The organism is Paraburkholderia acidicola (assembly GCF_002362315.1).
Lineage (GTDB): Bacteria > Pseudomonadota > Gammaproteobacteria > Burkholderiales > Burkholderiaceae > Paraburkholderia > Paraburkholderia acidicola.
Genome location: NZ_MTZV01000002.1, coordinates 746,692 through 977,377, shown reverse-complemented (window position 1 = coordinate 977,377; position 230,686 = coordinate 746,692). Strand labels below are relative to the sequence as shown.

Annotated in this window: 199 protein-coding genes, 3 tRNA genes and 2 pseudogenes (2 of these 204 running past the window's edge); 106 read left to right on the top strand and 98 right to left on the bottom strand. The window is 62.0% G+C overall.

The features are described 5' to 3' along the window. Positions 1-796, top strand: partial view of a tRNA cyclic N6-threonylcarbamoyladenosine(37) synthase TcdA gene (gene tcdA / locus BWP39_RS06440; protein WP_096717922.1) — the 3' portion only. 80 nt of this gene lie to the left of the window's left edge; only the last 796 of its 876 coding nucleotides appear in the window; its start codon lies beyond the left edge, outside the window; its stop codon occupies positions 794-796. Positions 797-894: 98 nt separating this feature from the next. On the opposite strand, the gene trxA is transcribed toward tcdA, so the two are convergent. The 4 genes from trxA to tsaE form a co-directional block, all read right to left on the bottom strand. Continuing rightward, complete coding sequence (trxA, locus tag BWP39_RS06435; RefSeq protein ID WP_096717920.1) at positions 895-1,743, bottom strand: thioredoxin; 849 nt, start codon at positions 1,741-1,743, stop codon at positions 895-897. A 119-nt stretch (positions 1,744-1,862) separates the two neighbouring features. After that, positions 1,863-2,744: a pirin family protein gene (locus BWP39_RS06430; protein ID WP_096717918.1), complete on the bottom strand. Its 882-nt coding sequence runs from the start codon at positions 2,742-2,744 to the stop codon at positions 1,863-1,865. A 92-nt stretch (positions 2,745-2,836) separates the two neighbouring features. After that, complete coding sequence (locus BWP39_RS06425) at positions 2,837-4,393, bottom strand: N-acetylmuramoyl-L-alanine amidase (protein ID WP_096717915.1); 1,557 nt, start codon at positions 4,391-4,393, stop codon at positions 2,837-2,839. Beyond that, on the bottom strand, positions 4,375-4,932 hold the full coding sequence (gene tsaE / locus BWP39_RS06420; protein WP_096717913.1) for a tRNA (adenosine(37)-N6)-threonylcarbamoyltransferase complex ATPase subunit type 1 TsaE: 558 nt from the start codon (positions 4,930-4,932) through the stop codon (positions 4,375-4,377). The genes BWP39_RS06425 and tsaE overlap by 19 nt, the downstream gene beginning before the upstream one ends. Positions 4,933-4,949: 17 nt before the next feature. Between tsaE and queG the strand changes: the two genes are divergently transcribed. The 3 genes from queG to xerD all read left to right on the top strand — a co-directional run bounded on the left by queG (position 4,950) and on the right by xerD (position 7,730). Continuing rightward, a complete protein-coding gene (queG, locus tag BWP39_RS06415; RefSeq protein ID WP_096717911.1) occupies positions 4,950-6,200 on the top strand; it encodes a tRNA epoxyqueuosine(34) reductase QueG in 1,251 nt (416 codons plus the stop codon). Positions 6,201-6,267: 67 nt separating this feature from the next. Continuing rightward, positions 6,268-6,774 (top strand): methylated-DNA--[protein]-cysteine S-methyltransferase, encoded by a 507-nt coding sequence (locus BWP39_RS06410; protein WP_096717909.1) that lies wholly within the window; start codon positions 6,268-6,270, stop codon positions 6,772-6,774. Continuing rightward, positions 6,771-7,730: a site-specific tyrosine recombinase XerD gene (gene xerD, locus BWP39_RS06405; RefSeq protein WP_096717907.1), complete on the top strand. Its 960-nt coding sequence runs from the start codon at positions 6,771-6,773 to the stop codon at positions 7,728-7,730. Before BWP39_RS06410 ends, xerD begins: the two co-directional genes overlap by 4 nt. 25 nt (positions 7,731-7,755) lie before the next feature. Here the strand turns inward: xerD and BWP39_RS06400 are convergent, their stop codons facing one another. Then, positions 7,756-9,336 (bottom strand): class I adenylate-forming enzyme family protein, encoded by a 1,581-nt coding sequence (locus tag BWP39_RS06400; protein WP_235851378.1) that lies wholly within the window; start codon positions 9,334-9,336, stop codon positions 7,756-7,758. A 185-nt stretch (positions 9,337-9,521) separates the two neighbouring features. Here BWP39_RS06400 and ybaK point away from each other — a divergent pair, with 185 nt between their 5' ends. Together ybaK and plsY are read left to right on the top strand one after the other, a co-directional pair. After that, on the top strand, positions 9,522-10,013 hold the full coding sequence (gene ybaK / locus BWP39_RS06395) for a Cys-tRNA(Pro) deacylase (RefSeq protein ID WP_096717902.1): 492 nt from the start codon (positions 9,522-9,524) through the stop codon (positions 10,011-10,013). A gap of 120 nt (positions 10,014-10,133) precedes the next feature. Then, entirely contained in the window at positions 10,134-10,787 is a 654-nt protein-coding gene (gene plsY / locus BWP39_RS06390) for a glycerol-3-phosphate 1-O-acyltransferase PlsY (protein WP_096717900.1), read from the top strand. 89 nt (positions 10,788-10,876) lie between these two features. On the opposite strand, the gene BWP39_RS06385 is transcribed toward plsY, so the two are convergent. Continuing rightward, on the bottom strand, positions 10,877-11,362 hold the full coding sequence (locus BWP39_RS06385) for a YajQ family cyclic di-GMP-binding protein (protein ID WP_096717898.1): 486 nt from the start codon (positions 11,360-11,362) through the stop codon (positions 10,877-10,879). A 194-nt stretch (positions 11,363-11,556) separates the two neighbouring features. Between BWP39_RS06385 and murB the strand changes: the two genes are divergently transcribed. Beyond that, on the top strand, positions 11,557-12,594 hold the full coding sequence (gene murB, locus BWP39_RS06380; protein ID WP_096717896.1) for a UDP-N-acetylmuramate dehydrogenase: 1,038 nt from the start codon (positions 11,557-11,559) through the stop codon (positions 12,592-12,594). Positions 12,595-12,686: 92 nt separating this feature from the next. Here the strand turns inward: murB and argF are convergent, their stop codons facing one another. After that, positions 12,687-13,616: an ornithine carbamoyltransferase gene (argF, locus tag BWP39_RS06375; protein WP_091011198.1), complete on the bottom strand. Its 930-nt coding sequence runs from the start codon at positions 13,614-13,616 to the stop codon at positions 12,687-12,689. A gap of 438 nt (positions 13,617-14,054) precedes the next feature. On the opposite strand from argF, the gene BWP39_RS06370 reads away from it, so the two are divergent. Then, entirely contained in the window at positions 14,055-14,390 is a 336-nt protein-coding gene (locus BWP39_RS06370) for a DUF3579 domain-containing protein (RefSeq protein ID WP_096717894.1), read from the top strand. A gap of 203 nt (positions 14,391-14,593) precedes the next feature. On the opposite strand, the gene rpsT is transcribed toward BWP39_RS06370, so the two are convergent. Further along, positions 14,594-14,872, bottom strand: a complete 279-nt coding sequence (gene rpsT, locus BWP39_RS06365) for a 30S ribosomal protein S20 (RefSeq protein ID WP_096717892.1) — start codon at positions 14,870-14,872, stop codon at positions 14,594-14,596. A 403-nt stretch (positions 14,873-15,275) separates the two neighbouring features. Here rpsT and murJ point away from each other — a divergent pair, with 403 nt between their 5' ends. Both murJ and BWP39_RS06355 read left to right on the top strand, forming a co-directional pair. Then, positions 15,276-16,826: a murein biosynthesis integral membrane protein MurJ gene (murJ, locus tag BWP39_RS06360; RefSeq protein ID WP_096717890.1), complete on the top strand. Its 1,551-nt coding sequence runs from the start codon at positions 15,276-15,278 to the stop codon at positions 16,824-16,826. Continuing rightward, complete coding sequence (locus tag BWP39_RS06355) at positions 16,823-17,680, top strand: SirB1 family protein (RefSeq protein WP_096717888.1); 858 nt, start codon at positions 16,823-16,825, stop codon at positions 17,678-17,680. Before murJ ends, BWP39_RS06355 begins: the two co-directional genes overlap by 4 nt. 147 nt (positions 17,681-17,827) lie before the next feature. Here the strand turns inward: BWP39_RS06355 and BWP39_RS06350 are convergent, their stop codons facing one another. The 5 genes from BWP39_RS06350 to lpxK all read right to left on the bottom strand — a co-directional run bounded on the left by BWP39_RS06350 (position 17,828) and on the right by lpxK (position 21,865). Next, entirely contained in the window at positions 17,828-18,586 is a 759-nt protein-coding gene (locus tag BWP39_RS06350) for a 3-hydroxyacyl-CoA dehydrogenase (protein WP_096717886.1), read from the bottom strand. A 177-nt stretch (positions 18,587-18,763) separates the two neighbouring features. After that, positions 18,764-19,426 (bottom strand): adenylate kinase, encoded by a 663-nt coding sequence (gene adk / locus BWP39_RS06345; protein ID WP_096717884.1) that lies wholly within the window; start codon positions 19,424-19,426, stop codon positions 18,764-18,766. A 260-nt stretch (positions 19,427-19,686) separates the two neighbouring features. Continuing rightward, entirely contained in the window at positions 19,687-20,505 is an 819-nt protein-coding gene (kdsB, locus tag BWP39_RS06340; RefSeq protein ID WP_096717882.1) for a 3-deoxy-manno-octulosonate cytidylyltransferase, read from the bottom strand. A 156-nt stretch (positions 20,506-20,661) separates the two neighbouring features. Further along, positions 20,662-20,868, bottom strand: coding sequence for a Trm112 family protein (locus BWP39_RS06335; RefSeq protein WP_096717880.1), 207 nt, complete (start codon positions 20,866-20,868; stop codon positions 20,662-20,664). Further along, the gene (gene lpxK, locus BWP39_RS06330; RefSeq protein WP_096717878.1) at positions 20,849-21,865 is read right to left on the bottom strand and encodes a tetraacyldisaccharide 4'-kinase; all 1,017 of its coding nucleotides are present in this window, start codon (positions 21,863-21,865) and stop codon (positions 20,849-20,851) included. The genes BWP39_RS06335 and lpxK overlap by 20 nt, the downstream gene beginning before the upstream one ends. 574 nt (positions 21,866-22,439) lie before the next feature. Here lpxK and xseA point away from each other — a divergent pair. From xseA to BWP39_RS06300, 6 genes are all read left to right on the top strand, one after another. Then, on the top strand, positions 22,440-23,819 hold the full coding sequence (gene xseA / locus BWP39_RS06325) for an exodeoxyribonuclease VII large subunit (protein WP_096717876.1): 1,380 nt from the start codon (positions 22,440-22,442) through the stop codon (positions 23,817-23,819). A gap of 207 nt (positions 23,820-24,026) precedes the next feature. Then, positions 24,027-24,605, top strand: coding sequence for a superoxide dismutase [Fe] (sodB, locus tag BWP39_RS06320; RefSeq protein ID WP_096717874.1), 579 nt, complete (start codon positions 24,027-24,029; stop codon positions 24,603-24,605). 244 nt (positions 24,606-24,849) lie between these two features. Further along, positions 24,850-25,989: a 2-trimethylaminoethylphosphonate dioxygenase gene (gene tmpA / locus BWP39_RS06315; protein WP_207556614.1), complete on the top strand. Its 1,140-nt coding sequence runs from the start codon at positions 24,850-24,852 to the stop codon at positions 25,987-25,989. Beyond that, positions 25,989-26,579 carry a (R)-1-hydroxy-2-trimethylaminoethylphosphonate oxygenase gene (gene tmpB / locus BWP39_RS06310; protein ID WP_096717870.1) on the top strand — a complete coding sequence of 197 codons (591 nt, stop codon included), beginning with the start codon at positions 25,989-25,991 and terminating at the stop codon, positions 26,577-26,579. The genes tmpA and tmpB overlap by 1 nt, the downstream gene beginning before the upstream one ends. Positions 26,580-27,001: 422 nt before the next feature. Beyond that, complete coding sequence (locus BWP39_RS06305) at positions 27,002-28,126, top strand: ABC transporter substrate-binding protein (RefSeq protein WP_207556613.1); 1,125 nt, start codon at positions 27,002-27,004, stop codon at positions 28,124-28,126. Positions 28,127-28,242: 116 nt separating this feature from the next. Next, positions 28,243-29,109, top strand: a complete 867-nt coding sequence (locus tag BWP39_RS06300; protein WP_096717868.1) for a LysR substrate-binding domain-containing protein — start codon at positions 28,243-28,245, stop codon at positions 29,107-29,109. Positions 29,110-29,195: 86 nt separating this feature from the next. On the opposite strand, the gene BWP39_RS06295 is transcribed toward BWP39_RS06300, so the two are convergent. Further along, positions 29,196-30,506 (bottom strand): lipase family protein, encoded by a 1,311-nt coding sequence (locus BWP39_RS06295; protein ID WP_096718601.1) that lies wholly within the window; start codon positions 30,504-30,506, stop codon positions 29,196-29,198. A 530-nt stretch (positions 30,507-31,036) separates the two neighbouring features. On the opposite strand from BWP39_RS06295, the gene BWP39_RS06290 reads away from it, so the two are divergent. The 4 genes from BWP39_RS06290 to BWP39_RS06275 all read left to right on the top strand — a co-directional run bounded on the left by BWP39_RS06290 (position 31,037) and on the right by BWP39_RS06275 (position 37,885). After that, the gene (locus BWP39_RS06290; protein ID WP_096717866.1) at positions 31,037-31,642 is read left to right on the top strand and encodes a rhomboid family intramembrane serine protease; all 606 of its coding nucleotides are present in this window, start codon (positions 31,037-31,039) and stop codon (positions 31,640-31,642) included. A gap of 311 nt (positions 31,643-31,953) precedes the next feature. Next, on the top strand, positions 31,954-34,377 hold the full coding sequence (locus tag BWP39_RS06285; RefSeq protein WP_096717864.1) for a glycoside hydrolase family 95 protein: 2,424 nt from the start codon (positions 31,954-31,956) through the stop codon (positions 34,375-34,377). A 91-nt stretch (positions 34,378-34,468) separates the two neighbouring features. Then, positions 34,469-36,595 (top strand): alpha-galactosidase D, encoded by a 2,127-nt coding sequence (locus tag BWP39_RS06280; protein WP_096717862.1) that lies wholly within the window; start codon positions 34,469-34,471, stop codon positions 36,593-36,595. Between the two features lie 84 nt (positions 36,596-36,679). Continuing rightward, positions 36,680-37,885 carry a hypothetical protein gene (locus tag BWP39_RS06275; RefSeq protein ID WP_133116834.1) on the top strand — a complete coding sequence of 402 codons (1,206 nt, stop codon included), beginning with the start codon at positions 36,680-36,682 and terminating at the stop codon, positions 37,883-37,885. A 104-nt stretch (positions 37,886-37,989) separates the two neighbouring features. On the opposite strand, the gene BWP39_RS06270 is transcribed toward BWP39_RS06275, so the two are convergent. The 3 genes from BWP39_RS06270 to BWP39_RS06260 form a co-directional block, all read right to left on the bottom strand. Next, positions 37,990-38,331: a DUF4148 domain-containing protein gene (locus BWP39_RS06270; RefSeq protein WP_096717858.1), complete on the bottom strand. Its 342-nt coding sequence runs from the start codon at positions 38,329-38,331 to the stop codon at positions 37,990-37,992. 248 nt (positions 38,332-38,579) lie between these two features. Then, on the bottom strand, positions 38,580-39,917 hold the full coding sequence (locus BWP39_RS06265) for a chloride channel protein (protein ID WP_096717856.1): 1,338 nt from the start codon (positions 39,915-39,917) through the stop codon (positions 38,580-38,582). A 184-nt stretch (positions 39,918-40,101) separates the two neighbouring features. Further along, positions 40,102-40,692, bottom strand: coding sequence for an isochorismatase family protein (locus tag BWP39_RS06260; protein ID WP_096717854.1), 591 nt, complete (start codon positions 40,690-40,692; stop codon positions 40,102-40,104). 54 nt (positions 40,693-40,746) lie between these two features. Here BWP39_RS06260 and BWP39_RS06255 point away from each other — a divergent pair, with 54 nt between their 5' ends. Continuing rightward, positions 40,747-41,364 (top strand): TetR/AcrR family transcriptional regulator, encoded by a 618-nt coding sequence (locus BWP39_RS06255; RefSeq protein WP_207556612.1) that lies wholly within the window; start codon positions 40,747-40,749, stop codon positions 41,362-41,364. 76 nt (positions 41,365-41,440) lie between these two features. Here BWP39_RS06255 and clpP read toward each other — a convergent pair whose 3' ends face one another. Then, positions 41,441-42,109 (bottom strand): ATP-dependent Clp endopeptidase proteolytic subunit ClpP, encoded by a 669-nt coding sequence (clpP, locus tag BWP39_RS06250; RefSeq protein ID WP_096717850.1) that lies wholly within the window; start codon positions 42,107-42,109, stop codon positions 41,441-41,443. A 206-nt stretch (positions 42,110-42,315) separates the two neighbouring features. Between clpP and BWP39_RS06245 the strand changes: the two genes are divergently transcribed. Further along, positions 42,316-43,293 carry a sigma-70 family RNA polymerase sigma factor gene (locus BWP39_RS06245; RefSeq protein WP_096717848.1) on the top strand — a complete coding sequence of 326 codons (978 nt, stop codon included), beginning with the start codon at positions 42,316-42,318 and terminating at the stop codon, positions 43,291-43,293. On the opposite strand, the gene BWP39_RS06240 is transcribed toward BWP39_RS06245, so the two are convergent. Next, complete coding sequence (locus tag BWP39_RS06240; protein ID WP_096718599.1) at positions 43,249-44,523, bottom strand: EAL domain-containing protein; 1,275 nt, start codon at positions 44,521-44,523, stop codon at positions 43,249-43,251. The two genes, BWP39_RS06245 and BWP39_RS06240, sit on opposite strands and share 45 nt — an antisense overlap. Before the next feature lie 290 nt (positions 44,524-44,813). Beyond that, positions 44,814-46,250, bottom strand: a complete 1,437-nt coding sequence (gene mdtD, locus BWP39_RS06235; protein WP_207556610.1) for a multidrug transporter subunit MdtD — start codon at positions 46,248-46,250, stop codon at positions 44,814-44,816. 177 nt (positions 46,251-46,427) lie between these two features. Between mdtD (BWP39_RS06235) and BWP39_RS06230 the strand changes: the two genes are divergently transcribed. The 3 genes from BWP39_RS06230 to BWP39_RS06220 all read left to right on the top strand — a co-directional run bounded on the left by BWP39_RS06230 (position 46,428) and on the right by BWP39_RS06220 (position 49,576). Further along, complete coding sequence (locus BWP39_RS06230; RefSeq protein ID WP_096717846.1) at positions 46,428-47,453, top strand: LysR family transcriptional regulator; 1,026 nt, start codon at positions 46,428-46,430, stop codon at positions 47,451-47,453. A 104-nt stretch (positions 47,454-47,557) separates the two neighbouring features. After that, entirely contained in the window at positions 47,558-48,214 is a 657-nt protein-coding gene (locus BWP39_RS06225; RefSeq protein ID WP_096717844.1) for a DUF4286 family protein, read from the top strand. Between the two features lie 54 nt (positions 48,215-48,268). Next, complete coding sequence (locus tag BWP39_RS06220; RefSeq protein WP_096717842.1) at positions 48,269-49,576, top strand: MFS transporter; 1,308 nt, start codon at positions 48,269-48,271, stop codon at positions 49,574-49,576. Between the two features lie 21 nt (positions 49,577-49,597). On the opposite strand, the gene BWP39_RS06215 is transcribed toward BWP39_RS06220, so the two are convergent. Further along, the gene (locus BWP39_RS06215; protein WP_096717840.1) at positions 49,598-51,010 is read right to left on the bottom strand and encodes an aminotransferase-like domain-containing protein; all 1,413 of its coding nucleotides are present in this window, start codon (positions 51,008-51,010) and stop codon (positions 49,598-49,600) included. 181 nt (positions 51,011-51,191) lie between these two features. On the opposite strand from BWP39_RS06215, the gene BWP39_RS06210 reads away from it, so the two are divergent. After that, entirely contained in the window at positions 51,192-51,509 is a 318-nt protein-coding gene (locus tag BWP39_RS06210) for a DUF2917 domain-containing protein (RefSeq protein WP_096717838.1), read from the top strand. 89 nt (positions 51,510-51,598) lie between these two features. Here the strand turns inward: BWP39_RS06210 and BWP39_RS06205 are convergent, their stop codons facing one another. Then, positions 51,599-52,837 carry a citrate/2-methylcitrate synthase gene (locus tag BWP39_RS06205; protein WP_096717836.1) on the bottom strand — a complete coding sequence of 413 codons (1,239 nt, stop codon included), beginning with the start codon at positions 52,835-52,837 and terminating at the stop codon, positions 51,599-51,601. A 134-nt stretch (positions 52,838-52,971) separates the two neighbouring features. Here BWP39_RS06205 and BWP39_RS06200 point away from each other — a divergent pair, with 134 nt between their 5' ends. Continuing rightward, entirely contained in the window at positions 52,972-54,366 is a 1,395-nt protein-coding gene (locus BWP39_RS06200; protein ID WP_096718595.1) for a CoA transferase, read from the top strand. Between the two features lie 141 nt (positions 54,367-54,507). Here BWP39_RS06200 and BWP39_RS06195 read toward each other — a convergent pair whose 3' ends face one another. Continuing rightward, on the bottom strand, positions 54,508-55,254 hold the full coding sequence (locus BWP39_RS06195; protein ID WP_096717834.1) for a GntR family transcriptional regulator: 747 nt from the start codon (positions 55,252-55,254) through the stop codon (positions 54,508-54,510). A 170-nt stretch (positions 55,255-55,424) separates the two neighbouring features. On the opposite strand from BWP39_RS06195, the gene BWP39_RS06190 reads away from it, so the two are divergent. Beyond that, entirely contained in the window at positions 55,425-56,270 is an 846-nt protein-coding gene (locus BWP39_RS06190) for an aldo/keto reductase (protein WP_096717832.1), read from the top strand. 19 nt (positions 56,271-56,289) lie between these two features. Here BWP39_RS06190 and BWP39_RS06185 read toward each other — a convergent pair whose 3' ends face one another. From BWP39_RS06185 to BWP39_RS06145, 9 genes and pseudogenes are all read right to left on the bottom strand, one after another. Next, positions 56,290-56,772, bottom strand: coding sequence for a hypothetical protein (locus BWP39_RS06185; protein ID WP_096717830.1), 483 nt, complete (start codon positions 56,770-56,772; stop codon positions 56,290-56,292). 309 nt (positions 56,773-57,081) lie between these two features. Further along, on the bottom strand, positions 57,082-57,906 hold the full coding sequence (locus BWP39_RS32055) for a hypothetical protein (RefSeq protein ID WP_157915126.1): 825 nt from the start codon (positions 57,904-57,906) through the stop codon (positions 57,082-57,084). Between the two features lie 387 nt (positions 57,907-58,293). Next, a pseudogene (locus BWP39_RS32260) lies at positions 58,294-58,550 on the bottom strand (ABC transporter ATP-binding protein); the annotation flags it as partial. 14 nt (positions 58,551-58,564) lie between these two features. Then, the gene (locus tag BWP39_RS06170) at positions 58,565-59,587 is read right to left on the bottom strand and encodes a HoxN/HupN/NixA family nickel/cobalt transporter (protein ID WP_096717828.1); all 1,023 of its coding nucleotides are present in this window, start codon (positions 59,585-59,587) and stop codon (positions 58,565-58,567) included. A gap of 48 nt (positions 59,588-59,635) precedes the next feature. Beyond that, complete coding sequence (locus BWP39_RS06165) at positions 59,636-60,160, bottom strand: cupin domain-containing protein (RefSeq protein WP_096718593.1); 525 nt, start codon at positions 60,158-60,160, stop codon at positions 59,636-59,638. Positions 60,161-60,364: 204 nt separating this feature from the next. Further along, positions 60,365-62,470 (bottom strand): elongation factor G, encoded by a 2,106-nt coding sequence (gene fusA / locus BWP39_RS06160; RefSeq protein WP_091011235.1) that lies wholly within the window; start codon positions 62,468-62,470, stop codon positions 60,365-60,367. Between the two features lie 268 nt (positions 62,471-62,738). Further along, complete coding sequence (locus BWP39_RS06155; protein WP_096717826.1) at positions 62,739-63,254, bottom strand: DUF192 domain-containing protein; 516 nt, start codon at positions 63,252-63,254, stop codon at positions 62,739-62,741. A 145-nt stretch (positions 63,255-63,399) separates the two neighbouring features. Beyond that, the gene (locus BWP39_RS06150; protein ID WP_091011237.1) at positions 63,400-63,606 is read right to left on the bottom strand and encodes a hypothetical protein; all 207 of its coding nucleotides are present in this window, start codon (positions 63,604-63,606) and stop codon (positions 63,400-63,402) included. Positions 63,607-64,038: 432 nt separating this feature from the next. Further along, complete coding sequence (locus BWP39_RS06145) at positions 64,039-64,611, bottom strand: pseudouridine synthase (protein WP_170043837.1); 573 nt, start codon at positions 64,609-64,611, stop codon at positions 64,039-64,041. Between the two features lie 325 nt (positions 64,612-64,936). Between BWP39_RS06145 and icd the strand changes: the two genes are divergently transcribed. Beyond that, on the top strand, positions 64,937-66,193 hold the full coding sequence (icd, locus tag BWP39_RS06140; protein ID WP_091011238.1) for an NADP-dependent isocitrate dehydrogenase: 1,257 nt from the start codon (positions 64,937-64,939) through the stop codon (positions 66,191-66,193). Positions 66,194-66,319: 126 nt separating this feature from the next. Here the strand turns inward: icd and BWP39_RS06135 are convergent, their stop codons facing one another. Continuing rightward, a complete protein-coding gene (locus BWP39_RS06135; RefSeq protein ID WP_170043836.1) occupies positions 66,320-67,966 on the bottom strand; it encodes an alkaline phosphatase family protein in 1,647 nt (548 codons plus the stop codon). Positions 67,967-68,263: 297 nt separating this feature from the next. Between BWP39_RS06135 and BWP39_RS06130 the strand changes: the two genes are divergently transcribed. Both BWP39_RS06130 and BWP39_RS06125 read left to right on the top strand, forming a co-directional pair. Continuing rightward, a complete protein-coding gene (locus tag BWP39_RS06130; RefSeq protein WP_096717822.1) occupies positions 68,264-68,614 on the top strand; it encodes a hypothetical protein in 351 nt (116 codons plus the stop codon). Positions 68,615-68,774: 160 nt separating this feature from the next. Continuing rightward, positions 68,775-70,427 (top strand): multicopper oxidase family protein, encoded by a 1,653-nt coding sequence (locus tag BWP39_RS06125; RefSeq protein WP_096717820.1) that lies wholly within the window; start codon positions 68,775-68,777, stop codon positions 70,425-70,427. Positions 70,428-70,514: 87 nt separating this feature from the next. Here the strand turns inward: BWP39_RS06125 and cspD are convergent, their stop codons facing one another. After that, complete coding sequence (gene cspD, locus BWP39_RS06120) at positions 70,515-70,721, bottom strand: cold shock domain-containing protein CspD (RefSeq protein ID WP_091011243.1); 207 nt, start codon at positions 70,719-70,721, stop codon at positions 70,515-70,517. A gap of 540 nt (positions 70,722-71,261) precedes the next feature. Between cspD and clpS the strand changes: the two genes are divergently transcribed. Continuing rightward, on the top strand, positions 71,262-71,576 hold the full coding sequence (clpS, locus tag BWP39_RS06115) for an ATP-dependent Clp protease adapter ClpS (RefSeq protein ID WP_091011244.1): 315 nt from the start codon (positions 71,262-71,264) through the stop codon (positions 71,574-71,576). Further along, the gene (clpA, locus tag BWP39_RS06110; protein ID WP_096717818.1) at positions 71,573-73,870 is read left to right on the top strand and encodes an ATP-dependent Clp protease ATP-binding subunit ClpA; all 2,298 of its coding nucleotides are present in this window, start codon (positions 71,573-71,575) and stop codon (positions 73,868-73,870) included. Before clpS ends, clpA begins: the two co-directional genes overlap by 4 nt. 96 nt (positions 73,871-73,966) lie before the next feature. Here the strand turns inward: clpA and dut are convergent, their stop codons facing one another. The 6 genes from dut to BWP39_RS06080 form a co-directional block, all read right to left on the bottom strand. Next, positions 73,967-74,413, bottom strand: a complete 447-nt coding sequence (gene dut, locus BWP39_RS06105; protein WP_096717816.1) for a dUTP diphosphatase — start codon at positions 74,411-74,413, stop codon at positions 73,967-73,969. Positions 74,414-74,449: 36 nt separating this feature from the next. Next, positions 74,450-75,451 (bottom strand): LLM class flavin-dependent oxidoreductase, encoded by a 1,002-nt coding sequence (locus tag BWP39_RS06100; RefSeq protein WP_096717814.1) that lies wholly within the window; start codon positions 75,449-75,451, stop codon positions 74,450-74,452. Between the two features lie 26 nt (positions 75,452-75,477). Continuing rightward, the gene (coaBC, locus tag BWP39_RS06095) at positions 75,478-76,701 is read right to left on the bottom strand and encodes a bifunctional phosphopantothenoylcysteine decarboxylase/phosphopantothenate--cysteine ligase CoaBC (RefSeq protein ID WP_235851377.1); all 1,224 of its coding nucleotides are present in this window, start codon (positions 76,699-76,701) and stop codon (positions 75,478-75,480) included. Positions 76,702-76,766: 65 nt separating this feature from the next. Continuing rightward, positions 76,767-77,267, bottom strand: coding sequence for a signal peptidase II (gene lspA / locus BWP39_RS06090; protein ID WP_096717810.1), 501 nt, complete (start codon positions 77,265-77,267; stop codon positions 76,767-76,769). After that, positions 77,267-80,104, bottom strand: a complete 2,838-nt coding sequence (gene ileS, locus BWP39_RS06085; RefSeq protein WP_096717808.1) for an isoleucine--tRNA ligase — start codon at positions 80,102-80,104, stop codon at positions 77,267-77,269. The genes lspA and ileS overlap by 1 nt, the downstream gene beginning before the upstream one ends. A gap of 165 nt (positions 80,105-80,269) precedes the next feature. Continuing rightward, complete coding sequence (locus tag BWP39_RS06080; protein WP_096717806.1) at positions 80,270-81,265, bottom strand: bifunctional riboflavin kinase/FAD synthetase; 996 nt, start codon at positions 81,263-81,265, stop codon at positions 80,270-80,272. A gap of 119 nt (positions 81,266-81,384) precedes the next feature. On the opposite strand from BWP39_RS06080, the gene purN reads away from it, so the two are divergent. The 5 genes from purN (at position 81,385) to nadA (ending at position 87,366) form a co-directional block, all read left to right on the top strand. Then, positions 81,385-82,044: a phosphoribosylglycinamide formyltransferase gene (purN, locus tag BWP39_RS06075; RefSeq protein ID WP_096717804.1), complete on the top strand. Its 660-nt coding sequence runs from the start codon at positions 81,385-81,387 to the stop codon at positions 82,042-82,044. Continuing rightward, entirely contained in the window at positions 82,041-83,300 is a 1,260-nt protein-coding gene (locus BWP39_RS06070) for an RsmB/NOP family class I SAM-dependent RNA methyltransferase (RefSeq protein ID WP_096717802.1), read from the top strand. The genes purN and BWP39_RS06070 overlap by 4 nt, the downstream gene beginning before the upstream one ends. A 75-nt stretch (positions 83,301-83,375) precedes the next feature. Continuing rightward, the gene (locus tag BWP39_RS06065; protein ID WP_096717800.1) at positions 83,376-84,734 is read left to right on the top strand and encodes a mechanosensitive ion channel family protein; all 1,359 of its coding nucleotides are present in this window, start codon (positions 83,376-83,378) and stop codon (positions 84,732-84,734) included. Between the two features lie 179 nt (positions 84,735-84,913). Continuing rightward, positions 84,914-86,110: a DesA family fatty acid desaturase gene (locus BWP39_RS06060; protein ID WP_091011255.1), complete on the top strand. Its 1,197-nt coding sequence runs from the start codon at positions 84,914-84,916 to the stop codon at positions 86,108-86,110. 119 nt (positions 86,111-86,229) lie between these two features. Next, positions 86,230-87,366, top strand: a complete 1,137-nt coding sequence (gene nadA / locus BWP39_RS06055; protein WP_096717798.1) for a quinolinate synthase NadA — start codon at positions 86,230-86,232, stop codon at positions 87,364-87,366. Between the two features lie 19 nt (positions 87,367-87,385). Here nadA and nadB read toward each other — a convergent pair whose 3' ends face one another. From nadB to radC, 4 genes are all read right to left on the bottom strand, one after another. Continuing rightward, positions 87,386-88,984, bottom strand: coding sequence for an L-aspartate oxidase (nadB, locus tag BWP39_RS06050; RefSeq protein WP_091011257.1), 1,599 nt, complete (start codon positions 88,982-88,984; stop codon positions 87,386-87,388). A 220-nt stretch (positions 88,985-89,204) separates the two neighbouring features. After that, entirely contained in the window at positions 89,205-89,372 is a 168-nt protein-coding gene (rpmG, locus tag BWP39_RS06045) for a 50S ribosomal protein L33 (RefSeq protein ID WP_091011258.1), read from the bottom strand. Between the two features lie 10 nt (positions 89,373-89,382). Next, on the bottom strand, positions 89,383-89,616 hold the full coding sequence (rpmB, locus tag BWP39_RS06040; RefSeq protein ID WP_091011259.1) for a 50S ribosomal protein L28: 234 nt from the start codon (positions 89,614-89,616) through the stop codon (positions 89,383-89,385). Positions 89,617-89,831: 215 nt separating this feature from the next. Further along, positions 89,832-90,566 carry a RadC family protein gene (gene radC, locus BWP39_RS06035; RefSeq protein ID WP_096717796.1) on the bottom strand — a complete coding sequence of 245 codons (735 nt, stop codon included), beginning with the start codon at positions 90,564-90,566 and terminating at the stop codon, positions 89,832-89,834. Between the two features lie 156 nt (positions 90,567-90,722). Here radC and BWP39_RS06030 point away from each other — a divergent pair, with 156 nt between their 5' ends. From BWP39_RS06030 to BWP39_RS06000, 7 genes are all read left to right on the top strand, one after another. Further along, positions 90,723-91,178: an FKBP-type peptidyl-prolyl cis-trans isomerase gene (locus BWP39_RS06030; RefSeq protein WP_091011261.1), complete on the top strand. Its 456-nt coding sequence runs from the start codon at positions 90,723-90,725 to the stop codon at positions 91,176-91,178. Positions 91,179-91,180: 2 nt separating this feature from the next. Continuing rightward, complete coding sequence (ispH, locus tag BWP39_RS06025; protein WP_091011262.1) at positions 91,181-92,140, top strand: 4-hydroxy-3-methylbut-2-enyl diphosphate reductase; 960 nt, start codon at positions 91,181-91,183, stop codon at positions 92,138-92,140. A 556-nt stretch (positions 92,141-92,696) separates the two neighbouring features. Next, positions 92,697-93,266, top strand: a complete 570-nt coding sequence (locus tag BWP39_RS06020) for a hypothetical protein (protein ID WP_096717794.1) — start codon at positions 92,697-92,699, stop codon at positions 93,264-93,266. Between the two features lie 227 nt (positions 93,267-93,493). Continuing rightward, positions 93,494-94,444 (top strand): branched-chain amino acid ABC transporter permease, encoded by a 951-nt coding sequence (locus tag BWP39_RS06015; protein WP_091011264.1) that lies wholly within the window; start codon positions 93,494-93,496, stop codon positions 94,442-94,444. A 26-nt stretch (positions 94,445-94,470) separates the two neighbouring features. Beyond that, a complete protein-coding gene (locus tag BWP39_RS06010) occupies positions 94,471-95,640 on the top strand; it encodes an ABC transporter permease subunit (RefSeq protein ID WP_096717792.1) in 1,170 nt (389 codons plus the stop codon). Positions 95,641-95,656: 16 nt separating this feature from the next. Continuing rightward, positions 95,657-96,430, top strand: a complete 774-nt coding sequence (locus tag BWP39_RS06005; protein ID WP_091011266.1) for an ABC transporter ATP-binding protein — start codon at positions 95,657-95,659, stop codon at positions 96,428-96,430. After that, positions 96,430-97,146: an ABC transporter ATP-binding protein gene (locus tag BWP39_RS06000; RefSeq protein WP_096717790.1), complete on the top strand. Its 717-nt coding sequence runs from the start codon at positions 96,430-96,432 to the stop codon at positions 97,144-97,146. The genes BWP39_RS06005 and BWP39_RS06000 overlap by 1 nt, the downstream gene beginning before the upstream one ends. 94 nt (positions 97,147-97,240) lie before the next feature. Here BWP39_RS06000 and BWP39_RS05995 read toward each other — a convergent pair whose 3' ends face one another. From BWP39_RS05995 to BWP39_RS05985, 3 genes are all read right to left on the bottom strand, one after another. Continuing rightward, the gene (locus BWP39_RS05995; protein ID WP_096717788.1) at positions 97,241-97,702 is read right to left on the bottom strand and encodes a GNAT family acetyltransferase; all 462 of its coding nucleotides are present in this window, start codon (positions 97,700-97,702) and stop codon (positions 97,241-97,243) included. A gap of 19 nt (positions 97,703-97,721) precedes the next feature. Beyond that, a complete protein-coding gene (locus BWP39_RS05990; RefSeq protein ID WP_096717786.1) occupies positions 97,722-98,906 on the bottom strand; it encodes an acetylornithine transaminase in 1,185 nt (394 codons plus the stop codon). Positions 98,907-99,170: 264 nt separating this feature from the next. Next, a complete protein-coding gene (locus BWP39_RS05985) occupies positions 99,171-100,202 on the bottom strand; it encodes a CDP-6-deoxy-delta-3,4-glucoseen reductase (RefSeq protein ID WP_096717784.1) in 1,032 nt (343 codons plus the stop codon). 78 nt (positions 100,203-100,280) lie between these two features. On the opposite strand from BWP39_RS05985, the gene BWP39_RS05980 reads away from it, so the two are divergent. Further along, the gene (locus BWP39_RS05980; RefSeq protein ID WP_096718589.1) at positions 100,281-101,303 is read left to right on the top strand and encodes an NAD-dependent epimerase/dehydratase family protein; all 1,023 of its coding nucleotides are present in this window, start codon (positions 100,281-100,283) and stop codon (positions 101,301-101,303) included. 80 nt (positions 101,304-101,383) lie between these two features. Here the strand turns inward: BWP39_RS05980 and BWP39_RS05975 are convergent, their stop codons facing one another. From BWP39_RS05975 to BWP39_RS05950, 6 genes are all read right to left on the bottom strand, one after another. After that, a complete protein-coding gene (locus BWP39_RS05975; RefSeq protein ID WP_091011272.1) occupies positions 101,384-101,572 on the bottom strand; it encodes a hypothetical protein in 189 nt (62 codons plus the stop codon). A 264-nt stretch (positions 101,573-101,836) separates the two neighbouring features. Then, complete coding sequence (locus BWP39_RS05970; RefSeq protein WP_096717782.1) at positions 101,837-102,541, bottom strand: pseudouridine synthase; 705 nt, start codon at positions 102,539-102,541, stop codon at positions 101,837-101,839. A gap of 170 nt (positions 102,542-102,711) precedes the next feature. Next, the gene (locus tag BWP39_RS05965) at positions 102,712-103,533 is read right to left on the bottom strand and encodes a quaternary amine ABC transporter ATP-binding protein (RefSeq protein ID WP_096717780.1); all 822 of its coding nucleotides are present in this window, start codon (positions 103,531-103,533) and stop codon (positions 102,712-102,714) included. 13 nt (positions 103,534-103,546) lie between these two features. Beyond that, complete coding sequence (locus tag BWP39_RS05960) at positions 103,547-104,545, bottom strand: ABC transporter permease (RefSeq protein ID WP_096717778.1); 999 nt, start codon at positions 104,543-104,545, stop codon at positions 103,547-103,549. A gap of 81 nt (positions 104,546-104,626) precedes the next feature. Next, positions 104,627-105,667, bottom strand: coding sequence for an ABC transporter substrate-binding protein (locus BWP39_RS05955; protein ID WP_096717776.1), 1,041 nt, complete (start codon positions 105,665-105,667; stop codon positions 104,627-104,629). Between the two features lie 57 nt (positions 105,668-105,724). Further along, positions 105,725-106,873: a mandelate racemase/muconate lactonizing enzyme family protein gene (locus BWP39_RS05950; RefSeq protein WP_096717774.1), complete on the bottom strand. Its 1,149-nt coding sequence runs from the start codon at positions 106,871-106,873 to the stop codon at positions 105,725-105,727. 208 nt (positions 106,874-107,081) lie between these two features. On the opposite strand from BWP39_RS05950, the gene BWP39_RS05945 reads away from it, so the two are divergent. The 4 genes from BWP39_RS05945 to poxB all read left to right on the top strand — a co-directional run bounded on the left by BWP39_RS05945 (position 107,082) and on the right by poxB (position 112,501). Beyond that, on the top strand, positions 107,082-108,512 hold the full coding sequence (locus tag BWP39_RS05945) for an aminotransferase-like domain-containing protein (protein ID WP_096717772.1): 1,431 nt from the start codon (positions 107,082-107,084) through the stop codon (positions 108,510-108,512). Positions 108,513-108,616: 104 nt separating this feature from the next. Further along, positions 108,617-109,855 carry an MFS transporter gene (locus BWP39_RS05940; RefSeq protein ID WP_096717770.1) on the top strand — a complete coding sequence of 413 codons (1,239 nt, stop codon included), beginning with the start codon at positions 108,617-108,619 and terminating at the stop codon, positions 109,853-109,855. A 227-nt stretch (positions 109,856-110,082) separates the two neighbouring features. Next, the gene (locus BWP39_RS05935) at positions 110,083-110,613 is read left to right on the top strand and encodes a hypothetical protein (RefSeq protein WP_133116833.1); all 531 of its coding nucleotides are present in this window, start codon (positions 110,083-110,085) and stop codon (positions 110,611-110,613) included. Between the two features lie 163 nt (positions 110,614-110,776). Next, positions 110,777-112,501, top strand: a complete 1,725-nt coding sequence (gene poxB / locus BWP39_RS05930; protein ID WP_096717766.1) for a ubiquinone-dependent pyruvate dehydrogenase — start codon at positions 110,777-110,779, stop codon at positions 112,499-112,501. A gap of 78 nt (positions 112,502-112,579) precedes the next feature. Here poxB and BWP39_RS05925 read toward each other — a convergent pair whose 3' ends face one another. Continuing rightward, positions 112,580-113,443: an alpha/beta hydrolase gene (locus BWP39_RS05925; protein ID WP_096717764.1), complete on the bottom strand. Its 864-nt coding sequence runs from the start codon at positions 113,441-113,443 to the stop codon at positions 112,580-112,582. Positions 113,444-113,599: 156 nt separating this feature from the next. Further along, positions 113,600-115,063: a mechanosensitive ion channel gene (locus tag BWP39_RS05920; protein ID WP_096717762.1), complete on the bottom strand. Its 1,464-nt coding sequence runs from the start codon at positions 115,061-115,063 to the stop codon at positions 113,600-113,602. Positions 115,064-115,440: 377 nt separating this feature from the next. Here BWP39_RS05920 and BWP39_RS05915 point away from each other — a divergent pair, with 377 nt between their 5' ends. After that, complete coding sequence (locus BWP39_RS05915) at positions 115,441-116,808, top strand: amino acid permease (protein ID WP_096717760.1); 1,368 nt, start codon at positions 115,441-115,443, stop codon at positions 116,806-116,808. A 65-nt stretch (positions 116,809-116,873) separates the two neighbouring features. Here the strand turns inward: BWP39_RS05915 and BWP39_RS05910 are convergent, their stop codons facing one another. Both BWP39_RS05910 and BWP39_RS05905 read right to left on the bottom strand, forming a co-directional pair. Continuing rightward, positions 116,874-117,410, bottom strand: a complete 537-nt coding sequence (locus BWP39_RS05910; RefSeq protein ID WP_096717758.1) for a GNAT family N-acetyltransferase — start codon at positions 117,408-117,410, stop codon at positions 116,874-116,876. A gap of 6 nt (positions 117,411-117,416) precedes the next feature. Continuing rightward, positions 117,417-118,001, bottom strand: coding sequence for a helix-turn-helix domain-containing protein (locus BWP39_RS05905; protein ID WP_096717756.1), 585 nt, complete (start codon positions 117,999-118,001; stop codon positions 117,417-117,419). Positions 118,002-118,224: 223 nt separating this feature from the next. Here BWP39_RS05905 and BWP39_RS05900 point away from each other — a divergent pair, with 223 nt between their 5' ends. The 3 genes from BWP39_RS05900 (at position 118,225) to BWP39_RS05890 (ending at position 120,242) form a co-directional block, all read left to right on the top strand. Next, on the top strand, positions 118,225-118,704 hold the full coding sequence (locus BWP39_RS05900; protein WP_096717754.1) for a carboxymuconolactone decarboxylase family protein: 480 nt from the start codon (positions 118,225-118,227) through the stop codon (positions 118,702-118,704). A 41-nt stretch (positions 118,705-118,745) separates the two neighbouring features. Continuing rightward, a complete protein-coding gene (locus BWP39_RS05895; protein ID WP_096717752.1) occupies positions 118,746-119,153 on the top strand; it encodes a cupin domain-containing protein in 408 nt (135 codons plus the stop codon). A gap of 96 nt (positions 119,154-119,249) precedes the next feature. Next, positions 119,250-120,242 carry a LysR family transcriptional regulator gene (locus BWP39_RS05890; protein ID WP_096717750.1) on the top strand — a complete coding sequence of 331 codons (993 nt, stop codon included), beginning with the start codon at positions 119,250-119,252 and terminating at the stop codon, positions 120,240-120,242. Between the two features lie 132 nt (positions 120,243-120,374). Here BWP39_RS05890 and BWP39_RS05885 read toward each other — a convergent pair whose 3' ends face one another. After that, positions 120,375-121,307 (bottom strand): MBL fold metallo-hydrolase, encoded by a 933-nt coding sequence (locus BWP39_RS05885; protein ID WP_096717748.1) that lies wholly within the window; start codon positions 121,305-121,307, stop codon positions 120,375-120,377. Positions 121,308-121,438: 131 nt separating this feature from the next. On the opposite strand from BWP39_RS05885, the gene BWP39_RS05880 reads away from it, so the two are divergent. Then, the gene (locus BWP39_RS05880; RefSeq protein ID WP_096717746.1) at positions 121,439-122,305 is read left to right on the top strand and encodes an RNA polymerase sigma-70 factor; all 867 of its coding nucleotides are present in this window, start codon (positions 121,439-121,441) and stop codon (positions 122,303-122,305) included. 18 nt (positions 122,306-122,323) lie between these two features. Here the strand turns inward: BWP39_RS05880 and BWP39_RS32050 are convergent, their stop codons facing one another. Together BWP39_RS32050 and BWP39_RS05870 are read right to left on the bottom strand one after the other, a co-directional pair. Next, entirely contained in the window at positions 122,324-122,602 is a 279-nt protein-coding gene (locus BWP39_RS32050) for a hypothetical protein (protein ID WP_207556607.1), read from the bottom strand. 49 nt (positions 122,603-122,651) lie between these two features. After that, positions 122,652-123,623, bottom strand: coding sequence for a D-2-hydroxyacid dehydrogenase family protein (locus BWP39_RS05870; protein ID WP_096717744.1), 972 nt, complete (start codon positions 123,621-123,623; stop codon positions 122,652-122,654). Positions 123,624-123,724: 101 nt separating this feature from the next. On the opposite strand from BWP39_RS05870, the gene BWP39_RS05865 reads away from it, so the two are divergent. Continuing rightward, positions 123,725-124,621 (top strand): LysR family transcriptional regulator, encoded by an 897-nt coding sequence (locus BWP39_RS05865; protein WP_096717742.1) that lies wholly within the window; start codon positions 123,725-123,727, stop codon positions 124,619-124,621. Between the two features lie 31 nt (positions 124,622-124,652). Here the strand turns inward: BWP39_RS05865 and BWP39_RS05860 are convergent, their stop codons facing one another. After that, the gene (locus BWP39_RS05860) at positions 124,653-125,105 is read right to left on the bottom strand and encodes a MarR family winged helix-turn-helix transcriptional regulator (protein WP_235851376.1); all 453 of its coding nucleotides are present in this window, start codon (positions 125,103-125,105) and stop codon (positions 124,653-124,655) included. Positions 125,106-125,210: 105 nt separating this feature from the next. On the opposite strand from BWP39_RS05860, the gene BWP39_RS05855 reads away from it, so the two are divergent. After that, entirely contained in the window at positions 125,211-126,182 is a 972-nt protein-coding gene (locus BWP39_RS05855) for a quinone oxidoreductase family protein (protein WP_096717738.1), read from the top strand. Between the two features lie 22 nt (positions 126,183-126,204). Here the strand turns inward: BWP39_RS05855 and BWP39_RS05850 are convergent, their stop codons facing one another. After that, positions 126,205-126,651: a TIGR02594 family protein gene (locus BWP39_RS05850; RefSeq protein WP_096717736.1), complete on the bottom strand. Its 447-nt coding sequence runs from the start codon at positions 126,649-126,651 to the stop codon at positions 126,205-126,207. 23 nt (positions 126,652-126,674) lie between these two features. Further along, a complete protein-coding gene (locus BWP39_RS05845) occupies positions 126,675-127,067 on the bottom strand; it encodes a cupin domain-containing protein (protein WP_096717734.1) in 393 nt (130 codons plus the stop codon). A 41-nt stretch (positions 127,068-127,108) separates the two neighbouring features. Here BWP39_RS05845 and BWP39_RS05840 point away from each other — a divergent pair, with 41 nt between their 5' ends. Continuing rightward, positions 127,109-128,494, top strand: a complete 1,386-nt coding sequence (locus BWP39_RS05840; protein WP_207556606.1) for a serine hydrolase domain-containing protein — start codon at positions 127,109-127,111, stop codon at positions 128,492-128,494. A 75-nt stretch (positions 128,495-128,569) separates the two neighbouring features. Beyond that, complete coding sequence (locus BWP39_RS05835) at positions 128,570-129,079, top strand: hypothetical protein (RefSeq protein WP_407944779.1); 510 nt, start codon at positions 128,570-128,572, stop codon at positions 129,077-129,079. Positions 129,080-129,082: 3 nt separating this feature from the next. On the opposite strand, the gene BWP39_RS05830 is transcribed toward BWP39_RS05835, so the two are convergent. Beyond that, a complete protein-coding gene (locus BWP39_RS05830) occupies positions 129,083-129,943 on the bottom strand; it encodes a LysR family transcriptional regulator (RefSeq protein ID WP_096717728.1) in 861 nt (286 codons plus the stop codon). A gap of 95 nt (positions 129,944-130,038) precedes the next feature. Here BWP39_RS05830 and mdtD (BWP39_RS05825) point away from each other — a divergent pair, with 95 nt between their 5' ends. Together mdtD (BWP39_RS05825) and BWP39_RS05820 are read left to right on the top strand one after the other, a co-directional pair. Beyond that, positions 130,039-131,484: a multidrug transporter subunit MdtD gene (gene mdtD / locus BWP39_RS05825; protein ID WP_133116831.1), complete on the top strand. Its 1,446-nt coding sequence runs from the start codon at positions 130,039-130,041 to the stop codon at positions 131,482-131,484. 209 nt (positions 131,485-131,693) lie between these two features. Next, a complete protein-coding gene (locus BWP39_RS05820) occupies positions 131,694-132,329 on the top strand; it encodes a head GIN domain-containing protein (RefSeq protein ID WP_157915125.1) in 636 nt (211 codons plus the stop codon). Between the two features lie 92 nt (positions 132,330-132,421). Here the strand turns inward: BWP39_RS05820 and BWP39_RS05815 are convergent, their stop codons facing one another. Continuing rightward, a complete protein-coding gene (locus tag BWP39_RS05815; RefSeq protein ID WP_096717722.1) occupies positions 132,422-135,958 on the bottom strand; it encodes an ABC transporter ATP-binding protein in 3,537 nt (1,178 codons plus the stop codon). Between the two features lie 118 nt (positions 135,959-136,076). On the opposite strand from BWP39_RS05815, the gene BWP39_RS05810 reads away from it, so the two are divergent. The 4 genes from BWP39_RS05810 to BWP39_RS05795 all read left to right on the top strand — a co-directional run bounded on the left by BWP39_RS05810 (position 136,077) and on the right by BWP39_RS05795 (position 139,408). Further along, on the top strand, positions 136,077-136,967 hold the full coding sequence (locus BWP39_RS05810; protein WP_096717720.1) for a LysR family transcriptional regulator: 891 nt from the start codon (positions 136,077-136,079) through the stop codon (positions 136,965-136,967). 23 nt (positions 136,968-136,990) lie between these two features. Next, complete coding sequence (locus tag BWP39_RS05805) at positions 136,991-137,575, top strand: GNAT family N-acetyltransferase (RefSeq protein ID WP_157915124.1); 585 nt, start codon at positions 136,991-136,993, stop codon at positions 137,573-137,575. A gap of 41 nt (positions 137,576-137,616) precedes the next feature. After that, on the top strand, positions 137,617-138,126 hold the full coding sequence (locus BWP39_RS05800; protein WP_096717716.1) for a GNAT family N-acetyltransferase: 510 nt from the start codon (positions 137,617-137,619) through the stop codon (positions 138,124-138,126). 130 nt (positions 138,127-138,256) lie between these two features. Beyond that, positions 138,257-139,408 (top strand): serine hydrolase domain-containing protein, encoded by a 1,152-nt coding sequence (locus BWP39_RS05795; protein WP_096718587.1) that lies wholly within the window; start codon positions 138,257-138,259, stop codon positions 139,406-139,408. Positions 139,409-139,456: 48 nt separating this feature from the next. Here the strand turns inward: BWP39_RS05795 and BWP39_RS05790 are convergent, their stop codons facing one another. Next, positions 139,457-140,365: a LysR family transcriptional regulator gene (locus BWP39_RS05790; RefSeq protein ID WP_096717714.1), complete on the bottom strand. Its 909-nt coding sequence runs from the start codon at positions 140,363-140,365 to the stop codon at positions 139,457-139,459. A gap of 106 nt (positions 140,366-140,471) precedes the next feature. Between BWP39_RS05790 and metE (BWP39_RS05785) the strand changes: the two genes are divergently transcribed. Continuing rightward, positions 140,472-142,751, top strand: coding sequence for a 5-methyltetrahydropteroyltriglutamate--homocysteine S-methyltransferase (metE, locus tag BWP39_RS05785; RefSeq protein ID WP_096717712.1), 2,280 nt, complete (start codon positions 140,472-140,474; stop codon positions 142,749-142,751). Positions 142,752-142,858: 107 nt separating this feature from the next. Here metE (BWP39_RS05785) and cobF read toward each other — a convergent pair whose 3' ends face one another. Then, positions 142,859-143,635 (bottom strand): precorrin-6A synthase (deacetylating), encoded by a 777-nt coding sequence (gene cobF, locus BWP39_RS05780; protein WP_096717710.1) that lies wholly within the window; start codon positions 143,633-143,635, stop codon positions 142,859-142,861. A 153-nt stretch (positions 143,636-143,788) separates the two neighbouring features. Here cobF and metE (BWP39_RS05775) point away from each other — a divergent pair, with 153 nt between their 5' ends. Then, a complete protein-coding gene (gene metE / locus BWP39_RS05775; RefSeq protein WP_096717708.1) occupies positions 143,789-146,086 on the top strand; it encodes a 5-methyltetrahydropteroyltriglutamate--homocysteine S-methyltransferase in 2,298 nt (765 codons plus the stop codon). Positions 146,087-146,167: 81 nt separating this feature from the next. On the opposite strand, the gene BWP39_RS05770 is transcribed toward metE (BWP39_RS05775), so the two are convergent. The 4 genes from BWP39_RS05770 to BWP39_RS05755 form a co-directional block, all read right to left on the bottom strand. Next, positions 146,168-146,464, bottom strand: coding sequence for a winged helix-turn-helix domain-containing protein (locus tag BWP39_RS05770; protein WP_096717706.1), 297 nt, complete (start codon positions 146,462-146,464; stop codon positions 146,168-146,170). Then, positions 146,465-147,016, bottom strand: a complete 552-nt coding sequence (locus BWP39_RS05765; protein ID WP_133116830.1) for a hypothetical protein — start codon at positions 147,014-147,016, stop codon at positions 146,465-146,467. It lies immediately after the preceding gene. Positions 147,017-147,227: 211 nt separating this feature from the next. Then, positions 147,228-147,908, bottom strand: a complete 681-nt coding sequence (locus BWP39_RS05760; protein WP_096717702.1) for a TetR/AcrR family transcriptional regulator — start codon at positions 147,906-147,908, stop codon at positions 147,228-147,230. A 124-nt stretch (positions 147,909-148,032) separates the two neighbouring features. After that, a complete protein-coding gene (locus tag BWP39_RS05755) occupies positions 148,033-149,205 on the bottom strand; it encodes an acyl-CoA dehydrogenase family protein (RefSeq protein WP_096717700.1) in 1,173 nt (390 codons plus the stop codon). A gap of 146 nt (positions 149,206-149,351) precedes the next feature. Between BWP39_RS05755 and BWP39_RS05750 the strand changes: the two genes are divergently transcribed. The 10 genes from BWP39_RS05750 to BWP39_RS05705 all read left to right on the top strand — a co-directional run bounded on the left by BWP39_RS05750 (position 149,352) and on the right by BWP39_RS05705 (position 160,998). Beyond that, positions 149,352-150,188 carry an SDR family oxidoreductase gene (locus BWP39_RS05750; RefSeq protein WP_096717698.1) on the top strand — a complete coding sequence of 279 codons (837 nt, stop codon included), beginning with the start codon at positions 149,352-149,354 and terminating at the stop codon, positions 150,186-150,188. Between the two features lie 4 nt (positions 150,189-150,192). Continuing rightward, entirely contained in the window at positions 150,193-151,053 is an 861-nt protein-coding gene (locus BWP39_RS05745) for an SDR family oxidoreductase (protein WP_096717696.1), read from the top strand. 1 nt (position 151,054) lies between these two features. Further along, positions 151,055-152,671 carry an acyl-CoA carboxylase subunit beta gene (locus BWP39_RS05740; RefSeq protein WP_096717694.1) on the top strand — a complete coding sequence of 539 codons (1,617 nt, stop codon included), beginning with the start codon at positions 151,055-151,057 and terminating at the stop codon, positions 152,669-152,671. A 12-nt stretch (positions 152,672-152,683) separates the two neighbouring features. Beyond that, positions 152,684-153,835: an acyl-CoA dehydrogenase family protein gene (locus BWP39_RS05735; protein WP_096717692.1), complete on the top strand. Its 1,152-nt coding sequence runs from the start codon at positions 152,684-152,686 to the stop codon at positions 153,833-153,835. Between the two features lie 8 nt (positions 153,836-153,843). Continuing rightward, entirely contained in the window at positions 153,844-154,692 is an 849-nt protein-coding gene (locus BWP39_RS05730) for an enoyl-CoA hydratase/isomerase family protein (protein WP_096718585.1), read from the top strand. Beyond that, positions 154,689-156,686, top strand: coding sequence for an acetyl/propionyl/methylcrotonyl-CoA carboxylase subunit alpha (locus BWP39_RS05725; RefSeq protein ID WP_096717690.1), 1,998 nt, complete (start codon positions 154,689-154,691; stop codon positions 156,684-156,686). The genes BWP39_RS05730 and BWP39_RS05725 overlap by 4 nt, the downstream gene beginning before the upstream one ends. 35 nt (positions 156,687-156,721) lie before the next feature. Next, positions 156,722-157,606, top strand: coding sequence for a BKACE family enzyme (locus BWP39_RS05720; protein WP_096717688.1), 885 nt, complete (start codon positions 156,722-156,724; stop codon positions 157,604-157,606). 16 nt (positions 157,607-157,622) lie between these two features. After that, positions 157,623-158,429 carry an enoyl-CoA hydratase-related protein gene (locus tag BWP39_RS05715; protein WP_096717686.1) on the top strand — a complete coding sequence of 269 codons (807 nt, stop codon included), beginning with the start codon at positions 157,623-157,625 and terminating at the stop codon, positions 158,427-158,429. Between the two features lie 23 nt (positions 158,430-158,452). After that, on the top strand, positions 158,453-160,147 hold the full coding sequence (locus BWP39_RS05710) for an AMP-binding protein (RefSeq protein ID WP_407944778.1): 1,695 nt from the start codon (positions 158,453-158,455) through the stop codon (positions 160,145-160,147). A 101-nt stretch (positions 160,148-160,248) separates the two neighbouring features. Next, on the top strand, positions 160,249-160,998 hold the full coding sequence (locus BWP39_RS05705; protein WP_207556604.1) for an OmpW/AlkL family protein: 750 nt from the start codon (positions 160,249-160,251) through the stop codon (positions 160,996-160,998). 157 nt (positions 160,999-161,155) lie between these two features. Here BWP39_RS05705 and BWP39_RS05700 read toward each other — a convergent pair whose 3' ends face one another. The 4 genes from BWP39_RS05700 to BWP39_RS05685 all read right to left on the bottom strand — a co-directional run bounded on the left by BWP39_RS05700 (position 161,156) and on the right by BWP39_RS05685 (position 164,527). Next, positions 161,156-162,112, bottom strand: a complete 957-nt coding sequence (locus BWP39_RS05700; protein ID WP_157915123.1) for a lipase secretion chaperone — start codon at positions 162,110-162,112, stop codon at positions 161,156-161,158. A gap of 47 nt (positions 162,113-162,159) precedes the next feature. Then, entirely contained in the window at positions 162,160-163,242 is a 1,083-nt protein-coding gene (locus BWP39_RS05695) for an esterase/lipase family protein (protein ID WP_096717680.1), read from the bottom strand. Between the two features lie 413 nt (positions 163,243-163,655). Next, positions 163,656-163,740 (bottom strand) — tRNA-Leu (locus tag BWP39_RS05690). A 130-nt stretch (positions 163,741-163,870) separates the two neighbouring features. Continuing rightward, positions 163,871-164,527 (bottom strand): TolB family protein, encoded by a 657-nt coding sequence (locus BWP39_RS05685; RefSeq protein ID WP_096717678.1) that lies wholly within the window; start codon positions 164,525-164,527, stop codon positions 163,871-163,873. A gap of 201 nt (positions 164,528-164,728) precedes the next feature. Here BWP39_RS05685 and BWP39_RS05680 point away from each other — a divergent pair. The 3 genes and pseudogenes from BWP39_RS05680 to BWP39_RS05670 form a co-directional block, all read left to right on the top strand. Beyond that, positions 164,729-164,980: pseudogene (locus BWP39_RS05680) on the top strand (YkgJ family cysteine cluster protein); the annotation flags it as partial. Between the two features lie 80 nt (positions 164,981-165,060). Continuing rightward, the gene (locus tag BWP39_RS05675) at positions 165,061-165,645 is read left to right on the top strand and encodes a DUF1439 domain-containing protein (protein ID WP_096717676.1); all 585 of its coding nucleotides are present in this window, start codon (positions 165,061-165,063) and stop codon (positions 165,643-165,645) included. A 106-nt stretch (positions 165,646-165,751) separates the two neighbouring features. After that, positions 165,752-166,585 (top strand): undecaprenyl-diphosphate phosphatase, encoded by an 834-nt coding sequence (locus BWP39_RS05670; RefSeq protein WP_096717674.1) that lies wholly within the window; start codon positions 165,752-165,754, stop codon positions 166,583-166,585. Positions 166,586-166,695: 110 nt separating this feature from the next. Here the strand turns inward: BWP39_RS05670 and trmB are convergent, their stop codons facing one another. The 5 genes from trmB to BWP39_RS05645 all read right to left on the bottom strand — a co-directional run bounded on the left by trmB (position 166,696) and on the right by BWP39_RS05645 (position 169,869). After that, positions 166,696-167,454 carry a tRNA (guanosine(46)-N7)-methyltransferase TrmB gene (gene trmB, locus BWP39_RS05665; protein ID WP_096718581.1) on the bottom strand — a complete coding sequence of 253 codons (759 nt, stop codon included), beginning with the start codon at positions 167,452-167,454 and terminating at the stop codon, positions 166,696-166,698. Positions 167,455-167,661: 207 nt separating this feature from the next. Further along, a tRNA-Gly gene (locus tag BWP39_RS05660) sits at positions 167,662-167,736 on the bottom strand. A gap of 122 nt (positions 167,737-167,858) precedes the next feature. Next, the gene (locus tag BWP39_RS05655; protein WP_096717672.1) at positions 167,859-168,422 is read right to left on the bottom strand and encodes a YggT family protein; all 564 of its coding nucleotides are present in this window, start codon (positions 168,420-168,422) and stop codon (positions 167,859-167,861) included. A gap of 130 nt (positions 168,423-168,552) precedes the next feature. After that, complete coding sequence (locus tag BWP39_RS05650) at positions 168,553-168,873, bottom strand: EthD family reductase (RefSeq protein ID WP_096717670.1); 321 nt, start codon at positions 168,871-168,873, stop codon at positions 168,553-168,555. A 63-nt stretch (positions 168,874-168,936) separates the two neighbouring features. After that, the gene (locus BWP39_RS05645; RefSeq protein ID WP_096717668.1) at positions 168,937-169,869 is read right to left on the bottom strand and encodes a Rossmann-like and DUF2520 domain-containing protein; all 933 of its coding nucleotides are present in this window, start codon (positions 169,867-169,869) and stop codon (positions 168,937-168,939) included. 561 nt (positions 169,870-170,430) lie between these two features. On the opposite strand from BWP39_RS05645, the gene BWP39_RS05640 reads away from it, so the two are divergent. Together BWP39_RS05640 and BWP39_RS05635 are read left to right on the top strand one after the other, a co-directional pair. Beyond that, a complete protein-coding gene (locus tag BWP39_RS05640; protein ID WP_207556603.1) occupies positions 170,431-171,783 on the top strand; it encodes a Fic family protein in 1,353 nt (450 codons plus the stop codon). 420 nt (positions 171,784-172,203) lie between these two features. Next, positions 172,204-172,527, top strand: coding sequence for a hypothetical protein (locus BWP39_RS05635; RefSeq protein WP_096717666.1), 324 nt, complete (start codon positions 172,204-172,206; stop codon positions 172,525-172,527). 140 nt (positions 172,528-172,667) lie between these two features. On the opposite strand, the gene BWP39_RS05630 is transcribed toward BWP39_RS05635, so the two are convergent. Next, entirely contained in the window at positions 172,668-173,342 is a 675-nt protein-coding gene (locus BWP39_RS05630) for a LysE family translocator (RefSeq protein ID WP_096717664.1), read from the bottom strand. A 65-nt stretch (positions 173,343-173,407) separates the two neighbouring features. Continuing rightward, entirely contained in the window at positions 173,408-174,976 is a 1,569-nt protein-coding gene (gene ubiD, locus BWP39_RS05625; RefSeq protein ID WP_096718577.1) for a 4-hydroxy-3-polyprenylbenzoate decarboxylase, read from the bottom strand. A 580-nt stretch (positions 174,977-175,556) separates the two neighbouring features. On the opposite strand from ubiD, the gene BWP39_RS05620 reads away from it, so the two are divergent. Further along, positions 175,557-176,753: a transglycosylase SLT domain-containing protein gene (locus BWP39_RS05620; RefSeq protein ID WP_096717662.1), complete on the top strand. Its 1,197-nt coding sequence runs from the start codon at positions 175,557-175,559 to the stop codon at positions 176,751-176,753. Positions 176,754-176,912: 159 nt separating this feature from the next. Here BWP39_RS05620 and BWP39_RS05615 read toward each other — a convergent pair whose 3' ends face one another. The 4 genes from BWP39_RS05615 to ribBA form a co-directional block, all read right to left on the bottom strand. Next, positions 176,913-178,106, bottom strand: a complete 1,194-nt coding sequence (locus BWP39_RS05615; protein ID WP_096717660.1) for a pyridoxal phosphate-dependent aminotransferase — start codon at positions 178,104-178,106, stop codon at positions 176,913-176,915. A 112-nt stretch (positions 178,107-178,218) separates the two neighbouring features. Then, on the bottom strand, positions 178,219-178,653 hold the full coding sequence (nusB, locus tag BWP39_RS05610) for a transcription antitermination factor NusB (RefSeq protein ID WP_096717658.1): 435 nt from the start codon (positions 178,651-178,653) through the stop codon (positions 178,219-178,221). Continuing rightward, positions 178,650-179,165, bottom strand: a complete 516-nt coding sequence (gene ribH / locus BWP39_RS05605) for a 6,7-dimethyl-8-ribityllumazine synthase (RefSeq protein WP_096717656.1) — start codon at positions 179,163-179,165, stop codon at positions 178,650-178,652. The genes nusB and ribH overlap by 4 nt, the downstream gene beginning before the upstream one ends. Positions 179,166-179,226: 61 nt before the next feature. Continuing rightward, positions 179,227-180,366 (bottom strand): bifunctional 3,4-dihydroxy-2-butanone-4-phosphate synthase/GTP cyclohydrolase II, encoded by a 1,140-nt coding sequence (gene ribBA, locus BWP39_RS05600; protein WP_096717654.1) that lies wholly within the window; start codon positions 180,364-180,366, stop codon positions 179,227-179,229. 212 nt (positions 180,367-180,578) lie between these two features. Between ribBA and BWP39_RS05595 the strand changes: the two genes are divergently transcribed. After that, positions 180,579-181,850: an SGNH/GDSL hydrolase family protein gene (locus BWP39_RS05595; RefSeq protein WP_096717652.1), complete on the top strand. Its 1,272-nt coding sequence runs from the start codon at positions 180,579-180,581 to the stop codon at positions 181,848-181,850. A 60-nt stretch (positions 181,851-181,910) separates the two neighbouring features. Here the strand turns inward: BWP39_RS05595 and BWP39_RS05590 are convergent, their stop codons facing one another. Next, complete coding sequence (locus tag BWP39_RS05590; protein WP_133116828.1) at positions 181,911-182,204, bottom strand: hypothetical protein; 294 nt, start codon at positions 182,202-182,204, stop codon at positions 181,911-181,913. Between the two features lie 334 nt (positions 182,205-182,538). Between BWP39_RS05590 and BWP39_RS05585 the strand changes: the two genes are divergently transcribed. Next, complete coding sequence (locus BWP39_RS05585) at positions 182,539-182,814, top strand: antitoxin of toxin-antitoxin stability system (protein ID WP_432711258.1); 276 nt, start codon at positions 182,539-182,541, stop codon at positions 182,812-182,814. Continuing rightward, the gene (locus BWP39_RS05580; RefSeq protein WP_096717648.1) at positions 182,811-183,095 is read left to right on the top strand and encodes a type II toxin-antitoxin system RelE/ParE family toxin; all 285 of its coding nucleotides are present in this window, start codon (positions 182,811-182,813) and stop codon (positions 183,093-183,095) included. The genes BWP39_RS05585 and BWP39_RS05580 overlap by 4 nt, the downstream gene beginning before the upstream one ends. Before the next feature lie 58 nt (positions 183,096-183,153). On the opposite strand, the gene BWP39_RS05575 is transcribed toward BWP39_RS05580, so the two are convergent. From BWP39_RS05575 to BWP39_RS05560, 4 genes are all read right to left on the bottom strand, one after another. Further along, entirely contained in the window at positions 183,154-183,777 is a 624-nt protein-coding gene (locus BWP39_RS05575) for a riboflavin synthase (RefSeq protein WP_096717646.1), read from the bottom strand. 16 nt (positions 183,778-183,793) lie between these two features. Further along, positions 183,794-184,924 (bottom strand): bifunctional diaminohydroxyphosphoribosylaminopyrimidine deaminase/5-amino-6-(5-phosphoribosylamino)uracil reductase RibD, encoded by a 1,131-nt coding sequence (ribD, locus tag BWP39_RS05570; protein ID WP_096718575.1) that lies wholly within the window; start codon positions 184,922-184,924, stop codon positions 183,794-183,796. A gap of 10 nt (positions 184,925-184,934) precedes the next feature. Further along, complete coding sequence (hemL, locus tag BWP39_RS05565) at positions 184,935-186,227, bottom strand: glutamate-1-semialdehyde 2,1-aminomutase (protein ID WP_096717644.1); 1,293 nt, start codon at positions 186,225-186,227, stop codon at positions 184,935-184,937. Between the two features lie 204 nt (positions 186,228-186,431). Next, entirely contained in the window at positions 186,432-186,971 is a 540-nt protein-coding gene (locus BWP39_RS05560; RefSeq protein WP_096717642.1) for a hypothetical protein, read from the bottom strand. Between the two features lie 1,269 nt (positions 186,972-188,240). Between BWP39_RS05560 and BWP39_RS05555 the strand changes: the two genes are divergently transcribed. Together BWP39_RS05555 and BWP39_RS05550 are read left to right on the top strand one after the other, a co-directional pair. Next, the gene (locus tag BWP39_RS05555; RefSeq protein WP_096717640.1) at positions 188,241-190,976 is read left to right on the top strand and encodes a TonB-dependent receptor; all 2,736 of its coding nucleotides are present in this window, start codon (positions 188,241-188,243) and stop codon (positions 190,974-190,976) included. 206 nt (positions 190,977-191,182) lie between these two features. Next, positions 191,183-192,391, top strand: a complete 1,209-nt coding sequence (locus tag BWP39_RS05550; protein ID WP_096717638.1) for a Bcr/CflA family multidrug efflux MFS transporter — start codon at positions 191,183-191,185, stop codon at positions 192,389-192,391. 120 nt (positions 192,392-192,511) lie between these two features. Here the strand turns inward: BWP39_RS05550 and BWP39_RS05545 are convergent, their stop codons facing one another. The 3 genes from BWP39_RS05545 to zwf form a co-directional block, all read right to left on the bottom strand. Next, entirely contained in the window at positions 192,512-194,428 is a 1,917-nt protein-coding gene (locus BWP39_RS05545) for a bifunctional transcriptional regulator/glucokinase (RefSeq protein ID WP_096717636.1), read from the bottom strand. Then, positions 194,406-195,110 carry a 6-phosphogluconolactonase gene (gene pgl, locus BWP39_RS05540; protein ID WP_096717634.1) on the bottom strand — a complete coding sequence of 235 codons (705 nt, stop codon included), beginning with the start codon at positions 195,108-195,110 and terminating at the stop codon, positions 194,406-194,408. Before pgl ends, BWP39_RS05545 begins: the two co-directional genes overlap by 23 nt. Before the next feature lie 123 nt (positions 195,111-195,233). Next, positions 195,234-196,694, bottom strand: coding sequence for a glucose-6-phosphate dehydrogenase (zwf, locus tag BWP39_RS05535; RefSeq protein WP_096717632.1), 1,461 nt, complete (start codon positions 196,692-196,694; stop codon positions 195,234-195,236). Between the two features lie 568 nt (positions 196,695-197,262). Here zwf and BWP39_RS05530 point away from each other — a divergent pair. From BWP39_RS05530 to BWP39_RS05515, 4 genes are all read left to right on the top strand, one after another. After that, positions 197,263-198,510, top strand: a complete 1,248-nt coding sequence (locus tag BWP39_RS05530) for an ABC transporter substrate-binding protein (protein WP_096717630.1) — start codon at positions 197,263-197,265, stop codon at positions 198,508-198,510. A 148-nt stretch (positions 198,511-198,658) separates the two neighbouring features. After that, entirely contained in the window at positions 198,659-199,600 is a 942-nt protein-coding gene (locus BWP39_RS05525) for a carbohydrate ABC transporter permease (RefSeq protein WP_096717628.1), read from the top strand. Then, complete coding sequence (locus BWP39_RS05520; RefSeq protein ID WP_091011386.1) at positions 199,590-200,447, top strand: carbohydrate ABC transporter permease; 858 nt, start codon at positions 199,590-199,592, stop codon at positions 200,445-200,447. Before BWP39_RS05525 ends, BWP39_RS05520 begins: the two co-directional genes overlap by 11 nt. 110 nt (positions 200,448-200,557) lie before the next feature. After that, positions 200,558-201,673 (top strand): ABC transporter ATP-binding protein, encoded by a 1,116-nt coding sequence (locus BWP39_RS05515; protein WP_096717626.1) that lies wholly within the window; start codon positions 200,558-200,560, stop codon positions 201,671-201,673. A gap of 850 nt (positions 201,674-202,523) precedes the next feature. On the opposite strand, the gene BWP39_RS05510 is transcribed toward BWP39_RS05515, so the two are convergent. Both BWP39_RS05510 and trxB read right to left on the bottom strand, forming a co-directional pair. Beyond that, positions 202,524-203,270, bottom strand: coding sequence for a Smr/MutS family protein (locus tag BWP39_RS05510; RefSeq protein ID WP_096717624.1), 747 nt, complete (start codon positions 203,268-203,270; stop codon positions 202,524-202,526). A gap of 156 nt (positions 203,271-203,426) precedes the next feature. Next, positions 203,427-204,425, bottom strand: coding sequence for a thioredoxin-disulfide reductase (gene trxB, locus BWP39_RS05505; protein ID WP_096717622.1), 999 nt, complete (start codon positions 204,423-204,425; stop codon positions 203,427-203,429). A 375-nt stretch (positions 204,426-204,800) separates the two neighbouring features. Here trxB and BWP39_RS05500 point away from each other — a divergent pair, with 375 nt between their 5' ends. Then, a complete protein-coding gene (locus BWP39_RS05500; protein ID WP_170043834.1) occupies positions 204,801-207,116 on the top strand; it encodes a DNA translocase FtsK in 2,316 nt (771 codons plus the stop codon). A 143-nt stretch (positions 207,117-207,259) separates the two neighbouring features. After that, on the top strand, positions 207,260-208,000 hold the full coding sequence (lolA, locus tag BWP39_RS05495; protein WP_096717618.1) for an outer membrane lipoprotein chaperone LolA: 741 nt from the start codon (positions 207,260-207,262) through the stop codon (positions 207,998-208,000). A gap of 53 nt (positions 208,001-208,053) precedes the next feature. On the opposite strand, the gene cytX is transcribed toward lolA, so the two are convergent. Further along, on the bottom strand, positions 208,054-209,373 hold the full coding sequence (gene cytX, locus BWP39_RS05490; protein ID WP_096717616.1) for a putative hydroxymethylpyrimidine transporter CytX: 1,320 nt from the start codon (positions 209,371-209,373) through the stop codon (positions 208,054-208,056). Positions 209,374-209,783: 410 nt separating this feature from the next. On the opposite strand from cytX, the gene BWP39_RS05485 reads away from it, so the two are divergent. From BWP39_RS05485 to BWP39_RS05445, 11 genes are all read left to right on the top strand, one after another. After that, entirely contained in the window at positions 209,784-211,097 is a 1,314-nt protein-coding gene (locus BWP39_RS05485; protein ID WP_096717614.1) for a replication-associated recombination protein A, read from the top strand. A gap of 106 nt (positions 211,098-211,203) precedes the next feature. Beyond that, positions 211,204-212,496: a serine--tRNA ligase gene (gene serS, locus BWP39_RS05480; protein ID WP_096717612.1), complete on the top strand. Its 1,293-nt coding sequence runs from the start codon at positions 211,204-211,206 to the stop codon at positions 212,494-212,496. 164 nt (positions 212,497-212,660) lie between these two features. Then, a tRNA-Ser gene (locus tag BWP39_RS05475) sits at positions 212,661-212,751 on the top strand. Between the two features lie 524 nt (positions 212,752-213,275). Then, the gene (locus BWP39_RS05470) at positions 213,276-222,758 is read left to right on the top strand and encodes a hemagglutinin repeat-containing protein (protein ID WP_235851374.1); all 9,483 of its coding nucleotides are present in this window, start codon (positions 213,276-213,278) and stop codon (positions 222,756-222,758) included. After that, on the top strand, positions 222,755-223,111 hold the full coding sequence (locus BWP39_RS05465; RefSeq protein ID WP_096717608.1) for a hypothetical protein: 357 nt from the start codon (positions 222,755-222,757) through the stop codon (positions 223,109-223,111). The genes BWP39_RS05470 and BWP39_RS05465 overlap by 4 nt, the downstream gene beginning before the upstream one ends. A 246-nt stretch (positions 223,112-223,357) precedes the next feature. Then, positions 223,358-223,639, top strand: a complete 282-nt coding sequence (locus BWP39_RS31425; protein WP_133116827.1) for a hypothetical protein — start codon at positions 223,358-223,360, stop codon at positions 223,637-223,639. A gap of 461 nt (positions 223,640-224,100) precedes the next feature. Further along, on the top strand, positions 224,101-224,448 hold the full coding sequence (locus tag BWP39_RS31420) for a hypothetical protein (protein ID WP_133116826.1): 348 nt from the start codon (positions 224,101-224,103) through the stop codon (positions 224,446-224,448). A gap of 134 nt (positions 224,449-224,582) precedes the next feature. After that, positions 224,583-226,334 carry a ShlB/FhaC/HecB family hemolysin secretion/activation protein gene (locus BWP39_RS05460; protein ID WP_096717606.1) on the top strand — a complete coding sequence of 584 codons (1,752 nt, stop codon included), beginning with the start codon at positions 224,583-224,585 and terminating at the stop codon, positions 226,332-226,334. Positions 226,335-226,352: 18 nt separating this feature from the next. After that, on the top strand, positions 226,353-226,880 hold the full coding sequence (locus BWP39_RS05455) for a hypothetical protein (protein ID WP_096717604.1): 528 nt from the start codon (positions 226,353-226,355) through the stop codon (positions 226,878-226,880). A gap of 626 nt (positions 226,881-227,506) precedes the next feature. After that, on the top strand, positions 227,507-228,697 hold the full coding sequence (locus tag BWP39_RS05450) for a hypothetical protein (RefSeq protein WP_096717602.1): 1,191 nt from the start codon (positions 227,507-227,509) through the stop codon (positions 228,695-228,697). 127 nt (positions 228,698-228,824) lie between these two features. Then, the gene (locus tag BWP39_RS05445) at positions 228,825-229,325 is read left to right on the top strand and encodes a cysteine hydrolase family protein (RefSeq protein ID WP_096717600.1); all 501 of its coding nucleotides are present in this window, start codon (positions 228,825-228,827) and stop codon (positions 229,323-229,325) included. A gap of 62 nt (positions 229,326-229,387) precedes the next feature. Here the strand turns inward: BWP39_RS05445 and BWP39_RS05440 are convergent, their stop codons facing one another. Beyond that, positions 229,388-229,822 carry a GNAT family N-acetyltransferase gene (locus BWP39_RS05440; protein ID WP_096717598.1) on the bottom strand — a complete coding sequence of 145 codons (435 nt, stop codon included), beginning with the start codon at positions 229,820-229,822 and terminating at the stop codon, positions 229,388-229,390. A 393-nt stretch (positions 229,823-230,215) separates the two neighbouring features. Between BWP39_RS05440 and BWP39_RS05435 the strand changes: the two genes are divergently transcribed. Next, a protein-coding gene (locus BWP39_RS05435) for an FAD-dependent oxidoreductase (RefSeq protein ID WP_096717596.1) crosses the window boundary here: on the top strand, positions 230,216-230,686 show its 5' end (the start). 642 nt of this gene lie beyond the right edge of the window; only the first 471 of its 1,113 coding nucleotides appear in the window; its start codon is at positions 230,216-230,218; its stop codon lies off the right edge, out of view.

Below are 230,686 nucleotides of genomic sequence, written 5' to 3'. Positions count from 1 at the left end.
TGCACGGCGCTTCGGTGGCGTCGCGCGGCTGTACGGCGCAGCGGCGCTCGCCGCGTTCGAGCGTGCGCATGTGGCGGTGATCGGGATCGGCGGGGTGGGGTCGTGGGCGGCCGAGGCGCTCGCGCGCAGTGCGATCGGCACGCTGACGCTGATCGATCTCGACAACGTCGCGGAAAGCAATACGAACCGGCAGATCCACGCGCTCGATGGTAACTACGGCAAGCCGAAGGTCGATGCGATGGCCGAACGCATTGCGTTGATCGACCCCGCGTGCAAGGTGCGGGTCGTCGAGGACTTCGTGGAGGCGGGCAACTTTCCGGCGCTACTTGGCGGCGGCTTCGACTATGTGATCGATGCGATCGACAGTGTGCGTACGAAGACTGCGCTGATCGCGTGGTGCGTCGAACAGGGGCAGCCGCTCATCACGGTGGGCGGCGCGGGTGGTCAGCTCGATCCGACGCGCATCCGCATCGACGATCTCGCACTGACCATCCAGGACCCGCTGCTGTCGAAGGTGCGCGGGCAATTGCGCAAGCAACACCGCTTTCCGCGCGGACCGAAGGCGAAGTTCAAGGTGAGCGCGGTGTATTCAGACGAACCGCTGATCTATCCGGAAGCGGCCGGGCCCAGCGTCGATCAACTGGATGAACAGAACGATCCGGACGAACCGATGACCACGAGCGGGCCGGTGGGACTCAACTGCGCGGGCTTTGGATCGAGCGTGTGCGTGACCGCGAGCTTCGGTTTTGCCGCGGCTGCGCACGTGCTGCGGGCGCTTGCGCAACGCGCGGGCTAGAGCCTGTTCCCCGCACTGCAATCCTCGCGCTCGGCCTTTCTGGCGGCCAGCGCAAGCCAGTTATCGGCGTGCACAGATCCCTCGCCCGCGCGCCGCGATTAGAACAGCGCCGCGCTAAGCTTGCGCCGCCATTGCGCGACCAGCTCTGGCTGGTGAGCGGCAAGATCAAACACCGATAGCATCGTCTTGCGGCCAATGTCGTCACGGAACGCACGGTCGCGCCGGACGATTTCGAGCAGATGTTCGAGCGCGCCCGCGTAGTTGCGTCGTGCGATCAGTGCGCTTGCCAGGTCGAAGCGCGCTTCGAGGTCGGCGGGGTTGCCGGCGACGCGGGCTTCGAGGGCGTCGGTGGGCGGGAGATCGGCGGCGGCGTCGAGCGCGTCGAGCCGGGTCTTGATCGCGTTGTAGCGCGCGTCGATGCCCTGGGTCGTTTTCGGCGACAGCAGGTCCACTTCGTTGCGCGCTTCGTCGAAACGATTGTCGTCGAGTAGCAATTCGATCAGATCGAGCCGCGCGTCTTCATAACCGGGATCGAGGGCGAGGGCGGCCTTCAGCGCGTCGTACGCATCTTCGCGCCGGCCTTCGGCGAGCGCGGCCTGCGCATTTTGCCGCGCGGCATCCGCGCCGTCCGGCACGAGTCGGTCGAGGAATTCGCGCAACTGGCTTTCCGGCAGCACGCCGACGAACTGGTCGACCGCCTGGCCGTCCGCGAATGCAACGACATGCGGGATGCTGCGCACGCCAAAGTGCGCGGCGAGTTCCTGGTTCTCGTCGACGTTGACCTTGACGAGCCGCCATTTGCCTTCGTACTCCGTTTCGAGCTTTTCCAGCATCGGTCCGAGTGTCTTGCACGGGCCGCACCACGGCGCCCAGAAGTCGACCAGCACGGGGGCCAGCGTCGACGCTGCGATCACGTCTTTTTCGAAAGTGGCCAGAGTGGTGTTCATTGCATCCTCATCGGTGTGACTATCGCGTGCAGATAGGGGCGAAAGCGCTGAATTCAATGCTTGATGCCCAGATGGCACGCTCGTGCGGCGTGCCTATGTAGTTTGATTATGCAACCGGCTCAGGCCGGCTTGCGCTCCGGCAACGGAATCCATTCGGTCTCGCCAGGTACCTTGCCCATCTGCTGATCCGTCCAGGCTGTTTTCGCGCGTTCGATTTTCTCGCGCGAACTCGCGACGAAATTCCATTCGATAAAACGCTCGCCTTCGAGCTTCTCGCCGCCCGCCAGCATCACCGTCGCCCCGCCGGTGCTCGCGAGCGTGACGGTTTCGCCCGGCACGAGCACCGCCATCTGGCCGGGTTCGAGCGGCGTACCGTCGATCGCGAGATCGCCTTCCACGAGGTACACGCCGCGCTCGTCATGCTCCGGTTCGAGTGCAAATGCGCTGCCCGGTGTGAAATGCGCGGCGACGTAGAGCGTGCCCGAAAACGTTCTGGCCGGCGCCGTGTGTCCGAACGCCGTGCCCGCGATGACACGCAGCGTGACGCCGTTACGCTCGATCTGCGGCAGCGTTGCGGCTGGGTGATGTTCGAACGACGGCTCGACGTCTTCGTCGGCGAGCGGTAGCGCGACCCAGGTCTGGATGCCGTGGATGGTCGTGCCGGCTGCGCGTTCCACCGGCGGCGTGCGCTCCGAATGAACGATGCCGCGGCCGGCCGTCATCCAGTTGACGTCGCCGGGAACAATCTTTTGCTCCGTGCCGAGACTGTCGCGATGCATGATCGCGCCGTCGAACAGATAGGTGACCGTCGCGAGACCGATGTGCGGATGGGGGCGCACGTCGAGACCGACGCCGGCCGCGAGCGTGGCCGGCCCCATGTGATCGAAGAAGATGAACGGGCCGACCAGGCGCGCTGCCATCGCCGGCAGCACACGCCGCACGGCGAGATTGCCGATGTCGCGCAAATGAGGTTTGAGGACCGCTTTGATCGAGGAGGACATGGCGCGCTCGGGGAAGAAGGGGACGATCGCCCATTCTACTGCCCGCGACGTGTCGTCATCATCGAGGCACGTCCAGGCACGCCCATGCACGGCTATGCCATGCGGTTTTTCGCCAGCGGCGGATTCGCTGCGAAATAGCGCTTGATGCCCTTCAGGATTGCGTTCGCCATCTTGTCGCGATAGGCGTCGTCGTTGAGGCGCCGTTCCTCGTCGGGGTTGCTGATGAACGCGGTCTCGACGAGGATCGACGGGATGTCGGGCGCTTTCAGCACGGCGAAGCCGGCCTGTTCGACCGAGCCCTTGTGCAGCTTGTTGATGTCGCCGATCTCGTTCAGCACGAAGTTGCCGTAGCGCATCGAATCGCGGATCTGCGCCGTGGTCGACATGTCGAAGAGCGCGCGGTTGACGCTCGCGTCGGCGGTCTTCACGTTGATCCCGCCGATCTGATCCGACGAGTTCTCCTTGTTCGCCATCCAGCGCGCCGCGGCGCTCGACGCGCCGTGATCCGACAGCGCGAACACCGACGATCCGCTGGCCTGCGGCGTCGTGAACGCATCGGCGTGGATCGACACGAACAGGTCCGCACCGACGCGCCGCGCTTTCTGCACGCGCACGTTGAGCGGCACGAAGAAATCGGCGTCGCGCGTCATCATCGAGCGCATGTTCGGTTGCGCATCGATCTTTGCGCGCAGTTTCTTCGCGATGTCGAGCGCGATGTGTTTTTCGTACGTGCCACCACCGCCGATCGCGCCCGGGTCCTCGCCGCCGTGACCAGGATCGATCGCGACGGTCAGCAGGCGCAACGTGCTGCCGTTGCCGGACTTCGGCGCCGTGAACTTGTAGCTGTCGTCACCGCTGCCGTTGTCATCGCGGCTGTCGTCGCTATTGTCGTTGCGCGCGATGGCCGTGGGCGGTGCCACCGGCGGCTTGCCGGGCGGACGCGTCGGTGTAGTGGGCGTCGGCGTGACGCGCGTCGGCGGACGCACGGTGTCGCCCGCGGGCGGGTTGTTCTGCGCGTAGCGCTGGAAGAACGCATCGCTGTTGTCGGTCCCGGTGGGCGGCGTGGCTGGGCCGCTCAGTGTCGCGGGCGGCGCGCTGTTGTTGTCGTTGAGCTGCTGTTGCTTGTGCTCGGACTGCGCGAGCAGATCCATCAACGGGTCGGGCGCAACGGCGGGATACAGATCGAACACCAGCCGGTACTTGTAGGCGCCGATCGGTTGCAGCGTGAACACCTGCGGTTTCACCGATCCCTTCAGGTCGAACACCATCCGCACGACATGCGGCTGATACTGCCCGACGCGCACGGCCTCGATCTGCGGATCGTTCGGTGTGATCTTCGAGACCAGGTCGCGTAGCGCCTGATCGAGATCGAGGCCGGTCAGGTCCACCACCAGCCGGTCGGGCGACTGCAGCGTCTGCTGTGTGGTTTGCAGCGGCTGATCGGATTCGATCGTCACGCGGGTGTAGTCGCGCGCGGGCCATACGCGCACGCCAAGTACCGAACTGGCATGCGCGAGGCGCGGCGCGACGAGGCCGAGTATCAGCGTCGATGCGCCGGCGCGCAGGATCTGCCTGCGCCGCCAGTTATGCGTCGCGGTGGCGGCGGCTTCGATCGAATGAAACGGTTTGATCAACATCTTTCGAGACATGCTTTTCCTGGTTCGCTGTATGCGTGGGCGACGAGCAGGCGCCCGTCGCCCACGACTTCAAGCGAGAAGACAAGATCCGGTGTGCCTAGCAGACCGCCCGCCTGTTGCGGCCATTCGACGAGGCAGATCGCCCCGGAATCGAAGTACTCGCGAAAGCCGGCATCGGCCCATTCGGCCGGATCGGTGAATCGATACAGATCGAAGTGATACAGCTCAAGTTCCCCATCGGGACGTTCGACCGCATACGGTTCGACGAGCGTGTAGGTCGGGCTGCGCACGCGGCCGGTGTGGCCGAGGCCGCGCAAGGTCGCGCGCACGAGGGTGGTTTTGCCCGCGCCGAGATCGCCGATGAGCTGCACCTGCAGCCCCTGGAACGTGGGCTGACCGCCTGATGAAGGCAGCGCAGTACGCACGGTTTCGATCGCGTCCGCGAAGCGCACACCGAACGCAATGGTGGCGGCTTCGTCCACGAGCGCGAAGTGGCGCTCGAGCAGGGCGTTAGCGGGCAATTGAAGAAGGCGATCGGGCTGGTCGGGCATTCTCGTAAAATGGCGTGATGAACCGAAGTCCGCAGTACCCCGTTGCAGACACGCCTGCGTCCGATGACGATGCGCGTGCCATGCGTCGTTTCGATGAAGCGGCGCTGACAGCGCTCGCCCTGCGCATCAAGACATGGGGCCGCGAACTGGGTTTCGGTGCGCTCGGTATCAGCGATGCCGAACTGCCCGATGCCGAGTCGGGACTCGCTGCGTGGCTCGAGGCGGGCTACCACGGCGAGATGGATTATATGGCCAAACATGGGATGAAACGCGCGCGGCCGGCCGAGCTTGTGGCCGGCACGCGACGCGTGATCACGGCCAGAATCGCCTATTTGCCCGCGCTGACACTGACGGGAGCGCATGCTGGAAAGGAAGCCGAAAGCGATCCGCTAGTCGCTTCAGACGCGCCCGACTGGCGTGCGGACGAAATGGCGCGGCTCGCCGATCCGTCCGCGGCGGTCGTGTCGATTTATGCACGCGGCCGCGATTATCACAAGGTGATGCGCCAGCGATTGCAGCAGCTCGCGGAGCGCATCGAAGCGGAAATCGGCGCCTACGGCTATCGCGTTTTCACCGATTCGGCGCCGGTGCTCGAAGTAGCGTTCGCGCAGAACGCGGGGATCGGCTGGCGCGGCAAGCACACGCTGCTACTGCAGCGCGACGCCGGTTCGCTGTTCTTTCTCGGCGAGATCTATGTCGATCTGCCGTTACCTACCGACGCATCGATCGATCCCGATAGTGCGCCCGAAACCGCCGGCGCTCATTGCGGAAGCTGCACGCGGTGTATTGACGCATGTCCGACCGGCGCGATCGTCGAGCCCTACAAGGTGGATGCGCGGCGCTGCATCTCGTATCTGACGATCGAACTGAAAGGCAGTATTCCAGAAGATCTGCGGCCGCTGATCGGCAATCGTGTGTACGGGTGCGACGACTGTCAGCTCGTGTGTCCATGGAACAAGTTCGCCCAGGCTGCGCCGGTCGCCGATTTCGACGTGCGGCATGGGCTCGATCGGGCGTCGCTGGTGGATCTGTTCGACTGGAGCGCCAGCGATTTCGATACGCGGATGCAGGGCAGCGCGATTCGCCGCATCGGCTACGAGTGCTGGCTGCGCAATCTTGCGGTCGGTATGGGCAACGCGCTACGTGCCGATGCGGCAACGCTCGCCGGCGCTGCCCGTTCCGCGATCGTCGACGCATTGCGCCGGCGCGCGGACGATCCGTCGCCGCTGGTTCGCGAGCATGTTCAATGGGCTCTCGAAGCAGCGTAAAGTAAGGGCATTTTCCGGCGTTATTACGTGGCCGGGTCGCATATCGCCGGGCTAGCAGGAGGCAACGATGTTCCACGCAGTAATCGACGCACCGTTTGGCAAGGTTGGTGTCCGTCTCGAAGACGGCACGGTGCGCGAGATCGTCTATCTACCGGTTTCGGTCGACAACATCGCCCCCACCTCACCCCTTGCGTTGCGTGCGGTCGAGCAGATCGAGCGCTACTTCGAACGCGCGTCGGCCACTTTCGATCTACCGCTCGCGCACGTCGGCACCGCGTTTCAGCGCCGCGTGTGGGACGCGATCTGCGATATTCCGCCGGGTAACGTGCTTACCTACGGACAAATCGCGAGGAAAATCGGCAGCGCGCCGCGCGCGGTCGGCCAGGCGTGCGGCTCGAACTATTTCCCGATCGTGATTCCGTGTCATCGCGTGGTGGGGTCGAACTGGATCGGCGGTTTTGCGCATCAGGATGGAGAGGGCTATCTGCGCGAGGTGAAGCGCTGGCTGCTCACCCATGAAGGTGTGCCGTATGCAGGCGGTGGCCACATGAAGCAGATGGGTCTCGCGCTATGAGCGAAGCCGCTTCGAATACCGCCGACGCCTCCTCTTCCTCCGACACCGTTGCAACGTCGCCGCTCTTCACGGCCAGCACCGCATCGATCGATGCGTTTTGCGACGCGCTGTGGCTCGAACACGGCCTGTCGCGCAACACACTCGATGCCTACCGCCGCGATCTCAAGCTCTTTGCCGAGTGGCTTGCCCGTACACGCGACCTGTCGCTCGACGCCGTCACCGAACCCGAGGTGACTGCCTACAGCGTGGTGCGCCAGAAAGACAAGTCGACCTCGGCGAATCGCCGGCTGTCGGTGTTCCGGCGTTACTACGCGTGGGCCGTGCGCGAGCATCGCGCGGCTGTCGATCCGACGCTGCGCATCCGTTCGGCGAAGCAGCCGCCACGCTTTCCCGGGACGCTCACGGAAGCGCAGGTTGAAGCGCTGCTCGGTGCCCCCGATGTCGATACGCCGCTCGGCCTGCGCGATCGCACGATGCTCGAGTTGATGTACGCAAGCGGGCTGCGCGTGACCGAACTCGTTACGCTAAAAACCGTCGAGGTCGGCCTCAACGATGGCGTGGTGCGCGTGATGGGCAAGGGCTCGAAAGAGCGGTTGATTCCGTTCGGCGAGGAAGCGCATGGCTGGATCGAGCGCTATCTGCGCGAGGCGCGGCCGGAACTGCTCGGCGCGCGCGCAGCCGATGCGCTGTTCGTCACGGCGCGCGCGGAAGGTATGACGCGGCAGCAGTTCTGGTACATCATCAAGCGCCACGCCGCGACCGCAGACGTTCACGCGCCGCTGTCGCCGCATACGTTACGGCACGCGTTCGCGACGCATCTGCTGAATCACGGCGCCGATCTGCGCGTCGTGCAACTGCTGCTTGGGCACACCGATATTTCAACGACGCAGATCTATACGCACGTTGCGCGCGAGCGGCTGAAGTCGTTGCATGCCGCGCATCATCCGCGTGGGTGATGACCGGTTGAGGCGTCACGCAACGTCACACGACGTCGCGCAACTTATGCTTGAGAATCTTGCCCGTTGAAGCAGCTGGCAGCGCCGCAAGCACACGGATTTCGGCCGGTTGCTTGTAGGGCGCAAGCCGCTCCCTGCACCATTGCGCCAGCACATCGGGCAGCACAGTCGAACCCGCCGCCAGCTCGACGAAGGCAACGACTTCTTCGTTGCCCTCCACCGCCCGACCCACCACCGCCGATTGCACGACTTCCGGGTGCGCATTCAGCACGTGTTCGACTTCGGCGGGATAGACGTTGAAGCCCGAGCGGATGATCAGCTCCTTGCTGCGCCCGACGATATGCAGCGCACCGTCTGCGTCCTGGCGGGCGAGATCGCCGGTCTTCAGCCAGCCGTCGCTGGTGACGGTGGCGTGCGTTTGTTCCGGGTTGCGGTAGTAGCCGAGCATCACGTTCGGGCCGCGCGCCCACAACTCGCCGATCTCGCCGGGCGCGGCCTCGACGCCGTCCAGCGTGACGAAGCGCAGCTCGACGCCGGGAATCGTTTGTCCAACCGAGCAATCGGTGCGCGGCGCATCGAGCATCGTCTGCGCGATGGTCGGGCTGCTCTCCGTCATGCCGTAACCGTTGTGCAGCGTGACGCCATACACGCCTTCGACGCGCGCTTTCAGCGCCGCGTCGAGCGGCGAACCGCCCGAGTAGGCAAACCGCAGATGCGGTGCCGACCACGCGTGGCCCTGCGTCTGCAGATGCTCGAGTAGCTTCGCGTGCATCGCGGGCACGCCCTGGAAGATCGAAATCCGTTCTTCGGCAAGCGCGCGCCGCACCGCTTCGGGCGAAAAGCGCGAGGCGAGCCGCAGCGTCGTGCCCGCGAACAGGCTGCCGAGACACACCGAGGCGAGACCGTACACATGCGAGATCGGCAGTACGGCGTAGACGACGTCGTTCGGACCGATGCGGCGCAACGCGCTCGAAATCCCGGCGATGAACAGCAGGTTGCGATGCGACAGCATCACGCCTTTCGGCGCGCCGGTGGTGCCGGTCGTGTAGATGAGGGCGGCGCATTGACGGTCGTTGGCGGCTTCGACCGGTTCGGTGGTAACGCTTGTGTCGAGTGCGTATGACCACGCGCCGATGTCGATAGCAAACGTGGGCGCTGCCTGTGCGTCGTGGCGCTGCGCGTGCTGCCGTGCATCGGGCGACGCTTCGATCGCATACGCGACGATGCGCGGTTGCGCATGGGCGCGGATTGCATCGAGTTCGGCGGCCGAAAGGCGTGCGTTCGATACGAGCGCCCACGCGTCGAGCTTCGCCGCCGCGAACAGCAGCACCACCTGCACGACGCTGTTTTCCGCCACGATCATCACGCGATCGCCGCCGCGCACGCCTAGCGCCTGCAGGATCGCAGCGACGCCGTCGATCGCTTCGGCGAATTGCGCATAGGTCAGGCTGCGTGCGTCTTCGATCAGCGCCGGATGCTCAGGCTGCCGGGCCGCCGCGCGCGCCGGAAGCTCGGCGATGCGTGCGGGCAGGGCGGCGAGCAGGGCGGGGACGTCGATGGGCGGACGAGGGGCGTGCGTAGCGGCGCCCTGTGAGTCGATATTCAATGCTGTCTCCGGTGCCATGCGGGATGATTGCTGCATCGTCTGGATGACCTGTGAACGACTTAGGTGACGGGTCGACCGGTCCATCCATGCGATGATTTTCGAACGATCGTGCCACAAGCCACGGCCGCGCACAATCGAGGATAGGGCAAATAGCCGTTGCGCAGCACGGCCATTACAATGCGCCGATGAGCAAATCCAGACACGTTTCCGAAACGCCCGCGACCCAGTTTCTGCGCCGGCACGGTGTCGCGTTCGACGAGCATCCGTATGACTATGTCGAGCATGGCGGCACCGCCGAATCGGCGCGCCAGCTCGGTGTCGACGAGCATCACGTGGTGAAGACGCTGGTGATGGAAGACGAGCATGCCAAACCGCTGATCGTCCTGATGCACGGCGACCGTACCGTCTCGACGAAGAACCTCGCGCGGCAGATCGGCGCGAAGCGCGTCGAGCCGTGCAAGCCCGAAGTCGCGAACCGGCACTCCGGTTATCTGATCGGCGGTACGTCGCCGTTCGGCACGCGTAAGGCGATGCCGGTGTATGTCGAATCGACGGTACTCGAACTCGAACGCGTTCTGCTGAACGGCGGGCGGCGCGGTTTTCTCGTCAGTATCGAGCCCGCTGTGCTCATCGCGTTACTCGATGCGAAGCCCGTGCAGTGCGCGAGCGTAGAGTGAGCTGGGTGACGCTGGACGCGTAGCGAAGTGGCGGTTCGGTAGAATGGCGGCCGTTGCGTTCGTGTTCGTGTGCAGCGGCGGCGCCTTCCCCCTAAGACCAAGAGACAAAAGAGCCCCAACATGGAAAACCTGATCGTCGCTGTCGCAGCCTATCTGATCGGTTCGGTGTCGTTTGCCGTGATCGTCAGCGCTGTGATGGGGTTGGCCGACCCGCGCTCGTACGGTTCGAAGAACCCCGGCGCGACCAACGTGCTGCGCAGCGGCAACAAGACAGCGGCAATCCTGACGCTGGTCGGCGATGCGTTCAAAGGCTGGCTCGCGGTCTGGCTCGTCGATCACTTCGGTGCGCATTACGGCCTCGACGACGACGCGGTTGCGCTTGCGGCGATCGCCGTGTTCCTCGGTCACCTGTACCCGCTGTACTTCCGCTTCAAGGGCGGCAAGGGCGTGGCGACCGCGGCGGGCGTGCTGCTCGCGATCAACCCGGTGCTGGGTCTCGCCACGCTGCTGACGTGGGTGATCGTCGCGTTCTTCTTTCGCTACTCGTCGCTGGCGGCGCTGGTGGCCGCGATCTTCGCACCGCTTTACGACGGGTTCCTGTTTGGGCCGAGTATCGTCACGCTTGCGATCGTCGTGATGAGCGCGCTACTGATCTGGCGTCACCGCGGCAATATCGCGAAGCTGATGGCGGGGCAGGAAAGCCGGCTCGGTGGGAAGAAAGACGACGCGGGCCAGGCTGCGGGCGGTGACAAGCGTCAGCAGCGTCGCCACTGAATGGGCCGGGGCGTACGGCGCGGTTTGCCATGCCGGCGCGCTAGCTGCATCAGTTGCGCCGGCTAAACGGTCGCGTTGACCGCACCGCCTCAGTCGCGAAAGTTGTTGAAGTCGAGCGGCGTATCGGTGACATCCTTGCGCAGCATCGCGATCACGCCTTGCAGATCGTCGCGCTTCGTCCCGGTCACGCGCACCGCGTCACCCTGAATGCTCGCCTGCACCTTGATCTTGCTGTCCTTCACGAGTTTGACGATTTTCTTCGCGAGATCGCCCGACACACCTTTCTTCACGGTGACGATCTGCTTGACCTTGTCACCGCCGATCTTCTCGATCTTGCCGTAGTCGAGGAAACGCACGTCGACGTTGCGCTTCGCCATCTTCGACAGCAGGACGTCCTTGACCTGGCTCAGCTTGAATTCGTCGTCGGCGAACGCGGTCAGTTCGCGTTCCTTCTGCTCGACACGGGCATCGGACCCCTTGAAGTCGAAACGGGTGGAGATTTCCTTGTTGGACTGCTCGATCGAGTTCTTGACTTCGATCATGTTGGCTTCGCTGACGACGTCGAACGATGGCATTGCTTTCTCCCAATAGTGCTGCGTGCGCGGCGCGGCAGGGGCTGCGCACCACGCTCTCGCTATAATCACGGACCGGTTGTCATTTTACCGGCGCCATCTCGTTTGCCCAAGGCCGCTGCGCAATAAGCAGTGATGTCGCAGGAGCATTCCGCGATCCTGATCGATCGATCACCTCGTTATTCCCGTGTATTCCCATGCTGCAGCCTGATTCCCCCTCGTTCGTTACCGGCTACCCGCTACGGGCGCACAACACTTTCGGCTTCGATGTGCGCGCGCGTGTCGCGTGCCGGATCGAGCATGAAGCGCAGTTCGCGGCGGCCGTGCGCGACCCGCGGGCGGCGGGGCTGCGCCGGCTCGTGCTGGGCGGTGGCAGCAACCTGGTATTGACCAGCGATTTCGACGGGCTGGTGCTGCTCGTCGCATTGCAGGGGCGCCGGGTAGTTCGCGAAGACAGCGATGCATGGTACGTCGAAGCCGCAGCCGGCGAGAACTGGCACGCGTTCGTCGCGTGGACGCTCGACCACGGGCTGCCCGGCCTCGAAAACCTGGCGCTGATTCCGGGTACCGTCGGTGCGGCACCGATCCAGAACATCGGTGCGTATGGGCTCGAGATGGCCGAGCGTTTCGCCTCGCTGCGCGCCGTGGATCTCGCCACCGGCGATATCGTCGAAATGGACGCTGCTGCGTGCCGGTTCGGGTACCGCGACAGTTTCTTCAAGCAGGAAGGGCGGGACCGTTTTGCCATCGCATCGGTGACATTCAGGTTGCCGAAAGCCTGGACGCCGCGTGCCGCCTACGCCGATCTCGCGCGACAACTCGCTGTGCAGCAACAGGCCGACGCACCGGATGCACGAGCGATCTTCGATGCGGTGGTGGCGGTGCGCCGCGCGAAACTGCCCGACCCGTCCGCACTGGGCAATGCCGGCAGCTTCTTCAAGAACCCGGTCATCGATGCCGCGCATTTTGCCGCATTGAAGGCGCGCGAGCCGGAGCTGGTGTCCTATCCGCAACCCGACGGCAGCGTGAAGCTGGCGGCAGGATGGCTGATCGATCAGTGCGGCTGGAAAGGCCGGGCCATTGGCGCGGCCGCCGTGCACGAGCGTCAGGCGCTCGTGCTGGTGAATCGCGGCGGCGCGACCGGCGCCGAGGTGCTCGCGCTGGCGCGTGCGATTCGTGAGGATGTGCTGCGCCGGTTCGACGTGGAGCTTGAAATGGAGCCGGTGTGTCTCTGATGCGCTGCGTGCGAAGCGACCTCGCGGTCTTTTCAGGTACGTTTTGCACCTGAAAGCTGTCTGGCTGCGAGGCCGGAAATAGCGCGTATCGCTCAGTGGTTCAGCTTGCCGAGCAGCAGAAATTCCATCAGCGCCTTCTGCACGTGCAGGCGGTTTTCCGCCTCGTCCCACACGACGCTTTGCGGCCCGTCGATCACTTCCGCGCTGACTTCTTCGCCGCGGTGCGCCGGCAGGCAATGCATGAAGAGCGCGTCCGGGCGCGCGCGCGCCATCATGTCCGCGTCCACGCACCAGTCCGCAAAGGCTTTCTTGCGGACTTCGTTTTCCGCTTCGAAACCCATGCTGGTCCAGACATCGGTGGTAACGAGGTCGGCGCCCGCGCAGGCTTCGTCCGGATCGTCGAATTCCTTGTAGAACGGCGCGCTATCCGCGGAAACCAGCCCGTGGTCGAGCTTGTAGCCCGGCGGCGTGGACAGTTGCAGCTTGAAGCCGAGAATCTGCGCGGCTTCGATCCACGTGTAGAGCATGTTGTTCGCGTCGCCGACCCACGCGACCGTCTTGCCGCGAATCGGCCCGCGATGCTCGTAGTACGTGAAGATGTCCGCCAGCACCTGGCACGGGTGATATTCGTTGGTCAGACCGTTGATGACCGGCACGCGCGAGTTGTCGGCAAAGCGCTGGAGAATGTCCTGGCCGAATGTGCGGATCATGATGATGTCGACCATTCGCGAGATGACCTGGGCCGCGTCTTCGATCGGTTCGCCGCGCCCGAGCTGGGTGTCGCGCGTGCTCATGAACACCGCGTGACCGCCGAGCTGGAAGATGCCCGCTTCGAACGACAGGCGCGTGCGAGTCGAGTTCTTCTCGAAGATCATCGCGAGCGTGCGGTCGTGCAGCGGATGATACGTCTCGTAATTCTTGAACTTGCGTTTCAGGATGCGTGCGCGTTCGAGCACGTACTCGTAGTCGTCCAGCGAGAAATCCTTGAACTGCAGATAGTGACGAATTTTCTTGGCGGTCATAAAAACAAATACGGCGGACTGACCCGGCGAAAGTGCCGGACGGCGCCGCCGTCGTTTGTGGTAACTCGATGCAGCATAAAGGATTTTGCTCCGTTTGACGAGCCGGCCGCGAGAGCCGTCTGGGCGCGGCAGAACGTCATTCAGGAGGGGCGGAACGGTCTGTGTGCAGTGCGGAAAGAGGTCCGCTGCGCTATAATTGCGCGGTTTTCTGAAGTCCGGCCAGCGGGTTCCCTGCTTGTCGGAACGCGGGTCGCACACCCGGCACGCTTTCCTTGCGATGCACCTCCACGGTCGCTGTCGTGGTCGCTGCCCCGGCCGTCCTCCGGCTGCCTGCGGCACCTGGTGGCACGTACTGCGGGCTGTGTGCAGCGTGTTCGCGCAATCACACACGCAGCGGCGTTAGCCGGCGCTTTGCCGGGCAGTCAACAGGTAATCTACATGGCCGAAGCACCCCCAACCGAGTATTTCATTCAGGGCATTACGCACAGCGGAAAGACGTTTCGGCCGAGCGACTGGTCGGAGCGACTCGCTGGCGTGATGTCATGTTTCGGGCCGGGTGCGAAAGGGCCGAATGCCAGACTGCAGTACTCGCTGTACGTGCGTCCTACGATGCTCGGCAATCTGAAGTGCGTGATCCTCGACTCGCGTTTGCGCGACATCGAACCGATGGCCTTCGATTTCGTGCTGAACTTTGCGAAGGACAATGACCTTGTCGTGACGGAGGCCTGTGAGTTACCGCCCGAGCACGGTACGCGCAAGGGTGCTCCCGGCTAGACGTGTAGCAAAAGTGTCATTGAAAAAACCCGCCTCAGCGGGTTTTTTACGTTTGACGTAATACTCCAGCCTCACAGGTAGCAGCACGCTGACACGCTTCGCTTGCGCGCCTCAACCGCCGGACAAACAAAAAAGCCCGCCAAAGCGGGCTTTAATGACGCAGCGGAAACAGGAGGCGGTCCGCTGTCGCGGACCTGCCAGGATTACTGTGCTGCGGGCGCTTGCAGGCCCTTGAGGGCTGCAGCGAGGCGGCTCTTATGGCGAGCAGCCTTGTTCTTGTGAACGATTTTCTTGTCGGCAATGATGTCGATGGTCTTCGACGATGCCTGGAAAATTTCAGCGGCCTTGGCCTTGTCGCCGGCATCGATTGCCTTGCGAACAGCCTTGATGGCGGTGCGGAACTTCGAGCGCAGCGCCGAGTTGTGCGAGTTGGCCTTGGCGGCCTGGCGGGCGCGCTTACGTGCTTGTGCGGAGTTAGCCATGACGGTTCCTTATCCTGTTCCTGTTTCCAGAGCCTGACCTGAAAGGGTGGTCGGGCGCTGCTTTTAATCCGACCTCTGGAAGCGATTGCCCAGAGGCGCAAAAAATAAAATTCGACGACGGTCTACGCGAAATCGGCCAATTTTTATGGCCTGCGCAGCAGCCCGACAGTCGAGCAAGCTTCGAAACCGGCGATTATAGCAACAAAATCAGGCATGTGGCAAACGAAACGGTTGGCCCGCCCAGGCGGGGCGCCGCCGGCCTGAAGGGGGGCGACCGGTGCGTTTCTGGCCCGGCACCGGCGGAAATCCAGTGCCGTCGAACGACTGCAGCGCAAACCGGTCCGAAGCGTTCTATCTGCCGAACGCCCGTTCGGTCCCCCGGCACCCGTATAATAAGCGCCCCATGAATCTATTCCGAGCCCTGCTGACGGTCAGCGGCTTCACGCTGCTGTCGCGCGTGACCGGACTGGCCCGCGAAACGCTGATCGCCCGTGCGTTCGGCGCCAGCCAGTACACCGACGCGTTCTACGTCGCCTTCCGTATTCCCAACCTGCTGCGCCGCATTTCCGCCGAGGGCGCGTTCTCGCAGGCGTTTGTGCCGATTCTGGCCGAGTTCAAGAACCAGCAGGGCCACGACGCGACCAAGGCGCTGGTCGACGCGACGTCGACGGTGCTGGCCTGGGTGCTGGCTGTCCTGTCGGTGCTGGGTATTTTCGGCGCGTCGTTCGTCGTGTTCGTGGTTGCGTCGGGTCTGCGCGCCGACGGCCAGGCCTACCCGCTCGCCGTATCGATGACGCGGATCATGTTTCCGTACATCGTGTTCATTTCGCTGACGTCGCTGGCGTCGGGCGTGCTCAACACCTACAAGAACTTTTCGCTGCCGGCGTTCGCGCCGGTGCTGCTGAACGTCGCGTTCATCGTCGCGGCCGTGTTCGTCGCGCCGCATCTGCAAAAACCGGTCTACGCGCTTGCCTGGGCGGTGATCGCGGGCGGCGTGCTGCAATTCCTCGTGCAGTTGCCGGGATTGAAGAAGATCGACATGCTACCGCGCATCGGCCTGAACCCGCTGAAAGCGCTCGCGCATCGCGGCGTGAAGCGCGTGCTCTCGAAGATGGTGCCGGCGATGTTCGCCGTATCTGTCGCGCAGATCAGCCTGATCATCAACACCAACATCGCCTCGCGCATCGGGCCCGGCGCCGTATCGTGGATCAACTATGCCGACCGGCTGATGGAATTCCCCACGGCGTTGCTTGGCGTCGCACTCGGGACGATCCTGCTACCGAGCCTGTCGAAGGCACACGTCGACGCCGATCCGCACGAATATTCGTCGCTGCTCGACTGGGGCCTGCGTGTGACGTTCCTGCTTGCCGCGCCCAGCGCGGTCGCACTGTTCTTCTTCGCCGAACCGCTCACCGCGACGCTGTTTCACTACGGCAAGTTCGACGCCAACGCCGTCGTGATGGTCGGCCGCGCGCTGTCGGCCTACGGTGTCGGGCTGATCGGGCTGATCCTCATCAAGATTCTCGCGCCTGGCTTCTATGCGAAGCAGGACATCAAGACGCCGGTGAAAATCGCCGTCGCCGTGCTGATCGCGACGCAGATCAGCAACTACATCTTCGTGCCGATCTTCGCGCACGCGGGCCTCACGCTCAGCATCGGCCTCGGTTCGTGCATGAACGCGGGCTTGCTGTTCTTCATGCTGCGCCGCCGCGGTATCTATATGCCGTCGCGCGGCTGGACGGTGTTCTTCGCGCAACTGATCGGCGCCTGTCTCGTGCTGGCCGGGACGATGCACTGGTTCGCGATCAATTTCGACTGGATTGGCCTGCACTCAGAGCCGCTCGCGCGGATCGCGCTGCTCGGTGCGTGCCTCGTGCTGTTCGCGGCGCTATATTTCGGTATGCTCTGGCTCATGGGCTTCAAGTACGCGTATTTCAGAAGGCGAGCGAAGTGATCACGACGACGCGGGTTCTCGATTATTTCAGCACACTCGTCGCGGAGGACGACAGTCTGCCGCTGACCGAAGCGGCGCTGTCGCTGGCCCAGGACGCTTATCCCGACGTCGATCTGCAGGGCATCCTCGCCGAAATCGACGAACTCGCGGTCCGTCTTAAACGCCGCATGCCGGACGATGCCGATATCAAGCAGCGCGTCGGCATCCTGAACCGGTTCTTCTTTCGCGAGCTGGGTTTCGCGAGCAATCTGAACGACTACTACGATCCCGACAACAGCCACCTGAACATGGTGCTCAAGCGTCGGCGCGGTGTGCCGATCTCGCTTGCGGTGCTGTATCTGGAGATGGCGGAGCAGGTCGGTATCCCGGCCCGCGGCGTATCGTTCCCCGGGCATTTCCTGCTGCGCATCACGATGCCGGATGGAGAAATGATGCTCGATCCGACCTCGGGCCATTCGCTGAGCGAGTCGGAGATGGTCGACATGCTCGAGCCTTATGTGGCGAAGGCGGGCGAATCGGTGGGCCGGGCGCTGCGCTTGCTGTTGCAACCGGCAACGCGTCGCGAGATCGTCGCGCGCATGCTGCGCAACCTGAAGTCGACGTATCTGCAGACCGAACGGTGGCAGCGGTTGCTCGCCGTCCAGCAGCGGCTCGTCATCTTGCTGCCAGGCAGCATCGAGGAAGTGCGCGACCGCGGCTTCGCGTATGCGCGGCTCGATTATCTGCGGCCGGCACTCGAAGACCTCGAACATTACCTGGAAGATCGGCCGGACGCGGAGGATGCGACGGTGGTCGAAGCGCAACTGCACGAACTGCGGCAACGTACCCAGCAACAGCACAACGACCGCGACTGACGCGTAGCGAACGGCACGTTATTCGGGTGCGGTAAAAGAAACGCCAGCGATATGCATCGCTGGCGTTTTTTATTGCCTGGGGGCCCCGATGGGCAACGCGCCGCGCCGCGCTGCGCCCAAAAAGCAACGCTACGAGTACGCGCCCGATTACTTCGGCTGCATCCGGATCGCGCCGTCGAGGCGGATCACTTCGCCGTTCAGCATCGGATTATCGAAGATCTGCTTGACCAGCATCGCGTATTCGTCGGGTTTGCCGAGACGCGAAGGGAACGGCACCATCGCGCCGAGCGCATCCTGCACTTCCTGCGGCATGCCGAGCAGCATCGGCGTTTCGAAGATGCCCGGGGCGATCGTCATCACGCGGATCGCGTTGCGCGCGAGATCGCGTGCGAGCGGCAGCGTCATACCCGCCACACCCGCCTTCGATGCCGCATACGCCGCCTGACCGATCTGCCCGTCGAATGCCGCCACCGATGCCGTGTTCACCACCACACCGCGCTCACCGTTCGCGTTCGGTTCGTTCTTCGACATCGCCGCAGCCGCGAGCCGCGTCGTGTTGAACGTGCCGATCAGGTTGATCGCGATGGTGCGCGAGAACGAGTCGAGCGGATGCGGACCGTCCTTGCCGACCGTCTTCACTGCCGGTGCAACACCCGCGCAATTGACGAGGCCGCGCAACGTGCCGAGCTTCGTCGCGGCATCGACAGCCTGGATCGCGTCGTCTTCGCGGCTCACGTCGCATTTGACGAACACACCGCCGAGTTCCTGGGCGAGCGCGGTGCCCGCCGCTTCGTTCAGATCGGCGAGTACGACCTTGCCGCCCTGTCCGGCGAACAGGCGCGCCGTTGCCGCGCCGAGACCCGATGCACCGCCGGTGATCAGGAATACGTTGTCACGAATCTCCATCTTGCTCTCTCCTTTGTATATGCCTCATGGGCAGTCGTATGAGGGGGCTCGTGGCCTGCTGCCGGCATGCGGCAGCGACGTTTGCCGTGACCTCACACCAGCACCTCAAAGAAAAAACGCCGCGGGCACGAAGCCGGCGGCGCACGCGCGACAGCCGCCCGATGCGCGGCCGTCGCGTTATTTCAGCGCGTCGAAGACGCGCGTACGGATGTCGTCGACACTGCCGAGCCCGGAGATCCGGCGATACGCCGGCGCCTTCAGGCCGTTCTCTGTGCCGCGCTGCGCCCAGCCGTTGTAGTAGTCGACCAGCGGGCGGGTTTGCGCGACGTACACGTCGAGCCGCTTGCGCACGGTCTCTTCCTTGTCGTCCTCGCGCTGGATCAGCGGTTCGCCGGTAATGTCGTCGACGTTCTCGACTTTCGGCGGATTGAACTTGATGTGATACGTGCGGCCTGACGCCGCATGCGAGCGACGTCCGCTCATACGCACGATGATCTCGTCGAACGGCACGTCGATTTCGAGCACGTAGTCGATCGCGACACCCGCCTCTTTCATCGCTTCGGCTTGCCGCAACGTGCGCGGAAAACCGTCAAACAGATAGCCGTTCACGCAGTCCGGCGCAAGCAGACGTTCCTTGACGAGATTGATGATGAGTTCGTCCGACACGAGTTCGCCGGCGTCCATGAAGCGTTTCGCTTCGACGCCGAGCGGCGAACCGGCTTTCACTGCGGCGCGCAACATGTCGCCGGTGGAAATTTGCGGAATGCCGAATTTTTCCTTGATGAAGGTGGCCTGGGTTCCCTTGCCCGCACCGGGAGCGCCCAACAGGATCAAACGCATTTGATATCTCCAGATCTATGTGAATTCTGTGCGGCTTATCGCTTGACCAGCCTGAGCGTATCTGCTCGTTTTGTTCGTGAATTGCGGGGCCAGCGGCATCGAGCCTTTATCGAACTTTGATCGAATCGTTAACGGCACGTCTCGCGCAGCACGCATCGTTTCGTGTGAAACGGGCGGCGCTGCAAGACGGGGCACGGTACAGCAGGCAGTACGAAAGCCGAACGAACGACGATTACCGGATGGGTCGCGCAACCGCCCGATTATGCCATGGGTTTTTCGGCGCTCGAGGCGAATAGCTCGCGTACGCGGGCCAGGTCGGCCGGGGTGTCGACGCCCGGCAGCGGTACGTCCTGCGTGATCAGCACCGCGATCCGTTCGCCGTGCCACATCGCGCGCAACTGTTCGAGCGCTTCGACCTGTTCGATCGGCGACAGTGTGAGCGACGGGTAGGTACGCAGGAATTTCGCGCGATACGCATACAACCCGATATGCCGGTAGACGACAGCAGGTGCGGGTGGTGCGGGCATGGCCGAGAGATCGGGCCAGTGCGATTGCCACGCGTCGCGTGCCCACGGGATCGGTGCGCGCGAGAAGTACAGCGCCACGCCACGCGCATCGGGTACGACCTTGACGACGTGGGGGCTGAAGATGTCAGCGGGGTCGTGAATCGGATGAGCGGCCGTGGCGATTGCACAGCCATCGCTGGCGGCGAGATGCGACGCCACACCGCGCACCAGTGCGGGATCGATCAGCGGTTCGTCGCCCTGCACGTTGACGATGATCGTGTCGTCGCTCCAGCCGAACCGCGTCGCGACTTCCGCGAGACGATCGGTGCCGGACGGATGATCGGCGCGCGTGAGTACCGCTTCGATGCCGTGCGCATACGCGGCGTCGAGTACTTCTTGCGCGTCGGATGCGATCAGCACCTGCTGCGCGCCCGCTTCGCGCGCGCGTTCGGCCACGCGTACGACCATCGGTTTACCGCCGATGTCCGCGAGCGGCTTGTTGGGCAGACGTGTCGACGCGAGTCGCGCGGGGACGACGGCAATGAAGGGTGGCACAGAGGTAGCGTGGGTCATCGCGAGGAGGGCGGCAAAAAGAACCGGAAACGGAAGCCGCGGAAACCGTGGGGAATGCAGCGGCTGGATGGCGGAATGCTATGCCGGCAGGCGGGTGTGAGATTGTCGATGTGAGGCCAGTGCAGCCTCACATCGGCGGCCGGCGATCGTTGCTGCTCAGGTGCCCGTGCCCGGATGAAGCGGCTCGACCGGCGTACCTTCGACGGTCTGACGCGCTTCGTCGACGAGCATCACCGGGATGCCATCGCGGATCGGATAGGCGAGCTTGTCGGCGTGGCAAACAAGCTCCTGCGCGGCACGATCGTAGCTGAGCGGGCCCTTGCAGATCGGGCAGACAAGAATTTCAAGCAGGCGAGCGTCCACGGAGTTTCTCCACAACCAGAGCGATGAGGCGATGATCGAGCGCGGCTTCGACTGGGACAACCCAGATCCGCGCATCGCGCCAGGCTGCCAATTTTACCGCATCCTTTTCGGTGATCAGGATTGAGTCGGCATCGGCGTCGACGAACGGGTTACTGCTGAACGCATAGTGATCGGGCAGCGCGCGCGTGGCGGGTGTGAGACCGGCGGCCCGCAGCGTCGCGAAGAAGCGCTCGGGTGAGCCGATTCCCGCGGCGGCCAGCACGCGGTTGCCGGTGAACTGCGCGAGCGGCCGGCGCAGTTCGGGACTGTCGAGATGCCATGCATCGCCGGGTGTGAGCACGAGCGGCCACGTATTCGGCCACGGCGGCAACGCGCGTTCGTACGGATTGTTGATCAGCGTCGCATCGCGTTTGCGCGACAACGGCTCGCGCAGCGGACCGGCGGGCAACAGGAAGCCATTGCCGCCCAGCCGGTGATCGAAGACGACCAGCTCGACATCGCGGGCGAGACGATAGTGCTGCAGGCCGTCGTCGCTGACGATCACATCGACGTCGGGGTGTGCCGTGCACAGCGCCTGCGCGGCCGCGACGCGGTCGGGACAGACCCACACAGGCGCACCGGTGCGGCGGGCGATCAATAGGGGTTCATCGCCGGCATCGGTGGCGAGCGACGCCGGAGTGACCTGCGTCGGTTCCTTGATTCTCGCGCCGTAGCCGCGCGACACGACACCGGGCACAAAGCCGGCGGCACGCAGTGCATCGACGAGCGCGATCACGGTCGGCGTCTTGCCGGTTCCGCCCACGGTGACGTTGCCAACCACGACGACCGGCACGCCGACGCGCACCGCTTTGCGCCAGCCAAGCGAGAACGTCGCACGTCGTGCGCCGGCAATCGCGCCGAACAGACAGGCGAACGGTGTGAGCGCCCAGGCGAGCGGGCCGCGCTGTTGCCATTCGCGCGCGAGGCGCGCTTCGATGCGGGCTTTCAATCCGCTCATCGAGAGGCAGACGGGAGCAGGGCGATGTGCGGCACACACATCGCGGGCATGGATGACGCGATCCACAGATAAGACATCGACGCGATTCTCCAGGCAGTCAGGATGAAAAAAGACGCAAGCGGTTTGCTACGAAAAGCGCGGACGCCACACGTGTTGCATGCCACCCGCCCGGCATCCGCGTGGAACGCCCGGGACCCGGCACTCTAGCGCGCGGGCGTCGTATGCGGCAAGTCGCATGGGCCGGGTCGCCGCCACGGTTTTGCGTTGAGCACACGCAGCCTGCCTGTGGATAACTTTGTGGAGAAGTTGCCCTGTGACGCCCGGGGAAGGCCGCGCAGAAAGCCCCGGATCGACTTCAATGCATCATGGATAGATAAAAAACCCATGCAAATCAAATAGATGCCACGAACTCATGAGCCTTTGCGCGGTGTCGGGTCCGCGCTTTGCGCAGCTGGTTGGCCGTGTGGACACTTGCGGCATTTTATGCGGCAGGGCTGGACGGCGCGGGCCGCCCGGACTATCGTCTGTCGGCTGTCCGAGTGCTCCTTTGGCTTTTCCTCTGATTATTCCTCGCATGAATTCCGATAGTTCCTTTTCATCGTCGCTGCCCACCGGCGGCGATGCGGTCGTGCCGGTGTCGATGCTCAACCGAGCGATCGGCACGATGCTCGAACGCTCGTTTCCGCTCGTCTGGGTGTCAGGCGAAGTGTCGAATTTCACGCGCGCCGCGAGTGGCCACTGGTACTTCTCGATCAAGGATGCCCAGGCGCAGATGCGCTGCGTGATGTTCCGCGGCCGCGCACAGCACGCCGAATTCACGCCGCGCGAAGGGGACCGCATCGAAGTCCGCGCGCTCGTCACGATGTACGAACCGCGCGGCGAACTGCAACTGAACGTGGAGGCCGTGCGCCGCACAGGGCAGGGGCGGCTTTACGAAGCGTTCCTGCGTCTGAAGGCGCAGCTCGAGGCGGAAGGGCTCTTCGATGCCAGCCGCAAGCGCGCGCTGCCTGCGCATCCGCGCGCGATCGGTATCGTCACGTCGCTGCAGGCCGCCGCCTTGCGCGACGTGCTGACGACGCTCACACGTCGCGCGCCGCATGTGCCGGTGATCGTTTATCCCGCGCCGGTGCAGGGCGTGGGAGCGAGTGCGAAGCTGGCATCGATGGTCGAGGCAGCGAACGCGCGGCGCGAGGTGGACGTGTTGATCGTCTGTCGCGGCGGTGGTTCGATTGAAGACCTGTGGGCATTCAACGAAGAAGTGCTGGCGCGTGCGATTGCCGCGAGCGAACTGCCGGTGGTGAGCGGCGTCGGGCACGAAACCGATTTCACGATCGCCGATTTCGCCGCCGATCTGCGCGCCCCGACGCCGACCGGTGCCGCCGAACTCGTCAGCCCACAGCGTGCGCTCATGTTGCGCGATCTCGGTCAGCGGCATGAGGCGCTGGCACGCAGCTTCGATCGCATGATGGAGCGCCGGGCGCAACAACTCGACTGGTTGTCGCGCCGACTCGTGTCGCCGGCGGAACGGCTCGCGCGGCAGCGCGCACATCTGCAGCAACTCGGGGTACGTCTCGCTTCGGCAGGCGCGCGGCCGGTGCGCGATGCACAAGCGCGTTTTGCGCTGCTGCAGATGCGCTGGCAACGCTGGCGTCCCGATACGGCCACGCATCGCGCGACGCTGCAACGGCTTGCACAGCGGCTCGACGATGCATTGTTACGGCAGCATGAACGGCACACGGCACGCGTGACCACACTCGCTGCGCGGCTTGATGTGCTGAGCCCGCAACGCACGCTCGAGCGCGGTTACGCGGCGCTGCTCGACGGGCAAAGCGGACAGGCTGTGCGTAAGCCGTCGGCGCTAAAGCCCGGCCGGCGGTTCACGGTGCATCTTGCCGACGGTACAGCTGACATAGCGCTCGCCGATGTGCAGCCACGTCTTACCGATGGTTTCTAACGACGCTTTCATCCACCGTACTTTTGACCTTGGCGTGTCGCTGCGCGGGCGCTTATTACGTCGCTCGCGCGGCACGTTCCGTGCTGCATCCGTGCGATGCCGATCATAAAGGCCGCTGGTTTGCGGGGTTATTCCAACTCGCCTACAATCGAGTGCTCTACAGCGTCACCCGCGAACTCCCCCACAAACAGATAGAAGGAAAGCACCATGTCATTTACCCTCCCGGAACTTCCTTACGCGAAGGACGCCCTGGCGCCGTTCATCTCTGTGGAAACGATTGATTTCCACTACGGTAAGCATCATCAGACCTATGTGACCAACCTGAACAATCTGATTCCGGGCACGGAGTTCGAGAACCTGTCGCTTGAAGAGATCGTGAAGAAGTCGTCGGGCGGCATCTTCAACAACTCGGCACAGATCTGGAATCACACGTTCTTCTGGAACAGCCTGTCGCCGCAAGGTGGTGGCGCACCGTCGGGCGCGCTGGGCGATGCGATCAATGCCAAGTGGGGTTCCTACGACGCGTTCAAGGAAGCGTTCACGAAGACCGCCATCGGCACGTTCGGTTCGGGTTGGGCATGGCTCGTGAAGAAGGCAGACGGTTCGCTCGACCTGGTGTCGACGAGCAATGCCGCTACGCCGCTCACCACCGACGCAAAAGCACTGCTGACGATCGACGTATGGGAGCACGCGTACTACATCGACTATCGCAATGCGCGTCCGAAGTTCGTCGAGGCGTTCTGGAACATCGTGAACTGGGACTTTGCAGCGAAGAATTTTGCGTAAGCAGGGTGCGGTTGTAGCGTGACGGTGTAGCGCTCGAACGTGCAATAAAAGCTGGACAGGCAGTAAGAACGGAAGCCCTCATTCGTGAGGGCTTTCTGCTTTCTGGCGCTCGCGTTATTTGTTGTTGTTTGTTGTCCACGAGCCATAACCATTTCGGGGTCTCGTCCCCAAGATCGATTGTTTGTCGCTGGATCGGAACGGGTATGAAATACGGCCTGTGATGACTCAAACGACGGGCAAAAACGTGGAAACGACGAGCATTCTGGACGACGGGAAAGCGCTAGCCGTGAGGTTTAGCGACGGCATCGAGCGGCGCTTTCACGCCATGTGGCTGCGCGACAACGCAAGCGATGCATCGACCCGGGCGCAGGGCAACGGTCAGCGGCTGATTACGCTCGGCGATATTTCGCCGGACACACGGGTTGCCTCCGCTTCGATTGACGGGAAGACCGTCTGGGTGACCTTCCGGCCCGGCAACCAGGAGATCGCTTACGACATCCCGTGGCTCGCTGCACATGCGTACGACGGGCTGCGTCCCCAGGCACCGGGTTGGACCGCAACGGAAATCGAAACGTGGGACGCAGGCCTCGCCCAGAACGTTCCGTGCGCCGATTTCACGGCGGTTAGCCGCAGCGAGGACGCACTCGGCGACTGGCTCTACGATATGCGCCGTTACGGTTTTGCCAAGCTGTCGGGCGGCCCCGTGAAACCCGCTGCGCTTCTCGAAGTCGTCGATCTGTTCGGCTACGTCCGCGAAACCAACTACGGCAAGATCTTTGAGGTGCGGACCGAAGTTAACCCGAACAATCTCGCGTTCACGGGGCTCGGTTTGCAGGCGCATACCGACAACCCTTATCGAGATCCGGTGCCGACGCTACAGGTGCTCTACTGCCTCGAAAACTCGGCGACCGGCGGCGAGAACATGGTGGTGGACGGATTTCGCGTGGCTGAGCGTTTGCAGCAGGAAAGCCCGCGAGGTTTCGATCTGCTGACGCGCTACTGCGCACGCTTCGAATACATCGGCAGTGCCGGTGTTCATTTGCGCTCGCGTCGTCCGATGATCGAGTTGATGCCCGATGGCGAACTCGTCGGGGTGCGGTTCAACAACCGGTCGGCCAGCGCCATCGTCGATGTGCCTTATGACGACATGGACGACTACTACCGCGCGTATCGCCGGATGGGCGAACTGATCGACTCACCTGATATGCAGGTGGCTTTCAAGCTCCAGCCCGGCGAGTCATTCATCGTCGATAACACACGTGTTCTGCATGCGCGTCGCGGCTATTCGGGCGAGGGCTCCCGCTGGCTGCAGGGATGCTATGCGGACAAGGACGGGTTGCTGTCGAAGCTGGCCGTCATCGAGAAACAACGGGAGCACGCGTGATGACGACTCCGATCAAACCGACACTGGATGCCGACAACATCGTTGCGTTTATCGGCGATATTTTTGCGCGACGCGGTGGCGAGGAATACCTCGGTGAAGGTGTGACGATGGCCGAGCATATGCTCCAGGCCGCGCATCTCGTCGAACAGAACGGCGAAAGCGATACGGTGATCGTGGCGGCGCTGCTGCACGACATCGGTCATTTCACCAGCGAATTCGGTGCGTTCTCGATGAGCGACACGCAGGACAACTATCACGATGCGGCTGGCGCAGTCGTGGTCGAGCAATTCTTTCCTCGCGTCGTGACCGATTGCGTTCGTCTGCATGTCGCCGCGAAGCGCTATCTCTGTGCCGTCGATCCCGGTTACTTCGCGAAACTGTCGCCAGCATCCGTGCATTCGCTGCGGCTTCAGGGCGGTCCGATGACGGATGAGCAGGTAGCACGCTTTAGCCAGAACCCGAATCTCGAGGATGTGATCAAGGTTCGCCTGGCGGACGATGCGGGGAAAGTCACTGGTGCGAGCACACCCGACTTCGCGTACTACGCGCCGTTGGTGCAACGGATCGTGGACGCGCATTGTATGAGGTGAACGCGGCCGGTGGTGGAAGATAAAACCCAATTGATTTCGTTTAATTCGGAGTCAATTGGGTAATTTCGTTTATATCAATTGATTGTAAAAATAATAATGATAATTAGCGCAATGTCATTGATTTGACACGGGGAATAAATAATATTCTTGTTGCTCGATGTAAATGCCGGGATGTTTATTGAAATTCTTTGAAGCATGAATTTTTCTGTGTTCTATTGGTGCTGATCCCGCGTGCTGTAGAGGCTTCGCAGCGAATACATGTCGAACATTCTGGCGCTTCGATCGCGGTCGTTCTGCTGGAGACACAGGGCACTGGGGCGCCGCTTTCATCGGATATTTTTTATCGAATAGTCAGATGGCCGACAGGCTCTTGCTCATCCGTTGCATTTGTACCTATCTAATGTCAATCCCGGAGAAAAATCATGAAAATCTATTGGATGAATTACCTGAAACTGGCTGCTGCGAGTCTTCCGGCATTGGGCGTAGCGAATCTGCTAGGTATGAGTGCGGCGTGGGCCGAACCTTCCGCACAGTTGATCGCTGCCGCAAAGGCAGAAGGCCAGCTGACCTTGATGGGACTGCCGCGTGACTGGTGCAACTACGGCCAGCTGGTCGACGATTTCAAGGCGAAGTACGGTCTCAACGTCAGCGTGCTGAATCCGGACGCAGGGTCGGGCGACGAAGTCGAAGCGATCCGCGCGAACAAAGGCAACAAAGGTCCGCAAGCGCCGGACGCCATCGATGTCGGCCTGTCCTTCGCACCCAAAGCGAAAGCGGAGGGTCTGCTCGCACCGTACAAGGTGGCGACGTGGAACACCATCCCCACCGAGGCAAAGGATGCCGATGGCTACTGGTACGGCGACTACTACGGCGTGCTCTCGTTTGAGGTGAACGCCGATCTCGTCAGCAAGATTCCCACTGACTGGGCCGATCTGCAGAAGTCCGACTACGCCAGTTCAATATCGCTGGCAGGCGATGCGCGCGTGTCCAATCAAGCGATTCTGGGCGTATTCGCTGCGGGCCTGTCGCGCGCGCACGGCGACGTCGCAAAGGCCGGCGATGCAGGCCTGCAATACTTCGCGGAGTTGAACAAATCCGGCAACTTCGTCCCCGTGATCGGCAAGGAATCAACACTCGCGCAAGGCACGACGCCAATCCTGATTCGCTGGGACTACAACGCGCTCGCCGATCGGGACTCGCTGAAGGGCAATCCGAAAGTGCAGGTCGTCGTGCCGAAGACCGGCGTGGTTGCCGGCATGTATGCGCAAGCGATCAGCGCGTATGCACCGCATCAGAATGCCGCGAAGCTCTGGATGGAATACCTCTATTCCGACAAGGGCCAGTTGACGTGGTTGAGTGGCTATTGCCATCCGATTCGTTTCAAGGATCTGACGACAACCCACAAGATTCCCGCCGATATGATGGCGAAACTGCCGCCCGCGGCTGCTTATGAGAAGGCGGTATTTCCGACCCTCGACCAGCAGGACGCATTCAATGCGGTCATCACGAAGCGCTGGGATCAGGTCGTCGGCGCGAACATCAAGTAACGTTGCGAACCCGTGGCGGCGATGCGTCGGATCTATCCTCGATAGCACCGTTCGGCGCAAACGATCTTTTCATGTAACGTACCGGGCTAACACGACTTCACGGTTGCGAGCCACTCATGAACAAGCCGACTACGGGTCTTCCGCCTCTGGAATGGGTTCGCGTGTTCGAGGCGGCCGGACGCCTTGGAAGCTTTACGGCGGCGGCGAACGAACTCGGTTTGACACAGGCGGCCGTCAGTCAGCGCATCAAGAATCTCGAGGCGCGGCTCGACGCGCCGTTGTTCGACCGGCGGGCTCGCGGGGTTGTGCTGTCGATGCAAGGCGAGGCGTGGCTGCCGCACATCCAGGCGGCGTTCGGTCAGTTGCTGGGCAGCACCGTCAATCTGTTCGAGTCGCCGCGGCAGAAAATTACCATCGCGGCTTCTGCGTCGGTGATCGCGCTTTGGGTCGCGCCGCGGTTGCCAGCGATCGCCGCTGCACTGCCCAATGTCCAGCTGACGTTTGAAACCGTGCAGCGGCTGCCCGACTATGGCCCGGCGGAGGCGGACTTCGAGATTCGTTTCGGCGACGGCGTGTGGCCCGAACGTCGGGCGAAGCGTCTCTTCAGGGAGGAACTTGCGCCGCTTGCTGCTCCGGCGCTGAGCGGAAAGAAAAAACGCGGCTGGGAACATCTACCGCTTATCGCGACTTCGGGACCGAGAGTGGGCTGGCGCGACTGGTGTGCAGTCAACGGAACACAGTTGCCTGCCGTGCCGTCGTTGCGATTCGATACGTTCGTGCTGGCATTGCATGCAGCTGAGGCCGGTGCGGGCGTACTGCTCGGCTCACTGCCGCTGTGTCAGCAGGCGCTCGCGGCCGGTCGCCTCAAGCGCCTGACGACGAACGCACTCGCGATGGACAGCACCTACTGGATCACCTGGCCCGCAACCATGCCCGACTATGCGGAGCATCGGACGTTGATCGATTGTCTGACTGAAGCGTAGTGGCATGCGTCTCGAGGCCATCGGCATCGCGCCGATGGCCTCGAGCAACGCAAGTCGACCTCTTGCGTGAATGCGTCAGCTAACGCCTAGTGAACCGTCTCCGGCGCCAGTGAGCTGCTTGGCAGCAGGCTCGTGAGCCAGCAGTTACTCGGCGCCGTTTTCCCCGCGAAACGATCGTACAGCCACGGCAACATGCCCACTGCCCACGCGGCCGCGGTAGCCGCGTGTTCGAGCGGGTATTCGGTGTACACGACAGACGTGCCGCTCGCGCAGAACTTTTGCGCCAGCGCGCGCACATCGGTGGCAAGCATCACGCCGTCGCCGAACTGCAAGGGATTGGAACCGTTGAGGATGCCCAGATAACCCTGGCTGATGTACATCGGAACCGTCGGCGATCCAGCTAGCCCGGCATTCACCACGTTGGCGTACTTCACGTAGGCCGGAATGCTGTTGATGTCATTCGCGTACTGCGGCTTGAGCAACGTAGCCCACTGCAGTCCCAGGTACTTCGGCAGGATGTAGGCCAGCGACTGATTCTGGATGTCGTTGAACACCGCGACCCCCTGATCGTTCAGGTACGGCGTGAAGTCGATGTTGTACGCGCGCCCCAGACCGACGAGCGCTGCCGGCGCAACGCCGCCCCAGACTATGCTGCCATTCACATAGTGCAGGTTGTGAGCGGGATCGACGAGCACTCCGCCTTCGGCAGCACCGACGAGCAGCTTGTTGATATCAGGCGCGTAGGTCGGCGCAAGTTGCGCGGCCCAGTTGGTGGCGATCGCGCCACCCGAATAGCCGATGATTGCCACTTTCGTGGTGGGGCTCAGGCCAGTGGAAGGTGTGTTGATCGCAGCGCGAATCGAATCGAGCGTCGTCATGCCATATTCGGGGCCGGCTGCGAAGTCCGCGGTCTGACCTTCGCTATCGGGCACGATGAGGTTGTACCCGAGCTGCAGCAGCAGGGCGAGCGGAATGGATTCCGCACTGTAGATGAAGCTCCCCAGGTTGATGATCTTGCTGATGTCCTGATCTCCGGCGATAACCTTCGACGGTTCATCGTAGGGATTCAACGAGTCGTAGGCCGACTGATAGGAGATCGCCTGGCCATTGCTGGCAGGACTCTGGATGATCGAAGTCACATTGACCACGGGCTGGTTCAGCGCATTGTTCGTGCGGTAAAGCAGTTGCTGCGCGGTCACCGCAGTCGCGATTCCTGCGACGTGGTAAGGCACGGTCCGCGTCTTGAGCACGGTGCCCAGGGGGATCGAAGATAGCGGTGTGCTGCCGGTGTAGGTATAGAACGGATCGGTTGCAGCGACGGTAACCGGCGCAGCGGCCGCCAGCGTGGTTGTGACCGCTGCTGCAACGGCTGCGAGTAAGCGAAGTTTCAGGCCCATACGAAGACTCTCCTGGACGGAGCCGGCGATCTTTTTACGGTCCGCTTCCATGCATCCAATATCGCGATAGCTTGGGCACGGGCGTCGCCGACATAAGCAGGCCGATCCGGGAAGCCGGAGATAACCTGCTGGATTGGGTGTACTCGGGGATGTACTCAGTGGTGCTGCGGGGCACCGTACTTATCGCGTCAGAATCTGGGTAGAACCATCGCTTGTCTCCTCGTAGTTTTGGAATCCTATTTATCACGCATATTTAATATTTCATGACCAGTACTGGCTCACTCATTTAAGCACATAGAGCCGGTTTTTACCGCTGTTTGGAGCTAAAAGCCTAATTGAACAAGAAGTGAGTTTTGAGATGCCGGGTGTTATCACATCGCGGTGTTAGCGACGTCATAGTGGGAAGAATTTTCAGGTGCTCTGGCTTGCCGTCGCGTACTGCTGGAAAAGGGTTTTGTGAGTATTATCTGGCGCAGAGATTTCAACAGAACACCGGTAATGAAACACAGAATATTCAGGACCATCGAGCCATGACGAGAGTCACAGCAACCAGTTCGAACGCACCCGGTTCCATTGCCTCGCTCAAACCGCGTGTGGTACTCCTTGTCTGCTTTGTCGGCTCCATGTGGATAGTCTGGGCGGTCTCGGCGGCTTTGCCGTTCCTGAACCTGGCACAGTATGGTGTCGTGCCTCGCACATTCCGCGGCCTTGTCGGCATTCTGTTTGCACCGTGGTTGCATGCCAACCTCGCGCACCTGATGGCAAACACGGGCGCGCTCGTCGTGCTCGGCTGGCTTTGTATGTGGCCGCGCATCGCCGGGTTCTGGTTCGCAACGCTGGCCGGCATGCTCGGTGCCGGCGCGACTGCGTGGCTGCTTGGTGCACCGGACACCGTGCATATCGGCGCGAGCGGTGTGGTGTTCGGTTACGCCGGGTATCTCGTCGCGCGAGGGTGGTACACGCACAGCGTTCTCTCCATCGTGGTGGCGCTGTTTGTCGCGGGCAGTTATGGCCTTAGCGTGCTGTCCGGCGTGTTACCGCTCGTGCCGGGCATTTCCTGGCAGAGCCATCTCGGCGGAGCGCTAGGCGGCATTCTCGCGGCTCGCGTCGCTGCGCGAGCGCAGCGAACCGGCTGACAGCAAGCCAGCGTAAAACCATAAATAATAAATCAGTAATCCACATTTATTGAACAACAGGGAAACATAAATCGATCCTGAGCGCACGCATTGAGCGAACGAAAATATCGAGACACAGCCTCGCGATAAAAGATTCGTTTAACTAATTTAAATCGAAAAAACGACCTGAATATCGCGCAAGTCGACCGCGAATAATCCCACTATTTGCAATGCCGTTCCAGGGGAAAAACCTAATGTCTGACCAAACATTACCCGTGCATATTTGAACGAAATATTCATAGGTGGATTACGCATAAATCTTACCAGGAGACATGATGAAAATTTTGGTCAATCAAAAGCGGCGCAAGCTGCTGAAGTTAGGGGGCGTCGCCGCCATCATCCCGGTTGCCGGACATGCTGGCGCTGCCACCAGCTCTCCATCTGGTACCGCCGGTGAATCCTCCGCCTTTCCCTCCGCCACCTCCGATCCCGCTTCCCTTTCAGTTCAGTCAGATTCATTGCTCGTTTCCCCCGATCAGGCGCTGCTGTTCAACTACGACTCGCCCGCGGTCGAGTCCAGCATCCAGTTTCAAGGTCTGCCGGTTGGCAACGGACGTCTGGGCGCGATGGCCGGCGGCGCCAGCGACCGTGAAGCGCTCTACCTGAACGAAATCACGTTGTGGTCGGGCAGCAAGAACGTCGTCGATCTCGCCTACACGACGACAGGGATGGGCAGCTACCTGTCGCTGGGCAAGCTCTACGTCGATCTGCCTGGTCACGCTGGAGCGACGAACTACCAGCGTTCGCTCGACATCAGCAATTCGATCGTGCGGACGCAGTACAGCGTCGGCGGCAGAAGCTATACCCGCGAGATCTTCAGCAGCTTTCCCGACAACGTGATCGTGATCCGTCTCGCGTCTCACGGCGGTACGTACAACGGCACGATTTCGCTCGTCGACGGGCAGGGCACGCAGACGGTCGGCGAATCGAATCAGGCGCTGTCGTTCTCCGGTACGGTGGGCGGCAGCGGCGAGCTGTATTCGACCTACATGGCCGTTGTGCCGGACGCGGGTAGCGCGACGCTCAATGCGGCCACCGCACAGATCACGCTGCAGGGATGTCCGGCGCTCACGATCATCGTGGCGGCGCGCACCGACTACAACGGTCGTTACGTCGACAACTACCTGACCGGTATCAGTCCGCGCGAGACCGTGATCGCCGATGTGAAAAACGCAGCGGGCAGGCGCTATCGCGACTTGCTCGAGCGTCACGTGCGGGACTACCGCGCGCTGTTCGGACGCATGGACCTCAATCTCGGCAAATCGACCGATGCGCAACGAGCGCTGACGATTCCGGAGCGGCTGGTCGCGCGTCAGGCGAGCCCCACCGTGGCCGATCCCGAACTCGAAGCGATGTACGTGCAGTTCGGACGCTACCTCACGATCTCATCGTCGCGCGGCTCGCTGCCCGCGAATCTGCAAGGCCTGTGGAGCACCACGAACAACCCGCCGTGGATGGCCGACTACCACACCGACATCAACATCGAGATGAACTACTGGCTGGCCGATCGCGCCGGCTTGCCGGAGTGCCAGCAACCGTTTGTCGATTACGTCACCGGGCAGCTGCCGTCGTGGCAGCAATCCACGCTGAATCACTTCAACGATGCCGCCAACGTGAATTACAGCAATTCGGACGGCAAGGTGGCGGGCTGGACGGTGGCGGTTTCGACGGGCATTTACGGTTCGATTGGCTGGGACTGGAGTCCGCCTGCCAGCGCGTGGTATTGCCGCACGTTGTGGAATCACTACCAGTACACGCTGGACAAGGCGTATCTCGCGAGGATCTATCCCGTCATGAAGTCGGCCTGCGAATTCTGGCAGGCACGTCTGATCAGGGACCCCGTATCGGGCCTGCTCGTCGACGACAAGGACTGGTCGCCGGAGCAGGGGCCGCACCAGCAACTCGGCATCACGTTTGCGCAGGAACTCGTCTGGGATCTGTTCACCAACTACGGCATTGCTAGCGGACTGCTCGGCAAGGATGCCAGCTTCGCGCAGACCATCGCGAGTCTGAAATCGCAGCTCTATCTGCCGAAAGTGAGCCCGACGACCGGGCAGCTACAGGAATGGATGGACGACAGCATCGTCGGCGAGGTGGGGCATCGCCATCTCTCGCCGCTGATCGGCTGGTTCGAAGGCGAGCGGATCACGCTCGACAGCGATCCGAAGCTCGTGGCCGGCGTAAAGGCACTGCTCACGGCACGCGGCTTCAATTCGTTCGGCTGGGCGCTTGCATGGCGCATCGCCTGCTGGGCGCACTTCCACGATGGCGCGACCAGCTATTCGATGATCCCGAAGTTGCTGCGTTACTCCGAGGGCAACGACGGTATCGACGGCACGTTCGCCAACATGTTCGATGCGTATGCGCTGTCGAACAACTCGTCGGCGTTCCAGATCGATGCGAACTTCGGTGGTCCGGCAGCGATTCTGGAAATGCTGCTGCAAAGCAGGATGGATCGCATCACGGTACTGCCCGCGTTGCCGTCGCAATGGGGCACGGGGCACGTCACCGGGTTGCGCGCGAAAGGCGGCTTCTCGGTCGATCTCAAGTGGAGCCGCGGCGCGCTGTCGTCGGTCAAGTTCACTAGCGTGGGCGGCACACGAACGACGTTGCAATACGGCAGTGTGGTGCGAGCCGTAGCGGTGCCTGAAAACGGTACGGCGAGATTCGACGGCAACCTGCGGCCGCTTTCGTGAACAGCTGAACTGAAGCACTGAAAGGCCTGCAGCAAAACACCGTACAGCAGCTTACCGGGAAGCCCCCGGTTTCATTCAACCAAGGAAAATCATGAAAACCCTGAGTCGCACGCAGGCGTATCTGTTTTTCGTGAGCGTCTTGATGGTCTTCGGCCTGGTCGCCTGCGGCGGCGACCAGAATTCCACCGAAGCGGCGAGTGCCCTGAAGGCCGTGGCGAACACCGCCACGTCGGCAGCATCGGCTGCGGATGCACTCTCGCAACGAGGAAGCCCGACGCAAAGCACGATCGCGTTACCGCCGATGGGTTGGGCCTCGTGGAATGCATACGGCTGCACCGTCACCGAAGATCTGGTGAAGACAGCCGCGGACGTGATCTCCGGTGGCGTAAAGAAAGATGGCGCGCTGAAGAAAGCGGGCTACAGCTATATCAACGTCGACGATTGCTGGTTCGCGCCGTCGCGCGATGCGCAAGGCAACCTGGTCGCCGATCCCGTCAAGTTTCCGAGCGGCATCAAGGCGCTGGCCGCCTACGTGCATGCTCGCGGCCTGAAGTTCGGCATCTACGAAGTACCTGCAGCCGAAACCTGTGCGCAGCGCAATAACCTGTACCCAGGACACACTACCCCGATGGGCAGCCTTGGGCACGAAGTCCAGGATGCCAACACGTTCGCTTCATGGGACGTCGACTACGTGAAGTACGACTGGTGTTCGCCGGACGGCACGGTCGACGATCAGGTCGCGGGTTTCCAGATGATGCGCGATGCACTGAACAGCGCAGGGGCCGCGAAGAATCGACCGATTGTCTACAGCATCAATCCGAACAGCTTCCATGTCGACAAGACGGGTCGTTCGTATGACTGGGGACAGGTGTCGGATCTGTGGAGAAGCACGGAGGACATCACATACGACACGGGCACACCGGGCCACCAAAGCACGCCCGATTTCTCCCGAATCGTGAACCAGAATTTCTACGGCAATCTGTTTCCGGAAGCGCAGCATACGGGCGTCTATAACGATGCGGACATGATGCTTGCCGGGTTCGGTCTGACGGCTGCGCAGGATCAAACGCACATGAGCTTGTGGGCGATTTCGGGTGCGCCGCTTATCCTGGGTCTCGACCTGACGACGCCGGTTAGCACCGCAACGATGGCGACGCTGACCAACCCCGAAGTGCTGGCCGTCGATCAGGACGTACGCGGTATGCAGGCAATTCGCGTTGCGGAGCCGCGCAACGGTCTGGGCGTGTGGGCCAAGCTGTTGTCCGGTCAAGGTCGCCGCGCGGTAGTCCTGCTCAACACGACGGGGACCGCGGCAACGATCACGGTGAACTGGGCAGACCTCGGGCTGAGCCCCAGTGCTTCAGCCAGTGTCCGCGACATCTGGGCACACCAGGATCTCGGTTCGCATGCGTCTAGCTACACGGTCGCCAACGTACCGGCAGGTGGCTCGGTCATGCTAACGATCACCGGTACCGACGATGCATCGAAAGTCGAGCCGGCCACTCCTCTCGCGCACGAAGCCGGCGTAGCACGCTATACGCTGAACGCGACCAACGGCGGGTACATCGACGTCGACTACCAGAACGCAGGGAAGTCCGCGCTGAAGATACCGCTGATCCTTAACGAAAGCGTCCTCACGACGATTACGCTTCCCGTTACCACCGGAAATGCCCAAGGCAGAATCACGCTGTACATGCCGTTCCAGCCGGGCAGCAACAAGTTGACGTTCGTTCTCCCCAACCCGGGCCGTCACGCACCGACAGTCGGCAAGGTGACGCTGATCGCCGCTCCGCAACCTGCATTGCCGCCGGTCATCTATGCGGCAGCAGACCCGGCCAATACCCTCCAGGACGCGGCGGTGGTGGAATGCAACATCTGTAGCGGCAACGAGAAGGTAGGCAATCTCACCAACTCGGATTCGAGCCTGCAGTTCAACAACGTGGTCGCTGCCGCCGATGGACAGTACGCGGTTCCCGTCGTGTACATCAGCGCGGATGACGGTGGCGGTGCGCCGCGCGCGTTGAATGTGAGCGTGAACAACGGGCCGGCGGTTGCCGTGCAGTTTCCGGGTGAAGGCACCTGGGACTTCCCGATCCTGTCGAGCGTTCAGGTCGTGGTGCCGCTGAAAGCCGGCACGACCAACACGATCAAGTTCTCCACGATACCCGGCAACTACGGTCCCGATCTGGATGGCCTGGGCCAGGCGGTCAAACAGTAAGACGGTCTGTGACGCATCGATGCCGCCGGGTTGGCTCGGCGGCATCGCATAGATAGCGATCTATAACGATCCATGGAGACAGGCATGAAGAATCTCTTGATGCGGATTGCACTGCCGCTGGTACTGGCTGCGACTTCGATACAGGTATCCGTCGCCGCCGACACCATCGCCCAGTCCGATACTGCCGCGACGACAGCGTGGCAGAAGGGCGCGCGTTTCCGGCACGACGAAGTCGCGGTGCTGTTCGTGATGGGGCAGAGCAATAGCGCGGGTCTGAACGGTCTGCCCGCGAGTTTCGTGTTGACCGGTGCGTCGGCTCCGGGCGCAGGCAGCGGTGCAATGTCGGCGCCCAACGTCTGGGGTATTCGCAATGACGGCTGGGGGAATATCACCGGCAACGCCGACGGGTCGGGACCCGCGTTCACGCAACCGATCTCCTCCATCGATCACGTGTCCTGGGTGAACTGGACGGACAGCACGTCGTCCGATATGAACCTCGGGTACTACGGCGGCAGCGGAAACGCCGCGAATTTCGCGGCCTATGCGTGGCAGTCGGCGATCAACGCGGGTGAGCCGCTGCCCGATCTGTACATCATTCATATCGGCTGGGGCAGCCAGGGTGTGGACGTCGCAGACGATGCATTCAGCGGCTGCTGCGACTGGACCGTGCATGGTGTCAATCTCTGGCAACCGATGCTCGATGCGACCAAAACGCCGACTTATGCGCTTGCTCCGTTTGCGCGTCGCATGATGTACCTCGGGCTAAAGCAGATTCTCGCAACCGGCAAGAAGCCGCGTGTACTCGGTCTCGAGTGGAACCAGTGGGAAGCGGAAGCTGCACCGCTGAATTCCGCGGGGAATGCGACGACGATCGGTCGCGCGCCGCAAAACTACGCGCATCTGTTCAGCAGCTTTTTTGCATCGGTAGGGTCGGCGTTTCCGGTGATGATCGTGAAGCCGCTATCGACCGCCTATGACAACGTCAGCAGCGGGGTCGCTCCATATAACCCGGCGGCGCTTGCGTCGATGCAAAACGTGTTCGGCGGTTTTGTCGATGCGGATGCCCGTCTCTTCAGTTTCGTCGATGCGTCGAAGTCGCCGGACTGGAACGGCCAGGGGCCGGGTTTCGGGATTTTCCAGGGTGGCTCGCTCGGCGGTGGGGATGGCAGCGTGCACTACAACCTCGACACGCAGAAATGGTTCGGCGAACAGGCGATCGCGGCATGTCTTGGCAACACCCGATCCTGCGGACCGCGCATTGCATCGCTTCCGCGACGGCTACCGAACTGAGCGCAGATCACCGCTCAATGAGTCTATGAGGTGGCGACAGCGAAAGCTCCCCGAGGTGGGAGCTTTCGTTTTTTGTTGAACATGGTGAGTGCTTGAAAGGCACATCAGCTGCCGAAATACAGCGAGCAGAAGCTCACCGGTCCAACACACGATTCGCTGTGATTCGCGCCGCTCATCGGAGCACGCGTACCGCTACTGCTGGCACCTGACATCGCTGTGCCGGCACCGCTCGTGTCCTGCGCTTTCATCTGCGCGACCTGTTGCGCGTAGATCGGACTCACGTCGGGATACGACGCATCGGTGACGAAGCGCAGCCCGTTGTTTTCGGCCTGAATCAATTCCTGCCGAACTTCGGCGCGGGTTTTTTCCTGTGCGAAAGCGTTCGTGAAGACGCCGCTTGAAGCGATGGCGACGAAGGACACGGCGATAAGAGAGAGCTTGTTCATTTGGAACTCCTGAGTGGTGAGGGACGACTGCTGTGTTCATAGCCGTAAACCTCATCACTCACGCCGATATTCCCGTGATCTGAAAAAACTTTAGCGATGCCGTGCGCTCATGGCGCATGCATCGCGCGGCTGCACGACTACATAAAAAAGATCGACGACAACAGGGAATAAACGGACGCTTCAGGTGTTACATCGCAATCAACGCGATGAATCCCCAGGACCGCCGTATGGAAAGAAGAAGCCAGTCGTCACGCCGTGCGCTCGATGCTGACCGCTCCAACCGGCCTTCTCGCCGGGACGAACGGCAACGGAAACCAGCGTGCCGCCAGCTTGAGCGTGCTCACCGATCCACCCACTGCAAGCAGGATCGGAATCAGCAGATCGTGGTTGACGCGCGTGAACTCGAGAATCAGCACGACCGCGGTGATCGGCATCTGCATCGATGCGGCGAGGAACGCTGCCGCGCCAACGATAGCGAACGCGCCCGGTTGCATGCCAGGCCAGATCTGGCTCAGCAAACCGGCAATCACCAACGCAAGCAGTGCGCCGATGGCAATTCCAGGCGTAAGCAGGCCACCTTCGGCGCCGCTACGCAGGCTGCTGCTGGTGATGACGACCTTCAGCACGAGCAGTATCGCCGCTAGCCCGACCGTCAGGTGGCTGTCGAAGCTGAGACCGGCTGGTCCTTTGCCGTTACCGAGCAGTTGCGGCCACGACATCGCGAGTACACCGATCACGATGAAGTTGAGTATCGTCAGAAGCGGTAGCCGCCAGTCCTTCGGTGCGAGGGCGCGTGCCCGGCTCGTCAGACGTGTAAAGCCATACGCGGCGAGTCCGAACAGCGGCCCGCATACCACTGACCACACCATCAGTTGCGCGGTTAGCGTGAATTGCGGCACCTGGTACTGATGCTCGTTGCCGAGACCGATCCACGCGACGACAGCTGCAATCGCGGAGGTCGCGAGAGCGGGCACGACGACGGCCCAGTCGAACGTGCAGAGCAGAACTTCGAGCACGAATACCGCGCCGCCGAGCGGCACGTTATAGACCGCCGCGAGACCGGCTCCGGCGCCGCAGGCCACCATGATCTGCCGGTCTCGCACCGAGAGCCCGGCGCGTTGCGCCACCCAGCCGGCCCACACCGAGCCGATTTCGCGCGGCGCAACTTCGCGGCCGAGCGGCGACCCCATTGCCACGGTGATGATCTGCAGCAGCGCGTGGATAGTCGTGCTGACACCCGGCATGCGCGGGTTATCGCTTTTCACGGCCTGGCGGATACTGACGAGCGGCCGGCCGAACCGGTACAGCGCCCACCAGCCGAAGCCCGCAATCAGACCGCAGACCGTCAGCACGAGCAGACGTCGCAGCGGGAGCGTGTCGGTCACGCCTTCGAGGAAGCTTTCGGTGCTGATCACGTGTGCCACGCTGTAGCCGTAGGCGACGTGCTGGATTGCATGCAGCAGCAGCGCGAGCGCCATGCCGCCGATGCCAGCGCCCACGCCCGTCAGAACGGTGACCACGGCAAACCTCACGAGCGAACGAGGTGCCTCCGCGGGTCCCGTGCGACGATCGATCTCGGCTGACATGTTGTGACTCCCGGTGTAGGTGGACATTGAGTCGCGGCTGACGGAATCGTAACTCCCATCTGGCCGGATTCTTTGCCCTGAATACTATTCCGCAGCGCAACATGATTCAAATTGTTTATTTGAATTAATTGATGCGTATTGAGAATATACGTGGAGCCACGGGTCTTCGAGGGGTGTCTGCGGATTACCGCGTGGCGCTCGCACTGACAGCACCGACGAATTCCGCCGTGGAACGCACCCGGCCGACATACGGAAAGATCTGCTCGACCGAAAAGCGATGCGCGTCTGCGGAAATGCTGCTCATCGCATCTTCGACGAACACGACTTCGTAGCCTCGGTCGAATGCAGCCCGTGCCGTCGATTCGACTCCAAAGTTTGTTGCGATACCGGTCAGTGCGATCGTGCGGGTGCCGCACCGGCGCAACTGCTGATCGAGTGCGGTCCCGTAGAACGCGCCCCATTGATGTTTGGTGATGACCAGGTCGCCCGGTTGCACACCCGCCTCGGCGACGAGTTCCGACGCAGCGGCGGGCGGTGGCGGCGAGCCCGGCGTGCGCAGTGGCTTATCGGCAGGAAGCGTCAGCAATTGCGCGACGTCCACGCGTACGAACACGATCGTGCCGCCGGCCGCGCGCAGCGCGTTAGCTGCCTGTACGGAGTGCTGCACGACCTGTGCGGCCGGATGCGGCGCGAGTTGCCTCGCGACATTGCTGTGCTGAAGATCGATCTGCACGAGTGCAGTGGTTTTCGGATCGAGAGAAAGTGCTTGCGTCATATGTCGCCTATATGTGAGGATATCCTCAGATAATCATACGCGATCAATATGAGCATGTCCTCAGATAAACCAGGTGGGTCCCGACCGGCCCGGCGCGTTCCGCAGCAGGAGCGCGCCGAGCGGCGCGTCGACGAATTGCTCGAGGCCGCCGGCGAAGTGATTGCCGAGCGTGGCTTCGACGCCGCGACGATGACCCGCATCGCCGAGCGGGCCGGTGCATCGATCGGCGCGGTGTATCAGTATTTTCCGAACAAGGACGCGCTCGTCTTTGCGCTGCGTGCGCGTTATGGCGAGGAGATGGACGAGAGCTGGACCGAGCTCAGCACGTCGGCGCAGGAGCGCACGGTGCCGGAGCTGGTCGACGGTTTGTTCGACTTGATGGTCGAATTCATGGCGACGCATCCGGCGTATATCCCGTTGCTGTCGGTGCCGCTCAATTTCAGGCGCGATGCGGCCGCACGTAACCGGTTGCGCGTGCGCTTCGCGGAGCTTTTCCAGCACTACAGCCCCGCGTTATCTGCTGAAGATGCGTACCGGATCGCCGAGGTAACCCTGCAGATCGTGAAGAGTCTGAATCCGCTCTACGCTGCGGCGAAACCGAAAGAGCGCAAGCGGCTCGTCGACGAATACAAGGCCGCGGTTTGCGCCTACCTCGTAACGCGGCTGGTTTGAGCGCAGGCTCGAAGCCGGTTCACAAGCAGGCCGCCCGAAGAATCTGCAAGAGCGGCCTGCATGTGCATTTCGCGCCTTAAGTGGCCGGACCCGTCAACATTGCCGTAGCCGCCGCATCCGGTAACGCATGCCGCGAACTCAACACATCGTCGATCAGCCCATATTCCTTCGCCGCCGCCGCCGACATGAAGTTGTCCCGATCCGTGTCTTTCGCGATCGTCTCGATGTTTTGCCCGGTGCGTTCGGCGAGTATGGAATTCAACCGTTGGCGCTGGTAGAGCACCTCGCGCGCCTGGATGTCGATATCGGCGGCCGTTCCCTGGCTACCGCCCGACGGCTGATGGATCAGGATCCGCGCGTTCGGCAGCGCGTAGCGCTTGCCGCGCTGGCCGGCGGCGAGGAGAAATGAGCCCATGCTCGCGGCGAAGCCGGTGCACAGCGTCGCCACCTCCGGCTTGATAAACTGCATCGTGTCGTAGATGGCCATACCGTCGTAGACTGAGCCGCCAGGCGAGTTGATGTAGAAAGAAATGTCCTTGTCCGGGTTTTCGGATTCGAGGAACAGCAACTGCGCAACGATCAGGCTCGCCGATTGATCGTTCACCGGGCCGACCAGAAACACGATGCGTTCACGTAGCAGGCGCGAATAGATGTCATAGGCGCGCTCGCCGCGGCCGGATTGTTCGATGACGGTCGGCACAAGGCCGAGCCCCGAGAAACCGGGGGGCGGGGGATGGAAGGGCATGCGTTCCTCGCAGTGAAAGAGTGGCCCCATGCCAGAAAGTAAGCAGGCGTGGGGTTCTAATCACATGACGCAAGGGCGAGACATGGCGTGACAGATAAATTTTTTCGCTGGAGTGTCACGCCGACTGCAGTTCAAACGTCAACCGGAAAAGCGCGCAAGCGTGCGCTGTTTTCACGTTCGTTTTTGGAGCGTTGCGAATGTTACATATGACGGAACAGACAAACAATCCCGCAGCGGCTTTCGATGCCGTGCGCTCGCGCCTGCTCGCGCTTGCGTACCGGATGCTCGGCAGTCGTGCGGAAGCCGAGGACATCGTGCAGGACGCGTGGCTGAAGTGGCAGTCCGCCAGTGCCGACGAAGTGCGCACGCCCGCTGCGTGGCTCACCACCATCACCACGCGTCTCGCGATCGACCGGTTGCGGCATCTGCAGTACGAGCGCGCGCTGCAGAACGGTGGCGTGACGCCGCAACCATGGCTCGACGAGTTTGCGCCGTCGGCGGAAGAACTTGCGTTGCACGCAGCGGAATTGTCCGGCGGCGTATTGCTGCTGCTCGAGCGGCTCAAACCCGAAGAGCGCGCGGCGTTCGTGCTGCACGAAGCGTTCGATTGCGAATACGCGGATATCGCGAAGATTCTCGACCGGCCGCCATCGACTTGCCGGCAGATCGTGCATCGCGCGAAGAGTCGTCTGCAGCGCGCGGGTGCGCCGTTGCCGGCGGCCGATCCCGCCGCGCATAGGCGGCTGGTCGAACAATTGCGGATAGCGATCAATGAACAGGACAGCGCGGGCCTGCTGCGGCTGTTCGGTACGCTGCCGGAAGTGGTGGTCGACGAGACGCTCGACGTGGTGGCCACGACGACGTTCGTGGCGAGCGTGAAGGGCTGCGCGGCCGAAGCTCTGTCGATGGACAACACGCCAGGGCTCGCGCTGCTGCGCGACGGCGAGATCGTGGCATGGCTGGATGTCGCAGCGGACGACAGCGGCACTCGCACCGGCACCATCGCCGCGCTGCGTATGGTCACGGATGCGATGAGCTTGCAGGCCGCCAACCAGCAATTCGGTCTGCTCGCCGTGCAACGTCTGCTCAAACGGATTCGCGCGCACTCGCACTCGCACGCGCGGGTGCGCCCATCCGTGTCAGTTACGGTGTGCGGCGACTTCCCAGTTGATATCGACGCATAGCACCTGAACGCCATGCGCGGTCTGCGCGGCGATCGATGCGGTGACGCACAGGTGTGCCTCGTTGATCGACAGATACGGCGGCGTCACATGCACGAGACCGGGCGTGCGCACGGCTTCGATGAAATACGGCCGACGTTCCCAGCTCGCGCCTTCCGAATGCAGCAACGGACGAAACCGCTTGGCCCGTTGCGACGCGCGGCCGGGCGGCAGCACGTTGTCGCCAATCTGCCGACCCGACGCATCGAGCAGGAAGCAGCGCGCAGTTTCGTCGAGCGCAAGCAGCGCGGCAGTCGCGTTCGCCACGGTTTCGCCCGCGATCAGTTGCGTGCTCGCCTGTTTCAGCGCGATGACGTAAGGGGCGAGGCGCTTCGCCTGGGCACGCTCGCGTGCGGTGACCCGTTCACGCAGCGCCGCCGAGAGCGCATCCATCAGGCCCGCGGCCGTCTGCGGTTTCACCGGGTCGACGCTCGGGCCCGCAAAGTACGTCCCCTGCACGAAATCCACATTGCACTCGAGCGCGATCAGCGCATCGCGTTCGCTCGACAGTCCACCCATCAGCACGAGCTGCCCCGATTCGTGCAGCAGCGACACGAGACCCGGCAGCACGCGCTCGATATGCGAATGCTCGCTGGCTTGCGCGAGGATGCAGCGATCAAGCGTGACGATGTCGGGACGCAATTGCCACACACGGTCGATGTTCGAATGCTTCGCGCCAAAGCCATCGAGCGCGATCAGAAAGCCGGATTTACGCAACGCATCGACGATTTCGGCGAAGCGCGTCGTTTCGCCGCCCGCCTGTTCCGAGACTTCGAGCACGACACGTTGCGGCGGCAGACCGAGCGCCTTCAGGCTCGCGAGCAGCGCATCGCCGTAACTCGTGTCCATCAGCGCGGCCGGATGGAGGTTCAGGAAGAGCCATTCGTCGTGGCTGTCAAATGCATTGAAGTTGCCGAGATGCAGCGATTCGGCGAGTCGTCCGAGTTCCAGCAGATCGCCGCGCCGCGCCGCCTGCGTGAACACTTCGTGCGACGGCACCTGGAGCGCCTGCTCGTCGTGCGCGCGCAGCGATGCGTGGTAGCCGATGGCGCGCCGGTGCGACACCGAGAACACCGGCTGGAACACGCTGAAGACGGTGTAGCCACCATACAGGACGGTGCGCCGGGAGCCTTCGTCGCCGGCCATGGGGCGCGGAGGCTGGAAACCGGGAGGATCGAGGTCGATGATGCTCATCATGTCGGTCTTGTGAAGGGCGGGCCGTGCGCAAGCTCGCTGGATTCGCTGGGGCTGTCCGCAAGTTTACAGGATAGGCGAGCAAGAAACATGCGCATGGAGAAAGTGGTTTCTGCGCAGATCCGGCTCACGTTCGTGAGTTTTTTGCCGCGCCTTGTGCGTCGTGCCGCACAGCGCTGGTGCGCGACGTGCCCCGAAGTGTTCGGTTGGCGGACTGCGTACGAGGACCGGTTGCGGGTAAACCAGCGTGTCTCACCCGTACCGCTGATCGAGCCGGTGCGAGCGCCGCGTCAGGTCCGCTCGGACGGATCGGTTTTCTTCGCCGCGCGGCGGATGTCCGGCGCGAGCTGCGCGAAGATCCACGACGTGCCGGCCGTGATGATGCCGACGCACAGGAACGTCGCGTGGAACGCAGGCAGTGTGTTGACCGCGGTCGCGCGCGGGATCAGGCCGGTGAAGGTAGCGAGCAGGGCGCCCGCCACCGTGACGCCGAGGCTCATCGAAAGCATCTGTACCAGCGAAAACAGGCTGTTGCCGCTGCTGGCGCCGCCGGTGCCGAGATCCTTCAGCGTGAGCGTGTTCATCGCGGTGAACTGGATCGAGTTGACGCCGCCGAAGAACGCAAGCTGCACGAGCCGTAACCATAACGGTTGGTCCGCGCTCGTCAGCGAGAAGCTCGCCATGGCGAGCCCGACCAGCACCGTGTTGATGACGAGGATGTGCCGATAGCCGTACTTCGTGATCAGTTGCGTGACGATGCGCTTCGACGTCATGCCCGCGGCGGCGACTGGCAGCATCATCAGGCCGGCTTCGAATGCCGAGTAGCCGAGGCTCACCTGCAGCAGCAGCGGGATCAGATACGGCATCGCGCCACTGCCGATCCGCGCAAACAGGTTGCCGAGCAGGCCGACGCTGAACGTGTGAATCCTGAACAGATCGAGTGAGAAAATCGGCTGCGGTGCGCGCACCGCATGCAGCCCGTAGGCGACGAAGGCCGCGAGGCTGAGAATCAGCAGCACCAGTACGGCGGCGTGTTGAATGCCGAGTTCGGTGCGCCCGTCGAGCGCAAACGAAATCGCCACCATGCCGATGACCAGCAGCAGATAGCCCTTCATGTCGAAGGGTGCGGTATCCGGATTGCGGCTGTCCGGCATGAAGATGAACGTCGCGATGCAACCGATCAGCCCGACCGGCACGTTGATCAGGAAGATCCAGTGCCACGACGCGATCTTGACGAGCCAGCCGCCGAGCGTCGGTCCGATCAGCGGCCCGACCAGGCCCGGAATCGCGACGAACGACAGCGCGGGCAGATAGCGCTCGGCGGGAAAGGTGCGCAGCACCGCGAGCCGGCCGACCGGCAGCAGCATCGCGCCACCCACGCCTTGCACGATGCGCCAGAGCACCAGCTGTGTCAGCGTATGCGCGTTCGCGCACAGCAGCGAGCCGATCGTGAACACGAGGATCGCGCTGAAGAACACGCGCCGCGTGCCGAAGCGGTCCGCGAGCCAGCCCGATACCGGGATCATCACCGCCATCGTCAGCGAATACGCGATCACCACCGATTGCATCCGCAGCGGCAGCTCGCCGAGACTCGTCGCCATCGCGGGCAGCGCGGTGTTGACGATCGTCGAGTCGAGCGTCTGCATGAAGAAGCCGGTGGCGACGAGCCACAGCATCACGGTGAGCATGCGAGGGGACGGCGAGGCGGCGGTCGATGGCGTGGACATGAGGGCCTGGGAGCGTGTGGGACGCGCGGCTGCGACACAGCGCTGCGGTTGAACCTGGTGGACCGGGTAGGCCACATTCTAGGGAAAAGGGTGGGATAGCCCAAGTCCTGCTTCGTTACGGTTCAATGCGGCGCGCTACCATGCAAGCTTTCCTGCCTCTGTCCGTTGGCCCACACCATGAATATCCGTTTCCTCGAGACCTTCATCTGGCTGGCGCGACTGCGAAACTTCCGCCTCACCGCGGAGAAACTGCATACGACCCAGGCGGCCGTATCGAGCCGCATTGCGTCGCTTGAAGACAGCTTCGATGTGCGTCTGTTCGACCGCAACTCGCGCTCGGCGACGCTCACGCCCGCTGGCCGCAAGCTGCTCGCTTACGCTGAGCGCATCGTGCGACTCGGCGACGAGATGCGCCGCGAAGTCGACGATGCGAGCGGCGATGCCGGGTTGATCCGCATCGGCGTGATCGAATCGATCGTGCATAGCTGGTTTCCCGCGCTGATGAGGGTGGTCCGCGATCGCTATCCGCGTCTCGAGATCGAGGTGACGAGCGATACGACGATCCATCTCGAGCAACTGCTGCGCACCGATTCCGTCGATCTGATCCTGCAGACCGATCTGCTGTCCGGGCCGGAGTTCGTCAATCATCCGCTGTGCGAATTTCCGCTGCGCTGGGTGGCGAGTCCGACGCTTGGGCTGTCCGGCAACACGATCAATCTCGATCGCGTGGCCGAGTTTCCGGTGCTCAGCTTTTCGCGCCATTCCGGGCCGCATGCCGCGCTGGAGCGTGTGTTCGCGGATGTCGAGCGGCCCGCGCGGATCAACTGCATCAGCTCGGTGGCCGCGATGATCCGGCTCGTCGCGGACGGCTTCGGCGTGGCCGTGCTGCCGCCCGCGATCATCCAGCGCGAACTGACGGAAGGCGTGCTGGAGCTGCTGGATGTAGACGGCGGCTTCGCGCCGCTGCCGCTTATCGCAACGCATCGCGCGCAGGGCGGCGAGCTGTCGGCCCGTATCGTCGAGCTGGCCGCCGAGCAGGCGAGGGTGTTCGTACACGCGCTTGGGCCCGCGCTCGTAGGCACCGCGACCGCGGCACGCCCGCCGCGTGCTGCAAGCAAACGCGCCGCAGCAGCAAAACCGCGTCAAGGAAAGGCTAACGCCAAGGCGCCGGCGGCGACCGCGCCGCGCAAACGTAAGCCATAAGAAAACCTGTTCGCTGCGGATTTTTTTTCTTGTTGGATTGAAGTGGCGCGTACTGGCGACACTGTGCACTGACCGATTTCTTTCAGTGCGCAGGAGCGTTGCCCATGAATCTCAAACCGTCCTCTCCGTTCGGCCAGCTCTGCATCTGGACCGATACCGAAGCGGATCCGCTGGTGGACGCCGACTTCAACGCCTGGTACGACCGCGAACACATGCAGGAGCGCGTTGGGTTGCCGGGCTTTCGGCATGCACGCCGTTTTCTGGCCAACGACGGTCAGGCGCGCCGCTATCTCGCGCTGTATGTGACCGACTCGCTCGGTGTGTTCGATAGCGCGTCGTACAAGCAGGCTTTTACCGTGCAGACGGACTGGTCGCTGCGCAACTTTGCGCGCATGACGAATACGCAACGGCGCGTCGGCGAGCTGGTGCTCGAAGCCGGCGCGGGCGAGGGCGGCCAGCTCGCCTTGTTCGTGCTGCCGCCGCAAGCCGCCGATTCAACGCGCTGGCATGCGCACGCCGAAGCCGGCGCGCAGCAAGCCAGTATTCACGCGATCCGGATGTTCTGCACCGATGCGCGACTCTCCACTCCGCTCGCGACGTCCGGCGGCACACCGCAGCTTGCAGCGGCCGATGCGATCGTGTTCGTCGAAGGCAGCGATGCCGCGGCGACTCGCGCGGTGGCCGAAACGCTGGCACGCGAGGCCGGTGCATCGCCGGACGACGTGCGTACCTTCAGCCTCCTGTGGCGCCTTGGCGCGTAGCGAACTGCCATTCAACGCCCGACGACCGGCATCCATCCCAACCTGGAGAATCTGATGAACACCGTTGCACAACCCGCGGTGCTCGGCCGTCCGCGTGCGGGCCGGGGGCGGCTCGCGACTGCCAGCATGGTTGGCACGTCGCTCGAATGGTATGACTTCACGGTCTACAACACGCTTGCCGCGCTCGTCTTCAATCACCTGTTCTTTCCGTCCGTCGATCCGCTCGCCGGTACGCTGCTCGCGTTTTCCACCTATGCGGTCGGCTATGTGTCGCGGCCGCTCGGCGGTCTGGTGTTCGGCAATCTCGGCGATCGCGTGGGGCGCCGTGCGGTGCTGATGATCACGCTCGTGCTGATGGGCATTACCACCGCGTTGATGGGCGTGCTGCCCACCTACGAGACCGCCGGCATCCTGAGCCCGATCCTGCTGATTGCGCTGCGCTTCGTGCAAGGCGTGGCGCTCGGTGGCGAATGGGCCGGTGCGGTGCTGTTATCGGTCGAGCATGGCGACCAGAAGAAGCGCGGGCTCAATGCGTCGTGGACGCAGGTCGGGCCGTCATTCGGAACGTTGCTCGGGACCGGCTTTATCGCGGCCATCACGATGACGATTTCCTCCGGCGATTTTCTGTCGTGGGGTTGGCGCGTGCCGTTTCTCGCGAGCCTGCTGCTGGTCGCGTTCGGCATCTGGGTGCGCAACGGCGTCGAGGAAACCCCGCAATTCCAGCAACTGAGCGACGCACATGCCACCGCGAAAGTACCGGTCGCCGAGGTGTTCGCGCAGCATTGGCGGCGGCTTCTCATCGCAGGTGGCTCGCGGATCGGCTCGGATGTGCTGTATGCGCTGCTCGTCGTGTTCACGCTGACCTATGTGACCACCGTGCTCAACCTGCCGAGATCGCTGGCGCTTGGTGCCGTGCTGGCCGGCACCGCGTTCAATGCGTTGAGCGTGCCGCTCTTCGGAGCGTTGTCCGATCGCTTCGGCCGGCGGCCGGTGTATCTGGCTGGCGTCGTGGCGGCGATCGTGTGGGCGTTCGTGTTTTTCGTGCTGATGGATAGCGCGCGGCCGCTCACCATCGTGCTTGCGGTTGTCGTGGGTCTCGTCATCCACGCGATGATGTACGGTCCGCAGGCGGCGTTCGTCACCGAGCAGTTTCCGACGCGCGTGCGTTATGCCGGTTCGTCGCTGGCCTATACGCTGGCGGGTATCGTCGGTGGTGGCTTTGCGCCGCTCATCATCGTTGCGTTGTATCGCCACTGGCATGGCACGACCGCGGTGTCGATATACGTGAGCGGGGCGCTCGTCGTCACGGCCGTCGCGTTGCTGGCCGCGCGTGAAACGGCGAAGCGGCCGCTCGAAGGCTGAGTCGGGACGCCCCCACGCTGGTCAGCGTGGGAGTTGCGCCGCCGCCGCAAAGAACGCATGCGCACGCGGATCGTTGCCGAACGCCGCATTGATACGAATCCACGGGCTCGTCTCCGCGTTGGGCCGGAAGTAGCTGCCCGGCGGGACCGTCACGCCAAGCGGCTCGCCGCATTCGACGAGCCGCGCCGCGTCGTCGATACCGGGCACACGCGCCCACACGAACTGACCGCCGAGCGGCTTTTCGAACACTTCCCAGCCGTGGTCTTCGAGCGTCTGCACGGTGAGGCCCATCGCATCGCTCATCCGGCGCCGCAGCCGCTCGAGATACTTCCGGTACATGCCGCGCTCGAGCAGCGCAACCGCGACCGCTTCGACAAAACGCGACCCGCCGATGCTCGTCAGCATCTTGATGTCGATCAGATCCTTGACGATCGCATGGCTCGCCACGAGGTAGCCGATGCGCAGCGACGACGACAGCGTCTTCGACAGCCCACCGATATAGACCACATGTTCGAGCTGATCGAGCGTCGCGAGTCGCGCCGTCGGTTCGCTCTGGAAGTCCGCGAAGATGTCGTCTTCGACGAACGTGAAATCGTGCTCGCGGGCGAACTGCAGCAACCGGAACGCAACCGGTGGCGACACCGACGTGCCGGTGGGATTGTGAAACACGGTGTTGATGAAGAACAGCTTCGGCCGATGCTGCTGCAACTGTGCCTGCAGCACATCGAGATCCGGGCCGCCGTGATTGCGCGGAATGCCGATCAGCTTGACGCCGTGCAGCTTCAGCAGGCCGTTCAGGTTGAAGTAGCCGGGGTCTTCGACAAACACGGTGTCGCCGGGCTTGAGCCGGTAACGCATCAGCAGGTCGAGCGCGTGGCTTGCGCCGTTCGTGATGAGGATCTGCGATGCATCCACGACGATGCCGAGCTGTGCGATGCGTGCCTGCAGATGTTCGCGCAGCGTCGCATTGCCGAGCGGTGTCGAGTAGTCGATCAGGCTTTCGGTGTCGACGCGCGATACGTGACGGATGGCATGCACGAGGCTATCCATGTCGCGCCACGCTTCCGGGGTGAAGCCGCTGCCGAGCTTCAGTGTGCCGCCCGGGTGGTTGAATTCCTGCAGGAGGTGAACGGATTCCTCTTCGGCACGGCGTGGGTCCGAGGTGCCGCGACCGGACATGCCGGTGCGCAGCCGTTCGGCCACATAAAAACCGGAGCCGTGACGCGAGTCGACGTAACCAAGCGAGACGAGCCGGTCATACGCTTCGATCACCGGAAAGCGGCTGATTGCGTAGTCGGCGGCGAACTGACGGATCGACGGCAGCTTCGCACCGGGGCGCGCCGCGCGCGACCGGATCCACGTCTGCACGCCGTGCACGATCTGCTCGATGAGCGGTACGCCGTTGTCGCGATCGAGTTCGATATCGAGTTTCATGTGCGTCCTCCTGGTCTGGCTGTCGAGGCGCCGGTTCGCGCGGTTGTTTGCGCAGTTGTCCGGTAACTGTCCGGTTTTTCGACTGAACAGTTCTGTTAAAACTGTTCGGAAGTGTTCATGGGTTTCTGATCATCGCACAGCAATAATGTTTCATCCAGAGTGCCCTGCAAGGAGAACAGCAATGCGCGAAATCCGTACTTTCGAACTCGAACACGGCGAGCCCGCGGCCGCCTGGCGTGTCGCGCAGCCGCTCGTACTCAAAGTGATGGCGGGCGAGGTCTGGTTGACCGTCAGCGGCGACCTGACCGATCACTGGCTTGCCTCTGGCGAGTCCTTCGAATTGCCGCGCGGTGCGCAGGCGTGGATCAGTGCCGGACGCACGGGTGCGCGCGTCGCGCTGGCGGTCGAGGAAGGGCGTGTCGGCACGCCGCGGCCGGCTGCTGCTGGGCTGCGTGCACCGGTACGTAGCTGGTTGCCGCGGTGGTTGCTTGCGGCGTGATCGGGCAGAGCGGTCGGGTGGCGTAATCGGGTGGCGTAAGCGAGCGAGGTAATTGGCTGGCGTAACCGGGTGATGCAGCAAACCCGGCGTCAGTCTTCGTAGTGTTCGCCGATGTAACGGGCGCGCGGCCGGATCAGTCTTCCGTCCGCGGCCTGTTCCATCGCGTGGGCGATCCAGCCGACCGTCCGCCCGACGGCGAACAGCGTGAACGCCGCTTCCTTCGGTAGATCGAGCACGCGCTCGAGGGCGGCGAGAGCGAAGTCGACTGTCGGTTCGGCACCTGTGGTTTCGCGCACGGTCTGCGCGAGCGCGAGGATCGCCGGCAGCGGCGAGCGCGCCGGCGCGCATTGCGTCAGCGCGTCCAGTAGCAGCGCCGCGCGCGGATCACCTTGCGGGTACAGCGGATGACCGAAGCCCGACAGCACCGCACCAGGCGCACCGTCGTGTTCGTTGTGCGCGATGCGGGTGGCGAGGAAGCGGTCGAGATCGCCGGCACGCTCAGCTTCATCGAACAGCGCGGCGACGCGCGTGGTTTCGCCGCCATGGCGCGGCCCGGCCAGCGCGGCGAGACCGCCCGCCACCGCACCGAACAGATGGGTGCCGGTCGACGTAATGCAGCGCACGGTAAACGTCGACGCGTTCAACTCATGATCCGCACATAGCACCAGCGCCATGCGCAGCAGGTCGGCCTGTTGCCGGTTGCGCACGCCCCATGTAGCGGCGAGTTGTCGATGCAGCGGATTGCTAGACGGCGCGCTTGAGATCATCGCGGCAGCGAGTAGCCGCACCAGTGAACACGCAGCATCGAGTTGTGCATCGCGGCCGAGCGCCCAGACGCGCGGCATCTGGGCGGCGGCCGCGGGTAGAAGCACCAGCGCGCGATCGAGCGGTGCGCTGTCGCTCCATAGCTTTAGCCACGCGGCCCATTGCGCGGGGGAGGGCGGTCCCGGCTGCGTCGGTGGCGTATCGGCAATGCGTCGCGGCGTGCATTCCCACAGCAGCGCGGCAACTTCTTCAAGGCTCGCCTTGCGCGCGAGATCGATGGCATCGCGGCCGCGATAGAAAAGCTGGCCGTCTGCAATCAGCGTGATCGACGATTCCAGCACCGGTACGCCCCAGTCCAGCACCTTCTGCGCAACCTTGCCTGCCCGTTTGCCATCCGCCTTGCGACGCGCAAGACGACGCACGTCGGCTGCGTCGTACAGATGGCGCTGTCCCTCGACATCGGGCGTCGAGCGCAACATGCCGCGGCTCACGTAGGCATAGAGCGTGGCGACGCTGATGCCGAGGGTCTCGGCGGCTTCGGTGGCGGTCAGTTGATCGGGCATGGGCGGGTATGCGTATAAGAGCGGCGGAAAACCATAGAAATCGATCTATGTTGATTATATTAATCAAGATTGATTGCGATAAGAGGCAATTCTAGACTCGAAGCCATTCTTCCTGTCAGGCGATGCCGATCAACATGACTCCTTCTCTTGCGCTCGATCATCTCTGGAGCTTGGCCGGCTGCGATCCGGCTGCGCTCGATGCCGTTTCCCTCACAGGCACCGATCCCGGGTTGCCGTCTGTCTATCGCGTCGGCACGCTGGCGGCATCGACGATTGCCGCAACCGGGCTCGCTGCCGCCGAATGTTTTCGTTTGCGCACCGGTTGTCGGCAGCGCGTCGATGTCGATGTGCGTCGTGCGCTGGCCGCTTTTCGCAGCGAGCGCTATCTCCGCCTGAACGACGGACCGCCGCCTGCGCTGCGCGATCCCATCATGGGCTTCTATGCGACGCGCGACGGTCGCTGGGTGCAACTGCATACGAATTTTCCGCATCATCTGCGCGGCGTGCTGGACGTGCTCGGTTGCGCGAATGAGCCTGCGGCGGTGGCCGAGGCAATCCGCGGCTGGGACGGCGCGGCGCTTGATCAGACGCTGGCCAATGCGGGCCTGTGCGCGGCGCTGATCCGTTCGCCACGCGAATGGGCCACGCTCGAACAGGCGAAGGCGATTGCCGATCTACCGCTCTTCGAGATCGAGCGGATCGGCGAAGCGCCGCCCGAACCGCCTGGCCGGGGTGGCTTCGACCGGCCGCTCGCTGGCGTGCGGGTGCTCGATCTGTCGCGCATCATCGCGGGGCCGACGGCGGGTCGCGCGCTCGCGCAGCATGGCGCGCAGGTGTTGTTGATCAATGGTCCGCATCTACCGAACATCGCGCCGCTCGTGATCGATACGGGGCGTGGCAAACGCTCTGCTGCGCTCGATCTGCGCGATGACGCGGCACGTGCCCAGTTACGCGAGCTGGCAACTGGCGCCGACGTGTTCCTGCAGGCCTATCGTCCTGGTGCGCTGGCGGCGCGCGGCTTCGGCCACGATGCGCTGGCGCAGATGCGGCCGGGCATCGTGTACGTCTCGGTGTCCGCATATAGCCATGCGGGGCCGTGGGCGACACGTCGCGGTTTCGACAGTCTCGTGCAGTCCGCGAGCGGTATCGCGTGGACGGAGAGTCGCGCTGCGCAGAGCGAAGTGCCGAAGCATCTGCCGTGTCAGGCGCTCGATCATGCAACCGGCTATCTGGCTGCGTTCGGCGCGATGACGGCGCTTGCGCGACGCGCGACCGAGGGCGGTAGCTGGCATGTACGGGTGTCGCTGGCGCAGACCGGCCGCTGGTTGCAGTCGCTGGGGCAGATCGAAGATGGCTGGCGCACGCCCGATGTCACGCTGGAAGATGTCGCCGATTGTCTGGAGACCGTCGATTCACCGTTCGGCCGCGTACGCGGTACGTTGCCCGCAGAACACCTGTCGGAGACACCACCGTTTTTTGCGCGACCGCCCGTGCCGATCGGTCACGACGCCGCGTGCTGGGAAGACTGAGCGGACGCGGTGCGTTTGTGTTTTGCAACGACGGGACGACTGCGCTTTGCGCAAACGCCGGAGCCAATCGGCCACGATACGTGAGCGAGCGCAGTACGTTGTGCAACAACGTGGCGACGCGCTGACGTAGGCGTGTAACGCCTACTTACGCAACTCCGCGACAAAGTCGTAGTAGTCGTTGCGGCAATACGTATCGGTCAATTCGATCGCCCGTTGATCGGCCGTATAACCGACACGGGTGATCAGCAGCAGCGCCTCGTTCGTGGCGATGCTCATTTGCCGCGCAATCTCTTCGCTCGCGTTGACCGCGCGAAAGTGCTGCAACGCACGCACGATCGACAGCCCACGATGTTCGAGGTAGCTATACAGCGAGTCGCCGATTGCCTGCGGATCGGGAATCACCGAGGCAGGGAAGGTCGAGTTCTCGACCGCCATCACGATGCCGTCCGCGAGCCGCAGACGGCGCAACCGCGTCACCGCCGCCGCCGGCGACAGGCCCAGCTGGATCACTTCATCGCGATTGGCCGGCACGATGTCGCGCGACAGCCATTGCGAACTCGGCGTGAAACCGCGTCGACGCAGCATTTCGCTAAAGCTCGACAGACGCGACAGCGGGTCTTCGTAGCGCGGCGTGATGAAACTGCCCGCGCCCTGGGTGCGGCGGATCAAACCTTGCTCGACGAGCAGCGCGATCGCCTTGCGGGACGTAATGCGCGATACGCCGAGCGCATCGGAGAGCACACGCTCCGACGGCAGCGCCTCGCCGGCATTCCAGCGGTTTTCGTGAATTGCGTTGCCGAGCTTGCGGGCGAGCTGCAGGTAAAGCGGTGTGTCGTTTTCCGGGTCCGGGCGCAGGTCGCGCCAGCGGTCTTCCGAGGCTGAGGTCATGGGACGGACGCAAGAAGGGCAAGCGACAATTCTATGACATCGGCGCGTCGCGTTATAGCGGCCTTTTGTCTGGCCGACGCCCGCGCCTGCGACGAGCGGCTACACTGAGCCGGTACGCATCGGCGGCGGCCTGTCGTAGCAAGGGCCGCGCGCATTTCACCGGAGACTTCATGACGACCGATTTCCCCAGCGTTGCGTTGCCCGACGGCGAACGTATCCCGAAGCTCGGGCAGGGTACGTGGGAGATGGGCGAGCGGCAGACGCAGCGCGCGGCCGACATCGCTGCGCTGCGTACCGGCATCGAACTTGGTATGACGCTGATCGATACCGCCGAAATGTACGGCGACGGCGCAACCGAATCGCTGCTCGGCGAGGCGCTTGCCGGTTTGCGCGATGACGTGTTTCTCGTCAGCAAGGTCTATCCGCACAACGGCAGCCGTCGCGGTGTGCAGGCCGCGTGCGAGCAGAGCCTGAAACGCTTGCGTACCGACCGGCTCGATCTGTATCTGTTGCACTGGCGCGGCTCGGTGCCGCTCGAGGAGACCGTTGCCGGATTCGAAGCGCTGCGCCGGGCGGGCAAGATTCGTCACTGGGGTGTGAGCAACTTCGATACCGACGATATGGAAGAACTGGTTGGCATAGCGGGCGGCGAGCACTGCGCGACGAACCAGATTCTCTATAACGTCGCGCGCCGCGGACCGGAGTTCGATCTGCTGCCGTGGCTCGCGGGCCGGAGCATGCCAGCGATGGCCTACAGCCCGATCGATCACGCCCGCCTGCCGAAACGCTCGCCGCTCGACGATATTGCCGAAGCGCGCGGCGTGTCGGTGTTTCAGGTGGCGCTCGCGTGGACGTTGCGACAGCCCGGTGTCTTTGCAATTCCGAAGTCGGGAAGAGTCGAGCACGTGCGCGATAATCGCCGCGCGCTCGATCTACGCCTGACCGAAAGCGAATGCGCGCAAATCGATGCGCACTTCAGACCACCGCGCAGCAAACGGCCGCTCGAAATGCTGTGAGCGCGTGCGGCCCGCTGCATCAGTTGCAGGCGTGGTGCAGATGGACCGAGCCGAGCACGGCGACCTCGGCGGGCGTGCGTTTCAGCGAATCGTCGCTGACCTGGGCCGCATCGGTGACGAATTCATCGACGATCGACGACACCGGCACACCACGCAGGCACAGCGACACGCGTTGCGTTTCGTTGGCCGGCAGCGACGCGCGCTCGCCGAGGAACAGCACACCGTATTGATAACCGTGAATAACGCCGCGGACCGCGCCAATGCATTGGGCATGGGCATTGTTGTCCTTGTTGCGGCACTGCTGCGCGAGCGACCACGCGGAGAAGCTGGGATCGACGGGGGGGGCGGCCTGTTCCTGTTCGTTGCCGGTAGTTGCTGCTGTGGCTGGTGCGGCCGGTGCGGCTGTTTGCGCGCGGACCAGTGACGGAACAAGGCTAATGGCCGCAGCGATCAGCAGTGCAGCGGCTGCGCGCGATGAAGCGTGGGGGACGTTTCGATTCATGTGTGTGTTGTCCTCATATCGATCGTTGAATCTGCTATGAGGCACCGCGGGCTGTTTGGTTCCTGGTGCGCTTGCGATCTGGAGGCGAGGCAGTCCGAGCTTCCGGTGCCTCAAAAACGAAAACGGTCGGCGGTGCGCGCGCCGACCGTTGCCTGAGAGCATCCTGCCTGTCCGGGCTCCCGGCTCCCGGCTCCCGGCGGCGACGTTCGACCGGGGGATCGAAACGTCGCCGCCGATGCTGGCCGGGGGGATGCGGCCTGTCGAGGGACTGCATCGTGGGGCGCGGCGCGGGGGCGCCGTCGCACGGATCTAATGTCCGTTGCCACCACCTTTGCCGCCGCCTCCCGCGCCAGATCCGCCGCCGTAGCCTCCGCCGAAGCCACCTTTGCCCGAACCTGCACCGAAGCCGCCACCCATACCGCCCATTCCACCACCGAAGCCGCCACCGAAACCTCCGGAGGGACCGCCGCTGGGACCACCACTGGGGCCGCCGCTGGGACCGCCGCCGCCGCAACCGCACCCGCCAGTGCCGCCACCGCCGCCACCGCCGCCACCGCCGCCACCGCCGCCACCACCGCCGCCGCCGCCACCGCCACCGCCACCGCCACCGCCACCGCCACCGCCACCGCCACCGCCACCGCCACTGCCACTGCCACCGCCACCGCCACCACCGCCGCTACTACCACCACCACTGCTACCACCACCGCTACTGCCGCTACCGCCGCCCTTGCCACCCGAGCCGCTGCTGCCGCCACCACTACCGCCGGAGCCGCCTGAGTTACCCGAGTTACCCGAGTTGCCCGAGCCGCCGCTGCGATTCGGCATGCAATGACCGGCGTCGCCGGTACAGGTCCTCACGAGGAAGACAAGCGAGGCATCGTCGGCGGCGCTCGAAGCGCTGGCAGCCGCCGCTGTCGCTGTCGCGGACGAGGTGTCCTGCGCCAGCAGCGCAACCGGCGCTGCGCCGCTCGCGGGAAGTGGTGCATCGGCTGCGACGATCCACTTCGGCAGCACGTCATCGGCGGGCGCTCCGTGCGCCGTATGTGCGGCCAGCAGCATTCCCGTACCGGCAGCCAGAAGCGCCGTACCCCGCAGCATCACGTAGTAATACTGATTTAACGTTGTAGTTTTCATCACTGCTCTCCCTGCGAGACGACGTTCCTCGTCGACGTCATCTCCATCCTGTTGTGCACGCGAAGCAGGCCGGACAGCGCGCAGCCATGCTGCGCGGTTTATCCGTGGCCAGGCGTCCGGCGTGCATGCCGCAACGTGCGCACGAACGGATACGCACGATGGCGCGATCGTCCATAGCGCGAGGTTCGCGCGGGCGGTGGATGGCAGCTTGCTCGCCGTCGTGATGTCCGTCCTGCGTGAACCGGATGCCTGCGGGTTACTTAGCGATAACCATGCCATTGACCGGGAAGCCGCGCCGTACATGGCAGCGACGAAGCCACCGCGACGGTGGCAGCGATAAATCAGTAGAAAATGTTTCGAACCTGAAACGCGCGGAGAGCCACGCTGTCAGGCCTGGCGATGCGCGTCGCCCTGCCGGGCGCGAAGGTCGACGAGCGGGATATGACAGCGGATGTGGTGGGCTGCGCCGGCATCGAGGAGGGGCGGGTCCTGCCGCTTGCAGATCTCGCCGGGCTTGCGCAGATAGCGCGTAGGGAACACACAGCCCGATAACGCGCGACATGCCGATCGTGCGAGATGAATACGTTGTTCACGTCGCGTTCGCGCTGCAGGTCGGCCAGCAGGTTGAGGACGGCCGCCGGCACCGGCCTCGCGTTTTTCAGCGCCCAGGCAACGCAGGTTTGCGCCACCGATGGAACAATATCGAACCGATCCAGCACGCGGTGAAGAGCGCGACGATGCCGTACCCGAGCGGGCCGAACTGATCGTTGGCCGCACCGATCGCGTCCCACACGCCGCCGCTGAAACCGAGCTTGTCGGACAGCAGCCCCAGCGCCTCGATGCCGCCGATTACGATCGCCACCAGCGCCGACACGAACGTGATGCTCGCGTTGTAGTAGAGCTTGCGCTTCGGGTCGTCCATTGCCCAACCGTACGCGTGAACCATCAGGACGTTGTCGGTGGAATCGACGAGCGTCATGCCCGCGGTGAAGAGCGCGGGGAACACGAGGATCGAGTAGAGCGGCATGCCCTTGCCGGCTTCGGCGGCGGCGATGGCGAGCAAACCGATTTCCGTTGCCGTGTCGAAGCCGAGGCCGAACAGCACGCCGACCGGGTACATGTGCCAGCTTTTCGTAACGAGGCGGAACAATGGACGTAGTGCGCGCGACAACAGACCGGCGGGCGCAGCGACATTCGACGCAGGTTCGTCAGCGGGCTCGCTACCGTTTTGCACGTTGCGATAGCGCCGCCACACGTCGCGCAGGATCACGAGGTTTACACCAGCGAGCACCAGCAAAAACGAAGCCGACACGAGCGTGCCGATCGTCCCACCGATCTCCTTGAACGTATCGAAGCTGCTGTGCAGTTTGAGTGCGGTCAACGCGATGCCGACGGTTGCGGCGACAACGATCGTCGAGTGGCCCAGCGAGAAGGCGAGGCCGACACCGAGCGGTCGCTTGCCGGTTTGCATCAGCTTGCGCGTGACGGCGTCGATGGCTGCGATGTGATCCGCGTCGACCGCATGACGCAGGCCGAAGCCGTACGCGAGCAGCGCAGTACCGAGCAGCAGCGGGTAATGGCGAAACGCGATCAGCGCCCATGCCCACGCCGCCAGATTGGCGGCGATCAGCGCCGCGTAGAGCATGAAGAGGCGAGGGCGCAGGCTGGCGGTCGGCGTCATGAAGGTTGAACGATGAAGATGAAGGTGGGTGGGTCGAAGCGGCGCGTCTCAGTGTTCGTGCGGGTGCTTGTGGATCGGATCGACCCAGTGCACGGTCTGCGGCGTTTCGACGGCATCGATGTTCAGATTGACGACGACCGCTTCGTTGTCGCTGCGCACGAGCACACACTCGAGCGGGTCGTCGGTGCTCGCATTGATCTCCTGATGCGGCACGAACGGCGGAACGAAGATGAAGTCACCAGGCTCGGCTTCGGCGGTGAACTCGAGCTGTTCGCCCCAGCGCATCCGCGCATGGCCGCGTACGACATAGATCACGCTCTCGAGCGCGCCGTGATGATGCGCACCGGTCTTCGCATTCGGATGAATCGTCACTGTGCCAGCCCAGATTTTTTGTGCGCCTACGCGAGCGGCGTTGATCGCAGCCGCGCGGTTCATGCCCGGTGTCTGCGCGGTATTCGTGTCGAGCTGATCGCCGCGAATGACCTTGACGCCGTTGTCGCGCCAGTTCGGCGTCGGTGCGGAGTGATCGTCGTGGCTATCGTGGCTATGCGGGTCATCGTGGTGGTGGCTCATCTGCATCTCTCCATCGTCTTTCCAGCGTCGCGCGGACTGCCGTGGTTTACGCCGTATTCTGCCCGGCCAAAATTGAACAACCGATGTTTCCTGCTGCGCTCGTTGCTCCCGCAACGTCGACCTACGCACGAACCAGGAGCCCAAAAAGAAAAAAGCCCATTCATTCCAGAACGGGCTTCTTCCCAACTAACAACGATATGTGATTTACCGCTGCTTCGTGTTGACGATCGCTTCCGCCACGTTAGTGGGCGTTTCCGCGTAGTGCTTGAACTCCATCGTATAGGTAGCGCGCCCTTGCGTGAGCGAGCGCAGCGACGTCGAGTAGCCGAACATTTCCGCGAGCGGTACTTCGGCGCGCACGAGCTTGCCGCCGCCACCCGCGATGTCTTCCATGCCCTGGACGATACCGCGCCGTCCCGACAGGTCGCCCATCACGTTGCCCATGAAGTCTTCCGGCGTTTCGACTTCGACGGCCATCATCGGTTCGAGCAGCACCGGCTTCGCGCGGCGCATACCTTCCTTGAATGCCATCGATCCAGCCATGCGGAACGCGTTTTCGTTCGAGTCGACGTCGTGGTACGAACCGAAGGTCAGCGTCGCCTTCACATCGACGACCGGATAACCCGCGAGCACGCCGGACTTCAGCGTCTCCTGGATCCCCTTGTCGACGGCCGGAATATATTCGCGCGGCACGACACCGCCCTTGATCGCATCGACGAATTCGTAGCCGCCGCCTGGCTTCTGCGGTTCGAGCTTGAGCACCACGTGGCCGTACTGACCGCGTCCTCCCGACTGCTTGACGAACTTGCCTTCGACGTCTTCGACCGAGGTGCGGATCGTTTCGCGGTAAGCGACCTGCGGTTTGCCGACGGTGGCTTCAACGCCGAACTCGCGCTTCATCCGGTCGACGAGAATTTCGAGGTGCAGCTCGCCCATCCCGGAGATGATGGTCTGGCCAGACTCTTCATCCGTTGCGACGCGGAACGACGGGTCTTCCTGAGCCAGACGGTTCAGCGCGATACCCATCTTTTCCTGGTCGACCTTTGTCTTCGGCTCGACCGCCTGCGAAATGACCGGCTCGGGGAAGATCATCCTTTCGAGGATGATCACGTGGTTCGGATCGCACAACGTGTCGCCGGTGGTCGCGTCTTTCAGGCCCACGGCGGCGGCGATGTCGCCCGCATACACTTCCTTGATTTCCTTGCGCTCGTTCGCGTGCATCTGCAGGATCCGGCCGAGGCGTTCCTTCTTTTCCTTGATCGCGTTGTAGACGGTGTCACCCGAATTCACGACACCCGAGTACACGCGGAAGAAAATCAGCTGGCCGACGAACGGGTCCGTCATGATCTTGAACGCGAGCGCGGAGAACGGTTCGTCATCTTTCGGATGACGCTCCGCTTCGTTGTCGTCTTCGTCGTGACCCATGATGGCGGGCACGTCGACCGGCGACGGCAGATAGTCGATCACCGCATCGAGCATCGCCTGCACGCCCTTGTTCTTGAACGCGCTGCCGCACAGCATCGGCACGATCTCGTTCTTGATGGTGCGGGTACGCAGGCCGAACTTGATTTCTTCTTCGGTCAGCGTATGGCCGTGCAGGTATTTGTCGAGCAGTTCCTCGTTGGCTTCGGCAGCGGCCTCGACCATCTTTTCACGCCATTCGTTGGCGGTGTCGACGAGTTCGGCCGGGATGTCGATGTACTCGAACTTGATGCCCTGGTTCTCTTCGTCCCACACGATCGCCTTCATCTTGACGAGGTCGACCACGCCCTGGAAGTGATCTTCCGCGCCGACCGGAATCTGGATCGGTACGGCGGTGCCCTTCAGGCGCTCGGTGATCTGCCGCTGCACGCGGAAGAAATCGGCGCCGACGCGGTCCATCTTGTTGACGAACGCGATGCGCGGCACCTTGTACTTGTTCGCCTGACGCCACACGGTTTCGGACTGCGGCTGCACGCCGCCGACCGAGTCATAGACCATGCACGCGCCGTCGAGCACGCGCATCGAACGTTCCACTTCAATCGTGAAGTCGACGTGGCCCGGGGTGTCGATGATGTTGATCCGGTGTTCCGGATAATTGCCGGCCATGCCTTTCCAGAATGCAGTCGTGGCAGCCGACGTAATCGTGATGCCGCGCTCCTGCTCCTGCTCCATCCAGTCCATCGTCGCCGCACCGTCGTGAACCTCGCCGATCTTGTGAGTCACGCCGGTGTAGAACAGGATGCGTTCGGTGGTGGTGGTTTTGCCGGCATCGATGTGAGCGCTGATACCGATGTTCCGGTAACGCTCGATGGGAGTCTTGCGGGGCACGTGAATCTCCTTGGATTGGGGCGCGCCGGTGAAAAAGGCGTCGAGGGCAGCTTACGCTACCCGGGCGATTGCGGTGCTACTACGGTGTAAAGACTACAAGCATAGCGCCTGTGTCAGGCTTTTGCAGGAATCTTCCCCGTGGCGGCCTGGCGTTGCCGTCAGGATCGGGGCGTGACTGCCGACACGCCATGTAAAAAGCCGGCGCGCCTCGTGGCGCGCCGGCTTGACCATTTCTCAACGAAGGCGGGGCGAGCAACTCGCCCGAACCTCATTGCGGAGCGGGCAGCCCCTGAATCTTCGTGCCGGGCGTGATGCCTTTCGAGGCAAACCAGCCCTTGCTCATTTCAAGCGCATAGACCCCGTTGTTTCTCGGGCAGTGGTTGTCGGTTGTTTCGGCCTGCATCTCGTCGATGTCGGTGACCGTACCGTCGGCGCGCATGAAGGCAATCGACAGCGGGATCAACGTGTTCTTCATCCAGAAGCAGTGCACCGCATTCTCGTTGAAGACGAAGAGCATGCCTTCGTTCGGTGCGAGCTGCGACCGGTACATCAAGCCTTGTTCGCGATCCGCATCGTTGGCCGCGACTGCGGCGTCGATCACGAACATGCCGGCCGTGAGCTTCGCGCGCGGAAAATCGCCGGGCTGTTTGGCACCCGCAGGCATCTGCTGCGCATGCGCGCTATTCACACCGGGAACGGCGAACCAGACCGACGACAAGGCAGCGAGCGGCAGCGCGATCGCAATCGCAAGACGCGCAATCGACAGGCGCAGGGGAAATCGCACGGCAACACTCCTTGCTGGAAAATAACCCGCGCATGTTACGCGAGCGCGGCAAAAACAAAAAGGCAGATCGCCTTTCAGCAATCTGCCTTTCAACGCCGTAAGAACGGCAATACTGCTAGTTCTTGACTGCGTTTTTACAACCAGCTTAGTTCGAAGCTGCTGCCGGAGCTTCGGCTTCCGAAGCTGCCTTCTTGGCGTGGTGCTTCTTGGCTGCGTGCTTCTTAACAGCCTTCTTTGCCGGTGCCGAAGCAGCTTCAGCCGGAGCAGCAGCCGGAGCGACCGGAGCCGAAGCTTGTGCGAAAGCAGCCGTTGCGAACAGGCCAGCGACCAGAGCAGCGATCAGTTTGTTCATTTTGTAAATCCTCAGCATGAGTTGCGGTTAATTGACCAGATGACCCGGTTCTTGGAGTCATGCCGGTAAACGTGCCATCCACCTTTCGGTTGACAGACCCATCGAAGAATTTCGTCGACGGGCACTGCGAGCGCTCGAACCATCTGTACTCACCGTTGGAGCGGCGTGTGCAAAGGCCCTTAAGGCTGAATGCCGGATAGCTTCGGACGGCATCTGCGTCGAATAACGCGTGAGTTCTCTACGCGGTTGACGAAAAACTTTCGTGGAATTTCGGGATTGCTTATTCGCGGTGGATTCGTGCGCTTGTGTGTGGGGCAGTACGTGCGGGATTTATTGTTTCGGAAAACAGAAATGCGTGCTGGCACAACGAGTTAGCGTGAGTCGGCAAACCGTTCGATGCCTTTGCGAGGGTTTGCAAGGTGCCCGCGGGCTTTATCGCGTGATGCCGTCCCATGGCGCGCGCGGCGGCAGGTCGATACTTTCGCCGGGTTGCAGGCCGAGCGAAAAAATATCGAGTGCGCCGATGCCGACGCGTACGAGCCGCAGGGTAGGGAAGCCGACAGCGGCCGTCATGCGGCGGACCTGGCGGTTCTTGCCTTCGGTGATCGACAGTTCGATCCAGCTGGTCGGGATGGCCGCGCGATAACGGATCGGCGGCGTGCGTGTCCACAATGTGGCTGGTGGCTCGATGAGCTGCGCCTGGCAGGGGCGTGTCACGTAATCGCCGAGATCGACGCCGCCTGCGAGCGCTGCCAGCGCTGCGGTGTCGGGTATGCCGTCCACCTGAGCCCAGTAGCGCTTGACCAGCTTGTGCCGCGGCTCGGCGATACGGGCCTGCAACGCGCCGTCGTCGGTGAGCAGCAGCAGACCTTCGCTGTCCGAGTCGAGCCTGCCGGCGGGATAAACGCCGGGCAGCGTGATCCAGTCCGCCAGCGACGCCCGCGTTTCGTGCGGAGAAAACTGGCAGATCGTCCCGAAGGGCTTGTTGAGAGCGATGAGGCGCATGCGTGAATCCGGCAGATGGAGTACCGCAGGACGCCCGCGCAGCGCGGGTTCTGTGGCAAATGGCGGGATATTAATGCATAATACGAAATGGCAGGTCTTTTGTCTTATATAAGACCTAGGCGAACCGGTGTTGCATGCGCGGCATCGCGTGCGGGAATTGTCATGGTCTGCAGCGGGCGCGCATGTGCACCTGTGGGCTAGAATAGCGGCCTGGCCGCTTGTTGGCGCCCGGCATTGCGCGCAGCGAGAAGCGCCCGGTTCCGCAGTCCATCGTCTGCATTTCCCCACAGAGCTTTCATCAGCACAGCCATCACTGGAGTCGATCATGCCGTATCAGCACATCAAGGTTCCGACCGGCGGTGACAAGATCACTGTCAACGCGGATTACTCGCTCAACGTTTCCGACCAGCCGATCATTCCGTTCATCGAAGGTGACGGTACCGGCCAGGACATCACGCCGGTGATGATCAAGGTCGTCGATGCGGCGGTCGAAAAAGCCTACGCAGGCAAGAAGAAGATCCACTGGATGGAAGTCTTCGCCGGCGAGAAAGCGACCAAGGTGTACGGCCCGGACGTGTGGCTGCCGGAAGAAACGCTCGACGTGGTGAAGGAATATGTCGTGTCGATCAAGGGTCCGCTGACGACCCCGGTGGGCGGCGGCATCCGTTCGCTGAACGTGGCGCTGCGCCAGGAACTCGACCTGTATGTCTGCCTGCGCCCGGTGCAGTACTTCAAGGGTGTGCCTTCGCCGGTGCGTGAGCCGGAAAAGACCAACATGGTGATCTTCCGCGAGAACTCGGAAGACATCTACGCCGGTATCGAATGGCAGGCAGAGTCGGAACAGGCGAAGAAGGTCATCAAGTTCTTCCGCGAAGAAATGGGCGTGAAGAAGATCCGTTTCCCGGAAACGTCGGCGATCGGCGTGAAGCCGGTGTCGCGCGAAGGGACCGAACGTCTCGTGCGCAAGGCGCTGCAGTACGCGATCGATAACGATCGTCGTTCGGTGACGCTGGTCCACAAGGGCAACATCATGAAGTTCACGGAAGGTGCGTTCCGTGACTACGGCTATGAGCTGGCACAGAAGGAATTCGGTGCGGAGCTGATCGACGGCGGCCCGTGGATGAAGATCAAGAACCCGAAGACGGGCAGCGATATCGTCGTGAAGGACGTGATCGCCGACGCGTTCCTGCAGCAGATCCTGCTGCGTCCGGCCGAATACGACGTGATCGCTACGCTGAACCTGAACGGCGACTACATCTCGGACGCCCTGGCTGCGCAGGTTGGCGGTATCGGTATTGCGCCGGGTGCGAACCTGTCGGATTCGGTGGCGATGTTCGAAGCGACGCACGGCACGGCGCCGAAGTACGCGGGCAAGGACTACGTGAACCCGGGTTCGGAAATTCTCTCGGCAGAAATGATGCTGCGTCACCTCGGCTGGACCGAAGCGGCCGACGTCATCATCAAGTCGATGGAAAAGTCGATCCTGCAAAAGCGCGTGACGTATGACTTCGCGCGTTTGATGGAAGGCGCGACGCAGGTGTCGTGCTCGGGCTTTGGTCAGGTGCTGATCGAAAATATGTAAGCGCGGTTGGCTTGATCCGGAGTGATCCGGCGAACCCCGGCAAGCACGATGTGCTGCCGGGGTTTTTGTTTTTCAGTTCGGAGACAGCTGGTTTTACTCCGCCCCTGAGCAGAATGTCCCGCTTCTTCAATGCGCGACGCCCAGCCCCGGCAAGACCTGCGTACCTTCCGCTACAACCGCATTCAACAGCGTCGGTTCGAGGCCCAGCAACTGCACGATGGTCGGCGCGACCTGAGTGGTCTGAACCCGACCTTTCTCGATGCGACCGCCGTGGAATCGCGCGAACGATACGACGAGCGCGAGGTGGCTGTCGTCCGGTGCGTTGCCGCCGTGCTCTTCATCCTTCGACTTGCTCGACGTGTAGATGACGCCGGGATTCGGTTGCACGATGATGTCAGGCGTACGGCCTTGCGCAGGATCGCCGAACCACTTGGACAGACGCGCGCCGGTCAGGATATAAGCCTGCGGCCCATCTGCGCAGATGCCTGGCGCGTTGCATCCGAGGTTGCCCTTCAGCGACGTGACCACCGCATTCAACTGGCTCTGATCGCGCAACCAGATGAGGCCGACGTCATCGGTCTGCACGAAGCCGGTGTTGACGAGACCCGAGCCGTCGTTCAGATTGCCGGTCTTCGTGTTGTTCTGGCCGAAGTTGCCGTTCGGATCTAGATAGTTGTTTGCCTCGAGCAGCTTCGTCAGCGTGTCGCCGTTCTTCACGAGCTTCGTATGATCGGTCGGCGACTGACCATGCTTCGCCGTCACGATAACGACCGTCGAGTTATACAGGTTGCGCTGCTTGAGTTCCGACACGATCCGACCAAGCGCTTCGTCGACGTAACCAATCGCGCCAGCCACTTCGGTGCCCGGTGTGAAGTCCGCATCGAGGTATCCGCCGCCCGAGGCCACCGTCGCTTTCTCCGCGACACTCAGCGTCTGGAAGTTCGTACCGAACAACGTCGGAATGGTCGCGCTACTCGCGCCGGTCGAATCCTTGCCGTCGATCTCGTTGATCAGCACCTGCACGTGATAGTTATCGAACTTCTCGGTGTGCGTATAGCTGTCCAGGTAGTTCGTGTTCGTAGCGGGGTCGATCGAGTTGATCTCGGTGCGAGCGAGATCGTCGACGCCGCGACCCGACGGACCGTTCACCCAGTCATAACCCCATGCATGCTTGTCGGCCCACGCGGTGCGCGACCCGTGAATGTGCTCCTTGACGACTTCGAAGATCGTGTTCGTCTTCACGTAGTTGTGCGGATAGACCGGCGTGCAGCGACCGTTGATCAACGCATGCGGGATGGCCTGAGGATTGAATGCGCCACCACCGTCGAGGTGAATCAGCGGACCGCCGTTTTCGGCATCGATACCCGTTGTTTCATCGAACACGACATTCCAGCCCTGCTTGCCCGAGCACGTTGTATCCGAAGGCGCGTAGAACGTACGGTCATACGTGACGTCGTAGAACAACCCCGCGCTCTTTGGTGAGCCACCCGTCAACAGCGCGGCGAGACCGGGGAACGAATCCGACAGACCCGGCGTATAGGCATTGGTGTACGTCACCCCCGCTTTGGCAAGCAACGCGAGATTCGGACAGGTATTCGCTGCGACACAACGCGCGACATCCTGCTCGTGAAGACCGTCCACGCTGATCAGCAATACATGCTTTACGTCACTACCGCGACCATGATCCTGCGCTGTCGCGGCCATACTGACGAACGTCAGAGCGCTCGCACCGACTACTGCACTGACTCCAGACCACCACCTGATTTTCTTCATCGTTGACCTCATCGTTCTGGATTGGACTGCTCATACCTGGGGTCGCAATCTGCATGCGCAATGCAAACGTTTGATGAAGCGGGGCTTTCGTTTCTCTATCGGGTCGATGGAGAGGCAGATGGAATATGGCGCGGAAGAAAGTGTGAGATTTTGTATCGGGGTACTGATTGCGTTCGGGGCTACAAGCATGTTGAGAGTGTTTCTTGTTCTACAACCGTGTTGGACGTGAAGCGTGCGTGGCGGTGCGTCGAGGCGCGGTGCGGTATGATTCCCGAACACTTCTGTCTGCTTCCTCGCATGTCTTTATCGTCGCGTGTCTTCATCGTGCTGTGCACTGTCCTGCTGTTCATGCAGGGTGCGTCGGCGCACGTGTCGATTGCCAGAGGCGATCATGTCGTCGCACATAGCCTTGCAGGTGTCGAACATTCGCAGGTTGTTTCCGACGAAGCGGTGCACTGTGCCGGCATGCATTGCGCAGACGGTCACGGACCATGCTGCATGACGATGTGCGGTGCGCACTGCGGCGCACTCTTCGCTGCGCTGCGTTTCGAGCCGTGGACGTCCACCGCTACATTGCCGCTTCCGCTTGCCGATCCTCATCGCGTCGGCGTCTCCTACGCGCCGCTGCTGCGGCCGCCGATCGCCTGATCGTTGGTCGCATCGCCCGGTCTTTACGCGGAGCGAGCGGCACAATGTCTCCTTCGAATACGCTGGTCAGGCAGGCATTCATGCCGCCGACCCTGATAACGAATGCGCGCGAAGCAACCGAACACGCTGTCGCCGCGCGCGAGTAACGAGGAATCAATCGATGATCCGCAGAGAATTTCTGGTTCGCACGTTGAGCGCGGCCGTGGCGACGCTGGTGGCGCGCGGTGCGCTCGCGCAGAACGCCGCGCATGACACGCACGATATGTCCGGCATGCAGGATATGAAGGGCATGGAAGGGATGGGGAGCATGCCCGGCATGTCGCCGCATTCGGGCGCGGCGACCCACGCAACTGCGTCACTCGCTCCCGCGGACGCGCTGCCAGCCGGCCGCCCGCTCGCCGCATTGCGCGTGCTCGCTAACGAGAGCCGCGAGCCCGGCATGTTTCGCGCAACGCTGGTGGCGCATCCGGTGCAGCGCGAGATGCTGGCGGGCAAGCCGACCACTTTCTGGCAATACGACGCGATGAGCGGCGGTGGGTTACTGAAGGACAATGCGTCGCAGGGCCCGGTGATCGGACCGCTGATCGACGTACGCGAAGGCGATACCGTCGAGATCCGTTTCGTCAACAAGCTCGCTCAACCTTCAACTATTCACTGGCACGGTCTGCCGGTGCCACCCGACCAGGACGGCAATCCCGCCGATCCCGTCGCGCCGGGCGCAACCCGCGTTTATCGTTTCACGCTGCCGGTGGGCAGTGCCGGCACGTACTGGTATCACCCGCATCCGCACATGATGTCGGCGGAACAAGTGTTTCGCGGGCTGGCCGGCCCGATCGTCGTGCGTGCGGCCGCCGATCCGCTCGCGGCGTGGCCGGAACGTCATCTGTTCTTCTCGGATCTGCGGCTCGCGAGCGACGGCTCGATCCCGCCCAACGACATGATGGACTGGATGAACGGCCGCGAAGGGCAGTTCGTGCTGGTGAACGGCGCGCGCCGTCCGCGCATCGTCGTGACCAACGACGAACGCTGGCGCGTCTGGAACGGCTGCAATGCGCGGTACCTGAAACTGTCGCTGGGTGCCGCGTCGTTCGTTCAGGTCGGCACCGACGGCGGCTTGCTGGAAGCGCCACGCGACGGGTTGACCGAACTGTTGCTCGCACCTGGCGAACGGGCGGAACTGATCGTTCGCGCCGGGACGGGCTCGCGGCAGGCGGTGCTGAGCGCCGCGGTATACGACCGCCGCAAGATGTCGATGTCCGAGGGCAGTAGCCTGCCCGCCGATCCCGCCCGTGCGCTGGCCGACGTCAGTTTCGAGCCGCCAGAAAAAAATGCGCAGGCACCGCGCGCGCTACCCGCGAAGCTCGCCGTTATCGCACCACTCGTCGCGTCGACGGTACGAAAATCGGTCGTCTTTTCCGAAAAGATGGATATGTCCGCGATGCACCGCCCGGGCGCATCCGCGCACGGCATGCCGGCGGGAATGACGTTCATGATCAACGGATCGACCTTCGACCCGGCGCGCGTCACGCTGACCAGCCGTCGCGACGAAGTGGAAATCTGGTCGATCGAAAACCGCACCGACATGGATCATCCGTTCCATTTGCACGGCACGCAGTTTCAGATAATCGAACGGCAAAGCGGTGGCGTGACGACGCCGGAGCCTTATCGGGCATGGCGCGACACCGTAAACGTGCAGCCCGAGGAAACGGTGCGCATCGCGACCGTGCAGCACATGGCGGGCGAGCGCATGTTCCATTGCCACATCCTCGAGCATGAGGATCTGGGCATGATGGGCACGCTGCGCGTCGTTTGAGCGGCGCATTGTCCGCTCGCGCAGGACCCCAAAACGAAGAAACCCGGCACGAGGCCGGGTTTCCGAGGGTACGGGAATCGAACAGATTCAGGCGGCAGCCTGGATGTTCGATGCCTGCTTGCCTTTGGGGCCTTGCACGACCTCAAAGCTCACCTTCTGACCTTCCTTGAGGGTCTTGAACCCATTCATCTGGATGGCCGAAAAGTGTGCAAACAGATCCTCACCGCCTTCGTCGGGCGTAATGAATCCGAAACCTTTCGCGTCATTGAACCATTTGACCGTACCAGTTGACATACCTACTTCCCCTGTAACTCATGTTCCTACCACGAGCACGCTCGAAAAGCTTAACGACCGCGGTTGCAGCCGTCCCCTCCTCACAAGCTCACCATCGGCATTTTTTCGGAATAACTTGGCTGGTTGAAAAAAGTGCCAGCTTGATTGTTGAGGCTCTTAATTCGAGTGTCAAGAAAATTTTGAGACAGGCGCAGGGCCGTTGCGGGAATCCCATTTTCAGGGTTTTTCCGGCTTTTCTTTATATGTGTTCACGCGAGCGTGGTGTCTTGAAAAGTCGCATAATCGACTCACATGCAGTTCTGCGGGTCGCGGTGAGTGTGGTGCGGCCAACGGGTCTGGACGGGTTATGCGATACTCGATCCAAAGGTGGTTTTGATTGATGCAAGATCGATTTTCGGGAGGGCCGGCACCGCATTCGGCTCATCGCGGAACGCTCGCGCCGACATACTCGGCCGCAGGGCCGAGGCGGAATGGTCACCGGCCGGGCGGTCGGGGTTTTGGCAGGATTGCGGGCCTGTCCGAGATGTTTAGAATGGGTGTATGGCGATTATTCCGGACAAGCAGGACGGCACCGTACTGGAGCGGCAGGAACAAAAGCTGAAACCGCCATCCATGTATAAGGTGGTGCTGCTGAATGACGACTTCACGCCGATGGAATTTGTCGTGATGATCGTGCAGGAGTATTTCAGTAAAGATCGTGAGACCGCAACGCAGATTATGTTGAAGGTGCATCGCGAAGGTAGGGGAGTCTGTGGGGTCTATACGCGGGACATCGCGTCGACCAAAGTCGAGCAAGTCGTTACCCACGCACGGCAGGCCGGGCATCCGCTGCAGTGTGTGATGGAGGAAGCATGATTGCCCAGGAACTGGAAGTCAGCCTGCACATGGCGTTCATGGAAGCACGCCAGGCGCGGCACGAGTTCATAACGGTCGAACATCTTTTACTGGCCCTGTTGGACAATCCGACGGCCGCAGAGGTGTTGCGCGCATGCGCGGCCAACATCGAGGATCTGCGGCAGAACCTGCGCAACTTCATTCATGACAACACGCCAACCGTGCCTGGCACGGATGACGTCGACACGCAACCCACGCTCGGTTTCCAGCGCGTGATTCAGCGCGCGATCATGCATGTGCAGTCCACCTCGAATGGCAAGAAGGAAGTGACCGGCGCGAACGTGCTGGTGGCGATCTTCGGAGAAAAGGATTCGCACGCGGTGTACTACCTGCAACAGCAGGGCGTCACGCGGCTCGATGTCGTGAACTTCATTTCGCATGGCATCGCGAAGACAAGTAGCACCGACCCCGCGAAGGCGAGCGACGCGAACGCCGAATCCGACGAGGCCGGCGCGCAGAAGGAAACGCCGCTCGCGCAGTTCACGGCGAATCTGAACCAGATGGCGAAGGACGGTCGCATCGATCCGCTGATCGGTCGCGAAGCCGAAGTCGAGCGCGTCGTGCAGGTGCTGTGCCGTCGGCGCAAGAACAACCCGCTGCTGGTCGGTGAGGCCGGTGTCGGCAAGACGGCGATCGCGGAAGGGCTCGCGTATCGCATCACGCGTGGCGAAGTGCCGGACATTCTCGCGGATGCCCAGGTGTACTCGCTCGACATGGGCGCGTTGCTCGCCGGTACGAAGTATCGCGGCGATTTCGAACAGCGCCTGAAGACGGTGCTCAAGGAATTGAAGGAGCGCCCGCACGCCATTCTGTTCATCGATGAAATTCATACGTTGATCGGCGCAGGTGCCGCATCGGGCGGTACGCTCGACGCATCCAATCTGTTGAAGCCGGCGTTGTCGTCGGGTGTGTTGAAGTGCATCGGCGCAACGACCTTCACTGAATACCGTGGCATCTTCGAAAAGGACGCCGCACTGTCACGCCGCTTCCAGAAAGTCGACGTGGCCGAGCCGACCGTCGAACAGACGGTGGCGATCCTGCGCGGCCTGAAGTCGCGCTTCGAAGAGCATCACGGCGTGAAGTATTCGTCGGGTGCGCTGTCGGCAGCGGCTGAACTGTCGGCGCGCTTCATCACCGACCGTCATCTGCCTGACAAGGCGATCGACGTGATCGACGAAGCCGGCGCAGCGCAACGCATCCTGCCGAAGTCGAAGCAGAAGAAGACGATCGGCAAGGGCGAGATCGAAGAGATCATTTCGAAGATCGCGCGCGTGCCGCCGCAAAGCGTGTCGCAGGACGATCGCAGCAAGCTGCAAACGCTCGATCGCGACCTGAAGAGCGTCGTGTTCGGGCAAGACCCGGCTATCGATGCGCTGTCGGCCGCGATCAAGATGGCGCGCGCGGGCCTCGGCAAGACGGACAAGCCGATCGGTGCGTTCCTGTTCTCCGGCCCGACGGGCGTCGGCAAGACCGAAGTGGCGCGGCAACTCGCGTTCACGCTCGGCATCGAGCTGCTGCGCTTCGACATGTCGGAATACATGGAACGTCATGCGGTGAGCCGACTGATCGGCGCGCCGCCGGGCTATGTCGGTTTCGATCAGGGCGGTTTGCTGACCGAAGCCGTCACGAAGAAGCCGCATTGCGTGCTGCTGCTCGACGAAATCGAAAAAGCGCATCCGGACATCTACAACGTGCTGCTGCAGGTGATGGATCACGGCACGCTGACGGACAACAACGGTCGCAAGGCGGACTTCCGCAACGTCATCATCATCATGACGACGAATGCGGGCGCCGAATCGATGCAGAAGTCGACGATCGGTTTCACGACCAAGCGTGAGACCGGCGACGAAATGGTCGATATCAAGCGCATGTTCACGCCGGAGTTCCGCAACCGTCTGGACGCGACGATCAGCTTCCGCTCGCTCGATGAAGAAATCATCATGCGCGTGGTCGACAAGTTCCTGATGCAGCTCGAAGACCAGTTGCACGAGAAGAAGGTCGACGCGCTCTTCACCGACGCGCTGCGTGCGCATCTCGCCAAGCACGGCTTCGATCCGCTGATGGGTGCACGGCCGATGCAGCGCCTGATCCAGGACACGATTCGCCGCGCGCTTGCCGACGAATTGCTGTTCGGCAAGCTCGTCACTGGCGGCCGTGTAACGGTCGACGTCGACGAGAACGACAAGGTGCAACTGACGTTCGACGAGCAGTCGGAGCCGCGCAATCCGAATCCGGAGGCTGTCGAGGTCGAGTGATTCTGAAGCAGGCAGGCTGAAACAAGAACGGCGTGGGCTTAAAAACCCACGCCGTTTTTCATTGCCCGGCTCGCCACCGCGTGCGTGAAGCGAACCTCAGTGCTTCCCGGTGCTACCAAAACCACCCGCACCACGCTCGCTCTGCTCGAAGTCATCGACGATATTGAACTGCGCCTGCACGACCGGCACGATCACGAGTTGCGCGAGCCGTTCCAGCGGATTCAGCGTGAAGGTGGTCTGCCCGCGGTTCCATGTCGAGATCATCAGTTCGCCCTGGTAATCCGAATCGATCAGCCCGACGAGATTGCCAAGCACGATGCCGTGCTTGTGACCGAGCCCGGAGCGCGGCAGGATCAATGCGGCGTAGCCTGGGTCGCCAACGTGGATCGCGAGACCCGTCGGCACGAGCGCGGTTTGTCCGGGTTCGAGTATCAGCGGTTCGTCGAGGCACGCGCGCAGATCAAGCCCAGCGCTACCCGTCGTCGCGTAATGGGGCAACTGGTCGCGCATCTTCGGATTGAGAATCTTCAGGTCGAGTTTCATGCAGTTTCGGAAGAGGTCAGGAGAGAAGAGGGGGCGTTAGCGTTTTAGCTGGAACGCGTCGGCAAGCAGTTCATAGGAGCGCAGCCGCGCGCGATAACTGCCTGCGACGGTCAGCACGATCAGCTCGTCGGCCTGGAAATGGTCTTTGATCGAGAGCAGGCGTTCGGTCACCGTCTCGGGCGTGCCGATCACGCTGCGCGGTTTCTCGCGCGCGATCACCAATTGCTCGCGTTCGCCGTATTCCTGCGCGAGTCCCTGTTCGATCGACGGGATCGGTGCGTTGAGGCCGTAGGCCATCTGCACGCGGCGCAGGTCGACAGCTTTTTCGAGGTCGGCGGCTTCCTGTTCGGTGTCCGCGCAAATCGCGAAGACTGCGGCCGCGAGGTACGGCCGCGCTTCGTTGCCTGCCGCGAAGCGCTCGCGATACGCCTCGGCGACCTGATACCCGAAGTGCGCGTTGATGAAATGCGCGAACGCGAAGCGGATACCGAGCTGCGCGGCAAGCAGCCCGCCGAATTCGCTTGAACCGAGCATCCATAGCTGCGGGCGTGTGTCGACTTGCGGCTGCAGCAGCACGCCGTGGGCGATATGGTCGGCGGGCAGCGTGCCGTTCATCAGGCCGACCAGCTCGGCCACCTGTTGCGGAAAGATGTCGCCGCGGTTGTACGCACCGGCTGCAACCGCTTGTGCGGTTTTCATATCGCCGCCCGGTGCGCGCCCGACGCCGAGATCGACGCGGTTCGGGAACAGCGCTTCAAGCATCATGAACTGTTCGGCGAGCTTGAACGGGCTGTAGTACGGCAGCATCACGCCGCCGGAGCCGATGCGGATGCGCTTGGTCACACTGCCGAGTCGCGCGAGCATCACTTCAGGACAGGGATTGGAGACGCCGCGCAGACCGTGATGCTCGGCGCACCAGTAGCGCGTGTAGCCGAGGTCGTCGGCGAGCTGCGCGAGTTCGACCGTCGCCGCGATTGCATCGGCCACCGAGTGCCCGTCGATCACGGGCGTTTGATCGAGCACGGAAAGTAGCGTCATGGCTGTACCGCTCCGGGGATTTCAGTTCAGCGGATCAGGCTCGTATCGGGTAGACGCTTCGCGATCTCCGCGATCAGCGTACCCGCCAGCGCGCGTTTGTCCGCGCGCGGCAGTTTCGTCGCACCGGATGCTTCGAACAGGACGACTTCGTTGTCGTCGAGGCCGAAGGTCAGCGGCCCCAGGTTGCCGATCAGTAGCGGCACGTTCTTGCGCACGCGCTTCTCTTCGCCGTGCAACTCGAGATCGCCGCTTTCCGCGGCAAAGCCGACGCAGAACGGCGGATGGGCAAGCTTCGCGACGGCCGCGAGGATGTCCGGATTCTCGACGAACGTAAACGTCGGCATCGGTTTGTCGGCGGTTTTCTTGATCTTCTGCGGGCTCGCGTGATCGACGCGCCAGTCGGCCACTGCAGCCACACCGATGAACACGTCGCAGTCGGCCACCGCGCGCATCACGGCGTCGTGCATCTGCTGTGCGGTCTGCACGTCTTCACGGTACACGCCCCACGGTGTGTCGAGCGCGACTGGCCCTGCGATCAGATGCACCTCGGCACCTGCCTGCTGCGCGGCGCGTGCAAGCGAGAAACCCATCTTGCCGCTCGAACGATTGGTGATACCGCGTACCGGATCGAGCGGTTCGAAGGTCGGACCCGCGGTGAGCAACAAGCGGCGACCTGCGAGGAGCTTCGGATGGAAGAACGAAGCAATGGCTTCGTAAGTGGCTTCGGGTTCGAGCATCCGGCCGTCACCGACTTCGCCGCAGGCTTGCGGACCCGAATCCGGCCCGAGCACTTCGACGCCGTCTGCGCGTAGCTGCGCGACGTTGCGTTGCGTGGCCGGGTTTTGCCACATCTGCCGGTTCATCGCGGGAACGACGAGCAACGGGCAATCGCGTGCGATGCACAGCGTGGACAACAGATCGTCGGCCATGCCGTGCGCAAGCCGCGCGAGAAAATCCGTCGATGCCGGCGCAATCACGATCGCGTCCGCTTCGCGCGACAAATCGATGTGCGGCATGTTGTTCGCGATGCGCGCGTCCCACTGACTCGTGTAGACGGGCCGGCCCGACAGTGCCTGCATCGTAACGGGCGTGATGAACTGCGTGGCCGCGTCGGTCATCACGACCTGCACGGTCGCGCCGGCCTTGGTGAGCAGGCGCGTGAGTTCAGCGATCTTGTAGCAGGCAATCCCCCCCGTCAGACCGAGGACGAGATGTTTACCTGCGAGTTCTCCGGGTGCGACAGTGGCCAACGCAAGCCTCCGACAAAACATGAGCGACCGGCGCGTACTGCACCGGTCTGCGAACCGCTACGGCATTAGCGCGAACCGCGCACGCGCCGCAATTCGTCGAACACGAGCAGGGCTGCGCCGATCGTGATCGCGCTGTCGGCGAGATTGAACGCCGGCCAGTGCCATGCGCGCACGTGAAAATCGAGGAAGTCGATCACGTGGCCGTACATCAACCGGTCAATCACATTGCCGAGCGCACCGCCGAGTATCAACGCCAGCGCCGTGCAAAAAAGTCGCTGCGCGCCATGGCGTTTCAACAGATAGCAGATCACGAGCGCTGCGACCACGCCGAGGGCAGTGAACCCCCAGCGTTGCCAGCCGCCTGCCGTGGCGAGAAAACTAAACGCAGCGCCACGGTTGAACACCAGAAACAGGTTGAAGAACGGCGTCAGTTCATACGGTTGAGCGTACGCAAATACCTTCGATACGGCGATCTTCGACAACTGGTCGAACAGGATCACGATCAGCGCAACGCCGAGCCACGGTGCGAGCGTTCCGCCGCTCGATTTCGACAGGGTTCTGGCCATTATGCCGCGCTCCTCGTTTCGCCGCTCCCGAACAGATTGCTGATACAGCGTCCGCACAGCGTCGGATGTTCGGCGTTCTCGCCGACATCCGCACGGTAGTGCCAGCAACGCTCGCACTTCAGGTATTTCGACGCGATGACTTCGACGCTTTCATCCGCTTCGCTGTCCACCCGCACGACCGTCGCCGCCGACGTGATCAGCACGAATTTCAGGTCGGCGCCGAGGCTCGCGAGTGCATCGTGGCGCGCACCGCTCGCGCGAATTTCGACTTCGGCTTGCAGCGACGAACCGATCAGATTCGCAACACGCGCTTCTTCGAGTGCCTTCGTCACATCGCTGCGCACTGCGCGCAGCAGCGTCCACTTGTCGAGCAGCGCGGCTGCATTGGGCACTTGCGGGAACACGTGATACGTCTCGGTGAAGATCGTCTCGCTGTCCGGCTGGAACACCTTCCACGCTTCTTCCGCGGTGAACGACATGAACGGCGCCATAACGCGCAGCAGGCTGTGCGCGATGTGATACAGCGCGGTCTGCGCGGCGCGGCGCGCAGCGGAATCAGGCGCGGTCGTATAGAGCCGGTCCTTCAGCACGTCGAGATAGAAGCCGCCGAGATCTTCCGAGCAGAACGTCTGCAGCTTCGCGACGACCGGGTGGAACTCGTACTTGTCGTAATGCGCGAGCACATCCGTTTGCAAGGCGGCCGACAACGCCACCGCATAGCGATCGATCTCGAGCCAGTCTTCGACCGGGCGCGCATGCTCGGCAAAGTTGAAGTCCGACAGATTCGCGAGCAGGAAGCGCAATGTGTTGCGAATCCGGCGATAGCTCTCCGTCACGCGCTTGAGAATTTCTTCGGAGATCGAGAGCTCACCCGAATAATCGGTCGAGGCGATCCACAGACGGATGATTTCCGCGCCCAGCCGGTTCGAAACTTCCGCCGGATCGATGCCGTTACCAAGCGACTTGCTCATCTTGCGGCCTTCGCCGTCGACGGTGAAGCCGTGCGTGAGCAGCGCGTTGTAGGGCGGCCGTCCGTCGATCATCGATGCCGTGAGCAGCGACGAATGGAACCAGCCGCGGTGCTGATCGGAGCCTTCGACATAGATGTCGGCGGGGAACTGCAACTCTTCCTTGTGCGAGCCGCGCAGCACGTGCCAGTGCGTCGTGCCGGAATCGAACCAGACGTCGAGCGTGTCGCGATTCTTCTCATAGAGATTCGCGTCGTCGCCGATCAGTTCGCGCGGGTCGAGCGTTTGCCACGCTTCGATGCCGGCCTTTTCGACGCGTTGTGCAACCTGTTCCAGCAGTTCGATCGTGCGCGGATGCAGTTCGCCGGTTTCCTTGTGCACGAAGAACGCCATCGGCACGCCCCATTGACGCTGGCGCGACAGTGTCCAGTCGGGACGATTCGCGATCATCGAAAACAGGCGCTGCTTGCCCCACGATGGGTAGAACGCGGTTGCCTCGATCCCTTCGAGCGCGGTTTCGCGCAGCGTTTTCTCGCTGTCCTTCGGCACGACGTCCATACCGGCGAACCACTGCGATGTCGCGCGATAGATGATCGGTGTCTTGTGGCGCCAGCAATGCATGTAGCTGTGCGTGTACTTTTCGCTGCGCAACAGCGTACCTGCGTCGCGCAGCGCTTCGACCACCTTCGGATTGGCCGCCCAGATCGACAGGCCGCCGAACAACGCCAGTGATTCGATATAGCGCCCATCGCCCATCACCGGATTGATGATGTCGGAGTCGGCCATGCCGTGCGCCTTGCACGACACGAAGTCCTCGACGCCATACGCCGGCGATGAATGGACGATGCCGGTGCCGGTATCGGTGGTCACGTAGTCGCCGAGATACACCGGCGACGTGCGCTTGTAGCCCGGATGCGCGGACGCGAGCGGATGATGGAAGCGCAGATTCGCGAGCTTCGCACCGACGGTCGTTGCGAGCACCGTGCCTTCGAGGCCAAAGTCCTTCATGCACGCTTCGACGCGTTCCTGCGCGAGGATCAGCAGGCCGCGCGACGTATCGACGAGCGCGTACACCACTTCCGGATGCACGTTGAGCGCCTGGTTCGCAGGGATCGTCCACGGTGTCGTCGTCCAGATGACAATGCCGCCTTCGTTGCGCGGCAGCGCGGCGAGGCCGAAAGCCTGAGCGGTTTTTTCCGGATCGGCGAACGGGAACAGCACGTCGATGGTCGGATCGGTCTTGTCCGCGTACTCGACTTCTGCCTCAGCTAACGCGGAGCCGCAATCGAAGCACCAGTTCACCGGCTTCAGACCGCGGAACACGTAGCCCTTTTCCATGATCTTCGCGAGCGCACGAAGCTCACCGGCCTCGTTCACGAAGTTCATTGTCTTGTACGGGTTGTCCCACTCGCCGAGCACGCCGAGACGCCGGAAGCCAGCTTTCTGGATCTCGATCTGTTCGGTCGCGTAGGCGCGCGCCTTCTGCATGACTTCGGCGGCCGGCAACGACTTGCCGAACTGCTTTTCGATCTGGATTTCGATCGGCATGCCGTGGCAATCCCAACCGGGCACATAGACCGCGTCGAAGCCCGCGAGATTGCGCGCCTTGACGATCATGTCCTTGAGGATCTTGTTCACCGCGTGGCCGAGGTGAATGTTGGCGTTCGCATACGGCGGGCCATCGTGCAGGATGAACTTCTTGCGGCCCTTGCTGGCAGCGCGGATCTTTTCGTAGATCTTGTGTTCCTGCCAGTCCTTGACCCATTGCGGCTCGCGCTTCGGCAGGTCGCCGCGCATCGGGAACGGCGTGTCGAGCAGGTTGACCGGGTAGCGGCTCTGCGGTTTCGAATCGGCTTTCTTGTTGCTCATGATGAAGTCGCGTTAGATACAGTGTCTGGGTGTATGCGGTCCGCGCAACGGCGCGAGCTGTACGGGGAGCGTCTGGCGGGCGGTTCCGCGCGGTGCGCGGCAGGCCTGCCGGGACGCGGCGATCGGTACTGTGCGGGCAGCGTGCCGGCACGGTACCGCATAAGGCTAGCTAATTCGATCGGTCGCCGAGGTGGCGAAGCCCGTTGCGCTGCGGCCCGGTGCAGCGCCACTGGCGGCAGCGAACCACTCGCGTGCATGGGCGACGTCGCGGGCGATCGCAGCGGTCAATGTTTCGAGATCGACGTACTTCTCTTCGTCGCGCAGCTTCTTCAGGAATTCGACGCGCACGAGCTTGCCGTACGCATCGCCGTGCCAGTCGAGCAGATGCACTTCGAGCAGCACGCGGCCGGAGTCGTCGACGGTCGGCCGCAGGCCGAGGCTTGCGACGCCCGGCAACGGCTGGTCTTCGATGCCATGCACACGGACCACGAAAATGCCCGCGAGCGCCGGCCGCTTGTGGGCGATCGGCAGGTTCAGTGTGGGGAAGCCGAGGTCGCGGCCGAGCTTCATGCCGTGTACGACGTGGCCGCTGATCAGATAGTCGCGGCCGAGCGCACCGCGCGCCGCATCGAGATCGCCAGCGACGAGCGCTGCGCGAACACCGGAACTCGAGATGCGTGCGCCGGACGGATCGGCAACGGTTGCCATCTGCTCGACTTCGAAACCGTGATGGTTGCCGGCCGCCTTCAACGAAGCGAAATCGCCGGCACGTCGGGCGCCGTAGCGGAAGTCGTCGCCGATCATCACCCAGCGCGCGTGCAGCCCGTTCACGATGATCCGTTCAACAAACGCATCCGGCGACTGGCTCGCGAAAGTCTGGTTGAAATGCTCGACCACCACACGGTCGACACCGTTCATGCGCAGCGCTTCGAGCTTGTCGCGCAGCATCGCGATGCGCGGCGGCGCGCCGGCCGGGTTGAAGAATTCGCGGGGGTGGGGCTCGAAGGTCATCACGCAGACGGGCAGCCCGCGTGCATCGGCCGCGGCGCGCACGTGCGCGAGCAGAGCCTGATGGCCGCGGTGGACACCGTCGAAGTTGCCGATCGTCAATGCGCACGGCGCACGGCTTTCGGCATTGGGAAGACCGCGGAAAACTCTCACGATAGCGGGGCGTTATATGAGGCGGCTGGAATGCCGCAAAACAAACGATTATAAACGCTCGGAGCCGGCCACGGCGGCGCAGCGCGGTTTCGGGGGTCCCCGAATGATAAAATCCGCCAATGAAAAAACTCGTCATCCTGATTTCGGGGCGGGGCAGCAACATGGAAGCGGTCGTCCGCGCCTGCGCGCGTGAGCGCTGGCCAGCGCAGGTCGCCGCCGTGATTGCCAGCCGTCTCGACGCTGCGGGCCTTGCGTTCGCCGCGTCGCAAGGCATTGCCACGGCGGTCGTCGACCACCGCCAGTACCCTGACCGCGAGGCCTTCGACGCCGCGCTGGCCGCGCAGATCGACGGCTTTGCGCCCGATCTGGTCTTGCTCGCCGGCTTCATGCGGGTGCTGACCGCCGGCTTCGTCGATCGCTACGCGGGGCGCATGCTGAACATCCATCCTTCGTTGCTGCCGAGCTTTCCCGGCCTGAAAACCCATCAGCAGGCGCTCGACGCCGGCGTTCGTCTGCACGGCGCATCGGTGCATTTTGTCACGTCGCAGCTCGATCACGGGCCGATCGTCGCCCAGGTGGCCGTGCCGGTACTCGCCGGCGACGACGCCACGACGCTCGCCGCCCGTGTGCTGGCCGCCGAACATATCCTTTACCCACGCGCGGTGCGCTGGTTTGTCGAAGGGCGTCTTGCGCCCGACGGACTGCGCGTCGCCGTAACACCGCCCGAGCCGCAGTGGCTCTTTGCTGAAACGACAAGCTACGCCGGAGAGGGCGCATGAGACTACATGGATTCCTGATTGGACAAACCGAAACGCTGCTGGCCGAGGTCCTGAAGTTCGCAGGCCCGGCCGACGCTACTACCAGCCGCTTTTTCCGTGCCCACCCGAAGCTCGGGCACGGCGAGCGCGGTGTGATCGCCGAGGCCGTGTTCGCTGTGCTGCGCCGCCGGATGGAGTTCGCCCATCTGGCCGAGAGTGGCACCGGCAGCCCCGCCCGCCGGCTTGCGCTACTCGGCCTGATGCAGACGGCGGGCCGCAGCGCGCTCAAGCCGTTCGTGTCCGATTCCGAAAGCACGTGGCTCGAACACGTGGCGAAGATCGACCCGGAGAGCCTGTCGCTGCGCATCCGCATGAACCTGCCCGACTGGATCGCCGAAGCACTCACCGGACGCTTCCCGCCCGAAGAACTGGCCCAGCTCGCTGCCGCACTCAACTATCCGGCGCCGCTCGATCTGCGTGCGAACCCGCAAAAGGCGAGTCGCGACGAGGTGTTGAATGCGCTCGGCAAGGCCGGCATCGAAGCGGGCGCGACGCCGTTTGCGCCGTTCGGTGTGCGGGTGGTCGGCAAGCCGCCGCTCACCAAGCTCGATGCATTCCAGAACGGCTGGGTCGAAGTGCAGGACGAAGGCAGCCAGCTGCTGTGCTCGCTGGTGGCGCCCAAGCGCGGCGAGATGATCGTCGACTTTTGCGCGGGCGCGGGCGGCAAGACGCTCGCGCTCGGCGCGATGATGCGTTCCACCGGTCGCCTCTATGCCTTCGACATTTCCGACCGGCGGCTCGCGAAGCTCAAGCCGCGGCTCGCACGCAGCGGGCTGTCGAACGTGAACCCGGTGCTGATCGACAGCGAGCACGACGCGAAGATCAAGCGCCTTGCGGGCAAGATCGATCGCGTGCTGGTCGACGCGCCGTGCAGCGGGCTCGGTACGCTGCGCCGCAATCCGGACCTGAAGTGGCGCCAGACGCCGGCGTCGATCACCGAACTCGCGCCCAAGCAGGCGTCGATTCTGGCGAGCGCGTCGCGGCTCGTGAAGAAGGGCGGCCGGCTCATCTATGCGACGTGCAGCATTCTCGAGGCGGAGAACGAGGCGATCGTGACGCAGTTTCTCGCTGACCACGCAGAATTCGTGCTGGTACCGGCGCGAGACGTACTCGCCGAGCAGCGCATCGACGTCGATACGGGGGACTATCTCTCGCTGTGGCCGCACCGCCATGCAACCGACGGCTTCTTCGCGGCCGTGCTGGAACGCCGTGCCTAGGCCGGCTGCGGCACGCAACCTTCGACTTCACGCGAGACACTCTTGACGACCCTGTCCGATCGCATCTTGTCCCATATGCTCGGCGGCCTTACGCGTGATTTCGGCCAGCCGGAGATCGTGTGGCAGGCCGGCGTGCTGCTCGGCACACTGGCGCTCGCGTGGCTGCTCGCACGGCTGTTGCGGCGGACGCTGGACCTGCGGCGCCAGACGCGTTACCAGACGCTGCGCTTCGGCGCAGAAAGCCTGAACAAGGCGTTCTTCCCGCTGATTGGCGGCGTGTTCGTGCTGATCGCGCAAGCCATTGCCGAGCAGTTCATGGACACGTCGCTACTCGATCTCGCGCTCGTGCCGCTATTCGGCATCGGCCTGATCTATCTCGTGTTCTTCGTCGCGCGGCGCGTATTCGGCGCGCACGGCGAGACGCATGCATGGCTGTCGCTCGTCGAGAAGCTCGTCTCACTGGTGGTGTGGGTGGGCATGGTGCTCACCGTGATGGGCATTCAGGACGACGTGCTCGCGTGGATGGGGAGCGTGAAGTTTCGCATCGCGAATACCCATCTGACGCTGCTGTCGCTGCTAAGCGGCGTGCTGTGGGTGTGCGTGACGATGATCGTCGCGATGTGGCTCGGTGCAACGTTCGAAGAGCGGCTGATCCGCTCCCGTTCGCTCGATGCGAACCTGAAGGTGGTGCTGGCGCGTGTCGGCCGGGCGCTCTTCATGCTGGCGGCGGTGTTGATCAGCCTGTCGCTGGTCGGCATCGACATTACGGTGCTGGGGGTGTTCGGCGGCGCGCTTGGCGTTGGGCTCGGGTTCGGCTTGCAGAAGATCGCGAGCAACTACGTGTCGGGCTTCATCATCCTGATCGACCGGTCGCTGCGTATCGGCGACACGATCAACGTGAGCGGACTGCAGGGCATGGTCACGCAGATCCGTACTCGCTATACGGTGGTGCGCGGGCTCGACGGCAACGAGACGCTGATTCCGAACGAAAAGCTGATCACCGATGTCGTGCAGAACCAGTCGTCGTATCTGACGCGAGGCTATTCGAAGGCGGCGGTCCAGGTCGCTTATACATCGGATGTCGAGCAGGCGATGGCCCTGCTGGTCGAGGCGACCCAAGGGGTGAGCCGCGTGCTGCAGGAACCGGTGCCGACGCCTTACCTCGCCAGTTTTGGCCCCGACGGCATCAATCTCGAACTGGGTTTCTGGATCGAAGACGCCGCGACCGGGACTGCCTCGGTCCGCTCGGCGGTGAACCGGAATATCTGGCGGCTTTTTGTCGAACACGGCATTTCGATTCCGTACGCGCAGCGCGAAGTCCGAATTGTGGGCAGCGCCAGCGACATCCTGCCACAGGCGGTAACAATGACCGGGCATGCCGCGAACGAGTCTGCACTGCCGCCGGACGCCCCGCCAGAGCCGGTCGCGCGCTAAAAACGGCACTTAAAACACCGCGTCGAACCCCCGTGAATTCTCGCCAGGGTAAAAAAATATCCATTTGTTACATACACTTGGAACGGTTCTAGTAAACTACCGTCCAATCTCGACGTATGCTTTCACTTTCTTGACATCCGCCACTGCGCGGATGTTTTCTGTTCCACAGGTAAACGACCTTGTTGAATTCCTCGCTTGATTTCCTTGGCAACGGCCTGCTGCGTCTTTCGTGGTGGCAGATCATATTGTCCGCACTGGCAATGACGCACGTGACGATCATCGGCGTAACGGTGTATCTGCACCGCTGCCAGGCGCATCGCGCGCTCGATCTGCACCCCGTCGCCAGTCATTTCTTCCGGCTCTGGCTGTGGATGACCACGGGCATGCTGACCGGTCAGTGGGCCGCGATTCACCGCAAGCACCACGCGAAGTGCGAGACCGAAGAAGATCCGCATAGCCCGCAGACGCGCGGTTTCTGGAAGGTGCTGCTCGAAGGCGCCGAACTGTATCGCGCGGAAGCGAAGAACGAAGAAACGATGCGCAAGTTCAGCCACGGCACGCCGAACGACTGGATGGAACGCAACGTCTACTCGAAGTACCCGATCCTCGGTATCAGCCTGATGATGGTGATCGACGTTGCGCTGTTCGGTATCGTCGGTTTGAGCGTGTGGGCTATCCAGATGATCTGGATTCCGTTCTGGGCCGCAGGCGTGGTCAACGGTCTCGCGCACTTCTGGGGCTACCGCAACTTCAACTCGGCAGATGCAAGCACGAACATCTTCCCGTGGGGCATCCTGATCGGCGGTGAAGAGCTGCACAACAATCACCACACGTATGCGACGTCGGCCAAGATGTCGAACAAGTGGTTCGAGTTCGATATCGGCTGGATGTACATCCGCATTCTCTCGGCGTTCCGTCTGGCCAAGGTGAAGAAGATCGCACCGACGCCGCGCCTGTCTACAGGCAAGCTGGTTCTCGATCAGGACACGCTGCAAGCCGTGCTCGCAAACCGCTACGAAGTCATGGCCAGTTATGGCAAGGCTGTGAAGCGCGCATACCGCCAGGAACTCGCGCATCTGAAGGAAGTGGGCGCGCGCGAAAAGTACCAGGTCATGCGCAACGCGCGCAGCTGGTTCCACAAGGAAGAGTCGGGCCTCGACGAACCGCAGAAGCGTCAGTTGCCGCAGATCTTCGCGAACAGCCAGAAGCTGCGCACGTATATCGAATTGCGTAACGAACTGGCGTCGATGTGGGAGCGTTCGAATGCATCGCGCGACCAGTTGCTGACGCAATTGCAGGACTGGTGCCACCGTGCTGAACAGAGCGGCATCAAGGCCCTGCAGGAATTCGCCATGCGTTTGCGCCGCTACGCCTGAGCACGAAATCCTTTAAAATTTCAGCACGTCATAAAACCCCGCGTTGGCGGGGTTTTTCTTTTTTGGGCGCGCCCGGAGCATCTCGCGGCGTGCCACAGATCAGCCGGACAGGAGCCATCATGAATCAGGCGATCAGGAGCGTCGAATACGACCGGCCACAGCCCCAGGGGCTGATATGCGGTGTCGGTCAGGCGTGGGCGAAGGTGCCCGAGACGCCATCGGCGGAGGAGCGGGTCGCACTGAAGGCACGCATTCGCGCGTTGCTTGCGCGCGAAAAGGCCGTGCTTGTCGCGCATTACTACGTGGACGCGGAACTGCAAGAGCTTGCCGATGAGACCGGCGGCTGCGTCGCTGATTCACTCGAGATGGCACGTTTCGGTCGCGATCACGAGGCGCAGACCCTGGTGGTTGCGGGTGTGCGTTTCATGGGCGAAACCGCGAAGATCCTGAGTCCCGGCAAGCGCATCCTGATGCCCGATCTCGATGCGACCTGCTCGCTCGATCTCGGTTGTCCCGCCGACGAATTCTCAGCATTCTGCGATGCACATCCCGACCGCACGGTGGTCGTCTACGCGAATACGAGCGCAGCCGTGAAGGCGCGCGCGGACTGGATGGTGACGTCGTCGATCGGCCTCGAGATCGTGGCCGACCTGCATGCACGAGGCGAGAAAATCCTCTGGGCACCGGACCGGCACCTCGGTGGCTACATTCAGAAGAAGACCGGTGCGGACATGCTGCTGTGGCAGGGCTCGTGTCTCGTGCACGACGAGTTCAAGGGCATCGAACTCGATCTGCTGCGCGCCGAGTATCCGCACGCGAAAGTGCTCGTGCATCCGGAGTCGCCGGAAAGCGTTGTGGCGCTGGCCGATGTCGTCGGCTCGACGACGCAGTTGATCGACGCGGCGCAGCGGCTCGACGCAACGCATTTCATCGTGGCAACCGATCTCGGCATCCTGCACAAGATGCGGCTCGCAGCACCTGGCAAGATCTTTATCGAGGCGCCGACCGCCGGCAACAGCGCGAGCTGCAAGAGCTGCGCGCATTGTCCGTGGATGGCGATGAACGGCCTCACGAATCTCGCCCACGTGCTCGAGCACGGTCAGAACGAAATCTTCGTCGATGCGGCCATCGGTGAGCGGGCGAAGCAGCCGATCGACCGGATGCTCGATTTCGCGGCGCGCCACAAGAAGCGTGTGCAGACGAGCGGCGATCTGGCGCGTGACGCAGCGTTGTTTTCGAACGTCGGCCCGGCGTAGTGTTGTTGCGGGTGCCCGGTCACACGTTGCGGTTGCGCACCCGTTCCGGCGACAACACGGTCGGTAGCGCCTTCGGCAATGTGGCGGGCCAGTCGCGACTGTAGTGGAGCCCGCGGCTTTCACGCCGCGAGCGCGCACTGTCGACGATCAACGACGCGACGTCGACCAGATTGCGCAGTTCGAGCAGATCGCGGCTTACGCGGAAATTCGCGTAGTACTCGTGGATCTCGTCGCGCAGTAGCGCAAGCCGATGCTTCGCCCGCGCAAGCCGTTTGTCGGTGCGCACGATGCCGACGTAATTCCACATCAGCCGACGCAGTTCGTCCCAGTTGTGCGCGACCACCACTTCCTCGTCTGGATCGGACACGCGGCTTTCGTCCCAGTCCGGCAGCGGTGCGTGTACTGCAGCGCTAAAACCTTCCTTTTCGATCGATGTCGCCGTCGATCGCCCGATCACGAGACATTCGAGCAGCGAGTTGCTTGCCAGCCGGTTCGCACCATGCAGGCCCGTGCATGATGTCTCGCCGACCGCGTACAGGCCCGCCAGATCGGTGCGGCCCGCGAGATCTGTGACAACGCCGCCGCACGTGTAGTGCGCGGCCGGCACGACGGGGATCGGCTGCTGGGTGATATCGATGCCGAATTCGCGGCAGCGCGCGAGGATGGTCGGGAAGTGCTCCTGCAAGAACGCCGCCGGTTGATGACTGATGTCGAGATACACACAGTCGATACCGCGTTTCTTGATTTCGAAATCGATCGCGCGCGCAACGATGTCGCGCGGCGCGAGTTCGGCACGCTCGTCGTGATTTGCCATGAAGCGCGTACCGTCGGGCAGTTTCAGGATGCCGCCTTCGCCGCGCACCGCTTCGGAAATGAGGAACGACTTGGCGTACGGGTGGAACAGGCAGGTCGGATGAAACTGGATGAACTCCATGTTCGACACCCGGCAGCCGGCGCGCCAGGCCATCGCGATGCCGTCGCCGGTCGCGGTGTCGGGGTTGGTCGTATAGAGATAGACCTTGCCTGCGCCACCGGTGGCGAGCACGGTGTGCGGCGCCTCGATGGTGACCGTGCGGCCGCTGGCTAGATCGAGCGCATACAGGCCGTGACAGCGACGCCCGGGCAGGCCGAGCCGGTCCGAGGTGATGAGATCGATGGCGTAGTGGTCTTCGAGCAGCGTGATGTTCGGGTGCTGGCGCACGCGCTCGCTGAGCGTGGCGACGACCGCATGGCCGGTCGCATCGGCAGCGTGAATGATCCGGCGATGACTGTGGCCACCTTCGCGCGTCAGGTGGAAGCCGAGTTCGGCGGCATCGTCTTTGGTGAACGGCACACCCTGATCGATCAGCCATTCGATGGCGGCCCGACCGTTTTCGACGATGAAACGCGTTGCCGCTTCGTCGCACAGCCCGCCGCCGGCGACCAGTGTGTCGCGCACATGATTCTCGACGCTATCCGCGGAATCGAGTACGGCGGCGATGCCGCCCTGGGCCCAGTCGCTGGCACCCTCGGTCATCGAGCGTTTGGCCACGATCGCGACACGCCGCGTTTCCGCCAGATTCAGCGCAACGCTCAGACCTGCCAGACCGCTACCGACAATCGCCACATCGAAATTCATTCGCTGCTTCTCCGTCTCTCGCTTTGCTGTTGCGGCGCGCCTTCAGGCGCTTCCGACCAAACGAGAGAGCATACGCGCCACAGCCCGCAAGGAAAAGCTGGCTAGTCGGCCGACGGGCAAGAAATGCGGCGACGATAAGAGACGGACTGGAACGGATACGAGGGGAGAAAAACAAAAACCCCGCAGATGCGGGGTTTTTTTGACAAGCTCGGAAACCAGATTACTTGATCTTGGTTTCTTTGTACTCAACGTGCTTACGGACGACGGGATCGAACTTCGAGATCGTCATCTTTTCCGGCATGTTGCGTTTGTTTTTCGTCGTGGTGTAGAAGTGACCCGTACCTGCGGTCGATTCCAGCTTGATCTTGTCGCGTGCGCCTTTTGCCATGATTTACTCCTTAGGCTTCGCCGCGTGCGCGCAAATCTGCGAGCACGGTGTCGATACCGTTCTTGTCGATCAGGCGCAGACCGGCGTTCGAGACGCGCAGACGCACCCAGCGATTTTCGCTTTCGACCCAGAAACGGCGGTTTTGCAGATTCGGGAGAAAACGACGCTTGGTTCGGTTGTTCGCGTGGGAAACGTTATTGCCGCTCATCGGCGCTTTCCCAGTTACTTGGCATACGCGTGCCATGAGAGCACTCCTAATACGCTTAAATTCTGAGTTCGAACGCCGTGAAAGTTTCCCGAAAGCGGAAGGACCCGGTGGGTCGCGGCTTCCAGAAACGCCTTGGCGGCTTCAGAACAGGGTTGGAAAGAAGCAAACCGCGATTTTAGCAGGAAAAAAGCCGATAAATCAAACCTTATTTGCGGAACCGGGAGCGGACCGGGCACTCGTACGGGCTGCTGTCACGACAGGCCGGCGCGGGCGAACGAGAACGTTTCCTGCGCCCCGACGATCAGGTGATCGATCAGTTGCACGTCGATCAGCGCCAGTGTTTCACGCAGCATGCGCGTTAGCCGGCGGTCGCTGGCGCTCGGTTTGACTGCCCCGGAGGGGTGATTATGCGCCACGATCAGGCTTGCCGCATTCAGGGCGAGCGTCCGCCGGACGATTTCCCGCGGATAGACCGCCATCCGCGTCAGCGAGCCGCGCGAGCTTTCCTCCGAGCGGATCAGGCGGTGCCGCGCATCCAGAAACAGGCTGACGAAGACCTCATAGGGCCGGGTGCCGATCAGCAACCGCAGGTAGTCTTCTACGGCTTCCGGCGAGTCGATGACCGGACGTTCGCGGATTTTTTCCGCCAGCGCGCGCCGCGCCGTCTCCAGGATAGCGAGCAACTGGGCCGTTTGGGCTGGGCCGATGCCGCGAATTCCGCTGAAATCACCAGGCGTCGCGTCGAGCATCGCGCGCAGCGAACCGAAGCGCACCAGCAGCGAGCGCGCGAGTTCGAGCACGTTCTGGCCCGGCAATCCGGAGCCGAGGACGAGCGCGATTAGTTCGATGTCGCTCAGCGTGCTGGGCCCCGCTTCGAGCAGTCGTTCGCGTGGCATGTCCTGGTGGCGCTGCCGGACAGGGCGTAAAGCCGTAGTGGGCGGCGCCTCGCACCGGGCGTCGGGTGAGGCAAGTAAGGCGTCGTTCATGCAGGGTCTCCGGAAGGGCGGTCCCGTGTCGCGCACAACCGCGGCGGGATATGTGGCTTACAATGGAGCCTTTGCGTATGGCGCAGCGTGTATACGCGCCGTGCGCTGTGAATGTGTGAATGCGCCTCCGGCGCGTCCCGACTGAATGAGTACCGCATGAGCATCATCGATATTTCCGAAGTGAAACCCGGTTCGCACGTCACGCTTCACTACCGGCTTTCGCTCGCCGATGGCGCCGATGTCATCAATACCTTCACCGAGAAGCCCGCTACGCTGCTGCTGGGCGCCGGCCAACTGGCCCCGCCGCTCGAAGACATTCTGCTGGGGTTGAAGGTCGGTCACCACTCGACCTTTCAGCTAACGCCCGGTGCGGCGTTCGGCCCACGCAATCCGGAGCTGATCCAGCGGGTGTCGCTGGCAACGTTGCGCGAAAACAGCATGATCGGTGAGGATTTTTCTCCGGGCGATCTCGTCGAATTCAACGCACCGGGCGGCGGACGCTACGCGGGCGTGCTGAAGGAAGTCGGCGAAACGTCCGCCCTGTTCGATTTCAATCACCCGCTTGCCGGCCAGGCGCTGGCGTTCGAAGTGAAAATCATCGGGATTCTGTAAACATGAGCACCACGGACACGACCCTCGCCGAAACCGAAATCCTGCTGGCCCAGCCGCGGGGATTTTGCGCCGGCGTCGACCGGGCCATCGAAATCGTCGAGCGCGCGATCAAGCTGCACGGCTCCCCGATCTACGTGCGCCACGAGATTGTGCATAACGCTTACGTCGTCGAAGACCTGCGCAAGAAAGGCGCGATCTTCATCGAGCAGCTCGAAGAAGTGCCAGCTGGCAATACGGTGATCTTCAGCGCGCACGGTGTGTCGAAGGCGGTGCGCACGGAAGCCGAATCGCGCGGCCTGCGCGTGTACGACGCCACCTGCCCGCTCGTGACCAAGGTACATATCGAAGTCGCGAAGATGCGCCAGGACGGCTTTGACATCGTCATGATCGGCCACAAGGGGCACCCCGAAGTGGAAGGCACGATGGGGCAGACGGGCGAGGGTATGCATCTCGTCGAAGATATCGAGGACGTGCAGGCGCTGGTGCTCGCCGATCCGGAGCGGATCGCGTTCGTCACGCAGACCACGCTGTCCGTCGACGACGCCGCCGAGATCATCGCCGCGCTGAAGGCCAAATTCCCGGCGATCCGCGAACCGAAAAAGCAGGATATCTGCTATGCAACGCAGAACCGCCAGGACGCGGTGAAGTTCATGGCGCCGCAATGCGACGTGGTGATCGTGGTCGGTAGCCCAAACAGCTCGAACTCGAACCGGCTGCGCGAAGTGGCCGAGAAGCGCGGCATCCCTGCCTATATGGTGGACTCGCCGGATCAGATCGATCCGCAGTGGATTGTCGGCAAGCGCCGCATCGGCGTCACGGCGGGCGCGTCGGCCCCGGAAGTGCTGGCGCAGGCTGTGATAGCCCGTCTGCATGAGCTCGGCGTGCGCAATGTGCGTGCGCTCGAAGGCATCGAGGAAAACATCGCGTTTCCGCTGCCGCGCGGGCTTGGATTGCCCGCCTGATCCAATCACACCCCTCAGGTGAAAAAAAACGCGCTTCGGCGCGTTTTTTATTGCCGTCTGCGTTTCTATCGCGTTCCTGACTGGCCGAATACGGTCCGAAAATTTAGGGGGCGCATCAGACGAAATACCGGCTCGACCCATCTGAAGTCGACAGATTTCTCGTCTCCCGACGATTATTTTTGGCACACATAACACGGTCATTCCCTATTTCCCGCCGATCCGACCTATTCGGCGGATTTTTGACGCTTCAGACTGGCGCCGTGAAATCGGGTGACCTGCCAATCTCGCCAAACCCGATGAAAACGGGCTCTCAAAAGGATCGCGTGCAACAGTTGGTGCAGGCCGGGTTCAGTGTGGTGCAACTGATGCGCTTCAAAGATGTGCAACCCGGTTGCGCCATCGGTCGATTATTGATCCTAAAATCAGGTTGCAATGCAGGAAAACCCTGCCGGCTCAATATATTGGCCGTCGCATAATTGGAGTTACAATGCGCGCGTTTCTGAAGCCCTGTGGGCCTTGGGACAGCGGATTTTGCAAGGCGCAGGAGACCTGTTTAATGCAAGCCAGGATTGCTCACGCGGTGCCCGACGCGGCCGCGGTTGCGATGGTGACCGCGAGCAGCAGGAAGAGTGAGTGCAGGGACAACGAAAATGGGGCACGGTTGGCTGTAAAGGACATCAACGCACAGGGTTTGACCATCGACGGCCGCCGGATCGAGCTGCAGTTCGACGCCCGCGCCGCCGCAACCGACCCGGAAACCGGCACGCAGGTGGCGAACGCCACGGCCTGCGGCATCCTCACAAAGATCAAGCGTGTTCAGCCGGACGTGATCCTGTCCGGTCGTATGGACACGACGGGCGGGCTGTCTGCGAAGCAGGCGGCGCCCGGCATCAGGGCAAAAATCCTTGGCGGCGACGGTGTGTGTGCCGACAAGGTGGGCAAGCTGGCGGGTGACGCCAGTTCGGCTGAGCCGCTCCTGCTGAGGGGTGCGATGCCGCTCACCGGTTACGACCCGGTGGCCGGCGGGATCGCATCTAGTGGCAAGGGCGATTTGCAAGAAGGCGCCATTACGTTTTACGACTTCAGGGACGGCAACCGTGCGGTCCTCGACGTCGTCAACATGTAACGACGGGACGTACAACGTGACGGCACCGAACCATCCGACGGTGCCGTTTTTGCATCCGCTTCCGGCAACCCGACGACCGCATTCCGGTCGCCCGGGGTATCGAAGGCGGATAACCCTGACCGGTTCTTAATATCAGTACCCGCAGTGCCGTTGCGATTCTCCGACCCATCACCGCCCACCGGTCGATGAAAAACGTGAATCCAGTCGCACGCGCTAAGGAGCTTTAGATGGATATCTTCGTCCAGCAGATCCTCAACGGTCTGGTGCTTGGTAGCGTCTACGCCATCATTGCACTGGGCTATACGATGGTTTACGGGATTCTCGGCATCATCAACTTCGCGCACGGCGATGTGTTGATGGTAGGCGCGATGGTTGCGCTGTCCGCGATCGGAGTCCTGCACAATCATTTCCCCGGGCTCGGCAATGTGCCGACGCTCATCATCGCGCTGATCATTGCAGCCGTGGTGTGCTCGCTGGTCGGTTACACGATCGAGCGGGTTGCCTACCGGCCGTTGCGTAAGGCCCCGCGTCTCGCCCCGCTGATCACCGCGATCGGCGTGTCGATCCTGCTGCAAACGCTCGCGATGATGATCTGGTCGCGTAACCCGCTGCCGTTCCCGCAACTGCTGCCGACCGATCCGATCAACGTGATCAAGGCCACCGAATCGACACCAGGTGCGGTGATCTCGATGACCGAAATCGTGATCATCGTGGTGGCGTTCCTCGTGATGGGCGGCCTGCTGCTGCTGGTCCACAAGACGAAGCTCGGCCGCGCGATGCGGGCGATCGCCGAGAACCCCGGCGTCGCGAGCCTGATGGGCGTGAACCCGAACTTCGTGATCTCGGCCACTTTCATGATCGGCTCGGCGCTCGCAGCGCTGGCCGGCGTGATGATCGCGTCCGAGTACGGCAATGCGCACTTCTATATGGGCTTCATTCCTGGTCTGAAGGCCTTTACCGCGGCGGTGCTCGGCGGGATCGGCAACCTGGGTGGCGCAATGGTGGGCGGGGTACTGCTCGGCCTGATCGAGCAGCTGGGTGCGGGCTATATCGGCAATCTCACAGGCGGTGTGTTCGGCAGTAACTATCAGGACGTGTTTGCGTTTGTCGTGCTGATCATCGTGCTCGTGTTCCGTCCGTCGGGGCTGCTGGGCGAACGTGTTGCGGATCGCGCCTGATCCCGGGCCATAAGGAGCAAACAGACATGACCTCAATTCAACCGATCGAGCCGTCCACGACGCTCGTCCCCGAGAAGAACGCGACCAAAACGCTGATTGTCGGCGTCATTACCGCAGTGCTGGTGCTTGCCGCACCGATGCTGATCGGTGTCGTAGGCGGCAACTACTGGGTCCGCGTGCTCGACTTCGCGATGCTGTACGTGATGCTCGCGCTGGGCCTCAACGTCGTGGTCGGCTTCGCCGGCCTGCTCGACCTGGGCTATATCGCGTTCTATGCGATTGGCGCGTACGTCGCGGCACTGCTGTCGTCGCCCCACCTGACCACGCAGTTCGCGTGGATCTCAGCGGCGTTCCCTGGCGGCCTGCACGCGCCGATCTGGCTCATCGTACCGGTCGCCATGGGGCTTGCCGCGCTGTTCGGCATCCTGCTCGGTGCGCCGACGCTGCGTCTGCGCGGCGACTACCTGGCCATCGTGACCCTGGGCTTCGGGGAAATCGTCCGGATCTTCATGAACAACCTCGACCGTCCGGTGAACATCACCAACGGGCCGCAGGGGATCACCGGCATCGATCCGATCCGCGTCGCGGGCTTTAACCTGTCGCAGACTCACACGCTGTTCGGTTTCCAGTTCACGACCGTGTACATGTATTACTACCTGTTCGTGCTGTGTGCGCTGCTGGTGATCTGGGTCTGTACGCGTCTGCAGCACTCGCGCATCGGCCGTGCATGGGCTGCGATCCGCGAAGACGAAGTCGCTGCCAAGGCGATGGGCATCAACACCCGTAACGTCAAGCTGCTGGCCTTCGCGATGGGCGCGTCGTTCGGCGGTCTGTCGGGCGCGATGTTCGCGGGCTTCCAGGGTTTCGTGTCGCCGGAATCGTTCACGTTCTGGGAATCGGTCGTGGTGCTCGCGTGCGTGGTGCTGGGCGGCATGGGCCACATCCCCGGCGTGATTCTCGGCGCGGTGCTGCTCTCCGTGTTCCCCGAATTCCTGCGCTCGACGATGGGTCCGCTGCAAAACTGGATCTTCGGTCACCAGATCGTCGACACCGAAGTGATCCGTCAGCTGCTGTACGGTCTCGCGATGGTGCTGATCATGCTGTACCGGTCCGAAGGCCTGTGGCCGTCGCCGAAGCACGAAGACAAGATCGCGAAGTTTGCGAAGCGCAGCGGCAAGAAGCCGGTACGCGCGTAAGGACAGGAGAAAACGCATGAGCAATGACATTCGACTGTCCGTCAAGGGCGTCAACAAGCGCTTCGGCGGCCTGCAGGCTCTGTCCGACGTCGGCATCGAGATCAAGGCAGGGCAGATCTACGGTCTGATCGGACCGAACGGCGCGGGCAAGACGACGTTCTTCAACGTGATCACGGGTCTGTACACGCCCGATTCCGGCGAGTTCAAGCTCGACGGCACGAACTACACGCCGACCGCGGTGTACCAGGTCGCGAAGGCCGGCATCGCGCGGACGTTCCAGAACATCCGTCTGTTCGGCGGCATGACTGCGCTGGAAAACGTGATGGTGGGGCGCCACGTGCGCACGCGCCACGGTCTGATCGGCGCGGTGTTCCAGACGCCGTCGGAGCGCAAGGAAGAGCGCGAAATCAAGGAACGTGCGATCGAACTGCTCGACTACGTTGGGATCGCACAGTACGCGGACTACACGTCGCGCAATCTGTCGTATGGGCACCAGCGGCGTCTTGAGATCGCGCGTGCACTCGCCACCGATCCGAAGCTCCTCGCACTCGACGAACCCGCGGCCGGTATGAACGCGACGGAGAAGGTCGAGCTGACCAAACTGCTCGACAAGATCCGCTCCGACGGCAAGACGATCCTGCTGATCGAGCACGACGTCAAACTGGTGATGGGCCTGTGCAATCAGATGACAGTGCTCGACTACGGCAAGGTGATCGCTCAGGGACTGCCGCAGGACGTGCAGAAAGACCCGAAGGTGATCGAGGCATATCTGGGCGCGGGAGTTCACTGATGGCTACGGCAATGTTGAAAATCAAGGGCCTGCAGGTCAACTACGGCGGCATCCAGGCAGTGAAGGGCGTGGACCTCGAAGTCGCGCAGGGCGAACTCGTTACGCTGATCGGCGCGAACGGCGCGGGCAAGACGACGACGATGAAGGCGATCACGGGGCTGAAGCCTTACTCGGCTGGCGACATCGAGTACATGGGCGCGTCGATCCGCGGTGTGCCCGCGCATGAACTGCTGCGTCGCGGACTCGCGATGGTGCCGGAAGGCCGCGGCATCTTCGCGCGCATGTCGATCATCGAGAACATGCAGATGGGTGCGTATCTGCGCAGCGACACGGACGGCATCAAGAAGGACGTCGAGCGTATGTTCGGCTTCTTTCCGCGTCTGAAGGAACGCGCTTCGCAATACGCGGGCACGTTGTCGGGTGGCGAACAGCAGATGCTGGCGATGGCGCGCGCGATCATCAGCAAGCCCAAGCTGCTGTTGCTCGACGAACCGTCGATGGGCCTGTCGCCGATCATGGTCGAGAAGATCTTCGAAGTGGTGCGCGAGATCTCGAAGGAAGGCATCACGGTGCTGCTCGTTGAGCAGAATGCGCGGCTCGCGCTGCAGGCTGCGAATCGCGCCTACGTGATGGACTCGGGCCTGGTCACGATGTCCGGCGACGCGAAGCAGATGCTTGATGATCCGAAGGTGCGGGCTGCTTATCTGGGTGAATAAGCGTTGTAGAAGCACAAAAAAGCCGCATGCCTCAGTTCAAGGAGGCATGCGGCTTTTTCTTTGCACCACCCACCGGCCCGGGCTAAAAAAGACCTCAACCAGCAACCGCCGCCGCAGCGCCGAGACGTTTACCCATGCTGATCACTTCATCGGCGCGATAACCGAGCGCTTCGTAGAACGCCTGCACATCGCTACGCGTCGACAGCACCTGCAGGTTGACCTTCGGACAGCCGCGCGCGGTCAGTGCAGCTTCCGCGTACTCGACGAGCTGTGTGCCGATACCGAGCCTGCGATGCGCGGGATCGACCGCCAGCGAGTAAATCCAGCCGCGGTGGCCGTCGTAGCCGCTCATGACGGTGCCGACCAGGCGCCCCGCACGTTCTGCGACGAAGAACAGTTCGGGTTGCGTCGCGAGCTTGTTCGCGATCGACAGGCGCGGGTCGCGCTGCGGCTTGTCCGGGTTCCGGTATTCGGGGAACACGTCTTGCCATAGCGCGATGACCGTGTCGGTGTCGCGGGCATCGAAGCAGCGGATCGAGAGCGTAGCGGATGTCATCGGCGAGGCCTCCCGTTGCTTATAGCGAGTCGAGCACCGTGCGCAGCATCGCCAGCATCTGGTCGATTTCTTCGTGCGTGACGTTCAGTGCGGGCATGAAGCGCAGCAGGTTGGGGCGGGCGGCGTTCAGCAGCAGACCGTCCGGTTGCATCAGACGCGCTTTTTCAACGATCTGCGGGCCGATGTCCTTGCCGAGCAACAGCGCACGCAACAGACCTTCACCGCGTTCGCCCGCAAAGCCGCGCTCTTCCGACAACTCGAGCAGTTTCGTGCGCAGATACTCGCTGCGTTCGCGCACGCCTTCGAGAAAACCGGGCGCGGTGAGTTGCGAAATCACCGAGTAACCGACGGCAGTCATCAACGGATTGCCGTTATAGGTGCCGCCCTGATCGCCAGCTTCGAACACTTCCACTTCCTTCTTCGCGAGCAGCGCCGCCAGCGGCACACCGCCGCCGATGCCCTTGCCCAGCGTCATGATGTCCGGCTCGACACCCGACAGCTCGTACGCGAACAGCGTGCCCGCACGGCCGCAGCCGCTTTGCACTTCATCGACGATCAGCAGGATGCCGTGCCGTTTCGTCAGATCGCGCAGTTGCTGCATGAATTCGCGCGTAGCCGGAATCACGCCGCCTTCGCCCTGGATCGGTTCGAGCATCACCGCAACCGTCTTGCCGGTGATCAGTTTTTCCACCGATGCGATGTCGTTCAGATCGGCCTTCGGAAAGCCCGGCACCTGCGGCGCGTAGATCGTGTCCCAGCCCGGCTTGCCGCTTGCCGACATGGTTGCGAGCGTGCGGCCGTGGAAGCTGTGATCGAAGGTGATGATCTCGTACGCGCCGTCGCGGAATTTCTTGCCCCACTTGCGCGCGAGCTTGATCGCGCCTTCGTTTGCTTCCGCGCCGCTGTTCGCGAAGAACACCTTGTCGAAGCAACTGTGCTGCGTGAGCAGGTTGGCCAGCTGCGCCATCGGTTCGTTGTAGAACGCCGGCGACGGGTTGATCAGCAGACGCGCCTGTTTTTCCAGCGCTTCGATCATGCCTTCGTTGCAGTGGCCGAGGCTGTTCACGGCCCAGCCCTGGATGAAGTCGAGATAGCGCTTGCCTTCGTTGTCGTAGATCCACGAGCCCTTGCCGTGCGTGAACACGATCTCGGGCCGGTTCGTGATGTACATCAACGACTCGATGGGATACTCATTGAAATTCATGGCAGCAGGCTCCAGGCGAAGCGGATAGAAGAAGGACTGGAAAAACAAAAAAGCCACGGCAGGCCGTGGCTTTCATGATTCGAACAACATGCGCCTGACGGCGCGAATCCGTGACGAAGCCAGCGGCGCCCCTAAGGGAGCGGCGAGCGGCGACGTCGGAGTTCGGACTGGATGCGGTTCATGGGCGAAAGAATACGACACCGCGCGCGTTCGTGTAAACCATCAATTTCGCCCATTTTGCCGCTGATCTGCCGTTGATCGTCGTCAGACCGGGTTCGCCAGATCGGCGGCACTGGTGAACGAATCCGCGTAGAACTCGCCTTCCGGCAACCCGTGATGCTGGGTGAAATCGCGCTGTGCCGACTCGACCATGACCGGTGCGCCGCACGCATACACCTGATAAGCGGACAAGTCTGGCAGATCTTCGATGACGGCCCGATGAACGAAGCCGATACGGCCGGTCCAGGCATCGCCCGCGTCGGGTTCGGACAGAACCGGCACGAAGCGGAAGTTCGGCAGATCCTTCGTCCATTGTTCGGCGAGTTCCAGCAGGTACAGGTCTTTCTTGCGGCGCGCGCCCCAGTAGAGCGTCATCGGGCGTTCGATATTCTGGAACGCCGCATGTTCGATGATCGCCTTCAGCGGCGCAAAGCCGGTACCCGAACCGAGCAGCACGATCGGCCGCTCCGAGTCTTCGCGCAGGAAGAACGTGCCGAGCGGTGCTTCGAAGCGCAGGATGTCGCGCTCTTTCATCGTGTTGAACACGTGATCGGTGAACGCGCCGCCGGGCATGTGGCGGATGTGTAGTTCGATCGGGCCTTCCGCGTGCGGCGCGGTCGCCATCGAGTAACTGCGGCGCTTGCCGTCTTTCAGGATGAATTCGAGGTACTGGCCCGCGAGATATTGCAGGCGTTCGTTGGCCGGCAACTGCAGCTTCAGCACGACGACGTCGTCAGCCTTGCGCTCGATCGCATTCACGCGGCACGGCAGCTTCTTCACCTGCACATCGCCGACACCTGCTACTTCGCGGATATCGATCTCGAGATCGGTCTGCGGCGTGGCGCAGCAAAAGAGCGCCATGCCGCGGGTCTTTTCGTCGTTCGACAGTGCCGACGACGAATGCACGCGCTGTTCGACCTGGCCGCTCACCACCGTGCCCTTGCACGAGCCGCATGCGCCGTTCTTGCAACCGTACGGCAGGCCGATGCCCTGGCGCAGGGCCGCGGTGAGGACGGGTTCGTCGGGTTCTACCTGAAACTGCCGGCCGCTTTGCCGGAGCGTTACGTTAAATGCCATAAAGTGATCGAATTCGAAAAGTCGGTAATCGGTGCGCGCCGTTTGTTTCAGCTACATCGCGGCTACAATGCGTCCACCATGAAAGCGACACGAAACCTGCGCCGCCCGCGCGTACTGATTGTGGGCTGCGGCGACGTCGGCATGCGCTGCGTCGGACATCTGCTGCCGCACATGCGCGTCGTTGCATTGACGAGCCAACTGGCCCGCTGCGTCGAGCTGCGCGCAGCCGGTGTGACGCCACTGGTCGGGGACCTCGACGTGCGCGGCAGCCTCAGGCGGCTCGCGGGACTGGCGCCGACCGTGCTGCATCTGGCGCCGCCGCAGAAAACCGGCGACGACGATCGCCGCACGCGCGCGCTGCTTGCCGCGTTGAGCGCTCGCCGGGGCGGCCCGGCACGCAATGCAACCGTACCTGTGGCGCGCTTGCGCCGTCTGCGCAGCGGTTTGGCGGTGGAACGCGAAACAGGCGCTATTGTACCCGACGGGGTTGCGCGAACCGGCCGCTCACGGACCGTGCCGAAGATCGTCTATGCGAGTACGACCGGCGTCTACGGCGACTGCGGCGGCGCGCTGATCGACGAGACGCGCACACCCCGGCCGGCGAATGCGCGGGCAAAGCGCCGCGTGTCCGCCGAGCAGCAGTTGCGGCACGCGACCGCACGCGGCGCGATCAGCGCATCGATCGCGCGCATCCCCGGCATCTATGCGGCGAACCGCCTGCCGCTTGCCCGGCTCGAGAAGCGCACCCCCGCGCTGGTCGATGCAGACGACGTCTACACGAGCCACATCCACGCCGACGATCTCGCGGCGATTCTTGTGCGCATGACGACGCACGGCCGGCCGGCACGCGTGATCCATGCGTCGGACGACAGCGAGATGAAGATGGGGGAATACTTCGACCGTGTCGCGGATGCGTACGGTCTTGCGCGCGCGCCGCGCGTGACGCGCGAGGCCGCGGAACAGCAACTCGATCCGATGCTGCTGTCGTTCATGCGCGAGTCGCGCCGGCTCGATAATGCGCGATTGAAGGACGAGCTAAAGGTACGTCTGCGCTACCCGAGCGTCGACGATTTCCTGCGCGCAACTCACGAGACGAACTGAAGCGGCACGGACCCAGATCCGTGCCGTCAGACAATCTGTCATGGTGCTTCGAGCGACGCTTCGCTTCGATGGCGTGAGCGTCAGGTCAGCGCCGGCAGTGCTTCGAGTACGAGGAAGCACAGTAGTGCGCCGATCAATGCACCGATCAGATTCGGATGATATTGATGCCTCAGATGCATCGCGGTCAGCAAGCCGCCGACCAGAACCGCGCCTAGACACGTGACCGCAATCATCACGTAGGTAACCCCAAAAGTTTCATTGATGACCATGGCGCTTCTCCCTGAATCCTTTGTAATGGTTGTTTAATCGAGTATAGGGTGCGCTGTCAGGAAGGGCATGCTGCGGCGCAACGCAAAAAGCCGGCGCGCATCGGGTCGACGCGCAGCCATTCACGCTCTGGCGGGGGTTTGCGGGGCAATGAGGGTGGCGCTACCGGTTTACCCGCCTGGTAATCTTCCTGAAGGAATATGGGCGGGGCCGGGCGGTTAATCGGGCGGTTAATCGGGCGGTTTTTCGTGCGGTTATTCGGTCGCTCAGCGGGCTTGCAGGGTGGTGAGATCGGCGGCGTCGAGCCACTGCCATTTTCCTTCGGCGAGTGCCGCCGGCAGCACGAGTCCGCCGATCCGCTCGCGATGCAGCGCCTCCACCCGATTGCCTGCTGCCGCCACCATCCGTTTGACCTGGTGATACTTGCCTTCGAGCACCGTCAGCTCGAGCACATTCGTATCGCGCGCGCGGGCATCGACGGCGACGACCGGTTGCGCTTCGCCGTGCAGCAGCACGCCGTCACGCAACGCGGCGAGCTGCGTATCGTCGAGCGGATGGCGGGTGGTCGCGACATAGGTCTTCGGCACCTTGCGGCGCGGCGCGGTCAGCGCGTGCACGAACTGGCCGTCGTCGGAGAGGAGCAGCAGGCCGGTCGTGTCCTGGTCGAGCCGGCCGACGCATTGCACGCCGCGCGCCGCGAACTGCGAAGGCAGCAGGCTGAATACGCTCAAATGATGTTGCGGTTCGCGTGAGCACTCGTAGCCAGCCGGCTTGTTGAGCAGCACATACGCGCGCTCGCGATACGGCCAGGGCGCACCGTCGACGCAGAACGTGAGCGCATCGGTCGTGACCTCGGCGTTGGGATCGCCGGATATCGCGCCGTCGATCTCGACGCGACCTTCCGTGATCAGCGCGCGGCACTGGCGTCGGGAACCGAAACCCTGGGTGAAGAGAATGCTTTCGAGATTCATGGGCGAGGGCGAAGGGGAGCGGCGCACGTTGCTTGCCGCGGTAGCTGCGGCAACGCCGTGCGAGCGCATTTTACCCGCCGGAGGCAGCGAGGCCGAGCGACCGCACCGGGCGACAACGCGCGACCGACCGCACGCATCCCTTCAACATCAATCTCGCTACAGCGTCGCTGCTACTGCACACTCGCGCGTCGCTCGACGAACCGGCGCACGTATTCATCGGCGGGTCGGGTGAGAATTTCATCGGGCGTGCCTTCCTGCACCAGCGTGCCGTCGCGCAGGATCGCGATGCGGTTGCCGATACGTAGCGCCTCGTCGAGATCGTGCGTGATGAAGACGATGGTCTTGTTCAACGTCGCCTGCAGCTGCAGCAACTGGTCCTGCATCTCGGTACGGATCAGCGGATCGAGCGCGGAGAACGCTTCGTCCATCAGCAGCACGTCCGTATCTGCGGCGAGCGCGCGCGCGAGCCCGACGCGTTGCCGCATACCGCCCGACAGCTCGTCGGGATAGTGATCCGCATAACCGTCGAGGCCGACCTTACCGAGCCACATCCGCGCTTTCTCATGCGCCTGCTGCCGGCTCTCGCCGCGCGTACGCAGCGCGTAGGCCGTGTTGTCGAGCACGCTCTGATGCGGCAGCAGTCCGAAATTCTGAAACACCATGCTGACCTTGAAGCGGCGCAATTCACGCAGACCGCGCGCGTCGAGCTGGATCACATCCGAGCCGTCGATCACGATCTCGCCCGCGGTCGGTTCGATCAACCGGTTGAAGTGCCGCACGAGCGTCGATTTGCCCGAACCCGACAGCCCCATAATCACGTAGATTTCACCCGAGCCGATATGCAGGCTCACATCGTTCAGGCCGACGTTGCAGCCTGTCTGTGCAAGTAGGTCGGCTTTCGATTTGCCGCCTTTGAGCAAATCGAGCACCCGCGCATGGCTCGCTTCGGGGCCGAAGAGTTTGTACACATGTCTGACTTCGATCGCTGCCATCAGAGGCTCCTGGTTACTTCGCCGTGCGGGCTTCGAGGTTGCCGTCCTGCGTGCCGGCTGCCGCGGGTGCGTTGTCGGCGGCGGCATTACCGGCGCGGTCAGTACGGTCAGTACGATAGGGCACACGCGAAGCCGTGCGCGCCCGACGACGCAACGCCAGCAGACGTCGCTGGCGACGGTCCTGGCCATACCCCTGACTGATCCGGTCGATGACGATCGCCAGAATCACGATCGCGATACCGGCCTGCATGCCCTTGCCGACATCGAGTGTCTGGATGCCGGCGAGCACGTCTTCGCCGAGTCCGCGCGAGCCGATCATCGAAGCGATCACGACCATCGAAAGCGCCATCATCGTCGTCTGGTTGATGCCGGCCATGATGCTCGGCCGCGCGAGCGGCAACTGCACGTTGATCAGCAACTGCCAGCGCGTCGTACCGAATGCGCGCGCGGCCTCGACGACATCGCTATCGACGTGACGGATGCCGAGATCGGTCAGACGGATGAGCGGCGGCAACGCGTAGATGATGGTGGCGAAAATCGCTGGCACCTTGCCGAGCCCGAACAGCATCAGCACGGGGATCAGATACACGAAGCTCGGCAGCGTCTGCATGATGTCGAGCACCGGCAGCAGGATGCGGCGCAGCCACGCACTGCGCGACGTGAGAATGCCGATCGGCACACCGAACGCCACCGACAGCACCGTCGCAACGAGCATCAGCGCGAGCGTCTGCATCAGCTTGTCCCACAGCCCGAAGCAACCGATCGCGTAGAGCAGCAGCATGAAGAACGCGGCTGCACTGAGACGCCGTGTCGCATGCCACGCGAGCACACCGACCGCGAGCAGGATCAGCCACGGCGGCAGCGCGCGCAGTGCGCCTTCGAGCGGCACGAGCACATAGCGCAGCACCGCGATGCTGAAGGTATGGAAGCTGTCGCCGTATGCAGCGACGAAGGTTTGCACGCGGTCGTTCACCCAGTCGGCGATCGACAGATGCAGGAAAATCGAACTCATGACGAATCCTCCACGTCACCTCATGTCACACCGCGTCGCGGCTAACCGCCGCTGACCGCGGCTGACCGGGGCTGACAATACTCAGCTACCCGCCAGCGCGGTCTGCATCTTCTGCGCGACGTCGGCCGGCACCCAGGCCTTCCACATCTCCGGATGCTCGCGCAGGAACTGCTTCGCCATCGTTTCGCCGTCGATCTTCTTGCTGGTCATCTCCAGAATGGTCTTGTTCAGGAAGTCCATCGGGAAACTGACCTTCGAATACGCGGTCATCAGATCGGGCTCGGCCTGATAGAACGGCGTCGACACACCGACCTTCAGATGCGAAACCAGATACGACGATGCGCACTGCGACGCGCTGTTATCGGCGCGCAGCGTTTCCCAGCATTTCTGGTCGAATGGCGGCATCTTCAGCTGGACGAAGCGGTATTTCGCCATCAGCGCGGCCGGCTGCCAGTAGTAGAAGAGAATCGGTTTGCCGCGCTCGTAGGCCGAGGTGATCGCCGCATCGAGCGCAGCGCCCGTGCCCGGACGGAAGTCGGTGTACGAATCTTCGAGGTTGAACACTTTCAGCAGGCGCCGGTTCACGCGCTCGCAATCCCAGCCGGCGGGACAGTTCAGGAAGCGGCCCTTGCCCGGCTCTTCGTCGTCTTCGAAGAGATCCTTGTACTTCGGCAGATCGGCCACCGATACGAGGTTCGGCGCGAGCGGTTTGATGTTGCGCTTCGCGTCACCCTTCACGACGTACTCAGGCACGTACCAGCCTTCGTTAGTGCCGCCCGGCAGCGTGTCGCCGATCAGCTTGACCTGGCCGTCCTTGACCGCCTTGGCGATGATCTCCGAGCGGCCGGTCCATTGCTCGGACCAGACCTGTAGATCGTTGCGCGACATCGCGGTTTCGGTGGCCGCGGTGCTGCCCGGTACCGTGTCGGTCTTGCAGCCGTAACCCTTCTCGGCGATGAAGCGCAGCACTTCGGAGCTAAACGATCCGCTCTCCCATGTGACGCCCGCAAAGCGCACGGTCTTGCCCGCCGAACACCAGCTGCCCGCCTGTGCGGCAGCAGGCCAGCATACGGCGGCCGCGAATGCGACACAGGTGGCGCGCATCCAGGGTTTGATCTGCATAACTGTCTCCTTCCTGTTGATATCGGGGGCTGGGCCGGCTGCGTGACACATCACCCATCACGCGTACGTGCTGCGCGCGCTTTGCGTGGCATTCAGTACGGCTTCGTCGAGCACAAGACCGAGACCCGGCGCATCGGACAGCGTGAGCCAGCCTTGCGCATCGATGTCGATCGGTTGCTGCAACATGAAATCGCGCCGCGCGATTGACCACTCCGGCGGGTCGTATGGAAACTCGATGAACGATGCCGACGCGGCGCCGGCGGTCAGATGCAGGTTCGCTGCGAGACCGATGCCGTTGCCCCACGTGTGCGGCGTAAATACCTTGCCGTGCGCTTCGACGGCCTGCGCGAGTTGCCGCAGACCTTCCATGCCGAGCGTGCAGGCGACGTCGGGCTGAAAGACATCGAGGCAGTCGCGTGCGAGCAGTTGATCGAACTCGTAGCGCTCGCGCGTCAACTCGCCGCCCGCGACGCGCAGCGGCGTCATCCGGCGTAGTTGCGCATAGCCGTCGTAATCGCCGCGATGCAGCGGTTCTTCGATCCAGTAGACGTTTTGCTTCTCGAGTTCGCGGGCGACTTCGAGCGCTTCGGCAACGGTCCACGGCGCGGCCGTGTCCCATGGCATACGCCAGCCCTGGTTGCAGTCCACCATCAATTCGAGCTGCGAGCCGACGGCGTCGCGTACGGCGGCGAGCGCGTCGAGATCATCGGCGAGACGCGGTCTGCCGAAGCGGATTTTCAAGGCAGGAAAGCCGCGTGTCATGACGTGCCGCGCCATCTCAGCCATCTCGTCGGGCCGCCGATGCACACCGCTCGACGCATACGCCCGCACGCGCTGGCCGCGGCCGCCGGCCATCTTCCAGCATGGCTCGCCGCGAATCTTGCCCGCGAGGTCCCACAGCGCGATATCGAGCGGCCAGGGGCGGCCTGCGTGAAAACCGATGTTGTCGAGCACCGCGCTGTGCCGCACGAGATCGAGCGGATCGGTGCCGATAAACAGATGCTGGTAGTCGGCGAAGCCGTACATCGCATCGCCGGAACCGATGCCGACGTGGCCCGCGTCGTCGTGGACGCGCACGATCGTCGCGGGAAACTTGCGGCGCGGCTGGCTATCCCACGACGCCGGAAACGGCGGATCGAGATCGAGCTGATGGTGCGTGATCTCGATGCGGACGATGCGCGTCGAGGCCGTTGCTGCGTGGCTCATCGGGTCTCCTCCCGGGGGCGCCGCGTTATTTCTTGTGGTGGCGGCAGAATCGATTGAATCAGGATGGGTGTCATGCTATGAAGTCAAATCATGCAATTCAATCGCTTCAATTAAAGTAAATGACTGCATGCAATCGGGTGCAATCCGGCCCGATTGTCTGCGTATCATTTAAATGACACCCTGACCCGACAATGGAGACGGTCGCATCATGGCGACGAATGCGTGGTTGCCGCGAATCGAGGCGGGTAGCGATCCGAAGTACCAGGTTATTGCGCGCGCGTTTGCGCAGGCGATCCTCAACGGGCAATTGCCGGCCGGCGAAAAACTGCCGCCGCATCGCTCGCTCGCGAACGAACTGCATGTGACGACGGGCACGATCAGTCGCGCTTATGCGGAGCTCGAACGCCAGGGGCTAGCGAATGCACGTGTGGGCGACGGCACCTATGTGGCGCAAGCGCGTGTACGCGATGTGCCGGGCGGCGGTGCACCGCCGCTCGAGACGCGCCCCGGCATGCCGGCGGCGCCGGCGCTGATCGATCTCGGCCAGAACGTGCCGCAATCCACGGCAGAAGCAGCGGCGTTGTCGGCGACACTGCGCGAGATCGCAGCGGACGAACGCCTTACCGCCGACCTGCTGCAGTACGCGCCCGAAGCGGGCTCGATGCGCCATCGCCTGGCCGGTGCTGCGTGGCTCGCGCGTTCGGGCAGCCCGGCGAGCGCCGCACGCGTGCTCGTCACGCAAGGCGCGCAGCACGCGCTTGCCTCGGTACTACGCGCGGTCGCGCGTCCTGGCGATACGGTGCTCGCCGAAGTGGTCAGCTATCCGGGCATCATCGCGCTCGCGCGGCAACTGCGGTTGCATCTGGTCGGCGTCGAGATCGATCACGAAGGGCTCGTGCCCGCCGCGCTCGAACTCGCGTGCAAGTCGCTGCATCCGCGCGCCATCTTCTGTGTGCCGACCATCCACAATCCGACCACCGCGACGATGTCCGTCGAGCGGCGCGAGGCCGTCGCGGACATCCTGCGCCGGCACGCCGTGCTGCTGATCGAAGACATCGTGCCGGCGATGCTGCTCGAGAGTCCGCCCGATCCGTTGTCGGTATGGTTGCCCGAACAGGCGTTTCTGATTGCAGGGTTATCGAAATCCGTCGCGCCGGGGTTGCGCGTCGGTTATCTGCAGGCGCCGCAGGCGTGGTGCTCGAAGATTGCGGCGGTGATTCGCAGCGACTGCTGGATGACCGCGCCGCTGATGGCGGAGATCGTTGCGCGCTGGGTGGAGAACGGCGAGATGGAGCGACTGTACGGTTTGCAGCGCGCGCACATCGAGACGCAGCACGCGGTGGCGCGCGAGGTGCTCGCGGGCATCGCATACCGGCACGCGGCGACGAGTTCGCATTTGTGGCTGCCGCTGCCCGAGCCGTGGCGCGCCGCGGAATTCGCAGCGGCGCTGCGTCACGAAGGCGTGCTCGTAAAGACCGCCGATAGCTTCGTGATCGGTCGCAATGCCGCGCCGCACGCGGTGCGCATCTGCATGACCGGCGCGACTTCGCGCGAGGCGTTGACGCGTGGGCTGTCGATCGTGCGTGCGACGCTCGAACATGGACTCGAAAGCGGCGTGGCGTCGTCATACGCGCCTTGAGGCGTAGCGCGGTCGTAGTCGCATAGTCGAATAACAGAGCAAGAACCGGAGCGCCTCCGATAAGCACTCCGGTGACGATGGCGTCATCGTCACCGGAGATCACTATGGCTTCCTTGCATCCGCAACTGCCGGCCGCATTCCAGCGGCTCGCGTGGTCGAATCTCGTCGCACAGTCCGCCGAGCAGGTCAGTCTCGCCGCCGCGCCGCTCGTCGCCGTGTTCATGCTGGGCGCGTCTGCGCATGAAACGGGCTTGCTGCAAACCGCGCAGACGTTGCCGTTTTTGTTGCTGTCGATTCCGCTTGGCGTATGGGCCGATCGCCGCTCGCGCCGCACGCTGATGACGGTCGCCGAAGCAGTGCGTGCCCTCGCGATGCTGGGCGTATTGCTGCTGATCGCCATGCACACGTTGTCGCTATCGCTGCTCGCCGTGCTCGGTTTTCTCGGCGCGACTGGCACGGTTGCGTACAGCGTCGCGGCGCCGGCGCTCGTGCCTTCGCTCGTACCGCGCACCGCGCTTGCCGCGGCGAACGGCCGCATCGAGCTCGCGCGCAGCGTTGCCTATTCGGCGGGGCCGGCGCTCGGTGGTTTGCTGGTTGGGTGGATCGGCGCGGGTTGGGCGTACGGCTGCGCGGCCGCATTGTCGATGCTCGCAGTCGGTTTGCTGGCCGGCTTGCGCGAGCCGGCGCGAACGCCCGCAGCACCGCGGCACTTCCTGCTCGAACTGCGCGATGGCGCGCGCTTCGTGCTCGGCGACGCGCTGCTGCGACCGATGCTCGCCACCGCGGTGTTCTTCAACCTCGGCTTCTTCACGCTGCAATCGGTCTATGTGCCGTACGCCGTACACCGGCTCGGGTTGTCTGCGTCGGCGGTCGGTATGACACTCGGCGCATACGGCGTCGGCATGGTGTGCGGTGCGCTGGCCGCACCGGCCATCGCGCGGCGTCTCATGTTCGGTCGTGTGCTGACGATCGGGCCAACGTGCGGATTGCTCGCCTCGCTGGTGATGGTCGCGACGCTTTGGATGCCGTCATTCTGGCTCGCTGCGTTGAGCTTCTTCCTGCTCGGCGCGGGGCCGATCCTGTGGACCGTCGGATCGACGACGCTGCGTCAGGCGATCACGCCGTCCGGCATGATGGGCCGCGTATCGGCGATCAACAGTACCGCGACGTATGGCGCACGGCCGCTGGGCGCGCTGCTCGGTGCGATGATCAGCGGGCATTACGGTATGGACGCGTGTCTTGTCGTCGCGGCCGCCGCGTTTCTGGTGCAGGCGTTGATCATCTTTGTGTCGTCGGCGGCTCGGCTCACGGATATTCCTGCGCAGAGCGCAGTGACCTGCTGAAACGTTGTCTGCGAACTTGCTCGCATCGCGCGTTCGCTGCGAGATGTGTGCGAGGAATTGACCGGCACAGGTCGGGTGGGGCAGCGGTGTCGCACGCTATTCGATTTCGGAATTCAAGACGGCATTTCGTAAGAAAGGCAATGAAAGCGGCACTTTCATTCAGTCTTGCAGCCAATGGTGGGCACTAGTCTGCGCGCCTGCAACCGCTCAATCAGATGGAGAGTCGTATGGGATGCCGCATCAGCCGCGAAGCAGGTGATTCAGGTGCGCTTTATGTGGATCAGCCGGCCGCCGGGCCGACCAGATCGAAGAAAACAGAACGCGAAGTTCCAAAAGATCCCACAGCACGTGCGCCAGCCTGGCCTCAGCAACATCCTCCTTTGAGCGCGGCGCAACTGCGTCCGCAGAACCGGCAGGAAAAGGCACGGAAAGCCTTCGAGGAGGCCAGGACTAAACGACTTAGGACAAACATCAAGGAAGAAGGACCGGCTACCCTGCAACTACTCAGAGACGCTGTGCCGGACTTCTTCGGGGACGACCTGCCGGACAGCGAAATTGACCTGATGGCAGCAGCTCTGTACTACCGGTGCACGACGAATTCTCTGCCAACTTTCAAGAAGCCCGTTGGGACATCACCCATGGACACAACGAAAGGCTTCTCCTTCACAGCACCCAGGCGCCGTGCCATTGACACTGACGACGACATCGCTCCCGACGCCACTCGTGCCAATGTTGTCGATGTACCGCCTGCCGACTAACAAGACGATGTCGGCGGAACATGCGGTACGCAGGTTGAATGGCGAAGCTGCGATGCCCGGTGTTTTCACTCCGCTTACGATGGCGCCGTGGTGACACGTTTCGCGAGGAAGCGGTAACCTCTGGCATTCCCGAGGCACCGTTTTTTCACCGAAGGAGCACAGCATGGCGAAGCAAACCATCGCAGACTTTCTCGCAAAGACCCTGGCCGCGGCTGGCGTCGAGCGGATCTGGGGCGTCACCGGCGACAGCCTCAACGGCCTGTCCGACAGCCTGCACCGGCTCGGCTCGATTCGCTGGATGCATACGCGTCATGAAGAAGTCGCCGCGTTCGCCGCGGGCGCCGATGCGGCTGCCACCGGCAAGCTCGCCGTCTGCGCCGGCAGTTGCGGGCCGGGCAATCTGCATCTGATTAACGGGCTGTTCGACTGTCACCGCAACCACGTGCCGGTGCTGGCCATTGCGGCGCACATTCCGTCGTCGGAAATCGGGCTCGGCTACTTTCAGGAAACGCATCCGCAGGAGCTGTTCAAGGAATGCAGCCACTACGTCGAACTCGTGTCGAACCCGGCGCAGTTTCCGCGTGTGCTGGCGACAGCCATGCGTACGGCAATCGAGGAACGCGGTGTCGCGGTGATCGTGCTGCCCGGCGACGTCGCGCTCAGCGACGCACCCGATGAAACGCCGTCGTGGTCGGGCTCGTCCGGTGCGTCGGTGTTGACTCCCGCCGCCGCCGATATCGACCGTCTCGCCGATCTGCTGAACCACTCGGGCGGCGTCACGCTGCTGTGCGGCAGCGGCTGCGAAGGCGCGCACGACGAAGTGGTCGCGCTGGCCGATACGCTCGGCGCACCGACCGTGCACGCGCTGCGCGGCAAGCAGCATGTGGAATGGGACAACCCGTATGACGTCGGCATGACAGGGCTGATCGGTTTCAGCTCCGGTTATCACGCGATGATGTCGTGCGACACGCTCGTGATGCTCGGCACCGATTTCCCGTATCGCAACTTCTATCCGCCCGAGGCGAACATCGTGCAGATCGACCGGCGCGGCAAGGCACTGGGACGTCGTGCGCCGCTCAAGCTGGGGCTCGTCGGCGATGTGCGTGCGACGTTGCAGGCGCTGCTGCCCAAACTCACGCGCAAGACCGAGCGGCATTTCATCGAACGTGCACGCAAGCATTACGCAGCGGCGCGCAAGGGGCTCGACGATCTTGCACGGCCGTCCGATCTGGGGCGGCCGATTCATCCGCAGTATCTGACGAGCCTCGTCGACCAGATCGCCGCAGACGATGCGGTATTCACCGCCGATGTCGGCACACCGACACTCTGGGCCGCGCGCTATCTGACGATGAACGGCCGTCGTTCGTTGCACGGTTCGTTTAATCACGGGTCGATGGCGAACGCGATGCCGCAGGCGCTCGGTGCCCAGGCAGCGGCACCGGGCAGGCAAGTGGTGTCGCTATCGGGCGACGGCGGCCTGTCGATGCTGCTCGGAGATCTGCTCACCGCGCGTCAACTGAATCTGCCGATCAAGATCGTCGTCTACAACAACAGCGTGCTCGGTTTCGTCGCGATGGAGATGAAGGCGGGCGGTTATCTCGACACAGGCACCGATCTGGCCACCACCGATTTCGCGGCGATTGCCAAGGGCGCAGGGATCTTCGGCGTGCGGGTCACCGAATCGGAGACGCTGGCCGAGGCATTGCGCGCGGCGTTCGCGCATCCGGGGCCAGCTGTGGTCGACGTCGTCACCGCGAAACACGAACTCGCGATGCCGCCGAAGATCCAGTGGGCGCAAGCGAAGGGCTTCAGCCTCTATATGTTGCGTGCGGTGCTGAGCGGCCGTGGCGATGAAGTGGTCGAACTCGCGAATACGAACCTGCGTTAGTCCTAACGCGAGCGGGAGTTGAAAGAGAAAACGCGCGGGTGACCTGCCAGGTCACCCGCGCGTTTTTGTTCGAGAGGCTTAAGGTTTGTTGAGATTCTGCGCAGCGAGATCGATGGCGACGGCGACTTCCACCGCGTGCGAGACGGGCGCCAGATGGCTCGACGGAATCGAGATCACCGTTGCGCCGATCCGTTTGGCCATCCATTGCTCGAGATCCGGCGATACGGCACGGTCTTTCGTCGCGACCATGTACCACGACGGCTTCGACTTCCACGCAGCCTTCGTGACCGGGTCGCTGAAGGCCTTCGCGGCGATCGGCTGTTCGCCGGCGGACAGCACGCGCGTCTGACTTTCCGGTACGTCGGCGGCGAAATCGTCGTGGTACTTCGCCGGATCGAGCCACAGATACCCATCGGCGTCGGGTGCGATGCTCGCGTTGATCGGCATCGTCGGTCCGTGTTTCAAAACATCCGACGTCGATTCGCCGACATCCGGTGCGATCGCCGCGATGTAGACGAGGCCGACCACATTCGGCGCATCGGCTCCCGCTTCAGTGATCACGGTGCCGCCCCACGAATGACCGACGAGCAGCGTCGGCCCGGTTTGCCGCGAGAGTACCTGGCGAACCGCATCGGCATCGTCGGCCAGCGACGTCAGCGGGTTTTGCACCGCGCTCACGTTGTAGCCCTTCTTCTGCAGTTCGACGATCACGCCGTTCCAGCTCGATCCGTCGACGAACGCGCCATGCACCAGCACGATGTTGCGTACCGGGCCGCTCATGGCGGCCGCACCGGGCGTGAGGGCCGCGACCACAGCGGGAACGAGAGACTCATTGGACGCAGCAGCGGGTGCAGCGGGTGCCGACGCGGTCTGCGCGCCGGCTTGAACCGCGATGAGAGGCACGCATAAAGCGGCAGCGTAAAGCAGGCGTTTCGGCAACATGACGGACCTTTTAGCGGGAAGGGATACGGCAACATACCGAAGCGCAGCGCGGGTGGCAACTGGCATGCGCGCGTTGTGCCGCGCAGGGGTGGTCGACGTGCGTCGATGACACGCGGGTCGCGCCGAAAGTGCAAACGACGCAATCCGTGTGGGCGATCACTCCTTGCTGGCGCCGCCGCTAAACCAGCGCTCGAGCAGCTTGCCGGCTGCCTCGCGTCCGCCGAGCCCGAACGACAGCGCCACAGCGACCGCAATCGCACCGAGCACCAGTCCGAACGCGAGTTGCACGATCTCGTTGGCGATCCCCATCGCGCGCAGTCCCATCGCGAACACGAGCCCGATGATTGCGAACTGTGCGATGCGTGCGAGCAGCACGCTATGCCCGCCCTCGGCTTGCTCGATGACGCGCCGCGCGAGGTTGGCGAGCCAGAAGCCGATGATCAGTATCACGCTGCCCATCAGGATATGCGCGCCGAACTCGATGAACAGCGTGACGACGTCGCGGACCTGGGTGAAGCCGAGACGATTGGCGGCCTCCACCACGGCAAACAGCATCGCAAAGAAGATCACGAGCCGCGCAGCCAGCACCGACGGTTGCAGCGCGCCGGACAGCACCTTGCCGAGGCCGAGCAGGGCCGGCAATCCGTCTACGCCCGCTGCGCCGAGCAGCTTTTGCACCAGCACCGCGACAAAGCGCGCGACGTAGTACGTCACGAGCACGATCACCACGGCCGCGACGATGTCCGGCACTGCGGCCAGAAACTGGTCGAGCATGTGCGTAGCGGGTTGCGATATCGCATCGATCTTCAGCGCATCGAGTGCGGAAATCAGCGACGGCACGAACACGAAGATATAGACCACCGTGCCGACGAAGCTCGACAGCCGGACCGGCGTGGGGCTGTCGACGTTCTGGGTGAGCTTGTCCGTGCCCGCCGCCTCGAGCAGATTGACGACGAGGCCGCGCAGGATTTTCGCGAGAATCCAGCCGACTCCGCCGATCACCGCGGCAGCGAAAATATTCGGCACGATCGCCAGCAGCTTGTCGATCATGCTTTGCACAGGCGCGAGGAGGCCGTTCAGATCGAACGCGGCGAGCACCGCCGGAATGAACGTCAGGATCACGAGCCAGAACAGCACGTCGCCGAGATAGGCGCTCATCGGGCGCATGCCGGCCGACGCGGACAGCTTGTCGTCGAGCTTGCTCGAATGCAGCGCCTTGGACGCTACATTGCGCAGCAGCGACGCAATCAGCCACGCGATCAGCGCGAGTATCGCGCCGCCGATCAGGTTCGGCAGGTAGTTGATGATTCGGGTGACGAGGAGCGAAAACGGATTGGAGATCGCACTCAGGTTCAGGACGTTGAAGATGGCGACCGCGGTTACGAGCAGAATGAGCCAGAACAGACCGCCGGCGATGATGCTCTCAACCTGGGTTGCCTGTTGCGTGCTTTCGGCGATGCGCCGGTCGACCTTGAGCGCCGACAGTAGCCTGCGTACCCCGGCGCGGACGATCACGGCGACCAGCCAGCCGACGGCCAGGATGCCGAGCGCGCCTGCGATCTTCGGTAAATAGCTGCCTATGGTGTTTTCTAATGCAGCCAGAAAGGTTGTTATATCCATGCTTCTCTCCCGAACGCGTTGTGATGTGATTTGAGGAACGGCTTCCTGCTATCGACGACACCCACTGAACTGCGGAAAAAAACATGGAGACGACGGTCGATTCGAGCGTCGTCCTTTCAGGTCTGATTTTTGCAGCTTATATCATTTGGCGAGGAGCAAAAGGTCGGGTTTCGACCACCGCCGAGCCTATGCGCGTTGGATATCAAGTCTTGTGGTCACCCATCGTTCGGGCTGCGCGGACGCGAGAAGACATAACATAACCACGGGTTGACCCCAGGTAGGTGCACCGAAGCAGTGCGCAGTAAAATTTTCGGTTTTTCCGAAGCGGGTCATGAGCCTGCGTCGATGCACGACATCCACACACCGGGGCGCACAACTTGAATAGTCCACAGCAACACGACGGCCTGAAGCGGGGGCTGAAGAATCGCCACATCCAGTTGATCGCGCTGGGCGGGGCGATCGGCACGGGCCTGTTCCTTGGCTCGGCGAGCGTCTTGCAGGCGGCAGGCCCGTCGATGATCCTCGGTTACGCGATCGGCGGCTTCATCGCGTTCATGATCATGCGGCAACTGGGCGAGATGGTCGCGCAGGAACCGGTGGCCGGTTCGTTCAGCCATTTCGCGTACAAATACTGGGGCGATTTTCCGGGTTTCCTGTCGGGCTGGAATTACTGGGTGCTGTATGTGCTCGTGAGCATGGCCGAACTGACGGCCGTCGGCACCTATGTGCATTACTGGTGGCCCGGTGTGCCCGCGTGGATCTCGGCGCTGGTGTGCTTCGTCATCATCAACGCGATCAACCTCGCGAACGTGAAGGCTTACGGCGAAACCGAGTTCTGGTTTGCGATCATCAAGGTGGTCGCGGTGATCGGCATGATCGTGTTCGGCGGGTATCTGCTGATCAGCGGCCACGGCGGACCGCAGGCTTCGATCACCAACCTGTGGAACGACGGCGGTTTCTTCCCGCACGGATTTCATGGGCTCTTCATGATGCTCGCGGTGATCATGTTCTCGTTCGGCGGCCTGGAGCTGATCGGGATCACCGCCGCCGAGGCCGACGAGCCGCAAAAGAGCATTCCCAAGGCCGTGAATCAGGTGATCTACCGGATTCTGCTGTTCTACATCCTCTCGCTTGTCGTGCTGCTGTCGCTGTATCCGTGGAGTCGTGTTGCTGCGGGCGGTAGCCCGTTCGTGATGATCTTCTCGCAGATCGGCTCGACGCTGACCGCGAACGTGCTCAATGTGGTGGTGCTGACGGCTGCGCTGTCGGTCTACAACAGCGGCGTCTATGCGAACAGCCGGATGCTGTACGGCCTTGCGGAGCAGGGCAACGCACCGCGTGCGCTGCTGAAGGTGGATCGCCGGGGCGTGCCGTATATGGCGATCGGTCTGTCGGCGCTCGCGACGTTCGCCTGCGTGATCATCAACTATCTGATTCCGGCCCAGGCGCTTGGTGTACTGATGGCGCTGGTCGTCGCCGCGCTCGTACTGAACTGGGCACTGATCAGCTTGACGCATCTGAAGTCGCGCAAGGCGATGATCGCCGCGGGCGAAACGCTGGTGTTCAAATCGCTGTGGTTCCCGGCGGCGAACTGGGTTTGCCTTGCGTTCATGGCGATGGTGCTCGTGATTCTCGCGATGACGCCTGGCCTCGCGGTCTCCGTGTGGCTCGTGCCGGCGTGGCTGGTCGTGATGTGGATCGGCTATGTGGTGAAGCGGCGGCGGGCGGCGGTCGCGGCGGGTTGAGTTTCGATGTGGTTTCGATGTACACGGCGCCGCCTGGTGCCGTGTGCGATTAGATTAGTGCGTAATCAGAGTGTTTTGTACATGACCGTCGTCGAATCGAGACGGTCTTCCACGGTGTCGAGGCAATACCCCGGAATCACCCCCACGGTCCGGTAGCCCAGCGACGCATACAACGGTTCTGCCTGGTCGCCGGTTCGCGTGTCGAGCGTGAGCAGGCTACGGCCGAGCGCCTGCGCGCTTCGTTCGAGTTCTGCCATCAATGCGCGCGCAATCCCCTGGCGACGCCACGCCGGATGCACGAGCAGCTTGCGCACCTCTGCACGATGCGGCTGGTTCGGCATCGTGTCGTAATCGAGCTGTACCGAGCCTGCGATCTTTCCTTCCTGCTGCGCGACCAGCAGCATCCGCGTTCCTGCCTGTACAGCGGGCAACACGTTGTTCGTCCAGAACGCCTCGCTCTGATTCGCATTGAACGGCAGCACGAAGCCGATGCTGGCGCCATCGTGAACACACGCATGTAGCAATGCACCGAGTTCCTGTCGATGCGCGGACAGATCGGTTGCAGCGAACGACGAGAGGGTGAGAGTAGACGTAGCCGTCATGTCGGTTCACACGATGAAGAGAAAGTAGCGGGCGGAATGGGTCTGCGGCGTTTCGAACACGCTCGGGCCGAACAACTGGTAGCGCAGACAGTCGCCGGCTTGCAGATCGTGGGTCTGGCCATCGACGGTCACTGCGAGTTGCCCTTCGATCAGGATCAGATGATGTTCGAGGCCCGGGCGCGGCGTGTCTTCGTACTCGATGCGCGTGCCGGCTTCGAGTTCGCAGGCGAGGGCTTCGCCGGATAGCGTTTGCGCAGGCGGAGAGACCGAGCGTCGGCGGAATCCATGTTCGGGATCGGTCCAGACGGTCTGCGCGCTGCGGCGCACGACTGGGGCGAAGTCTTCTTCGACCATGCGCATCAGGCGCGACATGGTCAGGCCGTAGGCGGTGCAGAGCTTGCCGAGCACGCTGGCGGTCGGGCTGACTTCGGCGTTTTCCAGACGGGAGAGTGTCGCGCGGCTAATTGCGCTGCGCGAGGCGAGCTCGTCCAGTGACCAGTTTTGAGCCGCGCGTAGTGACTTCAGGCGCTGGGCGATCTGGCGGTCGAAGGAGGTTGTTGCGTTGGCGTCGGGGGTGAGCATGTTTTCCATATACGGGAAAATATCCCTAATATGGAAATCATGTCAAGCGATTGAACTGTAGGTGAGCACCTGAAGCGCACATTGTCGATTGGTGCGGAACGAGCAACACGGTGAGCGCATGCGCGTGTCTTCCGCGACATACCGTGTCTGCCTAACATGGGTCTATACGACGCATTGCCAGTAACGGCAACCGCAAACCCCGGGTGCTCACCCATCGCCGCCAGGAAAGATCATGACGCAGCGTATCAACTACATTCAAAAATCACCGGAGCTGTTCAAGAAGTTTCTCGAACTCAGCAATCTGTTGAAGGACAGCGCAATCGAAGAATCGCTTCGCCACCTCGTATCGATCCGGGCGTCGCAGATCAACGGTTGCGGATTCTGTGTCGACATGCATGTGAAGGAAGCGCGCATCCACGGCGAGCGGGAACTGCGCATCTATCATCTGCCGGTCTGGCGCGAGTCGACACTCTTCGAGCCGCGCGAACGTGCTGCGCTTGCGTGGACCGAAGTGCTGACCCGACTGCCCGAACACGGTGTGCCCGACGATCTCTACGAGCGCGTGCGCAGCCAGTTCTCCGAGAAGGAACTGTCGGACCTGACGTTCGAGGTGATGGCGATCAATGGATGGAACCGCGCGAACGTCGCGTTCCAGACTGTGCCCGGTTCGTCCGACAAGGCGTTTGGCCTCGATAAGGCGAATCTGTCCTGATCGGCAGGGTTGCACTATCTTCTTCACGGAACTCCCCTACCATGCGTCGCTTGAAAAACACCGCACTGGCCATCGCGGCCGCACTATGCACATTGACGGGCGAGGCGTACGCCGCCGCGCCCACGGCGATCGTCACGCCGTTAATGACCCGCGCACTGGACGATTACCCAGGCAAGGAAGCCACGATGATCACGGTCGAGTACCCGCCCGGTGCAGCCGATCCCGTCCATCAACACCATGCGTACGCGTTCGTCTATGTGCTGGAAGGATCGATCGTGATGCAGGTCAAGGGCGGTAAGGAAGTCACGCTGACGCCCGGGCAGACTTTCTACGAAGGTCCGGACGACATTCATACGGTCGGGCGCAACGCAAGCAAGACTAAACCGGCAAAGTTCGTCGTGATGCTGCTGAAGGACAAGGGCGCACCCGTCCTCACGCTGATGAAGTAAGCTTGCCCGCCGTTTTCATGGAAAGAATGGCGGACCCGTCACAAATGGCAGCGCGAATCCGTCTTGTTGTGCATGGACTCCACAACTTCCGCTTCCATGCCAGACGATCTGTTATGCCCGCCCCGGGAAGCCGCCGGTGACCCGTTCGCAAGCAGCTTTGCGACCAGTTACGCCGGCGTCGTTTCCTTTCTGGCTGTAGCTGACGAAGGCAGTTTCGCCCGCGCGGGCGATCGCCTGGGTATCGGTCGTTCATCGGTCAGCCGCAACGTGCAGAAGCTGGAGGCGTTGCTCGATGCGCGTCTCTTCCTGCGTACGACGCGCAGTACGTCGCTGACACGCGAGGGCGAACTCTTCTACGAAAACTGCCAGCCGGGGATAGAACGTATCGCCCAGGCGCTGGAAGACATGCGGGAGTTGCGCAACGGACCACCCCGGGGCCATCTGCGTATCGGCTCGACCCCCGCCTTCGGCCGCAAGATTGTCGCGCCGTTGCTGCAGGGGTTTCACACGCAATATCCCGAGATCGCACTCGAATTCCTGTTGAACGATCGTCCCGCCGATTTCATCGCCGATCGCATCGACGTATCGTTTCGCGGTGGCCGCATGGAAGACAGCCAGATCGTTGCGCGCCAGTTGATGCCGATGCAGATGATCGTCTGTGCGTCACCTGCCTATGCAAAGATTCACGGCTTGCCGCGCCACGTCGACGAGCTGCCGGGACATCGCTGTATCAACTACAGGGCGGCGTCGGGTCGTGTCAGCGAATGGGAGTTCGAGGTAGACGGCATTGCCCGGCGTTGCCAACCCGTCGCGCAGCATACATTCAACGATGCCGATCTGATCTTGCAGGCTGTGCTCGACGGATTGGGCATCGCGCGGTTGCCGGCCTGTCAGGTGTCCGATCTGCTTGGGGAAGGGCGATTGACTAGCTGTCTCGCGCAGTACGCGCCTCGCGACGATGGTCATTACATCTGCTATCTCAGTCGCAAGCATCTTCCCGCTCGAGTCCGGGTGTTCGTCGACTATATGATCGAACACACGAGGGCTCTCGACCTGCAGTGTCTGGCGACGTCGCCGACCTTGGGGTGAGGTGCTCGAATGACGAAACCTGAACGATACACGTCGTTTGCAAAAAGCCGCCGCGAGCCTTGTGAACTCGCGGCGGTTTTCCGGCAATCGTCAGCGCAACCGATGCGCCGACGATCGATAGTCGAGCATCGATCAGTAATCCCACTGCACGGGCACGAAACGGAAACCGTCACCGTGCTTTGCAATGTGACCGATCGACGGGAATGCAACGTGCGCCGCGGCCAGCAGAGCGCCGGTTTCGGCGGCTTCGTTGAACAATGCGATACGCACGTCAACAGCGCCCTCAGGATCGTGCTCGAAGCCATTCTGCCAGGCGGGATTGTCGAAGTTGACTTCGAAAATTGCGTCGCCGACGAACGTCAGTTTCTCGCCGTTCGACGCGACGTCCACGACGCAGTGTCCCGGCGTATGGCCACCGGTCACGCGCGCCGACACGCCTGCTGCGACTTCCACGGTCTGCTCGAATTGCACGATGTTTTCGCCGTAGAGCGCCACGAATTTTGCGGCAGCCCTGCGAAGCGCGGGAGGAACCGTCTCCGGCATCACCGTTTTGCTGAAGTCCGGATTTTTCCAGAACGCCACTTCTGCGGCCGCCACGTGAATGCGCACGTCCGGGCGCAGCCTGGCCTTGACGCCATCCGTGTTCAGACCGCCGACGTGATCCATATGCATATGCGTAACGACGATATCGGTGATCGCGCTCAGATCGATGCCAGCAGTTTCCAGGCGCATCACGGACCGACCGGCGCGCGTGAAGTATTCGAAGCCGTCGCCCACGCCGGAGTCGACCAGGATCAGGCGCTCGCCGCTGCGGATGAGCGCGATATTGAGCGCCCAGTCGAACGTGTCACGTTGCAGGAAGCGACCGTCGAACCATTCGTTACGGTCTGCTTCGCTCACATTAGTGGACATGGTGGAAGTGGGCAGCGGCAGCACACCATCGCTGATCAGCACGACGTCGAGGTCACCTATGCGCACGGCGTAGCGGGAGGGCACGAGTTCGCCGGAACCTTCTTTGCCAAGTTTTTCTGTAACCGGTCGCACATTGCGGGTTGTTGCAGTCATCTTCAATAGTCCTGTTGGTCAAGTCGACGATGTCGGAGTTTCTCGCTTGCGGCTTTTGCTTTGGGCTCCGCATACTCTGTTAGACGCATACATCGATCGAGTTGTGACAGACACTTTTTTGCAGGCGCTTTATGGACATCGTGCAAACGTTTATCGAGCTAAAGCCCCGGTTGTTCGGGATCGCGTATCGAATGCTGGGAACCCGCACCGATGCCGAGGACGTCGTCCAGGATGCATGGCTTCGCTGGCATGAAGCAGATCATTCAGCGATGCGCTCGATGGAGGCGTGGTTAGTCACCGTAGTCACCCGTCTTTCTATCGACCGTCTGCGTAGCCGCAAGAGCGAGCAGCAGAGCTATATCGGGTGGTGGCTTCCGGAACCGCTGGTTGAACTAGACGAAAACACACCTGAAGCGGCCGCCGAATTCTCAAGCGACCTCTCGGTAGCATTTCTTTGGGTGCTGGAGCGTCTTTCACCGGATGAGCGAGCCGCTTTCCTCTTGCGGGAAGCCTTCGATCTCGACTACCGGGAGATAGCCTCGATCCTGGGAAAGACAGAGGTGGCGTGCCGTCAAATTGTGCGGCGAGCCGGTGAACGCATACGCGAAGGTCGGCCGCGCTTTGAAATCTCAGCGCACGAACATAGGGACCTGCTGAGCCGCTTTTTGCAGGCAGCTAGCACAGGTGACCGGGAAGCCATGAAGACGATGCTCGCCCCCGACGTGGAGCTCGTGAGCGATGGTGGAGGAAAGGTATCGTCATTCGGCCGGATCCTGAAGGGTGCGGCGCGCATCGCCGGAGTCTTCTGGTCGCTTGAGCACGCGTTTCCCAGGAAAGTCGTCTACCGGATGGCGTGGATCAACGGTGAACCTGGTTTGCTGCGATACATCGACGGGAAAATCGAATCCGCAAACGCGTTCACGATCCACGCCGGTCGCATTTCCGACGTGTACGTCGTGAGAAATCCCGACAAACTCGGGTCGGTTCCGCCTCTGTAGGCTGTCCCTCCGGGAGAATCATCCCGGGCACGGCGTTGAACTGTCCAGATGCTTGCGGTCTCGCACAACGCCACGACTCGCCCGCAAATGTGCCGTACCCATCTCGCTGACGCTTACCTCGGCAATGCCGCCGGCCGCATGCGTACGCGTCAGATATCCACGCGAAGTCGCCTCTTCCCAGATCGGCAGGCGTGGGCATGAGGTACGCCAGACTTCGAGCACCTCGCTATAAGGCTGGGTGCCAGGCCCGATCCATTCCAGCAGGTCCAGGATCAGGGGTTCGAGAAGATCGTCCATGTTTACCTCCGTGCGGACAGGATAGCGCGTGACCAGATCGAGCCCGGCCTCACGCCAGCACGTCCGGATTGACCACGTGAATCGGATACCCAGCCGCATAGGAAACGATCTGATCGAAGATGTCCGAGAACTGGATCTCGTACTCGTCTTCGGTGACGTAACCGATATGCGGGGTGCACACAACATTCGGCAGGCGCAGCAGCGGATGCTGCACATCGCGCAGCGGTTCTTCGTCATACACGTCCACTGCCGCCATACCGGGGCGTCCAGCTTGCAGCGCGTGCTCCAGTGCACCTGGCACGATCAGACCGGCGCGGCTCGTGTTGACCAGCAGCGCAGTGGGTTTCATCTTGCTGAGATCTTGCGCAGTGACGATGCCGCGCGTGTCTTTCACGAGGCGCATGTGCAGCGAGATCACATCGCAAGCTTCGAAGAAGGTGTGCTTGTCGGGTGCCACGTCCCAGCCGTCTTCGCGCGCTCGCTGCCGCGAGGCTTCTCTGGCCCAGACCAGCACCTTCATGCCGAAGGCCGCACCGTAGCGCGCCACTTCGGCGCCGATGCGCCCATATCCGTAGATGCCCAGCGTGCGTCCGCGCAGGCTTCGACCCACGCCGATCTGCCATCGGCCTGTTTGCAGTGCCTGCATCTGCTGCGGAATCTGACGCATCGCTGCGATGACAAGACCCCAGGTCAGCTCGGCAGCGGCGTAGGAGGGACTACCGGCATGCTGGTTCGATGAAACGATCACGCCGCGCGCGGTGCACGCGTCGATGTCGATATGCGGGAAGACACTGCGCTGGCTGATTAACTTCAACTTCGGCAGTCTGGCGATGAGCGGCGCGCGAATCTGGGTGCGCTCGCGGATCAGTACCAGTACCTCGGTGTCGCGCAAACGTTCGGCCAGTGCATCCACTTCCTGCACGTGATCGTTCCACACGGTGACGGTATGGCCGTCCAGTTTGCGGAAGCAGGGCAGGCCGCGCAGCGTGTCGAAATAGTCGTCGAGAATCGTGATGTTCATCGGGGACCTGTGGGGAATCGGTTCTTTGCCGTGCCTGCATTTTGAGCGCGACGCAGTGAGCAGTAAAATGAAATTATTTGCGGGTTTCATCAATTTTTCTTATGAAAATCGATACCCTCGGTGTGCAGGCATTTATCGCTGTTGCTGATCGGGGCAGCTTTCAAGGCGCCGCCGATGCGCTGCATGTCACCCAGACAGCCATCACGCAGCGTTTGCGCAAACTCGAAGATTTTCTCGGCGTTACGCTGATCGAACGCACGACGCGTTCGATTGCTTTAACCGAGATCGGGCGGGATTTTCTGCCGCAGGCGCGGCGGCTACTGGGTGAGCTGGCCGATGCGCTGGTCGAGATCCGCGAGACCGGTATCGTGCGGCGCGGCGATGTGTCGATTGCCTGCGTGCCGACCGTGGGCGTGCAGTATCTGCCGCGCATCCTGCAGGCGTATTCGGCGCGCTATCCGCACAATCGCATCAGGATTCTCGATCACGCGTCGTCGGCGGTTGTGGAAGCCGTGCTGCGCCGGGAGGCTGAATTCGGCATCAATATCGCGGGCGAACGTCATCCGGAACTCGCCAGCGTACCGCTGACCGAAGACCGCTATGTCCTGATCTGCCACGAGGATCATCCGCTGGCCAAGCGGCGGCGCATTGCGTGGAAGCAGCTGCAGCCCTATCCGCTGATCTTCGCCGGCGAGGTAAGCGGCAACCGTGTGTTGCTCGATCAGGCGCTGAAAGCGAGTCATCTCGCGTTGCGTTCGTTCTATGAAGTGCAGCGTAGTTCGACCGCAGTGGGGCTCGTTGCGCAAGGTGTGGGCGCGGCGGTAGTGCCGCGGCTGGCAATCCAGAAGGGTGCCTATCCGACCGTGCAGATGGTTGAACTCACTCATCCGGTTGTCTCGCGAACGCTCGCGCTGGTCGCACGCAAGACCGGCCATCTGTCGCCAGCGGCGCAGGCGCTTTACGACATGATTCTCGAGCAGGCGACGCTTGTGCGCTGAAAGCGCAGCGGCGCAAACGGTGCAACACGCACTACAAGGTCCCCACCCACTCCAGCGCGTCGTCGGCAAACCTGCGAAGCAGACGCGTCAGAATCCGCACGTCTTCCTTGTCCCAATCGGCAAGCAGCCCCTCGATGATTTTCTGGCGCGCTGTGTCCAGCGCCGCCGTCATCTCTCGCCCCTGATCCGTCATGATGGCCGCGCGCACGCGTTTGTCTTCGGGATCCGGGCAGCGCGAAACCAGCCCCAGGCTTTCGAGTTTGGCGACCTGCCGGCTCACCGTGCTGTAGTCGCGCCCGGCCAGTTCTGCCAGTTCGACAATGCCGAGCGGCCCCAACCGGTCGATCCTGAGCAGCAGTGGAAAAAGCGCACGATCCAGATCGACGCCTGCCGCTTCGATGAGTGCGGAATCGGGTTGAGGGCGGTTGAGAACCCCGGTCAGATCCATCAACGCTCCACGCAATTCGCGGATTTCCTTCTTCATCGCAACCATTCCTCATCAGTCGATATATGTGTATAGTACACACATATCGGGTTGTCTCGTCGCCGTTGTTGGCATCATTCAGACGCCCGGCAAAGGAGATTACATATGAAAGCAGCACTTGTTAAAGCGTTAGGCACAGCGCCGGTTTACGCCGATTTCACCGAACCCGCAGCAGCCGTCGCCGAAGGTACGGTACGCGTGAGCGTTGCAGCGTCGGCGCTGAGCCATGTCACGAAAAGCCGTGCATCGGGCAAGCACTATAGCGGCTCCGGCACGCTGCCTTTTGTGCCGGGCATCGATGGTACCGGCACGCTCGAAGATGGCACACGCGTTTATTTTCTGATGCCCGAAGCGCCTTACGGCGGTATGGCCGAGCAGTGCATCGTCAAGAAGGCGCGTTGTATTCCGCTGCCTCAGGCACTCGACGATATAACGGCCGCGGCCATCGCGATTCCAGGCATGTCGTCATGGGCCGCGTTGACCGAGCGCGCGAAGCTGGTCAGCGGAGAAACGGTATTGATCAATGGGGCGACGGGTGCATCGGGTCGTCTCGCGGTACAGATCGCGAAGTATCTCGGCGCCGCGAAGGTCATCGCGACCGGGCGTAACGAGGATGCGCTGCGCGCTCTGAACGCAGTCGGCGCCGACGTGACGATCAGTCTCGCGCAAGAAAAAGACGCGCTTGAAAAAGCGTTCCAGGAGCAGTTTCACGCGGGCGTCAATGTCGTTCTCGACTATCTGTGGGGGCCGAGCGCGGAGCTGTTGCTGATAGCGGGAGCCAAGGCGGCGCCGGAGGCGGTACCCGTCCGCTTCATCCAGATCGGCGCAATTAGCGGACCCACGATCGCACTTCCCAGTGCCGTGCTCCGGTCATCGCCGATCGAACTGATGGGCAGTGGGATCGGCAGCATTCCGATGCTGCGTATCCAGAACGCAATTGCGCAATTGCTCAATGCGACGATTCCGGGCAAGTTCGAGATCGCAGTGAAGTCGGTCCCGTTGTCTCAGGTCGAGGATTACTGGGCAAGTGATGACAGTCAGGTGCGCGTTGTGTTTACGACGGGGCATCGGTCGTAAGTTGGGTGCGATCCGAATGGCCTCAGAACGACTGCGGCCATCGATAGCTGAGAACCGAGGCGACCGGATAAGCCAACTCGCGAACCTCATCGAGCTGGTTTCCGCCAAAAAGAAAAATATCCTCAGCATCGTGGCGAAGATAGAAACCGACATGGCCTTTCCAGCTTGCGGGGTCATCGCGTGTCAGGACGACGATGCAGCCATAGACCGGTTGCTCAAGGGCGATTCCCCAATCGAGCCAGGACCGCGCCACGGCCGATCCCGTACCGCGAACGCCGGCGCTTGCCATGCACCAGTTAGCGAATGAGGAACACCAGGAGACTTTGTCGTCGTAACCCGCGAGGTTGGTCTGGTTGTTGTATTCGACTATGCGTGGGTTTGTCTCGCCGACCGGGAAACGCCGGACACCGCGTTCGGCCATGGCGACAGGCATCCAGGTGGGTTCGGCGGTGCTGTCTCTGGTGGCCATGATTGGTTGCGTTGGACGGTTTCTTATGCGCTTCTCGCGATTGTCACCGATTCGGACGGCGCTTCTTCTATCTTGTCGCTCACCGAGGGTGAACGCAGAACCAGTGACCGATGGGGTACTTCCACGCGCATGAGTTGATGTACCGTTCCCGACGGGACGCAAAGGACTTCGTTGGCGGCGACATGGAATAACTCGCTGTCGACGGCGATCACCATCTTCCCTTCGAGAACGATATAAATTTCATCGCTTTCCCGATGAGCATGCGCTACGGCATCCTGCCATGGCGTGGAGGTATGGTTGAAGATGACTTGCAGTCGCTCCGACGGAAACGACAGCGCGTCAGTAGGGCTCCGTCCGCTGATGAGTGCCCAGTGATCCGTGGTGACTTCCAGCTTGCGGTGAATCGGTTTTCTCATATATCTCCTCACCGATTTGCGCTTCTACGCTTGAAGCGGTCTTGCGACGATTGTCGACGGTTCGTACGTGGCTGTCGAGTGTCAGCCCACCACCGACCGCACACATCCTTCAAAAATACCCAACTCAAATCGTTGAAAGCAGGTTGGCATTTACCCGACTTTCGCCTAGCTTTAGCGAGCGAGCCGCGCTGAACCGCCGCGTTAGCGCTTGCGCGCGTTGCTCAAGATCACATAAAAGGAGAAAAAAGATCATGCCGGACAACACCGTTCACGGCTTCGTGGCAGACAGATTCGACGCGGTCCGCGAGGCCTTCAGCGCGAATCTTGCGAGCGGCGCGGACGTGGGGGCTTCGTGCTGCGCTACCGTCGACGGCGAGACCGTGGTCGATCTATGGGGCGGTTTCGCTGACGAGGCGAAGACCCGTCCATGGGAAAAAGACACCATTGCCAACGTCTTTTCCACGACGAAGACCATGACCGCGCTTACCGCGCTATTGCTTGCCGACCGCGGCGAGCTGGATTTCGACGCACCGGTGGCCAGGTACTGGCCCGAGTTCGCCGCAAACGGCAAAGGAGCGATCCGTGTCAGTCACCTGATGAGTCATAGCTCCGGGCTCTCCGGCTGGAGGGAGCCGCTCGCGCCCGACGATCTTTACGACTGGGAGAAGGCGACAACGCTGCTTGCTGCACAGGCCCCGCTATGGGAACCGGGGACCGCGTCCGGATATCACGTGACGACGTTTGGTTTTCTGCTTGGCGAAGTGGTGCGGCGCATTACGGGCAAGTCTCTCGGTACGGTGTTCCGCGAGGAAATCGCCGCACCGTTAGAGGCCGACTTTCACATCGGCCTGCCTGCGTCGGAAGATCATCGTGTTGCCGAGATCATTCCATGGGCAGCCACGCAGAGCACGGATAAACCGACGCTTAGCGAAATCCAGACAATCACGTTCTTCAACGCAGCGTTCGATGCAAAGATGGCAACGCGCACGCGCGCCTGGCGAGCTGCCGAAATTCCTGCTGTGAACGGGCATGGCAACGCACGTTCGATTGCCGAGATCCACTGCATCCTCGCCAACGCAGGCGTAGCGAAGGGCAAGCGATTCATGTCCGAAGCAGGGTGTCGCAAAGTGCTCGAACAGCAGATAGAAGGCCCCGATCTGATCATGAGCCACTTGCCGCCCGCGCGATTCGGCCTTGGTTTTGCGCTGCCTGGCCCCTTGCTCGCTCTGGAGTTGCCTAACCCCAACACGATTCATTGGGGTGGCGGCGGTTGCTCATGGATCTTCATCGATATGGATGCCCGCACAACGTTTGCGTACGTAGCAAACAAAATGGATAGGCTTCCGTTAGGCGATCCCCGACCATTTCGCACGATGGAGGCGCTGTGGCAATCGCTTGGCATTCGCAGCGGGGCAGCGCGCACGTAGCAGCACGACGACTAGAACGATGACCACGGAGAAGACCCACAGATGAAACATCTGGTTCGATATAGCGTATGGGCAATGCTGATGTCGGTTGCGAGTCACGCGGTGCTGGCCGACGAGCAACGCATTAATCGCGGCAACGATCCTTTCTTCCAGATATCAAAGGCCATTCCCGGTTGTCCGGTTCCGTTAGGGCCGCTCGAGACCGAACAGGAATGGCTAGACGATGCGCATTACCGCATCGAGCGTGGGAACAGTTGCTGGATCGAAGGACGTTGCCGGCTCTCCAACGGTTACCTCTACGACAAGGAAATCGCCGAAGCGGCACAACGCAGACTCACGAATATCAACTACGCGACCCAGTGGCGCGATCACACGACGTTGTGGTTGATCCTGCAGCGCCGCTTCATCTATGTGCAAGGCTGCGTGGCGCCGGATTTTGACAAACTGAAGTTCCTGTCCGAACTCGGCAAGACGGCTGATGTGGATCGCGTGATCGACGACACGACAACCGATCCGGCATCCACGTCATTGCCCTATCGAACGCTTGCTGAGCCCGACAGGCTACCGGCGCATCCAGCTGAGTAAGCGCTATTCACCGATCCACGATCCGCGCAGATCGCTGTCATGCAGCAAACGCAGCAGCGTTCCCGCGGGCCGGCTAAGTCGCTTCGCAGCGAGCGCGATAAATTCGACATCGGGTAGTACCGGCAGACTCGCACCGTTGACCGGCGGCGCGAGCCCACGCGCCGACAGATATTGCGGCCGCACTGTGATGCCGAGCCCACCGCGCGCTGCCGCAATGCAGCCTGCGTGACTGCTGCTCGTACACACCACCTGCCAGCGGAAATCGGTCTGCGCGAGCGCATCGAGCACGACTGCGCGCGTCACGCTCGGTTCGGCGACGAGGATCAGCGGTAACGGTTGCGTGACATCGACCAGCGTGCCAGTGCGTGCGAGCCATTCCAGTCGCCCGGTAAACAGCGCAACACCGCGCTTGTCGCCAAGTCGTCGTTTGCCGACCAGCAGATCGATCGACCCGGCATCCAGCAACTCGTAAAGCTTGCCCGTCATGCCGATGGTGATTTCCAGTTCAACGTCCGGATGCGCGTTGCGGAATGCTGCAAGCACAGTGGGCAGTGGGCCGAGCGCGATGTCATCGGATGAACCGAGGCGTACACGTCCTTTCAGTCGCGGTGTGCGGAATTGCGATTCGGCGCGGTGGATCGATTGCAGGATCACGCTCGCATGCGCGAGCATTGCCTCGCCGTCGGGTGTCATCGCGAGCGAATGTGTGTCGCGCACGAACAGCCGTCGCCCGATTGCCTGTTCGAGTCGACGGATATGTTCGCTGACGCTCGATTGCGTCAGGTCGAGCTGACGACCCGCCTCGGTGAAGCTATGGCAGGCCGCAACGGTCGCGAACGTCTTGAGCCAGATGGGATTGAGCATGGTGTTTGCTTATCGGCAATGCCGATTACAGTCAGCGCCGTTAGTGGGGTTCCCGATTGACGATGATGGCCATATCATGTGCAAATTGCAAATCAATGCGCCGAACGTGTCCGCCCCACATCGCAGCGCTCTCCAGAAATCACATGAGTAAGGATTCGAACCAGACAGCGTTGCTGTGGATCGTCGCCGCGGGTTTTTTCATGCAGGCGCTCGACACGACGATCGTCAACACTGCGCTGCCATCCATGGCGCACAGCCTGGGCGTAAAACCGTTCGTGATGCAGCCGGTCATCGTCGCCTACACGCTGACGATGGCCATGCTGACGCCCGCATCCGGCTGGCTTGCCGATCGCTTCGGCACACGCCGTGTCTACTTCGCCGCCATCCTGATCTTCGTGCTGGGTTCGCTGTGTTGCGCGAGTGCGCACACGCTGGGGCAACTGGTCATCGCGCGGGTTTTGCAGGGCATCGGTGGCTCGATGCTGCTGCCGATCGGCCGGCTCGCCGTATTGCGCAGCGTCAGCGGCGAACAGTATGTGTCGGCGCTGGCGATGATCTCTGTCGCGGGACAGATCGGCCCGATTGTCGGACCGACGCTCGGTGGCTGGTTCGTCGAGGCTTTTACCTGGCACTGGATTTTTCTGATCAACGTGCCGATCGGCGCGGTCGGAATGTTTGCGGTCTACCGGTATCTGCCACGCGCGACGAGCACCGCGGCGGCACCGTTCGATCTGGCCGGTTGCGCGCTGCTGTCGCTGTGCATGATTGCGTTTTCGCTCGCCGTCGATGCGCCGGTTCAATCGCATCGCGCGGTGTGGTCCACTGCGCTCTTCGTGGTCGGGCTCGTCGCGGCGCTCTCGTATGTGCCGTATGCGCGGCGTCGTCAGAATCCGCTGTTCAAGCTTGCATTGTTTCGCGAGCCGAATTTCAGTGTCGGTTTGATCGGTAATCTGGTGTGCCGGATCGGTTCGAGCGCGGTGCCGTTTCTCGTCCCGTTGTTGATGCAACTCGAACTCGGCTACACGCCATTGCATTCCGGGTTGATGATGCTGCCCGCCGCGCTTGCGGGAACGGTCGCCAAACGCTGGATCGCGCCGCTGATTCGTCGCTACGGTTACGACACGTTTCTGCTCGTGAATACGTTGATTGTCGGCGGGGCGATCGTCGCGTTTGCGCTGATTTCTCGCGGCACGCCGATCGTCGTCGAGATTGTAGTGCTGGCGATATTCGGCGCCGCCAATTCGATGCAGTTTGCCGCGATGAATAGCGTCACGCTAAAAGGGCTGTCGCATGAAGATGCGGGCAGCGGCAACAGTCTGTTCTCGATGGTGCAGATGCTCGCGATGGGATTGGGCGTGTCGATTAGCGGTGGGCTGGTTAGCGTGTTCTCCGATCAATGGGGATCGGCAACGCTGGGTTTCCGGATGAGCTTTGTGTGCGTTGGCGCCATTACGCTGGTGTCTGCGCTGATCTTCCGGCGCATTGAAGAGACGCCGGCCGTAGCGTCTTCGGTAAAGCCGGCCACTGTAGGGAGTCAGTAAGTATCGCTCGGTACAGTGGCTGACACGTTGTGACAACGCGTCGTCGTGAACGGCGGAGCATGTCCATCGCAGTGATATGGGAGGGGTTTGTACGCGCTCGATGCGCAGCCGTAGCGGCCGGTAGCCGGGACGAAAAGAGAGAAAACATGCGAGTCCAGCGAATTCGATTCAGCGTTGCGGCACTCTGCTGGGTAGTAAGCAGTCTTGCCGTGGGCCAGGAAAATGTCGTTGTTCACGGCGATGGTGGGTCTTCGTCGTCGGGCTTGATCGTCGCATCGGATAGAGACATGGTCGAGACTCGCCAGCCAGGAAAATTCTCCGCGATCGAGGTGGACATGTCTGCCGATGTGTCTTTTGCCGTTGGCTCCGATTCGCTAGTCACGATTACCGGCCCAGCCAACGTTGTGCCGTTGGTGAAGACGCAGGTGGAGGACGGGGTGTTGAGGGTGCGGCTGGAACATTCGGTGACGATGTCGAGATCGGTCAAACTGGTCATCACGGGTCCTGTTTTGCAGGCCCTGAGTATTCGTGGCTCTGCAACGGTGAAAGCATTGAACCTGAGCGAAGACGCTTTGAGCATCGGTATTTCCGGATCAGGAAACGTTTCAGCCTCGGGTAACGTCAAGGACGTACGTGTCGCTATCTCCGGGTCGGGCGACGTACACGTGAGCGATATCCATGCAAAAACCTTGGTCGCGTCGATCAAGGGATCGGGGAACATTCGGGCCTACGCATCCGATTCCGCGGTCGTCGAACTGAGCGGTTCGGGTGATATAAAAATTCGTGGGAATCCGGCGCATCGGGTTGTGAACCGGTCTGGGTCGGGTGATGTGCAGTTTGAGTGAGCGATTTGCTGAGTCGTCGTGCGCAATGCTACGACCCAGGCCTGTGCGTAAAGCCCGGGTCGATCACCGCACACCGCACGACGACAGTCGCGCTAAGCCGCCAGCGCCCCAGCCTGATGCGCAACGAGCCGCGCATACGCACCGCGCGCCGCCAGCAACTCAGCATGCGAACCCGCTTCGATAACCCGCCCGTTATCCATGACGAGAATCGTGTCGGCGTTCTGGATCGTCGACAGGCGGTGCGCGATGATGATCGAGGTGCGCTCCGCCATCAATTCGTCGAGAGCGGCCCGGATCTGCTGCTCGCTGATCGTGTCCAGATGCGAGGTCGCTTCATCCATGATCAGGATCGGCGCATCCTTGAGAAAGGCGCGAGCGATCGCGACCCGTTGACGTTGTCCACCCGACAGTTGCACACCACGCTCGCCCACCCGCGTAGCCAGACCATCGGGCAGACGATCGACAAACTCGCTTAGCGCGGCCCGCTCCAGTGCGCGACGCACATCCGCATCGGACACATCGCGCCCCGCGAGGCGGATGTTGGCCTCGAGCGTGTCGTTGAACAGATAAGTATCCTGCGCGACCAGTGCGATATGGTCGCGCAGGTCGGCGAGGCGCAGCCGGCGCAAATCGGTGCCGCCCAGCGTGATCGTGCCTTGCTGCGGATCCCAGAAACGCAGCAGCAGATTGGCCACCGTCGATTTACCCGCGCCCGACGCGCCGACCAGTGCGACAGTGCTGCCAGGCCGCACAGCAAAGCTCACGCGGTCCAGCGCCGATGCACTGCGGCCCGGGTACGCGAAGCTCACTCCATTGAGTTGCACTTGCGGGTTGGCGGGTACCGGCTGATCGCCGTCGGTCACTGCTTCGGTTTCCGTTTCGACGACATGCAACCGGCGCGTGGACGCGATCGTGTCCGCGAGCTGACGCGCGACCTGGCCAATCTCGGCGACCGGCATGAAGGCTGCGACGGCGACGAGCACCAGCAAAGGCAGCCATTCGTGCGCAAACCAGCCGTGCGAAGCGAGTACGGTGCCGACCAGCGCGACAGCCAGTCCACCGAGGCCGGTCGCTACCTCGAGCGCAGCGCCCTGACGCGAGAGGTCATCCAGCAGCGCCGATCGACGTTGCTGATACGACGCGAGATCGGCGAGAAAAACGCTGCGGCGGCGCCCCGTTGCCTGGAAGGCGGCGAGTTCGGCGAGGCCCTGAATCGTCTCCGTGAGATGCGCGCCGAGCTGTCCCAACGCAGCGCGCGCTTCGCTGCCGAGACGATCGATCTTGCCGCGCGCAAAGACCGGAGTCAGCCCCGCCCACGCGAGAAAGGGCAGCAGTACCAGCGCGAGCGGCCAGGCGGCCCATGCGAGTAGCGCCAGCACGCTGGCGGGAATCAGCACGGCGACGAAAGCCGGGGCTACCGTGTGGGCGTAGAAATATTCGACCATCTCCACGTCCTGGGTGGCGAGCGTCACCAGGTCGCCCGAGCGACGGTACAGCAGATAGGCGGGCGCGAGGCGTTCCAGTTTGGCGAACAGGGCGATACGCATTTCGGCCAGCATGCGGTAAGCCATGTCGTGAGCCATACCCGATTCGAGCCAGTGCAGCGTCGCCGCGATCGGGGCTGCGATCAACAGTCCGATGGTCAGGCCGGCGACAGGTCGACCGGACGCAACGCCTGCAACGACAAGCGCACCTAGTACACCGACGCCGATAAAGCTCAGCACCCGGCCGACGCCGCACAGCACGGTCAGTGTCAGCTTCACTCTCCATGGCCACACGAAGCGCAACAGCGTGCCCAGGGTCGCGACCCAGCCGATCGCGGCGGCATCTTCGGTGAGTGGTCGCACTTGCGGTCCCGACGATGTCGATGTCGCGCGCGCTGTTTCGATGGCCAGCGGATGTTCACCGGCCGCTGCGACCTGCGGTCCCATCAAGCGGCGATACGCCCCTGGACGGGCGATCAATTCGGCGTGCGTGCCGCTCTCGACCACGCGCCCCTGATCGAGCACGAGGATCCGGTCCGCGCCGATCACGCTGGACAGACGGTGCGCGAGGATCAAGGTCGTGCGGCCTTGCATCAGCCGGTCGAGTGCTTGCTGGATGACCGCTTCGTTCTCGGCATCGACGGCGGACAGCGCTTCGTCCAGCACGAGGATCGGTGCGTCGCGCAGCAGTGCGCGCGCAATCGCAATGCGCTGGCGTTGACCGCCCGACAACGTCGCGCCGCGTTCGCCGATGCGCGTCGCGTAACCATCGGGCAACGCGGCGATGAAGTTGTGGATATTGGCGGCTTTGGCCGCGGCGATCATGTCAGCGTCGCTCGCATCGTGCCGGCCGAGCCGCAGGTTGTCGGCGATTGTGCCGTCGAAGAGCGTGGTGTCCTGCGCAACGATCGCGATCATGCTGCGCACCTGATCGGGATCGAGCCCACGAATGTCATGACCGCCGATGCTGATCGCTCCAGCCTGTGCATCGTGCTGCCGTAACAGCAGGCGCAGGATCGTAGATTTCCCCGCACCGCTCGGCCCGACGATACCGACCGTCTCACCCGCAGCAATCTCGAAGCTCAGTCCCGCATGCGCATCGGCGCGGCGCCCCGGATAGGCAAAGCCGACACTGTCGAACGTGATGCGTGGTGTGAGGCCAGCCACATGCGCGGCGCCGCCGGTCGGCGCGTCGCTGCGTGCTTCCAGCAGCGCATGGACCGCGTTCGCCGCCGACTGGCCGATCATCCCCTGATGCAGGACCGAGCGCAGATCGCGCAACGGACGAAAGATCTCAGTACCGGCCATCAGGATGATCAGCAACGCTTCCAGGCTCATCTCGCCGTGATGCACACGCCAGGCGCCCACCGCGATAGCGGCAGCTGCGCCGAGGCCGGTGCCGAGGTCGGTGAAGAAGCGGGTCATCAGACCTAGCGTCAGCACCCAGGTCGTGCTATTGGACAGCTCGCGTGCGCGTCCGGCCAGCTTCTTCGCGAAGGCGGCGCTCTGGCCGAACGCCTTGAGCGTCGGCAGGCCTTGCACTGCGTCGAGGAACTCTTCGCCGAATGCCTTGAACGCAGCCGCGCGAGCGATTGCTGCCTTCTTGTCGGCGTTGTGGACGAGCATCGGCAGTGCGAGCGTCGCCAGTGCGGCGACCAGCAGCACCGCCGCGGTCGGCACGTCCCACCAGGCGAGGACAGCGAAGATCACCACCGGTGCGCAGGCCGCGATGATGAGCTGCGGCAGGTAGGCGCCGAAGAAGGTTTGCAACTGCTCGACACCGTCGATAACCGCGAGCATCACACCGCCAGTGCGCTCGGCGCCGAACCACGCAGGGCCTAGCTCGGCAATGCGATCGAAGAGACGCGCGCGCAGCACCGATTGAACGCGCCCGGCGGTGGCCTGGGCCAGCACGGCCCGCCGATGATCGAGCCACGCGCGCAGCAACATGCAGGCGACGGTGGCGGCTGCGGCAAGCGCGATCTGCTGCAACGGTGCGCCGCCGAAGGCGAGTGCCAGCACGCGGCCGAGAAACACGAAACGCAGGACGCCAAAGCCCATGGCGATCAGGCCAAGACCTGCCGCGCCGGCCACGCGCAGTCGCAGTCCCGCCATCATCATCCATAGCTTGCTATCGAAATACATCCCTACCTCCGGTCGTTCAGTGCGATTTTGATTTTGGTGTTGCGACGTTACCTTGCGCGAGACAGGCAGGCAAAAGATGGTTTTTCATCGGGTGTTGAATATCCTACAATACCCGCCTATGTCCACGATCCCGCCACTGCCAGCGTTACGCGCGTTCGAAGCCGCTGTGCGGCTTGGCGGCTTTGCACGCGCGGCGGCCGAGCTGAATGTGTCGACGAGTGCCGTGAGTCATCAGATCCGCAACCTCGAGGAGACGCTGGGTGTTCGTCTGCTCGAACGCAGTACCGGGGTAGGCGGGATTCGTTTGACACCGGCGGGATCGGATCTGCTGCCCTCGGTGAGTAGTGCACTGTCGATGCTGGAAGATGCGTGCTCGCAGATCAAGGGCGTCGCGAGGCGACTGACCGTTTCCGCCAACGCATCGTTTTCGACGATGTGGCTCGCTCGCCGTCTCGCCGAGTTTTCGTCGCGCTATCCGGATACGCCGCTGAACGCCATCACTCAGGATGGCGAGCCCGATATCGCCAGACAGGGCATCGACCTCGCTATCGAGCACATATCCGAACGCGCGGTGCGTCCCGACGACATCGTGCTGTTCCACGAAGAGGTGTTTCCGGTGTGCAGCCCCGAGTTGCATCCGTTTGCGTCCACGGCGGTTTGCCGTTGCCGCCTGCTTCAGGAAACACACGATGATTTTCCCGAGATCGACTGGCGTAACTGGTCGACGGAGTTTGGGCTGCCTGACGACTTCGAAAGCAAGATCGTGCGCTATAGCAGCTTTAGTCAGGTGATCGGTGCGGCAGTCGGCGGCGCGGGACTCGCACTCGGCCGCTCGGCGCTGGTGGACGCGGAACTGCGCAGCGGACGTCTGGTGCGTCTGTTCCCCGTTCTATCCCGTCCGGCTTCATGGTGTTTCGTCCTGCGTCACGGGCCCACGCGCCGGCATCGGATGCTGGATACCCTGATCGAGTTTCTGCGCGCGGAAGCGGCGGAGCGTTGCGACGTTTGAGCGGACAACCGATGTCTTTCGAAATGAATCAAACGTTGTTCGAGACGGAAGGCTATCGCGCCATCAAACTCGTTCGCAGTGACATCCCCGTCATTCAGACCTTCCTGGAAAACAATCCCGGGTACTTCCTGCTAGCCGAAGGTCACCCACCGACAGAAACCCAGGCCGCGAAGGAGTTCGAAAGCGAACTGCCTGAAGAATGGCCGTTTACTGAACAGATCGCGATTGGATTCATCGACGCAAGCAACGCGTTGACCGCGTATGCCTTCGTCATTTCGGATCTCTTCGCTGAGGATGTCTGGCATCTGGGAATGTTTATGGTGTCGACCGAACGGCACGGGCAAGGTGTCGCGCGGCAACTGTATACCGCGCTCGAGAACTGGATTAAAGCATCGGGTGCGAAGTGGGTGCGCCTTGGTGTCATCGACGGTAATCAACGCGCGGAACGCTTCTGGGAGCGCAATGGCTACGTTGAAGTGCGGCGCCTCGACAACTACGTGATGGATAACGCCACGCACACCATGCGGGTGATGAACAAACCTTTGGGTGAGGCAGGCGTGAGCGAATACCTGAGTCTGGTGAGTCGGGATCGTCCTGGCGATGACTGACGCTTCCTGATAACCCGCTACCGCTTTTCCCCTGGAGAAACATGAGTCTCGTCCGACTAGGCCGCGCGACGCGCGCCGACGCCACCGATCTGATCGCCGCGAACTCGGCGAGTCGGGAATATCACCTGCCGTGGGTCACATCGTTCAACGATCAACCAGGCTTCGACAACTGGTTTGCACGCGGACTGACCGGACCCAACGTCGGTCTGGTCGCACGCGAGGCCGCATCGAATCGCGTCGTCGGTGTGATCAATCTGAACGAGATCGTAGCGGGCGCATTTCAAAGCGCGTATCTCGGCTACTACGGCATGGTGGAGTTCAGTCGCACCGGTCTCATGACCGAAGCGCTGCGAATGGCAATCGATTTTGCGTTCGGCGAACTGGGCCTGCATCGCCTGGAGGCCAACATTCAACCGGAGAATGTTGCATCGATCGCGCTCGTGCGACGGCTGGCTTTCAGGCAGGAAGGTTTTTCGCCGCGCTATCTGCGTATCGATGGCGAGTGGCGGGACCATGAACGGTGGGCATTACTCGCCGACGCGTCCCGCTAGATTCGAACCACGATGTGAAATGCCGTGTCCGGGTTGACCTGCTGATTCTTGTTACTGGCGCACAATGGCCCGACTCGTCCCAGTGACGATTTCGCGTACCCATTCCCCATCATGAATGCAGGAGGTAACCATGGCTTTTGACGGTTCGGCTATCAAGGCTTTGCTGGACGATGCTGTGTCGAAGGGCGCTGTTCACGGTATCGCAGCAGTGGTCGTCGACCGCAGCGGCACGCTGTTCCATCACGCTGCCGGCGAGGCAGGCCAGCACGCGATGTTCCGCAACGCATCGATGACGAAAGCGGTGGCCACCACGGCAGCACTGCAGTTTGTAGAGAAAGGCTTGTTGAGCCTCGATGCGACTGTCGAATCGATTCTGCCGGAGTTCGGTCAGCTGCAAGTGCTGGAAGGTTTCGACGGCGACACGCCGCGCCTGCGCCCGCCTGCGAGCAAGGCCACCGTACGCCAGTTGATGACTCACTCGGCCGGCCTCGGTTATTTCTTTCTCAGTGAGAAGTTGGCGCGCTACCACGAGCTGACCGGTGAGCCTCAACCGCTGACAGGGCTAAAGCGCAGTCTTTTAATGCCGCTCGTGAACGATCCCGGCACCGTCTGGGAGTACGGCACCAACACCGACTGGCTCGGGCTCGTGGTCGAGAAGTTGTCGGGGCAGAGTCTGGGTAACTACCTCAAGCAGCATGTGTACGGGCCGCTCGACATGAGCGACTCGACCTTTGAACCGAACGCCGAGCAGCGCAGTCGTCTGCTCCGCGTCATGCAGCGCCAGGCCGACGGCACGCTCGAGCCTTCGCGGCTCGACCTGCCGCCCACCTCTGAATGGGACGCGGCGGGTCACGGGTCGTACGGTACGGCGCAGGACTACGGCCGTTTCCTGCAGGCATGGCTCAACGATGGGGCCGGTGTTCTCGAACCGGCAACCGTACGGATGGCGCTGCAAGACCATCTCGCCCCGATCAAGGTGCCGACGTTCCTCAAGTCTGCGATGCCCGAGCTGACAAACGACGTGTCCGCACCTCCGGTGCCGCAGAGCTGGGGTCTCGGTTTCCATCTCACGCTCGACAATGTGCCGGGCATGCGCAGCAAAGGCACCGCCGACTGGTCCGGGGTCTTCAATACGTACTACTGGATCGACCGCACGAAGGGCATCGGCGCTGTGCTCATGACGCAGTTGCTGCCGTTCTTCGATATGCCGGTTGTGCACACACTCATTGGTTTCGAGAATGCGGTGTACCGGCAGGTGGGAGCGGCTGTTCCGGCGGCGTAACGACAGAGCAGAGCGCAGGCGGCGAGTACGAAAACCGGCATGTCCGGTTCAAACCGTTCTCGCCGCCGCGTTCCAGTCGGACTCACGCGCGAGCGCAACGAACGCCTGCAGATAATCGATCGATATATCGGTCTCGCGCACACCGAGAAAGATCTGCTTCGCGATGCCTTTCTTGCCGAGCCGAACCGGCTTGATCGCGACCTTGCCCGCGTACTCTTCCACCAGCCAGCGCGGTAACGCAGCGACACCGCGGCCGCTCGCGACCATCTGCAACATGATGTCGGTTGTTTCGATGACCTTGTGCCGCTTCGGCGTGACGTTTGCCGGCATCAGAAACTGGTTATAGATATCCAGCCGATCGATTTCGACCGGATACGTAATCAGGACTTCATCGGCTAGCGCTTCGGGCGGAATGAAGGGCAACTGTGCGAGCCGATGCTTGCATCCCACTACCAGCACCTGCTCGTAATCGAAGACCGGTTCGAATTGCAGCCCGGGTCTTCTGAGCGGATCCGGTGTGACCAGAATGTCGATGTCGTAGCCGAACAGCGCGCCAATCCCGCCAAACTGGAATTTCTGTTTGACGTCGACATCGACGTCGGGCCATCGCGCCAGATACGGCGAGACGACCTTGAGCAACCATTGGTAGCAGGGATGACATTCCATACCGATACGCAACGTGCCGCGCTGTCCCTGCGCGTATTGCTTCATCCGTTCTTCCGCGTGCTCCATCTGCGGTAGCACGCGGTTGGCGAGCGCGAGCAGGTATTGACCGGCCTGCGTGAGCCGTAAATTGCGCCCCTCGCGATCCCACACAGCCGTACCGAGTTGCTGCTCCATCTTCTTGACCGTGTGACTGAGCGCCGACTGCGTCAGGCACAGCACATTGGCTGCGGCAGTCAGAGAGCCCTGGCGGTCCACTTCCCGGATGATGGCCAGATGGGTTCGTTCAAGCATTGTCGCTCCATGAACAAATCTAATCGATCGATGAAATAACACCATTATATTTCATGGATCATTCACCCTATGATCGAGCGGTTCACTTCTGGAGCGGCTCATCATCATGGTTACGACGCACAATCTCGGCTTCCCTCGCATCGGTGCAAAGCGCGAACTGAAATTCGCGCAGGAGAGTTACTGGAAGGGCAACTCATCGCGTGAAGAATTGACGGCGCTTGGCGCGCAACTGCGCCAGCGGCACTGGGACAATCAGGCGGGCCTCGATCAGGTTCCGGTCGGCGATTTCTCGTTCTACGACCAGGTGCTCGACACGAGCTTTACGCTCGGCAATATTCCGGAGCGGGTTCGCGGCTTCGATGGCGATCCGCTCGACAATTACTTTCGTATTGCCCGTGGTCGCTCGGCGCACGATTCGTCGTGCGGCTGCGGCGTTCAGGCCGGCGAGATGACGAAGTGGTTCGATACGAACTATCACTACATCGTGCCGGAGTTCAGCGCAGCGACTGAGTTTTCTCTCGATGCTTCGCGCCTGCTCGATCAGCTCGCGCAAGCTCGCGCGTTGGGTGTGAAGGCGAAGCCGGTCATCATTGGACCGGTCACCTATCTATGGCTTGGCAAGGCTAAGGATGATTCGGACAAACTCGCACTGTTGCCGCGCCTGTTGCCCGTCTACGCGGCCTTGCTGGAGCAACTGGCGGCGCAGGGTGTGGAGTGGGTGCAGATCGATGAGCCCGCGCTGGTGACGGAACTTGATGCTGCCTGGCAACAAGCGTTCGTCACCGCTTACGACGCATTGAGGAACACCCGCGTCAAACTGTTACTGGCCACCTATTTCGGCCAGTTGCAAGCCAACCTCGCGCTGGCGTGCAAGCTGCCGGTGCATGGCCTGCATATCGATGCGATCAACGCGCGCGCCGAAGTCGAGCAGGTGGTTGCGCAGTTGCCGGCTGACAAGGTGTTGTCGCTGGGTGTGATCAACGGTCGCAACATCTGGAAGACGGATCTCAATGCAGCGCTCGAATGGTTGACACCGATTCATCAGGCGTTGCAGGCTCGCTTGTGGATTGCACCATCGTGCTCGCTGCTGCACGTGCCTGTCGACCTCGATAGCGAACAGAAACTCGATCGCGAAATCAAATCCTGGCTCGCGTTTGCGCTGCAAAAGCTTGATGAGCTGAAGGTGCTTGCGAGAGCGCTCAACGGTGGGCGTGCATCCGTGCAAGCGGAGCTCGCGGAGAATCAGGCCGCTATTCAGAGCCGTCGTACTTCTCCGCGTGTGAACAATCCAGCCGTCAAGGCCGCGATCGCGAAGATCGATGCTGCACTGGGTCGTCGCCATAGTGCGTATCCGCAGCGGGCGACGAAGCAGTCCGCGTTGCTGAACCTGCCGGCTTTTCCGACCACGACCATCGGTTCGTTCCCGCAGACCGCCGAAATTCGCCAGGCGCGTAGCCAGTTCAAGAGCGGCGAGCTGGACGAAGCGGGTTACAAGACGGTGATGCAAAAGGAAATCGTGCGCAGCGTGCGGGAACAGGAAGCGCTGGGTCTCGATGTGCTCGTGCATGGAGAAGCGGAGCGCAACGACATGGTCGAATACTTCGGCGAACAGCTCGACGGTTACACGTTCAGCCAGTTCGGCTGGGTGCAGTCGTACGGCTCGCGTTGCGTGAAGCCGCCGATTCTGTTCGGCGATATCAGTCGTCCGAAGGCGATGACGGTCGAGTGGATCAAGTATGCGCAGGCGCAGACGGCCAAGCCGATGAAGGGCATGCTGACCGGTCCCGTTACGATCCTGAACTGGTCGTTCGTGCGTGATGACCAGCCGCGCTCGGTGTCGTGCCACCAGCTGGCGCTCGCGATCCGCGAGGAAGTGCTGGATCTGGAAAAGGCCGGTGTGCGCGTCATTCAGATTGATGAAGCGGCGCTGCGCGAAGGGTTGCCGCTGCGCAAATCGCAGTGGAACGAATACCTGCAATGGGCCGTCGAGTCGTTCCGCATCACGGCCAATGGCGTGCAGGACGAAACGCAGATCCATACGCATATGTGCTATTCGGAGTTCAACGACATCATTGCGTCGATCGCCGATATGGACGCGGACGTCATCACGATCGAAACCTCGCGCTCGGATATGGAGTTGCTCGACGCGTTCGACGACTTCAACTATCCGAACGAGATCGGCCCGGGCGTGTACGACATTCACTCGCCGAACATCCCTAGCCAGGAGCACATCGTGCAATTGATGCGCAAAGCGGCCGAGCGGATTCCGGCGGGGCGGTTGTGGGTGAATCCCGACTGCGGTTTGAAGACGCGGGCCTGGGAAGAAGTGATTCCGGCGCTGACGAATATGGTGGCGGCGGCTAAGACCTTGCGTGCGGGTGTCTGATAGCGAGCGCGCACGGTGGCGTGTGAAACCGTAAGCGACATGCACAACGGCCACCTGACGGTGGCCGTTGGTTTATGTTGGTGCGTGTGTTGTGTCGTGCCGTGTCGTCAGGTTTCACCATCGGTCTTGCGTAACAGATAGGTGTCCATGATCCAGCCATGTTTATGACGGGCTTCTGCACGGATACGCACGATGTCATCTACGACTTCGTGCAACTTTCCCGAGATCAGGATTTCATCTGGCGTTCCAACATAGGCGCCCCAGTAGATATCCAGATTCTGATCGACAAGCTTGCGATAGGTATCCTGCGAATCGAGCATGACGACGACGCTGTCCACATTGTTCGGGAAGCCTTCAGCGATACCGCGACCATTGGTGATCTGGATAGAGCGGCCGATCTGGTTGAGCGGCACCTTGTGCCGCGCAGCCAGCGCCTGGACGCTGCTGATGCCGGGAATGACGGCGTAATCGAACGCATGGTTTCCGGTTTTCTCGATCGCTTCGACGATGCGTATCGTGCTGTCGTACAACGACGGATCGCCCCAGACCAGAAACGCTCCGCATTCCCCGTCGGCTAGTTCATCCGAAATCAGGCGTTCAAATACACGCTGTTTGTCGCGGTTCAACTCATCGACAGCCGACCTGTAGTCGCTTTCGCCTTCATCGCGTCTACGTTCGGGGCTCGTGGCTTCGACAACACGATAGTCGTGGCCATTCACAAATCGCTCGATGATCGCCTTACGTAACGCAACGAGCTTTTCCTTCGCAACGCCTTTGTCCATCACGAAGAACACGTCAACCTGATTGAGCGCGTTGATCGCCTGAACAGTCATGTAGTCGGGGTCGCCCGCGCCGATCCCGATGATCAGAATTCTCTTCGTCATGCCAGTTCCCGGTGAATGCAGCGACACGTGCGTTCAAGCAATCTATGCTGGAAAGCGGTGATATGAACACGGCTCATATAACAATGAAAACATGTCGCTTGAAGAATCATAGCGTGACTTCCAGACTGTGAGCCATTCAGTCAGGGATCCGCTATGGCTCGCACTCACATACATGGTTTTCCGCGCATCGGCGCGCATCGCGAACTCAAGTTTGCGCAAGAATCGTTCTGGCGCGGCGAATCCGACGATGCCTATCTGCGCGGCATAGCGAAGGAATTGCGCGCGCGTCACTGGGAGCAGCAGCGTGCGGCAAAACTGGACTTCGTGACGGTCGGCGATTTCGCTTACTACGACCAGATGCTCAACCTGACTGCGCTGCTTGGCGCGTTGCCCGAGCGTTTCGAGTTCGAGCCCGCGGCGCTGTCGTTGGCCCAGTATTACGAACTGGCGCGCGGCAACAAGGCGCAGCCGGCGATGGAAATGACCAAGTGGTTCGATACCAACTACCACTACCTCGTGCCGGAACTGGGACCGCATACGACGTTCAATGGCGGCGTCGACTGGTTCTTCGATGAGATCAATGAGGCGCTCGCGCTGAATCACACGGTCAAACCGGTGTTGATTGGACCGATTACGTATCTGTGGCTGTCCAAGAGCCACGTGGCGGGTTTTGACCGGCTGTCACTGCTGCCAAAGCTCGTGATCCGCTATATGCGCATACTCGAAGCGCTGAAGCAACGCGGTATCGAATGGGTTCAGCTCGATGAGCCTGCGCTGTGTCTGGACCTCGAAGGCGAGTGGCTCGAAGCGTTCTCTGCGGTGTATGACGTGCTTGGTGCATCGGAGGTCAAGATATTGCTCGCGACGTATTTCGACACCGCGGCCGATCATGCGCCGCGCGTGGCGAAACTGCCGGTACACGGTGTGCATATCGATCTGGTCAGGGCGCCACAGCAACTCGATGCCTGGCATCGCACGCTGCCGGCGGATGCCGTGTTGTCGATCGGTGTGATCGATGGGCGAAATATCTGGCGTGCCGACCTGAGCAAGATTGTCGGATCGTTGCAGCCGCTTCATGCGGAACGTGGCGACCGGCTCTGGATTGCGCCGTCGTGCTCGCTACTGCACGTGCCGATGTCGCTCGCTTCGGAAAAGCGACTCGATGCGGATCTGAAGTCGTGGCTTTCGTTTGCCACTGAAAAGCTCGATGAAATCGGCACGATTGCGCTTGCCTTGCATGATCCGGCCGCGGCTGCGCCGGCGCTTACGGCCGCTGCGAATGTACTCGATGCGCGACGCAGTTCGCGCGCCGTGCAGAATGTGCTGGTGCAGAGAAAGGTCGCAGCCGTCACCGATGCGATGGCGAGCCGTAAGAGCCCGTTCAAAGATCGCAGTCGCGTGCAACAGCATTCGCTGAAGCTCCCACTTCTGCCGACCACCACCATCGGCTCGTTTCCGCAGACACCCGCGATCCGGCAGGCACGTGCCGCTTACAAGCGCGGCGAACTGCGCGCACTCGATTACCTCGAACGCATGCGCGCCGAAACCGCTAGCGTGTTGCGCAAACAGGAGGAACTCGGGCTCGATGTACTCGTGCACGGCGAGGTCGAACGCAACGACATGGTTGAGTTCTTTGCCGAGAAGCTATGGGGATATGCGTTCACGGAGAATGGCTGGGTGCAGAATTACGGCGCACAGTGCGTCAAGCCGCCGATCATCTACGGCGACATCTATCGCCCGGAACCGATGATCGTGGATGCCGCGTGCTACGCGCAGTCGTTGACGGACCGGCTGATAAAAGGTGTGCTCACGGGGCCGGTGACGATGCTCGAATGGTCGTTTGTGCGCGATGATCAACCGCGCTCGACGACCGCGTTGCAACTGGCGCTGGTGATGCGTGACGAAGTGATCGATCTCGAGAAGGCCGGCATTCGCATTATTCAGATCGACGAGCCGGCGTTTCGCGAAGGCTTGCCGTTGCGCAAGACCGATTGGGCGGCGTATCTGGAGTGGGCGACGCGGGCGTTCCGGATTTCCTCTGGTGGTGTGTCGGATGCTACGCAGATCCATACGCACATGTGCTATTCGGAGTTCAACGATATTCTTCCTTCGATCGCCGCGCTCGATGCAGACGTCATTACGATCGAGACGTCGCGCTCCTCGATGGAATTGCTCGATGGCTTCGGTGCGTTTGCTTACCCGAATGGCATTGGTCCGGGTGTGTATGACACGCACTCGCCGCGTGTACCGAGCGTTGAGACGATGCAGCGCCTGCTCGAACGTGCCTGCGAGGTCATTCCCGCGGAGCGCTTGTGGGTCAATCCTGATTGCGGGTTGAAAACGCGGGGGTGGCCAGAGACGGAAGCGGCGTTGAGCAACATGATTCTGGCTGCGAAGAGCTTGAGGCAGAAGATTGAGGCCGAACGGAGCAGTGCGGTTGAGCTGGCGTGATGGTTTCGCAAGGCGCCATCAAACGACGTAGAAATAACGGTGCTGCGCTCTTGCAACGATCCGCTGCAAGAGCGCAGCACTTCAAGTCGCACCGTCAAGAATGCCACGCAGATGACTGACGTAACGATCAAACGCGCGACGTCCCGACGGCGTCATCGCGATACTGGTTCGCGGTTTCTTGCCAACGAAACCCTTCTCCATCTCGATGTAACCGGATTTCTCTAACGTCGCGAGATGAGCGCCGAGATTACCTTCGGTTGCTTCGACGATCGCACGCAGTCGAACAAAATCGATCGACTCGCGGCTGGGCAGTGCGTTGAGTGCGGCCATGATCTTGAGCCGCACCGGCTGGTGAATGACGTCGTCCAGCTGATCCATTCATGCTCTCCGCAGCCACAAGCCAGCCAGCATCAGTGCGCCGCCACCGGCCACGGCCATCCACAGGGCAAAATGCGCGGCCAGCATGAAATAACCAATGAGCGTCAGCGCGGCCAGCAAAGCGCCGGCGATGGCGAATCGAGCGCCAAGCCAAAAGCCGCCCAGTACATAAAACAGCGAGACGATCAGCGCGATGAATGCCGCCGACTGCATGCCCGTGGCTGGCTGAAAAATAACGAGCGCGAGGATATAGAACGCGAAAATACTGAGTATCGAGGCCAGCCAGCGCCAGCTCGTTCCGGCCCGACCTTCGTGCTTACCTCGTTGGCCCAGGTAGATGCATCCAGACACACCTATGACGTCCAGCGCGATCCAGATGAAGTTGGCATGCGCGGGCGTAATGTCAGTCAGACCAAAACCGATCAGCCAGATCACGCCCCACAGCATCAACATCGGCGCTATCCGTTGATATCGATAGAGCTGGCCGCTGTGTTGGCCAACCGCTTCAACTTCACGTAAAGCCTGAGCGGCTTGTTCGGAGGAGAGTGACATGGCAATGGGAGTAGGGTTGATTTCAGAGTACTCTATACCACAGAGTGAATGGGTGCAAGATATCCGCGAAGGTCTGCTACCGGGGAATCACTTCTGCATCTGATCTCGGCGAGCGACCAGGGTAGTGGGGAAGATTGTTCTGATTTTCATACCCCCAACTGCGCGGGCCACGCTCGGCCAGAACGTCAAGCCGCTCAACACCGTGTCGGCTTCAACCGGTCTTTGTCTTGCGCGACCGCTTTGCTACAGGTGCCGAAACGGTGACTGAAGCCGGCGCCGCCTCACTCCTCAACAAAAACTGCACCGCATTGTCGGTCAGTTCGTCCAGATTGAGCGGCCCGTTTGGTCTGTACCATTGCACCGCCCAGTTCAATGCGCCGAATGTCATCAGCCGATCGATCTGCGTAGGCGCAATCCATTCTCCCGATTCATGCAGGCGGGCGATCACGCCATCCCATACGGTTTCATACCGCTCTTTCAATTTCAGAACGGTGACCTTCCGGTCTTCATCGAGTGAACCCCATTCATAGAGCAAGACGGGAATGAAATCGTGATCCGGCGAAACCATTGTCTTCAGATGCGTGCGAACCAACGCATGAAAGGCCTCGCGAGCGGGCAGGTTGTCGACGTCGAGCGCCTCGATGCGCGCAAGAGAGTTCGCCATACCCTGTTCCATCACGGCGACGAGAATGTCCTGCTTGGTCTTGAAGTGATAGAACCAGCTGCCCGCCTGAATGCCCACCGCGGCTGCGATATCGCGGACAGTCGTCCGTTCATACCCCTGGGTGCGGAACAGTTTAGCGGAGGTGAGAATCAGGTCGTCGCGCAACGACGCGCTTTCGCCCTTGAGCGGACGTCCGCGTTTGCGTGGAACTAGAGGAATGGCGCTCATACAGTCAATTCGGTGTCCCGTTCAGGCGAGGGCCGTAACGGCCGGCCATCGATCGGCACATTATCGATGACTTTCCCGCACCTGAACAGGGATGCAACCCCGGAGGCAGCCTGCGTTGCCCCGGTCAAAATTCGAGCTGCCGTGCGACCAGATCTTTCATGATCTCCTCGGTGCCGCCGCCGATCATGTTCACTTTCACCTCCCGATAGATACGCTCCGGCCGCGTGCCACGCATGTATCCCATACCGCCGAGAATCTGCACCGCCGTATCGGCGCAGAACTGCATGGTCTGCGTCGCGAAGTTCTTCAGCATGCAGATCGTGGAGATCAGCGCGGGATCCCGCTTGTCCGTATGGTCCATCTGCCACGCGCATTGTTCGAGCCAGGCTCGCGTTGCCTCGATACGTGTCGCCATGTCGACCAGCTTGTGGCGAATGACCTGGTGATCGGCCACGCGCTGGCCAAACGTCTTGCGCTGCCGTGCCCATTCGAGCGCGTCTTCATAGCAGACTTCTGAAAAGCCGAGCGCGGATGCGGCAATGCTGAATCGCTCGAGATTGAAGTTCTGCATGATCAACGGAAAACCGCTGCCTTCCTGACCGATCAGGTTCGCGACGGGAACGCGGCACCGATCGAAGTGCAGATGCGCGGTATCGGACGCCCACCAGCCCATCTTTTTGAGCAGCGTCTTCGACAGCCCTGGTGTGTCTCCTTCTACCACCAGCAGCGACAGACCTTTGGCTCCGCGCGCTTCCGGGTCTGTGCGTACTGCAACCGTGTAGTAGTCCGCCCGCATGCCGGACGTGATGAACACTTTCTCGCCGCTCACGATGTAGTGATCGCCATCGCGGATGGCGCTCGTGCGCAGAGCAGCGACGTCCGATCCGCCGCCCGGTTCGGTAATCGCGAGCGCGGAAATCTTTTCGCCGGCCAGGATCCCCGGCAGCACGCGAGATTTCAACTCGTCGCTGCCTGCGTGCGCGATCGGTGGCGCGCCAATCGTGTGCGACATCAGCGAGCTTACGACGCCTCCCGAGCCGCAGCGGGCGAGTTCGACGGTACAGAGCAACCGGTGAAACGCGTTGACGTCTTCTATACCGCCGTAAGCGTCGGGAAAGCCAAGCCCGAGCAGGCCGATGTCCGCGGCTTTGCGATAAAGCTCGCGGGGAAACTCGCCGGCTTCGTCCCAGTCGTTGACGAACGGCGAGATCTCCTTTGCAACAAAGCGGCGAACGGTGTCCTGCAACTCGATATGTTCGGGGGTGTAGTACGCGGAATTCGCGTGTGTGGCGGGCATCTGCGTCTCCTGGGTGATATCCGTGAGCCTGACTGATGCGAATTCTAGATGTGTGTCTCAGGTAAATCAATCAAATGATTGATTTAATAAATTAGCGGCGCTAGGATGCGTCTACAGACTCACACAACAACATCCGGGACACTCCCATGACAACCTTGCAAGGCAAGACGGTCTTCATCACCGGCGGCTCACGCGGCATCGGGCTGGAGATAGGAAAGAAGGCCGCGAGCCAGGGCGCGAACGTCGTGATCGCAGCCAAGACGGCCGAGGCCAACCCCAAGCTGCCCGGTACCATTTACAGCGCCGCAGCTGAAATCGAGGCGGCGGGCGGCGCGTGTCTACCGCTCCAGGTCGATATCCGCGACGAAACGCAGATCGCGGCCGCGATGGAGCAGGCGGCGCAGCGTTTCGGTGGCATCGATGTGCTGATCAACAACGCGAGCGCGATCGGCCTGACCCGCACGCCGGACACGCCGATGAAGCGCTTCGACTTGATGTTCGGCGTCAACGTGCGCGGCACCTATGCCTGCACGCAAGCCGCACTTCCGTACCTCAGGCATTCGGCGCAGCGCAACGGCAATCCGCACGTGCTGACCCTGTCTCCGCCGCTCAACATGAACGCAAAGTGGTTTGCACCGCATGTCGCCTACACGATGGCGAAATACGGCATGAGCCTGTGCGTGCTCGGGCACGCTGAAGAGTTCAGATCCGAAGGCATTGCGGTCAATGCGCTATGGCCCCGTACCGTGATCCAGACCGCGGCGCTGCAAATGATCCCAGGTGTTCCGCCAGAGATCTGCCGGTCGCCGGCCATCATGGCCGACGCGGCCGCGCAGATTCTGTCGCTCGATGCGCGCGCCCACACCGGCAACTTCTATATCGACGAACAGGTCCTCGCCGATGCCGGTATCACCGACTTTTCTAAATACGCGATCGTGCCAGGCACGAAATCGTTTCCTAACGACCTGTTTCTGGACGACTGACCTCATGCCTTATCGCTCATCGCTCCGCGCCGGTAGCTTCGACGACCGGATCGCCCTCGTCACAGGAGGCGGCAGTGGTATTGGCCGCTGCTGTGCGCATGAACTCGCGTCGCTCGGTGCAACTGTTGTATTGCTTGGGCGCAATGCAGACAAGTTGCAGCATGTCGTCGGTGAGATCCACGACGATGGTGGTCGCGCGGATGCCGTCGTTTGCGATATTCGCGACGAAGAGCAGGTCCGGCTCGCGGTCGCGCAAACCGTCGAGCGTTACGGCCGCATCGACCTGCTCGTCAACAACGCCGGAGGACAGTACCCAGCTCCGCTCGAGCACATCACCTCGAAAGGCTGGCAGGCGGTGCTGAACACCAACCTGCTGGGTGGCTTCCTCGTTGCGCGCGAGTGCTATACGCAATCGATGAAGCCACGCAAGTCGGGCGCCATCGTCAACATCATCGCTGACATGTGGCAAGGCATGCCCGGCATGGCGCATAGCGGCGCCGCGCGTGCCGGCATGCTCAATTTCACCGAAACCGCTGCTGCGGAATGGGCCGGGATCAGAGTGAACGCCGTGGCGCCGGGCTGGATCGCATCTAGCGGTATGGACACGTACCCCGACGTCATGAAGCCACTGATCCGGAGTCTGCCGAAGCATGTGCCGCTCGGTCGCATCGGCAACGAAGCTGAAGTGTCCGCTGCGATTGCATTCCTGTTGTCGGACGGCGCTTCGTTTATCAACGGGACCTGTTTGCGTGTCGATGGCGGCGCACCCAATGCGCGGCGCCACTACGCACTGACACCCGCCGAACCCACCGGCGCGTTCGACGGTTTCCACCGCGCCACCACGCCAGACATCTTCAAGAGCTGACATGCCCGTTTTCCAGTCTCGCCTCAATACAGCCAGCGCCGTGGTCCGGGACAACACGGAGCACACGACCGCGCTGATTGCCCAATTGCATACGTTGCAGGCACGTGCCGCGCAGGAATCGGCGAAGGCGCGCCCGCGGTTCGCGAAGCGCGGCCAGTTGTTGCCGCGCGAACGCCTCGCGTTACTCGTCGATGCCGGTTTGCCCTTTCTCGAACTTGCCGCGCTCGCAGGTTATCTCGTCGGCGAAAGCGATCCGGAGAAGTCTGTCCCGGGCGCGGGCATGATCGCTGGCATCGGCTACGTGAGCGGCACCCGCTGCATGATCGTGGTCGCCGATTCCGGTATCGATGCCGGCGCGCTGCAGCCGATGGGGCTCGAAAAGTTTCAACGCCTGCAGAAGATCGCACTCGATAACCGCCTGCCGTTCGTCCATCTCGTCGAGTCGGCGGGCGCGAACCTGATGCAATATCGCGTCGAGGAATTCGTCAACGGCGGCACCAATTTCTATCAGCTCGCGAAGCTGTCCGCAGCGGGCATTCCGGTGCTCACACTGGTGCACGGATCGTCGACTGCGGGCGGCGCCTACATGCCGGGTCTGTCGGACTATGTCGTGATGGTGCGTGACCGGGCGAAGGCATTTCTCGCGGGTCCGCCGTTACTGAAAGCCGCCACAGGCGAGATCGCCACTGACGAAGAACTCGGCGGCGCCATGCTGCACGCGAGCGTCTCGGGGCTCGCCGAATACCTCGCGGACGATGATGCCGACGGCATCCGCATCCTGCGCGAACTCGTCGACAAGCTCGGCTGGAACGCACGCGAGACCGCATTGCCGGTCGGCCCCGAGCCCACGCTCGACGCCAGTGAACTGCTCGGCATCATGTCGCGCGACGGCAAGAAACCTGCGGACATGCGCGAGGTGATCGCGCGCATCGTCGATGCATCCGACCTGCTTGAGTTCCAGCCACTCTACGGACCCGCGACGGTCTGTGCGCATGCGCGCATTCACGGCATGCCGGTCGGCATCATCACGAACAACGGACCACTCGATCCGGCGGGCGCAACCAAGGCGACGCACTTTATCCAGAGTTGCTGCCAGAGCGACATTCCGATCGTCTATCTGCAGAACACCACCGGCTTTATCGTCGGCAAGGATTCCGAGCGCGCCGGCATGATCAAGCACGGCTCGAAGATGATTCAGGCGGTCTCGAACGCAACCGTGCCGCAGATCACCATACTGTGCGGCTCCGCGTTCGGCGCGGGCAACTTCGGCATGTGCGGACGGGGCTTCAACCCGTCGTTTCTTTTCTCGTGGCCTAACGCGCGCACCGCAGTGATGGGTGCGGAGCAAGCCGCGCTGACCATGTCGATCGTGATGGAGGGCGCGGCGCGCGCGAAAGGTCTCGAACCCGACACCGAGCGCATCGAAGCGTTACGTCAGAAGATCGTTGCGAACTTCGAGCGCCAGACTCATGCGTTTTATACCTCGGGCCGCATGCTCGACGATGGCGTCATCGATCCGCGCGACACGCGCAGGGTGATTGCGATGACGCTGTCGGTATGCCGCGACGGTCGCAACAAGACTGTTTACCCCCTCACGTTCGGCGTCGCCCGACCCTGATCCGGAGACATCATGCTATTCACTCAAGAACACGAAGAAGTCGTCCGTACCGTCAAGCGATTCATCGAACAGGAAGTCAATCCGCACGTCGATGAGTGGGAAGATGCGGGCATCTTTCCTGCGCACGAAGTTTTTCGCGAACTCGGCAAGCTCGGCATGCTCGGCCTCAGCAAGCCCGAGGCCTTTGGCGGCGCTGCCCTCGACTACAGCTATGAAACGGCGTTTGCCGAGGCACTGGGCGTTTGCCACGCGGGTGGCGTGCCGCTCGCCATCGGCGTGCAAACCAATATGGCCACGCCCGCACTCGCACGCTTCGGATCCGATGCGTTGCGCGAGGAATTTCTCGTTCCCGCCATTGCTGGCGAGCAGGTTGCGTGTATCGGTGTCTCGGAGCCGGGAGCGGGCTCCGACGTTGCCGCGATCCGGACGACCGCACGCAAGGACGGCGACGACTACGTGATCAGCGGCACGAAACTCTGGATCACCAACGGCACCCAGGCCGACTGGATGTGCTGCCTCGCCAATACATCGGATGATCCGGCGCATCGCAACAAGTCGCTGATTATCGTGCCGTTGAAATCGAAGGGCGTGCAGATCGAGAAGAAGATTCGCAAGATCGGTATGCACTCGTCGGACACCGCGCAGATTTTCCTCGACGAGGTGCGTGTGCCGCGGCGCAATTTGATCGGCGAAGAAGGCAAGGGCTTCACCTATCAGATGCTGCAGTTCCAGGAAGAGCGGTTGTACGGCGCCGCCGGCGCGCTGCTCGTGCTCGATCGCGCGATCGACGAAACGGTCGACTATACCCGGCAGCGCAAGATCTTCGGTCGGTCGGTGCTGGACAACCAGGTCGTCCACTATCGGCTGGCTGAACTGAAGACCGAGGTCGAGGCGCTTCGTGCGCTCACTTATCGCGCGACGGAACTGTACGTAGGAGGCGGCGATGTGACTGCGCTCGCATCGATGGCGAAACTGAAAGCGGGGCGCCTCGCAAGGGAAGTCACCGACAGTTGTTTGCAGTTCTGGGGCGGCATGGGTTTCGCGTGGGAATCGAGTATCTCGCGTACCTATCGCGACAGTCGCCTGTTCTCGATTGGTGGCGGAGCCGACGAAGTGATGCTCGGCATCATCTGCAAGAAGCTTGGCACGTTGCCCCGGGAGTGATGCGAGACATGACCTCATCACTTCAACCGGCGACCGGTGATGCGCCGCTGCACGTGGCGCAGATCAGCGGTGTGCTGTTCGCGACACTGAACCGGCCCGACAGACGCAATGCGTTGACCGACGATATCGTCGCGGCGCTCGATGTCGAATGCGAGCGCGTCGCCAACGACGACAGCGTGCGCGCTTTCGTGTTGCGTGGCGCGGGCGGCACGTTCTGCGCGGGCGGCGATTTCGGCGGCTTCAAGGCGTTGATGCGCGAGCCTGCGCCGGCAACCGGTCGCGATCCGATCGCAATCTACAACCGTCGGTTCGGTGCGTTGCTCGAGAAGCTTGCCGCGCTACCTGTGCCGACACTCGCGGTGATTGAAGGCGCAGCGATAGGCGGGGGTTGCGGTCTCGCCGCGGCGTGCGATCGCGTCATCATGGCCGCCGACGCTCACCTGTCGATGCCTGAAACAACGCTCGGGCTGCCGCCCGCGCAGATCGCTCCATTCATCATTGCCCGCGCTGGCGTTTCGCGTGGCCGATGGCTGATGCTGACTGGTCAGCGGCTGTCCGCCGCTGAAGCGCTGTATGCAGGTCTGGTCGACGAAACGTCGTCGCCGGGAGGCATTGATGCCCTGCTGCAAAGCGAACTTGCGCGCGTACTTGCAGCCGAGCCCGCAGCACAGCGCGCGACCAAGCGCATCGTCGCGGACGCGGGCATTCGCGAACGTTCACTCGTACTCGATGCCGCCGCCGCCGACTTCGCGACCGCACTGCGCTCCGGCAACGTCAATGAAGGATTAGCCGCACTGGCTGCGAAACGCGCTCCGACCTGGCAGATCGCCCAACCCGCTCTGCCGGAGACACCATGAAGGAACAACGCTTCACTCGCCTGCTGATCGCCAATCGCGGTGAAATCGCAGTACGGGTCTCACGCACCGCGCGACGGCTCGGCATCGCGACCGTCGCGGTTCATTCGGATGCAGATCGGAACAACCCGCATGTTCGCGCCTGCGATACAGCGGTTTCGATCGGCGGTGCGACGCCCGCCGAATCGTATCTCGTCATCGACAAGCTGATCGATGCAGCACTGCGTAGCGGTGCGGAAGCGATTCATCCGGGCTACGGGTTCCTGTCGGAAAACGCTGGATTTGCTCGACGTGTCGCCGAAGCAGGACTCGTATTCGTCGGTCCTCCCGCCGATGCGATCGACGCAATGGGCGACAAGGCCCGCGCGCGACGCCGGATGGCGGAAGCAGGTATCCCGGTCGTGCCGGGCTACGACGGCGACGACCAGTCCGAGGCACTGTTGCTGTCGGAAGCGGCGCGCATTGGCTTTCCGATCATGGTCAAGGCCTCGGCCGGTGGCGGTGGGCGCGGCATGCGGCGCGTCGATGCGCCCGAAGCACTGGCCGAAGCGCTGAAACTCGCGATCTCGGAAGCACAGAAAGCGTTCGGCGATGGGCGCGTGATTCTCGAGCGCGCGGTGATCGAGCCACGTCATGTCGAAATCCAGATTTTCGCCGATGCGCACGGCAATGTCGTCTACCTCGGTGAGCGCGACTGCTCGATTCAGCGTCGGCATCAGAAGATCGTCGAGGAAGCACCGTCGCCTGCCGTCGATGAAGCGTTACGCCGGCGCATGGGCGAAACGGCTGCGGCGGTCGCCCGGGAAATCGGGTACGTCGGGGCCGGCACGATTGAGTTTCTGCTCGACCGCACGGGACATTTCTATTTCATGGAGATGAATACCCGCCTGCAGGTCGAGCATCCGGTCACTGAATTCATCACGGGTCAGGATCTCGTCGAATGGCAGTTGCGTGTGGCGCAAGGCGAGCCGTTGCCGCTGAAGCAGGAAGACATCCGCATCGAAGGCCATGCGATCGAAGTCCGGCTGTGCGCCGAAGACCCGGCCGACGATTTCCTGCCGCGCACGGGCAACGTGCTGCTCTGGCGCCCGGGTCGTCACGTGCGCTGCGACCACGCGCTCGAAGACGGCATGACCATCAGCCCGTTCTACGACTCGATGCTAGGCAAGGTGATTGCGCACGGCCGCACGCGAAGCGAAGCGATCGAGCGACTCGCCAGCGCCCTCGACGACACCGTGCTGCTCGGTGTGTCGACGAATCGCGCCTTCCTTGCCCGCGTGCTGCGGCATCCCGCGTTCGTGGATGGCCAATCGGTGTCGACTGCGTTCATCGGCCAGCATTTCGCCAGCAACGAAAGTCGCGCGTCGGAGCCGACGCGGCACACGTGGGCAATCGCGGCCTGGCTGTCGACGACCGCAACCGGTCGCGCCGATCAGCAACCCGCAGTGTGGCGAGGCTGGCATAACGGCGCGCCGCTGCCGGTGCCTTACCGGCTGGCTAGCCGGACGAATCATGCCGACATGCGGCGTGGCACCGTAGCGCGCGCGGAACGCGATGCGTTCGAGCTTCTGGACAGCGACGGCAACGCGATGGTGTTGCATGCGCAGCCGGGTCATGCCGGAGAGCCCGCCGTCGTCGCCATCGACGGACAGATCTACCGCTACCGCTACGTGTGGGAAAACCGCGTGCTATGGCTGCAGCTCGACGGCGTCGACTATGCGTTCGTGTCGCACAACCTCGACAGCGCTCGCGCCAACGATGAGAGCGAAAGCGATGGTGTGTTGCGCGCGCCAATGAACGGCCGTGTGATCGCGGTCAATGTCGACGAAGGCGCCATCGTCGAAGCAGGGCAGACCGTGATGGTGCTCGAAGCAATGAAGATGGAGCACGCCATCTCTGCACCGTTCGCCGGCAAGGTCGCCTCGCTCGGCGCGATCGCCGGTGAACAGGTGGCACCAGGACATGTACTCGCGCAGCTGGAACCGCAGGCCAGCTGAGCCCAATCGATATTCATGATGCAAGGAGACAACCCATGAGCACCCCCGTCGTCATCACCTGTGCGCTGAACGGTATCTTCACCGATCCGAAGCAGTTCAATATTCCCGTCACACCTGAGCAGATGGCACGCGAAGCCAAAGGCGCGTACGACGCGGGTGCGGCGTGCATGCACGTCCATTTCCGTCGGCAGGAAGCGGACAAGGGACATCTGCCTTCGTGGGACCCCGTGCTTGCGACCGAGATCAGCCAGGCGATCCGCGAAGCTTGCCCTGGCGTGATCTTCAACCAGTCGACGGGGGTCGTCGGTCCGGACATCGACGGGCCGCTCGCCTGCATCTATGCGATCCGCCCGGAAATCGCCGCGTGCAACGCGGGCTCGCTCAACTACCTGAAGGTGAAGGCCGACGGGACCTGGGCCTGGCCGCCGCTGATGTTCGACAACCCGGTCAAGAAAGTGCAGTCGTTCCTCGACATGATGGCCGAGACGGGATCGGTACCCGAGTTCGAATGCTTCGATGTGGGTATTGTCCGCTGCGTCGACATGTATGCGCGCGCGGGGCTGTTCAAGGGCAAGGCCGACTACAACTTCGTGATGGGCGTCGAGTCGGGCATGCCGGCCGACCCGGATCTGCTGCCGATCCTGATTCGCCTGTTGCGCGAAGACTCGACCTGGCAGGTGACCGCTATCGGCCGGACGAACATCTGGGCGCTGCACCGTCGCACCGCGGAACTCGGCGGGCAGTTGCGCACGGGGCTCGAGGACACGTTCTATCTGCCTGACGGTACGCGCGCGGCATCCAATGCTCACCTGATCGAAGCGATGGCAAAAATCGCCCGCGAATCGGGACGCGAGATTGCTTCGCCCGAAGAGGCACGCAAGATTCTCGGCGTGCGTGCTGCGGCCCAGTCTCACGCTTGACGAACGGAGATCCAGCATGAACTACAAAACGATAACCCTGACCATCGACGGTAGCGTTGCCGAGTTACGCCTGAACCGGCCCGAGACACTCAACAGTCTCAGCCTGCAGATGTTCGATGAAATCGGTGACGCATTGCACGGACTGTCGAGCGACGAGCGGATACGGGCGCTGCTCGTTACGGCGGAGGGGCGCGTATTCTGTACAGGTGGCGACCTCGCGGACATCGCCGGGATTACCGGGCGCTCTGGCGAGCAGTCATTCGCCGACCGGTTGGGCGAAGGCATGGCAAAGCATGTCAATCCGGTCGTGTCGACCCTGATGGGGCTTCCCATTCCTGTCGTCTGCGCGGTCAACGGCATCGCCGCCGGCGGTGGATTCAGCTTCGTGCTCGGATGCGACATCGTCGTCGCCGCACGATCGGCGCGATTCATCCAGTCATTCGCGAAGGTGGGGCTGATTCCGGATATGGGGGGCACCTGGCTTCTGCCGCAGATCGTCGGGCGCCCTCGTGCGCTGGCACTCAGCCTGCTGGCGGATGGCATCGATGCGGAAACGGCCCAGGCATGGGGATTGATCTGGCAATGCGTCGACGACGCTGCGCTTGACGACACCGCTCGTGCGCTGAGTCGCCGGCTCGCCGCGCTGCCAACCCGGACACTCGGTCTCACCAAGCAAGCGATCAACACGTCCGGGACGCGCACGCTCGACGAGCAGCTAGAGGTCGAACGCGAACTCCAGGTTCGCAGCGCCGCGAGTGACGATTGCAGGGAAGGCATCGATGCGTTCCTGCACCGGCGCGCGCCGGTGTTCGTCGGTCACTGAGCCTGCATACGGTAAAGACGCGGCTGGCGCAGCCGGTCGTGTACAAGGAGACGCAATTGATTGCTGAGACGCGAGACAAGCTGCCGCTCACCCTGATCGAACATTGGGAGCGCGAGCGCGCAAACGAAACCTATCTGGTTCAACCGATGGGTAACAGCGAGGTCCGGACATTCACCTGGGCCGAAGCGATCGGCGAGGCGCGCCGTATGGCCACCTACCTGCGCGCGCTCGATCTCCCGCCTGGCTCGAACATCGCGATTCTGTCGAAAAACTGCGCGCAATGGCTGCTCGCCGATTTCGCGATCTGGATGAGTGGTCACGTATCGGTGCCGCTGTACCCGACGCTGACAGCCGGTTCGGTCCGGCAGATTCTCGAGCACAGCGGAGCGCGCGTGTTGTTCGTCGGCAAACTCGACGGTTGGGAGGACATGTGCAAAGGCGTGCCGGAGGGTACGCACTGTATCGGCTTCCCGTACCTGCCCGATACGCAATTTCTCGGTCCGCGCTGGGACCACATCGTCGGCACAACGACCCCGATCGAGACTTTCGCGAGGCGAGCACCGGACGATCTCGCCACGATCGTCTACACCTCCGGCACGACCGGCGAACCCAAGGGTGTGATGCTCACCTTCGCGGCGCTCGCATGGTGCCCCGACCCGATCTTCGATCTGGTGTCGTTGGGTCCCGACGACCGGATGATTTCGTACATGCCACTGTCGCACGTCGCGGAACGCGCGTACGTGGAAATGCTGTCGCTACATGGCGGCTTCACCGTCTATTTCAGCGAATCGCTGGAGACATTCCCCGCCGATGTGGTGCGCGCACGGCCGACGTTTTTCATCTCGGTTCCGCGGCTCTGGACAAAATTCCAGCACGCGGTCGTGAACCGCTTGCCACCCGGTCCCATTCCCGATCAGTTGAAGCCGGCCATTCTCAAACAGCTCGGACTCGACCAGGTCCGCCTCGCGGCAAGCGCTGCTGCGGCGCTCGAGCCCACGCTCCTCACCTGGTATCGCGATCTCGGCCTCGAACTGCTCGAAGGCTATGGAATGAGCGAAGTCTGCGGTGTGTCTCACTCGAGCCGGCTTGGCCGGATCCGTCCCGGATACGTCGGCACGCCTGTGCGTGGCGTCGAGAGCCGGCTGTCGGAGGTTGGCGAGATCGAGATCCGTTCCCCGGGCAATACGAGCGGCTATTACAAGCGTCCGGATCTGACGGCAGTGCTCTTTACATCGGACGGATACATCCGGACCGGCGACAAAGGCGAACTCGACGAGGAAGGCCGGCTCCGGATCACGGGCCGGGTCAAGGACATTTTCAAGACCACCAAAGGCAAGTACGTCGCGCCGGGGCCGATCGAGAACCGTCTCACGATTCATCCGTTCATCGAAGCGTGCTGCGTCGTCGGACAGGGGCTGGCACAACCGTGTGCGCTAATCAGCCTGTCTGAGGAAGGGCGCAGGCTCAGCGAGAATGGCCGGCGCGAAACGCTCACCGCATCGATCGAAGAACATCTCGAACAGATCAACGGTGGACTCGATGCTCACGAGAAGATGCGCTTCGTCGTGATTGTCGATGCGATCTGGGACGAGGCAAGCGGTCTCGTGACACCGACTTTCAAGATCCGCCGCAACCGCGTCGAGGACCGCTATAACTCACTCCTCGCCGGATGGAGCGACCGACAAACGCCGGTGATCTGGGAGACCGACCCGATCTGATCCCACGGCGGGCGTGCCGCTGAGCCACCTATCGAGCTGCGTGACCGCCGATTCGTTTTATCGCCTTATTGTGGCGACCCGAAGTACCACAAACTACAGACATGGAGATAGCAATAATGAAACGGAAGAATAATCTTTTATCAATTGAATTAGGAGTATTGATTTTATTGTCATCGATCGTTCCAGCACACGCTCAAAGCGCGGGCAGCACGGTCGTATCGCTCGGTTGGGCGCGCATCATGCCGCTCAGCGATAGCGATCCGCTGACTGTCACGAGCATTGCGGGACATCCTGTCAATCAAGTCCAGGCCGGAAGCAGCGGGGCGGCGAAGAGCACCGATACCGCCGGGATCGTGATTGAGCATTACTTCACCGACAACATCGGCGTTGCCGTTGCGGGCGGGTATCCCGCGTATCTGGATCTGGAAGGCCGCGGAACCCTCGGAAAATACGGTGTTATCGGCAAGGCACGCCCATGGGCACCGCAAGTCATCCTGCGCTACCATTTCCTGCCCGCCCAGAGCAAGTTTCGCCCGTTTGCAGGCATTGGCGTGAACTACACCTGGTTCACCAACGCCCAGATCAACAACAGCACCTTTGTCACGCAATCGTTCGGGCCCGGCGGTTCTGCGAGCGCTCACGCATCGAGTTCGTGGAATCCGGTATTCGAGCTGGGTGCGAACTATCAGTTCGATAAACACTGGGCTGCGGGATTCTCGTTCTCCTATATCCCCGCGTCGACCAACGTGACGCTCTCGGGGCAGACCGCGACGGGGGTCAACATCGTGAGCAAGACCAAGCTCCAGTTGCGGCCGATCACGACGTTTCTGAACTTGTCCTACATTTTCTGATGGCAGCGGGCGGTCGCAATACAACGCGCACCCGCCCGTGCACGGCAACTGGTTCTGCGCGATTCCACGGCGTCCGGTTTGCGCAGTCTGAATTGCAGGTTCGTGCTATCGGCTGGAACAGGTTGCGACGACTGCCGCAACCTTCGTAAGACGATTTCTACTGCGGATCGCGAGCTTGAGCGCGGAGGGCTTCCGCCGGATTTGGGAAATAGCGTTCGCGCACCTGGGCAATCTGTGCGGCGCGCTCGGTGGCGTTGCCGCTCGTGGAATCGATGATCGCTTCCCGCTCCGTCTGATAGCTCGTATATCGTGCTGACCAGTCGGCTTCCTGTTGCAGAGATTGCTGGAGACGCTGTGCGGTCTCTGGATCGGACTGAGCGGCAACCGCCGCTCCGATTTCTTCGGGCGTACTGTTGGCCTTCTGCATGGTCGAAACCAGTTGACTGAGGGTGTTGATCTGATTGCCGGCGGCTTGCGCTTTCATCAGGGTTGGATCCCGGGAATCGATCGCGGCGAGGCGTGCTTGACGCTGCTGCGGCGTCAATGAATTGTCTGCGCCAATCTGCATGCGCTCCATCTGGTCGAGATCGGCCTGCTCTTCATCGTGATACCAGCTCGATGCGACATCGGGCAAGATTTGCTCGCGCAATCGAGTGCGTTGCGCGAGCATCAGTTGCATACGATCGAGACTGGACTGGTTCGATGAGTCGGTCAGAGAGGCCGTCATTTTTTGCTCGGCTTCCCGATAGTGCCGATAACGTGTCCAGAGATCGATTGCCTCCTGTCGTGCCGGATCGTTCAAACGTTTCTCGATGTAGGCACGAACGGCATCGTCGACCTGCTTCATCGAAGTTTCACCGACTTCGATCAGAAAATAGTCGAAGACATCGCGAACCCTGCGGCTCTTGATCAAATGACCATCGGCATCCGCACGCAAGCCATCCGGTGGAGTGGTGCCGGATAGCCTCGAAGCAGAAGCGTCGACATGGGCGGGGGCTCCCGCCACCGAAAACGACTGGGCCAATTCTATCGGCTTGCCCCTCTCCTGATTTCCCGCGAGGGGCATTGCATGCTCACCCGGCCACGCCGCATAGAAGGCGGCGGTGGCCAGCAAGGCGCTTACCGGTAAAACAAGTCCCCAACGAAGATGCGTTCCACTCATTACATCCCCGCTTGTTTGAGCCTGTTTGCGAGCGCGACATAGACTGCGGTTGGCTTGGCCTCGAAGACGGGTGTAAGGCCGAACATATTGTTGACCTCATTGAGATGGTGCCAATGATAGGTGCCGATGACCTGACCGAACCGCCCCGAACAAACGCTGACAACACCATCGTTTTTGCCCGCGCCCTCGCTCTTCATCATTGCGCTCGTGATGCCCATCAGCGTGTTGCCGACCACATCGAGTGAAAGCGGTACGGGTGTGTCGCCACTGAACGAATAGAGTTTCTGGACATATGTCTTGCCGTCAGTGCCGATACGCGTATCGGTATCCTTGCGGGTGCCGGTGTCGTCGTCTGCGCCGACGCATGATGCGCTGCTCAGTCCAGCACTCGGGAACATCTTGTTCCACGCGAGTTCGCCAGCGGTGGTGGTCTGGTTCATGGCGGCCTGCACGTCGAGCGGATAGTTTTGTCCATTCAGGACGTCGCCCGCGATACCCGTCACAAGAGCGACGATCTCGTTGAGGTCCTGCACAACGGGGCCGTTATCCAGCATGTATTGAATCATCTCCGATCCTTTGTGGACCGCAGAAACCGTGGTGACCGAAGCAACGCCCTCCGGATAGACCGCGGCGACATATCGGGCCGCCTGACCACCCATGCTGTGCCCCACCAGGTTGACCCGGTCAACCTTGAGCTGGGCCATCAGCATCTTCACCTGCGCCAGTAGTTCTTCGCCTCGAACATTGTTGTCGTTGACCGGTGCAATCGACGCCACGTAGACCGTTGCTCCGTTTTTGCAAAGCGTTTCGGGGATCTGATACCAGTAGTGCCCGCCGGGAACCAGCCAGTTAGGCGTACCCGTGCCGCCCGATACCAGGACGATGGGATATTTTGTTTTGGCGTCGTCGCTAGTTCCAGAGAGGAAACCTAAAAGGCCCGTGGAGGTATTGCAGTTCTGGTACAGAAGGCTCGGCGCAACTGTGGCTGGAGCGAGCGTGTCAGCGGTCGCAGGCGCGTTGGCCGAAGCGACGACGAGTGCAGAGGCGATGGCCGCAATGACGCGGGAGGAAATTGTCTCCATATCTATCTCCTGAGAAGTAGATCTTTATTGGTTGATACGCTACCGGGACGCAACGAGGTGTTCAGGCTGGTTGGTACGCTCTCTTGCGACAGTTCGTGTGCCTGGCTACGACGCCATACAACCGGAAGCAGCACGGAGGAATACTAGTAACAAGTGCATATACAAATCAATCGGTTGATTTACTTGTTTTGCGAAAAGTATGCGATCGTTCTTCTAATTGCCTAAATCTGAGGGGAAATTCTCGAAAAACTGCCTTGAATTAACATCTTCGCCCAGTCTGAATGACGAAGACGGGAATCACTGATGCCCACGCTCGCCAGCGGCACACGACGCTCAGAAACAAAAAACCCCGCAGGAACAAGGTTCTTGCGGGGATTTAGGGGGATGTTGTGAGGCCGTACGAAACAACTTGCTGGTGCCCAGGGCCGGACTCGAACCGGCACGCCTTGCGGCGGGGGATTTTGAGTCCCCTGCGTCTACCTGTTTCACCACCTGGGCTTGTCTGACGATGTGCGTTGGGCGCACACGTAGTGAGACGCGGATTATGTCTGAAATCGGCCACCCAGGCAAGGCGCACCCGCCCCGGATGGCATAGGCAGCGCACCGCATGCCCGATGGCATGGCGAATTCACTTCACAAACAAGGATCTGAATTCCTCGATGCTTTCGTCACCAGGACCAATCGGCGCAATCTCCTTGCCGGTTGGCGAGACGAGCCAGTACCAGTCGTAGGAACCGCTCGCTAGCCAGTACTTATGCTTGTTCACAACGAGATCGCCTCGGTATTTGCCCGCAGGGACGATTTCCAGAGAATTCCCGTCAGTGACAAACCGCTCCTTGCCGCTCGATAGCTCGACCGAGTGAATCGAGCTGGACGTGACCCACGCGACACTCATGAAGTAAACGGTCTGGCCGTCGGGAGAAAAGATCGGCGAACTGAAAGCCGCGAGCGTGCGCTTCGGATCTTCCGCGCCGGCGCCTTCGACCAGTCGACGCTGCGCCGTCCCATCGATATGCATCACCCAGGCCTCGTCGGCACTTTCCGCTCCGGATGCGGTGTTGACCATGCGATGGGGCGTTCGGCGCACGAAGACGATCGACAGATGGTCGGGGGACAGCACGGGATCGGAATCGAGGCCGCCGGCGGTCAGCGGTCGCGCGGAGCCTGCATCGTCGATCATGATGATGTTGCCCCGGTCGACCTTGACCGATGCGGCGTACGCATGCGGCGCCGCACACATGGCCAGCAAGAGAACCGCCCCCAGCAGCGTGGTCGGATGCTTCATTCGTAGGGCTCGAGTGCCGGTCGCAACGGCGGATTGGTTATCATCGTGCTCTCGCATCGAGCGAGCGCAACCTCATGAAGGTCCTGGCCCCGTGATCCTGGCACACCCGAGCGTGCCTGGTGGCCACGGTGGCGAAATTTCTTCTGCTTCGCGAGCGCACACCGCGGAGCCGGACCCGGACCCTCCCAGACAAAGGGAAATATGCATTGCCGCCCTGACTGCGGTGCCTGCTGTATTGCACCTTCCATTTCGAGCGCGATCCCCGGCATGCCTGACGGCAAGCCGGCGGGCATACGCTGCGCGCAGCTCGGCGACGATCTGCGCTGCGCGATCTTCGGCAAGCCCGAACGGCCCGCGTGCTGTTCGGGCCTGCAACCGCAGATGGACATGTGCGGCACCACGCGCGGCGAAGCGCTCGCGTGGCTTACGCAACTCGAATCGCATACCCGGCCCGACAGTAACGAGGCAACGTCGGAGCGCGGTGTGTCAGCCGCTGTGTCAGCCGCTTCGTCAGCTTTAACCGGAGAACCCGCATGACCCGATTCCCGTCGCCAGCCCGGCGTCGTTTCCTGCTTACCGCGTGGGCGGCCACGGCGGTTTCCGTATCGCTCGCGGCGTGCGCGTCGACGACGTTTCCGTTCATCCCCTCGCACTACACGTTTTCGGAGCAGCAGGTGCAGGACGCGGTGCAACGGAAGTTTCCGTATCAGCGCACGATGTCGCAGCTTTTCGACGTCGCGTTGACGAACCCCGTTGTCGGTTTGTTGCCGGACACGAACCGCATCTCGGTGCAACTCGATGCGCATCTCGCGAGCCCGTTCCTGCCGCAGCCGGTGGACGGCATATTCACGCTATCGAGCCAGCTCGCCTACGACAGCGCCAGCCACTCCGTCGTGCTGGTGTCGCCTCACGTCGACAACGTCAACGTGAGCGGCGGCGCGCAGGCCTATACCCAGCAGATCAACGCCGCTGCCGGGCTGCTCGCCACCCAGCTCCTCACCAACTATCCGATCTACACGTTCAAGCCCGAACAACTGCAATTTGCCGGTGTGCACTACGAACCCGGTACAATCACTATCCTTACAAACGGCATACGCGTGCAGATCGTCGAAAAATGACGATGGGCGCGGCCGTGGGGGCCGCGCCTCGCTGATTGCTGTGGTTCAAGCTGTCGTTTCGCGTCACGGCCCCGGTCACCGACTTTCATAGCAACAAGGGCCACCGATGGATTGGATACTGATCTGCAAGGCGCTGATTCTCGGCGTCGTCGAAGGCTTGACTGAGTTTCTGCCGGTGTCGAGCACCGGCCATCTGATCGTCGCGGGCAGCCTGCTCAATTTCACCGACGAACACGCAAAAACTTTCGATGTCGTCATCCAGCTCGGCGCGATTCTCGCGGTGTGCTGGGAATATCGCCGGCGGATCGGCAGTGTGGTCGCGGGTCTGCCGACACGGCCCGACGCGCGACGCTTCACACTGAATGTGATCATCGCGACGATTCCCGCTATCGTGCTTGGCCTGCTGTTCGAGAAGGCGATCAAATCCGCGTTGTTCTCGCCGGTGCCGGTTGCGTTCGCGCTGGTCGCGGGCGGTGTGCTGATTCTGTGGGTAGAGGCGCGCAAGCGCGAGCGCGGCAATGTGCCCGCGCGCGTGCAGTCAATCGACGATCTGAGTCCGCTCGATGCACTCAAGGTCGGTGTCGCTCAGTGCTGCGCGCTGATTCCGGGCATGTCGCGCTCGGGCTCGACGATCATCGGTGGGATGCTGTTTGGGCTCGACCGGCGTGTTGCCACGGAGTTTTCATTCTTCCTCGCGATCCCGATCATCTTCGGCGCGACCTTCTACGAAATGGCGAAGAGCTGGCATGCACTGTCGGCGGATATGCTCGGCACGTTCACGATCGGTTTCGTAGCTGCGTTCGTCAGTGCGTTTGCGTGCGTGCGCTGGTTGTTGCGCTACATCGCCACGCATGACTTCACGGTGTTCGCGTGGTACCGGATTGGCTTCGGGCTGTTGATTCTGCTCGTCGGCTATAGCGGTGGATTGGGCTGGGCGTAGTGTTGGCCGCGCGATGTCGCGACATCGCAATGTCGCATGTCGCAATGGCGAATAAAAAAGTCCGCATGCGTTTGTTCGCGCATGCGGACTTTCTTGTTTTCAGGCCGTATTTAGACCGTATCTTGTCGCCTGAAGACCAGATCCCAAACACCATGTCCGAGCTGTAACCCACGACGTTCGAACTTCGTCACTGGACGATAGTCGGGACGCGGCGCGTAACCGTCGGCGGTATTGGCGAGTGCGGGTTCCGCGCCGAGTACTTCGAGCATCTGTTCCGCGTAGTTCTGCCAGTCGGTTGCGCAATGAAGGTACGCGCCGGGCTTCAGACGCGAGGCGAGCAGCGCGACGAACTTCGGCTGGATCAACCGGCGCTTGTGATGACGCGCTTTGTGCCACGGGTCGGGAAAGAAGATGTGTACGCCGTCGAGGCTGTCGGGCGCGATCATCTGTTCCAGGACTTCGACTGCATCGTGCTGGATGATGCGGATGTTCGTGAGGTTCTGTTCGCCGATCAGTTTCAGCAATGCGCCGACGCCTGGCTCGTGCACTTCGACGCCGAGAAAATCGTCGCCGGCGCGATGCGTTGCGATCTCGGCGGTCGTCGCGCCCATACCGAAGCCGATCTCGAGCACGCGCGGCGCCTGCCGGCCGAACACCGTGTTCCAGTCGAGCTGCGTATCGGTATACGGCACGACGAAGCGCGGTCCGAGTTCATCGAGCGCGCGACGCTGGCCGGTGGACACGCGTCCCGCGCGCGTCACGAAACTGCGGATGCGGCGCAGGCGCAGCGCTTCCGGTGTTTCCGCTGCTTCGGGCGTATCGGGGTTAGCGGCGTCGAGTGGGCCAGCTTCGTTCGGGTCGTGAATCATCATCGAGAACAACAAATTAACGGGGCGAGCAGGGCGTCGCCGAGGCGGGATGGCCGGTCAGGCGCGGATTATAGCAGTGGGGGCAGGGGCGCTCGGATGGACAGCATCAAGCTGAACGCAGCTTGCGAGTGAGCGATCGGGGTAGGGAATTTGAATTCGCGCGATCGGCGAGCGAGGTGCAACGAAACAGAGAGAACCGCGAATTGCTGGAGCGGGCGATGGGAATCGAACCCACGTCTCTAGCTTGGGAAGCTAGGGTAATGGCCATTATACGACGCCCGCAGAGCGCGCCATTTTACGCGGGTTTTGCCGGTTTGCGCAATTGAGGCGCCTGCTGCATATCAAGCAAAATCACAATCCGCGCCACGCACGACGCATCGCCGCACGCAGCGCCCCAACTCAACTCAAATCCCAAACAACGTCAACGAAACCGCAGCCCGCGTAACGATCATCAGCAGCACCTGCACGATCACGAACAGCAGGATCGGCGACAGATCGATACCGCCGAGTTGCGGCACGAAGCGGCGCAGCGGATTCAGAAACGGCGCGGTTAGCTGAAACAGGATCGGCATCGCCGGCGAGCGCGGATTGAGCCACGACAGCAACGCCATCAGGATCGTCAGCCAGATGATCAGATTGAGCGCCCACTTCAGCAGCGTGAGCAGCGCGACGATCAGCAGGGTCGGCATGATCGAGACCGGATCGACGCCGGATATCACGACCATCAGCACCACATAGACGATCGACGTCAGCAGTGCGGCGACGATGCTCGCCCAGTCGATGCCGCGCGTGCCGGGAATCACGCGGCGCAACGGCAGTACGAGCCAGTTGGTCGCTTGCAGCACCCCATTCGACACAGGGTTGTACGGCGGCAGGCGCACGACCTGCAGCCATGCGCGCAATACCAGCACGGCGCCGAACAGGGTGAAAACGGTATTGAGCAGAAAGCGGGCGATCTCGCCGAACATCTTGAGTCCTCTTTGCTTCAGGTGCTGTCCGCATGAGCCGGTGGCTATGCAGGACTTCTGTTGATCCAGCGTGTAAGCCGGACATATTGCGCCGCGCCGAGCAAACCTGCCTCGGCGCGACTGACGGCGGCTAGACCGACACCCGGATCTCGCTGATCAGGATCTGGCCATTGCCACCGTCGGTGTAATTCGGAATGTCGTCCAGCAACTGCGCGGACACCGGTGTGAAGACTTCATAGAACGCATCGGCGGTGTCGAACAGGAAATGGCCGGCCGCGACGTAGGGCGGCGCCGATCCCGGCGGACCCGCATTCACACCAATATCGACCGACCAGCCTTTCAATGCCGTCCCGAATAGCTTCGCGGCGAGCGGCATATGCGTGCCGCAGTAATAGTCCACGTCGAAGCGACCATTCTCCCGATACGGATAGAAGATGCTGACCTTGATCATCGTGCGTTCTCGTTGAGGGTCCCGAGGCGCGCTGCGCTGCGCCGGTCGTCACATTATCACGGCTTACTTGACGCTTGCACCTGCTGGTACCTGATTCAGCGAGCGTACGAGCGATTCCTCGACGGTGCGCGCAATGGCGTCGATGGCGGCGGGCGGAACAGGCCGGCGACGCGCGAGTTCGACACCGCGCCGGGACAGCAGCGCGTACAGCGCGGCGTGATCGCCGCCCAGCTCTTCGAGCAGCGCCAACTGCTTCTGCACGACGCCCGTGTCACCACGCGATATCGGGCCAGCGAGCGCGCCGGGCAGGCCTTTGTCGCGCGCTGTTTCGATCGTGCCGGCGAGCATCGGTAGTACGGCACGTAGCGCATCGGCTTCGTCGAAGCCGAGTGTGCGCCATAAATTGACGCACTCGGAGAGGCTGCACAGCGCGAAGCTCGCCGCATAGTGCGCGGCTGCGTGATAGAGCATGCGACCGCCCGCGGGAATCGACAGCGGATGGCAGCGCAGTGCGCCGGCGAGTGCCGTCAACGCTTCATGGAGCGCCCCGTCGGCTTCGATCGTCACCGAGCAACCAGCAATGCGCTCGAGGTCGGCGAGATCTCCGCCGAACAGGTACAGTGGATGAAAACCGCCGATCGCCACACCCTGATCGCGCGCCGGCGCCAGCAGTTCGACCGGCGACGCGCCGCTGCAGTGCACCAGGCCCCATGCCGCTGTGCCGGCAGCAGCGCCGAAGCGAAGTGTGTTCGCTGTCGTACCGATGCTGTCGTCGGGGACGGTTAGAAAGACGATATCGGCCGCCTCGAGGACTTTCTGCAGATCGTCAGATGCCTGACAGCGCTCGAGTTGCGAGGCGAGCGCCTGCGCGCTGCCGGACGAACGGCTGGCGACCGCGCTGACCGGATAACCAGCCCGCGCAAAGCCACGCGCAAGGCAACGAGCGAGTCGGCCAGCGCCGATAAAACCGAGGCGCGGCAACGAGGGCTGCGACATGATTTCTGCTCCGGATGGGAAGACTGAAAGAGGGCGCAAGGAATGAGTATCGCCGATCCATAGCGGCGTTGCGGCTTTCGTCAGTCTGTTTTCGGACGATATGGCAGGGGTGGCCGGACATGCGGCGTGGCGACGTCCGCGGGTCTGGAAACTGCTCACAATCACCACTATGTTCGTTACAGCAGGTAGGCCGTCGCCATCGATTTTTTCCGTCGCAGTCCGATTCGAGAGGTCGCCATGAGCATCTTTTCGTACCGAAAGCACTTGCGGTTTCTAACCCATAGCCAGCGCCGGCGCTGGTGGGATCAGAAGAAGCGGCTGAAGCCGCGAGTTCGGATCAGCGGGGCGTATGTGCCACCGAATGTGACTCGCGAGTTTATCTACGTGAAACTCGGCTAACGCCGCTAAAGGCACAAGGTCTCGTTTGTGTCGATGAATGCGCGGGCAATCTGCTCAAATCAGCTTACGCCTGACAATCCGATCAGTATCTGCTCAAAACTTGATATATCTGCTCATTGTCATTAGTATCTGCTCAAATGTGAGCAGATACTGAGCAGATAAATGAGCAAATTGTCCCCGAGAACTGTCCTTGACGCCATCCAACGCCTGGCCCAGGCGGGCCAGTTGGAGGTTTCTTCTACTGACATCATCCACGCTACACACGGCAGTTCTGCCACTGTCCGGCGCCACCTGGATGCGCTGTGCGCCAGTGGGCAACTTACGCGAAGCGGCCAGGCGCGAGCGACCCGCTACCGGCTGACAGAGACTGCGGCCGTCCGGACCGCCACACCGGAGGAGCCTTCCGCCGGCCCGCGTCCGACGTGGTCACCCACTGCCGTTGAACTCGGCCGCAAACTCGACATGCCGTTGGCTGCACGCGACCCGGTTACCTACCGGCGCGAATTTGTCGAAGACTACGTACCCAATAAGAGCTGGCTGATGCCACAAGACCTGGCCGAGGAGCTCTATCTCGACGGTCGCCTGCGCGAGCAACAGCCAGCGGGGACCTACGCGCGCAAGGTGCTGGAACAGCTGCTCATCGACCTGTCCTGGTCGTCCTCCCGTCTGGAGGGCAACCGCTATACGTTGTTGGCGACCGAGGACCTGTTCAAACGCGGGACCGCCGGCAGCGACGCTGACGCTGTCATGTTGCTCAACCACAAGACGGCCATCGAATTTCTGGTCGATGCAGTACCGTTGCAGGGCCTCTCGACAGCGCTCATCCGAAACCTGCATGCGGTGCTTATGCAGGACCTCCTTGCTGATACCGATGCACTGGGCGTTATCCGCAAGAAAGTGGTCAACATCAGTGACACGGTCTACGTGCCGACTCAAGTGCCAACCGTACTTGAGGAGATGCTGGAAACCATCGTGGCCAAGGCCAGGTTCATCAAGAATCCGGTCGAGGCCGCTTTCTTCCTGTGGGTAAATCTGGCGCACCTGCAACCGTTCGAGGATGGCAACAAGCGCACCAGTCGCCTGGCAGCGAACATTCCGCTAATGCTCTATAACTGCGCGCCGTTGTCCTTTCTGGACGTCAACCCTCATGACTACGCGCAGGCGATGCTGGGCGTGTACGAGTTCCTGGATGTCTCGCGCGCGGTGGACCTCTTCGCCTGGACCTATCGGCGTTCGATGAAAAAATATGTCGTCGTGATGGAGTCCATGGGCGCTCCGAACCCTCTGAGACTGCGATATCGGGAGCATTTGACCGAGGCAATTGGCCTCGTCGTGCGTGACAGAAAATCTGCGCAGGCCGTGGCGGAGGAACTGGGGCTCACCGAGGGGGAGGCCCCGGGCTTCCAGGCAATGTTTCTCGAGGAGTTGAAGAAGCTGGAGGTATTCAACTGCGCGCGGTACCGGTTGACGCTGACCGCTACGCAGGCCTGGATTGACGCTGACCGGCCGCACTGAGCGCAGCTTTGGTTTAAGTTTCTCTCCAGCCTGGTGAGCGGGATCAACACACCAGACCGAAGCCCGGCTCACAAGCCGGGCTTCCGCTTTTGAAGGACGCTGTGAAGACCGAGGTTTGCGTGAGACGCCAGCTTGCAGTTCATTTGTAATGAAACATTACCGAGAACGCATGATCCACGCCCGTTTGCATCGGTAAAACCGTCTGCAGCGCGTTGCCGCAGCGCGCAAACCCTTGATTTCCGGTACTCGGCGCCGCATGTCGTGGCGTGAGCGCTTAATCGTCGGACGTAAGGCTGTCGCACCGATTGCAATTTGCAACAAATGCATAAAGCGGGGCCCGTCCTTTTTGGATAGAGTGAATTCCAGAGCACGCCCGTTTTGCGACACGACCATCCTGGCCGTGCCGCCAGGAGAAGAGAAGTGAAAAAGATCGTTCCGTTCATCGTTGCTGCCGCGCTTGCCGCGGGGTTCACCACCGCTGCTGAAGCTCACGTGTCGATCGGGATCGGCCTTGGCATTCCAATCGCGCCTGCCTATCCTGTCTACGCGGCGCCGCCCCCGGTGTACTACGCACCGCCGGCACCCGTGTACTACGCGCCGCCGCCGGTCTATGCGCCGCCGGTTGTCGTTGGTTATGGTGGTTATGGCGGCTACGGCTACTACGGTCATCCGTACTATGGTCGTGGCTACTACCGCGGTGGTTACTACGGTCACGGCGGTTACGGCCACGGCTGGCGCCGTTAAGCGTGGCGCGGGGATAACCCGCGCGGCGCAGCAGTCCGTCGCAACCGTTCAGGTTGAGCGCCATACGGCGCAACGCAGGCTAGAGCACCGCGTTGCGCCGTTTTCATTGGTGCGTCGGTTTACCTGCTTCTGCAACCGACCTAGTGCACCGCCCCAGCGTGCACGATCAAATCGCGATACCCGTTGACGATCACGCTATACGAGAAATACGCGAACAGCAGCGCCGACAGCACGTGACACGCGCGCAGCAGACGAGTGCCGGCGCGCTTGCGTCCGTGGCTCGCGAGGCCGCATAGAAAGAACGTCCAGGCGAGCCCGCCAAGAAAGAAACCGCCGAGAAAAATCGCTGCCGTCGGGGCTGTGGTGGCACCTGCTTTCGCGATCAGCGCGCCACCTACCGCGGCAAACCACAGGATCGCGCTCGGCGAAGAGATCGCCAGCAACGCGCCGCGCACGAACCCGCGCCACGCGCCCAGGTGCGGCGCCGCTGCATTGGCTTCGCCTTCGACCGGCGGCGCCGACGCCGGATACAGCGCTTCGCGTGCCATCTTCCATGTCAGGAACAGAAGGATCGCGGCACCGCCGATCCACACGATCCAGCGCACCGCGTCGAACTGCAACAGCGCCGCCATCCCCGCGAGCGCGAGCGCCGCGTACAGCAGGTCGCCGAAGCACGAGCCGAGTCCGAGCCAGAAGCCGGGTCTAAAGCCATGCGACAGCGTCAGCGAGATGACCGCCACGTTGACGAGGCCGATATCGAGGCACAACGAAAGCGACAGAAAAAAACCGTCCGACAACATCGACAACGCATGCATGGGTATCACGTATCACTATTGTTATTGGTGTACTGCGGCAAGCCGCGTGCTCACCGTCGTTTAGATCACAGCCCGAGTTCGTTCCACAGCACGTCGATGCGCTGTTTGACGGCGGGATCCATGGCGATCGGGCGGCCCCATTCGCGATCGGTTTCGCCGGGCCACTTGCTGGTCGCGTCGAGCCCCATCTTCGAGCCGAGACCGGCCACCGGCGACGCGAAGTCGAGGTAATCGATCGGCGTGCGGTCGACCAGCACCGTGTCGCGCGACGGATCGATACGTGTCGTGATCGCCCAGATCACTTCCTTCCAGTCGCGGATATTTACGTCCTCATCGACGACGACAATGAACTTCGTATACATGAATTGCCGCAGGAAGCTCCACACGCCGAACATCACGCGCTTCGCGTGGCCGGGGTAGCTCTTCTTCATCTGTACGATCGCCATCCGGTAGCTGCATCCTTCGGGTGGCAGATAGAAGTCAGTGATCTCGGCGAACTGCTTCTGCAGCAACGGCACGAACACTTCGTTGAGCGCGACGCCGAGCACGGCGGGTTCGTCGGGTGGTTTGCCGGTGTAGGTCGAGTGGTAGATCGCATCGCGGCGCATCGTGATGCGCTCGACGGTGAATACCGGAAACCACTCCTGCTCGTTGTAGTAGCCGGTGTGGTCGCCGTACGGACCTTCGAGCGCATGCTCGTATGCGGCGCTCGCTCCTTTCGACGGCCGGGCCGGCGCCCCAGCCGGGGCCGCTGCGGGCGTGCCGGTCTGCGGATAGATGAAGCCTTCGAGCACGATCTCGGCGCGCGCCGGCACCTGCAACGTATCGACCCCCGGTGTCAGGCACTTCGCGAGTTCGGTGCGTCCGCCACGCAGCAGGCCCGCGAACTGGTATTCGGAGAGCGTGTCGGGCACCGGCGTGACCGCGCCGAGGATCGTCGCCGGATCGGCGCCGAGTACCACGGCGACCGGGTACGGCTGCCCCGGGTGCTTCAGGGCAAATTCGCGGAAATCGAGCGCGCCGCCGCGGTGGGCGAGCCAACGCATGATTAGCTTGTTGCGCCCGATCAGCTGCTGACGATAGATCCCGAGGTTCTGGCGGGTCTTGTTCGGCCCGCGCGTGACCGTGAGTCCCCAGGTGATCAGCGGGCCGACATCGCCGGGCCAGCAGGTCTGGATGGGCAGTTTGGCGAGGTCGACGTCGTCGCCTTCCCAGACGATCTCCTGGCAGGGCGGTGAGCTGACCGTCTTCGGCGCCATGTCCCACACGGCCTTCGCGAGCGACAGCAGCTTGCCGGCGTCTTTCAGGCCCTTGGGCGGCTCCGGCTCCTTCAGGGCGGACAACAGACGGCCGACGTCACGCAGCGACTCCAGCGCGTCCGCGTCGCCGTTGCCGGCCCCCGCATCGATGCCCATGCCGAGCGCGACGCGCCGCGGCGTGCCGAACAGGTTGCCGAGCACCGGGAACGCGTGCTGCCGTTTCGCCTCGAACAGCAGCGCCGGGCCGCCGGCGCGCAGCACGCGGTCGCACAGTTCGGTCATTTCCAGCACGGGGGAGACGTCTTGCGAGATGCGGCGCAGTTCGCCGAGCGTTTCGAGACGGCCGACGAAGTCGCGCAGGTCTTTGTATTTCATCTGGTCCGGATCGTGGCCGCGTAGCGCGGCAGGGAGGGATAGCGACGGCATGCAATCGCCGCGCCGGATCGATTGGGAATTTTACCTGCGTTGGGTGGCGTACGTTTGGAAGCCGAAAATGCCATCGGCCTGAAACATATGCGGCATGCGGTTTTCATCGGACTGAACGCCGTTCATTATTACATTTGGTTATGATTGTGACGTTTCATAGTGTTGACGATCTATAAAACCCTGCTAGAATCCGTCGACATTGGTTGCAGGGCCGTAGTTTTTCGACCACCGCCCCCGGTCCTTTAGACGCAACGCGTCGCCGTTAGCCGACCCCTGCACGGCTCCCAACGGTCTGTTTGTCGTCCTCGCCAGCGCCCTTTCGACGCTGGTTTTTCGTGTGGGAACCCCCGGTTGCATGGTTTTTGAGCATGCAGGCGGACCTTCAATACGGTTCCCCAACGGTTATGCCGTTTTTCCCGACGCCGCTGTCGTCCTAACCAGAGCGCGCGACGTCTTGATCTGCGAACGATGTACTGATTGCCGGTTCGTCCGGCGGTCCGCGGATCATGCAACATGGGAGATCTTCTGAATGAACACCTGGTTAACGTGGCGTCCTGATGAACGCCTCGCGCAAGTTGTGCGCGCGATGCTGCGTCGCGGGACGCGAATGAGTCATCATCTGTTCAGCATCGTCGGCGGGTTCGCCGTGCTGCTGGCACTGGCACTCTGGCTGATGCCGACATGGCGCGGCGCGATGGCCGCCCGGTTGATGCCGGTCATTTCCGCTGCGGTACAGGCGGGTCCCGCCCGTCTGCTGCAGGGCAACCCGCTGCCGGGCTTCGGGCCGACAAGCGGCTCGACGTCCGACGATTCTCTGTCGCTGTCCGGCATTCCGGCGGGTAGCGATACGGGCACGAGCGGCGCTGTGGGTAACTCCGTGAGCAATACCAGCTACGACGGTGCCTTCGACGGCAGCGGTTCGAGCGGTGGCGCAACGGTTTCGCTGAACGGTCTCGATCCGCGTACGTTGCCGAGCGTCGGTTCGCTGGCACGCCTGATTCCGACGCAACGCGTCTCCGCCGATGCACGCGACGACCGCGTGCTGGTCTCCACCCGCGAACAGGATCTCGTCGCGTCGTATCTCGCGCGCCGCTATCACGTCGCCCAGGAACCCGTCAGCGAACTCGTGAAAGCAGCCTTCGACACCGGCCGCGAAGTCGGTCTCGATCCGCTGCTGCTGCTCTCCGTGATGGCCATCGAATCGGGCTTCAATCCGTACGCTGAAAGCGGCGTCGGTGCGCAGGGTCTGATGCAGGTAATGGCGAAGGTCCACTCCGACAAGTTCCAGTACTTCGGTGGCCAGAGCGCTGCGCTCGAACCGTTGACGAACATCAAGGTCGGTGCGCTGGTCCTGAAGGATTGCATCGCGCGCGGCGGTTCGCTGCCGGGCGGTTTGCGTCTGTACGTCGGTTCGACGTCGCAGGACGATGGCGGTTACGGCGCGAAGGTGATGGGGGAGCGCGGCCGTCTGCGTGACGTGGCGCGTGGCCGCAAGGTACCGGTCAATGCACCGCAGACGACGGCCACGACTGCAACGCCAACGGCGACGACGGTAGCGGTTACGACGGGCGGCGCGAACAAGCGCGTTCAGGCGACGCTCGATGGTGCGCATCCGCTGACGACGAAGACGGTCGCCGCCGACGCACCGGCGAAGGCACCGGAGCAGGACGATGCGGCTACGGGTGCGAAGCATGCGACGACGTCGTCGTCGGAGCTGGGCGCCTGATGGTGGTTAGTTGAATCCGGTTTAGCGCTCGCTGCAAGCAGGCAAATAAAAAGCACCCTCGGGTGCTTTTTTTACGTCGGCACGCAGGCCGTGCTGCGTGAGCTTGATCGACGCCGTTTCGTTGACGTGCCGTGCGTCGACCGGTGTGAACGCGGCTACTTACGCGCTGAACAATCCGCGCAGACGTTCGACTGCTTCTTCCAGCTTCGGCAACGCCGTTGCGTATGACAGACGCACATGTTGCCGCGGCGAGTGCGTCCCGAAGTCCATCCCCGGCACGAGCACCACACCTGCCTGATGCAGCATCGCCTTCGTCAGCTCCGCGCTGTTGCCCGCGGCCGGGTGCGCGACGCCACTGCAATCCGCGTATACGTAGAACGCGCCGTCCGGCATCACAGGCACCTTGAAGCCAAGCGATTCGAGCGCCGGCACGATGAAGTCGCGCCGGCGCATGAATTCGAGGCGACGCGTTTCGTAGATCGCGAGCGTGGCGGGCTCGAAGCACGCGAGCGCTGCATATTGAGCGAGCGCTGACGGACAGATGAACAGGTTCTGCGCGAGCTTTTCGAATGCGTCGACGAGCGTCGGCGGCACGACCAGCCAGCCCAGGCGCCAGCCCGTCATGTGGAAGTACTTCGAGAAGCTGTTGACGGTGACGACGTCGTCGCCGAGCGACAGCGCAGACACGGGCCGTTCCCCGTAGCTCAACCCCTGATAGATCTCATCGACGATCGTGAAGCCGCCGCGCGCGCGAACCGCACCGACGATGCGCCGCAATTCGTCCGCTTCAATTGATGTGCCAGTCGGGTTCGACGGCGATGCGAGCAGGACACCGCGCGTGCGGTCGGTCCACAGGCGCTCGACATCGCCGGCGGTGAGCTGGAAGCGTTGGGCGGGGCCGCTTGGCACGAGTACCGGCTTGCCTTCCGCGGCCGTGACGAAATGGCGGTTGCACGGGTAGCACGGGTCCGGCATCAGCACCTCGTCGTCGCGATCGACGAGCGCCACACACGCAAGCAGCAGCGCCGCCGATGCACCCGCCGTGACCACGATACGTGCCGGGTCGACTTCCACGCCCCATGCATCGGCGTAATGCTGCGCGATCGCTTCACGCAGCGGGCGGATACCGAGTGCGCTCGTATATTGCGTGACGCCACGCCGCAGTGCGCTCGCCGCTGCTTCGACGACCGCTTCGGGCGCCGTGAAATCGGGCTCGCCGATGCCCATATCGATGATGTCGCGTCCGGCGTGCTTCAACTGCTCGGCTTCTTTCGCCAGCTCCATCACGTAGAAAGGCTGAATGGCGTCGACGCGAGCGGCAAGCCGCAACAGGGGATGGGTCACGGTGGTCATGCGGTGAGTCCGGTTTCGAAAGCGGGCAGGGCCGCGAGAAAGTGCGCTGCGTCGGCCACTGATCCACCCACCGGCTTCGGGCGGCGGATCAGTGCGACGGAGCGTGTTGCGCCTAGTTTTTGCGGGCGGCTTGCGTCTCGGTGGCGCGCAACTTTGCCGACAGCTTGTCGAGCACGCCATTCACATACTTATAGCCGTCCGAGCCGCCGAACGTCTTCGCGAGTTCGACAGCTTCGTTGATGACGACGCGATACGGAATATCGACGTGATGCTTCAGCTCGTAGGCGGCGACCAGCAGGACCGCGCGTTCGACCGGCGACAGCTGTTCGATCGGACGGTCGAGACATGGCGTGAGATCGGCGGTCAGCGAATCCGCCTCGCGGATCACACCGTGCAGCAGCGTGTTGAGATGCTCGAGATCGGCCTTGTCGAAGCCCTGCGCGTTACGCAGCTGCGCGTCGATCTCGCCGCCGGGCGCGCCCGACAGCAGCCACTGATACAGCCCCTGCGTGGCCAGTTCGCGGGAACGTCGGCGAGCGCTCTTCATGCACGTTCCTCTTCTTCGTCTTCATCTTCTTCATCGTCGTCGTCGCCGCCGAGCTGTTCTAGCGCCACCGAGAGGTTCGCCATTTCGACCGCGACGCGCGCCGCATCGCGGCCCTTCTCGGTCATGCGGGCGACGGCTTGTTCGTCGGTGTCGGTGGTGAGGACCGCGTTAGCGACCGGGACGCCGAAGTCGAGGGCGACGCGGCTGATGCCCGCGCCGCTTTCGTTCGATACCAGTTCGAAGTGATAGGTCTCGCCGCGGATCACGGCGCCGAGTGCGATCAGCGCATCGAACTGGCCGCTTTCGGCGAGTTTTTGCAGCGCGAGCGGGATTTCGAGCGCGCCCGGCACGGTGACGAGCAGCACGTCTTCGCCGGTGACGCCGAGGCGTTCGAGTTCTTCGATGCATGCATCGGCGAGGCCGTTGCAGACGGGTTCGTTAAAGCGCGACTGCACGATGCCGACGCGCAGGCCGTCACCGTCGAGATTCGGTTGATATTGTCCGATTTCCATGAGAGGTCCGTAGGTGTTGGATGGAGCGCGGATGCGCGTAAAGGGTGCGGTCAGGGTCCGGTCAGGCGGGCGGCAGCGGCGCTTGCGTCGGGCAGCCGGGCATCGGTACGAAGCCAGTGACTTCGAGACCGTAGCCCGACATGCTACCGAGCTTGCGCGGGTTCGACAGCACCTGCATCTTGCCGACGCCGAGTTCGCGCAGGATCTGCGCGCCGATGCCGTAGGTCTTGAAGTCGACCGGCCGGCGCTTCAATGCGTCCGCCTTCTCCTTTTCGTCGAAGGCCTTGAACACGTCGATCAGATGCTCGCCCGAATCGCCGCAGTTGAGCAGCACGACGACGCCGAGATCGCACTGCGCGATTTCCTTCATCGCGGCGTCGAGCGTCCACGAATGGGTCGATGCACCGACTTCGAGCAGATCGAGTACCGACAGTGGCTCGTGAACACGTACAGGCGTGTCGCGGTCCGCTGCGGGTGTGCCGCGCACCAGCGCGATGTGCGGCGAGCCGCTCGGCAGATCGCGGAACATGACTGCGCGGAACGGGCCGTGCGCGGTCTGCATCGTGCGCTCGGCAACGCGCTCGACGATCGATTCGGTGCGGCTGCGATAGTGGATCAGATCGGCGATCGTGCCGATCTTCAGGCTATGTTCCTGTGCGAACTCCAGCAGGTCGGGCAGGCGCGCCATCGTGCCGTCGTCCTTGATGATCTCGCAGATCACCGCGGCCGGCGTGAGGCCCGCGAGCGCCGTGAAATCGCAGCCCGCTTCCGTGTGGCCGGCGCGCATCAGCACGCCGCCGGGCTGGGCCATGATCGGGAACACGTGGCCAGGCTGGACGATATGCTCGGGACGCGCATCGTGCGCCACCGCGGCGGCGACCGTGCGGGCGCGGTCGGCGGCCGAAATGCCGGTCGTCACGCCTTCGGCGGCTTCGATGCTGACCGTGAAGGCGGTGCCGTACTGGGTGCCGTTGCGGTAGGTCATCAGCGGCAGGTTCAGCTGCTTGCAGCGGTCCTGCGTGAGCGTCAGACAGATCAGGCCACGGCCATAGCGGGCCATGAAGTTGATCGCTTCCGGCGTGATGAATTCGGCCGCGATGACGAGGTCGCCTTCGTTTTCGCGATCTTCTTCGTCGACGAGAATCACCATCCGGCCGGCCTTCAGTTCGGCGATGATCTCAAGGGTGGAGGCGAGCGTCATGTTGGCGTGAAATTCGGGAAAGCGCGTATTTTACGCCACGCGGACGGGCGCGTCCTCCTGGCGGGGATTTCGCCAGCGCGGTTGCCTCCGCGGTGGCGTGCGATCCTCGTCGGAAAAACACATTGAGTCAGTCACGCGTAAGCAACCGGGCCGACCATGATTCTTACAGTCCGCATCACATATCAGGGCTGAAAACAATCATCGGAGACGGCATGGATACGAATGCATCGGCAGGACGCAGGCGGTGGCTCGTGGCGATAGGGTATGGGGTGGCGATGCTGTCGCTGGCGGCGACGATCGCCGGATGTGGCGGCGTCAACAGCAACGCCGGCCAGTGGGTCGCAAGCTGGTATGCGGCCCAGCAGGACTACAACGAGCCGTTCCCCGGTAACCTCGCGCCTGCCCCGACACCGGTCTCGATCTCGAATCAGACGATCCGGCAGATCGTGCATACGTCGTACGGCGGCAACCAGATTCGCGTCAAGCTATCCAATCTCCTCGGCACCGCGCCCGTGACGTTTGCAGCGGTGCATGTCGCGCGCAGCACTGGGAGCGGCGGCGTGGACACGACGACCGACAGGCCGGCCACCTTCTCCGGTCAGGCCAGCGTGACGCTCGCGGCCGGCGCGGAGATCTGGAGCGACAGCTTGAGCCTGTCGTCTCCGACCCAGGCGGATCTCGCGGTCAGCCTGTTCGTTCAGGGCAGTGCGCCGGTTGCGACGGTGCATACGCTAGGCCAGCAGACGAACTACCTGGCGCCAGGCAATCAGCCGGGAGCGGCATCGCTGAGCGGGGCAACGACCAGTACCTCGTACTACTGGCTCAGCGAAGTCGATGTATCGAGTGCGGACAAGGTGAAGGTCGTCGTGACCTTCGGCGATTCGATCACTGACGGGTACCAGTCGACGGTTGGCGCCAATCATCGGTGGCCGAACTTCTTCGACGATCGGGTGCAGGCCGCCGTCGGCAGTGTCGGCAAGGCAAGTGTCGTGAACGCGGGGATTTCGGGCAACCGCTGGCTGCACGATGTGATCGGGCCCGCTGGACAAGGCCGGTTTGCGCGGGATGTGACGGGCGTGTCGGGAGCAACTCACGTCGTGATTCTGCTGGGCATCAACGATATCGGCTTTGGTGCGCTCGTGCAGGCGCAAGCGGTGTCGTCGGATCAGATCATCGCTGCGATGAATGCGGCGATTGCACAGGCGAAGGCCCGGCAAATGAAGGTGTTTGTCGCGACGTTGTTGCCCTACCAGGGCGCTTCGTATTTCGACGCCGCGGGCGAGACGAAGCGGCAAGCGGTGAATGCATTCGTCCGGTCTGCTTCAGGTATCGATGGTGTCATCGATTTCGACAAGGCCATGCAGGACCCGTCGAATCCCACGACGTTGCTGCCCGCCTACGACAGTGGCGATCACCTTCATCCGAACGATGCGGGGTATCAGGCGATGGCTAATGCGATCGATCTGGGGTTGCTGAATAAGTGAGGGAGGCGGGGGCGCTGCAATTGCACTGCCCCCGGGAACATCTATTCCCGCAGCGTCCGCCTACGAATTCGAGTTCTGGTACAGCGTGTCGCGCGGGACGAACATATGCGGCTCAAAAGCCGGCAGGATGATGGTCGCGCCTGCCGGCGTGATGCGGACATTGCAGGTTTGATCGACCCGTTTGCCGGCTCTGTAAATGAACGCGCCCGGTCCGCCACCGCATTCGGAGGTGTGTTCGAGGAGACGCATTTCACGACCGTTCGACATCGATTGTGTGACGACGAACCCATCGGCATAGGCTCCGCTTACGCCGACCAGCGCAGCTAGTCCAATTACCGCTTTAGCAATCTGCATGATGAGGACCTCCGGATTCGGCAGCGTGACGTGACGCAGGGGCCGACCGCCGATGGGCTGCAGCCGATGCGAATACAACTATATTAGGTTGCGCTGGTTGCAAATTCCATCGTCGAACGATGGCCGAACGGCCTAAAGGTCAGTGCGTACTGGCTCACCTACACTTCTTGCCATCGTACTGATCGTAGAAAACGGTCGATCGGTCACCGACCTCGGGGCTCTAACGTTGCCCAGAGCGGGCAAACGAGGTCATGCACGGGTAGCAATCGTACTCAAGTAATGAGAACGTATATACTTGGTAAGTATGTTTGATGCAACCAGGGAGCCGCCCGTGATGAAAGAAGCCGTTTTTACGATGAAGCTTGAAGCTGAGTTACGCGAGGAATTCATGGCGGAAGCAGAAGCCGTGCATCGACCGGCTTCGCAGGTGTTACGCGAACTGATGCGTGAGTTCGTACAACGTCAACGCGCAGCACGCGAATACGACGAGTTTCTGAGCAGTAAGGTCGATGTCGCTCGCACCTCGTTGCGGGCTGGCAGCGGTCGCTCAAATGCCGAAGTCGAGGCTAAGTTTGCGAAACGGCGCGCCGGTGTCGCCAGCAAGGCATGAAGGTTGTCTGGACGCCGGAAGCCGAGCAGGATCGGGACGACGTGTGGGAGTACATCGCGGCCGACAACGCGGCCGCAGCTGCGCGGATGGATGAGTTGTTCAGCGATGCCGCCGCGCAGTTGGAATATTTCCCGGAGTTAGGGGGGCCAGGCAGGATCGAGGGCACTCGCGAGTTGATTCCGCACGAGAGTTATCTGCTTGTCTATGAGATTGAGGGCGATACGGTGTGGATGCTTGCACTCGTTCATACCTCCCGGCAATGGCCGCCGTTACGTGAGTAACTGACCGGCCACCGAGGCTTCGTCATCCGGATGTGCGAATCGCTGCAACCCACTCCGATCAACTGATGTTTTGCGCCGTCGACAACATCCGCTCCACATATCGCGCAATCATATCGATCTCAAGATTAACCTTCGCTCCCGCCACCAGATGCCTGAGCGTCGTCACCTCGACGGTATGAGGAATCAGGTTGATCGAAAACTCGCAGCCGTCGGCGCGGTCGTCCACCGAATTCACGGTCAGGCTCACACCGTTTACGGTAATCGACCCCTTGTACGCCAGATAGCGTCCCAGCTCGCGCGGCGCGAGCACGCGCAGTTCATGCGATTCGCCGACCGGTGCAAAGCGCGTCACGGTACCGAGCCCGTCGACGTGCCCCGACACGATATGTCCGCCCAACCGGTCGTGCGCGCGCAGCGCTTTCTCGAGATTCACGTCGCCGGTTTGTGCAAGCCCGACCGTGAGGTTCAGGCTTTCACGCGACACATCGACGGCGAACGACTGCGCCGTCTTTTCGATCACCGTCATGCACGCACCCTGAATGGCGATGCTGTCGCCAAGCACGACGTCGTCGAGATCGAGCGTTCCGGCTTCGACGACGAGCCGCACACCCGCATCGGCGTCGCTGCCGAGCGGCTGGATCGAAGCAATGCGGCCGACGGCCGCGACAATTCCAGTAAACATCGTGCTGTTTCCTTGTTCAGTGCAAGTCAGTGCGTGCGAGCGGTGCGGCGAGTCGCGCGAGTATCCGCAGATCCTCGCCGATCCGGTCGACCGCGTGAAAATTCAGTTGAACACGGCCGTCGAGCGAATCGGGCGCCGCAAGATTGAACATCCCCATCGATTCAACGCCAAGCAGACCCGGCGCGAGATAGACCAGCAGTTCGTCGACGCAGCCTTCGCGCAGCAGCGAGCCATTGAGCTTATAGCCGGCCTCGACATGCAGCTCGTTGACATTGCGCTTGCCGAGTTCGAGCAGCATCGCCGGCAGATCGACCTTACCGTCGGCGTTCGCGAGCGGCACGAGTTCGGCGCCGCGCGCGCGCAATGCGTCCGCGCGTTCATCGAGCCGTTCATCGAGCGTGCTGCAGAAAATCAGCGTCGGCGCACCGGCCAGTATCTTCGCCTCCGGCGACACGTCGAGCTGGCTATCGATCAGCACACGTTGCGGCTGGCGCGGCGTATCGATTGCACGCACGGTCATGCGCGGATCGTCTTCTCTCACGGTACCGATGCCGGTCAGGATCGCCGATGCGCGTGCACGCCATGCGTGTCCGTCGGCGCGTGCGGCTTCACCGGTAATCCATTGACTCGCGCCGGACGGCAACCCCGTACGACCATCGAGCGATGCCGCGACCTTCATCCGTACCCACGGACGGCCGCGCGTCATCCTTGAGACGAAGCCGATGTTCAGTTCATGCGCTTCGTTTGCGAGCAAGCCACAGCGCACTTCGATGCCGGCATCGCGCAGCATCTTGAGGCCGCGGCCCGACACCTGCGGGTTCGGATCTTCCATGGCGGCGACGACACGCGATACCTGCGCTTCGATCAACGCATTCGCGCACGGCGGCGTGCGGCCGAAATGGCTGCACGGTTCGAGCGTCACATATGCGGTCGAACCGCGCACGTCCTGGCCGCGCGAACGCGCGTCCTTCAACGCGCGGACTTCCGCATGATCCTGGCCGGCCGGTTGCGTAAAGCCTTCGCCAATCACAGCGCCGTCTTTCACCAGTACGCAACCGACCCGCGGATTCGGATCGGTCGTATACATGCCGCGCGTGGCAAGGGCCAGCGCGCGCTCCATATGGACGAAATCGGTTTGCGAGAACATCGGCATAGGCTCAGGCAGCGAGTGTGGCGAACGCGCCGCGCGCGGCATCGATCGTCGCGTCGATGATGGCGTCGTCGTGCGCGATCGATACGAAGCCTGCTTCATAGGCCGATGGCGCGAAGTACACGCCCGCGTCGAGCATCTTGTGGAAGAACGCGTTGAAGCGCGGCACGTCGGAGCGGGTGACTTCGGCGAAGCTGGTCGGCACCGAAGCGGCGAAGTAGAGGCCGAACATGCCACCGACTGAATCTGCGGCGAACGGCACCTTCGCATCGCGCGCGGCAGCAGTGAGTCCTTCTACGAGACGGGTTGTGCGTGCGCTGAGCGTGTCGTAAAAGCCTGGCGCCTGGATCAGTTGCAGCGTCTTCAGGCCGGCCGCGACGGCGATCGGATTGCCCGACAGCGTGCCCGCCTGGTAGACACCGCCGAGCGGCGCGAGATGCGCCATGATGTCGCGCCGTCCGCCGAACGCTGCCGCGGGCATGCCGCCACCGATCACCTTGCCGAGGCACGTGAGATCCGGTGTGATGCCGTACGCCGCCTGCGCGCCGCCGAGCGCGACACGAAAACCGCACATCACTTCGTCGAAGATCAGTACCGCACCGTACTCGCTGCACAGGCGCCGCAATGCGGCGAGAAACGCTGGTGTTGCACGCACGAGATTCATGTTGCCCGCGACCGGTTCGACGATCACCGAAGCGATCTCGTTACCGAATGCCTTGAACGCTTCTTCGAGGGCTTCAACGTTGTTGTATTCGAGCACGGTGGTGTGCTTCGCGATGTCGACCGGCACACCCGCCGAAGTCGGGTTGCCGAACGTCAGCAGACCGGAGCCCGCTTTCACGAGCAGGCTGTCCGCATGACCGTGATAGCAGCCTTCGAACTTGACGATGCGACTGCGGTTCGTAAAGCCGCGCGCGAGTCGCAGTGCGCTCATCGTCGCTTCGGTGCCGCTCGAGACCATGCGGACCTGTTCCATCGACGGCACCAGCTTGCAGATCTCTTCGGCGATTTCGATCTCGGCTTCGGTCGGTGCGCCAAACGAGAAGCCGTTCGCGAGCACACGCTGTACGGCGTCGAGCACCTCCGGATGTACATGCCCGAGAATCATCGGCCCCCACGAGCCGATGTAGTCGATATAGCGCTGGCCATCGGCGTCCCAGAAGTACGCGCCCTGTGCGCGTTCGATGAAGCGCGGCGTACCGCCGACCGAGCGGAACGCACGCACCGGCGAGTTAACGCCGCCTGGAATGGTGATCTGCGCGCGTTCGAAGAGAGCTTCGTTTCTGGAGTGGCTGGACATGGAATTGCGACCTGATTCGACCTGCGTGATGGATGGCGTTGCCGGCGTGCCGGGAGAGCGGGCGGCGGCGGGATGATTGGCTGAAATTGTACCGGACTCCCGTCAATCGGGCGTTTGGCGGCAGCATCCGCTGCGGCGTTATGTCCCGGTGGGCGCTTTGGCGGGGCGGGCGGCACGGGTTATGGATGCGCCGCCTGCCGTGGCTCAAACCGTGCGCTTTCTGCGCGCGTGCGCGGAGACCTTCGACGATTGCACCGGCGCGCCCTGCGGCGCGGCAACCGATGCAACCGGCAACCGTGGTGATGCCCGCTTGCCGGTCAGCTCGGCCCAACGCTTTTCCAGCGCGCCTTCGGCGATCGGCTTGATCGAGGTGCCCGAGCTTTGCGCGTCCCAGGTCTGGACCGAGAACGGATGCACACGCAGTGCAGCACGGTCGACCACGACGCGCTCGTTGGCATCGACGAGCCAGTCGTAGACGAAATCGATGCACAGCCGGTAGCCGCGTTTGTAGGCTGGGTCCGGCACTTCGTACGGCGCTCGCGTCACATAGCCCGAGCCGAAGATGCCACGTGGCTCCGAGGCGACGCGATGCACGAACACCCGGTCGCCGGGCAGCAGGCTGCGCGCGAAGCCGCAGCCCCACATATCCGCGACCGCTTCGCCTGCAGCCACGCGTTTCGCGAGATCTGGCAGCTCTGGCCAGGGCCACTTTTTCGGGCTCCAGATGAGCAGAAAGGCGGTCATAACAGATTGGTTGGGCGCAGAAAAAACGGCAGCTTAACTGATTGCGTGCCGCGTGAGACAGCGTCCCGCGATGGTGTAGTGCCTGAGGTAGTGCCAGTTAAGCCAGGCAGAAAAATTGGCGATACCGCCCCTTGAAGCGTTATCTCGAGCGCTAACGGTTATTGCCTTATTGTTTATCTTTACATTGTTTTTTCGTTAACATTACAATCTCACCCACTTATCCTCTTCGATAAGTACGCTTGTCAGTAACCTCGACCTGCTACCTACCCCTGGGTGAGCAGGTCTTTTTTTGCCTGATCGTCCGGCGGCAAATACCCGGTCGAGTCGTAGCCGCCCTACGCACATTTCAATATCTTACGCAAGAGAATAAGCGCTCGGTTTGGCACACGCTTGTTTCGGCAACTCACACGCAATACCTGTTGCAGTGAAAGGTCTTGAGAGGAGCAGGGCGTGTTCTCGGGCGAGTGGAAGCGATTCCCTTGTCACCACGCAATCCAATGCGTCTTACACGCGCCCATTCACGTGGCGCCATGAGAGGGTAAATACCTAGAAAGGTACGTTACGCAAATCGGACACGTTAATTACGGCCATCAAACAAATTTTGACGAAACATTTCTGTGCTGATACGTTCCCGTACAGCAAATGAAAGATGAGATTTGACCTTTCTTGAACGGCAAGCGCGGGACGTCCCACGAGTGACAACGGCGCACTATCCAGGACGTTGCGACAGTAGGGGATGCTGTTATTGGTGTGGGGTCGCCGGTCCAGCAGATTTGTTGCAGTGGGGAATGGCAGGGTTTTGATTTTTAAGGTTTGGAAAAATAATTTAGTTGTACTCGCAGTACAGCCGGACTAATGGAAATCATTTTGTGCGTTCTGCTGTGAAGCATTAATGGGCCTGGTAGAGCAGCGCCGTATCTGGTGCGGGAGTCTGCTCGGAATGCGCATCAACGGTCTCGAAGCGGGATCCATGTGACTTGAAAGAATTCATGCCCGGTGGGCCAGGAAGGTCGAGCTTGCTTTAGCAGGCCGCTGCCTTCTGTCGCGTGTGTCATTTCAATTCATTGAATTGAGGATGACTAAGTTACAGGCAATGTTGCTGAAAGCTTACGTGCTGGAGGCGCTTATCAGAAATCTAGAACTCTATTCATCGTCGGTTGAGTATCTGAAAACACAGGGCGTTGGAATCCATGCGGCGGGGTGCCGCAAGCGAAGAGGCTCGCCAGGTCTCTTTGCATAACAACTTGGTGTGAATGGCGAGAGGGGATTATGAAACCAATAGAAGCAGGATCGGCCATACGAAGAATACTTTGGGCCGAGGTGGCCCTGACGGCGATGGTCGGGACTTCGGCGTTTGCCCAGAGCCAGCCGTCACCAGCAGGGGTCGCGGTTCAAGCGCCTGTTACGGTCGCGCAGGCCGGTACGCAGGAGGGTGCCACGGCACCCGCAACGGGGACCGGCGCTGCCGTGGCGCCGGGTGTCAAGCAGCTCAAGACATTCGAGGTCACGGGCTCGCTGATTCGAACGTCGGACAAGGTCGGCACGACCGAGATCCAGACTGTCACGCAGAAGGACATCCAGCAAAGCGGCTACACCACAGTGGCTGACTTCCTGCGCGGTACCGCCGCCAACTCTGGCGCCAGCTGGTCGCAGTCGACGATGAACAGCGCAGCGCCGGGCGGAGCCGGCATCGCACTGCGTGGTCTGAGCGAAAAATACACACTGGTGCTGGTCGACGGACAACGCGTCGCCAACTACGCGCAGGCGGTGAACTTCACCGACACCTTCTTTGACGTCAACACGATTCCGCTGAGCATCGTCGACCACATCGACATCGTCAAAACGGGCGCGGTGTCGATCTACGGCTCCGATGCTATCGCGGGTGTCGTCAACATCATCACCAAGAAGAATTTTCAGGGCCTGCAGCTCGATACCCAACTGGGCAAGGCGCAGCACCCCGGCAATGGCCAGGGCAGCTTCAGCGTGCTCGGCGGCTTCGGGGATCTGAACTCGGATCGCTTCAACGTCACGGCCGCGGCAAGCTATTACCGCGACAGTGGGTCGACGCTGGCCGATCGCGATATGACGTCAGGGCAGGATTACACGCAGTACTCCGGTGGCAATAAAGCACCGTTTGGTCCGGGCCAGCAGTCGTACTGGACCACGCCCGGCGGTAACGTAGCGCTAAGCCCCTGCCCACCGGGCAGCACCCCAGGTACCAAGAACTGCGTGTACAACGTCGCTGCCGGCACCTCGCTGACACCGGCCCTGACGCGCCTGAACGCGAAGGTCCGCGGCACCTTCAAGATTGACGAGAACACCGAAGCGTACGCGGGCTTCTGGGTGAGCCGTGACGAAAGCGTGCAGTTGCAGGGACCCGCTGCGATCACTGCCAATTCGAACGTGTTTAACCCGGCGACCGGTTCTGTCGCACCGCTCTCGCGGACGGTGTCAGCGTCGAATCCGTTCAACCCGTTCGGCGTGCCGACGCCGATCAATCTGACGTTCCCGAACCAGATCGGCGTGGCGGATACCGTGTCGACGTTCTGGATGGCGTCGACGGGCATCAAGGGCTCGTACGACACCGGCAAGTTCGGCAACTGGGATTGGTCTGCCGACTACGGTCATTCGCAGAGCACGGTCGACACAAGCTACTCGAACCGCATCAACGTCGCGGGCGTCGAGAACATGCTGCTGAACGGCACGTACAATTTCGCGAATCCGTCCTCGACGCCTAACGGTTTGAACGGCGTATTCACCGACGACAACCAGCAGGCAATTTCGAAGATCGATAGCGTGACTGCCAAGACTTCGACGGCGAACCTGTTCAGCCTGCCGGCCGGCAACGTCGGTTTGGGGTTGGGCACGGAATTCCGTCATGAGTCTTCGACGATCAACCCGCAAACGTACGCGTCGCAGGGCATTACCGCACCGGCAAACGTGCAGACCGTCGCCAGCTCACGCAATGTGGCGGCCTTGTTCTACCAGATCGATATTCCGATCATCAAGAACCTGACCTTCACGCAAGCTGCCCGCTACGACCACTACAGCGACTTTGGCGGTGCCTTCTCGCCGAGCTTCGCGCTGCGCTTCCAGCCGGTGCGTATGCTGACGACCTTCGCATCGTACAGTCGCGGTTTCCGCGCGCCGACAGGGGTTGAGAACTCGCAGGCGGTCTATCTGGGTCACCAGAATCTGGTCGATCCGAACGATCCGAGCGGCGTGCCGACGAAGCACTTCACGACAGAACAGACCACCGGCAATCCGAATCTGCAACCTGAGCACACGAAGAACTACAACATCGGGTTCCAGTTGTCGCCGGACGCGTTGACCGATATCGGCGCGGCGTTCTACAAGGTCCATATTGACGGAGTGATCGGCACGGCAGATCCAAACGCAGTGCTTCAAGCGAACAACCCGACGACGGTGGTCCGCAATCCCGACGGTACGATCCGCTACATCGTGCAGCCGTTCGTGAATCTTGGTTCGCTCGATACCGACGGCTTCGACATGAACTTCCGCAGGGCACTCCGCACGCCGTACGGTATGTTCACGCTGACGGGTGACTGGGCTTACGTGTGGCACTACAAGCTGCGCAGCCCGGGTTCGCCGATACAGGACTTCGCTGGCAATAACCTCGCGCTGTTGCAACCGTTCGGTGCGAGTAATCCGCGGTGGAAGGGCAATACGACGCTGGCCTGGGATTTCCACAACCTGACGACCGCATTGACCTGGCAATACACCGGTCCGTACACGAATGCGGTGGCGGCGGAGTTCGGCGATGGCGGAACGGGTTCCGTCGCGTCGTACAGCCAGTTCAACCTGATGGCGACGTATCGCGGTATCAAGCACTGGACGATCTACGGCGGCATCACGAACCTGTTCGACAAGAAACCGCCGTTCGACGTCGAGTGGCAGGCCACGCCGGACATCACCGGCTACGACCAGTCGCTGTACACCGACCTTGGCCGCTTCTTCCAGATCGGTGCGACGTACCGTTTCTAATGGCTTGACCGAAGCGGTAACGACGCTTTAATACACTGGACGTACACCGCTTCCTGCCCGATGCACGGCAGGAAGCGGCACACGTCGACCCTCACGGTTCTCACTGCCTGCCTCATCCGGCGCCTCGGGTACAATCCGCCCAATCTCTGCGTTCTTCCATCAAGTCCGGCGTTGGCACGGGCGAACCGCTTACCCCCTGGATTCTCATGTCTCACGTTGTCAGACGCCGGCCCGATGGTCGGCTGATTCTGTTGCTCGGTGCGCTTGCCGCCTGCGGTCCGCTCTCGACGGACATGTATCTGCCGAGCCTGCCATCGATCGCGCTCGCGTTCGGCGTCACGTCTGCCGTCGCACAATCCACGCTGACCAGTTTCATGGCCGGGTTCTCGGTGGGCATGCTGTTGTACGGCCCGCTCTCCGATGCCTATGGACGGCGCCCGATCCTGCTCGGCGGCATTGTGCTGTTTACGCTGTCGAGCATCGCGTGCGTGTTCTCGTTCTCGATCGGCTCACTCGTGTTCGTACGGTTTCTGCAGGCGCTCGGGGCGGGCGCGGCGTCGGTGCTCTCGCGCGCCATCGCGCGCGATGCGCACGAGCCGACCGATGCGGCGCGCGTGCTGTCGATGGTCGCGATCGTCACCGCAGTGGGGCCGCTGCTGGCGCCGTTGATTGGCGGCCAGTTGCTGTTGCTCGGCAGCTGGCGTGTGGTGTTCATGGCGCTCACGCTGTTCGGCGCGTGCTGTGCCGTGACCGCGTATCTGCGCGTGCCGGAAACCTGGCCGCGCGAGAAGCGCGCGAATTCGGCGGTGCTGCAATCGTTCGCCGCTTACGGCCGGCTGCTGCGAGATCCGCTGGTGTGGGGGCACTTGCTATGCGGCGGGATGGCGTTCGCATCGATGTTCACGTACATCTCGGCGACGCCGTTCGTCTACATCGACTATTTCCACGTATCGCCGCAGCACTATGGGTTCTTCTTCGGGCTGAACGTGTTCGGCATCATCGTCGGTAACTTCCTGAATACGCGTTTCGTCGGGCGCGTGGGGCAGCTGCGCATCATCTCGAGCGCGGCGACGATCAGCTGCATCGCATCGCTGTTCGTCGCGCTGGTGTGCATCACCGGTTGGGGTGGGCTGTGGTCGATCGTGGTCGGGTTGTTCTTCGTGGTCGGCGTGGTGGGTGTGCTGTCGGCCAACTGCACGACCGACCTGATGCACCGCTATCCGCACAACGCAGGCGCTGCGGCTGCGGTGTTTGGCGCGGTGCAGCTCGCGCTCGGTGCGCTTGCGAGCATTGTGGTCGGGCTATGGCACGACACGTCGCCGCTCGGCATGGGCATCACGATCGGCGCGGCCGGTGTGCTGTGTTATGTGGGACGTCTGTTGATCTTGCGCTGGCACGATCGGCCGGTGCGGTAGGGCGTTAGTGCGGTAGCGCCGCGCAGGGAAGGGTGCGAACGTGCTGTGCTCAAGAAGTACTTGGGCCGGGCCTCACGCACCGTGCGTGGCAGCCCGAGCCCACTCCATCACACGTACACCCTAATCACGCGCCGTCGACGCCGCGCCATGGCTGAGCCAGTCGAGCACAGCTGTTGCCTCATCGTCGGCACCGTCGCGCACTTTCGCGAGCGCTTCGCGGACATCGGCGTCCGGTGCGGCATGACGGATCGCCACGCCCACCGCGAGGATGTCGATCATCACGAGATGCAGGATCCGCGAAATCATCGACAACTGCGACTCGCGCATTTCGATGTGATCGGTTTCGAGCGCCACCGTCGCGCGCTTCGCGAGCGGCGTGTTGCTCGACGTGATCGCGATCACCTGCGCACCAGCCTGCATCGCTACTTCAAGCACACGCAACAGTTCGGGCGCGCGCCCCGATTTCGACACCGCAACAATCACATCACCCTTGCCGAGTAACGCCGCTGACGCAGCCTGCATGTACAGGTCGCCGTACGCGATGGTCGGAATGCCGAAGCGGAAGAACTTGTAGTGCGCGTCCTGCGCGACGATGTTCGAATTGCCGAGCCCGTAGAACTCGATACGCCGCGCACCGGTAAGCAGATCGATCGCGCGCTCGACGTGTTCGAAATTTAGATGCTCACGCAACTGCAGGATCGCGGACACCGTGTTATCGAGCACCTTCGCGCCGAAATCGGTGGCGGTATCGCCGAGATGCACCTGGCTGTGGCTGACCGGAATCGTGCCGGTAAGACCGGTGGCCAGCTTCAGCTTGAAGTCGGACAGCCCCTGACAGCCAAGCGACCGGCAAAAGCGGATCACCGTCGGCTGGCTGACGTCGGCCTTGCGCGCGATATCGACGATCGGGTCGTTAATGATCGAGCGCGGATGATTGAGCGCGAGATCGGCGACGCGTCGTTCGGCCGGCGTCAGTGCATCGCGCATCTGCCTGATCCGCTCGAACACCGCCGACGATCCACCGCCCGCGCGATTCGACAGTTGCTCCGCGAGGATCGCGGAAACGCCCAGAAAAGCCGGGTATTCCGCCGTAATCACATAGGTCGGCACGTTCTGCAGATATCCCTCGAAGCGACCCTTCGCCTCGAAGCGCTCGCGAAACGACGAGTGCGCGAACACATCGCCAAGCCGCGGTACAACACCACCGCCGATATAGATACCGCCGAGCGCGCCCAGCGTCATCGCGACGTTGCCAGCGAAATTACCGAGGATGCCGCAGAAGCAGTCGATCGTTTCAGCGGCAAGTTCATCGCCCTCAAGTGCACGCTTGACGATCTCCGACGTATCGCACGAAGGCGCGACGCGTTTCTTGTCGCGAGCCGCGAGCGCGCGATAGATCACCTCGATGCCAGGGCCGGCGACGACGCGTTCGAACGACACATGCGACCACTTCTTGCGCGCGTACTGCAGCACCAGGTCTTCGCGTTCATCTTGCGGCGAGAAGCTCGCGTGACCGCCTTCGCTGCCGAGCGCGATCCAGCGATCATCGGCGGGAATCAGGCCCGAGACGCCAAGGCCGGTGCCCGGCCCGAGCAAACCGATCACGCTGTTCTGACGGCGCGCGCCGCCGCCTACCTGCACGCGCTGCGTGTCGGTGAGGCCCGGCAGCGCCATCGCGAGCGCGGTGAAATCGTTGACGACAAGCAGCGTATCGAAGCCGAGCGCGCGGCGCGTTGCTTCGATCGAAAAGGTCCAGTCGTGATTGGTCATGCTGACCTGATCGCCATCGACCGGATTCGCAATTGCAATCGCCGCGTGATTCACGCGACCGATCTTTGTGTCCTTCAGATACTTCTGGATGACCTCGGCGACACCGGAATACTCCGCGCACGGATAGACGCGCACCTGGGTAATCTCGCCCTGTTTCACTTCGAGCGCAAAGCGCGCATTGGTGCCGCCGATGTCGGCGAGGAGCCTCGGTCCGTCGGCGTGCTGGCCCGTACCGGGCACAGCCTTAGTTTGCACACCAGTAGACATCGAGTCTCACTCCCTTGTCGTTCGCCAGCGTCGAGATGGCATTTTTTTGTGGCGCAGCGGCAGCGGCATTGAGTACGTCGAGCTTGCTCTGTCCGGCGATCAGCAGGAACAGGTGACCGACCTGTTTCAGCGCGCTCATCGACCAGCTCACGCGTGCGTGGGGCGCGGCGCCCGGATGCACGGCGACGAAGTGCTCGGGTGTGGAAATCGCGAAGTCCCATTCCGGCGAATCGGCGAAGATCGACGCGGTATGGCCGTCTTCACCCATACCGAGCACGGCGACATCGGGCACGCGGCGCGCGGGGTCGGCGTTCAGCGCGGCGATGTGCGCATCGAGCGCCTGGGTCGTGTCGACGAGCGGCCAGAAGGTGGCGTCGCGCGTGGCGTTCTGCAGCAGCGTCTCGTGCACGAGACGCGCATTGCTCGCGCTGTCCGTTTCCGGCACCCACCGATCGTCGACCAGCGTGACGAGAATGCGCGCCCAGTCGAACGGCTGGGTGGAGAGATTTTGCAGGAACGGACGTGGGCTGGTGCCGCCCGATACTGCGAGCGTGGCCAGGCGCGCGCCGGTTGCGGACGCGTTTGTCGTTGCGGCAAGCGACGCATGTAGCGCGTCGCCTACTGCCTTCGCCAGCGCGTCGGATTGGGCGCGCGGGTCGTCGAAAGCGTGAAGCTCGATCACTTCTCCTCCGTACAGCTTTCTTGTTAGTTTGCAGGGCGGGCCGCAGAGCGGCCCCGTGGATAGTGCGTCAACGGTCCGCGTGTAGAACTGCGCGCGGACGTCGCCCCGTTCAGTTTTCTACCTTCAATTTTCTTCCTCGAGCCAGCAGGTGCCGTGCTGCGCAAGCATCGCGCTTGCAGCCGCCGGTCCCCACGTGCCCGCCGCGTACGGTTTCGGTGCCTTGTTTGCCGCCGCCCAGTCGTTCAGGATTGGCTCGACCCAGCGCCATGCGGCTTCCTGCTCGTCGCGCCGCACGAACAGCGCGAGCCGGCCGTTGATCACATCGAGAAGCAGCCGCTGATAAGCCTCCATCTGGTTTTCGCGGAAGAACTGGTCGAACGCGAGATCGAGATGGACGCTGGCGAGGTTCATGCCTTCGCCAGGTTGCTTGGCGAGGCAATACAGACGGATCGTTTCGTTCGGCTGCAGGCGGATGACAAGACGGTTCGCACCGGGGCGCAGCGCGGTCGGTCCCAGCGCCGAATGCGGCACCGGACGGAAATTCACGACGATCTCCGCGACGCGATCGGCCAGCCGTTTGCCGGTGCGCAGGAAAAACGGCACACCTGCCCAGCGCCAGTTCTCGATCTCGACTTTCAGCGCGACGAAGGTCTCGGTCGTGCTGTCCTTTTTCACGCCAGGTTCGGTCGCGTACGCGGGCACCGCTGTGCCACGAATCACGCCCGCGTGATATTGACCGCGCACCGCGACGCGCTGGATATCGCGCGGATCGATCGGCTTGAGCGCGCGCAGCACACGCAGTTTTTCATCGCGTACCGAGTCCGAATCCATTGAATGCGGCGGTTCCATCGCGACGATCGAGAGCAGTTGCAACAGGTGGTTCTGCACCATGTCGCGCAGCGCGCCGGTATTGTCATAGAAATCGCCGCGCGCCTCGACACCGAGTTCTTCGGCGATCGTGATCTGAATACTTTCGACCCATTCGCGGCGCCACAGCGGCTCGAACAGCGCATTGCCGAAGCGCAGCGCGAGCAGGTTCTGCACCGGCTCCTTGCCGAGATAGTGGTCGATCCGGTATATCTGCTCTTCCGCGAAAATCTCGCCGACCGCGTCGTTGATCGCATTCGATGACTGCAGGTCGTAGCCGAGCGGCTTTTCCAGCACGATGCGCGCGTTTTCGTTGAGTCCCACCGATGCCAGCGCATGACAGATCGGCACGAACAGCGACGGCCCGGTAGCGAGGTAGAACACGCGCGTGCCGGACAGCTTGTTCACTGCGTCGCGCAGCAGCACGAAGTCTTCGGCCTTGCTGAGATCGAGCTTCACGTACTCGATGCGCGCCAGAAAACGTTCCCATACGGCTTCGTCGAGACCATCCTTCGACACATACGGTTTGACGTGCCCATTCACCCATTCGATGTACCCGGCACGATCCTCCTCATGCCGCGCGACACCGACGATCTTGCCGCTGTCCGCCAGCATGCCTGCACGGTGCGCTTCATACAGTGCGGGCAGGATCTTGCGCATCGACAGATCGCCGGTTCCGCCGAAGAGCACGAAGGTGAAGCTTGAATCGGTTTGCATGAGTCTCCGTCGATGTCCAGGTGCCGCCGAGGTGCGCGCCAGGTGAGCGCGAAGTGAACGTCCGGGCGGCCGTAGTCCGATAAAATTTTTTTTGACACTGAATTGTAGTTTAACTACAATCCAAATCAAGAGGTAGCGCTAATTCGATGAAAAAAGCGTATCCGGGAGCTGCGAGATACACGTTTTCCCGAATCGGTGGTTGTGCCCCGCATGTTAACGGAACATCCGGTTTCTGCATGGGCTGGCGGGCAGTCCCGCTGCCGTTCTGCAGTCCGGTGAACCGGCAAATGTGCGGTGCGCCTCGAGTCTGCAACTCGCCTCCGGCACACCGGGTTAACGGGTGCGAGGCGGGGCAGGCAAAAATCAAAAGAGGAGACAGTCAATTGCATCCCGAATCACTCATCTCTTGAGCGTCCTGCGGCCGGACAACGGCTTGCCGGCACATGCTGCGCATGCGTCTGCCCGAGGCTCGACCGCTCAATCGTTTTGCCTGTTTGAACCACTCACTGCACCCTGGCTATATCAGGGGCCATTCGTTTTTTGTTCAGGTGTCTGGAGGAGATAAGCAATGAAATTTCGCGCGATCATGGGCGCACTGTGCGCCGCGGGTCTGATGTGTGGCGTGTCGGCCGTGCAGGCAGCCGAGTCGGTCGAAGTACTGCACTGGTGGACGTCGGGCGGCGAATCGAAGGCTGTCGGCGTGCTGAAAGACGACATGCAGAAGCAGGGTTACACGTGGAAGGACTTCGCGGTTGCGGGCGGCGCAGGGGCGGCGGCCATGACGGCACTGAAGACCCAGGTAATCTCGGGCAACGCACCGACGGCGGCGCAGATCAAGGGTCCGCTGATCCAGGAATGGGCCGATCAGGGTGTACTGGTACCGATCGACTCGGTCGCGGGTGACTGGAAGAAGAACCTGCCGCCGCAGATCGACAAGATCATGCACGCGGGCGGTCACTATGTTGCCGCACCGTTCTCGGTGCACCGCGTGAACTGGGTGTGGATCAACAAGGCCGCGCTCGACAAGGTCGGTGCAAAACCGCCGACCACCTGGCCGGAATTCTTCGCACTCGCCGACAAGCTGAAGGCTGCCGGCATCCAGCCGGTGGCTGCCGGTGGTCAACCGTGGCAAGACCTGACGCTGTGGGAAGACGTCGTGCTGTCGCAAGGCGCCGACTTCTACAAGAAGGCGATTGTCGACCTCGACCAGAAGACCCTGACGTCCGCGCAGATGGTCAACGTGTTCGACACGGTTCGCAAGATCCAGTCGTACATGGATAACGGCCGCACCGGCCGCGACTGGAACCTGGCGACGGCGATGGTCATCAACGGCAAGGCCGGCATGCAGTTCATGGGCGACTGGGCGAAGGGCGAGTTCGCGAACGCGGGCAAGCAGTCGGGTACGGACTACATCTGCGCACCGGTGCCGGGCACGTCGAAGCAATACACGTTCAACGTCGACTCGTTCGTGTTCTTCCAGCAGAAGGGTCAGACGGCGGCGACCGCCGGTCAGCTCGCGCTTGCGAAGACGATCATGAGCCCGGAATTCCAGGAGCAGTTCAGCCTGTACAAGGGTTCGATCCCGGTGCGCCTCGGTGTGCCGATGGACAAGTTCGATGCATGCGGCAAGCAGTCGTACGCGGATGAACAGACGGCGATCAAGGCGGGCGGTTATGTTCCGTCGCTGGCACACGGTATGGCTCAGGCAGATGCAACCGCCGGCGCCATCACCGACGTCGTCACGAAGTTCATGAACTCGACGCAAGACTCGAAGAGCGCAGTCGATGCGCTCGCCAAGGCTGCAAAGACGAAGTAAGCAGGATGGCTACGTGCCCGGTTGCGTCGTTCACGCGTAACCGGGCACGCGCCATGTATGACGCCTTACCCGAAGCCACACCCCATGCCAGTCCAGCGTTGCGTTGCATACCTGCAGTCGCGGGCCGCATAGTTTCAGGAGTCGAGTAGTGACTGCTTCTCTTAGCGGAAACGGGAAGAACACGGCCGCCGTGACCCGCCGCACTTCGCCGCTATCGGCGTTTGCCGACCGCTGGATTCCGAAGCTGGTGCTTTCCCCCAGCATCGTGATCAGCCTCATCTTTGTTTACGGCTTTATCCTCGTTACCGGTTTTCTATCGTTGTCCGATTCGCGGTTGATGCCGCGCTACAACTTCGTCGGCCTCGACCGCTATCGCGAACTGTTCGAGAACGACGTCTGGTGGACCGCTGCCGCGAACCTCGGCTGGTTCGGCATTCCGTTCATTGCAATCTGCGTCGCGCTCGGCCTGTTTCTCGCCATCCTGCTCGATCAGCAGATCCGTAACGAAGGTGCGTTGCGCGCGATCTTTCTGTATCCGATGGCGCTGTCGTTCATCGTGACCGGCACCGCGTGGCAATGGATCCTGAATCCCAACCTCGGTATGCAGAAGGTGTTTCACGACTGGGGCTGGACGAGCTTTACCTTCGACTGGCTCGACAATCCCGATCGCGCGATCTTCTGTATCGTGATCGCCGCTGTCTGGCAGTCCACCGGCTTCGTGATGGCGCTGTTCCTTGCGGGCCTGCGCGGCGTCGACGCTGAAATCTTCAAGGCGGCACAGGTGGATGGTGCGCGGTTGCCCACCATCTATCGCCGCATCGTGATTCCGAGCATGCGCCCGGTGTTCTTCTCGGTACTGCTCATTCTCTGTCACATCACGATCAAGACCTTCGACCTCGTCGTCGCGTTGACCGCGGGCGGCCCGGGTACCTCGTCGTCGCTGCCGGCCATGTTTATGTACACGTTTTCGTTTAACCGAGGGCAGCTTGGCGTCGGCGCAGCATCGTCGATGATGATGCTCGCAACCGTCGTGGCCGTACTCGTGCCGCTCATGTATATGGAATCGAGGAGCACGCGCAATGCAGCCTAAGATGACGATTAGCCGTGCCGTCATTTATGCGGCCTTGATTCTGTTTGCGTTGTATTTCCTGTTTCCGCTGTACGTGATGCTGTCCACGTCGTTCAAGGATCTGGATCAGTTGCGTCACGGCAACCTGTTGACGCCGCCGTCCAGCCCGACCTTCGCACCGTGGATCAAGGCATGGAGCCAGGCGTGTACGGGTGTGCGGTGCGACGGCATGGAACCGTTCTTCATGAACTCGGTGCGGATGGTGATCCCGGCCGTGCTGATCTCGTCGATCATCGGCGCGTTCAACGGCTATGTGCTCACGCACTGGCGGTTCCGCGGCGCCGATGCGCTCTTCACGATGCTGCTGGTGGGCTGCTTCATCCCGTTCCAGGCAATCTTGCTGCCGATGGCGCGCGTCGAAGGTTTCTTCGGCCTGTCGAATACGGTGGGCGGACTCGTGCTAGTGCACGTGGTGTACGGGATTGCTTTCACGACGATGTTCTTCCGCAACTTCTACGTGAGTATTCCGGCTGAACTCGTGAAGGCGGCGCGTATCGACGGGGCGGGGTTCTTCGTGATCTTCACGAAGATCCTGCTGCCAGTATCGCTGCCGATCTTCATGGTCTGCCTGATCTGGCAGTTCACGCAGATCTGGAATGACTTCCTGTTCGGGATCGTGTTTTCCGGTGTCGATTCGATGCCGATCACGGTTGCGCTGAACAACCTCGTCAATACGTCGACCGGGGTGAAGGAATACAACGTCGACATGGCTGGCGCGATCATCGCCGCGCTGCCCACGCTACTCGTCTACGTGATCGCCGGCCGCTACTTCGTGCGCGGCCTGACGGCGGGCGCGGTGAAGGGCTAATCCAACGGACGCCGCGGCGGCGCAGTGCGCCTCGCGGCTTGAACAGCATCCGGCCGGCGGCGCTTCGCGCGGCGGGTTCGAAGCAGTACAGAGACTAGAGGAATCACAGCATGGCAAGCCTTTCCATCCGTGACGTATACAAGACTTACCCGAACGGCGTGCCGGTTCTGAAGGGTGTCGATATCGACATCGAAGACGGGCAGTTCCTGATTCTGGTCGGCGGCTCCGGCTGCGGGAAGTCGACGCTGCTGAACATGATCGCCGGTCTCGAGACCGTGACGAAGGGCGAGATCCTGATCGACGGTAAGGTCGTGAACGACCTGTCGCCGAAGGATCGCGACATCGCAATGGTGTTCCAGTCGTATGCGCTGTATCCGTCGATGACAGTGCGCGAGAACATCTCGTTTGGCCTGAACATCCGCAAGGTGCCGAAGGCCGAGCAAAGCCAGATTGTGGAGCGTGTGTCGAACATGCTGCAGATCCAGCATCTGCTCGATCGCAAGCCCGGTCAGCTATCGGGCGGCCAGCGTCAGCGTGTCGCAATGGGCCGTGCGCTTGCACGCGATCCGGTGATGTTCCTGTTCGACGAACCGCTGTCGAACCTCGATGCGAAGCTGCGCATTGAAATGCGTTCGGAAATCAAGCTGCTGCATCAACGTCTTGGTACGACGATCGTGTATGTGACGCACGATCAGATCGAAGCGATGACGCTTGGCGACCGTATTGCGGTGATGAAGGACGGCGTTGTGCAGCAGTTCGGCGCGCCGCAGGACATCTACGATTCGCCGTCCAATCTCTTTGTCGCGGGTTTTATCGGCGCACCGCCGATGAACTTCATTCAGGGCAAGGTGGTGGAGCAGGGTGCGGGGTTCGGTATGGAACTCGATACCGGTGCGCGGCGCAGTGTGTTGAATCTGCCGTTCGACGGCAAGGTGAAGAGCCATGTTGGGCGCGAAGTGATTCTTGGGCTGAGGCCGGAGCGCATCACCGATGCACGGAGCGCGCATAACGTTGGAGATGCGCAGTTGCAGTCGATGGAAGTGAAGATCGATGTGATCGAGCCGACCGGGCCGGATACGCTGGTGTTCGCGCAGGTGAATGGCAAGCGGGTGGTGAGTCGGGTACATCCGGCGTCGAATCCGCAGCCGCTGACGAATATGAATTTGTTGTTTGATGTGTCGAAGGCGGTGCTGTTTGATCCTTCGAATGAGGAGCGGATTGCATAGGGTTTGGGGTTTTCTGTCTTGTGTCGGGGTGCTTTGATTTAGCGCCGCTAGTTTTTGTTTGCCTGGGCAGGCGGCTTCGATTTAGCGCCTCGTGGCGCAGGCGTTGCCCCTGTGCGGGGCGGCACCTTCTTTCTTTGCCGCGGCAAAGAAAGAAGGCAAAGAAAGCCGCCCGAGACGTTACCGAGTCGTTTCCGCGTGTAGCCCTCGTGGCCCGCACCTAAGTGTCGCCCTCGCACTGAAACGGTAGTGGTCCGAGACGAGATCACACCTCGCCCCGCCAACGGTAGTGACAAGGCGCTCATCCGTTCCGGCGGGCTTCGCCGCCGACGGGCATAACCCGCTTCGGCTTCGTTTAGCGCATCCTTGCGGCTTCGACTTCAGGCTTGCTCTCCCTTCTACTTGCCGCTTCAACTTCGTCGCCGACTTCTCGTTCGGGCTTGCGTCTTGAACTGTCCTTCAGCTTTCGCATTCAACTTGACGTCCCGCTGTCCTCGTCGGGTTTCCGCTGTGGTCACCCAACCGCGAGCACGTAGTGCGAGTGGGATGAATGACGGCCTTGTCACTATCGGTTGAGATGCGAGGGATGGTCTCGTTTCGGACCACTACCGTTTCAGTGCGAGAACGACACTTAGGCGCGGGCCACAAAGGCTGCACACGGAAATGACCCGCTATCGTCTCGAGCGGCTTTCTTTGCCTTCTTTCTTTGCCGCGGCAAAGAAAGAAGGTGCCGCCCCGCACAGGGGCAACGCCTGCGCCGCGAGGCGCTAACGAAGAGCCGCCGCCCTAGGCAAACAAGAACCAGCCGCCAGGCGCAAAAAACAAAGCCGCCCGCACATGCAAGAAACCCAAGTCAGACCGCCAGCCGCCCAGGCTGCAACAACACCAGTACCGCGCCAGCGCCCCCATCATTCGGCCGCGCCTGGCAAAACGCGATGACCTCTTCCTTCTGCACGAGCCACGCGCGAACCTTGCCCTTCAGCACGGGCTCCTTGCCCACCGACCCAAGCCCCTTGCCGTGTATCACCCGCAGACACCGCAGACCACGCTTAACCGAGTCGCGCACGAAACCAGCCAGCGCGTCGCGCGCTTCATCCCGACGCATGCCATGCAGGTCCAGTTGCGCCTGCACGATCCACTCGCCGCGGCGTAATTTGCGCACCACATCCTGACTAATTCCCGGACGACAGTAGTACAACGTGTCGTCGGTTTCGAGCAGCACCTCGGGATCGAACTCGTCGGATAACGCCTCCTGTAGCACCGCTTCTTCGTCGAGCTGGGTCTGCACCGGCAGCGGGGCAGGTGGCTGACGCGGCACCGATGCACGCGGCGGAACCGTAAGCGGCGCGACTGCGCCAATCTCACGACGGAACAGGTCGGCATCGGCGGTGGCTTCGCGGTGTGCTTGCTGGGCGACGATGCGTTCCCGTTCGCGGCGCTCGGCTGCACCCTTCAGCGAATCGCGCAATGCACCGAGGCCGGCAAGTCCCGGCGCGGGTTCGGCGGCCGCTTTTGTGGGTGCGGCGGCGGGTGGCGCGGGTTGTGCCGGCGCGGGCTTCGCGCGTTTCGGTTCGCTAGGGTGAGGCAGGTTCTTCGGCATGACGGTCAGACAGATCGCGCTGCAAGGTGAATCGGAGCAATCGGGGCCACGTGTCGCTAACGACGCTACCCACAAGACACTACAAACAACAAGGGCCGCTGGCTTGTCGGCCGCGGCCCCTGCTCGGTGTGCGTCGGGTAGCGCCCGGACGCTATTTTACCGTTCTGCTTCCGCGCTCAACACGTGTTCGCCGGCGGTTTCGTGGATGCTCTCCAGATAGCGCTGCGCGTCGAGTGCGGCCATACAGCCCGTGCCGGCGCTCGTGATGGCCTGGCGGTACACATGGTCCTGCACGTCGCCGGCAGCGAACACGCCCGGGATGCTCGTGCCTGTCGCATTGCCCGTGAGGCCGCCGTTCGTGATGATGTAGCCGTTCTTCATTTCCAGCTGGCCTTCGAACAGATCGGTGTTCGGCTTGTGGCCGATCGCGACGAAGATGCCTTGCAGGCCGAGGTCGGTGGTGGCGCCGGTTTGCGCGTGCTTGATGCGCAGACCGGTTACGCCGGACTGGTCACCCTTCACTTCGTCGAGCACGTGGTTCCACTTGATCTCAACGACGCCTTCCTTTTCCTTCGCGAGCAGGCGGTCGATCAGGATCGGCTCGGCGCGGAATTTGTCGCGGCGATGGATCACCGTCACTTTCTTCGCGATGCCCGCGAGATAGAGTGCCTCCTCGACCGCCGTATTGCCACCGCCGATCACCGCAACGTCCTGCTTCTTGTAGAAGAAGCCGTCGCAGGTCGCGCAGGCGGACACGCCCTTGCCCATGAACGCTTCTTCGGAGGGCAGGCCAAGATACTGCGCCGATGCGCCAGTCGCGATGATCAGCGAGTCGCAGGTGTATTCGCCAGCATCGCCGATCAGGCGGATCGGCTTTTCGCCGAGCTTCGCGGTGTGGATGTGATCGAAGACGATCTCGGTGTTGAAGCGCTCGGCATGTTCCAGAAAGCGCTGCATCAGTTCCGGTCCCTGTACGCCGTTCGCGTCGGCGGGCCAGTTTTCGACGTCGGTCGTGGTCATCAGCTGGCCGCCCTGTGCGAGCCCCGTGACGAGTACCGGCGCCAGGTTGGCGCGCGCCGCATAGACGGCAGCGGTATAGCCGGCGGGGCCGGAACCGAGAATCAGAACCTTGGCGTGTTTGGTGGGTGCGGGCATGATCGAAATCCGTAAATAGCGTCCGGCCGGGTGGTGCAGGATGATGCGAAGCCGGGAACGTGTGTCGAAACTGTAGATGGGTATCAGTCCGGCATTATAAAGGGCGGGGCAATCGGCCGCTCCATGAAGCTTTGCGATGGCGGCGATAGCAAGACGCATGAGCCTTGCCGGTGGTGTCTGCAAGGCTCCCTGAACAAGGCTGGGTGCGGGTAGCCGGGAGTCGGCGGGCCCATGAAACCCCGATTTCCCCCTCCAGACCCGGTTACCGTCATTTACAGCCTTGTACGCAATACAACGTTTACAATAGACCGGATCAATCGACTGGCGGCTGGCCCAGCCCGCAACACGCACCGGACCGCCCACGCAACAGGATCAATGGCAAAAGCTACTTATTCCGCGAACGCGCAGGCATTGCCGCACCGCATGTCGCGTCTCTTCACCGAAATCCGCTGGATCCTGCAGGTGGCGCTCGGCGTATTCCTGCTGATGGCACTCGTCAGCTACAGCCGCCACGATCCGAGCTGGACGCACGCGGCGCAGGTCGATCGCATCGCCAACTGGGCGGGCCGCGTCGGCGCGTGGACCTCCGACATCCTGCTGCTGCTGTTCGGGCTGTCCGCCTACTGGTGGATCGTGCTGCTCGCACGGCGCATCTCCGCAAACTACCGGCGCATCACACATCACGAAGCGGTTTCCGACGACGGTCCGCGCGATATCAGCTGGCTGGCCGAAGCGCTCGCGTTCGTCGTGGTGCTGCTCGCGTGCGACGGCATCGAGGCGCTGCGCATGTGGTCGCTCAAAGTGCAGTTGCCGCGCGCCCCTGGCGGCGTGGTCGGCGAAGCGGTGGCGCGCGGCGTGTCGCACGCGCTCGGCTTCACCGGCGGTACGCTCGCGCTGCTGGTCGTGCTGGCCGCTGCGCTGTCGCTGTACTTCCGCTTCTCGTGGCTGTCGGTGGCGGAGCGGGTCGGCGATTCGATCATCTCTGCGGTGACGTTCGCGAAGCTGCGCCGCGAGGCCGGCCGCGATCGCAAGCTCGGTGAAGCAGCGGCCGTCAAACGCGAAGGGAAAGTCGAACAGGGCCGCGTGCGGATCGAGGAACACGAGCCGGTCACGATCATCGCGCCGGTCGTGAAGCCTGAAAAATCCGAACGCGTCGAGAAGGAGCGGCAGGTGCCGCTCTTCACCGACCTGCCTGGCGATTCGACCTTGCCACCGGTCTCGCTGCTCGATCCCGCACCCGAAGTACAGGAAACCATCTCCGCCGATACGCTCGAATTCACTTCGCGTCTGATCGAAAAGAAGCTGAAGGATTTCGGCGTCGATGCGAGCGTGATTGCTGCTTATCCTGGGCCGGTCGTGACGCGCTACGAGATCGAACCGGCCACCGGCGTGAAGGGCAGCCAGATCGTCAATCTTGCGAAGGACCTCGCGCGTTCGCTGTCGCTGGTATCGATCCGTGTCGTCGAGACGATTCCGGGCAAGAACTACATGGCGCTCGAACTGCCGAACCAGCGCCGGCAAACCGTGCGGCTGTCGGAGATTCTCGGTTCCGCCGTCTATGCGGATGCGTCGTCGCCGCTGACCATGGGTCTCGGCAAGGACATCGGTGGCAAGGCGGTCTGCGCCGATCTCGCGAAAATGCCTCACTTGCTGGTGGCCGGCACGACCGGCTCGGGCAAGTCGGTGGGGATCAACGCGATGATCCTCTCGCTGCTCTACAAGGCGAGCGCCGAGCAGGTGCGGATGATCCTGATCGATCCGAAGATGCTCGAAATGAGCGTCTACGAAGGCATTCCGCATCTGCTGTGTCCGGTCGTCACCGACATGAGCCAGGCCGGCCACGCGCTGAACTGGACGGTCGCCGAGATGGAGCGCCGCTACAAGCTGATGAGCAAGCTCGGCGTGCGCAATCTCGCGGGCTACAACAACAAGATCGACGAAGCGGCGAAGCGCGAAGAGAAGCTGCCGAATCCGTTCAGCCTCACGCCGGACGATCCCGAACCGCTCAACCGGCTGCCGAACATCGTCGTCGTGATCGACGAACTCGCCGACCTGATGATGGTGGTTGGCAAGAAGGTCGAAGAGCTGATCGCGCGGATCGCGCAGAAGGCGCGCGCGGCGGGCATTCACCTGATCCTCGCGACGCAGCGTCCGTCGGTCGATGTGATCACCGGGCTCATCAAGGCGAACGTGCCGACGCGGATGGCGTTCCAGGTGTCGTCGAAGATCGATTCGCGCACGATTCTGGACCAGCAGGGCGCGGAATCGCTGCTTGGTATGGGCGACATGCTGTACTTGCCGCCGGGTAGCGGTTTGCCGGTCCGCGTGCATGGCGCATTCGTGTCCGACGAGGAAGTACATCGCGTCGTCGACAAGCTCAAGGAGCAGGGCGAGCCGAACTACATCGAGGGCATTCTCGAAGGCGGCACGCTGGGTGAAGGCGACGAGGGTTCCGCGGGCGCTGCGGGAACTGGCGCTGCGGGCGGCGAGTCCGACCCGCTGTACGATCAGGCGGTCGAGATCGTCATCAAGAATCGTCGCGCGTCGATTTCGCTCGTGCAGCGGCATCTGCGGATCGGCTACAACCGCGCCGCCCGGCTGCTCGAACAGATGGAGCAGTCGGGGCTCGTGTCGGCGATGTCGTCGAACGGCAACCGCGAGATTCTTGTGCCGACCCGGGATGCCGACTAGTGCGGTTTAGCGCGGTTGCGTAGCCGTAGCATGTCTCGCAGCGCGCTCAATATCGCCTGGCGAGCCCTGCGGCAACCCGCCCCGTCCGCCTCGAAAACTGGCCACCCCGCGCGGCCATCCGATTCCATTCACGGAGAAACACCATGCAGCACTACGCCGGGCAGGATGCCCGCCACGCACTCGTCCGCTTGGGCCCTGTAAGCCGCCTGGGTCACCTGATCCGCACGTTGGCGCGCGCCGCCGGTTGCGTTGCGATCGGCGCATCGTTGCTGGCAGCATCGCCGGTATTCGCAAGCGGCACCGAGCAGTTGCAGGCGTTTGTCGCGCAGGTGCATTCGGCGCGCGGCTCGTTCGTGCAGCGTGAAATCAAGGCACCGAACAACGCGGCGGGTGCAAGCGGCGCACTGCCTACCACGCGCACGGGCGGCACGTCGAGCGGCACGTTCTCGTTCGCGCGACCGGGCAAGTTCATCTGGTCGTACGAGAAACCGTATCAACAGTTGCTGGAGGCCGACGGCGACAAGCTCTATGTGTACGACAAGGACCTGAATCAGGTCACGATCCGCAAGCTCGGTGGCGCACTCGGTGCGAGCCCGGCGGCGATCCTGTTCGGCAGCAACGATCTGGACAAGAATTTCACGCTGCAGGACGCGGGCGTGAAGGATGGGATCGACTGGCTCGAACTGACGCCGAAGGCGAAGGACACGCAGTTCCAGCGCGTCGGTATCGGCTTCCGGAACGGCAACCTCGAAGCGATGGAGCTGCACGACGTGTTCGGCAACGTGACGTTGCTCACGTTCACGAACATGGAGAAGAACCCGGCGTTGCCCGCCGATCAGTTCAAGTTCACGGTGCCGAAGGGCGCTGATGTGATCAACGGCTGAACGCGTTTTTAGCAGATCTTGCGCCGGGCATCGGCTGCCCGGCATCTCGCACGCTATGCCGCGTAAGCCCGCCTGCGGAACGATACGAACGCCAGATAACCGAGTGCGCCGATCGCGAGCGCGGGCAGCGTCGCGCCGAGATTCGGTAGCCACTGGTTGATCGCGTGATAGGCGGCGATGCCGATCACCCACGCGGCGAACGCGCTCATGTGCCAGCCGCCCGAGAATCCGTAACGCCCGCGCAGGTCAGCGAGCGCGGCGGCTTCGATGCGGCGCCTGCGCACGATGAAGTGATCGGCGAGCACGACGCCGAAGAGCGGCGCGAACACCGAGCCGATCAGCAGCAGGAAATTCTGATACTTCGCCATCGGCACCAGCAACGCGATCAGCGTGCACAGCGCGCCGAACCCCGCCGATAACAGCGGCACACCCGCACGCGTCCAGAACGTCCCGGTCGATACCGCCGCCGAATGAATGTCGGCAAACGCATTATCGATTTCGTCGATCAGCACCAGCAGCAGCGCGAGACCGCCGCCGGCCTGTGCGAGTGCGGTGGTCAGCAGCGCATCGCCGCCGCCCGCTGCGAGGCCGTACACGGCGCCGAGCGCATAGAACCACAGGTTGGCAATGCCGTAGCCGAACAGCGTGCCGCGGAAGGTTTCGCTGGGTCGTTTGCCGAAGCGGGTGTAATCGGCGATCAGCGGCAGCCATGAGAGCGGCATCGCGACGACCAGATCGACGGCGCCGCCGAACGGCATCTCGCCGGTGCCGGGGCGGCGCATCAGCGCGGCAAGATCGTGCCGCGCCAGCAGGCTCCACGTGAGCCAGGCAGCGCCCGCGAGCAGCAGCCAGATGCCCCAGGTGCGCAGAAAACGCCGGACGAACGACAGCGGACCGCTGATCGCGAGCAGTGTCGCCAGTAGACCGAAGAGTACGGTCCAGACGAGCGGCATCGACAGGTTGAACGCCTGCTTCGCGAGCGCATCGGCGGAATCGCGCATCACGATGACTTCGAACGAGCCCCAGCCGACCAGTTGCACGGCGTTCAGCACGGCCGGCACCGAGGCACCGCGTACGCCGAGCGTCGGACGCAGCGACGACATCGCCGCGAGCCCCGTGTCGGTGCCGATCACGCCGGCCAGGGCGAGCAGTACCACACCAATCACACTGCCGAGACCGATCGCCGCTAGCGCAAGTGGCAACGCCAGGCCGGGTACCAGCAGTGCGCCGGCCTGCGCGACCAGCAGCCCGATGCCGAGTGAGAACCATAGCGCGAAGGCGTCGCCAGTGCGGAATGCGCGTCGTGCGTCGGGCACGGGGGTGAGCGGCGCGTAGGTGGGACCGGCGGCGCCGGCATGCTGGTCTTCTGTCATCGTGTGTTGGTCCTGTTGTGTCTTGTGTCGGGCTTGTGCCGGCATTGCTTGGGAGACTGCCGGCGTGCAGTGGGCCGGTCTATAGTCTGGCCTGCCGTGCTGCCGTGCTGCCGTGCTGCCGTGCTGCCGTGCTGCTCGGTGCGCGGTCCGGCACCCGGCACCCGGCACCCGGCACCCGGCACCGGGCACACACTGCGCCCGGCTCGCTGCCCGCTGCGATCGATCTGCCATCGCTCCGGCTCGCGCTGCGGCTGTCATAATGCACGACTGTACCCACCGGCCGCCTGTCCACTGAGGTTCGCTAACCTTCACCGACATCCGCCCGGTCCGCTGCATTCGATGTCGCCCGCAACCGGGCGGCGGGTCCGGGCGACGTTTGTCCGGAAAGCCGAGATTATCCCCAAAACGCCATGTTCGAAGAACCCCGCGCCAATGTTCCGCTCGCCGAACGCCTGCGGCCCCGCTCGATCGACGAAGTGATCGGCCAGAAGCATCTGCTCGGCCCGAACAAGCCGCTGCGGGTCGCATTCGAGTCCGGCGAAGCGCATTCGATGATCCTCTGGGGTCCGCCCGGCGTCGGCAAGACCACGCTCGCGCGGTTGATGGCCGACGCGTTTCATGCGGAGTTCATCTCGTTGTCGGCGGTGCTTTCGGGCGTGAAGGATATCCGCGAAGCGGTCGAGACCGCGCAGGTCCATCGCGCGCACGGTCGCCAGACGCTCGTGTTCGTCGATGAAGTCCATCGCTTCAACAAGAGCCAGCAGGACGCCTTCTTGCCGCATGTCGAGTCCGGGCTGTTCGTGTTTGTCGGTGCGACGACCGAGAACCCATCGTTCGAGGTGAACAGCGCGCTGCTCTCGCGAGCCGCGGTGTATGTGCTCAAAAGCCTCGATGCCGACGAACAACGCGAGCTGCTTGAGCGCGCACAGCGGGAACTCGGCGGCCTCACATTCACCGACGAAGCACGCGACGCACTGATCGGTTCCGCCGATGGCGACGGTCGCAAGCTGCTCAACAACCTCGAGATCGTCGCGCGCGCGGCGGCCCAGCAGAAGACGAAAGAGATCGACGGTACGCTGCTCGGCAGCGCGCTCGCGGAGAATCTGCGCCGCTTCGACAAGGGTGGCGATGCGTTCTACGACCAGATCAGCGCACTACACAAATCGGTGCGTGGCAGTAGCCCGGACGGCGCGCTGTACTGGTTCTGCCGGATGCTCGATGGCGGCGCGGATCCGCGTTATCTGGCGCGCCGCATCGTGCGGATGGCGTGGGAGGACATTGGTCTCGCCGACCCGCGCGCGGGCCGCATCGCACTGGATGCTGCCGAAACCTACGAGCGCCTCGGCACACCCGAAGGCGAACTCGCGCTGGCGCAGGCAGTGATCTATCTGGCGGTCGCGCCGAAATCGAATGCGGGCTACATGGCGTACAACGAAGCGCGGCGTTTCGTCGGCAAGGATCAATCGCGGGCGGTGCCGGTGCATTTGCGCAACGCGCCGACGAAGCTGATGAAGGAACTCGGCTACGGCCACGAGTACCGTTATGCGCACGACGAACCCGATGCGTATGCCGCCGGCGAGACCTATTTGCCCGACGATATGCGCGAACCGCACTGGTACGAACCGACGCCGCGCGGGCTCGAAGGCCGGATCAGCGAGAAGCTGGCGCGGCTTGCCGAACTCGATGCGCAATGGCGCAGCGAGAACAAACCGAAGAAAGGCTGACGCCTGCCGGATAGCGCCGCGAAGGCGTCCCATCGAGAACCTGCCGGCGCCTGCGCGCCGGTGCGTTAAAATCCCCTCCTCACACAACGAATACGCGTCCCTCCTCATGCTCGACATCCAGCTGCTGCGCAAAGACATCGACGGCGTCGCGAAGCGCCTCGCCGATCGCGGCTATACCCTCGACGTCGCTGCGTTTTCCGCGCTCGAAGCGGAACGCCGCACGAACCAGACCCGCACCGAAGACCTGCAGGCGCGCCGCAACACCCTGTCGAAGCAGATCGGCGGGATGAAAGGGCGGGGCGAGGATACCTCGGCGGTGATGGCCGAAGTGGGCGGTATTGGCGACGAGATGAAAGCGTCGGCGGCGAAGCTTGAGGAAATCCAGACGAAACTCTCCGATCTGCTGCTCGGTGTGCCGAACCTCGCGCACGAGAGCGTGCCGCTCGGCAACGACGAAAGCGGCAATGTGGAAGTGCGCCGCTGGGGTACGCCGCGCGAGTTCGATTTTCCGGTGAAGGATCACGTGGATGTCGGCACACCGCTCGGGCTCGACTTCGAAACCGGTGCGAAGCTGGCCGGCGCGCGCTTCACGATGCTGCGCGGACAGATTGCGCGGCTGCATCGCGGGCTCGCGCAATTCATGATCGATACGCATACGCGGCAGCACGGGTACACGGAAATCTACACGCCGTACATCGTGAATCCGGAGATCCTGTACGGCACCGGACAACTGCCGAAATTCGCCGACGATATGTTCCGCGTCGAGAAGGGCGGTGGTGAGAATACGGTGACGCAGTATCTGATTTCCACGTCGGAAATCTCGCTGACGAACACGGTGCGCGACAGTATCGTCGATGCGAACGAACTGCCCATCCGGCTGACTGCGCACTCGCCGTGCTTCCGTTCGGAGGCTGGCGCCTATGGTCGCGACACGCGCGGGCTGATCCGCCAGCACCAGTTCGACAAGGTCGAGATGGTGCAGATCGTCGAGCCGGAAACGTCATACGACGCGCTCGAACAGATGGTCGGACACGCGGAAGCGATCCTGCAGAAACTCGAATTGCCGTATCGCGTGATTACGCTGTGCACGGGCGACATGGGCTTCTCTGCGGCGAAGACCTACGACCTCGAAGTGTGGCTGCCTGCGCAGGAAACGTATCGCGAGATTTCGAGCTGCTCGAATACCGAGGCGTTCCAGGCGCGCCGGATGCAGGCGCGTTATCGCAACGCGCAGGGCAAGCCGGAGCTCGTGCATACGCTGAACGGTTCGGGGCTCGCGGTGGGGCGCACGCTGGTCGCCGTGCTGGAAAATTTCCAGAACGCCGATGGCTCGGTGACGGTGCCGGCGGCGCTGCGTCCGTATGTCGACGGGATGGAACGGCTGCACCTGGCGGCTTGAGTCCGACGGGGTTCGTCGGGCAAAAATGGCTTGGAATCCGGTCTCAACTGTTCTATAATCTTCGCTTCGCCAAACAGCGACCCGTTTGGCGAAGCGGTTGAATGATCGAGAATCAACGTAGTTTGTGGTGCGATTTCTCGATCAATATCAACGCTATTCAAGCCGGAAAGGTGGCAGAGTGGTCGAATGCGCCGGACTCGAAATCCGGTGTACAGTTATGCTGTACCGTGGGTTCGAATCCCACCCTTTCCGCCAGAATTTTTCAAAGAACCCCGTAAAGTCGATGACTTGCGGGGTTTTTTGTTTTCGCAATCACAAATTGATTATCAAATAGCGCGGGCAGCCAAACATAATCCCCGAAAACCTGAAGTCCTTCATCGACCCGGCGGAGGTCTCGAACGGTTGAATCCCCAATTTCTATTCATCGAAAATCGGGGAGAAAGAAGTTTGGGCATCGGAATTCACTGAACGAAAATTAAAAGACGGTGACTCGGGCGAAGCGGGCACGTCGAGTGTCGATTCTGCGTGCTGGCAAGCAAGGATGGTATTTCACATCCAACCAACCTGATGACGCCCTTACAACTGTGATCCAGTTGGCCCTCAGGTATCCCGGTAGTCGGTGCGCTGAATAATGCGATATGCATACTGAGCGATATCTAACGATGCTTAACTTTCATTTGCCGGAAATAGCAGGTATTTTTGTGCCTTAAATCAGTTCCATCGTACAAATAAAAATGAATAAACAGACCTACCGCCTGATATTCAGCAGGCTCCGGGGGATGCTTGTCGCTGTTGAGGAAACTGCGGCTGGCTCCGGCAAGGCGAATCAGGGAGAAACCACTGTCGGGCATTCACGTCCAAACAGTCGGCGAACCATCGCGCGCCTGGCACTGCGTCATGCCGCCTTCGGCGCGCTGATGCTCGCGGGTGTAATCCCAGTCACGACTCCGGTCGCCCACGCGCAGATCGTGCCGGGCGGCGCGCACGCGCCGTCAGTGGTTCAGACACAGAACGGCCTGCCGCAGGTGAACGTGAACAGACCGTCCGGAGCGGGCGTGTCGATGAACACGTACGGCCAGTTCGACGTTCAGAAGCCGGGCGCGATCCTGAATAACTCGCCCACGATCGTCAACACCCAGCAGGCGGGATACATCAACGGCAACCCGAATTTCCAGCCGGGCCAGTCCGCATCGATCATCGTCAACCAGGTGAACAGCAACAATCCTTCGCAACTGAGAGGGTACGTCGAGGTTGCCGGGCGCAGGGCGGAAGTCATCATCGCCAACTCTTCTGGTCTGGTTGTTGACGGTGGCGGTTTTATCAACACATCACGGGCGATTCTCACAACGGGCTCTCCGCTCATCGGTGCGAACGGGAACCTCACTGGCTTCAACGTCACCGGCGGTCAGGTCACCGTGCAGGGCGCGGGGCTGAACGCAACAAACACAGATCAGGTGGACCTGATCGCGCGCGCCGTACAGGCCAATGCGGCGATCTACGCGAATACGCTGAACGTGGTGGCAGGCACGAATCAGGTTAAGCACGACACGCTTGCGGCTACTCCGATTGCGGGCAGTGGGGCAGCGCCCGGCGTGTCGATCGACGTCAGTCAACTGGGCGGCATGTACGCCAATCGCATCACGCTGGTCGGCACAGAAAACGGCGTCGGTGTTTCGAACGCGGGGGTAATTGCCGCGCAGGCAGGTGACCTGACACTCACGACGCAGGGCAAGCTGGTACTCACCGGCAAGACCAACGCGAGCGGCAATCTCTCCGTGTCTGCCGCGGGTGGCGTCGACAACAGCGGCACGACCTACGGTCAGCAGAATGTCTCCGTTTCCACGTCCGGGGCGCTGACGAACAGCGGCACGCTCGCTGCACAGCAGAACACCACACTCAATGCAGGCAGTGTTGCATCAACCGGCACGCTGGGTGGGGGCATCAATGCTGATGGCTCGATTGCGAAATCGGGTGACCTGAATGTGACTTCCTCGGGTGCTTTGTCCGCGACCGGCCACAATGCGGCCGGTGGCAGCGCTACGCTGACAGGCGCGGCTCTGAATCTCGCGAGCAGTCAGACCTCGGCGAACGGCAATGTGACCTTGCTGGCAAGCGCGGGTGACCTGACACTTGCCGGTGCGACGACCACGGCAGGTGGCACGCTGTCGGCCCAGGCACACGGCACGCTCACGAACGATAGCGGTGTGCTGTCTTCATCCGGTGCGCAAACAATCGCAGCCGGTGCCCTGTCGAATCAGGGCGGTCAGTTTGTCTCGCAGTCCACGCTGAACGTGAATACGGGCGGCACGGTGAACAACCGTCAGGGGATCATCCAGGCAGCCGGAAACGAAACCATCAACGCGGCCTCGCTCGATAACACGGCCGGTCGAGTCGTGTCGCTTGGCACTGGTGCACCGGGGACGCTGGACATCACCACGTCCGGTGCGCTGGTAAACGCGGCGGGTACCACGGGAGCAGGTACGACCGGTGGCGTGATCGGTAGCAACGGCGCGCTTAATGTATCGGCAGGTTCGATCTCTAACCAGGCGCAGATCAATGCGACTGGCAACGCGATCGTGCGCGCCCAGTCACTGGACAATCACGCTGGCAGCATCGTCGCAGGTGGCAGCCTCGGTACGACGATTGGTGGAGCACTCAATAACCAGAGCGGTACGCTCTCGGGTTCCGCGACGACGGTGTCGGCGGCATCGGTCGACGATACGAACGGCACGATCGAGGGCGACCAGCTCGCACTCTCTGCGACCGGAAATCTTGTCAATCGTGGCGGTCACATCACCCAGTACAGCAACACGGACCAGCGAGTTTCGGCCGGCGGCACGCTGGACAACACGGGTGGCACGATTACCTCCAACGCGACGAACCTGACCGTGTCTGCGCAGTCGCTGACGAACGACAGCGGATCGATCCAGCACGCTGGCACAGGTACGCTCGACGTCGGCACGACCGGAACCGTCTCGAACACGGGCGGCAAGGTAGTCACGAACGGCGCGCTCAAGGTGACCGGTGGCGCAGTGTCGAACCAGGGGCAGATGAGCGCGAAGGGCAACGCAACGGTGACCGCGCAGTCGCTCGACAACCATGCCGGCAGCATTGCCGCCGCTGGCAATCTCAATGCGACTGTGACGGGCGCGCTCGGCAACCAGAGCGGCACACTGTCGGGCGCGATCGCCACGGTGTCGGCCTCGTCGGTCGACGACACGAACGGCACGATCGAAGGCGATCAGCTTGTCCTCTCCACTACCGGAAATCTCGCTAATCGTGGTGGCCATATCCAGCAGTTCGGCAACGTGGATCAGACAGTGTCGGCGGGAGGCACGATTGATAACACCGGTGGCACCATCGCGACGAACGCGACGAACCTGACCGTCTCGGCGCAGGCCATCACGAACGATAGCGGATCGATCCAGCACGCGGGCACCGGATCACTTGCCGTAACCACGCCCGGCGCGCTGTCGAATGTGGGCGGACAGATCGCGACCAATGGTGCGCTCACCTCGAAGTCGGCAAGCCTCGACAACACGAAAGGCACTGTGTCCGCACAGGGTGTGGCGCAGGTCAACGCAACCACTGGACTCACGAACCACGGAGGTACCCTCTACGGCAAGACGGGTCTGACCGCAACGACCCAAGGCGCGCTCGATAACAGTTCGGGTTCCACGCAGACCGGTGGCAACCTGTCGGTGACAGCAGGCGGTGCGCTCTCGAATACGAACGGCACAGTCTCGGCCAACGGCGCCCACAGTACGATGGCCGTCTCGGGCTCCAGCATCGACAATACGTCGGGCAAACTCGCAAGCAGCGGCGATGGCGTGACCACCATCACGGCTACCACCGGAATCACGAACACTGGCGGCACGATGGGTGGCAACGGAGACGTGACGCTCAATGCGCAGACACTTGCCAACAACGCGAACGCAAATCTCGTGGCGGCTGGCGCTGCGAACCTGAACGTTACCAGCAACATCAACAACGCAGGCGGCACGATCTATGGCGGCACGGCGTTGAATCTGAACCAGCCCGGTGCCACGGTCACGAACGATGGCGGCAAGCTGGAGGGTGGTCAGGATGTGTCGATGCAGGTCGCATCGCTCTCGAACGCGGGCGGCGCAATCAATGCGAACCGCGACATCACGGTGAGCGGTGCTGCAAGCGGCGATGGAGGTATGACGGCCGGTCGGAACCTGTCGCTCAATGTTGCGGGCGACTATACCAACGGCGCGGCTAACAACCTGCACGCAGACGGCAACCTTAGCGTGTCAGCGACCGGAACCCTGACCAACAGCGGTACGCTTGCTGCGACCGGCGCACTGACAGCCAGCGGCGCAAACGTGATCAACGCGGCCGGTGCAGACATCAACTCGGCATCAACCACGGTCAATGCTGCGGGCACGCTCACCAACGCAGGTCGCATCGAGGGCAATTCGGTCACGACGAACAGCGCGACGCTCGCGAACACGGGCACGGTGATCGGGAATACCGTCCAGGTCAACGCGACCGACGTGCAGAACAGCGGCGCGGCGGCAGCGATCGCGGCCGCGCAGAATCTGGCCATCTACGCGTCGAACTCGGTGACCAATCAGGATGGTGCGCTGATCTACAGCGGCGGCAATCTCCAGATCGCGAAGGATGGCACGCGCGATAGCTCGGGGATGCTCGCGGACCAGACTGGGACGCTAACCAACAGTGCTGCCAGCATCCAGGCCGTGGGCGACATCGACATCGCCGCCCATACGGTCAACAACCTGCGCACCGGCGTGGTGACGCAGGCGGGCACCCCGCAGACCACCGGCTCCACGACGCTTACGTTCTGGACGGCGGGCATCCCGGTCGGCGACCTCGGTGATTACCAGAGCCAGACCTACCCGCAGTGGAAATTCAACGCCGGTGCAATCGGTGCGGCGTCGGTCGGTACCCTGGCGAAGCCCCTCACCGTGACCTTGACGGCGTCGCAGGTGACGAACCTGAACGCGACGACAAAGACGTTTTCGCTGACAACCCCGCTGACCGACACCTACACGGACGCAGACAGCCCGACTACTGAGCAATGCAATAACACGTGCTTCCAGGTTCGCACCCCGCAGACGCGCACCATCACGAACAATGCGACGCAGTACTACAACAGCATCACGGATAACGGCAACGGTACCTACTCGATTACGTTCTATCCGGACTACAACCCGAATACGAATATCAATCCAACCCAGGTCAAGGTTCGCACCGACCTGGGTTCGGACAACCACGATTACGTGGAGATGTCGCGCACGTCGACTACGACCACCACGACGGATCAGTTGCTGAACGCGGGCACGCAGGCGGTCATCCAGGCACAGGGCGCGATCCGCATCAACGCGGACGGCGGCAGCGTCAATAACCAGTCGTCCACGATGACGGCGGGCGGCGATCTGGTACGACGCGCGAACGGTGGCAGCGTGAACGACACGGGCACCGTGCTGCAGCAGGCCGTTACGTCGGACAGCCAGTCGACCTACTACTGGCACCAGAAGACGGGCAGCAGCACCGACACGAAGGTCGTCGATGACGGCATCACGCAAAGCGAATCCACGGTGACGGCGCTGCCCGCGCTTGCGACCCCCAACGGGTCGGTGCAGACAACCGCGCAGGACATCAACATCACCAGCGTGAACCGTCTTGGCCAGACGGTTACCGGCTCAGGTGTGACAGGCGGCGACGCAACGGGTACACAGCTCGGCGGCGTGAACGGACAGACGGCGGGTGTGAATACAGCGACCGGCGTGGGCGGGTTGACGGTGCGCCCGCAGACGTTGGGTGGCGTGTCGGGGGGCGTCCCGAACCTGAAGCTGCCGGTCAACGGCCTGTACACGTATCAGACGGCTCCAGGTACGACGTACCTGGTTGCAACCGATCCGCGTTTGACGAGCTACAGCAAGTTCATCTCCAGCGATTACATGCTTTCGGCACTGGGGCTGAACCCGCAGACCACAGAAAAGCGCCTGGGCGACGGTTCCTATGAGCAGAACCTGGTGATGAACCAGGTGACGCAACTCACCGGCCGCACGTTCCTCGCGGGCTACTCCGACAACATGGACGAGTACACGGCGCTGATGAACAATGGTGTCAGCTATAGCAAGGAGTTCGGTCTCACACCTGGCATCGCACTGACCGGTGCGCAGATGCAGCAGCTCACGACCGATATGGTGTGGCTGGTGTCGCAGACCGTCACACTGCCGAACGGCTCGCAGCAGACAGTGCTGGTCCCGACGGTCTATCTGGCGAAGGGCGACACGGTTGACCTGCAGCACAGCGGCGCGATCGTTGCGGGTAATTCGGTGAGCCTCAATGCCACCGGTAACGTCAACAACAGCGGTCACATCGTCGGCGATGTGGCGACGGCAGTGCTAGGCAACAACATTGTCAACAGCGGTGTGATCGGCAGCGGCGGCACAACGATGGTTGCGGCGCTGCAGGATGTGCGCAACACAAGCGGGCAGATTGGTGGTGTCGATACGGTAGTACAGGCCGGTCGCGACGTGATCAATGAGACACAGACCACCAGTGTGTCGCAGACGCTGCACGAAAGCGGCTTCACCTCGTCGGCAAGCTCGCAGGGCACAGTCGCGACCGGGACGATCTCTGCGTCGAGCAATGCGGTCGTGCTGGCAGGCCGTGATGTGAACCTGACAGGCGCATCGATCCAGACCGGGGGCGATGCGACGATAGGTGCGGGGCGCAACATCAACGCCGGCACGACGACGCTCACCGCGAAGCAGGATGCTGGGACCACCGACGGGCTGAACGGCGGCCATACGACGACCACACAGAATGTCGGTAGCACGATCACGACGGGCGGCAACCTGACAACGGTTTCAGGCGGGGATACCACCCTCATCGGTACCACCGTGAAAGCCGGTGGCGACGCATCGATGATTGCCGGCAACAATCTCACGGTCACGGCCGCACACGATACCACCTCGTACAACGGGCAATCGCTCGGCGGCAGCGAAGCGAAGCATACGGCGTCGAGCTACGACGAGACGGTACAGGGCAGCAACGTAAATTCCGGGAACAACCTGACGCTTGGCGCGGGCCAGACGGGCACGGCTGGCGCACTGCTATCGCAGTATGGCGTTGGCGTAGCATCCGATGCGCCGAAAGGCGGCGGCAATCTTAGCCTGCTCGGTTCGAGCGCGACGACAGGCTCGACGCAGGCGAACGGCACCACGAGCGGCGGGGCCACGACGCTGGCGGCTACCGGTGACATCAACGTCGGTGCGGTCAGCGAAACGCACGATTCGCAGAGCTGGGAACAGGTGAATCGCTCCGGCTTCCTGTCGAGCGACAAGACCACCAACCAGACGTCCTCGCATCAGGTGAATTCCGTTGGATCGACGGTCTCGGGCGACACGGTAGGGGCGATTGCAGGCCACGACCTGACGATCGCCGGTTCGACCGTCGCTTCGACTAACGACATGGCGCTGGCGGCCGGTCACAACCTGAACATCACGACGACGCAGGACACGAGCCAGAGCAGCAGTTTCCACGAAGAGAAGACATCGGGCCTGGGTGGAACCGGCGGTGCAGGCATCTCGTACGGCGCGAGCGACACGAAGGTAACGACGCACGACAGCTCGGTGACGCAGAACGGCAGTCTCGTGGGCAGCACGAACGGCAGCGTGGCGATGACGGCGGGCGACACGCTGCACATCACGGGCAGCCAGGTGATTGCGGCGCAGGATGTGACGGGCAAGGCGGCGACGGTCACGATTGACGCGGCGACCGGTACCAGTCACCACGACGAGACGCAGGAAACGAAGACGAGCGGTTTCACGCTCGGGCTCGCGGGTAGCATTGGCGATGCGATCAACGGCTCGATCCAGCAGTCGCAGGCTATCAGTAGCGGTGCGGGCGATGCGCGTGCGAAAGCGCTGCACGGTATCGCAGCGGCGGGCGATGCTGCGATGGCTGTTGCAGGCATGACAGGCGGATCGCTGGTAAAGAACCCGAGCGTTGGCGTCCAGTTGAGCTTCGGCACGAGCCAGAGCAAAAGCACCTCCAGCGAGGATCAGACGACGCAGACGGGTTCGACCGTGAAGGCAGGCGGCACGACGAGTTTCACGGCGACCGGGGGCGGTGACAACGCGAGCGCGCCGGGCAATGGCAACATCACCATTGCGGGTTCGGACGTGAGCGGAAACAACGTCGCGCTGACTGCGAAGAACCAGGTGAATCTCGTCAACACGACGAACACCGACTCGACGCGCAGTTCGAACAGTTCGAGCAGTTCAAGCGTGGGTGTGTCGCTCACCACGCAGGGTTTTGGTGTGTCCGCGTCGATGTCGAATGCGCATGGGGACGCGAATTCCGATGCGGCGATGCAGAACAATACGCACGTTACTGCGGCGAACAACGTGTCGATCACCTCAGGGGGCGACACGAACATCGTCGGTGCGAACGTGAGCGGCAATCACGTAGCGGCCGATGTGGGCGGCAACCTGAACCTCGCAAGCGTGCAGGATACGACCGTGAGTGCCGCGCATCAGTCGAGCGCAGGCGGCGGATTCGGCATCAGCCAGGGTGGCGGCAATCTGAGCTTCAGCGCGCAGAACGGTCACGCTGATGCGAACTACGCCGGGGTGAACGAGCAGGCGGGTATCCAGGCCGGTAAGGGTGGGTTCGACATCAACGTGAAGGGCAACACGGACCTTAAGGGCGCGGAGATTGCAAGCACGGCGGATGCTTCGAAAAACAGCCTGACGACGGGCACGCTCTCCTTCAGCGATATCCAGAACCAGTCGCACTACAGTGCGGCGAGTGGTGGGTTCAGTGCGGGTGCCGGTGTTGGTGTTACCGGCAAGGCGACAGGACCGGCCTCGGTTCCCGGATCGGGCGGCATAGTGCCGATGATGTTCCTGGATTCGAACGGTGACCAGAGCGCGACGACGAAAAGTGCCATCAGTGCGGGCGCGATCAACGTCACGAACGGGGCGGGCCAGACACAGGATGTAGCGAGCCTGAATCGCGACACGTCAAACCTGAACGGCACCGTGTCGAAGACGCCGGACATCAACAACATGCTGTCGGCTCAATCCGACACGATGAATGCGGCACAGGCGGCTGGTCAGGTTGTGGCGCAGGGGATCGGGGCGTATGCGGACGGGAAGGAAAAGCAGGCTCAGGACGCGGCAAATGCGGCCAAGGACGCCAACCGGCCCGATCTGGCAGCGCAGTATCAGGCGGAGGCAGACTCGTGGGCCGAGGGTGGCACCAATCGGGTTGCGCTGCACGTTGGGGGCGGTGCCCTTGTCGCGGGTCTCGGCGGCGGTAGTATCGGTTCGGCTGCGCAGGGTGCGGCAGGCGCTGGCGTGTCAGCTGCGCTGGCCGGAAACCTGAACCGGATTGCCGATACGATTGGTGGCACAACGGGCTCCATGCTCGCGGGCAACATCGTGTCAAACGTGCTGGCAGGTGCAGGCGGTGCACTGGTTGGCGGTACCACGGGTGCGTTCACTTCATCAAATGCGGACCTGTATAACCGCAGCACAGGCAACGGCGATGGCAAGGGTGGAACCGGAAACGAGTTCCTCGACCGTTTCAGCAAGTGGTCGGACAGTCCGCTCAGTACGCTGGGTAGTACGTTGACATCACTGGGCGACCAGTTTGTTGCGCTGATGAAGCACGATGCTCAGGTCAAGCTATCTGAACCTCCGACGGACCTCGCAGCCCAGGGTGTCGCGAACGGGCTGAACGCTGTGGTCGGCGCGGGAGGGAGGGAACCGCCAACTTCGAGTCCGGGAGCGGTGCTGGTGAATCCGGCTGCCGGACACGCGGTGGACGCCGCGCTGGGTGCGCCGGGGTATGTACCGGGCACGGCGACGATCGCTGATGGTGGTGGCGACGGCAACTCCCAGCAGTCGGCGTCTGACGGCGTTAATCCACCGGGAAGAGCGCAGTCACGCATCAATCTGGATAATGACGGTGTAAACCATTTGGTTGATCGCCACCTTGATCCGACTGTCAACGCGAGTCAGTTCACTATTAGTCAGAGCGATGTTCTTAACCTGTTGCAGGATCCGAAAACGGTATCTACTCCGATTACCCGAGAAGTGCAAAGCGCGCAAGGAATTAGATATATTAGAGAAGTCGATGTTGGGAGTCCCATTGGGACAGACAAGTTCAACAATGGTCAATCTACATCCGTAATGACTGTCATGACGGATAAGTACGGGAATCTTGTAAGCGCTTTCCCTGGGAAATTGAAATGAGTACAGGTAAACAGAAGGCAGTAGAAGCAATTCGGCAGGATTTGCTTCAAAGTTCCGCAAGCTTGCTTGCTGGTAATGAGGCCGATGCTTTGGGCGGGGCTTTGCGCCGCTTCTTCCCAAAACTGAGTCATGCCTTTGTGGTGCATTGGATACCAGAACAGGCAGAGGATATTTACTGGGTTCTTGTGAGCCGAACTGACATCGCGGAAATTGAAATTCCACGAAGTAATTATGCAGAGGCGAATCCTCCGTTGCTAAAAATCTTAGACGTTGGTGCTTATCGGGAGAAGCGGCATTCGCGTGACGTTCGACAAAAACTGGAGATTGGACTCGAACTGATCAAAAGCAGCTAAAGTTTCGCAAGCGGCAAATCTGGCATTGGCCGGGTTTGCTGTTTGTAGGTGCCGTTTATTTCCGTCTGCTGAGTCGTTGGCTTACGGTTTCGGCTTCTGGCATGAATTATGCTAAAGACAAACGATGGCGCGCACATTCGTGTCGATATAATGACACGTAATTCCGATGGCAATATTGGCTGCGTTGAATGCAAATCTTCGGATACTGTTCCGTTGACTAAGAATCCGTCATACCGGAGATTCGAAATGAACTGGAGACGTCTGTACGCAGTTGTGCAAATAGTAGGTGCTGTTGGCGGCATATCAGTTGGATGCGCTGGGTTTTATTCAGTCATTGTGATAGGCATATGCAGAAAGGTGGTCGGTTTGAGTGACAATATCTCTGTATTTGCTGTTGGTCTTCCATTGTTTATTGTTTTATTGATTGTATTTGCAAAATATCTTCCTCGTTGGCTCCATAAGGCTGGAATGCTAAGCGATGAACCGAAGCGATTCGGTCCATGGTTTAAGCGAGATACTGAAATGTGAACGACGAATCGCATTGTCAGCAGTGAAGCCACTAGCCGTAAGGGGCGGACAGTGAAAGTCATACATCAAGTTGATTGGCAATATACCTTGTATGAAGATGATGAGGGCTCATACATTTTGGAGTTGATCGTGCCCGCGCCTAAGGGGGTGTGGGTCAGCTATGAAAAACAGGTGAAGTTGTCCCATTATGAAAAATTTATCATTAATACGTTTCCTAGTCATCTTGATTATCTTGTAAAAACTACTGAATGATAAGAGGAGGTGAGTGTGAGTGGGAAATTCGTTTGATTTCGATACATATAGGTACGGCCCCGTAAACTCATCAATGATTAAAGGAGGAGGAAAATGATCGAGTCATACTTTTCATGCATAGAGGCCATTGATCCAATTTTATTCGCGATTGGATTGAGGAGGATTGTCGACGACGAAATGTCGATCATCTATTCGGATGGAAAAATGATTTGCAATTTACAACCGAAAAATACTATCACCCCTCGTTATCAATATCGTTGACTAATTCAGATGGCTGTAAATATGGGGCTGGTCTGCTGCGAAAATGCATAGATGCGAGTGGTTATGATATTGATATTGTTTCGCTCAGAGGTATTCGTAATCAGATCGAGCAAGCCGGTGCCGATGGAGATATCGCCAAAGTGAATGATTTGTCGTTCCAGTATGTATTGCTTTCCGTAACCCAGATTGCCAATCTTTTATCCACACATTGGAACGAGGTATCTCCGGTGAGTCCTCTTGTGAAGAGCAAATATCTCCAGATCGAGAAATTATTGATGCGGCGATTCGGTCTATGACAATCGCAGAGGCGATGTTGCTCGTTGAGCGCATGGCATTGGACATTGGTGCAATATCATCGCCACCTTGCTGTGGAAATCTGTTGTTATTTCAGAGAATTATGCAACGTATGTTGAAAGGGGCGCGAGACAGGATGAAAAGAAGAATCCGAAGAACCGGCATGGCCGCATCGTTACTGCTTTTGACCGCGACGGCTGTACGGGCGCAAGTCACACCCCAAGAACTCACGATCAGGCAGTTGCCGACGACTGACGACGTGCGGGTTCGACAGCAGCAGGAAGCGCGCGAGCGGGAACAAACGGTGAACGCACCAGCCGTTCGCTCTGCCGCAACTCCGGTCGCGGAGTTCCCTGCGGTGCCTGTTGAAACACCCTGTTTTCGCATCCAGTCTTTCGCGCTCGACGTGCCGGCGACGTTGCCCGGTCCAGTGCGCGCGCAAGGCGCTTCGGCCCTGCCACAGGACCGCTTCGCGTTCGCGCGCGAGTGGCTTGAACACTACGCCAATCAGTGTGTCGGCAAGCAAGGCATAGACATCATCGTCAAGGGCCTGTCGCAGGTGATCCTGTCACGCGGCTACGTCACCACACGTGTGCTCGTGCCCGAACAGGACCTGTCATCGGGCACGCTGAAACTTGCGCTCGTTCCCGGTGTGATCCGCGGTGTACGTTTTGCCGACGACAAACTGCGCGGCACCTGGAAAACCGCCTTCCCCACTCGCGACGGCGACCTGCTGAACCTGCGCGACCTCGAACAGGGCCTGGAGCAGATGAAGCGCGCGAGCAGTCAAGACGTCGACATGCAGATCGTGCCGACCGATTCTCCCGGTGAGAGCGACGTCCTGCTGAATGTGGAGCGCACCAAACCGTGGTCCTTCGTCGCGTCGGTCGACAACTCCGGTACCCGTGCGACGGGCAGGCTCCAGGGCAACCTCAGTCTCGGCATCGACAACCCACTCGGCCTGAACGACATCTTCAATATCGGCGCCAATCAGGACCTGGAGTTCGGCGACCGACGCCTCGGCTCGCACGGCTGGAACGGTTCGTATTCGGTTCCGTGGGGCTACTGGACCGGCACGCTGTTTGGCTACACGAACACGTACTACCAGCAGATTGCTGGGGTGAATCAGACATTCGTGTCGAGCGGCAACGCACAGACGACCGGTTTTAAGCTGCAGCGTGTCATCCGTCGCAGTCAGGACGATGTACTCGGTATCGAACTCCAGCTGACCAAACGCTGGGGCGCCAGCTTCATCGAAGACACGGAGATTCCCCAGCAGCATCGGGACAACACATTCGTTGAAGCCGGTCTGACGGATCGTCACTACTTCGGCTCAGCACAATTCGACGGCACGTTTGCCTACCGGCAGGGTATCGGCTGGCTGGGTGCAATGCCCGATACATCGGGTGACGGACCGACGTACCGTTTTCACATGGCAGTCTTTGATGCGAACCTGTCGGTGCCGTTCGCGATTGCAAATCAGAATCTGCGATACGTGACGACCTTCCACGGGCAGTTCACCAACGACACGCTGAACTACATCGACGACCTGACGATCGGTAGCCGCTACACCGTGCGTGGCTTCGACGGCGAGACGATGCTCGCAGCGGAGCGCGGCTTCTACTGGCGAAACGAACTTCAGTTGCCGATCGGCCAGACCGGACAGTCGCTCTACGCGGGCATCGACTACGGTCACGTGTTCGGTCCCAGCACCGCGTTTCTGGCAGGCACGCAACTAGCCGGCGCCGTGATCGGTGTGCGTGGCGGTCTCCCGATTCGGGTCGGCGGATTTTCGTACGACCTGTTCGTGGGCACACCGATTTACAAACCCTCCGGATTTCGGACCGCACGTGTGACGGTGGGTTTTCAGGCCACCGCGCAGTTCTGAGCGTACGGGGAACCTGATATGGCTCTGACCCGCCAGGAAACCCGGGTGACGGCGATCCTTGTCGCCACTGTGGCGTTGATTTTCTGGCTCGCAATCCTCGTGCGCGACGCTTACCCGGGGCCGAACGTCCCGGTACTCTGGATCAACATCGCCGGCGCGTTGCCTGCCGCGATGGCCACCGCCTGGTGGGCGCGCGACTGGCGCAAACCACTGGCGAATCCGTTGATACACGCGCTACGCTCTCTCTTGCCTGGTGCGATGGTCGGCTTTCTCGTTGTGAACTTGACGTTGGATACTTTGGTGCGCTTCACGGCAAGCCAGCGCCATACCGGATGGGCAAGCTATGAGGTAACTCAGGGCTGGAAGAATTGCCACTTTGGCGTCGTGTTCGAGGATCCTGTCTTGCGCGTGCCCCTACGGGTCTGCGGTTCGCGCTGGAACCTACCGGATACGCCCAACGCGGGCGTACTGCGCATTACCGAGGTGGGCGGTCCGTACGGTGTGGTGCTCCAGCAGGTTACGACGGGAAGCGAGTCGCTCCGATGACATGACCGCGTCAAACGTTTTTAGCCCAAATCTAAAAAAGTTTGACGCTTTGTTTTTTTTATTGCTATCTTTTGCTTCAAGAGATGGCTTTCTTGATGTTGTCAGTCATTACAAGCGTATTGCTTACGAGATGATAATTTTTAAATTACATCTCGATAATAAGTGAATATTGGTTTATGCCATGCGCATTGTGTAATTCAATATTCAATTATTTTCAAACATCACGATATCTCACTCTGTTTTTGTTTCCTTGAGCAAGTTGCTATGCAGGAGACTACCCGCTATGGATAACCGGTTTCTGCCGTAACAGGACCCCTGCCTTGAGGACTCCTCATGCGCGCGCCTTGACGGGCGGCAGCCAAAATTCCGCAGTGCCCTCACGCATAACCTGCAATCGGCTTACCCAATTGCCTGATATCCCGATGTGCCAAAGACCATGACCAGAAAGTGTTCGCATTATTCAATATTTCTTGAGAATCTGAATGAAAGCGTCTTTAAAGAATCCCACCGCTTGAGAAGTCAATGCTCTATGAATAGTTTTATCGCAAGACCCCATCAGGCAAGTCAACTCCGCTGAATCATTCAGCGCCGAAAACCTCAACACGTTGCTTCCACCGGAGAAACATATGCGACCGAAGTTATTGCTTACCACGCGTAACATGGCTCATGCCGCAGTTGTCGTGGGTGCAGGTCTTTTCATCAGTGCCATTCCGCTGTCATCCGCCTTCGCAGGTGAGACCGCCAGCACGTTCGTCGATCAGGCTCAGGTTCAGGCCGACGCTCAGGCACACCAGAGCTGGCGTGAAAACGTCAGGCAATTCGCGCCGCAGGCCCAGGGCTGCTATCACGCTTCATATCCGAACCTCAAATGGTCGAAGGTGGAATGCGGCCCGGTATCGGGTTACGTGTCGGCGCGCCGGAAGACTGCACATGCCGCGCAGCAGGACGCAGCGAGTGGCGTCAAGCATGCTGGCGAGCAGGTAGTGGGAAGCGGATACGATTTCTCCGCCGAGGCACCGTCCGGGAAACTGATCAGTGAAGCGGTCGGCAGCTTCCCGACGGTCACCGGCGTGAAGACGGAAAAGGGTGCGGGCGTGGCAGCGTATGGCGGTGGCGGCATCCTGGGAGCGAATCAATACACGTTGCAGCTCAATACGAACATGGACGGTAACTCTGCGGCTTGCGCAGGCTACTCGGGCTGCCAGTCGTGGCAACAGTACATCGTGGTGTCGGACGACGTGAACTCGGCGGGCACGGCACTGACCGGGACGACCGATGTGTTCATTCAGACCTGGCTCGAGAACTATGGTCAGGATGTGGATGGCGGCAACACCAACATCTGCCCGAGCGGATACACCGATGCGGGGGCCGATTCGAATGGTGGGAGCGGGGATGACTGTTACCAGAACAGTCCTGCTACCGTTATCGCGAAACAGCTGCCGATCACGGCCCTCGCAAGCCTGACGCTCTCGGGTACCGCCAACTCGAATGGAACGGATACGGCAACCGCCGTCTACGGCACCGAGGCCTACAGCTCGTCCACCGCCGATGCCAACTCGGATATTGCAAATGGCTGGACCGAGACGGAATTCAATATCGTGGGTAACGCTGGCGGATCGCGCGCCGACTTCAACACGGGTTCGTCGATGACCGTGAAGGTTGCGTTGACTGATGGGTCCAACTCGGCACCGACGTGTGTCGGCCCGAGCAATGGCGGCACCACCGGCGAAACCAATAACCTGACCATCGGGAAGTGCACCGCTTCCGCTGGGTCGAGCTCGACATCGCCTGCGATTCAGTTCACCCAGTCGAATTGAGGTCTGTCAGCGGTAGCTAAAGCCGTGATGAAGTGACAAGGTGCCGGGAGAAACTTCCCGGCACTTTTTGTTTCGGCCGCGTATGCTGAGCTTTTGCATCCAGGATGCCGCATCAAGGACCCACGATATGCGTCAGGTGCTCCTCGTTGTCGATGTACAGGCCGCCTTCAACCCACCGGATCAACTCGTCGATGGCATTCGCGCTCTGGCGAAGCGGATGCCGTCGGTTGCAACGGTGGAGCGGCATGACGAAAATCGCACACCCTTCGAACGGCAACTCGGCTGGCATCCACCGTCTGAAGACCACAGCCTCATCGATGCCGACCGGGTGTTCATCAAGCATGGCTATCTGCCACCGAGGGAGGCAATCGAATATCTGGTGAGCCTGAAACCGCAGCGTGTTCTGGTCTGCGGTGTGCAGACGGAAACCTGCGTGCTGGCGGCGGGCTACGTGCTGTTCGACGCCGGGCTGATGCCCACGCTTGTCACCGATCTGACGCTAGGCTCCTCGCTGGATCCCACGGGTGGGCTTGGAACGCGCCTTTGGCGACACCATTTTCGGAACGTGACGTCGGTGGGGGAGTTAACTGAAGAATTGCAGCAACGTCGCCAACATCTTCGGCCGTGAAACGGAGGGACACGCGACCCGGTTGTCCGCGATCGTGGCGCAATCATCTGAAACAAAACCACCTAACGATCGATGGTCTTCCTGAGGGCAATCATCGTACTGCTATAGCCGTTCTGGATATAGAACTCATGCGTGCGGGTCCGCTCGTTATTGCAGCGTATGACGATGGAAGTCGCGCCCACTTCATGATCTCCTATCCACCGCTCGGCGCGTAAGAGCAGCTCGCGTCCAATCCCCGAGCCTCTGCTTCCCTCGCGAACCACAAAAGCGAGAACCTCACCATACTTCCCGCTCGACACGATGACGTTGACGCACGCGTGAATCCATCCGAGAACCTCTCCGGCGTCACTCTCATACACGAAGATCTTGTGATCGGACCTGGCGAGCACGATCTCGAGGCGAGACCGTATTTCATCTTCTGAGGCATTCCAGCCGAACTGACCGCTCAGGACTGAAATTTCCCTCGCGTCATCTAGTTGTGCGTCTCGAATGATCATGTCACTTCCTCTGGCGATTCGGGTTGCCGCTACACCTGTTCCAGCGATCGCGACTCGCGGCGCTTCTTGGCAACTCACCCACAGCGGCGGCGGGGTTCAAGGATAGCCGAGGAGCCGGCAATGAGCGTGAACCGCGTTACGAGGCATGACAAATGTGAGCGCTTGACCCAACGCCGATGCAACCGAAGCCGGATCCACCCCATTTCACCGCGAAAACCAGCCCACAAACCACAGTCGTAGTGAACAGAAGAAAGCGAGTAGCCAATGTGAGCGATCGCTCATAAATTAGAGTCAATCCATCAACGAGGAATCCACGCGATTCCACCCGGTGGGTTCGGCGCCGCGGTAGCCGGATCCAGGTAACCGGACAACACCGCGAGGAGTGTCCTGATCATGCGAGTCATCATTGCGGGCGGCGGTATCGTCGGACTGACTGCCGGTATCGCATTCAAGTCGATTGGCTGGGACGTGCTCGTCTGCGAGCAGGCTTCGGAAATTCGCGCGGCGGGCGCGGCCATCGGTTTGTGGCGCAATGCGCTCGACGTGTTCTCGGAAGTCGGTGTGGGCGATTCGATCAATGCGATCGGTACATCGGTCGAGACATGGTTCTACGATGCAGGTGGGCGCCGTTTGCGGGCCCCCGGCTTCGCTCTTGCTGAACACCAGTTTCTTCTCGTCCCGCGTCCCCAACTGAACCAGCTTCTTGCTGCGGCAGTCGGTCAGGACAATATTCGTGTGAACACCAAAATCCTCGCGTTCGAGGAAGAAGCGGACCACGTCAAGGTGACGTTTACCAACGGAGCCATCGAGCGTGCAGATCTGCTGTTAGGCGCCGATGGTGCTTACTCTGCCGTGCGTGCGCAA

What these genes read in the sequence shown, in the direction of transcription:
- trxA (WP_096717920.1), bottom strand. Translation starts at nt 1,743, where the DNA reads ATGAACACCACTCTGGCCACTTTCGAAAAAGACGTGATCGCAGCGTCG.
- BWP39_RS06430 (WP_096717918.1), bottom strand. Translation starts at nt 2,744, where the DNA reads ATGTCCTCCTCGATCAAAGCGGTCCTCAAACCTCATTTGCGCGACATC.
- BWP39_RS06425 (WP_096717915.1), bottom strand. Translation starts at nt 4,393, where the DNA reads ATGTCTCGAAAGATGTTGATCAAACCGTTTCATTCGATCGAAGCCGCC.
- tsaE (WP_096717913.1), bottom strand. Translation starts at nt 4,932, where the DNA reads ATGCCCGACCAGCCCGATCGCCTTCTTCAATTGCCCGCTAACGCCCTG.
- queG (WP_096717911.1), top strand. Translation starts at nt 4,950, where the DNA reads ATGAACCGAAGTCCGCAGTACCCCGTTGCAGACACGCCTGCGTCCGAT.
- BWP39_RS06410 (WP_096717909.1), top strand. Translation starts at nt 6,268, where the DNA reads ATGTTCCACGCAGTAATCGACGCACCGTTTGGCAAGGTTGGTGTCCGT.
- xerD (WP_096717907.1), top strand. Translation starts at nt 6,771, where the DNA reads ATGAGCGAAGCCGCTTCGAATACCGCCGACGCCTCCTCTTCCTCCGAC.
- ybaK (WP_096717902.1), top strand. Translation starts at nt 9,522, where the DNA reads ATGAGCAAATCCAGACACGTTTCCGAAACGCCCGCGACCCAGTTTCTG.
- plsY (WP_096717900.1), top strand. Translation starts at nt 10,134, where the DNA reads ATGGAAAACCTGATCGTCGCTGTCGCAGCCTATCTGATCGGTTCGGTG.
- BWP39_RS06385 (WP_096717898.1), bottom strand. Translation starts at nt 11,362, where the DNA reads ATGCCATCGTTCGACGTCGTCAGCGAAGCCAACATGATCGAAGTCAAG.
- murB (WP_096717896.1), top strand. Translation starts at nt 11,557, where the DNA reads ATGCTGCAGCCTGATTCCCCCTCGTTCGTTACCGGCTACCCGCTACGG.
- argF (WP_091011198.1), bottom strand. Translation starts at nt 13,616, where the DNA reads ATGACCGCCAAGAAAATTCGTCACTATCTGCAGTTCAAGGATTTCTCG.
- BWP39_RS06370 (WP_096717894.1), top strand. Translation starts at nt 14,055, where the DNA reads ATGGCCGAAGCACCCCCAACCGAGTATTTCATTCAGGGCATTACGCAC.
- rpsT (WP_096717892.1), bottom strand. Translation starts at nt 14,872, where the DNA reads ATGGCTAACTCCGCACAAGCACGTAAGCGCGCCCGCCAGGCCGCCAAG.
- murJ (WP_096717890.1), top strand. Translation starts at nt 15,276, where the DNA reads ATGAATCTATTCCGAGCCCTGCTGACGGTCAGCGGCTTCACGCTGCTG.
- BWP39_RS06350 (WP_096717886.1), bottom strand. Translation starts at nt 18,586, where the DNA reads ATGGAGATTCGTGACAACGTATTCCTGATCACCGGCGGTGCATCGGGT.
- adk (WP_096717884.1), bottom strand. Translation starts at nt 19,426, where the DNA reads ATGCGTTTGATCCTGTTGGGCGCTCCCGGTGCGGGCAAGGGAACCCAG.
- kdsB (WP_096717882.1), bottom strand. Translation starts at nt 20,505, where the DNA reads ATGACCCACGCTACCTCTGTGCCACCCTTCATTGCCGTCGTCCCCGCG.
- lpxK (WP_096717878.1), bottom strand. Translation starts at nt 21,865, where the DNA reads ATGAGCGGATTGAAAGCCCGCATCGAAGCGCGCCTCGCGCGCGAATGG.
- xseA (WP_096717876.1), top strand. Translation starts at nt 22,440, where the DNA reads ATGAATTCCGATAGTTCCTTTTCATCGTCGCTGCCCACCGGCGGCGAT.
- sodB (WP_096717874.1), top strand. Translation starts at nt 24,027, where the DNA reads ATGTCATTTACCCTCCCGGAACTTCCTTACGCGAAGGACGCCCTGGCG.
- tmpB (WP_096717870.1), top strand. Translation starts at nt 25,989, where the DNA reads ATGACGACTCCGATCAAACCGACACTGGATGCCGACAACATCGTTGCG.
- BWP39_RS06305 (WP_207556613.1), top strand. Translation starts at nt 27,002, where the DNA reads ATGAAAATCTATTGGATGAATTACCTGAAACTGGCTGCTGCGAGTCTT.
- BWP39_RS06300 (WP_096717868.1), top strand. Translation starts at nt 28,243, where the DNA reads ATGAACAAGCCGACTACGGGTCTTCCGCCTCTGGAATGGGTTCGCGTG.
- BWP39_RS06295 (WP_096718601.1), bottom strand. Translation starts at nt 30,506, where the DNA reads ATGGGCCTGAAACTTCGCTTACTCGCAGCCGTTGCAGCAGCGGTCACA.
- BWP39_RS06290 (WP_096717866.1), top strand. Translation starts at nt 31,037, where the DNA reads ATGACGAGAGTCACAGCAACCAGTTCGAACGCACCCGGTTCCATTGCC.
- BWP39_RS06285 (WP_096717864.1), top strand. Translation starts at nt 31,954, where the DNA reads ATGATGAAAATTTTGGTCAATCAAAAGCGGCGCAAGCTGCTGAAGTTA.
- BWP39_RS06280 (WP_096717862.1), top strand. Translation starts at nt 34,469, where the DNA reads ATGAAAACCCTGAGTCGCACGCAGGCGTATCTGTTTTTCGTGAGCGTC.
- BWP39_RS06275 (WP_133116834.1), top strand. Translation starts at nt 36,680, where the DNA reads ATGAAGAATCTCTTGATGCGGATTGCACTGCCGCTGGTACTGGCTGCG.
- BWP39_RS06270 (WP_096717858.1), bottom strand. Translation starts at nt 38,331, where the DNA reads ATGAACAAGCTCTCTCTTATCGCCGTGTCCTTCGTCGCCATCGCTTCA.
- BWP39_RS06265 (WP_096717856.1), bottom strand. Translation starts at nt 39,917, where the DNA reads ATGTCAGCCGAGATCGATCGTCGCACGGGACCCGCGGAGGCACCTCGT.
- BWP39_RS06260 (WP_096717854.1), bottom strand. Translation starts at nt 40,692, where the DNA reads ATGACGCAAGCACTTTCTCTCGATCCGAAAACCACTGCACTCGTGCAG.
- BWP39_RS06255 (WP_207556612.1), top strand. Translation starts at nt 40,747, where the DNA reads ATGTCCTCAGATAAACCAGGTGGGTCCCGACCGGCCCGGCGCGTTCCG.
- clpP (WP_096717850.1), bottom strand. Translation starts at nt 42,109, where the DNA reads ATGCCCTTCCATCCCCCGCCCCCCGGTTTCTCGGGGCTCGGCCTTGTG.
- BWP39_RS06245 (WP_096717848.1), top strand. Translation starts at nt 42,316, where the DNA reads ATGACGGAACAGACAAACAATCCCGCAGCGGCTTTCGATGCCGTGCGC.
- BWP39_RS06240 (WP_096718599.1), bottom strand. Translation starts at nt 44,523, where the DNA reads ATGAGCATCATCGACCTCGATCCTCCCGGTTTCCAGCCTCCGCGCCCC.
- mdtD (WP_207556610.1), bottom strand. Translation starts at nt 46,250, where the DNA reads ATGTCCACGCCATCGACCGCCGCCTCGCCGTCCCCTCGCATGCTCACC.
- BWP39_RS06230 (WP_096717846.1), top strand. Translation starts at nt 46,428, where the DNA reads ATGAATATCCGTTTCCTCGAGACCTTCATCTGGCTGGCGCGACTGCGA.
- BWP39_RS06225 (WP_096717844.1), top strand. Translation starts at nt 47,558, where the DNA reads ATGAATCTCAAACCGTCCTCTCCGTTCGGCCAGCTCTGCATCTGGACC.
- BWP39_RS06220 (WP_096717842.1), top strand. Translation starts at nt 48,269, where the DNA reads ATGAACACCGTTGCACAACCCGCGGTGCTCGGCCGTCCGCGTGCGGGC.
- BWP39_RS06215 (WP_096717840.1), bottom strand. Translation starts at nt 51,010, where the DNA reads ATGAAACTCGATATCGAACTCGATCGCGACAACGGCGTACCGCTCATC.
- BWP39_RS06210 (WP_096717838.1), top strand. Translation starts at nt 51,192, where the DNA reads ATGCGCGAAATCCGTACTTTCGAACTCGAACACGGCGAGCCCGCGGCC.
- BWP39_RS06205 (WP_096717836.1), bottom strand. Translation starts at nt 52,837, where the DNA reads ATGCCCGATCAACTGACCGCCACCGAAGCCGCCGAGACCCTCGGCATC.
- BWP39_RS06200 (WP_096718595.1), top strand. Translation starts at nt 52,972, where the DNA reads ATGACTCCTTCTCTTGCGCTCGATCATCTCTGGAGCTTGGCCGGCTGC.
- BWP39_RS06195 (WP_096717834.1), bottom strand. Translation starts at nt 55,254, where the DNA reads ATGACCTCAGCCTCGGAAGACCGCTGGCGCGACCTGCGCCCGGACCCG.
- BWP39_RS06190 (WP_096717832.1), top strand. Translation starts at nt 55,425, where the DNA reads ATGACGACCGATTTCCCCAGCGTTGCGTTGCCCGACGGCGAACGTATC.
- BWP39_RS06185 (WP_096717830.1), bottom strand. Translation starts at nt 56,772, where the DNA reads ATGAATCGAAACGTCCCCCACGCTTCATCGCGCGCAGCCGCTGCACTG.
- BWP39_RS32055 (WP_157915126.1), bottom strand. Translation starts at nt 57,906, where the DNA reads ATGAAAACTACAACGTTAAATCAGTATTACTACGTGATGCTGCGGGGT.
- BWP39_RS06170 (WP_096717828.1), bottom strand. Translation starts at nt 59,587, where the DNA reads ATGACGCCGACCGCCAGCCTGCGCCCTCGCCTCTTCATGCTCTACGCG.
- BWP39_RS06165 (WP_096718593.1), bottom strand. Translation starts at nt 60,160, where the DNA reads ATGAGCCACCACCACGATGACCCGCATAGCCACGATAGCCACGACGAT.
- BWP39_RS06150 (WP_091011237.1), bottom strand. Translation starts at nt 63,606, where the DNA reads ATGAACAAACTGATCGCTGCTCTGGTCGCTGGCCTGTTCGCAACGGCT.
- BWP39_RS06145 (WP_170043837.1), bottom strand. Translation starts at nt 64,611, where the DNA reads ATGCGCCTCATCGCTCTCAACAAGCCCTTCGGGACGATCTGCCAGTTT.
- icd (WP_091011238.1), top strand. Translation starts at nt 64,937, where the DNA reads ATGCCGTATCAGCACATCAAGGTTCCGACCGGCGGTGACAAGATCACT.
- BWP39_RS06135 (WP_170043836.1), bottom strand. Translation starts at nt 67,966, where the DNA reads ATGAAGAAAATCAGGTGGTGGTCTGGAGTCAGTGCAGTAGTCGGTGCG.
- BWP39_RS06130 (WP_096717822.1), top strand. Translation starts at nt 68,264, where the DNA reads ATGTCTTTATCGTCGCGTGTCTTCATCGTGCTGTGCACTGTCCTGCTG.
- BWP39_RS06125 (WP_096717820.1), top strand. Translation starts at nt 68,775, where the DNA reads ATGATCCGCAGAGAATTTCTGGTTCGCACGTTGAGCGCGGCCGTGGCG.
- cspD (WP_091011243.1), bottom strand. Translation starts at nt 70,721, where the DNA reads ATGTCAACTGGTACGGTCAAATGGTTCAATGACGCGAAAGGTTTCGGA.
- clpS (WP_091011244.1), top strand. Translation starts at nt 71,262, where the DNA reads ATGGCGATTATTCCGGACAAGCAGGACGGCACCGTACTGGAGCGGCAG.
- clpA (WP_096717818.1), top strand. Translation starts at nt 71,573, where the DNA reads ATGATTGCCCAGGAACTGGAAGTCAGCCTGCACATGGCGTTCATGGAA.
- dut (WP_096717816.1), bottom strand. Translation starts at nt 74,413, where the DNA reads ATGAAACTCGACCTGAAGATTCTCAATCCGAAGATGCGCGACCAGTTG.
- BWP39_RS06100 (WP_096717814.1), bottom strand. Translation starts at nt 75,451, where the DNA reads ATGACGCTACTTTCCGTGCTCGATCAAACGCCCGTGATCGACGGGCAC.
- lspA (WP_096717810.1), bottom strand. Translation starts at nt 77,267, where the DNA reads ATGGCCAGAACCCTGTCGAAATCGAGCGGCGGAACGCTCGCACCGTGG.
- ileS (WP_096717808.1), bottom strand. Translation starts at nt 80,104, where the DNA reads ATGAGCAACAAGAAAGCCGATTCGAAACCGCAGAGCCGCTACCCGGTC.
- purN (WP_096717804.1), top strand. Translation starts at nt 81,385, where the DNA reads ATGAAAAAACTCGTCATCCTGATTTCGGGGCGGGGCAGCAACATGGAA.
- BWP39_RS06070 (WP_096717802.1), top strand. Translation starts at nt 82,041, where the DNA reads ATGAGACTACATGGATTCCTGATTGGACAAACCGAAACGCTGCTGGCC.
- BWP39_RS06065 (WP_096717800.1), top strand. Translation starts at nt 83,376, where the DNA reads ATGCTCGGCGGCCTTACGCGTGATTTCGGCCAGCCGGAGATCGTGTGG.
- nadA (WP_096717798.1), top strand. Translation starts at nt 86,230, where the DNA reads ATGAATCAGGCGATCAGGAGCGTCGAATACGACCGGCCACAGCCCCAG.
- nadB (WP_091011257.1), bottom strand. Translation starts at nt 88,984, where the DNA reads ATGAATTTCGATGTGGCGATTGTCGGTAGCGGTCTGGCAGGTCTGAGC.
- rpmG (WP_091011258.1), bottom strand. Translation starts at nt 89,372, where the DNA reads ATGGCAAAAGGCGCACGCGACAAGATCAAGCTGGAATCGACCGCAGGT.
- rpmB (WP_091011259.1), bottom strand. Translation starts at nt 89,616, where the DNA reads ATGGCACGCGTATGCCAAGTAACTGGGAAAGCGCCGATGAGCGGCAAT.
- radC (WP_096717796.1), bottom strand. Translation starts at nt 90,566, where the DNA reads ATGAACGACGCCTTACTTGCCTCACCCGACGCCCGGTGCGAGGCGCCG.
- BWP39_RS06030 (WP_091011261.1), top strand. Translation starts at nt 90,723, where the DNA reads ATGAGCATCATCGATATTTCCGAAGTGAAACCCGGTTCGCACGTCACG.
- ispH (WP_091011262.1), top strand. Translation starts at nt 91,181, where the DNA reads ATGAGCACCACGGACACGACCCTCGCCGAAACCGAAATCCTGCTGGCC.
- BWP39_RS06020 (WP_096717794.1), top strand. Translation starts at nt 92,697, where the DNA reads ATGCAAGCCAGGATTGCTCACGCGGTGCCCGACGCGGCCGCGGTTGCG.
- BWP39_RS06015 (WP_091011264.1), top strand. Translation starts at nt 93,494, where the DNA reads ATGGATATCTTCGTCCAGCAGATCCTCAACGGTCTGGTGCTTGGTAGC.
- BWP39_RS06010 (WP_096717792.1), top strand. Translation starts at nt 94,471, where the DNA reads ATGACCTCAATTCAACCGATCGAGCCGTCCACGACGCTCGTCCCCGAG.
- BWP39_RS06005 (WP_091011266.1), top strand. Translation starts at nt 95,657, where the DNA reads ATGAGCAATGACATTCGACTGTCCGTCAAGGGCGTCAACAAGCGCTTC.
- BWP39_RS06000 (WP_096717790.1), top strand. Translation starts at nt 96,430, where the DNA reads ATGGCTACGGCAATGTTGAAAATCAAGGGCCTGCAGGTCAACTACGGC.
- BWP39_RS05995 (WP_096717788.1), bottom strand. Translation starts at nt 97,702, where the DNA reads ATGACATCCGCTACGCTCTCGATCCGCTGCTTCGATGCCCGCGACACC.
- BWP39_RS05990 (WP_096717786.1), bottom strand. Translation starts at nt 98,906, where the DNA reads ATGAATTTCAATGAGTATCCCATCGAGTCGTTGATGTACATCACGAAC.
- BWP39_RS05985 (WP_096717784.1), bottom strand. Translation starts at nt 100,202, where the DNA reads ATGGCATTTAACGTAACGCTCCGGCAAAGCGGCCGGCAGTTTCAGGTA.
- BWP39_RS05980 (WP_096718589.1), top strand. Translation starts at nt 100,281, where the DNA reads ATGAAAGCGACACGAAACCTGCGCCGCCCGCGCGTACTGATTGTGGGC.
- BWP39_RS05975 (WP_091011272.1), bottom strand. Translation starts at nt 101,572, where the DNA reads ATGGTCATCAATGAAACTTTTGGGGTTACCTACGTGATGATTGCGGTC.
- BWP39_RS05970 (WP_096717782.1), bottom strand. Translation starts at nt 102,541, where the DNA reads ATGAATCTCGAAAGCATTCTCTTCACCCAGGGTTTCGGTTCCCGACGC.
- BWP39_RS05965 (WP_096717780.1), bottom strand. Translation starts at nt 103,533, where the DNA reads ATGGCAGCGATCGAAGTCAGACATGTGTACAAACTCTTCGGCCCCGAA.
- BWP39_RS05960 (WP_096717778.1), bottom strand. Translation starts at nt 104,545, where the DNA reads ATGAGTTCGATTTTCCTGCATCTGTCGATCGCCGACTGGGTGAACGAC.
- BWP39_RS05955 (WP_096717776.1), bottom strand. Translation starts at nt 105,667, where the DNA reads ATGCAGATCAAACCCTGGATGCGCGCCACCTGTGTCGCATTCGCGGCC.
- BWP39_RS05950 (WP_096717774.1), bottom strand. Translation starts at nt 106,873, where the DNA reads ATGAGCCACGCAGCAACGGCCTCGACGCGCATCGTCCGCATCGAGATC.
- BWP39_RS05945 (WP_096717772.1), top strand. Translation starts at nt 107,082, where the DNA reads ATGGCGACGAATGCGTGGTTGCCGCGAATCGAGGCGGGTAGCGATCCG.
- BWP39_RS05940 (WP_096717770.1), top strand. Translation starts at nt 108,617, where the DNA reads ATGGCTTCCTTGCATCCGCAACTGCCGGCCGCATTCCAGCGGCTCGCG.
- BWP39_RS05935 (WP_133116833.1), top strand. Translation starts at nt 110,083, where the DNA reads ATGGGATGCCGCATCAGCCGCGAAGCAGGTGATTCAGGTGCGCTTTAT.
- poxB (WP_096717766.1), top strand. Translation starts at nt 110,777, where the DNA reads ATGGCGAAGCAAACCATCGCAGACTTTCTCGCAAAGACCCTGGCCGCG.
- BWP39_RS05925 (WP_096717764.1), bottom strand. Translation starts at nt 113,443, where the DNA reads ATGTTGCCGAAACGCCTGCTTTACGCTGCCGCTTTATGCGTGCCTCTC.
- BWP39_RS05920 (WP_096717762.1), bottom strand. Translation starts at nt 115,063, where the DNA reads ATGGATATAACAACCTTTCTGGCTGCATTAGAAAACACCATAGGCAGC.
- BWP39_RS05910 (WP_096717758.1), bottom strand. Translation starts at nt 117,410, where the DNA reads ATGACGGCTACGTCTACTCTCACCCTCTCGTCGTTCGCTGCAACCGAT.
- BWP39_RS05905 (WP_096717756.1), bottom strand. Translation starts at nt 118,001, where the DNA reads ATGGAAAACATGCTCACCCCCGACGCCAACGCAACAACCTCCTTCGAC.
- BWP39_RS05900 (WP_096717754.1), top strand. Translation starts at nt 118,225, where the DNA reads ATGACGCAGCGTATCAACTACATTCAAAAATCACCGGAGCTGTTCAAG.
- BWP39_RS05895 (WP_096717752.1), top strand. Translation starts at nt 118,746, where the DNA reads ATGCGTCGCTTGAAAAACACCGCACTGGCCATCGCGGCCGCACTATGC.
- BWP39_RS05890 (WP_096717750.1), top strand. Translation starts at nt 119,250, where the DNA reads ATGCCAGACGATCTGTTATGCCCGCCCCGGGAAGCCGCCGGTGACCCG.
- BWP39_RS05885 (WP_096717748.1), bottom strand. Translation starts at nt 121,307, where the DNA reads ATGACTGCAACAACCCGCAATGTGCGACCGGTTACAGAAAAACTTGGC.
- BWP39_RS05880 (WP_096717746.1), top strand. Translation starts at nt 121,439, where the DNA reads ATGGACATCGTGCAAACGTTTATCGAGCTAAAGCCCCGGTTGTTCGGG.
- BWP39_RS32050 (WP_207556607.1), bottom strand. Translation starts at nt 122,602, where the DNA reads ATGGACGATCTTCTCGAACCCCTGATCCTGGACCTGCTGGAATGGATC.
- BWP39_RS05870 (WP_096717744.1), bottom strand. Translation starts at nt 123,623, where the DNA reads ATGAACATCACGATTCTCGACGACTATTTCGACACGCTGCGCGGCCTG.
- BWP39_RS05865 (WP_096717742.1), top strand. Translation starts at nt 123,725, where the DNA reads ATGAAAATCGATACCCTCGGTGTGCAGGCATTTATCGCTGTTGCTGAT.
- BWP39_RS05860 (WP_235851376.1), bottom strand. Translation starts at nt 125,105, where the DNA reads ATGAAGAAGGAAATCCGCGAATTGCGTGGAGCGTTGATGGATCTGACC.
- BWP39_RS05855 (WP_096717738.1), top strand. Translation starts at nt 125,211, where the DNA reads ATGAAAGCAGCACTTGTTAAAGCGTTAGGCACAGCGCCGGTTTACGCC.
- BWP39_RS05850 (WP_096717736.1), bottom strand. Translation starts at nt 126,651, where the DNA reads ATGGCCACCAGAGACAGCACCGCCGAACCCACCTGGATGCCTGTCGCC.
- BWP39_RS05845 (WP_096717734.1), bottom strand. Translation starts at nt 127,067, where the DNA reads ATGAGAAAACCGATTCACCGCAAGCTGGAAGTCACCACGGATCACTGG.
- BWP39_RS05835 (WP_407944779.1), top strand. Translation starts at nt 128,570, where the DNA reads ATGCTGATGTCGGTTGCGAGTCACGCGGTGCTGGCCGACGAGCAACGC.
- BWP39_RS05830 (WP_096717728.1), bottom strand. Translation starts at nt 129,943, where the DNA reads ATGCTCAATCCCATCTGGCTCAAGACGTTCGCGACCGTTGCGGCCTGC.
- mdtD (WP_133116831.1), top strand. Translation starts at nt 130,039, where the DNA reads ATGCGCCGAACGTGTCCGCCCCACATCGCAGCGCTCTCCAGAAATCAC.
- BWP39_RS05815 (WP_096717722.1), bottom strand. Translation starts at nt 135,958, where the DNA reads ATGTATTTCGATAGCAAGCTATGGATGATGATGGCGGGACTGCGACTG.
- BWP39_RS05810 (WP_096717720.1), top strand. Translation starts at nt 136,077, where the DNA reads ATGTCCACGATCCCGCCACTGCCAGCGTTACGCGCGTTCGAAGCCGCT.
- BWP39_RS05805 (WP_157915124.1), top strand. Translation starts at nt 136,991, where the DNA reads ATGAATCAAACGTTGTTCGAGACGGAAGGCTATCGCGCCATCAAACTC.
- BWP39_RS05800 (WP_096717716.1), top strand. Translation starts at nt 137,617, where the DNA reads ATGAGTCTCGTCCGACTAGGCCGCGCGACGCGCGCCGACGCCACCGAT.
- BWP39_RS05795 (WP_096718587.1), top strand. Translation starts at nt 138,257, where the DNA reads ATGGCTTTTGACGGTTCGGCTATCAAGGCTTTGCTGGACGATGCTGTG.
- BWP39_RS05790 (WP_096717714.1), bottom strand. Translation starts at nt 140,365, where the DNA reads ATGCTTGAACGAACCCATCTGGCCATCATCCGGGAAGTGGACCGCCAG.
- metE (WP_096717712.1), top strand. Translation starts at nt 140,472, where the DNA reads ATGGTTACGACGCACAATCTCGGCTTCCCTCGCATCGGTGCAAAGCGC.
- cobF (WP_096717710.1), bottom strand. Translation starts at nt 143,635, where the DNA reads ATGACGAAGAGAATTCTGATCATCGGGATCGGCGCGGGCGACCCCGAC.
- metE (WP_096717708.1), top strand. Translation starts at nt 143,789, where the DNA reads ATGGCTCGCACTCACATACATGGTTTTCCGCGCATCGGCGCGCATCGC.
- BWP39_RS05770 (WP_096717706.1), bottom strand. Translation starts at nt 146,464, where the DNA reads ATGGATCAGCTGGACGACGTCATTCACCAGCCGGTGCGGCTCAAGATC.
- BWP39_RS05765 (WP_133116830.1), bottom strand. Translation starts at nt 147,016, where the DNA reads ATGTCACTCTCCTCCGAACAAGCCGCTCAGGCTTTACGTGAAGTTGAA.
- BWP39_RS05760 (WP_096717702.1), bottom strand. Translation starts at nt 147,908, where the DNA reads ATGAGCGCCATTCCTCTAGTTCCACGCAAACGCGGACGTCCGCTCAAG.
- BWP39_RS05755 (WP_096717700.1), bottom strand. Translation starts at nt 149,205, where the DNA reads ATGCCCGCCACACACGCGAATTCCGCGTACTACACCCCCGAACATATC.
- BWP39_RS05750 (WP_096717698.1), top strand. Translation starts at nt 149,352, where the DNA reads ATGACAACCTTGCAAGGCAAGACGGTCTTCATCACCGGCGGCTCACGC.
- BWP39_RS05745 (WP_096717696.1), top strand. Translation starts at nt 150,193, where the DNA reads ATGCCTTATCGCTCATCGCTCCGCGCCGGTAGCTTCGACGACCGGATC.
- BWP39_RS05740 (WP_096717694.1), top strand. Translation starts at nt 151,055, where the DNA reads ATGCCCGTTTTCCAGTCTCGCCTCAATACAGCCAGCGCCGTGGTCCGG.
- BWP39_RS05735 (WP_096717692.1), top strand. Translation starts at nt 152,684, where the DNA reads ATGCTATTCACTCAAGAACACGAAGAAGTCGTCCGTACCGTCAAGCGA.
- BWP39_RS05730 (WP_096718585.1), top strand. Translation starts at nt 153,844, where the DNA reads ATGACCTCATCACTTCAACCGGCGACCGGTGATGCGCCGCTGCACGTG.
- BWP39_RS05725 (WP_096717690.1), top strand. Translation starts at nt 154,689, where the DNA reads ATGAAGGAACAACGCTTCACTCGCCTGCTGATCGCCAATCGCGGTGAA.
- BWP39_RS05720 (WP_096717688.1), top strand. Translation starts at nt 156,722, where the DNA reads ATGAGCACCCCCGTCGTCATCACCTGTGCGCTGAACGGTATCTTCACC.
- BWP39_RS05715 (WP_096717686.1), top strand. Translation starts at nt 157,623, where the DNA reads ATGAACTACAAAACGATAACCCTGACCATCGACGGTAGCGTTGCCGAG.
- BWP39_RS05705 (WP_207556604.1), top strand. Translation starts at nt 160,249, where the DNA reads ATGGAGATAGCAATAATGAAACGGAAGAATAATCTTTTATCAATTGAA.
- BWP39_RS05695 (WP_096717680.1), bottom strand. Translation starts at nt 163,242, where the DNA reads ATGGAGACAATTTCCTCCCGCGTCATTGCGGCCATCGCCTCTGCACTC.
- BWP39_RS05685 (WP_096717678.1), bottom strand. Translation starts at nt 164,527, where the DNA reads ATGAAGCATCCGACCACGCTGCTGGGGGCGGTTCTCTTGCTGGCCATG.
- BWP39_RS05675 (WP_096717676.1), top strand. Translation starts at nt 165,061, where the DNA reads ATGACCCGATTCCCGTCGCCAGCCCGGCGTCGTTTCCTGCTTACCGCG.
- BWP39_RS05670 (WP_096717674.1), top strand. Translation starts at nt 165,752, where the DNA reads ATGGATTGGATACTGATCTGCAAGGCGCTGATTCTCGGCGTCGTCGAA.
- trmB (WP_096718581.1), bottom strand. Translation starts at nt 167,454, where the DNA reads ATGATTCACGACCCGAACGAAGCTGGCCCACTCGACGCCGCTAACCCC.
- BWP39_RS05655 (WP_096717672.1), bottom strand. Translation starts at nt 168,422, where the DNA reads ATGTTCGGCGAGATCGCCCGCTTTCTGCTCAATACCGTTTTCACCCTG.
- BWP39_RS05650 (WP_096717670.1), bottom strand. Translation starts at nt 168,873, where the DNA reads ATGATCAAGGTCAGCATCTTCTATCCGTATCGGGAGAATGGTCGCTTC.
- BWP39_RS05645 (WP_096717668.1), bottom strand. Translation starts at nt 169,869, where the DNA reads ATGTCGCAGCCCTCGTTGCCGCGCCTCGGTTTTATCGGCGCTGGCCGA.
- BWP39_RS05640 (WP_207556603.1), top strand. Translation starts at nt 170,431, where the DNA reads ATGAGCAAATTGTCCCCGAGAACTGTCCTTGACGCCATCCAACGCCTG.
- BWP39_RS05630 (WP_096717664.1), bottom strand. Translation starts at nt 173,342, where the DNA reads ATGCATGCGTTGTCGATGTTGTCGGACGGTTTTTTTCTGTCGCTTTCG.
- ubiD (WP_096718577.1), bottom strand. Translation starts at nt 174,976, where the DNA reads ATGAAATACAAAGACCTGCGCGACTTCGTCGGCCGTCTCGAAACGCTC.
- BWP39_RS05620 (WP_096717662.1), top strand. Translation starts at nt 175,557, where the DNA reads ATGAACACCTGGTTAACGTGGCGTCCTGATGAACGCCTCGCGCAAGTT.
- BWP39_RS05615 (WP_096717660.1), bottom strand. Translation starts at nt 178,106, where the DNA reads ATGACCACCGTGACCCATCCCCTGTTGCGGCTTGCCGCTCGCGTCGAC.
- nusB (WP_096717658.1), bottom strand. Translation starts at nt 178,653, where the DNA reads ATGAAGAGCGCTCGCCGACGTTCCCGCGAACTGGCCACGCAGGGGCTG.
- ribH (WP_096717656.1), bottom strand. Translation starts at nt 179,165, where the DNA reads ATGGAAATCGGACAATATCAACCGAATCTCGACGGTGACGGCCTGCGC.
- ribBA (WP_096717654.1), bottom strand. Translation starts at nt 180,366, where the DNA reads ATGACGCTCGCCTCCACCCTTGAGATCATCGCCGAACTGAAGGCCGGC.
- BWP39_RS05595 (WP_096717652.1), top strand. Translation starts at nt 180,579, where the DNA reads ATGGATACGAATGCATCGGCAGGACGCAGGCGGTGGCTCGTGGCGATA.
- BWP39_RS05590 (WP_133116828.1), bottom strand. Translation starts at nt 182,204, where the DNA reads ATGCAGATTGCTAAAGCGGTAATTGGACTAGCTGCGCTGGTCGGCGTA.
- BWP39_RS05585 (WP_432711258.1), top strand. Translation starts at nt 182,539, where the DNA reads ATGAAAGAAGCCGTTTTTACGATGAAGCTTGAAGCTGAGTTACGCGAG.
- BWP39_RS05580 (WP_096717648.1), top strand. Translation starts at nt 182,811, where the DNA reads ATGAAGGTTGTCTGGACGCCGGAAGCCGAGCAGGATCGGGACGACGTG.
- BWP39_RS05575 (WP_096717646.1), bottom strand. Translation starts at nt 183,777, where the DNA reads ATGTTTACTGGAATTGTCGCGGCCGTCGGCCGCATTGCTTCGATCCAG.
- ribD (WP_096718575.1), bottom strand. Translation starts at nt 184,924, where the DNA reads ATGTTCTCGCAAACCGATTTCGTCCATATGGAGCGCGCGCTGGCCCTT.
- hemL (WP_096717644.1), bottom strand. Translation starts at nt 186,227, where the DNA reads ATGTCCAGCCACTCCAGAAACGAAGCTCTCTTCGAACGCGCGCAGATC.
- BWP39_RS05560 (WP_096717642.1), bottom strand. Translation starts at nt 186,971, where the DNA reads ATGACCGCCTTTCTGCTCATCTGGAGCCCGAAAAAGTGGCCCTGGCCA.
- BWP39_RS05555 (WP_096717640.1), top strand. Translation starts at nt 188,241, where the DNA reads ATGAAACCAATAGAAGCAGGATCGGCCATACGAAGAATACTTTGGGCC.
- BWP39_RS05550 (WP_096717638.1), top strand. Translation starts at nt 191,183, where the DNA reads ATGTCTCACGTTGTCAGACGCCGGCCCGATGGTCGGCTGATTCTGTTG.
- BWP39_RS05545 (WP_096717636.1), bottom strand. Translation starts at nt 194,428, where the DNA reads ATGTCTACTGGTGTGCAAACTAAGGCTGTGCCCGGTACGGGCCAGCAC.
- zwf (WP_096717632.1), bottom strand. Translation starts at nt 196,694, where the DNA reads ATGCAAACCGATTCAAGCTTCACCTTCGTGCTCTTCGGCGGAACCGGC.
- BWP39_RS05530 (WP_096717630.1), top strand. Translation starts at nt 197,263, where the DNA reads ATGAAATTTCGCGCGATCATGGGCGCACTGTGCGCCGCGGGTCTGATG.
- BWP39_RS05520 (WP_091011386.1), top strand. Translation starts at nt 199,590, where the DNA reads ATGCAGCCTAAGATGACGATTAGCCGTGCCGTCATTTATGCGGCCTTG.
- BWP39_RS05515 (WP_096717626.1), top strand. Translation starts at nt 200,558, where the DNA reads ATGGCAAGCCTTTCCATCCGTGACGTATACAAGACTTACCCGAACGGC.
- BWP39_RS05510 (WP_096717624.1), bottom strand. Translation starts at nt 203,270, where the DNA reads ATGCCGAAGAACCTGCCTCACCCTAGCGAACCGAAACGCGCGAAGCCC.
- trxB (WP_096717622.1), bottom strand. Translation starts at nt 204,425, where the DNA reads ATGCCCGCACCCACCAAACACGCCAAGGTTCTGATTCTCGGTTCCGGC.
- BWP39_RS05500 (WP_170043834.1), top strand. Translation starts at nt 204,801, where the DNA reads ATGGCAAAAGCTACTTATTCCGCGAACGCGCAGGCATTGCCGCACCGC.
- lolA (WP_096717618.1), top strand. Translation starts at nt 207,260, where the DNA reads ATGCAGCACTACGCCGGGCAGGATGCCCGCCACGCACTCGTCCGCTTG.
- cytX (WP_096717616.1), bottom strand. Translation starts at nt 209,373, where the DNA reads ATGACAGAAGACCAGCATGCCGGCGCCGCCGGTCCCACCTACGCGCCG.
- BWP39_RS05485 (WP_096717614.1), top strand. Translation starts at nt 209,784, where the DNA reads ATGTTCGAAGAACCCCGCGCCAATGTTCCGCTCGCCGAACGCCTGCGG.
- serS (WP_096717612.1), top strand. Translation starts at nt 211,204, where the DNA reads ATGCTCGACATCCAGCTGCTGCGCAAAGACATCGACGGCGTCGCGAAG.
- BWP39_RS05470 (WP_235851374.1), top strand. Translation starts at nt 213,276, where the DNA reads ATGCTTGTCGCTGTTGAGGAAACTGCGGCTGGCTCCGGCAAGGCGAAT.
- BWP39_RS05465 (WP_096717608.1), top strand. Translation starts at nt 222,755, where the DNA reads ATGAGTACAGGTAAACAGAAGGCAGTAGAAGCAATTCGGCAGGATTTG.
- BWP39_RS31425 (WP_133116827.1), top strand. Translation starts at nt 223,358, where the DNA reads ATGAACTGGAGACGTCTGTACGCAGTTGTGCAAATAGTAGGTGCTGTT.
- BWP39_RS05460 (WP_096717606.1), top strand. Translation starts at nt 224,583, where the DNA reads ATGAAAAGAAGAATCCGAAGAACCGGCATGGCCGCATCGTTACTGCTT.
- BWP39_RS05455 (WP_096717604.1), top strand. Translation starts at nt 226,353, where the DNA reads ATGGCTCTGACCCGCCAGGAAACCCGGGTGACGGCGATCCTTGTCGCC.
- BWP39_RS05450 (WP_096717602.1), top strand. Translation starts at nt 227,507, where the DNA reads ATGCGACCGAAGTTATTGCTTACCACGCGTAACATGGCTCATGCCGCA.
- BWP39_RS05445 (WP_096717600.1), top strand. Translation starts at nt 228,825, where the DNA reads ATGCGTCAGGTGCTCCTCGTTGTCGATGTACAGGCCGCCTTCAACCCA.
- BWP39_RS05440 (WP_096717598.1), bottom strand. Translation starts at nt 229,822, where the DNA reads ATGATCATTCGAGACGCACAACTAGATGACGCGAGGGAAATTTCAGTC.